We start from the raw sequence: 230,686 nt of genomic DNA on the forward strand, positions 1-230,686 counted from the left end.
CATACAACCTAACACCACACAGCGTCAAATCGCACCAAGCTCATGCACCACCACGACCAACCCTGGCCGCAACGACCCACATAAAACTACACACCCCACACCAAACACACAAATCCCCAGCACACAACGGGTAAATGCTAGTTACCTACGCGTTGTATTTCAGCTCCCAACCTTTGGAGGTTCTCTACAAACTGAGGGTAACCACGATCAATATGGTGCACGTCGCGAACCTCCGTCGTTCCCTCGGCACACAACGCAGCTAGGACAAGGCCAGCGCCAGCACGGATATCCGAAGACCACACAGTCGTTGAACTTAGTTGCTTTACTCCGCGCAGAACCACATGGTGGCCATCTACTGTGGCATCTGCACCCAGGCGCAGTAATTCGTCGACAAAACGGAAACGCGATTCGAAGATATTCTCGGTAATGACGCTCGTTCCATCAGCGACGGTAGATAAACCAATTGCCATGGGCTGAAGGTCGGTGGGGAACCCAGGAAAAGGGAGAGTCTGATAATCAACTGCGCTGGGTCGGCGGTTCATGGTCACTCTAAAGCCGTGTTCATAGGATTCGACCACAGCTCCCGCACCTTTCAACTTTTCCAAGGCAAGGTGAAGATTTTTGGGATCAATGCCTTCTACAGTGATATCGCCTTGAGTCATGGCTGCTGCGTACGCCCAGGTTCCTGCCACTATGCGGTCGCCAATAACGATATGGTCAGCAGGCTGCAGCCGCTCGACCCCAGTAATGGTGATGGTTGAGGTACCTTCTCCGGTAATATCCGCACCCATTTCACTTAACATGCGGCATAAGTCGACAATTTCGGGCTCGCGGGCAGCGTTATGCAATATCGTCGTGCCTTTGGCTAAGACGGCCGCAGTCAGGATATTTTCAGTCGCACCCACGGAGGGGAAATCCAGGCGGATATCAGCTCCGTGCAGACCACCAGCTTCGGCGACTACAGCACCGTGTTTGATAAAGGTTCGTGCGCCCATCTTTTCCAGCCCAGACTGATGCATATCCAGAGGTCGCGATCCAATGGCATCCCCTCCAGGTAGTGCCACTACGGCGCGACCACACCTGGCGGTGAGAGGACCCAGGACGCATACTGACGCGCGAAAATGTCGCACCGCGTCGAAGTCGGCCTCGGACGACAGTGTAGCGGGAGTAGTGATACTCACCGTGGAGCCGTCAATACTGAGGGTGCAGCCCAGCCCCTCGAGAACCTCGCCCATGAGGGGAACATCGAGGATTTCAGGGCAATTTCTAAGCACGGTGGTCCCCTCAGCGAGCAATGCTGCCGCCATAAGTTTGAGTACGCTGTTCTTCGCACCGCTGACGCTCACTGATCCACGGAGAGTTGCGCCACCTTTTACCAAAAATCGATCGCTCACAAGGCCTAAGCATACTTAATTTGCGGGTACTGTGGAGATATGGCTGTTCACTTGACAAAAATATATACCCGCACCGGCGATGACGGTACGACTGGTCTGTCAGACTTCTCGCGGGTACCAAAAAATGATCCGCGATTGGTGGCCTATGCCGAGTGCGACGAACTCAACGCACACCTAGGTCATGTGGTGGCGCTCGCCTCCCTCGACGAGAAGATTCTGGACATAGTCAGACGTATTCAGAATGAGCTTTTCGACGCTGGCGCTGATCTGGCTACACCTATAAAGGAGGATTTAGGCTACGAGCCTTTGCGAATAACGCCCGACTATATCAGCCGTTTAGAGGCTGATTGCGATCACTTCAACGAATTGCTTGTACCCTTAGATTCTTTTATTCTGCCGGGAGGAACTCAGCAGGCAGCACTTATGCATATCGCACGAACTGTATGCCGACGAGCTGAGCGCTCTGCATGGGAGGCGGTGGAGGCCTATCCTGACACCACATCCGTCATGCCCGCGAAATACCTCAATAGGCTCTCAGATTTGCTGTTCATCTTGTGCCGATTGGCCAATCCCGACGGCGACGTGAAGTGGGTCCCTGGCGGCAAGCGCGAGGGCGCATAACAAAAAATGCCACCCCAAATCCTTTTCGGGGTGGCTTCATTGTGTCTTGCTTTAAGGTAGAGCACCGATGCGCCGAGCCGCGTTGACGGCCTCATAGCGGGTGTGTGCACCGAGTTTGCGCATAACAGAACGCAGATAGCTCTTGACCGTTTCGGCACCAATACCCATTTCCTCAGCGGCCTCAACATTTGTATGCCCTAAGGCCACGCACGAGAGTACGTCTATTTCACGCGCAGACAGTTTCGTCGTTTGCTTCACTCGCACGGGAGCAACCATTTGATCGCATAATTCCTCTAATTCGGCCCGTAGAGTCTCATCGTCTAGACGGTTAGCGAGCATTCGTAATTTCGAATGGGTCGCACGGATTTGCTCCCACTCCGCACCATTCATCATGCGTCCCTTGGTAGCGCCTCCACGCAATCCCTCAGCGCGCCTTGAGGATGTATTAATAGCAAATTCTTGTTCGAGGCAGCGAGCTGTCATTGTCACCTCTTCGATGACCTTATCGCCCAATCGCACCGGTGAATGCACACCGACATAGAGCACGCCGCGTACCTCACGGTTAACAATGACTGGTACTGCCACCACAGAATGCAGGCCTTCGTCGTAGATAAGGGCATCAAGCTCGTGGGAAATGACCGTCGCACGCGTGTAGTCCGAAACTCCAACCGGACGCTTTGTGGTCAAGACCCGACCGCCCACTCCAACACCAGGCTCAATGACGAGATTCTGAAGCGCAGGCGTTCGCAGACCAACCCACTGAGTGATTTGAAGTCGATTGTCCGGCGTAAGCGCCGCAAACATTGTAACGGGAATGCCAGTTGCAGTCTTCAGCGAGGCAAGTGCCGAACGAACGGCATCTTCATCGTCTTTCAGTCGCTGGGTATCCACTGCTAACCTCCGGTCTTTCTTGAGAGATAAGGAATTTTTCCTTAGCTGATCTATTAACCGTTCTCGAACGCCCAAGCGGTCGGGGGTAAAAACGAACCGCTCACTGTACCGCCGGGATCGGCCATAGATATGGACATCCAACCACCCCCGCAGCGCGCGGGTTAAAGCCGCTTTTCTTCGAAGACTGGAAAGAAGTCCAGCGAAATTATACCAATGTGGTGGGGGTGAGGTAAAGGCACCCGCATGTCCGAAATTTTCCGATGCGTGGAGAAAATTCACAAAATGGGGGTAGAGATTGCCGCCTAACTGTGTCCATTCGCCCCTTAATGGGTGCCTTTTTCTAAGTTTTCTTTAAGCCTAAATATCATTAGTTTTTGTCATATATTCGGCTGTATTACTTGACACTCACGAGCAAAATGGCTGAGAACTGAGAATTTAATCCAGATTTACCCACCCCCGCCCAGAACTCTCTATGCCCTCTTTGCCGCGTCAATTCCCTTGATAACAGTCGGAAGGGAACGGGGGTAGATTTTGTTTAAGTTTCTCCTAAAAAACGGACATTTTTACTTTTATTTAACGATAGCAGTTCTGATTATTGAGATACTTTGCACATTCTCCCAATGAAAATAAATGCCTTAGCAGATTTCATAACTGTCTAAACTATGCGTATTTATCGAATGCAATGACTACCGCCACAACCTTCTCCTGGCATGAATCAGCAATATCAGCGTTGACAATCGCGTTCAATGAATTAATCTCTACACTGGTAGCTGTCTAATTTACTAGATGATCGAAAGTATACGGTAGACACAGCGGTCTATTGATTTGCTATAGTGGAGCCCTATGAAGACGTCGTTCTTTTAAAAATTTAGATAACAGTACAACCGAAATTTAAGGACTAGCACGCAATGGCTAAAATTCTGAACTCAATTCTCGACACCATCGGTGACACACCACTTGTACGACTAAACCGATTGGATAAAGATCTGCCAGGTAACGTCCTCGTCAAGCTCGAATTTTTCGGGCCTGCACATTCTGTTAAGGATCGAATCGGCAAGGCTATTATCGACGCTGCGGAAAAAGACGGTGCCCTGAAGCCAGGGGGCACAATCGTTGAGGCAACGTCGGGTAATACTGGTATAGCACTCGCCATGGTTGGCGCGGCTCGCGGCTATAATGTCGTGCTCACAATGCCAGAAACAATGTCTAACGAACGCCGCGTTCTTCTTCGCGCCTACGGCGCCGAGATCATCCTCACTCCTGGTGCTGCTGGCATGCAAGGGGCGGTAGATAAGGCCAACGAAATCGTTAAGGAACGTGAGGGGACGATACTAGCCCGCCAGTTCGCCAACGCCGCCAACCCTGAGGTTCACCGCCGCACTACTGGCGAGGAGATTTGGCGCGACACCGATGGCAACGTCGATATTTTTGTGGCCGGCGTCGGTACTGGCGGTACCGTTACAGGCGCGGGCGAAACTCTGCGCAAGCATAAGCCAGACATTCAAATATACGCGGTCGAACCTGCTGCTTCGCCCCTGCTGTCTACTGGTAAAGCCGGCCCCCACAAAATTCAGGGATTGGGCGCCAACTTCATCCCGGAGATTCTCAATCAGAAAATCTACGATGACGTCCTAACAGTCAGCAATGAGGACGCTATCGCCGCCTCCCGCGAGCTCAGTGCTAAGGAAGGAATACTCGGCGGAATCTCCGCAGGCGCAAACGTGAAAGCCGCCCTCGAACTAGCCGCGCGCGAGGAAAATCGCGACAAGACCATTGTGACTATTATATGCGACTTCGGTGAGCGTTATGTCTCCACCGTCCTCTACGACGATATCCGCGACTAATAACGATCCGTCGCCCCCGCCCCACGGTCTACACGTGGGGCTTTTTATATCATCTTATCGCGGGCACTGCTAGGCTCTTATTTACTATGCTAATTACGCTCATATCCCGGGTTCGAGAGGATCTTCGCAATGCGCGCGAACATGATCCTGCAACCCGAGGCGATATCGAAAACGCCCTAGTTTATTCGGGACTCCACGCCATCTGGTCGCATCGGATTGCGCACTGGCTGTGGGTGCGAGACATCAAGGGTCCTGCTCGCGTCTTGGCGCAGCTAACCCGGTTCGCAACCGGGGTCGAGATTCATCCAGGAGCGACTATCGGCCGTCGATTTTTCATCGATCACGGCATGGGTGTCGTAATCGGTGAAACCACAGAAATCGGAGAGGGCGTCATGCTCTATCACGGCGTAACTCTCGGAGGGCAGGTACTCACTCAGACCAAACGCCATCCCACAATCGAAGATAATGTCACGATCGGCGCTGGGGCGAAGGTTCTCGGACCTATCACGATCGGAGAAGGTTCGGCGATTGGCGCCAACGCGGTGGTAACTAAGGACGTGCCAGCTAAGCATATTGCCGTGGGAATCCCAGCGGTAGCACGGGCTCGTCGCGATGAGGAGTGCATAAAACTCGTCGACCCAGACACTTATGTTAAAGGCGGCAATTTTGTGATTTAAAGGTGGTCGTTCAGCTCGTAGCCGAACGACCATTGTCACTAATTCACGTGATCAGCGTAGGTTTCCCGATTCTTGGAAACAAAATGGGCAACCGCAGAGCAGCTCGGCCTAATGGTGAAACCTTGGGCGATCGAATCATCCAGTGCACCCTTGATCAGCACCTGAGACAGACCGCGCCCTTGGAAGTCAGGGAAAATCTCCGTATGGTGGAAATTTCTCCGCTCGGCGATCTGCCGGTAATCAGCCAGACCGATGAGCGTCGTGCCCTCCATGAGGTGATACGAAGAATTCTGAGAGTCGTGAACAACGGTGAGGTTTGTATTATTAGTCATACGCCTATCCTAACCAAAATGATCCCCGAGCGCTTTTGCACTCGGGGATCTCATGGTGGCACGGACCAGGATCGAACTGGTGACCTTCCACTTTTCAGGCGGACGCTCTACCGACTGAGCTACCGCGCCACTCCTCATATTTCTATGAGAGCGACCCTGACGGGACTCGAACCCGCGACCTCCGCCGTGACAGGGCGGCGCGCTAACCAACTGCGCCACAGGGCCAAATATATGACGTTGCCCAAACAGCGTGGAGACTGTCTGTGCAACGTCTAAGTACTTTACAGGGGTCTTTGATAAGCAACAAATCAGCACTACACAACCCTTTTTTTCAGCAATACAGCCTTAACCGTCCTGCGCTTCCTAGGCTAGCACCAAAGCAAGATCATGGTTTCGGAATTCCAGTGCTCCAGCTAATAAGGTTCTACGTTCCTTAATGCCAATAGCGGCTCGTCCATCGCTGGCATTGAACTTCAAGGGCTTATGAGACCTTCAATCTGAGGGCAACTGAGCACAAAAAAGAGAACACTCAATGAGTGTTCTCTTTTATATCCTGCGACCCTGACGGGACTCGAACCCGCGACCTCCGCCGTGACAGGGCGGCGCGCTAACCAACTGCGCCACAGGGCCGTAGAGCAATCCTAGGTTGATAAAATATGCTCTGGTACTCCCAACGGGATTCGAACCCGTGTCGCCGCCGTGAAAGGGCGGTGTCCTAGGCCCCTAGACGATGGGAGCATTGCTGTAGCAGAATTAGCCGAAAGCCGATCTTCCGTTGCCAGCTCTAACAGCTTAAACTATTGAATCTTGAAAGAGCAAACTCCCATGCCAGATAACGTTTTGTCGCTAACCCTCCCTAGTATTGAATTAGCTCAGGCCCTCCCCTACTGACTCGAGCGATGCAATGACCACACCCCAAACCAAGGTGCCATCCTGCCGGACGCCCGCTGCTTCTCTTAACATCCGGTTCGAGAGTCTTTGATCGTCACCCCCCCTTATCCCCTCCCCGACAACATCAATTATTCCTCGCACTTCGACGGGTCGAGTACCTCGTGAAGGGACTCGCCTTAAAGTCTCAAATTCTGCACAGGTACACATTACGTCCACATGCTTATCTCGGCAGACCCGCAAACGAGGTTTCAACTCCTTACGGCCAATCGCGTAGGACTAACCTTCCCGGACATTATGGAGGCCAAATGGTCCGAGAATCTCGCCGAATTGCCCCTTATCTTACCATCTCAATATCGCGTTTCTTACAGAAAGAGAACCACCCCCGCACAATGTGACTACCGCTACTTAAGGCTCCAAAATTTAGCGTATTGACCGTTTAATCGTTAAGGTGATTTATTATGAGAAATCAATACAAACTGTTGCCACTGCTCGTATGCACCAGCCTCGTGATGGCAAACATACCTGTCGCCGCAGCTGCAGGCCAGACATTTGAGGTAACCGCCCAAAGCACAGTAGCTGACATACAAGCTGCTATTGTCAACCCCGACTACGATCTTATTAAGTTCGTGGAAAATGTGAGCCTTAACGACGGCCTTACAGTATCCCGGCCGGTTGACTTCTTAGTCGAGGATGGGGTGACGGTCAATATCGACGACACCACACCTGGAGGCCCCGTTGGCGCTCTAGTATTCGCGGCCGCCTCAACGTTCACAAATAACGGCACCGTCAACATCGTATCGCCGAATGGCTACGGAATTCACTTTCTGCAGGCCGCTCCAGCTGATAATACCGTCGTACTCACTGGCGATGGGGGCCGTGACAAACCATCTGAGAGCGTTTTTAATATCGGACCTTCTGAATTCTACGGCGTAGACGGCCAATTTATTCGTGGTAACTTTACAGTTGCTGATACCACGCTAAATGTCACGGCTGGTGAAGAAAACAAAGAGGCTCCAATGATCTTCTCGAGTCGATCCTACAACGAGAATTCCACAGTTCTATTTGAAAATTCGAATGTTCAGCTAAACCATAATTCTGAGAAGTCAAAGGCTCGCGTCGCCTTCTACACCGAGCTCCCGGTGATCTTCGACAACACCGATTTCAAATCGACATCACTCTATAGGTACAACTTTTCGGCAGTTAATCGTAATCCAAACACGGCTAAGCCGCGCCCTGACGTTACATTCCGTAACGGAACGTCAGCAATCCTTGTCACGCCTCAAAACGCCCTGACATCATGGTCTGCGCTCTTAAAAGGTTATGTTTCCCTAAATACCTTCCACAACTCAATCAATATCGAAGACAGCTCATTAATGAGTGAGAATGATCCTCCCTTTCCCTTCAAAAAAACTGACTTCCAATTTGAAAATTCCACGTATAACGTTTCGGGGTCGAGCACTATCAAAGGCGAGACGCTCGGAATTGATACCTCTCGGGACGACCAAGCTACCGGAAGCCTGAATATACTCGGAGACGCGACATCTGGGCCCAACGTCATCAAGCAAAGCGACATTGTATTTGACGTCCCGAACGGTACAATGCCCGAAAATCTAGCTGTGATCATAGATAGTGGCACTGTCGATCTTCCTACTGGGGCTAAGGCTAAAAACTCCCTCGGACAAGACTTGGTCGAATTCGAATCAGCTGGAAGTTTAACAGACGCCCTAACGGTCAACTGCTCCAGTTCACCAAACGATGAGTACGCGTACAGAACACCACGAACGAATCTGGATGGCAAGAAGCACGTCTGGGCCCCACCAGTGGCCGTAGAATACTATGAGTCGGAAACTAGCACGAACCTTCTTGCGGAGAAAACACTCATCGCCGGCTCCACCATTGCCGAAACCCTCAATTACCCGGATGCCATCAGCAAACCAGTTCCCGTCCCTGATACCGCGCCCACAGGCTTCGAGAATGAATTTTACATCTTCGATCCAGTGACCCCAGAGCCAAATACATTCATCCAGTCAGGCCCAGATGCCACCGCAGTGTGCCAAGATACAAAAGTTGCTTTGCGGGTCAAGGCCCTCGGCATCATACCTATCATGGATGTAGACACCGAAGACCTAACTGTAAATGTCGGCCACGTATTCGATCCAGCTGAGGGCCTCCTAAACGTCCCCGATGGAGCGACTGTCGAAGTTATCAGCGAAGCTGATACCAGCAAGCCCGACCAGGTAACCCGCACTGTAAAGGTGACGTTCAAAGACGGATCCTCCGTAGTGAAAGAAATCAACGTCACCGTCATTGGCGACGACCCAGTAGATCCTCCCACGGATCCAACCGGAAGCTCAACCGGAGAAATCGTGGGCCTCGTGATCGGAATTATCAGTGCGATCATTCTGCTTATCAATATTCCAGCGATCATCAATTTCTTCCAAAGTCTTTTCCAAGTGCCAGCACCCGCCCCGGCTCCTGAAAAGCCCATGAAGCCTGGTACGCCCAAGGGTAAAGGCATCCTAAAACCTGGTCTCGCAAAGTAGACACTATCCACTACTGAGTTCCTGGCTCGAACGAAACATAACTAAGTGCTCCTCTCCTTCTACGGAGTGGAGCACTTAGTTTTAGTTTTGATCTAGTGTTATTGGCGATCATGGATACCGTGACGCACCACTCGGGCTCCGCATATACTGATGATCTATGGCCCGTCGAAGGGATTCGCGCAACGTAACTGGAACTGTCCAAAAAATGCCGCAAGCGTGAAAATAAAATATCCAGCTACCATATGGTAGCTGGATATTTTGTGGGCCCTCCGGGGCTCGAACCCGGGACCTGCGGATTAAAAGTCCGTAGCTCTACCAGCTGAGCTAAAGGCCCAAAGCACTAGGCAACCCTAGCGACTCGAATATTATAACGCATCACTTCAATTAAAAGAAACCGCTGCTTAAGCTATAAGAACGCCCCTTCCCCACACAATTGGGAAGGGGCGTTCTTATAGGAATTATTTACGCATAGTGCCGGTCTCAATGAAACGCTCGTGGAAGGATAGAGCAGTCTTGAGATCATGCGGGGTTTGCATGGTCTTGCGCTCCTTAGCAACGCGTAGAGCACGCTCGTAGTATTCCTCGAGCAGCGGACGATAATCTGGGTGCGCAATGGCAATAACCTTGCGCGCCCGCTCGGTTGGGGCTAGACCTCTCAGATCAGCGTAGCCATATTCGGTGATGAGAACCTTCACATCTTGCTCGGTGTGGTCCACGTGCGAAACAAATGGCACGATTGCCGAAATAGCCCCACCCTTGGCATCCGATGGGGTGATAAAGGAGGAAATAAAGGCATTGCGGGTGAAGTCTGCGGATCCGCCAACACCGTTCATGATGCGAGATCCGGCCACGTTGGTGGAGTTAACATTGCCGTAGATATCGGCTTCGATTAAACCATTGGTGGCGATGAGGCCAAGACGGCGCACAACTTCAGGGTGGTTGGAAATCTGCTGCGGGCGCAGGATGAGGTTCTTCGCGTAGTTCGACGCTTGCTCATTCATCTTGTGCGCATATTCTGGCGACAGCGAGAAGGAAGTAGCGGAGGCGATCGTCATCTTCCCAGCGTCGATAAGATCGACCATGCCGTCCTGGATCACCTCGGTGTAGGCCTGAATATTTTCAAACTTGGAATCGAGCAGGCCTGCCATCACGGCATTCGGCACATTACCCACACCCGACTGCATGATATAGCCGTCATAGCTGAGTCGACCAGCCGCTACCTCGCCCTCGAGGAAGTCCAAAAAGTGGCCGGCAATCTGACGCGATTGATCATCGATGGGCTTGAACGGAGCATTGCGATCTGCGTGGTTAGTCTCTACAACCGCGACCACCTTATCGAGGTCGATATCGATATAGGTGGTACCAACGCGCTGACCAGCCTCGGTAATAGGGATAGGCTGGCGGTTCGGCAATTTGTTGATGCGGTAGATATCGGCCATACCCTCGAGTTCGAGGGACTGCCAGGAGTTCACCTCAATGATAATGCGGGCAGCATTATCGAGGTATTCAACATTATTACCCACCGACGAGGATGGGACGATATGTCCTTCCTCGGTGATGCGTACGGCTTCGACGATGGCCACATCCATGGGCCCAAAGAAGCCCTGCTCAACATACATTCCAGACTCGGAGAGATGATAGTCTGCATAAAGGGTGGTGCCGTCGTTAATCTTGCTGCGCAAGATGGGATCGGATTGGTAAGGGGTGCGGAATCGCAGGGCATTGGCCTCGGCCAGAACACCGTCGCAATCGTCGGCGGTGGATGCGCCCGTGAAGAGATCAATCATGAATTCATCGCCGCGCTCGTGGGCTTCTTTCGCGCGACGGGCAATGGCACCAGGGAGAGCCTTAGGGTAGCCGGCACCAGTGAATCCGGAGATGCCCACGTGGTCGCCGTGGTTCACGAATTGTGCAGCCTCATCAGCTGTCATGACCTTGCTAGCCAACTTGGCATTAGCAATACGTTCGTTCATTACAATCCTCCTGTGTACCCCTATACCCATCATGAGCACGGGGGATAAAATAGGTGGCACCCCTTCACGCTAAATGCAACATTTTTCAATAAAGGTGACGCCAGTTACCCGTCCTACTTTACCCCTAAATGGAGAGCAATTCGCGAAACCCGCCCCCGACCCCCAACGGTGGTTAAGCCTGAGGCGTTTATGACAAGATAGCTGCTGTGACTCTCTCAATCGGATCCATTACGCTCAATTCTCCCGTTATCCTCGCACCCATGGCGGGGGTAACCAATATAGCCTTTCGCACCCTGTGCCGCGAACAGGAGCTAGCTCGCACTGGAACCGTAGCTGGGCTGTATATATGCGAGATGATCACCGCACGCGCACTCGTTGAGCGTAACGAAAAAACACTCCATATGACCACCTTCGGACCCGATGAGAGCCCCCGCTCCATGCAGCTGTACACCACCGATCCACACGACACCTACCGTGCGGCACGAATGATCGCCGATGAAAACCTCGCCGACCATATTGATATGAATTTCGGCTGTCCGGTCCCCAAAGTGACCAGGCGCGGTGGTGGATCTGCCCTCCCCTATAAGCGGCGACTCTTTGGTAATATCGTCGCGGCTGCGGTTAAAGGAGTCGAAGGAACCGATATTCCCGTGACGGTGAAATTCCGGATCGGCATCGATGATGAGCACCACACCCATATCGACGCAGGACGCATTGCCTACTCTGAGGGCGCTCAAGCCGTGGCTTTACATGCCCGCACAGCAGCGGAACGCTATTCGGGCCATGCTCACTGGGATGAGATCGCCAGACTAAAGGAATCGCTTCCCGAAATTCCTGTCTTAGGTAACGGTGATATCTTTAAGGCTCATGACGCGCAGGCCATGATGGAGCAAACGGGCTGTGACGGCGTGGTGGTGGGACGTGGCTGTCTCGGACGCCCCTGGCTCTTCGCCGAATTATCGGCCGCCTTAAATAATAAGCCCATCCCACTCAGCCCTACTCTCGGCGAGGTAACCGAGATCATTACCCGCCATGCAGAATTACTCATAGCCCACGGCGGAGAAGCAAAGGGGTGCCGTGACCTGCGCAAACATATGGGCTGGTATTTCCGAGGCTTTCCGGTGGGCGGCGAGGCTCGCGCAGAACTGTCGCGCATTAGTACGCTGGCGGAGTTGCATAGCGCTCTCAAACCCTTCGCGGATTCTCCTGCACGAGCCCTCGACTCGGAGGGGCCACGGGGGCGCCAGGGATCACCGGCGAAGGTGGTGCTCCCTGAAGGCTGGCTCGATGATCCCGAGGACGAATCAGTACCCGAGGGCGCAGATATTATGCACTCTGGCGGTTAAGTTAAGGCTTTAGTCCTCCCCTCGGTCTGGCGATAGACTACGTGACGTTCGATAATCTCAAAGCCCATTTCCCGGTAGCGCCGGACCGCGGGCTCATTATCACTTTCAACATAAAGGATCACTCGTTGGGCTCCCTGGGACACGAGGTGCTGCAGACCCGCTGCGACTAGTGGCCCACCGAGGCCACGCCCGCGCCCAGCGGTGGCGAGGCCTACCACATAAATTTCTCCCGGAGCACCCTCATCGAGGTTGCCGTGGCGCTTGAGCCAGTGGAAGCCGATGAGCTCGCTCCCCTTTTTGAGCAGCAATACGTCTTCGTACCGAAACCACGCCGCCGATCGCGCGGAATCGAGGCGGGTCTGATCCCATCCACCCTGTTCGGGGTGCCAGTCAAAGGCCTCATTATTAACGCGTAGGAATTCTAAGTCACCGTGGGGATCATTGGGCTGCATATGCTCAAAGCGAAGTCCGTGCTCAAGCTTAAAGGAAACCGCGCCAGCCAAATTTTCGCCATCGATTTCCATCACCAGCAGCTCTCTGGTTTTGTTCAAATTAAGTCGCGCTGCGATCTTCTGGGCGGGGGCTAGATCTCCATGAGCCCACATTTCGTGTATATCTCTAGCGATCTGTTGCCCCACACCTCGGTTGCGAAAGACAGGTGCGACGAAAAACTCGGCGACCCCCTCCTCATCGGTGATCACTAGCCCGGCGCGCTGATCGTCCACCCGAATTTCTTCCAAGTCACCGGGCGCTTTACCCTCAAGAATGCGCATATACCCCTCTGAGATGGGGGCAATATGATCGTGGGCATAGACTTCTTCAATGAGGTCTTTCAGCGCCGAGTGATCGGCTTCTGTATGGACACGGTGTACGAGGTTTTCGTTGTGGGTCATAGACCCTACCTTAATTGGTGTGGCGCGCTCTGTGTCATTCTGTCATGATGATGAGGTGCGTGCTCGTTATCTTTTCCTCATCAGCGTGGTAGCAGCTGTGCTTTTAGCATGGGCCGGTGACACAGCGTTGGCGGCACGGACTGAGCGGCGGCTAGCGGAACACCTTCCCGCCGGCACGGAGGTTTATGTTGGCGGCTTTCCCTTCGTGGGCAACTATGTCAGGGAAGATATCCCCGATATGTATATCGCTTTTAATGATATTAATTATCCGCCGTGGGGGTTGCTGCGCATTAGTCAGAATTTTCTTGGGGTTAACACCACCGTTGAGCGCCTAAATCAGGGTGAGCTTGCGGGAAGTATGGCCAAGCAAGTGCGTACTCGGATCAACGTGGATGCGGTGAGTATTGGAGCTGCGCTGGGTATTCCCGATGTGGAGCTCATGCATCCTTACGATATTTCGCCGAGAGGCGGAGACAGTGCCGAAGTGGTGTTACGTGGCACGCCTGAGCAGATCGGCCAGCGCTACGCGGTGCTGGCGCACATTCGTTTGGATAATGGAGTTTTTCAACTGATTCCGCATCACCTTATCGACGCCCCTCCTCGGGTGGATGCGGAGCTTCTCGCACCCTTTAGATGGTCTTTTGATACCCGGGAGTTACCTTTACCGCAGCAAGCGGATGCTGTCGCCTACTCTGGGGGCTCCCTCGTTTTTGAATGCACACAGCGAAGTGTACCCGTTGAGGTTGGGCCTTTATACCCGAATATCGAAAAAGCGCAGTACTAACCGCACCGCCGACTCGGGGCTAGCGGGAATTTTCTTCGGTGGAGAGTAGATATCGAGGGCGCTGGGGACGACTCCGAGGTGTACGTGATCGTATTCGCCCGCAAATTCGCCATCAACTTGAAAACTTTGCGGGGCATCGCAGTGAATATCTACGGAATCAACGTTGTCAGTGACAAAAATACGGCTGTTAATCCAGCGCTTTATTGCCCCTGGGAGCGCGATCCCGAGCATCCTCATCACAGCAAAGACACCGACTACTCCATCGAGGCTACGAGCTCCGAAAAGACCAATTCCTAGCGCGAAAGAGGTACGCGGATTGGTTACCACGGGGAGGGGGCCTAGATAAGTCCATGGGTGTGTATTGGACGCCATCACAAAGGGCAACCGTTCACTGTATATAGCCCCGTCCAAGGTGCTGGCTTTTAGTTTGATACTCGGAGGATAGCGGCGAGTGGTATTCCACACGTGGAAGGCGGCGCGTAGATAGCGCAGCGGGGTGGCGGCGAATCCGCTCCTGCGCACTCGCTCCATTTTCTCGATCACATCAGCGTCTAATCCGAAACCAGCGTTGACTACAAACCATTGATCGTTCCAGGTCCCTAGATTGAGTTTTTCACAGGCTACCGCGCGATCATGGGCGAGTAATTCGGCTAAGACCTCAGCAGCCTGGATCGATTCTGGTGGGAATCCCAGGGCGCGGACGAAGACGTTGGCAGAACCAGTGGGGATCATTGCGACAGCTGGTAGCTGCTCTGGAGGGCGTTGACTACCAACTGGGCCTAAGAGGCCGTTGACTAATTCGTTGACAGTCCCGTCGCCGCCGACGCCAATAACGACGTCGGCATCCTCCCGCGTGAGGCCGGAGCAAATATCTCGGGCATGTCCTGGGTGGTGAGTGAAACGCGCCTTAAGCTGGAGTCCTGGAACCGCGAGTAACTTAGGAATAATATGGCGAAATATTTCCGAGTTTTGAGTCGTGGAATTAGGGTTGACAATGATCAGCGCCTTCATGACCACCACAATAGTCTTCAGCACCCGATTTGGTAGGCTAATGCCTTATGAATAACCCAGATCAATCTGCATCTATGTCTCTGTCTGGATCCGAGGCGGTCGATCGCGCCGCCGAGCAGTGGAAAGATTGCGCCCACCGCAATATTCCAGGACTTGGGGATCTTCCCATCCCAGACGACACCGCCAACCTCCGCGAAGGCCCCAGCCTTAACGATGGATTGCTCGCACTGCTGCCACTGGTCGGGGTATGGCGTGGCACTGGGAAGGGTATCGACGAGACTGGAACTCATTTTGAATTCGGCCAGCAGCTCGTCTTCTCCCATGATGGCGAGAATTATCTCGGGGTTGAATCTAAGATCTGGAAAACCGATGACATGGGCGAATCTTTGGGGATTTTCGCTCGTGAATCTGGATTTTGGCGCATTAATCTTCAAGACGAAATTGAAGTAATTCTCACTCATAGTCTCGGCGCCGTGGAGATATTCTATGGTGAGCCCCTCAATGAGCGAGCCTGGCAGATCGAATCCGCTTCCACGATGGTAACCGCCACGGGGCCGGGAAAAATGGGGCTTGGAAAACGCCTCTATGGACTTATGCCCAATAACAATCTGGGTTGGGTAGATGAGCGCCATGTCAATGGTGAGCTCACCCCTCGTATGTCCGCGGAACTAGCCCGCGTCATCGGCTAACGCCGCGTGGCTTTCTCGATGAGTTTGCGCACCTCGGCCTCGTTGTCGGGGGCTGCAAGCTCATCACCGTTGAGCGAGCGAATGCGCGCTCCGCGGCGGACTGAACTGATGAGCCACACGCTATCAGCCTTATAGAGATCGTCGAGGGTGATCTCGCGCTCCCCGCAGCGCCACCCTTTTTCTGTCGCGTATTCAAAAAGCGCCTGTTGGGTAGTGCCAGGCAGAACATTGGGGTTAGAGCTTGGGGTGCGAATCTTATTTCCGCGCACTGTTATTAGATTGCTCGTGGCACCCTCCAGCACGATATCCCCATCTGTATACAGCACATCGTCGTAGCCATGAGCCCTAGCCCACCGTAGCGCCGCCATAGTTGCGGCATAACTGAGTGTTTTTGCTCCACCGGCTAGCCACGGGGCATTCTCAGGATTGGTGATCACAAAACCTCGCGGAGTGGTCAGCACTGCCACACCCTGCTCGCGCTGCATAATGACCTGCTCAGAAACTGGGTTGACGGTCAGCCATGCACTCGGGATCCCCGTGCTCGCGCGCCCCCGGCTGAGGGTCCAAGTAATAGTGCCTTCGACCTCCGTGCCCCATAATTCGGCGGCCTCTTCGGTTGCTCGACGCCAATCTTTTTCAATCGGATGGGGCAAGTCAAGGAGTTCTGCCGAGCGGGTGAAGCGGCTAAAATGCCGATCGAAATTGCGCGGTTTTCCTTTACGCAGCAGCACTGTTTCAAAGATGCCATCGCCGCGGGTGACGGCGGCATCATCGGCGTAAATAAAGGGGAGATTGATATTATGGTTGCGGATCGAACCTCCGAAGGGTTCGATCGCGAGCATCAATGGAGCGGGAATTGTTGCCATGAATGTCACTTTAATCGCTACCATGGGTTTATATGAGTCTTTCTTCCCCTCTACTTTCCCTCCCTGGCGCCCAAGAGTTGCCCGATGCCCATCCAAGCTGGGCGCACGTTGCCTGGCATTACGGAGATCCGCTGTCTGAGCAGCGCTATTTGGAATCTCAAGCCTTCGTCGATCGCTGGCAGCGCGGGGTCGTAGAAGTTGCGGGGCCTGATGCGAATGAATTTCTCAATAATTTATTATCCCAAGAATTTCTCAACCCCACCCCCGATACCTACCTTAGTGCGCTCGATCTTTCCGCCCAGGGCCGCATTATCAACCAGATGGATGTGCTCTATCACGGGGGTGTTTTCTACCTCGATTCCGCGCTCGCCGAACAGCTCTACGACTATTTACACTCCATGATCTTTTGGTCTCAGGTAGAGGTCACCATGAGTGACAAGAAAGTACTTTCCGTCTTCGGCGGTTATGCTGGCGCGCATCCGCACCGCCAAGGACCATTCGGGCGCACCGATGTGCTTATCGACTCCGCCCTTTACCGCGACGTGGTCGACGAGGAGCTGCGTGGCCGGGGCTACCAGCCTGTTGGACTCATGGCCTATGAGGCGTGGCGGGTGCGCCACGTCATGCCCGACGTCGCCCAGGACCTCGATGCAACATCCATTCCCCATGAGTCTCCTCACCTCATTGAATATGCCGTTCACCTCAACAAAGGCTGCTATCGAGGGCAGGAAACTGTCGCTCGGGTGGAGAATCTAGGCCGAAGCCCTCGAGTCATTGTCATGGTTCACCTCGATGGTTCGGCACCCGAGCTACCCGCCCCAGGTATGGATATTGCAGGCAGCAGGCGCACGGTGGGCCGAATCGGTACTGTTGTGCACGATTGCGACTATGGTCCCATTGCTTTAGCTGCGATCAAGCGTTCGGCTTTAGATGGTCCCCTCAAGGCTGGCGAGTGCGCATTGTCAGTTGATCCAGATAGCATTCCGCCAGAAAATAACGACCAGGCGGGCAGGCGCGCAATCGAGCGCTTACGCAACCCTTTTTAAGCAGGTCGTGGGCTTAGCGGGACAAAGCGCGATAAAAAGGCTATTCTATGTGAATAGGACACACGTTTTTTTAAAGCCAATGGAGCTCTCCCCACCCCGGGGATTCTTGCTCCGCTTATACCAAGGGGGTCATGCCATGGGTCGCGGTCGCGCGAAGGCAAAGCAGACCAAGGTTGCACGTCAGTTAAAATACAGCACTCCAGAAATGGATCTGGATTCTCTCCAGCGGGAGCTGGCGCGAAAGCGGGAAGAGCGCAGAAATAACGGGGACTACTCCGATTATCCTGATGATCCCGAGTGGACCGAGAGATAGACTAAAAACCCTCAGCGCTCCCTTTATGCTAGAAAGGGAGCGCTGAGGGTTTTTTAGTGCTCGCCACTTAAGATAACGTAGCGATCATCATCGGCAGGACGGATCTGTCCGAGCACCCATGCATCAATGTGACGGGCTGCGAGAATTGCGAGAGCGCGGTCAAGATCTTCTGGCGCCACCACGGCCACCATTCCTACGCCCATATTGAAGGTTTTCTCCATCTCAGCGACCGACACCTTACCCACTCGTTGGATGAGGCGGAAGATGGGGCCAGGAGTCCAGGTGGCGCGACTTAATTCAGCGACGAGGCCGTGCGGGATGACCCTCTCGAGGTTCGCTGCGAGGCCCCCTCCAGTGACATGGCAGAAGGTGCGGATCTCACATTCGTCAATAAGCGCGAGGCAGTCTTTGGCATAAATACGGGTGGGCTCTAATAGCTCCTCGCCTAAGGTGCGATCGAGTTCCTCAACGAAACCGTCAAGCGGTAGCCCGGCTTTATCGAGCAAGACGTGACGCGCGAGCGAGTAGCCATTGGAATGCAGCCCCGAGGCTGCCATTGCTATCACCTGATCGCCGGCGCGCACGCGATCTGGCCCCAACAGATCGCGGGCTTCAACGACCCCAACTGCGGTCGCCGAGACATCATATTCCCCAGGTTCCATCAACCCGGGATGCTCGGCGGTTTCACCACCTAGAAGAGCACAACCAGCCTGCACGCAGCCCTCCGCGATCCCCTCAACAATTTGGGCTACATGCTCCGGCACTACTTGGCCAACGGCGATATAGTCTTGTAAAAAGAGCGGCTCTGCTCCACAGACGACGAGGTCATCGACGCACATAGCCACAAGATCAATACCGATCGTATTGTGGATATCGAGAGCTTGAGCAATAGCTACCTTGGTTCCTACTCCATCTGAGCCGGCCGCTAAGATAGGCTCCTCATATTTTCCTAAGGCAAAAAGCCCCGCAAAACCGCCAAGGCCGCCGCGCACTTCGGGGCGCGTGGCCCGCTTGGCCAGCGGGGCGAAAAGCTCAACGGCTTGATCTCCTGCCTCGATGCTGACTCCCGCTGCTGCGTAGGACATATTATCGTCGCTCATTATTCTCCTCTATCTTCGGTGCCACCACACGAACCCCGTTTAATGGCAGATACTAATTCAGCATTAATATTTCCCTTGGGCAAACCCAAAGAATAGTTCCCATCGAAACAGGCTATACATAGATCCTGCGACGGCTGATGCGTCGCCGCCACCATCCCCTCCTGGGAAACAAAACCCAGAGAATCTGCCCCTATAGCCTGACAGACGCTAGTGACCATTTCGTCGACACCGGATACCACATTGGCGATTAATTCCCCGGGGCTCGCGAAGTCAATGCCATAGAAACAAGGCCATTTCACCGGCGGTGACGCGATACGCACATGCACCTCGCTCGCGCCTGCCTCGCGGAGCATGCGAATGAGGGCACGCTGGGTATTCCCGCGCACGATTGAATCATCCACCACGATTAGTCGCTTGCCTTCGAGAACCTCACGGAGAGGGTTCAATTTGAGTCGAATTCCTAGCTGGCGCAGAGTTTGGGAGGGCTGAATGAACGTTCGGCCCACATAGGCGTTTTTAACGAGGCCCTGACCAAAGGGGATGCCAGAGGCTTGGGCATAACCCACGGCAGCTGGTACCCCCGATTCTGGAACAGGAATCACTAGATCCCCATCAGCGGGCCATTCTTTAGCCAGTCTTCGCCCGATCTCAAGGCGTGCGGCATTCACGGAGCGGCCATTGATCACTGAGTCAGGGCGAGCTAGATACACGTACTCAAAGACACAGGACTTTCTCTCCCCCTGGGCAAAGCGCTCGGAGTGAATTCCACTGGCGTCAATGGCTAGCAGTTCTCCGGGCTCGATATCGCGAACAAACGACGCACCCACGATATCGAGCGCACACGTTTCAGAGGCCACGACCCAACCGGCATCCAACCGCCCTAAACACAGCGGCCTAACCCCCTGCGGATCGCGGGCGGCATAGAGCGTTGTGCCATCGGTGAAGGTTAAACAAAAAGCACCCTTGAGCCTAGGCAAAAGGGTGCGTGCAGATTCCAGAAGGCTGGTGCGCTGGGAAATACTATGCGCTAATAAACCCGTGATGACATCGGAGTCGGAGGGTTGCGTCGCCTTATCAACCAACCTCATCGCGTGGGCTTGATCGAGCAGGTCTAGGTAGTTGACGATATTGCCGTTGTGCGCCAGTGCGATATCGGTGCCATCGGGGGCAACCCGAAACATGGGCTGAGAATTTGCCCACGTCACCCCGCCTGCGGTGGAATAACGGGTATGCCCGATGGCCACATCACCGTGGAGGGACTCTAAGGTTTGTTCATCGAAAATCTGCGAGACGAGTCCGAGATCTTTGAATACTACTACTTGTTGGCCATCGCCGACCGCAATGCCCGCGGCTTCTTGGCCGCGATGTTGTAGGGCAAAAAGCCCGAAATACGTGAGTTTTGATACTTCTTCGCCTGGGGCCCAGACTCCGAATACCCCACACTCTTCGCGAGGTGCGGATTCTGATAAATCATCATAAGCGCTCATAGGCGTCTTTTTATCTGCCACTTAGACAATGGTAGCCGATGCAGACGCCTTGCACGGTCACCTAGCAGAAACTTTCACAATGGGTAGGTACCCACTGATTTCTTGTGCCCGTGTGCCTGAGGCGGAAATCCTCGGATTATCTGCGAATTCTTCTAAACCGCACGCCAATCTTAACCACGTCTTGGGGTCCATTTCTACAATATTTGGTGGTGTGCCACGGGTATGGGCAGGGCCTGGGATGCACTGGATAGCAGCAAAGGGCGGCACCCTCACTTCCACCGATGCCCCGGGGGCGATGGTCTCAAGCGTATACAGTGTGGCACGGCAGGCTGCTGCTAGCGCGGCTCGTGGCGGCTGTTGGTCAGTGGCTTCGATAATCCACGAGTAAATAGCCATGACGGCCTCACGAGGAGGTGGGAGTTTTCTTGCCATCTCTAGGCCACCAAGATCCACACGGCAATCAGGTGCAAGGTAGCGGCGATTACGGTTGCAAGATGAAAATGCTCGTGATAGCCGAAAAGTTTTGCCTTCCTACCGGGCCACTTAAGCGCATAGAAGAGCGCACCTAAGGTATATACCACTCCCCCTGCGGCGAGGAGCCATATGACCGTGGGGCCGGCAAAATCTAAAATCGCCGGAATGATTGGGACAGCCGCCCAGCCTAGTCCGAGATACACTACCACGTCGAATACCTTGTAGTGCGGAATAAAAGTCAGCAGCACACTGATGAGCGCCGCTGCCCAAATTCCATAAAGCATCCAGTGCCCGGGCAGCGTAATGACGACAACGGGGGTATAGGTCGCGGCGATAAATAAGGCGATCGTTGCATGATCGGCGGTCTGCCAGTAACTCACCGCCCGAGCGCTGCGCCACGGACCTCGATGGTATGCGGCCGAAATTCCGAATAAAGCGACGACCCCAACCGAATAAATTGTGACGGCTAGGCCAATCGGCCATGGGTGGTTGATCCATGTATAAGTGGTGAGAACGGTAACAGCAATACTGAAGGCATACGCGGCATAAAAATGATAGAGGCCACGCGCGGCGGGACGATCCCCGCGGTCTAATCGCCATGTAGTGATGGGCACCAGATTATCGGCCGACATGAGTCCTGCTTTCTTCTTTTAAACTACCTCCTTCGATTAAAGCCGCCACCACGGCATAAAAACAAGGCACCGGCAGAAAAAACCGGTGCCTTATCTTTAATTAGGCTACAACCGAGTTAGCCCCAACTGCGTGGCCGAAAAGCCGTGGCAGTGTGTCAGACCACGCCTCTTTAAGCTCAGCAACAGGGATGGAGAATTCCACATCATGCTGGCGAATATTAAGAGAACCGCACCCGCAAGTATGACCAATCTTCACGCAAGGAATGCCTAATTCACTCGCCCGCTGTTCCACGTCCTCACCCCGCGAGGTAGCGACCACTACGCGCGACGCCGATTCCGAGAATAGCGCCGTGAATAGATCCAACTCCACAGCACTTAAATCAATATTAAGACACTTTGGGGAGTGAATGGCTAGTTCGGCGAGGCTGGTGCCCAATCCGCCTTCCGAAAGATCATGCGCGGCAGTAACAAGGGAAGTATCGGCGAAGAACTCTACCAATTTTTCCTCATTTCGCAGATCAATATGAGGGGGAAGTCCATTAAGGCCCGCACCTGAAAGCTGCTGCCATATCGAGCCACCGAATTCATCGAATGTTTCCCCCAACAGATAGATCTCTTCCACCTGATCAGTAGGGCCTAAACGATTGGGGATAGAGTGCTCGACATTGTCAATCACTCCTAAAACACCCACGACGGGGGTAGGCAGGATGGCTTCCGAGCCGGTTTGGTTATAGAAGGACACGTTGCCACCGGAAACGGGAATTCCCAGCTCCTGAGCACCATCGGCTAGGCCATGCACTGCCTCTCGGAATTGCCACATAACTTCGGGATCCTCGGGTGAACCGAAATTTAGGCAGTTTGTGACTGCTACCGGTCGAGCACCAGTAACTGCGACGTTGCGATACGCTTCAGCGAGAGCAAGGCGAGCACCTGTATTCGGGTCAAGCTTGGTATAACGCCCAGAGGCGTCAGTAGAGATAGCCACACCGCGCTTTGTTGCTTCGTCAATACGCAACACTCCAGCATTGGCGTGCTGGGCCTGCACGGTATTGCCGCGCACATAGCGATCATACTGTTCAGTAATAAAAGCTCTCGAACACAAAGCCGGCGAGGCGATCATATCCAGCAAAACCTGGCGCATCTCGGCAGCCTCGCTCGGCTTTTTCACCCCGGTGAAGCGCTGGATATCGTCCTGGTCGGCGGGGCGGGAGAAGGGCCGCTCATAGACCGGGCCTTCGTGGGCGATCGTATGAGCTGGTGCGTCCACCACCACCTCGCCGCGATGACGGATGATGAGGTGTTCGCCATCTGTCACCTCACCGATCTCGGCACAGGTGACATCCCAGTGAGCACAGATCTCGCGGAAGCGCTCCACATCCTCGGGACGCACCACGGCACACATACGCTCCTGAGACTCCGAGCACAGAATCTCGGCGGCAAGCATATTGGCCGCCCGTAGCGGCACTGCATCGAGGTTGATCTCCATTCCACCATCTCCGGCGGCCGCTAGCTCTGAGGTCGCGCAGGACAACCCCGCACCGCCAAGATCCTGGATGCCCACAACCACACCTGCCCGGTATAGGTCGAGGCAGCATTCGATCAGCACCTTCTCTGCGAAGGGGTCCCCCACCTGAACGGCCGGCAATTTCCGCTCAGCCCCCTCCTCAAAGGTATCGGAGGCTAAAACTGAGACACCTCCAATGCCGTCGAGCCCGGTGCGCGAGCCGAAGAGCATGACTTTATTGCCTAAGCCCGAGGCGAAGGCAAGTTTTAATTCATCTACCTTGAGAGTACCCACGCACAGGGCATTGACTAAAGGATTGCCAGCATAGGATTCATCGAAGACGGTTTCTCCACCAATATTGGGTAAACCCAAACAGTTGCCATAATGGGAAATACCGTCCACCACACCTGGTAGCACCCGCGAGGTATCAGGGGCATCGGCGGGGCCGAAGCGAAGCTGATCCATCACTGCAATGGGGCGCGCTCCCATGGCCATAATATCGCGGACGATACCTCCAACCCCCGTCGCTGCACCCTGATGCGGCTCCACATAGGAGGGGTGATTATGGGATTCGACGCGGAAAGTCACGGCGTTACCATCACCGATATCAACCACACCGGCGTTCTCCCCGATGCCGGCGAGAATCTTCTCGCTCATTTGCTTCGTGGTGGTTTCCCCGAAGTAGCGCAGGTGCACCTTTGATGATTTATACGAGCAGTGCTCCGACCACATCACCGAATACATTGCTAATTCGGCATCGGTGGGGCGCCGCCCCAGAATCTCTTTGATTCGGGCGTACTCATCATCTTTGAGACCCAGCGAGGCGTAGGGCTGCTCGAGATCTGGGGTGGAAAGGGCATGGTCCACGGTGTCGTTAAAAGTAGTCATGAAATTCTCCTCAATATTCTTAAGCACCGATGGATCCAACAGCGGAGAGGAATAATTCCAATCCGTCGACCGAGGGGCCTGTTAACGTTTCGATGGCGTGCTCTGGGTGAGGCATCAACCCCACCACGCGCCCATTGGCACTCGTAATACCGGCAATGGCATTGATGGAGCCGTTGAAGTTATCGGTATAGCGGAAGACAACTCGGCCCTCTCCTTCGAGCATGTCTACAGTGTCCTGTGACGCTTGGAAGCGACCTTCGCCGTGCTTAGCAGGGACGAGGATGCGGGAGCCTTCGGAGAGTGTATTCGTCCACGCAGTATCTGCACGCACGACCTCGAGGTAGGTATCAACGCAATGGAAATGCAATCCTTGGTTTCTCGTCAGTGCGCCAGGGAGGAGGTGAGCCTCGGTGAGGATTTGGAATCCATTGCAAATTCCCAGCACAGGCATGCCCTTAGCAGCCTGTTCGATGACTGATTGCATCACAGGCGCCAATGCCGAGATCGCTCCACTACGCAGGTAGTCTCCATAAGAAAAGCCTCCAGGCACAACCACCGCATCGACTCCCTTGAGATCGTGGTCTGCGTGCCAGAGGCTTATGGCTTCTGCGCCGGCATATCTCACCGCGCGTGCTGCATCGACATCGTCGAGTGTGCCAGGAAAAGTAATAACTCCGATCTTCGCGCTCATTATTGGGCTGCTCCCGTGGCTGCTTCGAAAACGATATCGAATTCTTCGATCACAGTATTGGTCAGCAAGGTTTCGGCCATATGCTCAAGCTCTTCAGTACTAATATTCTCGTCTACCTCTATTTCGAAGCGCTTGCCTTGTCGCACATCTGTGATTCCCTTTATGTTCAGGCGTCCTAGCGCTCGAACAACGGCTTGGCCCTGGGGATCGAGAATCTCCGCTTTGGGCATAACATTTACTACTACACGGGCCACCTTGCACGCTCCTTGGCTATCGCCGTTCAGTACTATTTTCCAAGGTGTGCCAGAGCGCACACCACGGGTGAAACTTTACCCTGTGCGCTGGAAGTATGAGCCATTTTTCCCAAAGATCCTCACGCCCCCTATTCACCATGTCACAAGCGAACGAAGAAAACTCTTCCAGTTGCGATCTTGGGAGATGAGTTGGCTACCGCAGCGAGGGTAAAACGGATACCTGTTCACCCCACCGCGAATGAGCTATTAACAAACTTCTAGCCAACCACAACCCAACCACAATCAAACCCAGTTTCTGTCATTTTTATGACCAGCTTGAAAAATATGCGGATTCTGGAAGATCTGGGCATTATAGGCAGCGTGGGATAACGCACTTCCTATACCCAGATAAGACCTACAAACTGGGCCTCTACCCACAATTACGCTCACCTCGTGGTGGGCCACCTCGTTGCCAGCATCAGTATGGAGAATATCAGCCTCGTCATTAACTCCCCATATGGTGCCAAAGCCCTTTTTCGCGCCCTTGATCAGAACCTTCTAAAGGAACGGTCAGTACCGACGATTGAGCAAAAAAGTACCCGCACTCTTAATGAGTACGGGTACGTTCAACTATTTTTCGAGGCCGGTGGCCTGATTAATAAGCCAAGCGTATTCGAAGGCGGATTGCCGCCATGATTCATAGCGGCCGGAGACGCCTCCGTGGCCGGCCACCATCTCAGTTTTCAACAAGAAGGTGCCACCGGTCGCGGTCTCGCGCAGCCGGGCGATCCATTTCGCAGGCTCCACGTAAAACACTCGGGTGTCGTTAAGTGAGGTGGTAGCTAGAATATTGGGGTATTTTTGGGGCGCAATATTCTCATATGGCGCATAGGAAGCCATATATTCATAGACTTCTTGGCTCCCCAAGGGATTACCCCACTCTTCCCACTCTCCCACCGTTAACGGTAGCTCCGGCTTCAACATGGAGGTCAGGGGATCAACAAATGGCACATCGGCCTCTATGGCGCAAAAGCGATCGGGAGCCATATTTGCCACAGCGCCCATGAGAAGGCCGCCAGCGGAACCACCATTAGCTACCAGCATCTCTGGCTGAGTAATACCCTGTTCAATGAGGGCATCGGCTACCGCAATGAAGTCCGTAAAAGTATTCATCTTGTGCAGGATTTTGCCGGTGTTATACCACTCGCGACCCATTTCACCACCGCCACGGATATGGGCGACCGCGAAAATCATGCCTCGATCGAGCAGTGATAGGCGGAGCACGCTAAAGCCGGGCTCCATGCTCGCCTCATACGAGCCGTATCCGTAAAGCAAGGTGGGGTTTGGGCGGCTGATATCCATATCGGCACGGTGGACAATGGAAACGGGAATGGCAACTCCATCTGCAGCTTCGACCCACATCCGCTTGGAAATATAGTTGCTGCGATCATAGCCGCCCTCGATCTCCTGTTCTTTCAAGAGAGTGAAGTTTCTACTTGCTACGTGGTAGTCGAAAAGCCTAGAAGGGGTGGTAAAGGAGGTATAGCTCACCCGCACGACGGGAGCCTCCCATTGAGGATTACCTCCGATGCCGACGGAGTAGAGTTCTTCATCAAAGGTGAGCTCTCGAAGTTCACCAAAACTAGTGTCACTGATCTCCATAACCCCGGCGCGTCCTATACCACCTGAGCGGTAGCCCACAAAGAGGAAATCGCGGTAGCAATCCACCCCATCGATGCGAGCGCTATCATTATGAGCGATCAATTCCCTGGCTGTGCCGAAGTCTAGGGGTTGGCCGACTGGACTATACGCTAGGGAGAAATTGGGGCCGAAAGCATTGTGCGTGACCACCCACATATCGTCACCAGCTACGACGGCGTGGTCAACTTCGTATTCGATATCGGCTTCGCGGGGTCGAATGCATACAAATTCCCCCTCGGGTTCGTGGGTATCGAGGTACCAGGTCTCAGAGCTAGTACGCGAGCTCACTCCGATAATGAGATATTTTTCGCTGCGCACTGAGCCAATACCGACACTAAAACGTTCGTCATCCTCGTAAAATACGCGAACGTCTTCGTCTACAGGGCTTCCGATCTTGTGGCGCCAGATGGAATCTGCACGCCACGCCTCATCCACGCGGGTATAGAAGATATACTCCTCGCCAATCCAGGTAGCGCCATAGTGAATGTCACTCAGAGTATCCTCGAGCAGCGTCCCAGTTTTTAAATCTTTAATGCGCAGCGTAAAGCGCTCGTCTCCCTGGGTGTCGGTGGAGTATGCAAGGTAGCGGCCACTCTTGGTGATGCTGGTGGCACCGAGCGCAAAAAACTCCTGTCCGTCTGCGAGCTCATTCAGGTCCAGCAAGACTTCCTCGCCTGGCACCTCTCCGGTATCTGGAATCACGGGTGGCGTCCAGGTGTCGGCACCGGGGGTTACGCGGACTCGGCAGGAAATGCCGTAACTTTTTCCTTCTTCGGTGCGCGAATAATACCAATGTTCACCCATGCGCTGGGGCACCGACATATCGGTTTCTTTCACTCGCGCCTTGAGCTCGGAAAAGATAGCTTCGCTCAAGGGAGTCAGATGCTCGGTGTGCTGTGCAGTATAAGCGTTTTCAGCCTCGAGATAGCTAATGGTCTCAGGATCTTCTTTTGCCCGCAGCCATTCATAGTTATCAACAAAATCGATTCCATGAACAGTGCGGACTATGGGTTTTTTCTTAGCAACAGGGGCATTCATAGCCCACATAGTACTGCCCTGAGAGCTGGAGATGAATTTATCAGGCGCTCTCGCCCAACCACTCGCTAAACTTCCGGCCCGTAATCCGCTCAAAGGCCTCGACGTAGCGTTCCCGCGTTGCCTCTATAACCGAGCCGGGCAAGGATGGCGGAGCCTGGTTGGAGTCGGTGGACCACCCCGATTTAGGCCCGGTGAGCCAATTGCGCACAAATTGCTTATCAAAACTAGGCTGCGCTTGACCCTCTTGGTAGGTGCTGGCTGGCCAATAGCGAGAAGAATCAGGGGTGAGTACTTCGTCGGCCAGCACTACGTTGCCATCGGCATCGAGACCGAATTCAAATTTAGTATCGGCGAGAATAAGTCCCTTTTCCAAGGCTAATTCCGCGGCACGTTGATAGATCGATATTGAGGCGTCGCGCAGTTCTGTGGCGCGCTCAATGCCCAAACGAGCTACCACGCGATCGAAGGACACATTTTCGTCGTGGTCGCCCTTTTCCGCCTTCGTCGCTGGGGTGAAGATGGGTTCCGGCAGGTGGGAGGCCTCGACAAGCCCTGCAGGCAATTCAACGTCACATATCGAACCGGCATTCTTATATTCGCTTAAGCCCGAGCCGGTGAGATACCCGCGCACAATACATTCAAAGGGAAGCATCTCAAGTTTGCGACATATCATAGCCCGACCCAGAACATCTTCAGGGATTCTCTCATCATCGATAGCTCCCACCACGTGATTGGGGAAGTCAATATTGTCGAAGAAGTACATGCTCATCGCTGTGAGCACCCGGCCCTTATCAGGGATCTCCGAGTCCAAGACGTGGTCATAAGCGGAGATACGATCAGAGGCGACAAGCAATAAGGTCGCCTCATCGATCTCGTAGATTTCACGTACTTTACCTGCGGAAAGGTGCTTATACTGAGAAAGTTCAGGGCGCATGTAGATTGAGTTTAGACCCTTTCGAGCGCCGCTGCTAGTTAACCTGGAAAGATTCAGATTATCTTATACTCAAGCTATCCCTTGGTATCCTAAGCGATCCCGCCAATGGCCTCGTATCCATTAAAACCGGGGATGTGTCATTCTTAAAATCTCACCATAGGCCTAGTGCAACACCGCAATAGTAGCGCGAGGCCTGGCATCGTAAAGATCCCAAATGCTTGATTCAGCCAGCTACATAATTCTGTAACCGCACCGGTGAAACTAGATGGTCAATAGATATAAAAAGCATAGGAGGTACACCCTATTTTATTTCTAGGGGCACCTCCCTGCAGCTAGTGTGCGGCCTATAGGATTTCTGCTGGTTGGTATTGCCGCGAATCCGGGTATCGCGCAACGAGCTCATTCACCCGCGCTATCACCCGAGCTGTTTGCGATTGCGACGCTCCTATGAAGGCATGACGGTCAGCTAGAGCCTCCTCTAAGGCTTTGACATCGAGAGGGAAACGCGGATCCTTCGCTAAGCGTTGCACGAGGTCCTGTTCGCCTCCGTGTTCTCTCATATTGAGAGCTACAGCCACGGCGTGCTCCTTGATGAGCTCGTGTGCTTCCTCTCTACCAAAGCCAGTTTTCACCGCTGCCATGAGGATCCGAGTGGTGGCTAGGAAAGGAAGGTAGCGTTCAAGTTCTCGATCGAGCATCGCTGGAAAGGCTCCGAACTCTTCGAGGATTGTTAAGAAGGTTTCGAACATCCCGTCGAGAGCGAAGAATGCGTCAGGGAGTGCAACCCTTCGCACTACAGAGCAGAACACATCTCCCTCGTTCCACTGCTGGCCCGATAAGTCCGCGACCATGGTGAGATATCCGCGAAGGATCACCTGAAGTCCGCATACTCTCTCACATGAGCGGGCGTTCATCTTGTGGGGCATCGCAGAGGAGCCTACTTGTCCCTCCTTGAAACCCTCGGTTACGGTCTCGTTGCCAGCCATTAACCTAATGGTATGGGCAAAGGACGAAGGTCCAGCCCCTAGATGCACCAGCGTAGAGACGGCGTCGAAGTCGAGGGAGCGAGGGTAGACCTGACCGACCGAGTCGCACGTGCGCGAGAAGCCCAAATAATCGGCGATGGTGATCTCAAGAGAGGTAAGTTTGGCCTCGTCGCCTCCCACCAGGTCGAGCATATCTTGCGCCGTTCCCATGGGGCCTTTTATGCCCCGTAAAGGATAGGTATCTAGGAAATTCTCGGCTCGCTCAATGGCAATCAGCATTTCCTCCGCTGCGGTTGCAAACCGTTTTCCGAGAGTGGTGGCTTGAGCAGCGACGTTGTGGGAGCGTCCAGCCATAACAAGACCAGCATATTGTTCTGCCCGCTGGGCCAAACGGTGGGCAACAGCCACCGCCTTAGACAGCACAATTTCGAAGGAGCGATAGACCTGTAGCTGTTCGACATTCTCGGTGAGATCTCGGGAAGTCATCCCTTTATGAATATGCTCATATCCCGCTAGAGCATTAAATTCCTCGATCCGCGCTTTGACATCATGGCGTGTTTTCCGCTCACGGGCTGCGATCGACTCAAGATCAACGTTGTCAAGAACACCCTCGTAGGCGGCAATTGCCACTGCTGGGATATCTACGCCCAGGTCGCGTTGGGCTTGCATCACGGTGATCCACAGCTGTCGCTCCATGATGATTTTTGCCTCAGGGCTCCACAGATCAACCAGCTCTGCGGAAGCATATCGGTTGGATAGGACGTTTACAATATTTGTTTTTTCAGCCACCCCATCATGATATTAGATCGGCGATAGGGATGTACGACGAAACCTAAAAGTCACCAAATAAGCACAATTAGTATGTGGTAATGGCACAATACAGAAACCCAGAAGGCCTCCGCTTAATGAAGCGGAGGCCTTCTATCTATCGGAACAGGAGAATAAAATTTTAGCTACTGATTCTCTCCTAGTTTCGACGACGGCGTGCTACCAGTAGGGCACTTGCCCCTAAGAGAAGGAGCACGAGTGCAACACCGAGGAGCCAGAACACAGAGGCGCCAGTCTGAGCCAAGGCGGATATCCCTCCCTTGCTTTCACCATTTTTATCACCTGGGTGGGTTTTCTCAATGCCCTTCTTAGTATCCTTGTCGATACCCTTACCTGGCGTTCCCGGCTCCGCTGGGGGATTGGGTTTGCCAGGTATCCCTGGAATAAACGGCAAGAACGGAATCAGCGGTGTTGTTCCCGGCTCGCTTGGCACTCTGTCATTGGCGATATCGCCGAGATCAACATTCTTAGCTTCAGTGCCGATCGTTATCGGAACGGAATTCTTTGCTAGGACGAAGCCACTCGGCGCCTTTACCTCAACGAGCTCGTAGTCACCTGGCTTGACGGCGGTAAACGAAATCAACCCTTGTGAATCGGAGGTCGCTTCAGCGATCACCGAGGCCCCTTGGCGTAATTCGAATTCCGCCCCCTCAAGTGGCTTCTTGGTATCAGCGGCGATCTTCCTCGCTGTCACCATTGTTGGATCGTTCTGTACCGGATCTAGCTCGATAGGGTCACCCTTTTCAGAAATCGTCACCGTGATGGCCTGTGCAGATGCGCGCCATCCAGCAGGTGGGGCGATTTCCTTGATCGTGTACTCACCGTATGGAATGGCCTCGAAGATCACTTCTCCAGCGTCATTGGAGACGGCGGTTCGGATGAGCTCGCCCTTTGCATCATGGATTCCGAATTCGGCACCAGCTAGTGGTGCGCCATTCGTCGAGTCAACCTTCATGAACTTAATTGACCGAGTGATTTGTTCGTTCGCAATATTGCCCAGATCCACAACCTGGCCATGCTCAACTATAGAGAAGGTGTACTTCTCTTGAGACGTTAACCAGCCTTCAGGGGCCTTGGTCTCACGCAACTCATAGTCACCGTAAGGAAGCTCAGCGAATTCGATATTGCCATCGTTATCACTTGTGGACTTATCGATAACATCATCGATAACCACACCATCCTCGATCTTGCGTAGCTCGAACTCAGCTCCGCTCAAAACGCGGTTCTGATCAACTGCATCGACCTTTTTGGCTCTGAAGCCTCCGCGAATGAGGTCATTGACAATTTTCCCGTTGACGCCCAGTTTCACTATTTCGCCCTGTTCGGTGATGCTCACTGGCCAAGCATTCCTTTCCTCTTCTGGAAGAAGGTAGCCAATGGCGGGTGTGATTTCCTTGACTAGGTAGTCACCGTAGAGCAAATTATTGAAGGAAACTTCACCTCGTTCGTTGCTCCGTTGCGTATCCACAGGTTGATCTTCGCGAATACCGTCTTGGTCCTTCTTGTAAATACCGAAGGTCGCACCAGAAATTACCTTCTCAGTTTCGGCCTCTACCTTGGTGAAGGAAGCAGATCCGCGAATCTGGTTGTTGGTGAGTTCGCCGTAATCTATTGGATCTCCAACCTCAGTCACATTGACCACCAACGGTTCTTTCAGAGGTTCGTACCCTTCCAATGGCTCCTTTTCAACCAGAAGGTAAGTTCCGAATAGTACGTCCGGGAAGGTAATTTTTCCGTCAGCTTGCGAGGTGGCGGTATAGGACGGTTGCTTTTCATAATTCTCACGCGATGTGTTGCTTTCAGCGCCGTCCAGATTTTTGTACAGTTCGAAGACGACTCCCTCTAGCGGTACCCCTGAATCAGACACCTTAGTGGCGGTGATAGTACGGGTGATTGGGTTGTTTACAATATCGCCGACTTCGTATTCGAGTCTTTCCGAGTTGATTTCTACTGCCTCGTGAACAATATTCGGATCTGGAATCCTGTAGCCAAGAGGAGCGCGAGTTTCGAGGAGCTGATATTCTCCCCACTCCACGTTGTCGAATGTGGCGACTCCCTCGTCATTGGTCACCGCAGTCTGTGCGGGGTCAGCATAGGATCCATCCTCAAGCTTCTTGGCGAGCTTAAATCTAGCTCCCTTCAGCGGATTCGCAGGCGATGCGTTGTCGACCTTGCGCACGGTCACGGTACCAGGAAGCCGGTCATTGCTGACCTTTTTAATGATCGGATCAATCGTATTATCGAGTCCAACGATCACTTCAGTATTGTCGGGTTTCTTATATCCACGTGGAGCTTCAACTTCTTCCAACGCGTAGGTGCCAACGAGGACATCCTTGAAGATGAGCACACCATTAGCGTCGGTGCGGCCATTCACTTGAGGGTAGCTCTTGTGAACTAGATTAAACTCCACGCCTTCAAGTAGAGCTCCTGAGGTCGCGTCAGTTTTGATTATCTTCACGTCACGTCTCGCGGCCAAACCAGCATTGCGAACCGCCGTACGTGATTGAGGATTCAGACTAAATTCTGCCGTCGCTCCCTCGAGATTGACGTCACTGCAGGTCTTTTCTTTTGCAGTAAGGCAAACATCTTGAGCATCTTGAGTCCAATACTGTGCAGGGTCGCCCTTCTCGAAGACGATATACCGACCGTCACCTCGGTTAAAGATGTCGTGCGAGTACTCACCCTGTTCGTTCGTCGAGCCCTCGATGCGCTGACCGTTAGGATCAAGTGCGTCTTCTCCGTTCGCTTCTTTCAAAACCCAACGAAGGTTGGCAACGCCCGGTTCGCCGTCATCTTGGACTCCGTTAGCGTTCACATCGTTGAATACCTTGCCGGACACTATATATTTCAGTGCTTCCACATAGACTTGGTTTGCTTCAACATAGTTATTCCCAGCGCCCGAGAGTGCCACCGACATGACAGCGCGATCGCCGTAGTTGAGAGCCTTAGTTGCTTCACTGAAGGGGATCGTCACTGGAAGGTTGAAGTACACCCTCTCGTTACTCGCGATCACTTGGCCAGCCTTCAGGACGGCCTTGACGGCGGTAACCTTTGCCCATTCATCGGGTCCAATATCTTCGGCCATCTTCCAGACAGCAACGTCCTGGCCACCTGGATACCCACCGATGGGCTGCCGTGGGTTTTGAGGCTGTTCTGTCATTGTGTAGTAGATATCGAACATATCGATGGCTGGATTCTTAGTACCGTCGGGGGCGATCTTCTCTACCGTGGTTACAGGCCCAGTTAGAGGAGTACGGAAAGCGGAGTGATCTCCGGTAGTTTTGTTGCCGTTCTCATCCCTAGACTCCCAGGTCCGGTCGAGGTACTCCCCCTTTTCGTTAGCAACAATCGTGTAGTCTTCTTCACCGGGCAGAAGCGCCAGGATGGACACCGTTTGGGCAGGGATTAGGGTGTTATTAGTCAGACTCATCTGGTAGGTAAATGTACTGCCGATTTCGTGAGCAGTTTCTAACACCAAATTCTCTGAAGGACTAGCGACTTCAACTTTACTACTAATCTCCAGAGGTGCAGCGAGAGCGATAACACGTTGTGCTGTAGCAAAGCTTTCATCCGTATTGCCGTCCTTGTCGAGATCGAGGGTATCGACGTAGGGCGTTCCTCCGTCCCTAGGGGTTGCGGCTTTAATTTCATCGGCATTGTCCCATACAGAATAAGTCTGTACCGTGTTGGGTCCAAAATTGGCATTTTTGGTCGTATCCACCGTGAGATAGATATCGATATTAGCGTTCGAGCTTCCTAGTGCGGGCGCTTCGTAATCGATGTCACCGAATGCGTAGACCAGAGCCGTTAAGCCGGTATTCTTGTAATTGGGGATAACCTGTGGTTCTGCAGGAGATTTATCTACCTTGCCCGATCCCGCAGCGTGGATTCCTAGGGTATTCACGTAATCCACCCCAGGAGGTAGAAGCACAATCTGACGAAGATTCCTTACCGTATTTTTAGTTACACCCCAGTTTCCAACCGCTTGGACTCTCACGTTTAGAGCCGCGACGCGGTCGCAGTTAGCAGGGGTCAATTTATCAAGACCAGCACACTCGGATAGGGCGGTACGGGTATCTGTGGGATTAAAGGCCCCGTAGGCCTCTCTAAGTTCCCACCCGTCTTTGGAGAAGAATTCTCTATCAAGAGTGGTGCTAATCGAAGTCTTCAGACGTGGTCGATGACCCTTCACAAGGATAGGATTATTACCAGTTCCATCAAACTTAGTTTCATCAAATTTCACACCATCGACGCGTTCGTGCCGCACGTCAGCTGTTGCGCGATTGGAATACGACTTTGATAGTTCTGCGATTTGTTCAGCTGGAGTTTGAGCAAGCTCCTGCTTCCACCACGCCAGCTCCGCATCTGTTGGGTAAGCCCAAACGTTGAATGGAAGCCCGATATTATCTAGCTCCAAGGGCGGATCGAATACAAGCTTAAGCTCTTTATACTCTCGGTCGGTGTCATTGATGGCAACAAAATCCCCTGGCATGAGATCCGCTGCCAGCTCGATGCGAGAATCGTCATCGCGAACTCCATATAGTTTGACTTTTGAATCTCGAATTCGCTGATAGATTTCGCTCTTGCTAAAGGTCGAGCTATTGCTTAAGAATTTGCTGTTGAACTGGAACTTTTGGTAATAAAGACCCGGATCAAGGTCCCTGTCCGTCACCTCATAAAGGAAATCGTGAATACCACCGGTTCTATCGTCGTAGCCTGAACCGTTATTCGATTGATTGACGTTAATACGCCACTTCATACCGCCAAGAGATGCTAGGAGCTTCGGGTCTCGTGTCTTGCCCTTCTGAGAATCGTCCAGGCTGATTGGTCGGTAGTATCGCGGCGGGCGGCTGCCATACTTATAAGAAAGTGCCTCACCGTCCGTGACCCAATCGGTGTACTGCGGTAAACCGACCTGGTACTCGTCTGAGAGTGCGTACATACGCACTTTGTCGACCTTTACCACGCTCCCCCTCTGGAAGGGTACGACTTCTTCTTTGAAGGCCGTTCCGACCGAGGTTTCCTCTGCATAGACTTCCTCTTTAGTTCCCTTGTCGACCCAACTCTTTAGGAAAATGGGGAAGATCTTCTTCGAGCCGTCAGGGTTTACAATGTCGGCATCGTAGCGGAGAGTTAGTGGAATGCCGTCAGACCAGTAGGCTGAAATACTTTTGTTTCTCGCGTAAGGAAGGGAATAGGTGAGCGTACGAGCTACTGGATCCCAAACCCAGTAGTTCTCGGTTTTATCAACTTTCGCACCCTCGGGAACAGTAACTTGGTAGGTTACAGTCTTGCCGTCATAAAGGCCTTTACCACTTGGCGCACCAGAGGGGCGAACTTGATTAATTCTCACCTTATATCTAAAGGTTTTATCCTTTGGCGCACGATCGGTTTTGGTTTCGCTTTTGAATTTATAAATTCCAACCTGTGGATCATTGATAGGTTTTTTTTCGGTGAAACCTCCATCGAGCAAAATGCGACTTTTGTACTGAGAAATCGACTGTGCGGTGAACGTGATGTTTTCCGTACGGCTTGGTAATTCATCGGAACTAAACGTCGCCTGCGGAGTGACCTCTACGCCACTGGGGGTGAGTCTATTCTTAAAGGCAAAAGCGAGTGGGAACTGGAAAATCTGTCCACTCTTCAGCTTTTTGAACGTATATTCAACATAGAAAGCATCGTCATTTTCGCCGATTTCCGAGGAGTCTGCTGACTCGAGACGAGCAAAGTCTGGTTTCTCATTGTACACTACCGAACCGTCAGAACTGCGGGTCTTTGGTACGGTGATCGTTACTTTCGCATTATTTAACTCAACATCTGCACCTGAGACCGCGAGCGTAACTATGGGATCAATGCGCTCACCAGACCAGTAGTCGAGTCTATCGTCGGTACTATTAACGAGCCCTTCCTTGGTCCTGATATCAAAGCGCACCAGACTCTTATCATCTGGAGCGGCCACTGATATCGGAGCATCGTTATTTTCTATTATCGGCGCAGTCGCGTCGGATGCTTCCGCCGGAGCGGGTTGATCGTCAGGGACTGCGCTGGGGGTCGTAACTATGTCATCGGGAGCCACCGATGTTGTGGCTCTATCATCTTGGGCCCACGCAGGAATCGCCATCTGGGCAGAGGTTAGCCCGAGGATTACTGCGAGGACCATGAGCGCTCGTGTGATGAGCGATCTGGTCTCTGCAAACTTAAACATGTGATGATATTAACAGTTATCACAAATAAGGGTTGGGCCATTTAATTTTTTCTGGAAAAGGGTGCCCCCGAAGCCACAGATCACCGATTCTGGGGCGTTCAAGCCGCTGGCAGACGGTGACGTATGCCAGCAGATCTCGCGGAGAAGAAGCAAGTTGAGCTTTGATACACATATGTGCCAGGTTATAGAAACCTGCGATTTGCCTTAACTTAAGCCAAATTTTAGCTCACTGCTCCGAAGGCACTGGGCTTATCATTTCAACCATCAACTGACCAGGTGACCTCACGATTATGTCCAGCATGATTCGCTTATGCGAAGAGAATCACGCCTTCCCCCCCAGCGGCGCTAAGTAATGTCGAGATCTACGGAATCTTAATTTTTCCCTCTATCGCGGCCGTAGCTATATCGCGACGGTAGTGCGAACCATCAAGGGAGACAGTTCTCAAGATTTCATAGGCCTCCCGCTGCGCTTCAGCTAGAGTGTCTCCGGTTGCCACAACATTAATCACCCGTCCCCCCGCAGCTACCGTCTCTCCCGCTGCATTTAGAGCGGTACCAGCGTGCAAGATATGCGGATGATCGACACCGCTCACCACTCCACCAAGCTGTGGGGCAGTCGGATAACCTGGGGCCGCGAGCACGACCGTCAGAGCCGCGCCGTCATCCCACTCCAAGGCGGGGTGCTGGGCCAATTTCTCCGTGGCTACTGCATGCAGCAGCGTTCCGAGAGGGGTCTTTAATAAAGCCAGCACCGCCTGGGTCTCGGGATCGCCGAAACGACAGTTAAATTCCACTACGGCTGGACCCTCCGCACCCCAGGCGATCCCAGCGTAGAGCAGACCTGAATAGCTGCAACCACGGGCCACCATTTCCTTAGCTACCGGTATGCACACCTCATCGACAATGCGCTGCACCCCGTCATCGGGTAGCCACGGTAGGGGACAATACGCGCCCATGCCGCCGGTATTGGGGCCTGTATCCCCCTCCCCCACACGCTTATGATCTTGGGCAGGTAGGAGGGGAATAACAGTCTCGCCATCAACGAGACAAAAGAGGGTAACCTCCGGCCCATCCAGGAAGGATTCCAATAGTACTGGGTTTCCAGCACCTAAAACGGTGTGCACATGATCAAGGGCCGCCGTGCGATCATCGGTGACAACCACACCCTTGCCGCCAGCTAGTCCATCATCTTTAACAACGAAATGTGGGCCGAATCTATTCAACGCCGCATCTATGTCGGCATCCGTCGAGCCTGGGGAGAGCTGCTCCGCGCGTGCGGTTCGCACACCGGCTTTGGCCATTACATCCTTGGCAAAGGCTTTTGATCCCTCAATGTGAGCGGCTTGCTGATTAGGGCCAAAGACCGCAAATCCTTGAGCACGAAGCGCATCCGCAACACCAGCGACAAGGGGTATCTCGGGCCCAATCACAACCAAATCCGCAGCAACTTCCTGTGCCGCTTGAAGCATCTGTGACGGAGAATCAACCTGCGAGAATTCGGGGTGGATCTCAGCTACTGGAGCCATTCCCACATTCCCGGGAGCCACATGGATCGTCGTGACAGCTGGATCGTGGGATAAAGCTAGAACAAGGGCGTGCTCGCGGGCGCCCGACCCGATAACTAGAATGCGCATGGGCATTAGTTTAGCCCCAAAAAATAGCTCATCTACTAGTGTTGATGATATGACGAGCGTATTTAGCAAGATTATTAATGGTGAGTTGCCCGGCCGCTTTGTTTACCGCGATGAGGACGTGGTGGCTTTCCTCACCATCGAGCCTCTCTCTTATGGCCACACCCTGGTGGTTCCGGTCCAAGAAGTAGATAAGTGGACAGATCTTGAGCCTGAGGTGTGGGCCAAATTAACCGCTGTAGCCCAACGGGTGGGTCAGGCTATCGTGAGTACTTTTGATGCTCCACGGGCCGGATTTGTCATCGCTGGCTTCGATGTACCCCATACCCATATTCACGTATTTCCTGCCACGGATATGGGCGATTATGATTTCCGCACTGCCCTGAAGATGAATGAGACAGACCCTAAACTCATGGATGAGGCGGCGCTGAAGATAAGCCTAGCGCTCTCCGCCCAGAACTAGACCTCTTTGAAGGGGTGATATCGGGGCAAAATCACCCTAAATATTGTGCCCTCACCAGGTGCGGTCTTCACAGAGACTGCACCTTTATGTGCCTCTACTATGGACTTCACTATAGCCAGACCGAGACCGGAGCCTCCGGTTGAGCGGGTACGTGAGGTATCTGCACGGTAAAATCGCTCGAAAATATGATCGGCATCTTCCTTTTCGATGCCCACGCCATCATCGGCCACATCGATGAAGAAGGCAGACTCATTCTCTCCAATCACAACGCGCACCGTGGCCTCGTCGCCAGCATGTTTCAACGCATTGACCATAAGGTTCATAATCACTCGGCGTAACCGGGCCTTATCACCTAAGACGACGGGGAGGGTTTGTGCGGAATTTTCCACCTTGATATCGCGCTGCGGATAGGCTCCCCGCAAGGAATCGAGTACCGATAGTGCTATCTCTAAAAGATCCACCGGCTGTTCTTCAAAGTGCTTTTCCTCCGCGCGAGTCAAGCTAAGGAGATCTTCCACCAGCAGCGACATCCGTGAAGATTCCTCCTCGATTTTGTCTAAGACCATACAGGCATCCTGAGTAGCGCCCGAGCGATATAACTCCGCATAACCGCGCACGCTGGTCAACGGAGTGCGTAACTCATGGGAAGCATCGCCGACGAAGCGGCGCATCTGCACTTCCTTGGCCTTTAGTTCCACAATCAGCGTCTGTAGCTGCTCCATCATCACGTTAATGGAACGGCTGAGGGCTCCCACCTCGGTATTCTCTGGTAAGACCGGAGCTCGGCGATCGAGGTCCCCGGTGGTGATTGCCTTGGCCGTATCCTCGACCAAACGCAGCGGTTGCAGGGTGCGTTGAATGATGACGTGTGCGAAGATCCCCACCATGGCCAGCACAATAAACCCAATGGATATTTGCCCTGCGGCGAGTCGGCTGAGAAATTCTTTATCACTACTAATTTCCTTAGCCACGATAACAATGAAGTCCGCGCGCTGAGTGGCAATAACGCGCCATTCCCCCTTATCTTCGCGATTCCACGAACGCACAGTCCGGGGAACTCCGTCGAATCGTATATCGCGGGTATCGGGAATCTCATCCGCCTGCTGGCTCACGAAGGCCAAGGTTCCATCACGGTAATACCGAGCCACAAAATAATCGGAAGGGAGGGAGAATAAATTGCGCTGTGGGTGGTTATAAAGCGCATCACGCTGAGCCCAGGTCTCTAAACCCTGGCTCAATTCGTTATCCACTCGCGTTAAAGCCTCCGCCTCCATGGATCGCTGGATTGCAATACCCGAAGCCAACAGCCCAAAGCCGGTCATAAAGATAGTGACAAAGACGAGTATAAAACGCAAGGGGATGCCCACCCGTGGATCGCGTGCAGCCCGCGTAATCCGTGAGGTTCGAGAGGATTTTTCCATCACCGCATCATGCACAGCTACACCCCGTTACTGCCGCGGCCGACGCAGAACATATCCGACGCCGCGCACTGTATGAATAAGCGGCACATCGCCGGTATCGACTTTGCGGCGCAAATAGGAGATATAACTCTCCACCACATTGCCGTCGCCGCCAAAATCGTAGTGCCACACATTGTCCAGGATTTTAGCCTTCGACAGCACCACTTCCGCGTTAAGAAGCAGGTACCGGAGAAGATTGAACTCTGTGGGCGAGAGATCAATAACGTTCCCGGCGCGCTTGACCTCGTGTGTGAGATCATTCAGCTCCAGATCAGCGTATTTTAAAACACTGGAACTATCCTCGGCCTCCATGGCGGGCGTCCCGCGCCTTAAGATAACGCGGAGTCTCGTGATCACCTCTTCTAAGCTAAAAGGCTTGGTGACATAGTCGTCAGCGCCGATGGTTAAACCGTGAATACGGTGCTCAACTGCATCCTTAGCCGTGAGAAATAGAACGGGCCCATCAAAACCTTCGTCGCGCAGCCGCGGGAGTAGTTCGAAACCATCCATATGCGGCATCATCACATCTAGTATGAACGCATCGGGGTGGAAATCTCGAGCCACCACGAGGGCCTCCCTGCCGGACTGAGCAGTGGCCACATTAAAACCTTGGAAACGCAAGCTAACACTTAACAGTTCAACGATATTAGGTTCATCATCGACAACGAGAATTCTCGTCTCTTCTTCCTTCATCGTTCCACCCTTTCCTAGCTGCTCCGGTTATCAGGAAAGCCGCCTTCTATCAATATATGTGTCTTCAGCTTAGCGAGCTAGTTGAGCTAGAGGAACGGATGTACAATCAGGAGCCATGCCGCAGTCGATACATTCCGATTCTATTTCTACTACGCCAGCCAAGCGGTGGGGTTTTCTCGCCGTCATTTCTCTCGGGCTTTTTATGGTGGGAGCAGATAATTCAATTCTCTATACTGCGCTTCCCACACTGCGTCACGAATTAGGTCCGAGTGAGGTGCAGGCTTTGTGGATTATCAATGCCTACCCACTGGTGCTCGCGAGCCTTCTGTTGGGTACGGGCACATTGGGAGACAAAATTGGTCACCGCCGAATGTTTGAAATAGGTCTAATCTTTTTCGGACTCGCCTCTCTCGCAGCAGCCTTCGCCCCAACGCCGGCTTATCTTATTGCCGCTCGGGCCTTTCTTGGCGCTGGGGCAGCAACTATGATGCCCGCAACATTGGCTCTACTGCGCTTAACCTTTAGTGATATCAAAGAACGCAATACTGCCATCGGTGTGTGGGGCTCTGTGGCCACCTTGGGGGCTGCGTCGGGGCCGATTATGGGCGGCTTTCTCCTGGAGCACTTTTGGTGGGGCTCAGCCTTCTTAGTCAATATTCCGGTCGTCGTCATTGCCTTCCTCGCTACTTTTGCGCTGGCACCTAAAAATATCGCTGATCCCTCTCGGCACTGGGATGCGCCCTCCTCACTGTGGGCGGGGCTAACCATGGCGAGTGCGGTCGTGATTATTAAGGATCTCGCCCACAACGCCGATCTAACTGTTCTACTCCCCGCATCGATAGTGCTCATTGGCAGCGGCTACCTTTTCCACCAGCGCCAGGGCTCTTTAAGCGAGCCCGTTATTGCCTGGGGCATTTTTGCTAATCCGGTGCTTTCCGCTGGAGTACTGGGAGCTGGCATAGCAATGTTCATCATCTCTGGCACAGAACTCACCACCACGCAGCGCGCACAATTGGTCTTGGGGTTCAGCCCTCTCGAGGCAGGGCTTTTAACGGCAGCCGCGGCGGCCGCGGCCGTCCCCACGTCAGTTATCGGTGGAGCCTTTTTACACCGCATCGGTTTTCGACCTCTCATCGCCGGAGGTTTTGGCGTCATGAGTCTAGGTTTGCTCACGATGGTCTTGAGCCTCACGAAGCTCCTCGGTGATCGCGACTTCGCTATCTTAGTCCTGGGTCTGGTATTCGTTGGATTGGGCGGTGGCTTAGTGATGAGCGTGACGTCCACCGCTATTATTGGTTCAGCGCCCAAACGCCGTTTGGGAATGGCGAGTGCGGTGGAAGAGGTGTCCTATGAATTTGGAACCTTATTAGCGGTTGCCGTACTCGGGTCGCTGTTTCCGCTTTTCTTCTCTCTGGCATTCGGAGAGGGCGGCCGTGAAGCGTATGCCCATATCATCTCCGGCGACACTTCACCCCTAGCTTCCTTAATTGCGCTCGATCAGGCCTATCAAGGTGTCTTGAGTGTAGCTTTGATCGTTGCGATGGGAACGGGAATAATTACTTATATACTATTGCGCGGCAATCCTAAGGAAACCCTCTACGCCCACGAGTAGCAGGCAAAATACCCCCTAGGATTGTCCGGGGCGACCGCCTTGGATAGGGCAGTTATCGATTGCTGAGGGAAAAATCTGCTATCTAAAATGAGGTCGAGGGTTTAAAGTTGTTTCTATGACCCCGACAACGCCGGTCGCTGCCAAACCACTTCAGGCAGCCCCTGATTTTGCCGCCGCGACCCGAACCGATAAGAAAACTATCACCACGTGGGCGCTGTGGGACTTAGGATCCGCAGCCTTTAACGCCGTTCTCATCACCTTCGTATTCTCGGTTTATCTCACCGAGTCCGTGGGCAAAAATATCGACTCCCGCTTTTCCGCCACTTCATGGTTCGGCTGGGCAATCGCTGCCGGAGGCGTCCTCATTGCCTTGATAGCCCCCGTTATAGGCCAGCGTTCCGATGCCCGGGGCACGAGACGCCGCAGCGTCCGCTTCTGGAGCATTATCACTGTAGCTTTGATGTTTTCGCTGTTCTTCATCCGCAATGATGCCCCGATTTATTTCTGGCTAGGTATAGGCATCCTTGCCATCGCCTCGGTCACCTTTGAACTCGGTGAAGTCAGTTATTTCGCCATGTTGAACCAGATCTCCACGCCAGATAATGTCGGACGGGTTTCTGGCTTCGGCTGGGCAGCCGGCTACTTCGGCGGCATTATCCTCCTTGCTAGCTGCTATTTTGGTTTTATTGCCGGCGACGGCGGGCTGCTGGGAATATCCACCGAGGCCGGTTTTAATATCCGTCTTGTCGCAGCCCTTTCCGCCCTCTGGTTCCTCATCTTCGCAGTTCCTGTCATGCTGAGAGTCCCCGAGATCCCCCCGAATCCACAAATCGCCACAGGGGGAATCCGCACGAGTTATGCACAACTGTTCAATACTTTAAAAACTTTATGGCGCACTGACCGTTCTGCGGTGTACTTCCTCATTTCCTCTGCCCTTTTCCGTGACGGCGTTGCAGCCGTCTTTACTTTTGGCGCGATCCTCGCTGTGTCCGTGTACGAACTCTCCCCTGGCGATGTCCTCCTCTTCGGCATTGCTGCCAATGTGGTTGCTGGACTCGGCGCCATCGGCTGCGGCTTTCTCGACGATCGCTTTGGACCCAAACCTGTCATTTTAGGATCGCTCTTTCTCATGGTTGCCGATTCCGTCGTCCTGTATTTCGTCTCGGGGCCGAAGAATTTCTGGATCTTTGGGCTCATCCTGTGCCTCTTCGTTGGCCCCATCCAATCATCCTCTCGAACCTTCCTCTCTCGCATGGCTCCTCAAGGTCATGAAGGGGAAATGTTCGGCCTCTACGCCACCACCGGCCGAGCAGTCAGCTGGCTTGCCCCCATGGCATTCTCGGCTGCCGTTGTGCACTTTGGCTCTGATCGCGCCGGAATCTTTGGTATTGGAATTGTGCTGCTCATGGGCGCTTTAGTGCTGCTCTTTGTCAAAGAGCCACGGCAATCTATGCTGGAATAATGGCACTTTTGGCTGCAGTACGCTCACTCTTCCAAACCCCTTACCGGGTAGCAACTATCGACGTTGCCAGAGCGACCCCACTGGCGCCGCTGGCACCTGTTGATTTTAGCGACCAAGTGCAGGTCAGCGCGGTACTCGATGTAGCCGCGCGCATTGGTGATATTCTCATTGCGGCCGGGACTACGCATACCGACGCCACCTATCAAGTCAAGGCTATCCTAGAGACCTTCGGATTATGGGACGCCCACGTTGATTTTACCAATAGTCGCATTCGTATCTTCGCCCGTATAAGCGGCGACTATAACGAACCCATCAATATCATTCGCGTCATCAGCAGCCCTCCCAATGATTACCACCGTCTTCGGCGGGTCGATGCCCTCATTCGAGATATCCACGCTCGCCGAGTCGATGTGGACACTGCCGATCGAATCTTGACCGAGATTATAACTGCTCCACCCACGGTAGGTATTTGGGGCATCATGGCCTCGTGGGCTGTTCTCGGCGGGGCTGTAACCGTGCTCATTGGCGGCGATATTTGGGTAGCTTTAACGTCTATGATTGCGGCCTTTGCGGTGGTGTGGGTGGCCACTGAGTTATCAAAGAAGGGAATGCCGCTTTTTCTTTTCAATGCCATTGGTGGCTTGATTGTGTCTATACTGGCGGCCCTGGCCTACCACGCAGGTGCTGAGCTGGGATTGATATTGCGCCCATCTATGGTGATTGCTACCGGAATTATTGCCTTGGCTGCTGGTCTCACCCTCTTTCAGGCCATTCAAAATGGTATATCCAACTCCCCAGTCACTGGAAGTGCTCGATTTTTTGACACAATGATCGCCACCGGCGGCATCGTGGCAGGCGTAGCGATGGGTATTGCACTGTCCAATTACCTCGGTATTCCCTTGCCACCCATGCAAACCCAACCAAATCCCAATTTTGCCTCGATGACCTTGAGGATTGTCGCGGGCGCTTTTGCCGCGGCGGGATTCGCACGTGGCTGTTTCGCAGATTGGTCCTCGGTTTGGGTGGCCAGCATCGTTAGTCTTTTTTCCACCAGTATCTTTTATCTCACCGTGATGCCCTTAGGTTTAGGCGGTATTACGAGCTCGGCTATAGCTGCAACTTTTATTGGGCTCATTGGCGGTTTATTAGCGCGCGGCTACGGGGTCCCACCACTGATCGTCTCGGCCTCAGCCGCGACCCCTCTGCTACCTGGTTTGGCAATTTATCGGGGTCTGTATGCCTTGACCCACGAGCAAATTCTCACCGGTTTTTCTAATCTCACGATCGCTCTTGCTATTGCTGCAGCTCTAAGCGCAGGGGTTTACTTAGGTGAATGGATAGCCAGGCGCATCAAGCGCCCTCGAGGTTTGCGTCGCTATATGCGCTTTAAGCGCATGCGGGCACGCGAAACATCGTATTTCACCGAAGATTAAACCAGCATTTATACCCCCTCAGTTCCCCCCACTCTTCGAGCACCGCTTAGCGCCAGGGACAGAGCGAAATCTGTTGTCCCTCTACTTTTTATTGCCCTGAGAAAGGGGCGCGTACAGCGCCACTTAAAAGCACGCTCGTGAAAGCTATTAGGTGTGCTGTCAGAAAAATTAGTGGGCGGGGAGGTATATAAATCCCAAGGAAAGGCCGGCCCGTCTCCTCCGAAGGACTTCGCTCCGCACGTGTCCGCTCAGCCCCCATGCCTTAACTTTCAGTACTTTAGTTCTGGCCTTTTAAGCCTACGCCTCACGTGTAAAACTCCAGCTCCACCACTTAAAGCGAACCTCCTGGGATGCTACCTGTCCGCGAAAATTAACGGTAAAGGCCCCATCCGCAATCACGGGTGGGGCCTTAAGTGAGCTGGAGACGAGACTTGAACTCGCAACCACCGGTTTACAAGACCGGTGCGCTACCAATTGCGCCACTCCAGCACTGCTGTGAAATACTACCTAATCTTCCCCAAGAATTTCAATGCGCGGGTTTACCGATAGCGTTGCAGCGGGCTATCTTGGGGTAGAACTGATGTACTGTACTCAACGAATTCTAAGGCTCAAGTGTGTTTAATCCACTCGTGTGGTTGAAAACTGTCGCAATGCAAGGCGGCAGATATTCCACGATCGATACCGCGAAGGCAGCGCCGCCGCCTTCGCCGCTCGCCCCTATTGATCTCACCAACCCCGTAGAGGTGGCCGGGGTCATGGATCTGGCAGCGCGCATCGGTGATATTTTTCTCTCTGCGGGGACATCGAATCGCGATACCGTCGCCTATATTCAAGCAGTGACCACCTCCTACGGGCTGCACTACACCCACGTAGACATCACTCTTAATACGATCACTATCTTCTCCACTATTGGGGTAGAGAAAAAGGTGCCACTGAGTGTTTTCAGAGTGGTCAGCCGCATGAATGTAGATTTCTCGAAACTCAGCGAGATCGACCGCCTCATCCGATCGATCCGCGGTGGCGCTACTCCGCCACAGGTTGCCGAGAAGATCCTCAACGAACTTTTTCAGACTCCCTCGCGGCGCACCTTCCGGCGTAGCCTCTTAGGGTGGGGTGGCATGGGAGCGGCCGTTGCAGTAGGCGCAGGGGGTGGATTCGCGGCAGCAGTGATCAGTTTTATTATCGCCGTGCTCATTCAATGGAGCTCCGCTGTGCTGGCCCGGCATAATCTGCCTACCTTTTTCCAGATGCTACTCGGGGGGTTCATCACCACCGTTCCAGCTGCCTTGACCTATCAAATCACCTTAAATAACGCCTCGCCGATCTTTCCTTCGCATATTATCGCAGCGGGCATTGTGGTGATGCTCGCCTCGCTCTCACTCGTGCAATCCATGCAAGACGGAATGATGGGGGCTCCTGTGACCGCGAGTGCCCGTTTCTTTGAAACGATGCTCTCTACCGGTGCCATCGTGGCAGGCGTGGGTGCCGGACTCCAGGTGAGTGAATTTTTAGGGATTACTCTCCCTCCGCTGGAAAATCTGAGCCTCTTAAGTTTTACTTCAGCCACGGTCAAGCTGCTGGCCGGAGGGTTTGCTGCCTTCTCGTTCGCGGTTGCATGCCGAGCGGAGTTCTCGAGTACTGTGGCGGCGGCTTTTAACTCTATGCTTGGGCTTTTTGTTTATTATTTCCTGGTTCTACCCTTTGGCCTCAGCGAGATTATCGGAGCTGCCATCGCTGCCTCTGTTATTGGTTTGGCTGGAGGTTTAATTGCCAGGCGTTTTCTCATCCCCCCGCTCATTACCGCGGTCTCGGGTATCACTCCGTTACTTCCTGGCCTGGCTATTTATCGGGGAATGTACGCAGCCTTGAATGAACAGGTACTGCTGAGTTTCACCAATATTTCCGTAGCTCTCTCGGTAGCGGCAGCACTTGCCAGTGGCGTTGTATTTGGTGAATGGATGGCACGAAGGATACGCCGGAAACCACGATTGAATTTCTACGGATCTTTCAAAACCTATGGTAAGCCGGTGGCACGCAGTAAAAAACCGCCGCTAAAAAATAAAGACAAGAAGTGACCGTGTCACCCTTGACGCTTTCACAAGCTTAAAAGCTCTGCTAGAATGTGTCTTTTGCATGATTGTGAACAAAATATATTCTCACAAAGGAGAAGGCTTTGCCACCGAAGGTCACTGATACCAGAACCCCTGCGGAGTCCCTGCACGCGGTGGAAGCGGAAACTGCAGCAGCTGCTCGGAAAGTAGTGGCTTCTTATGCTCACGATTTCTTCGACGGCGTCACCTTAATGTGCATGCTGGGGATCGAAACTGAGGGCCTCAACTACCAAAAGGTTGCCGCCGACCACGAGGCAGCTCTCGCCCCGAAGAAGGTTACTAAGAAGGCTAAAGCAACTAAGAAGGCCTCAAAAAAGACCACCACTAAGAAGACAACGAAGAAAACCACCGCTAAAAAGACAGCGGCTAAAAAAACCACTGCTAAAAAGGCAACAAAGAAAGCGACGAAGAAGACTACCAAGGCTACTCAGGCCTAAGGCCCGCACGAAGGTATCGCGGTAGCATTATTACACCACCTTCTCCTCCAAACTTTTTGGGGGAGATTTTTTAAGAGGACTAAGATGCATGAATTCCCCTCACGCGCCCACAGGCACCCATGATTTCGTGGTGGTGGCTAACCGACTACCGGTAGATTTGACTATTGATAACCTTGGGGCCTCCACGTGGAGCCCGAGCCCAGGTGGACTGGTTAGTGCCTTGTCCCCCATCTTAAGCAAACACTCCGGGTGTTGGGTGGGATGGCCCGGAGCCATCGTAGAAAAACTAGAACCCTTTCATACCGATAACGGCATTCTCCTCCATCCTGTGGAGTTGACTCGCGTCGATTACGAGAATTTCTATGAGGGCTTTTCTAATGCCACGCTATGGCCGCTGTACCACGACCTTATTGTAAGCCCAGAATATCGCTACGATTGGTGGCAGTCGTATCACGCGGTGAATGTGAAATTTGCCGAAGAGGCTGCCAGTGTTGCAGCCCCCGGGGCTACGGTATGGGTCCAAGATTATCAGCTCCAGCTCGTACCTGGCCTCTTGCGGGAGCTGCGCCCTGATCTGACTATTGGGCTGTTTTTACATATTCCGTTCCCAGCCCCGGATCTTTTTCGCCAGCTGCCGTGGCGCACCGATATCCTGGCGGGCATGTTGGGCGCTGACCTCATCGGTTTCCACCTGATATCCAATGCCCAAAATTTCCTCGATATTGTCGATCGCTACCATCCAGAGCGAGTCAGTGGATCCGTAAAGGTCCGCCAGCCAAACGCTACAATTCACACCGATGATGATCGCGTAGTTAAAGTGGCCGCCTTTCCAATCTCTATTGATCCTGAGCCCTTTGTATCAGCCCACGTAGACAGAACTCGTGTACGTAGGGAGATGGGTAATCCCGAGACACTCATTTTGGGAGTTGACCGCCTAGACTATACGAAGGGGATTTTACAGCGACTGGAGGCCTTGGAAAGTTTACTCGAGGAGGGGTTGATTGATCACCGCACCAGCTTTGTTCAGATCGCCACTCCTTCCAGAGAGCGCATCGACCACTATCAGGCCACGCGCAGCAAAGTTGAAGAGGCCGTTGGTCGCATCAATGGGCGCTTTGGGGCGCTAGGTAAGCCTGTGGTGAGCTACCATCATGCATCGCTGTCGAAGGAGCGTCTGATCGAGCTCTATAGCGCCGCCGATATTATGCTGGTCACCCCATTCAAGGACGGCATGAATTTGGTGGCTAAAGAGTATGTTGCTTGCCACGGAGACGGGTCTGGGGCGTTGGTGCTCAGCGAATTTGCTGGCGCAGCCACCGAGCTCGTCGACGCATATTTGTGCAATCCCTTCGATAGTGAATCTATTAAGGCTGAGATTCATAATGCGATGATGGCACTAGCAACGCAACCGGAAATCCCCCAGAAACGGATGCTCACCATGTACCAGCAGGTTATAACGCATGATGTTGATCTGTGGGCTCGCTCCTATCTCGACGCTTTGAAGGAATCTTCCCGATGAAACAACGTCTCTTACTCGTGGGTATTCTTGCGCTATCCGCGTGCGCACCCACCCCCACCCTAGTAGGCACCACATGGCAAGTCACCGATGTGTTTAGTAGCGCAGATCTGCCCTCGACCCTTCCAGATGATAATGCAACGAAGGTGACTATCAGTTTTGGTAATTCCACCATTGTGGGCTTCAGCGGATGTTCGCAGTTTACAGCAACAGCTAACTATAAAAAGGATTCCGCTCCGGCGCTCATCGATGAGGCTACAACTGTGAGCTTCTCGGACTTTTCCATCTCCCCCCCAGATGAGCTCGTATGCACAGCTAAGACACGCTATATCCACGATGCACTACAGGATATTCTCACGACGGGCCCGCTCGAGATTACCCGCCCGCAGCCCGATAGCATGGTGCTGCGTGAACCGCTGACAGCATCGGTGGAACCGAGAGCTATTGGATTGGCACTCCCATGATCGCCGAAGCCCCTTCCCTTCTGGTCATCTCTGATTTCGACGGAACTTTGGCAGAATTCTCTCCTGACCCCACCCATGTTCCCGTGAACCAGCGCGCCATGGCAGCCTTGAAGAATTTAAGTGTTCTGCGTGATACCACGGTTGCCATTCTCTCCGGGCGCGATCGCCGCGGCCTGGCGAGCGTATCTGGGCTAGATCCACGCGGTGATATCATTCTGGCCGGCTCCCATGGGGCCGAGTCCGAGCTCCTCGCCACCACGATGAGCCCCGAACGAGCCACGGCACTCGATAAGGTCACGGAGCGATTTGAAGAACTTATTGCAGATCTACCTGGCGCCTTTGTTGAATACAAGCCCTTTCATCGCGTTCTCCACCTCATGGCCGCCGATCAGCACAAGTCTGCCGATATTGCGGCCTTAGCCCAAGCCGTCGATATTCCAGGGGTTACTATTGCGCCTGGCAAAAATATAGTCGAAGCTGGGGTCTTAGATATCAACAAAGGTTCATGGATCCGCATAGCCACCTCGGTGTACCAACCCGATGCTGTCATTTTCTTAGGCGATGATACGACCGACGAAGATGGCTTTGACGTCTTGCGCCCGTGCGATCTATCAGTCAAGGTAGGTGAAGGATTCACCCACGCCAGGAAACGCGTGGCCGATTGTGCAGCAGTAGCAGACCTCCTCGAGGACCTATACCTCCAGCGTCAGGAGTTTTTATCCTCATCTGGGGAAGCGACTGTTTGACCAGGATTATATCCCACCTCAAGAAGAGTTCGCTGACTGATCTCTTTTCCCTGCAGTTGCTGAAAAAGAATGCGCCCAGCCCACTCCCCCTTGAGCTTATTGGGTTGGATGACGGTGCTGAGATCCTTTATCAGTGCTGTGCTCGTGCCGTCAAAACCGGTCAGAGAGAGCTGTGCTGGAATGGACATACCGTGATCTCGGGCGTAGGCCATTACTCCCAAAGCCATAGTGTCAGTGGTGCATAAAATGGCGGTCAGATGGGGATGGCTTCCTAGCAACTCAGCAGCTGCCTGGTAGTTATTCTCCATATCGTTGAGATGGCGCTCGATGATGGGCACGTGCTGCGGATCAATTCCGGCTGCCGCGAAGACCTCAAGGGCACCGAGCACGCGATCACGTTGCACATGATGCTTGGCCTGGCGGAGCCGATCGGGAAGAACTGGCCCATTATTTGGCTGTGGTGAAAGGCGGATACACAATATTCCGATTGATCGGTGGCCAGCATGGATAAGCGCCTGGGCTGCGGGAGCAATAGCTTTTTTATCGTCTATTCCCACAAAGGGAAAGCGCAGATCACCCTTGGGTTGATCGCAGATGACCCCAGGTAATCCGCGGCGCTCCACAGCGCGAAGAAAGGGTTCATCCGCTGCCACCGAGTAGATGACAAAACCATCGACCACAGCCTGGTTGAGTAAATCCACGGAATCATTCTCTGCGTGGGGACCTACAGGTATGAGAGTTAAGGAGGTTTGGCTTCCCGTCGAAGCAGTGGCCATACCCGCGAGGAAATCAACCGAAGCCATATCCTCAAATGCGTAGGTCATATGCTCGGTGAGTAGCACCCCCACGCTCCCAACCTCTTTGGTGCGCAATCCGCGTGCCATGGGGTCCGGGCCTGGGTAGCCGCGCTTGGCTGCGGTGGCTAGGATTTTCCTCCGCAATTGTGGGGATAACTCTTCGGGGCGGTTATAGGCATTGGAGACTGTGGTGCGCGAGACTCCAAGTTCGGCTGCAAGGGAGGCGAGGGAACTTCTGCGGACACGCTTTTTCTCCATACTCTTTAGGCTACTGCCTAAAATAGGACAGTATGAGTATAGAGCGGGCCGTATTTCACACCTCAACCGGCCAAGAGCGCCAGTACCTTTTCAACCCAGCGGCGCAACCTAGTGGAGATATCTTCATCTTTCTTCACGGATCCACGCAATCAGCGCAGGTAATCCGCCACTTCAGTGGCAACCAGTGGGACCGGCTCAACGATTACGGCCTCCACGTTATTTACCCCGAGGGAATCGGACGGCACTGGAATGACGGAAGAAAATACTTCGCTGAGCGCACCCGACTCCTCGAAACTGACGATGCTGCCTTTATCAACGAACTAGCCCGATCCATAGCCCCCAACGGGCGAGTATTCTGCGGCGGATTTTCCAATGGCGGCCATATGGTCTTTCGGTTGCTCCACGAATACCCAGGGCTAATATCTGGCGCTCTCATAATCGGTGCCACGCAACCGGTGGCGGAAGAATTCTTGTGTAGCGCACACGGCTATATCCCTACGCCGACACTTTTGATGCACGGCACCGATGATCCCATCATTCCCTTCGCTGGTGGCGATATTCAGTTGGTATCCCGCAATAATCGCGGGCGCGTCCTGGGCTTAGAGGACACCGCCCACTATTATGCAGTCTTGAATCGAGAAAACCGCCCAGCCACACGGGTGACGGGCTTAAGCGGCTATCAGTATCTCGATTATGGCAGTGTAGTGGCCTATATTCTCGAGGGCGTCGGCCACCATATTCCTACGGCACAACCAGTTGAATCAACGGTGCTAGGCCCTGGAACTGATCGCTTTGAGGCCGTTGACGCAGCGATAGATTTCTTCGGTTTTCAGCGCGCTTAACGACGACGCTGACGAGCGAATTCGCTGAGTACGACACCTGCGGCCACGGAGGCATTGAGGCTTTCTACCCAGCTGGCCATGGGAATACTCATCAGTTCATCACAGTTTTCCCGCACGAGGCGCGAAATCCCTTTTCCTTCGGACCCCACCACGATGACCACATTATCGGTGCCATCATAGTTATCTAGCGTGGCATTGCCGCCGGTATCGAGCCCGACCACTTGGTAGCCACTACGTTGGAATTCTTTAATCGTACGGGTGATATTCGTGGCTTTAGCAACGGGCATTCTCGCAGCGGTACCGGCGGAGGTACGCCAAGCCACTGCGGTCACGGACGCGGACCGGCGCTCAGGGATGACCACTCCGTGGCCTCCAAAGGCTGCAACGGATCGGATCACCGCACCCAAGTTACGCGGATCGGTGATATTGTCGAGCACCACAATCATGCCTTTTTCCCCAGATTCGCGCACCTTAGTGATGAGATCGTTCACGTCAGCGTATTTATATGGGGGGATTTCTAAACCGATGCCTTGATGCATCCCATTCCCGGTCATCCGGTCCAACTCGTGGCGAGCTACTTCAATCAGCGGAATCGAACGCGCGTGGGCTATCTGGACCGCCTCACTGAGACGGTTATCATTCCGCGTCCCTTCACTGATATACAAGGCCGTGGCTGGTACCCGTGCGTGTAGGCATTCAACCACAGGATTGCGTCCTACGACGAGTTCATGCTGATCATCTTTTTGGTGCCGGCCACTATTGCGACGCTCGCGCTCTAGTTTGCGCTTATGGGCCTGATGGTAGACCCGGTCTTCGGCCTTAGGGGTAGGACCTTTTCCGGCTAAGCCACGGCGTCTGACTCCGCCCGATCCTTTTTGAGCGCCCTTCTTATTTGTTTTCCGCAAACCGGGACGATTAGGTTGATTACCTGCCATTATTTTGGTCCTTTTGTGTAGTTAAAAAGCGCGCTTAGAGCGACCACTCGGGTCCGTCGGGTGTATCAGTGACGGTGATACCCGCTTGGGCGAGGCGGTCGCGGACTTCGTCGGCAAGCGCAAAATTCTTATCCTGCCGCGCCTGAGTGCGGCGCTGCAATTCGGCCTCGATGAGAACCTCGAGAGCATGGTGGGCGGCAGCAGAGTGCTGGTTTTCGCCACGCCACTGCTCACTGAGTGGATCGATGCCCAATACGGAGGTCATAGCGCGAACGGTGGCGGCGATTGCGCGTGCGCGTTCGGGGTTTTTCTCTGCCAGCGCCTTATTGCCAGCCCGGACCTGGTTGTGAATATCGGCAAGTGCACGCGGAACCGCGAGATCCTCATTCATAGCGGCTTCAAATTCTTCGGTCCACTCTCCAATCTCCACATCGGGGAAGCGGTGGATGAATGTCTCGATTCGTCGGTAGCCGCTGGCCGCCTCGACAAGTGCCGCTTCTGAGTATTCCAATACGGAGCGGTAGTGTGCGGATCCTAAATAGTAGCGCAGTTCCACGGGTCGCACTGTGCTGAGGATCTCAGGAACGCTCAGGATATTGCCTAGGGATTTACTCATTTTCTCGCCCGCTAAGGTCACCCAATGATTATGCATCCAATACTGGGCAAAGCCATCGCCTGCGGCGTGAGATTGAGCAATCTCATTCTCGTGGTGCGGGAATTGTAAATCGAGGCCACCTGCGTGGATATCAAATTTTTCTCCGAGATACCAGGTGGCCATCGCGGAGCACTCTAGGTGCCACCCGGGACGCCCGTCGCCCCACGGGGTCGGCCAGCTCGGCTCACCAGGTTTGCTCGCTTTCCACAGAGCGAAGTCGAGTGGCGATTTCTTGCCTGGATGCTCGGATTCGCACATGTCCATATCTGCTACTTTATTGCCAGATAGGGAACCATAATCCGAGCCTGCGGCGCTAACCCATGCAGTGACATCGAAATAGACCGAACCTGCGACCGCATAAGCAAAGCCGCGGTCGATCAGGCGCTGCATATAATCAATCATCTGGGTGATATGTCCGGTTGCGCGCGGCTCTACAGATGGAGGAAGCACACCCAGTTGCTGGTACGCGGAGGTGAATTCGCGCTCGTAGGTGCTCACCCATTCCCACCACGGCCGATTATTCTCTGCCGCTTTGGTGAGAATTTTATCGTCGATATCAGTGACGTTGCGTACAAAAGCTACATCGAGCCCTTGGGCTATGAGCCAGCGGCGCAGAATATCGAAGGCAACCCCAGAGCGCACGTGGCCGATATGGGGTTGGCTTTGGGGAGTGGCACCACACAGGTAGATCGTGGCGTGCCCTGGTTGAAGGGGCTCGAAGTCTCTTAACGTTCGGGTACCTGTGTCAAAGATGCGTAAATTCACACCATCAGTCTAGATTATCCACCCCATAACCGCATGTATCAGATCGTTCGATAAAAATTCCCCTAGCGCTTATACGCTAGGGGAAGGGCCTTTATTAATGTTAGGCAAGGGAAACAGTTGCGATCTCGTCCTGGGCCGAGGCTCTGTTGGCATTTACTACCACAGATTTGACCTGCTTCTTATTGGTCATTACCACAGGCGTCACAAGGTCTTTCCCAGCGGCGCGCACTGCTGCGGCATCCACTCGAATAATAGGTTGACCAGCAGTAACTTTGTCGCCCTTTGCGGCTAATTGGCTAAAGCCTTCGCCCTTGAGCTCCACCGTATCGAGGCCAATATGGACCAGCACCTCGAGGCCTTCATCAGTTTTGAGTGCGAAGGCATGCAGGGTTTTGAACAAGGTTGCAATGGTACCGGTGACGGGGCTGAGAACTTCAAAGGTTTCGATATTCTCATCGGGGACCACGGCGAAGCCTTCGCCCAACATGCCGCCTGCAAAAACCGCATCCGGCACTTGGTCGATGGGTATGACTGCACCAGAAAATGGAGCGCTGAGCTTAACTTTCTTCTTGCCGAATCCAAACACTAGATTTCCTTTTCTCCTTCGAGAGCCACCTGATGGCCCTTGAGTTGGCGGGCTACCTCGTCGTAGACGAATTGCACCTTCGGCCCAATGATCACCTGAACATTTTTCTGCGATGGGCGGATAACTCCCGCGACCCCGGCGCGCTTAATAACTTGTTCGGACACCTGGGTATTATCTTTAACAACTACACGTAGACGGGTTGCACAGTAGTCGATATTCTCCACATTGGAGCCACCACCGAGGCCATCGATGATGATGCGGGAGGCCGTTGCAACTTCTTCGTCGGTGTCCATGGTAGCTTCCGAAACCTCGGTATCTTCATCTTCGCGGCCAGGAGTGCGCATATTGAGCCATCCGATGAGGGCGTAGAAGACGAAATAGTACACCGCGAAATAGACCACACCCATAACGAGTAGCATCCACCACTCGTTGGCCAGCGGGTTCTGCGAGGAGAGCGCCATATCCACAGCGCCTGCGGAGAAGCCGAAACCGGCGGTCCAGTTCATCGAGGCGGCGATAGCCACCGAGATGCCGGTGAGTAATGCGTGGACTAAGAAGAGCAACGGGGCCACGAACATAAAGGAGAATTCAAGAGGCTCGGTCACCCCGGTAAAGAAGGAAGCAAGAGCGCCTGCCATCATCAGGGAACCGACGACTTTACGACGCTCAGGGCGAGCGCGCAGCGTGATAGCAAGAGCAGCACCTGGCAAGCCGAACATCATGACTGGGAAGAAACCAGCCTGGTAACGACCAACGTATCCGACCGCTTCGCAGACGGTACCGGTCCAATTGCCCGGGCAGGAGGCAGCGTCGGTGGCGCTAGCGGCAGCGGCGATTGTTTCTCCACCCTTAAGGAAGTTGCCGATATCGTTGATACCAATGACGTCGAACCAGAAGATCGAGTTCAAAGCGTGATGCAAACCGGTGGGGATCAGAAGCCGGTTAGCAAAACCGTAGATGCCGGCGCCAAGTGCGCCGAGACTTTGAATGGACTCACCGAAGTCGAAGAGGATGTGATAGACGAAAGGCCAGACGATATAGAGAATGCCGGCGAGCACGATAGAGAAGATCGAAGTGAGGATCGGCACTAAGCGACGGCCGGAGAAAAAGGCCAGGTAATCGGGAAGTTTGGTGTTGTGGAAACGGTTATAGACCCACGAGGCGAGGATGCCGACGATAATGCCAAAGAGGACATTTTTATTTCCTACCGCACCCCACCCGTAGGAGAGCCATTCGAGTTTGCCTGCCCCGTCAAGAGAATCAACATCGATGCCCTTATAGCCAGCGACGGCGCTGGCATTGAGCAAACTTGTTACTGTCATAAACCCGATAAAGCCGGAGAGGGCGGCGGCGCCATTGGAATCCTTGGCGAGGCCGTAGGAAATAGCCACGGCGAAGATGAGGCCGAGGTTATCAAGCACGGCTGCCCCGGATTTGATGAGGATGGCGGCTGCAAGGCTGTTTTCTCCCCACCCATTCGGGTCAATCCAATAACCGATACCCATAAGCAGAGCGGCGACCGGCAGGACGGCGACAGCTCCCATCAAAGCTTTACCGAGTTTCTGCAGACCGGTAAAGACTGCGTCTTTCATGATCTGTCCTTTCTATAGTTGAGGTGCCGACATATGATGATCCTGCATCAGCCCGTGGAGGAAAACCGCGAGATAAGCAGCTTCTCCACCGGCTGTGGGAGGAAAATCAGGGCTACCGAGAATACGGCAGATAAGCTGCCGTGCGAGGGAATATTCTGTATGCAATTGTTGGGCAATCACGGGTTGAGCTGCATTGCTGCGTACTATTCCCCCGCGAAGTCGACGAATCAGGCGAGCGATGGTGGGCTCGAGCCCGGAATCGAAATGGTCAAGATCATAAGCCGATAGATTCAAACCTTCGCGAATAAATCGAAGATATGAGGCGAGTTCATTAGCGGCGGCTAGGGAATTACGCACACTGGTTCCGCTGAGGGCGGCATTGAGGTGCAGCGCAATAAAGCCAGCTTCGCTCTTGGGCAGGGGTGTCCCGTCCAGCTGAGAATTGATATATTGCAACATCACCTCAGCGGCGGAGTACTCCAAGGGGAAAACCGCTCGAATTTCCCCGGTAATACCATTGCTGAGTAATTCATCTCGTTGCGCTCGTTCTAGGGCGAAGACGAGGTGCTCAACTAACAGAACATAGACGCTGGGATGAAGGGGCCCTAAAATATCGGTGGCGAGATCCAAGGCTTGGGAAAAATGTTCGATGAACTCGGTATCTATGGCATTTAATGATTCGAAGAATTGCGCTTGCTCTGGGCTGAGGTGGACGAAGCGTTGGTGCTGCGCTGAGAATGTGATGATATCGCCTGATTTGGCTTGGAAACCCACACCCTTAGCCACGAGGACCTGAGGGATCGTGCCCACGGTGACGAGGACAGCGTTATTACTCAGTACGCGCTTGATTTGGGCGGACTCAGTGGGGTTTAGGGTATCACTCACGGTAGAAACGCCTTCAATAGAGACTTAGCTAAAGGTATGCCAAGTGCTGGGAAACGTTCGCTTACCTCGGTTATGCCTGATCCAGCTATGCTGCTATCTGGTCAGTGACACCCAAAGTTGTTTGTATTATGTATCGATAAATGAATAAAACTCAAGGGAGGGGTGTTAGATTTTGCGGACTTTTACCCCCAACTGTGACCTATACGCAGAAATGCCTTTATCTGAGCGTCCATTTAACTGCCTTTAGTTATTAAAGTACTTAAATCTTTAGGTAACCATGCTTGATAGCCACTGGATGAAGGCTAGCGCCCCATCGCTGGCTCTTATCGCCGACTGCTCTTAGCGCACATGTCCCACCAGCGAGCGCACTCGATTCGCCGCTTCCTTTCCGGCGCAGATATCAACCCACCTAGAATCGTTCGGCTTCTCGATCAGTCTGCTACCCATACCACCGCGGTTGCGATGGCTGCCCGACCCTCGCCGCGTCCGGTAAAGCCCATATGGTCGGTGGTGGTGGCCGATAACGACACTGGGGCGCCTACGATCGTCGACATTTTCGCTTCGGCTTCTTCGCGCCTGGGCCCCATCTTCGGGGTCTGTCCCACTAATTGCACAGCGGCGTTACCGATCACGAAACCCTTAGACTCAAGCAGCTCACGGCATTCTTTCAACAATCTAGCACCGGAGACATTGTCATATTCTTTGCGGCCTACTCCAACGAAGGATCCAAGATCGCCAAGATTCGCCGCTGAGAGGAGGGCGTCGACAAGAGCGTGCGCCACGACATCACCATCGGAATGTCCCTCGCAGCCGGATTCGTGGGGGAATAACAGACAGGCTATCCAGCATGGTTGAGCGGAATCGATCTGGTGGGCGTCGGTTGCGATTCCAACACGGGGGATTATGGGCTTAGTCATCGGGGACCTCAAATATTGTCGGTTCCGCCTCATCAGTGACGGCTTTGGCCAGCATATAGTCGATGGGAGTGGTGATTTTAAAGGCCATGGGGTCACCCGCCACACAACTAATAGGCACCCCAAACCACTCCATGAGGGAGGCATCATCGGTGGCCTGGAAGTGCGGTGGCCCAGAAAAGTAGGCTGCATTCGCCGCGCGAGCTGTTTGAAGGTCGAGACCTTGCGGGGTTTGCACTGCTCGTAAGCTCTCGCGGTCGAGGGTGCGCTCCACGGTATCGCCTTCAACCACCTTGATGGTATCTGTTACAGGCAGCACCGGGATTACTGCTTTATACCCTTGCAAAACGGCCCGCGCCACCCTGGCAATCATGCCGGGCGGTGTGAGAGCGCGCGCTGCGTCGTGGACGAGCACAACCGCTTCTGGGTACGCGATCGCTTGGATCCCCTCCCACACTGAATCAGCCCGTTCACCACCGCCAAAAACTAAGCGCACGGGTATTTCAGCGTGAAGCAGACCAGCTCGCTCCAGAATCGCATGAGCATGTGCTTCCATCGCTGGGCTAATGATAACGATGACTTCATCGACAACACCAGAGTAAATCATGGCGCGTACTGAGCGCTCGATGAGGGTTTTCCCCCGTAGTGCCACATAGGCTTTGGGAAGATCAGCGCCAAGACGTGAGCCCTTGCCCGCCGCTGCGATAAGAGCCACCACAGGACGGGCAGGAAGCTGAGTTACCTGATCTACACGACCACCCATCGTTATATTTTGGGGTCCTAGTCTTTATCGTCGAAGCTCAGATCGTCGAGTTCCACGGGTGTGTCATCGAGATCTTTGGACTCTTGATCGGCCTGGGGGGATACCATCTGGTGGCGGATGATCGTGGCATCCACGTCAGCGAGGATATCTTCTGCCTGTTTCTCATCTTTAATCTGCGCAAGCGCTAATTCACCTACCAGAACCTGGCGCGCCTTTGCCAACATCCGCTTCTCGCCAGCGGATAGGCCCTTCCCCTGATCGCGGCGCCATAAATCGCGCACAACTTCGGCTACCTTATTAACATCACCCGAGGCCAGGCGTTCCTGATTGGCTTTAAAGCGCCTGGACCAGTTACCTGCTTCCTCGACGTCGGTTTCACGCAGGAAACCAAAGACTTTTTGCAGTCCAGCATCGTCGACTACATCTCTGACCCCGACACGCTCGGTATTCTTGGATGGTACGCGCACGACTAAATCAGACTGATGAATCTGCAGGACGAGATATTCAACGGTTTCACCGTTCATCTCGCGCTCTTCGATCGCCTCAATGACGGCTGCACCGTGGTGCGGATAAACTACGGTATCGCCGACTTTGAAATCCATAACCAAGTCTCCTTTATGAGCAAATTTACTTCGGGCTACAATCTTTTCCACATCATCTCAGCTGTCAACCCAGCATTATTGCTAAGCGGTGGCGATTGAAAAAGCGCGCAGTGACCAAATCTTTTCATATACTAACACGTCACAACAACGGGAAATGGATACGAGGAGGTGGCCTTTGCTCGCGGGCTACTGGATATCTCTTCTCAGAGAAGATCAGAATATTATTTAGCTCACAGTTTTTCTGTCTATTCCGTCTTTCCATTGACCCCACATCACACCTTTTAACCACAAAAGTGAAGGCGTCGTCCTAGCTACCGGCTAAAGTGGTAGAGAATCACTATAATTTTCTACCAGCTCAAGAATTTTGTAGCTCCACAGCCATGAACATACCTTTAATTGGAGGACGCGTACCGTGAAGCCTTTTAAATCCACTCGCCGGCTTAGTGCCGCTCTTGTACTTGCCAGCGCTTCGGCCATGGTTCTATCCGCTTGCTCGGCAGGTCAGATCTCTCAGACCTCCAGTCAGGTAGCGGCGGTTGATGGTGCTTCAGCTGAATCCTCCAACGGCGCTATCGCGGTGCGCGACGTGACCGTTCAGGTTGCCCCCGATGGCACCGCTGGGGTGAAATTTACTGCTATTAACCAAGACGACACCAATGCTGATCACACCCTGAAATCCGTCAGCATCGATGGTGTGGAGGCAAGCCTTAAAGGCGATAGCTCTTTAAAGCACGGGTGTAGCTTGGTAGCTAATATCCCCTCTGAAATGAAGAAATTGGTCGAACCTAAGGGCGCTTGCGTCAACCATATCAGCACCACCATTGCTAACCCGGGCTTTTCCTACGGCGGCACCAAAGAGGTGACTTTCGTCTTCGACGATTCCACGATCGTGGTTGATGCCACCACTGCGGCCCCCGTACTCGAATCTGGCCAGCACGACCGCGAACACAGCCATACCGAGCACTAATATTCTTTCCTTTGCTGCGCTGATCGCTTCGATGAGCGCAGTGTTTTTTTGACCTTTGTAAGGTAGAGGCTATGGCGAAGAAAGTACGGAGCACTCATATCTGCGCGGAATGTGGCTATTCCTGCCCCAAGTGGCTAGGACGGTGCCCCGAATGCGGTACCTGGGGATCCATGGAAGAGAGAATGGTCCAACCCGTAGCCCACCAGGTCCCTTCCGCAGGCACAGCTCTCACGCCAACATCCCCCGCTACCTCGATCACTCGCATCAATCCTGAAGATGCGCCCTCGGTGAGTACCGGAATCGGAGAACTCGACCGAGTTCTAGGAGCCGGAATCGTCGCCGGATCTGTTATTCTGCTGGCTGGCGAACCTGGGGTTGGTAAATCCACGCTCCTTTTAGAAGTGGCCTCGAAGTGGGCTAAGGAAAAAAATCCCGATGGATCTCCTCGTATCGCCCTATACGCTACCGCCGAGGAATCTGCTGGCCAGGTGCGTATGCGCGCGGAGCGCACCCACGCTTTAGAGGAAAGCCTCTACCTCGCAGCCGAATCCAATGTGGATATTCTCTTTGGCCATATTGAAAAGTTGCAACCAAGTCTGCTCATAGTCGATTCTGTGCAGACTATGTCTCTTAGTGGTGTTGAGGGCGTATCTGGTGGGGTGGCGCAATCACGCGCAGTCACCGCAGCGTTAACAACTGTGGCTAAACGCTCTGGAATACCTATTATTTTGGTAGGTCACGTCACCAAGGACGGCACTGTGGCCGGCCCGCGCGTTCTCGAGCATCTCGTCGATGTGGTTTTGAATTTTGAAGGTGACCGGCACTCTAGTTTGCGTTTTCTGCGTAGTATTAAAAATCGCTTCGGGGCCACCGATGAGGTGGGATGTTTTGAGCAGCAATCCGACGGTATCAAGGAGGTCGCAGATCCCTCGGGGCTCTTCCTCTCCCATCGAGATTCCACCCCCGATGGCACTGCTGTCACGGTAGCCATGGATGGTGTGCGTCCAATTTTGGCAGAAGTGCAGTCACTAGTGGTACCTACTGAATCCAAAAACCCCCGGCGCGCCGTTACTGGGTTGGATGCCACCAGGGTTCCCATGGTGCTCGCTGTATTATCAGCGCGCGCGGGCAAACGGACCCACGACAAGGAAGTCTATGTGGCGACCGTTGGAGGGATGAAGGTGGGTGAACCCGCAACCGATCTGGCAATCGCTTTAGCGACTGCCTCAGCAATGGCGAGGAAATCGCTTCCGCCTCAAACTGTGGTTTTAGGAGAGGTGGGTTTAGCTGGCGAGATTCGACGGGTCCCCCATCTTGCACGTCGCTTAGCAGAGGCTAAACGGCTGGGTTATCAGCAGGCGATTATTCCGCGCACGGAGGAAAAAATAGAGGGCATCACCGTCTTTACGGTTGATACCCTCCTCGATGCGCTGAGACTTTTTCTATAGCCTCCTATCCCAGTTTGAAATCGAAAGGCTGGGAAGCATTGGAGCCCATGACGGTGTGCAAATAGTAGGCTCCGGCTGGTACTGGTTGTCTATTGGCACAGCTTTCAGGGGTTGAGGTAGTCCGAGACCAGCGCGCTTCAAATTTGCGCTCTTTGCCTGCCGGGAATATTTGAGTACCGAGCCCCACGGGGGCGTTGCAATCAATATCTGCCCACATGCGGCTATTATTCGCCAGCTGGTAAACCTCGAAGCGTAAAACATCAGAAGTAAGATCAATGGAACAGTCCGCTTCGGTGGGATTCTTCACCGTCATGAAGAAGCTCGGGAGCTCCTTATCGTTATAGAAAATCTTGTCAGCTGAGGCGGTGATCATCAGGTCAGCTAATTCGCAGGTCTTTTTCACTTCAGGTGCTTGCTCGTTTGCCGGGTTTTCCGGTGGAAGAGTGGGATCGACTTCTTTTGCTGGTTGGTCCGCGCTTTCATCCGAGGGCTCGAGGGTGATTGTGACACTCGGTACGCTCGTCTTTTCAGGCTCGTCCAAGGCGATGACCGCCTTTGTTGAGGTACTGGTGACAGTCGATGCGACGGGGGCAGAATTATCGCTACCCCGAGTTGTTAGTAGGAAGATGAGCGGCAGCGCGATGGCCGCAACGATAATGATGGCGGCCCAACGACGGCGTCGATAATAAATCTCGGGGAGCCTTTTCGGCCCAGCATGATCAGCATGGTCGGTACCCCGCCGTCGGGGAGCTCCTGGTGCAGGTGACTGCGGGCGGGAATAACTGGAATGATTATCTCGGCGATCCACACCCTAAGCCTAAAGCGAAACTACCTAACAAGCGCGCTTAACCGGCGGTGTGTTGCCAGTATTTTCTCTCAGTCCCGTCAAAAACCTGCGGTTTTCACGGTATCTACATGGCCATCGACGATACTGTAGTGGGCAGCTACCATTGCGGTCTCACCCTTTTCAACGGCAGCGTTAATCACCGACGATAATTGAGTTATTTTGCGCATAATCGCCGAAGCATGTTCCCGCTCGAAGTCTGCCGAGCTGTGAAAACCATGACTCTTTGCCTCCAAGATGGACGGGGCAATTTGCTCCACGATGGCTCGCTGATGGCCAGTGGGCACTTGTGCTCCCTCAAGAACCACCTGGGCAGCAGCTTCAACGGCACCACAGGAAGCGTGTCCAAGGACCACAACCAATTCCACTCCGAGATTGGCCACCGCAAATTCGAGGGAGGCTAGTACCGCGGTATCGACGACTTCGCCAGCGGTACGAACCACAAAGGTATCACCCAAGCCGACGTCAAAAAGCAATTCAACCGGAACTCTCGAGTCGCCACACGTGAGTACAGCGGCGCGAGGCTCTTGCTTCAAAGATAATTCAGCGCGTCGGCTCACTGATTGATTGGGGTGCTCCGGGGCGCCTTCGGCGAAGCGGCGATTGCCCTCAAGCAATCCCTTCCACACGGCTTGCGGGTCCCGCGATAAACCTGTCATAGTGAGTATTTTTACACGGCGGTAGCGCTGGTGGAAATAGGCACGATAGAATAGAGCGTTCTCATGCACACATCACCATCACCTCAGCTCCTCCCTCCAGAAGATTTAGCGCATATTCAGAATACTGTTATTCAGTGGTATTCCCATAACGCCCGGGAGATAATTTGGCGCACGCCAGCGACGAGCGCGTGGGGCATCTTGGTCAGTGAAGTGATGAGCCAGCAAACCCCGGTGGCTCGTGTGGAACCTCTCTGGCAGGCGTGGATGCATCGGTGGCCGGAGCCGCGCGATCTGGCCCATGCTCCCACCGCCGATATCTTAAAAGCATGGGACCGTCTCGGCTATCCGCGACGAGCATTACGGCTAAAAGAATGCGCTACCGTCATTGCCCATGAGTATGGCAATGAAGTGCCCAGTGATCTGGGCTCATTATTGTCGTTGCCAGGAATTGGCACCTATACAGCCGCTGCGGTTGCGGCTTTTGCCTTCGGCCAACGAGTACCGGTACTAGATACCAATGTGCGTAGGGTACTCTCGCGTCTCATTTACGCCCGCTATCTTAATCCTAAAAGCTCTACCAGCAAGCGTGAATTACGTGAGCTCGAGGATTTGCTTCCCGCTAGCGACGCTCCTCAATTCTCCGTTGGACTTATGGAGTTGGGGGCACTCGTTTGCAAGACCATTCCCGCCTGTGATCGATGCCCCTTAACTGGCCTATGTGCGTGGCAACGAGCTGGATGCCCCGAGCCGAGCACTCAAGAACGGGAGATAGCACGTCACAGAGTACAAAAATTCAGTGGAACCGACCGCGAGGTCCGCGGCAAAATTATGGCTGTGTTGCGCCACGCCGAGCACCCAGTCAGTGCGATGGATTTGGCCACGATATGGCCTGACAGTGAGCAGTACACGCGCGCCCTGGAGGGGCTTATACGAGACAAACTGGCCCAAGAAAGCAATGGGTTCTTCCATCTTCCCCACTAGAATCTATTATTTTTTCATCAGACTCGGTTAGATTGGTGGTATGAAAAGTAGACAACGCCTTATCGGGGCCATTTCAGCTATTGCTCTCAGCGTGGGAAGTTGTGTTCTTGCAGTACCCGCAGTAGCCCAATCCTCAGTCAATGATGTAATTGCGGGTGTTGATTGGGCCGGGACACACCGAACTGATGCGTGGGTTGAATCGCCTATCGACGATGCTTTTTACGCTACTCCTGAGGTTATGGATCCGCGCCCGGGTGCAGTCTTAAGAACTCAGCCGGCTCCCCATCTCCTCAATACTTTCGGCCCGCGATTTCCCGCATATGCACAGAAGATCCTCTATACGTCCACCACTCAGGATGGCCGCCCAGTTCCAGTCAGTGGCTATATTATGGAGCCTCGGAACCCATGGCGCGGACCGGGCCCTGTGCCCACAGTGATCTTTGCCCCCGGCACCCGTGGTCAAGCAGATATTTGCGCTCCCTCGCGCGGTGCATACCTTCTGGGATCCTATTCACGCCCTGATAAGGCGCTGGGAATCAACTACGAGATTATCGTGCAATATCATCTCCTGGAGCTCGGGATGAGGGTAGTGAACACGGACTATATAGGTTTGGGAACTGAGGGGGTGCACACCTATGTCAATAATATTGAAGAGGCTCACGCGGTTCTGGATGCTGCCCGCGCAGCACTATCTGTAGCCAACGTAGACCCGCGCTCCCCCATTGCCTTCTACGGTTATAGCCAAGGTGGTGGCGCTGCTGCAGCAGCCGCGGAATTTGCCTCGAGCTATGCCCCCGAACTCAATGTTAAGGGGACCTACGCCGGTGCGGTACCAGCTGATCTCCCCCAGGTCATCAAGGCGATCGACGGCTCGAGCATTTCCGGTGTCCTGGGAATGTCTATCAATAGCTATGCGGCACGCGATCCGGAATTTAGATCGATCGTAAAGGAATATCTCAATGAAGCTGGTGAGGAATTCTTAAGGCGCTCAGCACGTAGCTGCCTAGCAGATGCCGCCGTCGACGATGGACTCAAAACTACAAGGTTCTTTACCAAAGATGGGCGCACACTAAGCGAAAGTCTCGGCAGCGATCCGCGGATTATTAAGATTCTCGACCGCCAAAAACTGGGAAGAAAGAAGCCAAGCGCTCCCATTATGGTGGGCTCGGCAATTCACGACGATCTCGTTCCTAATGCGCAAGTGCGCCAACTAAGTCGCGACTACTGTCAGCTAGGCGCTGAGGTCTACTACTTCGAATCATCACTTCCGGTCATAACCCCGAGCATTCCTTCCGGGCTTAATCACGCGGCGCAGGCCTTTGGTGATCTGCCTGAGGCTGCACGCTACCTATACGATCGCTTCCTGGATCGCCCGGCTTTGAATAATTGCCCAGCAACATAGTCACCCGAAAATAAATGACCTCCCCGCAGACTGGGGAGGTCATTTACTTAGAAGGGGAATGTTTTCCACCAAGGGGTTTGGGTTCGAGGGCGTGGCTTCGGGCGCCGCCGGCGCGGTCGCTTCGGTTGCTTCGGCTGCTCAGGTCGTTCTGGGCGCCGCGGCCGGGAGGGGACTACCTGAAGCGAGCTTGAGAATGGTTGACCAACAACAAACTCCTGGGAAAAAACCTCATAATAATCGTTGTGATCGGTACTAAGCTGTGCGGTTGCTAGAAGTCGTAGCCCTGTTGCAGGCTCACCGGTCCACTGCAGTTCGAAGATCGATGTCACCTGTGGCGAGATGGCTTCTGGCAGGCGGAAATTCCACACGCCATCTTCAGATTTGAAGCCGTGGTCACCTTCGAGAGCTGGAATGGCCTGGGAAGCCATACCAATAAGTCCAGCTGAATCCAGCTGGCGTGCATTCATGCGGATATTCACTGCATCCAGCACCATATCTGTCGGATTGGATATCACGAGGTAACGCGGTAGACCAGCGGGATTTAGTTCAGCGAAATCAAGAGTAATAAGCTCCGTTTGCGCTTGCCCATGAGGGCGCGCTGCTGCAGGTAGCGCACTGGATGCGACCATAACGGCACCAGTTACGGCTATCGATGTCATAAAATCACGGCGAGAGAGCATCTCTACTGCCCCTTTCGAGAGATTCGGAAAATGCCACCAATGGTGCCCTGCCACCAGGTTCCATAGGAGTCGATGGTGCCCACCATCTGAAGGGTGTCAGTACCCAAAAGAGTGACTAGCCCTGGTAGGCGTTGAGAATATACGGTTTGGCCGGTCTCAATATCGATGGCAACGGCGTTGACGGTAATCCCATTAGCAAGACCGGCAGGTCCTCGAGGGCGTTCGCAGGTATAAATCAACCCATCTGCGGCTGAGTATCGCGGGACGGCGGAGGAATAGATATCTTCTCGCCTCCACACCTGCTTGAGACCGCGAGCGCCTAGATCCCAGCGCTCAAATCCAGGGGAGAAGAGATCGTGAGCTGGCATGGAGGGGCCGGCCCCCTCTGGATAGCGAGGATAGGGATAACCATAGGTGCAGGCGGCAATAATCGTATGACCGATGCCGATCATGGAATTCTCGCTGCCAGACTTAAATGGCATGAAAAGCCCCGCTCGCCCCAGCTCCTTGGCAGTTGCTGTCTCGTAGACTACGACGGACTCCTGGATATCCCCGTTATCGGTGAGCATGAGGTAGTCGCTGCCATTTGGCCCAAAGAACGTGGGCGAAGCCCCGGAGCCGTACGCCAATTTTCCGGGTTTACGGTGTGAGCCGTAATCGTAACCCACAGACCAAACGACCTCCGGCCGACCGCTGCGCCAATCAAGCAGATACATCCCGCGGTTGGTGATGACCGAGACACCCTCGGGGGCCGAGGAAATGGAGTTATCTACTCGCTCCCCGGTGGGATCGAAGTGGTTGAGGGTGATGCCGCGCACCTCGCGGAGATTTTCATCCATGACGGCCACCCGGCCGTTACGCGAGGCCAGCCAGACACGACCTGACCAATCGGGGGTCAATCCCACGATCTGGTCTCCAGGCTGCTGAGAGAGAAAACTTGATAGATCAGCACGCTGATCAACATAAAGAGCAGACCCAGATGCATCGTGTGCGACGCGAATTAGTGTTCCGGTACCGTCGGTGACCACCATGCGATTGCGGTGGTCGATATAGGCGTATACAGCCCCAAGCAAGGCGCCCTTAGGAATTTCCAGCGAGCTGAGAAGAGATCCATTGGGGTGGAGGAGGGAGATCTTTGGTTGCAGAAACGTGAGGTCGCTGCCAAAGCGCTGGGTGGTGAGGACCTGAATGAAATCATCGTGGCCTACCAAGACTGTGGGGCAGGCTCCACCCAAGTTGAGGGCTTGTATATCCCAAGGTCCTGCGCCCGGCCCGGGCAATGGGGTGCAGTCCGAGGCCTGGGCGTCGCCATGCATAGTGGCGGTTCCCAATGGCCCCAGAAATGGGTTGGGTTGCGCGTTGTAATGTAATTGCGTCTTCATTGTCTAAGGGAGATATCTTTCAGTAATCTTCGAAACTATTCGAAGCTGCCTAAGTTGAACCTCAGCAATTATAGGTGTCATATCAACGTCTACCGATTCGTGCCCGCCGCACCCCAGGCCGGCCTCAAATCGGCTCCAAAATATTCAAAAAATACTTAAGATCGCTTAGCATTTTCACATAAAAAGCTCTCCGCACCCCCTCGGGGGTATGGAGAGCTATCTCTTAGTTCTGCGGAGCAATAACCCGCCGCCTTGCTACGCCAGCCCCTCCCCCCATATTGGGCCACCACAGCCCGTTCGTCCGCTGACTCATGGGCGGTATGGTGATTAATTTCACAATTAACCCGCCAAAATCTCTTTATAGCCACAGCCAAAAACCGCCCCCACACCTTTACGCGGGGGGCGGTTTTTCAACACTAAAACAGTGGACTTATCTTAAGACTCGCGATCCTCATCCTCGGGGGAATCTTCTGCTGTCAAAAAATGTCGGCCTCGCTCTCCATCAGCGGTAGCGCTTTCAGATTCCTCCTCCGGGGTAGGAGCTTCACTAGCCTCAATAACTTCTTCTTGGGCTTGTTCCGCGGGGCTGAGCCCAGGCAAGTCAGGCAGTGGCTTTGGGCGGGGGCTAAAGGTGAAAGTTGCATCCGCAATATTCTTAGATTCACCATCCCAGCCATCAACATCCACGGTCACAATCTCACCGGCACCTATTTCACCAAAGAGGATCTTCTCACTCAAGGCATCTTCGATCTCCCGCTGAATGGTGCGGCGCAAAGGACGAGCACCTAGCACTGGATCGAAGCCGCGTTTGGCCAGAAGATTCTTAGCCTTTGTAGATAGCTCAATACCCATATCCTTGGCAGCAAGTGCCTTCTCCACGCGAGCGATGAGCAGATCCACCATCTCCACAATCTCGCTTTGGGTGAGCTGGTGGAAGACTACAATATCGTCGATGCGGTTGAGGAATTCGGGCCTGAAGTGCTTCTTAAGCTCGTCGTGGACCTTATTCTTCATCCGCTCGTACTGGCCCTCGACGCCGTTATCGTCAGAAGAGCTAAAGCCGATACCGACTGCCTTAGAAATATCTCTCGTGCCTAGGTTCGACGTGAAAATCAAAACAGTATTCTTGAAATCCACCACTCGCCCTTGACCATCGGTCAGCCGGCCATCTTCGAGCACCTGCAGCAGGGTATTGTAAATTTCCTTGTGCGCCTTTTCGATCTCGTCAAAAAGTACCACGGAGAATGGTTTGCGGCGAACCTTCTCGGTTAATTGGCCGCCTTCTTCATAGCCCACATATCCTGGAGGGGCACCGAAGAGACGGGAGGCTGTAAAGCGATCGTGGAATTCACCCATATCGATCTGGATCAGCGCGTCATCTTCCCCAAAGAGGAAATTCGCGAGTGCTTTTGATAGCTCCGTTTTACCCACACCTGATGGGCCGGCAAAGATGAAGGAACCGGATGGGCGACGCGGATCCTTAAGGCCGGCTCGTGTGCGCCTAATAGCACGCGCCACAGCCTTGACGGCATCGTTTTGGCCGATAATGCGCTTGTGCAGCTCGTCTTCCATATGAAGCAGGCGAGAGGATTCTTCCTCGGTGAGCTTGAATACGGGGATGCCTGTCCAATTAGCAAGCACCTCAGCAATCTGCTCTTCGCCTACCTCGGCAATATCCTCGAGATCACCGTTACGCCATTGCTTTTCCTTCTCATCGCGTTCTTCACCGAGTGTGCGCTCTTGATCGCGCAGACCCGCAGCTTTCTCGAAATCTTGGGCATCAATGGCGGCTTCTTTTTGTTTGCGCACTTCAGCAATGCGCTCATCAACTTCGCGCAGGGATTCCGGCGCAGTCATTCTCTTGATGCGCATCCGGGCACCCGCTTCGTCGATAAGATCGACAGCTTTATCGGGCAAGAAGCGATCATTGATATACCGTGAGCTCAAATTCGCTGCGGCGGCCAAAGCTGTATCCGTGATAGAGACTCGGTGGTGAGCCTCGTAGCGGTCGCGCAGACCCTTCAAGATCTCGATGGTATCTTCCACCGATGGCTCAGGAACATTGACAGGCTGGAAACGGCGCTCGAGCGCAGCATCTTTTTCAATATGCTTGCGGTACTCATCAAGTGTAGTTGCACCTATAGTTTGTAGTTCACCACGTGCCAGCTTCGGCTTGAGCAGGGATGCAGCATCGATGGCACCTTCAGCAGCACCAGCACCAACAAGAGTGTGAATCTCATCAATGAAGAGGATAATATCGCCGCGCTGGTTGATTTCCTTGAGCACCTTCTTCAGGCGCTCCTCGAAATCACCACGATAACGAGAACCTGCGACCAGCGAGCCTAAGTCGAGGGAGTAAACCTGCTTATCCTTGAGGGTCTCGGGAACCTTGCCATTGACAATATCTAAAGCTAATCCCTCGACAACAGCAGTTTTGCCGACGCCTGGTTCACCGATGAGCACTGGATTATTCTTCGTACGACGCGAGAGCACCTGCATAATGCGTTCAATCTCTTGCTCACGGCCCACAACGGGATCCAGCTTACCTTCACGCGCTGCCTGGGTAAGGTTTCGGCCGAACTGATCTAAAACTAGGGAATTGGAGCGGTCCTGGCCGCCGCGGCCCCCGCGCGGGCTGGAATTGCCTACGGTACTGCCGGCACCCACTGCCTCTGGCCCCTCGGGATTATCCTTATTCTCCCCCTCGTAGCCGGAAAGTAACTGAATAACCTGTTGACGCACCCGAGGTAGATCAGCGCCGAGTTTCACTAATACTTGAGCTGCTACCCCATCGCCTTCGCGAATGAGCCCAAGGAGTAGAAATTCGGTGCCGATATATTTGTGCCCCATCTGCAGTCCCTCACGAAGGGAGAGTTCGAGAACTTTCTTAGCTCGAGGCGTAAAGGGAATATGACCAACGGGAGCCTCGGAACCTTTGCCGATAATATCTTCCACCTCTTGGCGCACGGCCTTGAGTGAGATGCCCATAGACTCAAGGGCTTTGGCGGCAACACCTTCACCTTCGTGGATAAGACCTAAGAGAATGTGTTCGGTACCAATATAGTTGTGGTTAAGAGTGCGTGCCTCTTCTTGAGCCAGCACGATAACGCGCCTAGCTCGGTCGGTAAAACGCTCGAACATGGTATAAGTGATCTCCTTTTGTCTCTACAGCTAATAGCCCTTATGTTATCGCAGGAAAAAACACTCTCGGCGATCAACGTTCGATCCAACAGTCATCAAGGCGGTGTTTTTCCAGTCCACGGGTAGTTTTTAGAGCTGTACGCCTGTAGCGAACACCTAGACAATCGCCCTTTTCAGACCCATTTCCCCAGTGGCTTCTATTGGCGGCGGAGCAGTGCTAGCGTAAAAAAGTGATATCACTTTTTATCCCCTCAACGCCTAGGAGAGCTCTATGGACGCCCCGCTCCAAGTCCCAACCGCAAGCAATACCAATATATCCATCAATGAAGTACCAGCTCAGTCCTTCCGGGGTGCCACAGCAGTAGCAATTATGCTCACCTCCTTCATCCTCGTAATCCTCGCGGCCCTAACCGCCTTTGTTATCCCCGACGTCTGGGCGGACGGCCTCGTAGGGTTTTTCGTAGTAGTGCTAGGTTTCATTCTTCTTCATATTCGCATCATTTCTCCTGGACAAACGCTCATTGTGCAGTTTTTTGGTTCCTACAAGGGCACTCTTCGCGCTGATGGCTTACACCTGATTTACCCCTTGCATATGTCCAGGAAAATCAGCGTCAGGGTTCGTAATTTCGAGACTGCGACGACCAAGGTCAACGATCTCAACAGCAACCCGATTACGATCGGTGCTATTGTCGTCTGGCAGATCACCGATACCGCGAAAGCACACTTCGCCGTAGAGGAGGTGGAAGACTTTATCCAATCCCAGGCTGAATCAGCATTGCGCCACGTCGCCACCACACACCCCTATGATTCCCAAGATGTTGACCATATTCCATCACTAAGCGGCAGTACCGATCTCGTCAGTGAGGAATTAGCTCGAGAAGTTGCGGCACGTGCCGTCGTTGCCGGTATTGATATTATCGAGGCGCGAATTTCTTCACTCTCCTATTCCCCAGAGATCGCTCAAGCAATGCTGAGGCGGCAGCAAGCCTCTGCCATTGTCGATGCCCGCGAAACTATCGTGGAGGGTGCGGTCTCGATGGTTGACTCAGCGCTGGAACAAATCGAACGCCGCAATATTGTCGACCTAGATCCTGAGCGTCGCGCCGCGATGGTATCCAACCTCTTAGTGGTGCTGTGCTCGGATACCTCGACTCAACCTGTGGTTAACGCCGGTAGTCTATATAGCTAGTGGCACCGCGTAAAGCCCTCCCCCTCAGACTCGATCCCGCTATTCACCGCGCTGTTAAGCAATTAGCTGACGATAGTTTTATCAGCGTCAACGCTCAAATCGAGATTCTTTTGCGGGAGGCACTTAAGAACCGAGGGCGCCTGCCTCGCGATATTGGTGATATCCCGAGACCGGGTCGACCTAAAAAGACCGAAGGATAAATAAAGGGAGCCGCCTTTTCCACGTAATGGAATAGGCGGCTCCGAGTGGCGTTGAGCTAAAAGCCAAGAATTTCTTTGAGCTCTATCTTGAGAGCGTCGAGGCGCTCATCTGCATTCTTATGAGAATCCGATACTACTTCGAGGTAGCATTTCAGCTTCGGTTCGGTACCGCTCGGGCGCACCACAATGCGGTCCTTGGCGCTGGTGGCAATCCAGAAACCCGGGGTACCTGGTAGCCCACGGAAGCCATCCGAAAGGTTACTAAATTCTGTCACCTCGGCGCCACCTAGAGTTTTCGGCGCCGTGGTCTCCAAATTGTGCAGACCTTGTTGGATCAAGCTGGTATCTGCCACGCGGAACGTTAGAGGACTGGTCTTATACAGGCCGTATGCCTGTGCAATCTCGTCGAGAAGATCTTGGATATTCTTACCTTCCGCGACCAAGCGCTTATTAAGATCGGCTACCCGCAGGCAGGCAGTGATACCGTCTTTGTCACGCACCGCTTGCGGATCCGAGCAATACCCTAATGCTTCTTCGTATCCAAAGATGAGGTTGGGGGTGCGCCCAATCCACTTGAATCCCGTGAGAGTATTGGCAAATTTCAGTCCATGACCACGAGCGATCTCACCCAAAAGTTGAGAAGAAACGATACTGCAGGCCAGAGTGGCATCATCATCGCCGTGGTGGGCACGGGCAATATCCTCACCTAGAAGAGCACCGACCTCGTCGCCTGAGAGCTGACGCCAGGTGCCCTTGTGTTTGATAGCCACTGAGCACCGATCCGCGTCGGGATCGAGAGCCAAGATCAGCTCGGCTCCACGACGATCTGCTTCTTGGTAGGACAGATCAAGTGCGCCCGCTTCCTCTGGGTTAGGGAAAGCGACGGTTGGGAAATCAGGATCTGGTTCCTGCTGCTCGGGGCAAGGGAAAGCATGGCTAAACCCGGCGCGCTTGAGAGCTTCACCTAACGTTGCTCCACCCACGCCATGCATGGCGGTGAAGACCATGGGAATATCACACGTCGTCGCTGGTGCCTGAGGGAGCTCCAGGGCTCTAGCAAAATACGGTTCCAAGACTTCTTCGGCAGCAATATCGCGGATACGTTCGCGGTTGCGGGCTATCTCATCGGCGAAGGGAGCCGCATCGATCTGAGCGGAAATTTCTGCATCTGCTGGGGAGATGAGCTGTACGCCCTGTTCCGCTTCACCGTGGACCACGCGACCGCCGAGGTAGACCTTGTAGCCATTATCTTGAGGTGGATTATGCGAAGCAGTGACCATAATGCCTGCATCGCAATCGAAATAACGCACGCTGAAGGCGGTAATCGGGGTAGGGAGTTGCTGTGGGAGAGCCAGCACCTCAATACCAAGAGCACTCAAGATCTCGCAGGTTGCTTGATAAAAGTCAGCGGAACCGTGGCGAGCGTCGCAGCCCACAACCACTTTAGGGCTATCGATGAGGTCCACGAGATATTTACCAACACCGTAGGTAGCGCGAGATACAGTTGCGACATTCATGCGGGATTCACCCGCCGCTACCGCGCCACGAAGACCCGCGGTACCAAAACTCAAAGGTCCTTGAAAGCGCTCCGCTAAGGCTTCATGGTCACCAGCGTCGAGGAGGGCTTGTAATTCCTTCTGGGTTGCGGGGTCGGGATCATGAGCGATCCACTGCGTGACCTTCTCGTTGAGGGTGCTCATGATTATTCAAGACCCTCGACAATAGCCTTAGAGGCGGAGCAGCCTAGTCGGGTGGCACCAGCGTCAATCATGGCTAATGCAGTTTCGGTGTCGCGGATGCCGCCGGAGGCCTTCACGCCGAGGCGATCACCCACGGTTTTCGCCATCAAGGAAACCGCATGAGTGGAGGCTCCGCCTGATGGGTGGAAGCCCGTGGAGGTTTTGACATAATCAGCACCAGCCTTTTCGGCTGCCTCACAGCAGGCCACGATTTGCTCGTCGCTGAGCGCGGCCGATTCGATGATGACCTTAAGGAGGGCATCGGGAATAGCTTCGCGCACGGTACGAATATCGTGTTCGACTTTTTCAAAGTGGTTTTCTACGGCATCGGAAATATTGATGACCATATCTACCTCATCTGCACCGTGAGAGACGGCGAGTTTGGCCTCAAAAGCCTTGACCTCTGGGTGGTGATTACCGGACGGGAAGCCCACCACAGTGGCTACCTTGACGTGCTCAGGGGTCTCCAGCGGAAGCTGGGAAGGAGAGACGCACACTGAGAAGGTGCCGAGTTCACTAGCTTCGTGCACGAGTTCCTCAACCTGGGCGCGGGTGGCTTCGGGCTTGAGGATGGTGTGGTCGATATAGTGCGCGAGTTCTTGGCGGGAAAGAGTCATGATTCTCCTTGTCAATATTGGGTGTTCTAGTTACGAGGTTATGGCGCCGAATTGGTGGATAGTAAGGTGCTGGCCCCACTATCCACCAGTGCGCTCGACGCGGGCGCTATCGATTATTGGCCGATCGTTTAGAAAACCTTATCCAAGATGATGCGGCGTTCAGCTGGCTTAGTGGCACCGATTTCGATACCTGGCAGGATCGAGTCAAGAGCACGCTCGAAACGATCCGGGGTTTCGGTATGCAGGGTCAAAAGTTTTTGCCCCTTCTTGATTTCTTGACCGTAGTCGGCGTGAATCTCGATGCCAGCGGTCAGTTGTACGGGTTCGTCCTTTCGGGCTCGGCCAGCACCCAGGCGCCAGCTACCAACGCCGAGTGCCAAGGCATCAAGCTTGGTGAGGTAGCCGTCTTGTTCGGCGAAAACTTCATGGGTATGAGGAGCGCGGGCGAGCTGTGCATCAGGGTCGCCGCCCTGGGCGCGGATCATCTTGCGCCACGAATCCATGGCGCGGCCATCCTTGAGGGCCTCCTCGACGTCGGCATCAGGGATACCCGCCATATCGAGCATATGGCGTGCGAGCTCGCAGGTGATCTCGATGAGATCTTGAGGGCCACCGCCGGCTAGAACCTCGATGCTCTCTTCCACTTCGAGACCATTACCGATTTTCCTTCCCAGCGGAATATTCATATCGGTTAGGAGGGCGCGGGTATTGACTCCCGCATCCTTGCCTAACTGCACCATGGTTTCTGCCAGCTGGCGGGCTTTATCAAGATCTTTCATAAAGGCGCCGGAGCCTACCTTCACATCGAGAACGAGGGAGGCGGTTCCTTCGGCGATCTTTTTACTCATAATGGACGAGGCGATTAGCGGAATGCAGTCCACGGTGGCAGTGATATCGCGCAGTGCGTAGATCTTCTTATCCGCTGGGGCAAGTCCGGCACCAGCTGCGGCAACGACGGCTCCGGAATCTTCCAAGATAGCCATCATGCGGTCGTTCGGCACATCTGCCTGCCAACCGGGGATTGCTTCGAGCTTATCGAGGGTTCCACCGGTGTGGCCAAGTCCGCGTCCGGACAGCTGTGGGACAGCAACCCCGTAGGAGGATACGAGCGGCCCGAGAGGGAGGGTGACCTTATCGCCGACTCCGCCAGTGGAGTGCTTGTCAGTGGTGGGCTTGCTGAGAGAATCGAAATTCATGCGCTCACCGGAGTTGATCATTGCTTGGGTCCAGTCCACGATCTCTCGGCGGCCCATATCGCGAATAAAGATCGCCATATTCAATGCTGCCATTTGCTCATCGCCAACTGCGCCGCGGGTATAGGCGTCGATGACCCAGTTGATTTGATCGGTGCTGAGCTCTCCACCGTCCCGTTTGGTGCGGATGATATCGACGACATCGAATTGTTCAGCCATGCCTTGCTTCCTTTCCTTTGCTGCACTGAGCTATCCCACCCTGATTGTGAAGCGGAACACAAAATGCGTGGAGCGTTATTTTAATCTCTTGCTTTCAGTTATGACTCTGATTATTATCATGCCCAGAACAATTGTCAAGGGTTGATTTTTCATTTGTTCCACCGCTCACAGTGTCTCCCCCTTGCCTTAATTACAGAAAGAAGGCCCACATTATGACCATGAGCCCTCAAGAGCTCATTGCCGCAGCTAAAGAGGCTGCCCATCACGCCTACGCCCCGTATAGCAATTTCGAAGTGGGCGCCGCCATACTCACCACCGACGGCACAGTATTTACCGGATGCAATGTTGAAAATGCTAGCTACGGTCTCACCCTCTGCGCCGAGCGCAATGCCGCAACAACAATGATTGCTACCACCAAACCCGACAGCCCCCGACAGATCCACAGCGTCGCCATCGTGGGTCTGAAGGCCAGCCCTTGCTGGCCGTGTGGATCCTGCCGCCAAGTACTGCGTGAATTTGGCTGCCAAGAAGTCTTCGTCGAAGGCCCTACAGGCGAGGTGCACAGCTTGAGCTTCACAGAACTCCTCCCCCACTCTTTCGGCCCTGAACACCTCGATACTTAAATATCTCCCCATACCCTTCATAGGAGGTCCAACTGATGGAACGTCTGCAAGGACTCATCGGTGTGATCGCAATCTTTGCGGTCATCTTCAGCTTGTCTAATGCCAAGCGGCAGATCAACTGGCGTACCCTCGGCGTGGGTTTCGCCCTACAAATCGGCTTCGCACTCCTGGTGCTCAAATGGGAACCAGGCTTCCACGCTCTCAAGGCAGTATCTGGAGCGGTAGAAAAACTCATCGACTTCACCAACCACGGGACCTCCTTTGTCTTTGGCGGGCTCTTCGGTGAAGATAACGGATTCATCTTCGCCCTAAATGTTCTTCCCGTTATTATCTTCCTTGGTGCCCTCATCGGCGCCTTGTATTACCTGCGCATCTTGCAGTGGTTCGTCGAAATCGTCGGTACTGCTCTCAATAAGATCATGGGCACCTCCAAGGTAGAGTCCGTATGGGCCTCTACCGTCATCTTCTTGGGCCAATCGGAGGCTCCCCTGGTCATTCGCCCGTGGATACCGCAATTGACACGCAGTGAATTATTCGCTTGTATGAGCGGCGGCTTCGCGTCCGTCGCGGGCTCCACCCTCGTGGGCTACTCCCTCCTAGGCGCGCCACTGCCCTATCTACTCGCAGCTTCAGTCATGAATGCCCCAGCTTCCCTGATGGTAGCCAAAGCGCTGGTACCAGAAACCGAAGTGCCCAAAGCTAATGCAAATGTCCGCAATATGCGCGACGAGCACTCCAAAAACGTCATCGATGCCATTGGTGCGGGCGCGCTCTCTGGCGGTCGTATCGCGGTAACCGTTGCTTGCCTTCTCATTGCCTTTATTGCCACCATTGCTATGCTCTCCGCAGTCTTGGGAGGTATCGGTTCCATTTTTGGCCAGGACAATTGGTCGCTTGAAGGACTCTTCGGCGTCATATTCTCACCTTTAGCGTGGGCTATTGGCGTTCCGTGGGAAGAAGCTTCCCTCGTGGGTAATTTCATTGGCCAAAAGACTATTCTCAATGAATTCGTGGGCTATACCGCGTTCTCCGAGCACGTCGATACCCTCAGTGAGAAGTCCATCCTCATCTCATCATTCGCTCTCGCAGGCTTTGCTAATCTCTCATCCATCGCGATCCAGATTGGTGCCTTTGGCGCACTCGCCCCAGAGCGTCGCTCAGAAGTGGCATCCATGGGGCTCAAGGCGCTCCTTGCCGGTTTCTGCACAAATATGCTCAACGCTGCAGTCGTGGGCATTATTGTTTTCTAAGTTAACTTTTAAGTAAGCACTATAAGAATTACCCCCGAATCAGTGGCATTCAGGGGGTAATTTTTATGCGTCCTCCCACAGCGCAATAAGGGCGAGAGCGGTCGCCCCATCAATGACTAGATGCGAAGCCAGACCCATGACAAGCGCCGTATTGATAGCTCTGAGCTTCGACGCTCCTCCTGCTACCAAAATGCGAACCGGGCGTGAAGCGAGATCCTCAAGTGAGATCCCTACGGTGCGTTCATCCACACTTGGTACCGCTACCTGCCCATATTCGTCGAAAAAACGGGAACAAGCATCACCGACCGCGCGCGTTGAAATCAGCTGCTTTTCGGTATCACTCAAATAGCCTAAGGTCAGTGGAAGAGAATCCCCGCTGGTGGAGCCAACGGTAAATATAACCACATCGGTGTGGCGGCCCATATCCAGAATATGGGAGATATGCCGATCGCTCTCCACCGTGCGTTTAACCTCAACGTTGTCAAAAATCACTGGCAAGGGGAGCGTGCGCGCATAAGCATCGAAGGCACGGCAGAATCTGTTAATAGTCTCAATATCGTTGGTAGAACGCTTGGTATAGCTCAGTCCACCTTTGAGTTGCACAATCTCTACACCAGTATGGGGATTATGCCGTAGCGCTTTGGCAACGGCATACATGGTATTTCCCCAACTCACGCCCACCATATGACCGTCCTGCACCTGTTCTTCGAGAACCAAGGCGCCCACTCGTCCAAGCTCTTTTAAGATCTCCTCCGGGGTCTGCCGGGCCGCTTGCACAATGCGCGCTTCTTCCAGGCCGTAGGGACTAAAAATTTCTACCAGCTTTTCCGCTAGGAAACTTCCCTTGTCACGGGGATCTCTAATTTCTATAACCACGAAGCCACGCTGTCTGGCATAGGCCAAGAGCTTAGCGACGGTCGGCCGTGACACCCCGATTTCGGCCGCGACTTCGGCCTGACTCAGGCCCTTTTGATAGTACAGTTTGGCGGCCTGCAATGATTGTTCATCTCGCAGCAGCATATAGAACAGGGTAGCAAAGATGGGCGCTTTTTCTGAGCTGGGGAGGGAAGCGAGTAATCAAGAAAATAATAAGAAAATCTCATCTGCGCAGCTCGCATTTATACCATTCGAGCTGGGAAAACGTCTATCTTAGAACTTTTGCTTTTAGCTGCGAAAGCGATTAGCGTTCATTGCACCTCTGCACCCATAAACCTCTGCACCCACATACCTCTGCACACCTATACCTCTACACTCATCTACCCGGGTACCCGCGCAGACTTCCCGCATCGTATTAGGAGAATATTGACCATGGATCGTCTGCAAGGCCTCATAGGAATTATCGCCATCATGGTGATACTGCTCTGCCTTTCTAATGCCAAACGCAGTATAAACTGGCGCACCCTCGGAGTAGGTTTCGCCTTGCAGATTAGCTTCGCGCTGCTCGTGCTCAAATGGGAACCAGGATTTTTAGTGCTCAAGAAAGTATCTGAGGGTCTAGAAAAACTTATTGGCTTTAGCAATGCTGGGACCTCTTTTGTATTCGGAGGTCTGTTTGGAGAAAAGAATGGCTTTGTCTTTGCCCTCAACGTTCTCCCCGTTGTTATCTTCCTCGGTGCTATTATCGGCGCCCTTTATTATTTACGAGTCCTGCAGTGGTTTGTGGAGATAGTCGGCTCGGCGCTCAACAAAATTCTAGGCACGTCCAAGGTAGAATCTGTGTGGGCTTCCACTGTCATTTTCCTCGGTATGGCCGAGGCCCCTTTGGTGATACGCCCGTGGATTCCCCAATTAACCCGCAGTGAACTATTCGCCTGCATGAGCGGTGGCTTCGCCTCCGTCGCAGGCTCCACCCTCGTAGGTTACTCCCTTCTGGGCGCCCCACTTCCCTACCTCCTTGCCGCGTCGGTGATGAACGCCCCTGGGTCGTTGATCGTAGCAAAAGCCCTAATGCCGGAAACCGAAGAATCTCGCGCAAACGCCAATATTCGCACCATGCGTGATGAGCACTCCGAGAATCTCATTGACGCTATCGGTGCCGGGGCGCTTTCCGGTGGACGGATCGCTGTGACCATTGGATGTTTACTTATCGCTTTTATCGCCACCATTACTATGCTTTCGGCAGTATTGGGCGGAGTTGGCTCCGTATTTGGTCAGGAGAACTGGTCGCTGGAAGGCCTTTTTGGCCTCATCTTTGCTCCTTTGGCGTGGGCTATTGGGGTACCGTGGGACGAAGCCTCATTGGTAGGTAATTTCATCGGCCAGAAGACGATCCTCAATGAATTTGTGGGGTATACAGCTTTTTCCGAATACGTGGATACCTTGAGTGAAAAGTCCATACTTATCTCATCTTTTGCACTCGCGGGTTTTGCCAACCTCGGATCTATTGCCATTCAAATTGGTGCCTTTGGGGCGCTCGCCCCCGAGCGGCGCGCGGAGGTGGCGTCGCTAGGACTCAAAGCCCTCTTTGCTGGTTTTTGTACCAATATGCTCAACGCTGCCATCGTGGGCGTTATCGTTTTTTAGATTCGGTGAAAGCGCATTTCCCCCCTACCTGCCGCCGAGTAGGGAATGGGTTCGTCACATGGGTGATTACTGCGAAAAAAGTGGGTGAAAGAGGTCTTCTCTCTCACCCACCCGGCCGATATTGCACCTAATCTTAGTGCTCGGGCTTGACCATCGGGAATAGCACAGTTTCCCTAATACCTAAACCGGTCAAAGCCATGAGCAAGCGATCAATACCCATGCCACACCCGGCGGTTGGGGGCATACCCTGCTCCATGGCGGCAAGGAAATCTTCATCGAGAACCATAGCCTCCTCATCGCCGCCAGCGGCGAGACGTGCTTGATCCTCGAAGCGTTCCCGTTGAATCACGGGATCAATGAGCTCAGAATAGCCGGTGGCTAATTCGAAGCCGCGGACATAGAGATCCCATTTTTCAGTGACACCCTCTTGTTCGCGATGTTGCCTGGTCAAGGGTGAGGTTTCCACCGGGAAATTGCGCACGAAGATCGGCCCGTCGAGCTGATCTTCGCACAGAACTTCCCATATCTCCTCAACCAATTTGCCATGCCCCCAACCAGCATTCGAAGGGACGTCCAGGCCGATCACTGCTGCTACCTCTTTCAGTTCCTCCACGCTGGATTTGGTAGTGACTTCCTGGGTGCCTGGGAATTTACGGCGCAGCGCCTCATTAAGGGAAGGATACATTTCAATCTCCTTCCACTCGCCTCCGAAATCATAGGTGGATCCGTCGGCTAGCGTCACGGTCGTGGATCCGAATACATCCTGGGCGACATATTGGATGAGTTCCCGGATCATTGTGGCGCCATCGTCATAGGTACCCCACGCCTGATATGTTTCGAGCATGGCAAATTCTGGGGAGTGCGAAGAATCCACGCCCTCGTTGCGGAAATTGCGGTTAACCTCAAAGACGCGCTCAATTCCGCCCACCACACAGCGCTTGAGATAAAGCTCAGGCGCGATGCGCAGATAGAGATCAATATCGAGGGCATTGGAGTGGGTCTCGAATGGGCGCGCTGCCGCACCGCCGTGCAGGGTTTGCAGCATGGGAGTTTCTACTTCTACAAACTCTTGCGATTCGAGATAATTCCGCAGTGCTCGCATCACCTTGATGCGCGTCATCGCATTTTCACGCGCTTTTTCCCGCATAATCAAATCGGTATAGCGATGACGCACTCGAGAATCTTCACTCATATCCGCAAAAGCCACGGGCAGAGGACGCAAAGACTTTGATGCCATGGAGAAACGTTGCACCATAATGGATAGTTCACCGCGTTTGGACGAGACTATTCGACCGCGAATGGAGACAATATCACCGAGGTCAACCTCTGTTTTCCACGCTGCGAGCGCCTCTTCGCCTACTTCAGCCAGTGAGAGCATCGCTTGGATATGCGCGCCATTGCCCTCTTGGAGCGCAGCGAAACACAGCTTGCCGGTATTGCGAATAAACATGACGCGCCCGGCGATAGCTACCTCGTCGGACGTTTCTTCGCCAGCTTCCAGGTAGATGCGCCCTGGAATCTTCTCCGTATCGGGATCAATACTTTGGTACTTCTTTTTGATCTCTGTAATCGAGTGGGTGCGATCAACTTCTACAGGATAGGGATCGCGACCAGATTCGATGAGCCTAGCGCGCTTCTCACGGCGGATGCGTAGTTGCTCAGGGACGTCTTGTACGGGGGCTTTCTTTGCGTTCGTCACAGCACAAACAATAGCCCAGACCCCACGAAAAATCTAAGCCCCATTACCCTTAGCCACTGCCCAATAGGGAGCTCACAACGCCCCGTGTCAAAATTACCTAGTCGAGATTTTTAATGCCGATGCCCAAGGGAATCTCCGCTCCATCTATTAAGTGCGTGTGGGCAAAACGCGCGGCGATAAAAAGCCTGGCCGGTTTTTTCTCTACCGCAGGTGATAGGTCAAGCGCAGTGAGTTTTTTATATATCACATCCACTCCAGCCGCCTGAAGCACGTCCGAGACGACTGCCAGTACTTGAGCACTCCCCATCTCTGCTGCATGAAGTCCCGCAGTAACCGCAGCCGACAGGGCTAGAGCTTGGTCTCGCTCACGAGCCAGGAGCGCATCATTTCGACCGCTTATAGCAAGCCCCTGCGCATTGCGTACCGTGGGTATTCGGTGAATTTTTACGGGAGAATGGAACACTCGGATCGCTTCGGCGAGGTGAGCTAAGAGTTCATAGTTCTTTTCCCCCACGATGAGATCTGTCGGCGCCACGGCACCAAGCAGGGCCAGGATTTCCAGCAGATCGGTTGCAAGTAGCTGCGGAGACTGCATCTTATGGTCGGGGATGTTAAGGCCGAGCGTGGGCGGGCGTGACCATAGTTGCTCTTTGCTATACGGAATATAGAGATCAATATGCTCGGCTTCCACAACCGCACGGTCGATCGGGTGAAGGCTCACTACCACGACTACAGCACCAGGGATGCGGCGTGCTGCCCGCATGAGTGCGATATGCCCGGCGTGCAGTGGGCTCCGCAGGAAAACTGCCACCACAGGTTTACCTTGCGTTTTAAATACTTTGGAGAAGGCGGCTGCTTGGCTAAGCACAATCTCATGAGCGGTGCGGGGTTGAAATCTCTGTGGTGTCACGCCCGGTTATCCTTCCGTTGATAGTGCTTCCACTGCCTGCCGATACAACTGTTGGTTGTGGGGGAAATGTCGAGCCAGAAAGTGCAGAAGACTATTCTCTTCGCCCGGTCCTTCTTGCAGGGTTACGCAGCGTTTAACTAAAGGCCATTGCTGAAAAGCAAGGGCCTCAGGCGCTGGATCGAGGGCTGATATGAGTGCTCGGTGAGCAATGAGCGCTCGAGTTTTCTCCCATTCTGCAGGTTTGATGAAGGTGTAATTTTGGTTGATTTCAGTAAAGAGGAGCTCCGCAATGGTAATCCCCACCTGACTCGTCGATGACAGAGCGAAGCCTCGAGCAAGAGGGAGTACTCCTAGTGAAATACCGGGGAATTGCCGGTAATCACTGGTATAGCTGTGGCTGAAAACAATAGTCCGATCAGAAAAGATACCTGGATAGCGCTTGGAAATATGTGCTACCTCGTGATCAGGGCAGCCCACAAGATGTAGTTCTGCGAGCCGTGGATCGCTCGTTCTGGTGTGCTGGTGGTTCTCCAGAATGTCGCGCAAGGGCGATGTTCCCCACAGGTAGAAGCTAAGTCGAGGGCTCCTATTCACGTTCGCGTGCCTTTTTGAGTAATTCCTCGACACTGATACCACCGTCGATGGCTTCTCTGCGGCGCCGGCCACCTGAATGGTGTGGCGCGATTTCGGGAGAGCGTTCCGTATTCGGGGTGGACTCTGGTTTCCGGCGGCGTCCGCCTGTTCGACCGGACGTGCTCGCCGGGTGATCCACCTGGGCTCGCATATGCCGTGCGTAGTCAATCGGTGCCTCGGTGTCCTCCCGGATCAGCCACGGATAATCGGTGGGCCGAGATTCAGGCGCACTCGCTCCATGCTTATTGGTTGGCTGCGTTAAAGTCTCGTGGCTGAAAGTAATGGCAACTTCATCAGCTTCACTGGAACTCTCTTTGATCGGTGGTGTGGATCGAAATGACCTCGTGATCGGTTCCGCTGGGGCGCTCGCTGCTGATTCTTCGTGGTTCTCTTGATCGCGAACGGGCTCAGGGCTCTGGACTGTCTCAGGTTCTTTATGAGGTTGCTCATCGAAGGGCTGGACTGCCTCGAATTCCTCAGTATGATCCCACGGAGTTCGAGAAAATGAGGTGGGATCGAAGCTGGGGCGGTATGAGGGTTCATAGTGGGGATCCTCATGCTTAGATTCCAGTTTTTCAGCTGCTTCTTCTATTTCTTTAACTCGAACTGCCTCAGCTTGTAGCACATTGGTATTTGTGGAATAGATAGCGCCACTTAATTGCTCCAGTTGGCTCATAACGGCCTGCAGCTGAGAATTAATTTCACCCAAGGCGCTTTCCGCTTGGATATCCACTCGCTCGTTGATACGGCGTTCAAATTCCGCTTCGGAGCGTCGCTTCTCCGCTAGATAGCGTTTTTCATTGGCGAGCAGTTGCGCTCGATATAACCTCGTCTGACTGCCCATATCGCGTTGGTAGCGAAAGACGAGGAAGGCTCCGATGAGGGCGGCCCATAAAGCCAAGACCATGGCGACTTTGAGTGAGCTAATACTGGAGGTAACCAGCATGATGACGCTCGCAATCACCGCAAGTGATACCAAGATGACTAGCAAAACGGGGCTCAGATCCCGATTTTTATCCACTGGCCTGAGGGTATCTTTGTCTTCGGCTTTCATATATACGAACTTACCTCATATTTATCGATCTCGAATGTGCCCCTCAGGTTCTAGCGAGGCTGGAATACTCCTAGGCAGGCTCCCCTTCGGCTGGCGGCGGAGCCTGCAATCCGCGTTCCAACCACAACGCGGCGAGCATGACACCACAACTGGTCACGACGCACGCGATGACGCGTGGACCATCATAGCTAGCAGCAACAAGAAGGTCCCACCGGGGAAGAATATAGGCAGCAAATCCTGCGTAAACCCCAAAGAAGAGTGCTCCCGCCCACGCGCAAGATTGTGCGAGCACGAGGAAACTCGCCGCGCGAGTGGGGTCTAATTGGCTGCGGTCGAATCCAATTTGATTCTGCCCGATACGCCGGCGTGAGATGAGTCCAAGTCCGAGCAGTAGACACGCTAACGCGCCCAGGGTAATAGCAACCGAACTAGGGATGGGAGGGAAATAGGTATAAAAGCGCGAAACCACAATATAGCTCGCACTAGCACTAAAACCTGCGAGCGCGATGAGATTGATCAGCGCAGTAGGTTTCATATATTAACTCTTCCGTTTTCTAGGAATGTATAGGCGATGAGGAGAGGCTCGTGCTGTGACCATCGATAGCCTCCACTGCTTCGATATCGCGGGCATCGAGACGTGATAGGAGCACCGCCAATGGAATCCCCTTTAGCTTGGCTTGCGGATCGGCCTCTAACCAAGGGACGAGGACAAAAGCGCGATCGTGGGCCCAAGGGTGGGGCAAAATGAGTTCGGGATCATCTTGCACAAGCTCAACACCGTTACTGAAAACCTGCACTATATCCACATCGAGAGTGCGCGGCCCCCAGCGTTTGGTGCGGACTCGCGCGGCATTATTTTCAAGCTGTTGAGCCCTGCGGAGGAGTTCCCGGGGGCTCGACTCCACTTCTACAATAATGACGGCGTTGAGGAATTCTTCCTGATCGATCACTCCCCATGGTGGGGTGGAATAAATCTGTGAAGATGCTATTGTTTCCGCCGCAAAATCCTCGATCACTGAGTGGATAAGATGATAGCGGTCGTCCATATTGGATCCGATAGAGAGTACGGCGCGAATCATCAGCGGCGACTCCGGCGAATGACAACAGCAATATCATCGAAGATATAGGCTACCGGGGCGCTGGGCTTGTGCACCGTGATCTCCACCGCGAACAACTGGGGATATGTGGCCATAAAATCATCGGCAAGAAACCCACCCACCTTTTCAATCAGGTTAAATCTCTTCGAGGTGATGACCTCATGGGCGCGCTGTGCTAACTCAGCGTAATTGATGGTATCGGCCACATCATCGCTTTTCGACGCCGCTTTAAGGTCCAACCAACACACGATATCGATGCTGAATTCCTGCCCAATGTCACGCTCGTGGGCTAAGACTCCATGATAACCATGGGCCTTCATACCCTTAATCTCAATACGATCAGCCATATACTATTGTGCTCCTGTCCATTGGGCAGCCACTTTTATGGCCGCTACCGTAGGGGCGATTGCATGAACTCGGAAACCCCAGGCACCTTGCGCTGCGGCAAGTGCTGATACCGCTGCCGTTGCTTGATCCAGATCGGTACCCAAAGCGGCGAGGAAACGCTTGCGGGAGGCGCCGATGAGAACCGGATAGCCCAGAGCTTGAAGCTCTCCGATATGGTGCAGCAAACTCCAATTATTCTCCGGTGTTTTGGCAAAGCCTAGGCCTGGATCAATGCAAATATTGTCCGCTCGAATACCTGCGGCCTGTGCTGCACGTACGCGCTCTCTCAGGGCGGAACTAACCTCAAGGGCGATATCCGAGCTATCACTATGGGCGGTGCCAGCGGCATCTCCAAAGCGCTCCGTTTTCCAGTGCATCAAACAGATGGGAACCCCTGCCTCGGCCACGATCTCAAACATATGAGAATCGGCGAGGCCTGCAGAGACGTCGTTGATCATATGTGCACCTGAAGCGATAGCTGCCTGGGCTATATCTGCGCGCATAGTATCAACCGAGATGGTAAAGTCACGGCGCGCTAATTCTTCGACGACAGGAATGACACGGTGATATTCTTCATCGGCAGACACTCTCGTAGCACCTGGTCTGGTGGACTCGCCTCCGATATCGACGATATCAGCACCGTGAGCACGCATATTTTCCGCGTGGGCAAGCGCGGACTCTATATCGAGGTAGTGACCGCCGTCGGAGAAACTATCCCGGGTGATATTGAGAATGCCCATCACTGCTGTAGGGAATTGCTGGAAAATATTAGCCATGGATAAGACTCAGCACCTCAGCTCGTGAAGCCGCGTTCTTCTTAAATCCACCCCGCACAGCCGATGTGGTAGTAGATGCACCCGGTTTTCTAATTCCTCGCATGGACATACAGAGATGCTCACATTCTAAGACCACAATGACCGATTGGGCTCCGAGTTTGTCCACCAGGGCATCGGCTACCTGGCTGGTGAGACGTTCTTGAACTTGCGGGCGCTTGGCGTAAAGATCCACTAATCGGGCCAGCTTCGATAGGCCAGTCACTTTGCCTGACTCCCCTGGAATATACCCTATATGGGCCCGTCCAAAGAAGGGAACGAGGTGATGTTCACAGGTGGAGTAGATAGGGATATCTTTGACTAAGACAATTTCCCGATGGTCCTCGCTGAAGGATTTTTCTAAAACTACTGTGGGATCCTCATACAGCCCCTGAAAAATCTCCTCATAGGCGCGCGCCACTCGTGCAGGTGTTTCTTTAAGTCCTTCGCGATCAGGGTCTTCCCCGACCGCAATAAGTAATTCTCTCACCGCCTTCTCCGCGCGTATACGGTCGAATGAACTCATGGGAGTGGTTCACCTTCATCACGGGTGGTATCCGGCTCTTTATAATGTCGTCCCGAGGTGCTTGGTTGCGCAATTTCAGTGGCCCGAGAAACCGGGTATTCCTCGTCTGGAGTTTCATCGTGGGCCTCATTATCGTCCCATGAATTCTCGGGGCGTTCTCGTTCCGGCAACCTAAAACCAATCTCTACTTCGGTCTTCTTTGCCTCTTCTAGGCCGTAATGATCCAAACCAGGGTGGCGTCCAATCTCGTTGTCGTCCGCTGTCAGTTGACCGCTTACCGATTCACCATTTTGGGCAGGCTGGTTCTCTCGATCCGGTGCAGCGGCTGCAGCATAAGGATTATGGGCAATATCGCCTGGGATGACCCAATCAGCTGGTGGAGGCGTCCCCCCATAACGTCGTGGCAGATGATTCTCATCCTGAGCTAGGTTGTTATCGCTATGGGGTGCTTTATCCCAGGGACGCACGGGGACGGAATTTCTCTCCGGGTTAAAACCTTCGGCTTTTCTCTTTGCGGCGCGCTCGGCCCGAGCCTTTTTTGAGGCATCCACGATACGGAAGGGTTTCGGAGGTTCTTCCCCGCGCTCGAGAGCTATCTCGGTGGGTGTTTTAACGGGTTCACGGCCTAGCTGACGGGGGAAGCGATCGTCTTCACCGGGGAAGACCTCCCCCACATCGCGCGGAGTGATGCCGCTGAAAAGAGCCTCAAGATCGGGGCGCCTGAGTGTTTCCTTTTCGAGCAATTTCTCCGCGAGCTTGTCCAAGTAGTCTCGGTACTCACGCAGAATTCCATAGGCTTCAGCGTGAGCCTTATCCATAAGATATTTCATCTCTTCATCGATCAGCGCTGCTGTTGCCGGTGAATATTCAAGGGATCCTTGGCCAGGGCGGCCGGAGAAGGGGTCGCCTTGTTCGTCTCCGTATTTCACTAGTCCCAGTTTCGGACTCATACCGTATTCCACCAACATCGATTTAGCGATTTTGGTAGCCATCTCTATATCAGCGGATGCACCCGTCGTGGGTTCCCCAAAAACTAATTCTTCGGCTGCACGACCGCCCATAGCAAAGACCAGACGGGCATAAAGTTCATCACGGTTGTACATGCCCTTGTCATCTTCTTGGGCTGTCATTGCATGTCCCCCGGTCTTGCCGCGGGCCAAAATTGTCACCTTATAGACGCGCTCGATATTCTTGAGCGCCCACGCGGCGAGCGTATGTCCACCCTCGTGGTAGGCAGTCACCTTCTTTTCCTTCTCGGAAATAATCTTCGAGGAGCGGCGAGGCCCCCCTATGACGCGGTCGGTCGCTTCTTCCAGCGCATCTGCAGTGATCACATTGCCGCCCACACGAGCGGTCAAAAGGGCTGCTTCGTTTAAGACATTGGCGAGATCAGCGCCTGACATTCCAGCGGTTCGACGAGCCAAGGCTTTGACATCGGCGTCATCTGCAAAAGGTTTTCCTTTGGCGTGAACGGCAAGGATCTGTTCGCGACCCTTGAGATCCGGATTAGTCACCGGAATCTGCCTATCAAAGCGGCCGGGGCGTAAAAGAGCGGGATCTAAGATATCGGGTCGGTTGGTTGCCGCCATAATAATGACACCTTCGCGGTCCCCGAAACCATCCATTTCTACGAGCAGTTGGTTGAGTGTTTGTTCTCGTTCATCGTGGCCCCCTCCCATGCCAGAACCACGCTGGCGGCCTACGGCGTCAATCTCATCGACAAAGATAATACAGGGGGAATTTTCCCGTGCTTGTTTGAACAGGTCCCGTACCCTTGAGGCACCAACACCCACGAACATCTCAACAAAATCGGAGCCTGAGATGGAGTAGAAGGGTACGCCAGCTTCGCCAGCGACAGCGCGCGCTAAGAGGGTTTTACCAGTGCCCGGTGGGCCGTAGAGCAAGACTCCGCGCGGAATCTTTGCGCCCACTTGCTCGTAGATCGAGGGGTCTTGCAGAAAATCCTTGATTTCTTGCAGTTCATCCACGGCTTCTTCGGCGCCTGCCACATCATCGAAGGTATTGGTTGGCATATCCTTAGTGAGCTCTTTGGCCTTAGAGTTGCCGATCCCAAATAAGCCCCCGCCGCCTTGCATCCGGCCCATCATCCAGATGATGAGGCCGAAGACGATCACCATCGGTAGGATATAGCCCAACATTTGCAGGAGAATGCTGTCTTGAGTGACATTGGTGGTGAATTTCTCAGCACCACTTTGATCCACCGCCTTAAAGATCTCGGGGCTGGTACGCGCAGGGTACTGCGTCAGGATCTTGGTAACGTCTTTTTTGCCCTCATATTCAATGGGCTCAACTAACTCGAGGCGTAGGCGCTGTTCGCGATCATCGATAGTGACCTCTTTGACATTCTTCTCAGTAAGCTGTGCCAATGCCACTGAGGTCTCCACTTTTTGGAAACCTTGGGTACTGGAGCCAAATAGGGTCAGAAGATACAGCATGATCAATGCCACTGCGGCGAGAGATCCAAAGCGGAGGAATTTCTTGGTGTTCATAGATGCATCGGTTGATCACTCAGCCATGAGCCAGGTGCTGTGAGCTGATGGGAAGTGGTGAAAAACCGATCCCTTTCTTGTGGTGTGCGGTCCTTAGAAAAAATTCTTGCTCGCTATCGTCTGGGAGATAGCAGATGCCCGTCTATCAATAGGTATAACGTTAAAAAGTAGCCTAATAGTTCCAGACACTTCACAGGCACCCGCGAGTACTCACAAGCACTTGAGTTAGCTGGAAGTGAGATCGCTCCCCTGAGCGAAATTCCCTTTGGGAACGTTTAACAGGCGTGGGTACCCAGTATGCCCTTTTGACAGGGAAGTTTTAGGACTGATCGCCACCGTTATCGGGGAATAGTCGAGGCTGCAAGGTGCCCACATAGGGTAGATCTCGATAGCGCTCAGCAAAATCGAGGCCGTATCCGATAACAAACTCATTGGGTATATCGAAGCCAACGTCGAAAAGCGAAATATCGACCTTCACAGCTTCGGGCTTGCGCAGCAGGGTGACTACTTCGAGGGATTTAGGCTTGCGATTATTCAGATTGCGCAGCAGCCATTTAAGGGTCAGCCCGGAGTCAATGATGTCCTCGACGATCACTACATCGCGGCCTTCTATATTGCGGTCTAGATCTTTTAAGATGCGCACCACTCCGGAGGATGTGGTGGAATTTCCATAAGAGGACACCGCCATAAATTCACACTGAGCGGGAATTGAGAGCGCCCGAGCGAAGTCGGTAAGGAAAAAAACGGCACCTTTGAGCACGCAAATCAGGACGATATCTTGGTCACTATCTCGGTAGTGCTCTGAGACTTTATCGGCCATCTCTTGGATTCGAGTTTTCAGCTGTTCTTCGCTGATTAACACCGCTTCGACATCGGCACCATAGCGGTGAGCTGGGACGTTAAAGTCCTTGATCAGTTGCATAGACACTTTCCTACATTCTGCAAATAAAAGGCGATACTACCTTTACAAAGTGTGCCACGTTTAGCGTGAGTATTCCATTCTTTTATACGTGCTCGATAATCAGATCAGCGCCGCGCCGGCGAATCTGGATTGCACCGCACGCAACCGCCCCTTGACCATGCCAGCGCATGATGAGGGCGTTTATAGCCTCCACAGTTGTGGCATTGACGGTGCCTCCATATTCATAAACCAAGCCCCGAATGCTAGCGAGGCGCACTGGGGTAGCCAAATTTTGCAGCGTGGAAATATCTGTGGTCACAACCGCCTGCTGACGAATAAACTCGTGGTTCACAGCCACGTGGTGTGCAGCGTGAGCGAGATTGTCAATCACTCGATCGCCTGCAAGATCTTTAAATAGCGGCAGCAGCTGATAGCGCAACCGGGTACGTAATAATGTTGAGTCGTGGTTCATCGGGTCTTCCCAATACTCCAACCCCAGTTCGCGACAGGCCCCTTCGGTTTCTTCTCGACGCAGACTTAAGAAGGGCCGGCGTACCTCTCCGTCAGGGAGCATTCCGGAGGCATGTCCACGAATCAGTGCCATCAGCAGAGTTTCGGCTTGGTCGTTGGCGGTGTGGGCCACCCAAATTTCGGTGCCGTATTCTCTTAGAGCCTGATAACGCGCGGCTCGGGCTTGGGCTTCAATATTTCCGGGTGCAACAACGACACGGCGCACCTCCGCGGGGATGCCCAGGGCTTCAGCTTGGGTGGCGGCGCGGGCAGCTTGAGTATCGGAATTGAGCTGCAGACCGTGATCGATGCAGATGGCTCTTGCTGCTACTCCCTCCGCTGCCGCCGCAGCTACTAGTGCCAGACTATCTGCACCACCCGATAATCCGATGACGGGCTTGAGATCTTTAAAGGGTCGCACCGCTTTGCGGCAGAGCAGAAAATGGGGACTCTTATCAGGCCAAAAGGGCGTAGACACAATCTGGGCTATCCTTGCGCCCGCAGATCGCTCAACAGCTCATCCATGGCGAGGCGTCCTTCTAATACGTCGATATCATTGCCAATAATGGCGAAAGAGTACACGGTATTTGATGCACCCTGAACGATCCCCGCCAGGGAGGCAACGTGATCGAGCGTACCTGTTTTAGCACGTACCCATCCCCGCCCGGCTAAATTCTCATAGCGCGTCGCGAGGGTGCCGGTCCCACCGGCGACGGGGAGGGTAGATAGTAGGGGCCGTAATTGTTCCAAATCCGTGGCGGCACGGAAGACGATATCCTCAAGCAGCGCACTCGGAATGCGGTTATCCACCGATAGCCCCGAATTGTCTACGAGCCTTATACCGTCCAGATTGAAATAAGGCGCGAGGACCTCTTGGGTCTTTTCCACTGGCCTTACAGGATCGATTTCTCGGGCAATGGCTTCAGCCATGACATTATCCGAATCCTCCATCATTCTCTCGAGACGTTGCTCTAGGGGCGCGGACTCGTGGCGGAAAATCTCCGGCAGAGTGTCGACGTTTGTTAGCGTGGTTAGGCCAAAGGTGTCCACCCCTACCCGGGCGGCCACTTCTTGGGCTACGTCGAGCGCAGGAGTGTGACTCCTCGGTACGTAGCCACTTTCTGCCCCTAATCGCCCTTCATTGATCATGACCGATTGGATGGGGGCTACAAATCCGCCATCAATATCCCTTGGATCCCAGCCTGGCATGAATTCTGGTGCTCTAAAGGCGGAATTATCCACCAAGATGGCCCGCACCTCAGGCAACTGTGAGGTAATCGCTTGGGCCATCTCATCCAAGTCTGCAGCCCTTAAACTAACATCACCCGCTCCTTTGATGACCGCGGTATGTTGGTCTTGGGCTACTACGGAGGTGCTGATTGTTTTCTCCGGTCCGAGTGCGATAAGAGCTGCCGCCGCGGTGAGCATCTTCGCGGTGGACGCAGGTTTGAGAGCCAAAGCAGCGTTTTTATCCACAACTACATCACCTGTTGCTGTATTACGCACCTTGAAACTGGCTGTACCCAAGCGAGGATCGTTGAGGAATCTATCGACAAGGCGCAGCTTCGCTGGGTCGTATGTGGAGTCACTTAGGGCTGAGATGGGGATAACTTTAGGGTTTTCTAAAGGATTGGCGTGCGTGGGGGCGTCATAGTAAAGCTTATTGCGCTCGTTGACGATGACTGCCGTACCAGCGGTTGCTCCCACTACCACGGTTGCTGTTATTGTTGCGATCCACCATTGTGCTTTTTTCATTTGTTCTCAAATATAGTCCACTGGCTGTGACATCGGGTAGATTTGTTGTGCTCACTGAACCGTCGCCTGCCACCCTGATGCTCAGGCGTGGGGTAGAATATCGGTCGTTGTCATATTCGTTGAGACTAAGGTCTTTACATAAGGAGTGGAGAACTCTATGAGCGTGGAAGTAACCATCGAGATTCCTAAGGGATCGCGTAATAAATACGAAGTCGACCACGAGACCGGCAAGGTCTACCTCGACCGCTACCTATTTACCCCTATGGCCTACCCACTAGATTATGGCTTTATTGACCACACGCTGGGCGAGGACGGCGATCCTCTTGACGCCCTAGTAATCCTCCCTGAGCCGGTATTCCCTGGCGTTATCGTTACTGCCCGCCCCGTAGGCGTATTTAAGATGACCGACGAAGCTGGTGGCGACGACAAGTTGCTGTGCGTAATCGATGATCCCCGCTGGGCCCACATTCAAGATATTGACGATGTGAGCACCTCGCTGAAGGATGAGATCGAGCACTTCTTTGTGCACTATAAGGATCTGGAGCCTAATAAAGACGTCACTGGTTCTGGTTGGGGCAATAAAGCTGAGGCCGAGAAAATCCATCACGAAGCTATCGAGCGCTTCAAATAATCTCACCTCATAAGGCTTGCACTAAGGGGCCTTATCTCTTCGACTCCGAAGGGATAGGGCCCCTCGTGCTTGGTAAAGGAGGTAGCATCAAATTATGCGTGAAATTACCGTGAGGGAAGTCCCTCAGAACTGCCAGCTTATCGACGTCCGCGAGGCCGATGAATTTGCGGAAGTCCGCGCCCGAGGCGCGGTGAATATTCCTATGTCTGCGATTAAGGAGCGATGTGAGGAGATCGATAAAACAAGTGAGGTTTATGTGATCTGCAAGGCCGGCGGACGGTCCGCTCGGGTGGGTGCATTCTTAGAAGCACAAGGATTCGATGTTATCAATATCGCTGGTGGCACAGACGCATGGCTTGCCGCCGGACTGGATATCGCATCTTAATCTTCGCTACAGTTACCTACTAGGACCTGAGCCCCGCGTGGCTCAGGTTTTTTGTTGGAAAAACAGACATTCGGACATATATCGGGCATATCAACGCCCAAGTCTCAACGCTGTTATGAAAATCACACTGGCCTATCCTTTGACTATTATCACACTAATCAAGTAGTCAGTAACCCATATTTCTTCATACTATTAGATACCAACAGGTGTTTTAGCTGAAAAATTATGCAAGGGTGGAATTTATTCCGTTCTTGTGCCCTAGCCGCACACGCTCAATGGCACCCCTTCCGATTAGTTTTGTTTTGCCCTTGCTTTCCCTCCACAGAAGGTGCACTATAGGTCTTAACGGCAGCAGAAAGGCTGCGGCCGGGAAAACAAAAACTACTCTTAATACTCGAAGGAATGAGTTAAAAAATCATGAGCAACGGCAACGGATTCCTCTCAAACTTGATATCCGGCCTTCCATTTGTATCCTCGCACTCTGATGACGAGGGTTCGGCTCCAAGCATTCACAATACGATGGCCACCTCTGCTGCCACCATGCAGCATATGTTCTAATTTAAAAAGTTAAGCCCCAGATAAAACATAGTTTTATCTGGGGCTTTTTTCGTCCACTGACCGGTCAATAGTATCCACATATAGTATTAGGCTAAAAAATAGCAACACTCCCAGCATGCTCACAGTATGATAGGTGTCATGCCCACATTCGAAATCCCCACCGCGCTGCTCGAGTCACCCTCGTTCCAGCTGGAACGACTGCGTCGACGCACTCGCGATATCATCGAAGCCGGCCTCGTGGACAAAGAAGTAAGCCTACGCGAGTTTTGGGTCCTTTCGTGTTTGATGAACACCAATGCCACCAGTCAGACCGCGCTGTGTGAGTTACTAGCAGTAGATGCTTCCGATATGGTTCGTCTCATCGATGCCCTGGAAAAGAAGAAGTGGGTCAAAAGAGAACGAGACGCAAAGGATCGCCGCCGCCAAATTGTTAGGGCGACGAAAAAAGGTCGTAAAGCCCAAGAAGAATTGGCCACCATTGTTAGTCAGGCCGAACACACCGCTTTGTATGAGTCCACACATAAGCAGTTAAAGCACTTGCGGCGCCTGGCCCACGCCATCATTGATGCTGAGCTCAGCGACGCACAGAGCACTCTGGATGAGAACAGTCTTCATTAGTCGCCAATGCGATCTCGCCCCCGCATAACGATCAGGGGGTCTGGTTCACCAACCACGTCATAATCCTTGTTGGTATATTCAAATTTGCTCAAGATATAACGCATGGCGTTTAAGCGAGCCCGCTTCTTGTCATTCGAGCGAATAGTAATCCATGGGGACTCATCGGTGTCGGTATACCTAAACTGCTCTTCCTTCGCTTGGGTATAGTCGTCCCAGCGATCTAAGGAAGCGAGATCCATAGGCGAGAGCTTCCATTGACGCACGGGGTCAACTTGGCGAATAGCGAAGCGCGTGCGCTGCTCTTTTTGTGATACGGAGAACCAAAACTTCGTTAGTGATATGCCAGAGCCGAGAATCATATTTTCCAGCATTGGAACTTCGCGCAGAAATTCTGCGTGCTGCGACTCGGTACAAAACCCCATGACGCGTTCTACTCCCGAGCGGTTGTACCACGAACGGTCAAAAAAGACGATCTCGCCGGCACTAGGAAAGTGCTCAATATACCGTTGGAAATACCAGGAGGTCGATTCCCTCGGGGATGGCTTCTCTAGGGCCACCGTGCGTGCACCACGGGGATTGAGATGCTCGTTAAAGCGCTTAATGGTTCCACCCTTGCCGGCGGCATCCCGCCCCTCAAAAAGAATGATATGGCGCTGACCCGTATCCTTGGTCCAGTTCTGCCATTTGAGGAGCTCAATCTGTAATTGGCGCTTTTCATGTTCGTATTCTTCGCGGGTAAGACGCTCGGAATAGGGATAACCTTGACGCCACGTATCAACGGGTGTTCCATCCGGTGCTAGGAGGACCGGATCATCCTCATCGGTATCGTCAACGATATAACCCTCGGTGGCAGCGAGGTCGATGACGGGCAGGTCATTATCGTTATCAGCCATATACAAAGCATACCCCGCACGCTCAAATATTGCCCATGATTACTAGCCTGATAATCGATAATATACGCATAAAAGAAGTCCGCATTCTCACGAATGCGGACTTCTTTTATTTAAAGATATTAGCTGCTCTATAAGTCAGCCCATTCAGCTTACTTGAGGAAGCTGAGCAGATCGCTAACGCGACCGAGGTGCTTAGCGAGAGCCAAGAAGATGTCGATGAGGCCACCGATGAGGCCTTCGTTGGAAAGGCCGGTCCACTGCGTGATGGCCTCGGTGAAACCTTCGTATGCCTTTACTGATGCTTCGCTCTTGTTCATTTAATTCTCCTGAAATTTTGAGAGGTGAAAGATTTATTTATGAGGCAGGATGCCTAGCTACTATTCAGCAGCAGCCTTGGTAGGAACCTCGAAGTAGCCCTTGGTCTCACCAGCGAGGCTCTCGATGTTGTAGAAGAAAGAACCGAGGCTCTTGAGGAAGCCTGGGAAATCCTTGAAGAGGTTACCGAGGGCTTCGACGAACTTCTTGAAGTTGTTGAACTGATCGACGATCATAGAAACATCCATGAAAATCTCCTTGTGTTGAAACTGACCGTGAGTCAGTTTGTGAAGCGGATATGTCGTACACCCCTGATGAAGCGGTGTCTCTGAAACTATTGTGCCACAGGATGAGCAATCTACAAATCAAGTTGGTCATAAAGTTTATCCAGCCTGCAAAGATCTCGGTAGGTTCACCTACGTCTCACCGATTAGGCTAAAACTTTATCGACCCGAACATATTGGGTCTCAACTGGGTTTATAAGGTTTACTCACGCAATGATTATAAAGATTTACTCCCCCAACCGTAACGCAGAAGATGCTGGCCACGATAACGCTCCACACTGTGGCTCACCGCGAAAAATTAGTATGAATATTATTCTCCAATACCCCTTAGCGGGGGTGCAATATCCCAGCTAGACGTTCCACACTAGCTCCATCACGTCGCCGAGAATATGAGCAGATTGCTGGGACAATAGGGGGAAATTGCCGGCGTCTAGCACCTGCCTTACCCTTAACTGCAAGAGATGCGAAATCTAAGAGCACTACACGAGTGCATTCCTTGGGGTTTGACAGCACAAAAAGACGCCGTAGAGTCAACCCCTACGGCGTCAAAAGAGCTTTCTAGAACTTAGAAGCCCATGCCACCCATCTCATCGGCACCTGGCATTGCAGGCGCACCAGCAGGCTCAGGCTTATCCGCCACCACAGCCTCAGTGGTGAGGAAGAGTGCTGCGATAGAAGCAGCATTCTGCAGTGCGGAACGGGTTACCTTTACCGGATCGTTAATACCGGCTTCCATGAGGTCAACGTATTCACCGGTAGCAGCGTTCAGACCCTGACCGGAAGGTAGACCAGCAACCTTATCAGCCACCACACCTGGCTCTAAGCCGGCATTGTGGGCGATTTGCTTGAGCGGAGAAGAAAGCGCCTCACGCACAATCTTCACACCTGTAGCTTCATCGCCCTCGAGGCCCATATCAGCATCGAGAACATGCGCTGCCTGCAGCAAGGCTACGCCGCCACCGGCAACGATACCTTCTTCGACGGCTGCCTTCGCATTGCGAACGGCATCCTCAATGCGGTGCTTGCGCTCCTTCAGCTCAACCTCGGTAGCAGCGCCAACCTTAATAACAGCCACGCCACCAGCGAGCTTAGCCAAACGCTCCTGCAACTTCTCACGATCATATTCGGAGTCGGAGTTCTCAATCTCAGCGCGGATTTGGTTGACCCGGCCTTCGATCTGCTCCGCAGAACCAGCGCCCTCAATAATGGTGGTCTCGTCCTTGGTAACTACCACCTTGCGTGCGCGACCCAACAGCGGCAGATCAGCGGTTTCGAGGGACAGACCCACCTCTTCAGCGATAACCTGACCACCGGTGAGAATAGCCATATCTTGCAGGTTGGCCTTCCTGCGATCGCCGAAGCCGGGGGCCTTGACGGCTACCGACTTGAAGGTACCGCGAATCTTATTGACCACGAGGGTCTGGAGAGCCTCACCCTCGACGTCCTCTGCAATGATCAGCAGTGGCTTGCTGGCGCCCATAACCTTTTCCAGCAAGGGGAGAAGATCCTTAATATTGGAGATCTTGCCAGATACCAACAAGATATATGGGTCCTCCAATACTGCTTCCAAGCGCTCCATATCAGTAGCAAAATATCCGGAGATATAGCCCTTATCAAAGCGCATACCCTCGGTTACTTCTAGGTCCACACCGAAGGTATTGGACTCTTCAACAGTGATAACCGATTCTTTGTTGAGCTTGCCGCCGCCCACTGCGTACATTGCCTTAGCGATCTGGGCACCAATTGCAGGATCAGCAGCGGAGATACCAGCGGTAGCAGCGATCTGCTCTTCGGTCTCTACTTCCTTGGCGTTCTCCAACAGTTTCTTGGTCACCGCATCGACGGCCTTCTCGATGCCGCGCTTAATACCCATGGGGTTGGATCCAGCTGCAACATTGCGCAGACCTTCGCGCACCAGGGCCTGGGCCAGCACGGTGGCAGTGGTGGTGCCGTCGCCAGCGACGTCGTCAGTCTTCTTAGCTACTTCTTTAACGAGCTCAGCGCCGATTTTCTCATAGGGATCTTCGAGCTCGATCTCACGAGCAATGGAGACACCATCGTTGGTGATGGTAGGGGCACCCCAGCTCTTCTCGAGCACGACATTGCGGCCCTTGGGCCCCAAGGTAACCTTGACAGCATCAGCGAGGGTATTGAGACCCTTTTCAAGGCCGCGACGGGCTTCTTCATTGAAGGCAATAATCTTTGCCATAGTGCTTGTTCTCCTTAGAAACGCTTACGTTTTTCGAACCTTTATCTAGCACTCGTGGTAGCTAAGTGCTAATTACGTTCTAGCAGTCAAACTACCACGAGTGCAAGAAAATTCGCTCGCAGCGAAGTCCAAGTTAAGTCCAATCGACTCATATCTATACTCCTACACGGATAAGCGCCGGATGGAAGGTACGTACCTTTCATCCGGCGAGTGACTAGAATGACCCCCATGATAGAAAAATCCACCATTGCACGCGTTCGCACCTATATTGAAGGTCAACGCGAACTCATCTGGGCTGACCTCAAAGCCCTCACCTCTTTCAATTCCGTCCACGGCATCACCGATCTAGCTGCCGATCACGCCCACGCCGGCCAATGGGTGCGCGAACAATTGGAATCCCTCGGCTTGGAAGTCACCGCCTATAAAGAGGAAACGCACTCCCCCATATTTATTGGCACCAAGGAGGCGCACGATGGTGCGCCTACCGTGCTGCTCTACAGCCACTACGATATTGTCCCAGCCGGTAATCGGGAACACTGGGACTCGGATCCTTTCTCCCTCACCGACCGGGATGGCCGCTGGTATGCTCGCGGCGCCGCGGACTGCAAAGGCAATATAGCCATGCATTTGGCCGCGCTACGCGCCGTCCGGGAATTCGGTGGGACCAACGCGGGTCTGATCGTTTTGCTTGAAGGGTCAGAGGAGCAAGGTGGTGCTGAGCTTTCAGCTCTCTTAAGCGAACGCCCCGACCTCGTCACTTCCGACGTGATCCTCATTGCCGATTCAGGTAATGCCAGCGTTGGTGAACCGACATTGACTACCTCACTTCGCGGCGGTGGCCAGATCGATCTACGGGTGGATACTCTGAAAACTCCCGTCCACTCCGGCTCTTTCGGCGGTGCCGCCCCAGATGCCACCGCTGCATTGATCAGAATTATTGATTCCTTCCGCGATGAGTTTGGGCGCACCACGATTGATGGTGTGGACTGTACCGCCACATGGTCAGGCGCTAGCTATGATAAAGATACTTTCCGCTCCGATGCGGGCCTCCTTGAGGGCCTTGAGGTCATGGGCACCGAGGACGACAACCCAGCCGATATGGTGTGGGCGCGCCCTGCAATTTCAGTGACCGGATTCAGCTCCACGGAGGTAGCTGAGGCCGTTAATGCTGTACCTGCTACTGCCGCCGCGCGCCTGAATCTTCGTGTGCCCCCGGGACTCGACGCTCACGACGTGGCCGAAGCCGTAGCTGCTCATGCCCGCGCGCACGCTCCGTGGGGAGTCCACCTTGACGTGGAAATCAGTGATATCAACCAGCCGTTCTCCGCGTCGGTCGACGGGCCCGCAGTTAAGGAATTCAGCCAAGCTCTCTCTGGCGCCTACGGAGATCGGAAAGTCAGCTATATCGGCTCGGGTGGCTCCATTCCGCTATGTACGGAACTCATGGAGATTAACCCCCATGCCGAGCTCACACTCTTCGGTGTAGAAGAGCCGCTGTGCACCATCCACTCCCCCAATGAATCAGTCGATCCCAATGAAATTCGCGATATTGCGATCGCCGAAGCAAGTTTCCTCCTAAGCTACGGGAAGAATTAGGATAAAGGCCTTGAAGAGCCACTCTCTTCAAGGCCTCTTTCGTTTGCTCTTAGGAGTTCGAACTTAGCAGCGCGAGCAACTCAGCGTCATCGTTGACCTGGTGGAAAGCAATTTGGGTAGGAATCACAGCCTTGTCGCGGAATATAAACCTCGGCAGTTTTAAGAGCTGAGACGGGTAATGATAGATATATAACTCCCGGAAGCGCTCCGGGGAGCGCTCCTTCAAAAGCTGAGCTAAAAATCCGCTCAAGCCGCGGGCTACTATATGGATCTCTCCGCGCACTTCGTGTTTATCCAAGAAACGCTCGACCGCGCGGGCTTGTTCGCGTAGGGGGCCAGGGCTAATGGGAGCGATTTTGATAGGGTGCAGCTTTTGTACCAGATCAGTAAAAATATCTGGTCGCTCACGTGGATCGTGCAGGAGGAGAAACATTTAGACCGGTTTTGGTGATTGGTGCGGTTGGTGTAATTCGGCTACGACCATATCCATCGCCGCATCCCAGGAACCGGTGCGTTGGTAGAGCTTTCGTTGGCGTTGATAAGAAGCTCCCGTCGCTATGATCGTGCGGATCCCTAGCAGCTCTTGGTCACACTGTAACTCACGAGCCAGTGGTAACAGCTCCGTCACTAGGGCTTCTAATTCCTCGGTCACTGGGCGTACTGAGGCGTCTTCATCAACGATCAACTCGGCCTCTAAGCCGAAACGCGCAGCACGCCATTTATTGTCTGCCACCTGCCACGACTTCAGAGAAGGTAAGGTCTCGCCGCGCTCAATCATGCGGTCGAAGTGCACGACGAGGCAGTGCGCTAAAGCCACGGTTGCAGCCAACTCAGGGAAATTAGTAGGGGCATCGCACGCCCGAATCTCAATGGTCCCCCATTTACCCGAGGGACGGATATCAAGATGCATGGTACCGGTTAATTCAGTTACCCCAGCCCGCTCTTGGTCGTTCATAAACAGTTCCCATTCCGACCAGTTAGCAAACTGATAGGGCAGACCTGCAGTTGGTAGTTGCTGATATAACATGGTGCGATTGGACGCATAACCAGTATCGCAGCCTTCCCACCCTGGACTCGATGCAGTAAGCGCCAAAAGATGAGAGTACTTAGTCATGAGCGCGTTAATAATGGGCCACACGCGCTCCTTATCGGATATTCCCACATGTACGTGGAGACCCCAGATAAGCATCTGTTTGCCCCAGAATTGGGTGTATTCCACCATCTCGCCGTAACGGCCCTTGGTACTTACTTCCTGATCTAAATAGTGAGCGATGGGGTGTGAGCCAGCAGCCCACAATTCGAGCCCCCGCTCGGTAGCGGCTTCACGCACCGCACGCAGACCTACATCCAGATAGTTCACGGCCTCACCAACGGTTTGGCAAACGGGCGTGACAATCTCGACCGTATTTTGGAGGTATTCCAGCTCGAAACGAACGTCGGTACAGCGCTCACGAGCCTGCTCGGCGATTTCTTCAGCTATAGGCACCAGCTGGTAGGTCTGTGGATCCATGAGAGCAAGCTCCCATTCGACCCCGAGAGTGGGGTGCGCCGAGGCATTGAAACGTTGCTGCATATACCTAGCGTATTTCCTGAGTCAGGACCACAGTGAGCGAACCAGGATCCTTGTATTCTTGAGGTAGATCAGCGGGAGCAGGTGCCGCGTTAGCACCCAGCTTTTGAGCAAGCTCGCGGGCTCCGGCCTCATTGTCGGTGTAGTAAACCGTATTCTGCGGGGCTACGAGCTGGCTCTCGGGAAGATTTCCCACTTCACCAACTTTGAATCCAACGTCATTGACTCGTATTTCCACACGGCCCGCCAACCCTGGTATGAGAGAGTTATTCAACACATTTACTGGCGCGGCTGGAGCGGGCGCCGGTGCAGGAGCTGCGGGCGCTGGTGCTGCTGGAGGAGCAGCTGGGGTTCCGGGGTCCACGGCTCCAGCAGTCCCACCCCGTGGGGTGGCCGGGGCTGGGGTTGCTGGTGCAGCCTCTCCTATATTTTCAGCCCAAGGAACCGGGGCTGGGGTTGCCTCAGACTTCTCCTTGTAAGACGTGTCAGTCTTTTTTACTGGAGCAGGGGTGGTTGTTTCCTTTCGGGCTACGGGTTTCCCGGCAGTCTTATCGGTGTCCGCGACGGGGTATGGAGCTGCCCAGTTATCTAAAGAATCCGAGCGATTGAGCTGGAATACTCCCCACGATGCGAGGAGAAGTGCCACTGCAATCAAAATCATGGCCATTCCGCGCAGGGGAAGCGTCTGACTGGTCTCTTTGTCCATCACATTCATATCCTAACTCGTTGTACCTGAACGCTTGAATCTCTCTTCATCCCTAGTATCCCTTAACCTGCGCAGGCGCGCAGTCAGGAGTGGATATTCTTGCATCATGGCTGGCTGATCAATAATTTTATTCAAAAGTTGATAATACCTAATCGGGCTCATTCCCAATTGCTTTCTAATCGCTTCTTCTTTGGCCCCAAGACTCCGCGGTGCTTGTTGCTCGAAAGCAAGTAGATTACGTGCCTCATCCATGTAATACACTGTATTGCATGACTGTTCGACCTATCGTTATATATGGTACCCCCGTCCTGCACGCTCCCACGGAAACTGTTACCGAACCCGTCTCTGAACTGCAGGAATTAATCGCCGATATGTATGAAACCATGGCGGTTGCACGAGGAGTAGGCCTAGCAGCGAACCAGATCGGTGTGAATAAACGCATCTTCGTATTCGACTGCCCCGATGACCAAGGTGTCTACCACCGTGGGTGCTTTATCAATCCTGTGCTGGAAACCTCCGATATTCCTCTCGGCATGCCAGAAACTGATGGGTCGGATGATGAGGGATGCCTGTCGCTGCCGGGTCTGGGCTTTCCTACTGGCCGCGCCTCATGGGCAAAAGTCACTGGTCTTAACGAACAGGGCGAAGAGGTCAGTATGGAGGCCACTGGTTTCCTAGCGCGGTGTTTCCAACACGAAGTGGGCCACCTCGATGGCTTCGTCTACGCCGATGTACTCGTCGGGCGTTGGAAGCGTGCCGCTAAAAAAGCTATCAAGGCTGAGGGTTGGGGTGCTCCCGGCTCCACATGGATGCCTGGCGAAGATGTCGATCCCTTTGGACACGATGATCTCGACGAGGAATGTGACGAGAACTAATGTCTTTTATCTTTAGGTCCGACTCCCCTGCGGTAGGCGAACGCATCGTCTTGCGTCGTGCTGTGGCCGGGTCTTCGGAGTTAGAGGCTCAAAAAGCGCATACCGATATCATTGGCCATGTCGTCGAGATCAACCAGGGGCACTCAATCACGGTGCGCCCCCAAAAGGTTGGCGGTTATATTTCCTCCAAACCGGTCATCACAGTGCCGTGGGAGGAAGTGCATATTATCAAGAAGTTATCCCCACGTACCGTAAGAAATGCAGATATCCGCGCTCTGGAGTCAGCTTATGCACACAGCGTTGCTTGCGAATATCACACCTGGTCTACCAACAGACAATGGCTCATGCGCGCGGGGAGCCACCACGGCTTAGCCTTCGAATCGGCCATCCCCCTTGGCCCGTCAGCAGCTTTTGGCGAGGTCCCCGTGGCGGACATCCAGGCCTTCTCCCAACACCACGGGGTGCCGCCTCGCGTGTGGCTACCAGAACGGATAGGCAGGCCCGCCGAGCGCATGGTGAAAGATGTCGGACCAGAGATTATCGCCTTAGTACAATCGCTGCACCCGCTCAACGCGGATCGCGCAGCACCCGAGGAGTCTGCGCCTATTCGGCACACCGTGAGGATCGAAACGGCGGACAGTGAACTAGATCTTTGTGCCACTGGGGTGGTCGTCCATGGTTATTTGGGTATTTTCCTCCCCGAAGTAGCGCCACACGACCTAGCTAAAAGCCAGGTGGACGCGGCGATAGCAGCTATCATATCGTGGGGCTCGAGCGTGCAGGCGCATACGGCCTATTATTATATGCACCCAGGTTACGAAGCCCTGCTATCGGTCTTCGAATCCCTGGGTTTTTATGAGCATCACCGGTCGCGGGTGGGAGTTTTGGGCTAGCAGCGCATATCCCTCGTAGAAGGGTTAAACTCTTGGTTATGCGAGTTGCTAATTGGAATATAAATTCGGTGCGTACTCGGACCGAGCGGGCACGCCAGTTCCTAGACCGTCACGATATTGATATCTGCCTGCTGCAGGAAACGAAGTGCACGGACGAGCAATTCCCCTATGATGCTTTCCCCGACTATGAAATCGCCCACTGTGGTTTTGGCCAATGGAATGGGGTAGCCATTCTCTCACGGGTCGGTTTGGATGATATCCAATATCATTTCCCTCATCAGCCCGGCTTTGCCAAAGACCCCCTTGCAGCTCAAGAGGTTGAAGCACGCGCTATTGGCGCCACCTGCCAAGGAGTTGAGGTGTGGAGTCTCTATACACCTCACGGTCGAAGCATCGCCGATGCCCACTATGACTACAAACTGCGATGGCTTTTTGGGTTACGCAACTATGTCGACACTACCTCGGGACCGCTTATTTTGGGTGGCGATTTTAATGTGATCCCCCGCGATGAGAATGTTTGGTCCGTTGCTGCTTTTGCTGGTAAGACCCATATTACGGAACCCGAACGACAAGCCTTCTTTGCGCTAATCGACGCCGGTCTCGAGATAGCCTCGCCCCAAACGGGTTATTCGAATTTTGATTACAAAGACTTCCGATTTGAACGCAACGAGGGTTTGCTCATTGATTTCCAGCTCAGCCGAGATTTAACTATTGGCGATAGCTTTATTGACTTAGACGAACGGCGTGGCAAGGGGGCTTCTGATCATACCCCGGTGGTAGTTGATTATCGGTGAATCTAGACCTCGGATCGTGGCAGACCATCCTGCTCATTATTGATTATTCGATCAAAATTATCGCCATTGGTTTCGTACCCGAGGGTCGGCGCCCCTCATCCTCGACTGCATGGTTGCTTGCAATTCTTGTGCTGCCCTATATCGGGTTGCCGCTCTTTCTCTTAATGGGCTCACCCTATATCAATAGGCGACGCCACGCCGTACTCGAAGAGGCAAATAAGCGCTTCTCACAGCGAAAACACATCAGTACTGTTCCCACCTTGATCCCCGAATTGGCATCTATAGTTAGCCTGAATAAGCATCTCACCTCCATGCCCTTGGCGACAGGGATCAATTATGGGGTGCACTCTTCTTTCCACGACAGTTTGAAACGCATGACCAAAGCGGTCGATAATGCGCGCGAAAGTGTGCACGTAGAAATCTATATTGTCGCCTGGGACGAGGAAACTGATGCGTTTTTCCAGGCACTCAGGCGCGCAGTCGAGCGCGGGGTTACCGTCCGACTCCTCTTTGACCACGTGGGGTCGTGGAAATATCCAGGTTATTTCTCTTTAGGCAAACGCCTCGACGCTATAGGCGTGAGATGGCATGTCATGTTGCCGCTGCGCCCGTGGCGGTGGCGATTCCGGCGCCCCGATCTACGCAATCACCGCAAAATTCTCATCGTTGATGGTCACCGCGCCTTCTTAGGGTCGCAAAACCTTATTGCACCGCACTATTTATTGCGCAAGAATCGCCGTGACGGGCGCGAATGGGTAGATATCATGGTGGAAATGGGTGGGCCCATCGTTACTGATATCAACCATATCTTCGCGGTGGATTGGTATCTTGAAACTGAAGAATTATTAGAACTGCCCGAGAACCCCGCTCCAACCCCCGGCGCGGATCACGTCAATATTATGCAGTTAGTGCCCTCCGGCCCAGGTTATGAAACCGAACCTAATCTGCGGATGTTCAACTCGATTATCCACCAAGCAGTGGACCACATTGTTATGTGCTCCCCCTATTTCATTCCCGACGAATCCCTCCTCGAAGCGGTCACATCAGCATGCTACCGCGGGGTCACCGTCGATCTCTTGGTTAGTGAAAAAGGGGATCAATTTATGGTGGCGCACGCTCAATCCTCCTATTACCAGGCTTTATTGGAGGCGGGAGTCAATATTTACCAATATCCAGCGCCCTTTGTGCTGCACAGTAAATTTCTCCTAGCTGACCCATTATCCGAGAATTCCTTGGGGGTATTCGGCTCCTCAAATATGGATATGCGCAGTTTTGGCCTTAACTACGAGATCTCAGTAATGCTCACTCACGGCGATATGATCGAGGATCTCCACGAGATCGCCGTACAGTACCGAGATGCATCTATACCCCTGACCCTGGACGAATGGAATACTCGGTCTCTAGGCAGGCGCTATATTGATAATATTATGCGCTTGAGTTCAGCTCTTCAGTAGCAAATAAGAATAAGCATGATTAATGTGCACGTAGGTATTACGCGCTGATTGAGCGACGTCCCAAACTAGATAGGCACAACGCTCCCGTTGCACACACCGCCATAGACGCCACCATCATAGCGGGTGGATAGCTCCCAAGAGGCGCAATGGCGGAGACAAGCCCTGCCATAAGAAATTGCCCGCACCCTAAAAGCGCACTGGCTGAACCAGCTCGAGCACGCACCGCACCGAGGGCGATGGTCGTGGCATTACCCATCACCACCGAAAGTGGAGCGATAGCGAAAAACAGCGCTGCAAAAAGCACAAAATGATGAGCCCTAACCAATCCTGCAGTGCTGAGAACCCCCACAGCGAGGAGCACAACCACGAGGGCGCCTCGCAGAATTGAGCTCGGAGGATAGCGATCAAGCAATTTAGTGTTGATGAAGCCACCTGACATAAGGCCAAGGGAATTTATGGCAAAAACCAAGGCGAAGATCTTAGGGGAATATCCCATGATCTGCTGGATAATGATGGAGGCGCTGGAGATATAGCTAAAAAGAGTACCAAAGCCGAGAGCAAAGCTCCCGCAGAAGAAGAGGAAAGTTCGGTTACGCGCCACTTCGCTGAAGGCGCTGATATTAAAGGGTGTGCGGGCACTAGGGGGTCGGGTTTCGGGTATGAAGAAAATAACCACCATCATTTGTAGAAAGGCTATAGCCACGAGCACGAGGAAGATCCCGCGCCACGACATGAAATCGATAAGAAAGGCACCTACTACGGGAGCCAGGGCGGGTGCGATCCCACCAACGATCATCATCCAGCTAAAGGCCTTCGCGGCGGCAACCCCTTCCATCAGATCAGGAATGACAGAGCGGGCGAGGACTACGCACATTCCGGCACCGATACCCTGGAAAAATCTGGCGGAGATAAGCATTCCAATGGAAGGGGCGAATGCACAACCTATAGCGGCAACGAGGGCTATACCAGCGCCGGCGATCAGAAAGCGCTTGCGGCCGTAGGTGTCACTTAGGGCTCCTACACCCAGTTGACCACAAGCCATCCCAAGCATGAAGGAGGAGAGAGTCCATTGCACTTTTGAGGTGGCCAGCTCCGCGGCCACCTGGGGCAGCCCGGGCAAATAGAGGTCAATAGAAAAGGGGCCTGACGCTGTTAATAGTGCCAGGGCAAACAGCAAACCGAGAGAAATCGTAGACGTTTTTTGCATCAAAGCCTCAAATTTTCAAGTTGAAGGGATACCGCTGGAAGTGAGAATCTCTATATAACCCTGTGTAAATCTCAGCTGATACTAGGGAAGGGTACCCTACCAAAATTATAAAGCCAGCCCCTGGTGGAAAAGGGGCTGGCTGAGTTTGGGGCTACGAATCGTACTAGGCGTCTCGCAGCTTCACCATAACGGTGCCAAGGATGAGGATGGCGAGCGACCATACCGCAAAATAAAGACCCGAACCTTGGTAGCCCCACACGATATCCTGAATATCCGTGCGCTGTACAAAGGCCTGCATATTCGACATGGGACCGTATTTAACGACCCACGGACCGATTTTCGGCAGCAGCCCCACAATATTCTCCAAGGCAAGGATCCACATCGACATGAGCGCAACCGCGCCCGCAGTTTGGCGCACGATAAGGGCAACGCCCTGAGAGAAGGTCACCATGAGAACGATAACTAACGGCAATACCCACATGAGACGAAGGGCATTATCATCCGACCACACAATGAGCGTTTTGCTCGCCTCTTCACTCGCAGCCCACTTGGCGATATAGAAACAGCTGATAGTGGTGATAAAGGTCATCACAGCCGCAAAGAAGCTGTAGACGAGCCACTTAGCTACAACCACTTGGATGCGCTGCGGGGTGGCGGCAAAGGTGACCGAGGCATAATTGTGGCGGTACTCAGCGGTAAACACCATAATTGCTTGGATACTCACGATGAATAAACCAAAGGTATTAACAGCTAATACTGCGGCGCTGGCGTAGAGAATGGGAATATTAAATAGTTGTGGCTGTGGGACGGTATTCCACCCCATCAACGCAGCTGTTCCTGCACAGAGTGCAAAAAAGAGCGCAGTAGTCCAGTAGATGGCTTTGGTGCTTATTAGTTTGGTCCACTCTGAAAAAATCGTTTTGAGCATAATCTTTTCCTATGATCCTTCCGTTTGCTGAACGGTCACGGTGGACTGATACTGCACAGCGTCGCCCGTCATGCCCATAAATGCTTCTTCCAGGGATGCCCGCTGCTGGGTGAGTTCCTGGATGAGGTGCCCGTAGGAAAAAGCCACAGCACCGATATAGTCGGTAGTCTGATCTGGAACCAGGAAGATATCGCGACCTTCTTCGTCCTTGCTTTGCATATATTTGATTCCCTCCTCATCGAGATTGGAAGCAAATTCCTCGCTGCGTTCGGTGCGAATTTTCACTGAGGCTGCGGAGTGGCTCTTAATAAAGTCATAGGTAGATTGATCCGCGACCAATTTACCCTTGCCAATGACAATGAGGTGATCGGCGGTTTGTGCCATCTCGCTGAGTAAGTGCGAAGACACCAGAACGGAACGTCCCTGCGCAGCAAGCGAACGCAATAATTCGCGTACCCAGTGGATGCCCTCGGGGTCGAGACCGTTAACAGGCTCATCAAGAATTAGAATCTCGGGGTCACCCAGGAGTGCCCCGGCAAGGCCCAGGCGCTGCCCCATACCTAGGGAAAAACCGCCGGCTTTTTTCTTCGCCACGCCACCCAGGCCCACAATATCGAGGACCTCTTGAACGCGTGCAGTAGGAATACCATTCGCTTGGGCGATCCACTTGAGGTGATTATAGGCCGAACGATTGGGGTGCACAGCCTTAGCGTCGAGAAGCGCACCGACAGTCCCCAAGGGGTTCCTCATAGACCGGTAGGGCTTACCATTTATCAGCGCGGAGCCCGAGGTGGGATTATCAAGCCCGAGGATCATCCGCATTGTGGTGGATTTACCGGCACCGTTGGGTCCGAGAAAGCCGGTTATGATCCCCGGCTGGACGTCGAAGGATAAATCGTCGACAGCAAGGACATCACCATATTTTTTGGTTAATCCGCGAACTTCAATCATTCTTGCCATTCTTTCATACTCTCGCGCACCGCGTCCCAACTCCCCTCAAAAGGCGGGGGATAGGTGCGGTGTGCGACCTTTATCAAGGGAATAATTCTAGCGCCTGGGCGCCAATGTGGGGAATAAGACCTCGGCATTCAGGGAAATGACGATCCACTCAGTTGTACTGCCTCCTCGCACAAGCCAAGAGATTCTGTCCTTACCTGCCTGTGGAGGGAGGAGTCAGCAATCGTGTTAAGAAGGGTCGAAACTTAGCTACGAGGGTGGATGCGCGACGACGGATGTCGTGCCGCGAAAGAAATGCGAAGACGCCCAGGGAGTTGTTGATCCGGAAAATGGTGATAGAAAACCGCTGAGATCGCTGTGGGAATTTAAGACAATTAAATCGGGGAGTAGCGCTCTACGAGAAACAGATTCCGATTTGGAGTTAACGACTAGAGGGGGCTAGAGCCGGATATGATCAGCACAGTCACCGGTTCAAAGCTAGCTAAAGTTGTTGCGTGGTAACGTCACCAATTTTGTGACTTTTACACTATAAACTTCTCTCACCATCCCTGAAGTCGAATTTCTCAGACAACAAGCATATTCTCGACAAATCTATCCACATGGTCGCAAAGTATGAATACAGAGGCCATCAAGCGCATTCTGGGGTTATTGAATACCTGCTGCTGAAGGTGGCTCTACACTGGCCATCGTTAGGTACCGAAATTGCAAACGATAGGTTCATCGGAGTCCCCAGTATCCACTGTGGCGACCGAAAAGGATTTTCTGAAATCGCCGAGTCAACGACGATTTGTGTGACGTATCTATATCGCAGCGAATTATGAGGATATCATGGTAGCCGCAGATCAGTTCAAGGCCAGGGAAATGGGAGAGGTACTCGTCGCTGGGAAAAGTTCAGCAGGTGCTTGGAAGAGTTCCGTGCCATCTTTTGATTCTGCCTATGGCCGGAAAGGTAGTGGGTGCCACAATATCCGTCTAGTCTAGAAACAGCATGACATACAAAATCTCCCCGCAACCTCAGGACACTCCCCAAACAGTTACTGCAGCGATTAAAACTCTACCGACAGCGACCTTCAACATCGATCACCGTTGGGCATCCTGACGAGCAAAGAAGTCAAAGCTACAGCTTTAACTACATAGCTTGTCGAAGGAACTGAGATCAGTAACGAGATCAACGCCACCACTCAGCTTTCGATCACCTAAGCACAGCGATTTATTCTTCATCGATCCATCAGCCTCGGATACAGAGTTTCTGGCATCCTCGTTGGACTACCTTAGAAAACCCAGAGTCCTTGCACACCCCAACATATCCCAATGATGAATCCGCTGTGCACCTCGTAGGTAAAAGCCCGATTGACCAAAAAGTTAGTAGTGCGGCGACAGCCGTCGCCACGTTTCAGGGATCTCCATACAGAAGCAAACTAATATGCTCTCCCGAGAATACGATTGGGTTCAGCACCTACACCCCGAGTCCGATGTCTGCCCTAACTGCAAACCCTTTTGATCTCTCATTAACGAAAGCTGGTAGGCCCTAATTCACCGTTATGCAGCGAGGAGACTTCACCAATCCAATTCGGATTAACCACGTGGAAGCCTCTCTACTCATACTTGATAAATATATCCAGGGCTAACAACCTGGATATTTAGGTGCCCGATGTTTAGCATTGCATGACTTGCTCTTTGTGTCCTGTCCTTTTCGACTTAGTCATAGGGTAGCTAATTACCCTTGTCCACCTAAGGTTTTGTGGGCCCAACTGCGCTACCCTTCCGACGGAAAAGCGGTGATCTAACGTTACGCTGTCCACCAAGGATAATGAGCATTAGCTCCCACCCACTCGTTGAACGCATCCTGTGCCAGTGGAGTCTGACTAACACTGTTGGCGTTGGGAGTGAAAGTTGAGTAATCAACCGGAAGTGGCTCATTTATATCATTGAGAACCTGGCCGAAGAAATCGGAGCGGATTTGATCCAAGCAGATCTCTAGCTGTTTTTTATCGGCCTCAACAGGAAAGTTAGGTGTTCTCCTCTCCGGGTAGGGAATTCCATAAGTTGTTCTCACTTCTCGTTCGACTTTCTCGCGGGCAGCACGAAGGCTCTTCACAGCCGCATATTTTTCGGTTTGGGCCTCTACAGTGAGTTCTTTTGCCTCGCCTAGTTGCGCGTCTACCATATCGAGTTTAGCAACCACATTCTTTAATTCAGCGCGAGATTCCTCTCGCAGCTGCTGGAGTGCCCTATCCGCCGCATTTTTAACCACTACAGCCGTTATGAGGGAAGCGGCTACTAAGACCAAAAGTGCGACCCCAAGGATGACAACCAACGCTGTCAACGTCAGAGACCACGGACCGATCAGTACAACGAAAATACCGAGAATCACTGTTGCTATCGCGGCTGGGACGCCTAGCCTGTTACCAAAAAATGCACTCCTCAAGTCCATCTCTTTGTTCTCTGCTTGTGCGAGAATATCCTCGAGCTCAGCTTTTTCGCTTCTCAAGTCTTGGTATGCGCTGGTCACTTCGATCTCGTTCTGCTCTGCACGTGCGGCGAGACTTTCGCCAGCCTCCTCTGCCTTAATCAACGCGGGAAGATTATACGCTTCCTCAATCTTAGCGAGCTTTTGCTGCCAAATATGCTGCCACGACAGTTTAAGCTCATCATAATCGTCAATAAAGCCTTCCAGCTGCCCAATCTGCTGACGCTGGTCCAGACGAGAATCGAGACGCTGCTCAATCAATTGGCGAAGATCTTCGCGATAAGCCCGTCGTTGCGATTTCCATTCATCGACAAACTTAGCAATTTCTTTATCTAAGGTCCTGGCACTTAATGGAACCTTCGCCGCCTCCCGCTTGGCTACTGTGCACTCCTTTTTAGCCTCGCGAAGATCCTCCTTAAGATCCGTCCGCTGAGCCCTCATCCGTTCTATCGCATTTTTCAGATCGACCAGACTATATTCAATTGAATTGATAGCCTCCTCAATTTCCTGAGCTTTACTGGAGTGCCAGATTGTTAATCCAGTATTAACAAAGGTACTCATCTTTCCTGCAGTTTTTAGCTCAGCTTCGTAGCGACTGCCCCGCATAGCGCGTTTAGCTAAATTAAACTCAGTTCTCAGCCGCGATTTTTTGATCTTCAGATGTGCGATCTTCTCCCGTGCTAACTCGATATCTTCGTTGACCTTATCAATCTCACCCTGCAGCGAGTGGATATAACCCTTCACTTGTTTCAACTCTGCCTCGGCTTCGCGCTGAGGATCCAACTCTTCGTAAAGCTGATCATTTAACTCGTCAAGTTTCTTCTGATTTGCACCCTCCCAATCGCCGTATTGGTCAGTGTAAAGGATGTCTAACAAAGCGGTAAAGGTATTGGAATCAATATCAGGGAAAGGCATCTTGTCTCCATTCAAACAGCGGGTCTAGCGATAGCATCTTTCTAGATCGGCTTTGGGCAATATGTGTACGAGATTATCACTAGCCTGAAGGGCGGAGTAAAATAGGAATTTTTCTAAAAATATGCCTTTTCATAATTCTTTAATAACCGAACTTAGTTTCCGCTGCTCAATTTTTTCCCGTGAGTTGCGGCAACTAAGGGCCTGTGGACACGATATCCTACTCGAATCGACACCTGATTGAATGTCTCAACCTATATTCCCCTCGGATCCTGCTATCGATCGCCACTAAAGAGATAAATGGTGCATACTGGTCGAATCTAATAAACAGAATTACAAATACCCTAGGTGCCCATCTAGTAATTATCCGTGACAAAAACGGTGTACGCCCCTCACCTTTTCAAAGGAATACTGGGGATATTAGTTACCAGACTCGGCTTCTACCCGTCTCTGAAGACCTTCTGTTTTACGTCCGAGATCGGTGACCCTAATCAGCTCCAGCGGAAGATAAACCCCGTGCGCAGTCCTGACTTCCACCGACAATAAAGGCCCTCGCCTGCATTGGCGAACCGTTTATCACCCGAATAAACAGATTTTTCACCAATAACTTTGCTATGGGCTGGGTCTCAACCTCGGCAGTGGTATCCCGCTTTGTGAGCTACGTGCCGGCCTTCGCCCTGCTCTCACGGGCAGAGCCCAGAGCAGTTACGTGATACCAAAAATTTTACAGATTCCAGTTAATCCCAGGATCACGAAATAGGGATCTATGCCCGTAGTTAGCCCCCTGGTAGATGCCAGATAACTCGTTTTTCACAATTAAAGGGGCCCGCTCGACGGCGGTGATAAACGTAACTCCTACTTCACACCAGCACTTCGTAGCTCGGTATCAGCTTGACACCTATATACTTAATTCCCAGAGAGCTCGATGAGGGATGCGATAATGCCGTGACGCACACAGAACAGAATTCGCCGCAGATAGTGCCTGAGAATATTCAGGATGAGTGGTTGGAAGAGACATCTCACCACCGCAGTGTCTACCAAGAGTTTTGGCATGACTATATCAACTATCCCAAGGCGCTCATCCAACACGGATGGAGCTTTCTGAAAACGACCCCGGGACGCATGACCGCCCTCATGCTTGTGCTGAGCATTGTGGTGGTCGGTACAGGGATGTTCATGAGTCAATCCGCTGCGCAGCGTCGCAGCGACCTCGATCACTTAATTACCACCACCGAACCTGTGAGCTATCTAGCACAGTCTCTGTACTCCAATTTGGCGGCGGCGAATACGGCGGCGAGCTCCGGCTTCGTCTTGGCTGGGGTCGATTCCAACTCCAATCGCGATGACTATCAGTTGGCGTATCAGCAAGCAGCCCGAGATATAGCGGTTACCGCCAATGGAATTACCGACCCAACTGGCGAAGAGATGAGATTGATTACTCGTCTATCCGAGCATTTACCCATCTATACCGGGTTGGTGGAAACTGCGTGGGCTAATAATCGCCAAGGCAATCCAGTTGGCGTGGCGTATATGTCCGAGGCGTCTACGCTAATGCGCGAACATATGCTTCCCAATGCTGCTCGTCTTTATGCACTTACCAGTGAGAACGTCCACCAGCAACAGACAACGCTGACCCAACCCCTGTGGATTCCCCTCATAGGCTTATTGGTTGCTCTCATCGCACTCATTCTCACCCAATTGTGGCTGTCAAGTGTGAGTAACAGGCGTTTGAACCGGGGTATGGTAGCGGCCACCTTCTTGCTATTAATTGCTAATGCGTGGGTGATTTCCTCAGCCGCTCTTACTTTTCAGGCGGGAAATCAGTCCTATACTCAGGCTTCTCAGCCCCTATCGGAGGTCATCGAGGCTAGAATTGCGGCCCAACAAACGCGTGGTTCGGAGATGCTCGCTTTAGTTTGGCGTCAATCGTTGGTGAACTCGACGAAGAATTTTGACACCACGATCAGCGATATCAATGCCACTTTAGACCTTTTTCCGCAGAGTAAAAGCAGTGATGCTCATGAACTCCTTGATCGATGGTCTCGTTCTCACCAACAATTAGTCACCCTCCTCAATGCTGGGGATTATGATCAGGCACAAAAACTTACCGCCGCTGCTTCCTCGAGTCATCCTTATCAGGAATTGGATACAGCTCTAGCGACTCTCATCGATGATTCACGAAGCCAGATGCGCGACTATATCAATCGAGGCATCGCGGCCTCGGCCTCCGTTTCGGCAGTCACACTCGTCCTCTCCCTCCTAGCGGTTGTGAGTATCTGGATGGGAATACGCCCTCGTTTACAGGAATATCTCTGATGAAGAATCCTTTTGCCCTTAACCCACTACGCTGCGGTCTCGGTGCGTGCATGGCTGTGATGGGCGCGACGAGCGGCTGCCAGGCATCACCAGCCGACCCTCCGCTGATCGCCAGCCCTAGGACCGAGGCGATTATGCCGCTACCCCACAAAGCGGTCAAAGAAGATGCGGGAGCCCAGAAGGCCCACGAATTTCGCAGTGTAGAGAATCGCGGATCCCTCCGCCCTGATGCTTTAAGTCCCAAGGAGCGGGTGCCATTGATTGTCCGCCGCGGTCGGTTAATCGTCGGCGTCGACCAAGCTCACAATCTTTTGAGTTTTCGAGACCCTACGACTGGCACGCTGGAAGGCTTCGAAGTAGATATCGCCCGTGAGATAGCTCGAGATATTTTCGGTGACCCTAATCGCATTGAGTTCCGCTATATTAACGCCACAAACTGGGAAGATGCTTTGCATACGGAAGCAGTTGATATTGCGATGCGTACGATTTCTATCACTCAAGAGCGAGAAAACGAGGTAGAGTTCTCTATTCCCTATTTCGCCGGATACACCCGAATGCTGGTCGATAAATCCTCGGGCATCAGTTCTCTTGAAGATTTAGCAGGGGGCACTGCCTGTGTCACAGAGAATTCTACGGGAGCGGCCTTTGTACGGTTGGAAGCTCCTCAAACCCATCTACTCATCACTCAAACAAGTGCTGATTGCCTAGTGGCCCTGCAGCAAGATCAGGTAGCGGCGATTATCACTGACGATACTATTTTGTCAGGAATGGCTGCCCAAGACCCCTTTACAACCATTGTCGGAGACAACCTCAACAGGCAGGATTACGCGGTGGCGATTGGACAGTCAGATTATCGTCGCAACACGTCGGGATTGGTACGTCAGGTTAATGTCACCCTCGAGCGCATTCGAGCCGATGGCACGTGGCAGCGTTCATATAATAAGTGGTTGGGTGCCTATTTACCACAGATAGCGCTACCTGCACCACGGTATCGAGAGGAGGAATAATGGATACTCATAGTGAACGTATGCATCCCGAGGTTGCTACCTCGGCGGTCCCCTTCGATCCCTTTGCTGATGATACTGAGGGCACTAGCTTCTCCTTGACCACCGCTACTCCTGCTATAGATGATCCTTCGGTACGCTCACACCAGGAAGCGCTTTCAACCTTTCGCAAACGCCGTGCAGCTACCAGGGGGGCGCGCGCGGTTGCCAACGGCATGGTGTATTTGCCCTTTGTACCCATTAAGGAAACGGAATTTCTCACTTCTGATGCGTGGAAAGACCACCAGAGCCCCGTGCTGGGGCCCGGCGATGTGGTGGGCGACCAGTATGAGGTACTCGGCGTATTAGAGCGTGGCGGTATGGGGTGGATCTATCTGGCCAAGGACCGCAATATCACCGGGCGTGTGGTGGTGCTCAAGAGTATTGTCAGCCGCGATAATCCCCGAGATTATGCGGCGGCTGTAGCGGAGCGGGAATTCCTTGCAGATATTACCCACCCGGTGATTGTTAAGGCCTACAACTTTATCGACGACCCGCGTATCGACGGTGGCTTTATCGTCATGGAATTCGTGCCTGGACCCAGCCTCAAGGCCCTACGCAGCTCCCAATATAACGGGCTCTTCCCGCTCGATATAGCTATCGGCTATATTCTGGAGATTCTACCGGCGCTGTCCTATTTGCATGCCCGCGGGGTTGTCTATAACGATTTGAAGCCCGATAATATCGTCGTCACCGAGGATCAAGTCAAGTTGATCGACCTTGGGGCGGTTTCTGGTATCGGCGCCTTTGGCTATATTTTTGGCACCAAGGGTTTTCAAGCCCCCGAGGTAGCCACCCAAGGTCCGAGTGTGGCTAGCGATATTTATACCATCGGACGTACCCTCGCTGCGTTGACCGTTCACTTACCTGTTGATAACGGCCACTACACTCTAGGACTTCCTACTCCTGATGAGGAGCCTCTCTTTGCCCATTATTTGAGCTATTACCGGCTCCTGCAGCGCGCTCTAGCTCCCGATCCGGCAGCTCGCTTTAGTTCAGTCCACGAAATGGAAACTCAGCTGTATGGAGTATTGCGGGAATATTTAGCGATCCACAAATCGCTGCAATACCCGGCGCAGCACTCACTCTTCTCCCCGCAGCGTTCCACGTTTGGTACCAAGCACACGGTTTTTAAAACTGATCAGCTCCTCGATGGAACAGTGCGGAATGCGTCAATAACGCCGGCTGAAGTCGTGGCAGCTCTGCATATTCCACTCCTCGATCGCGATGATCCCGGCGCGACCATGATCGCTGGATCAAATTATGCAGAACCCTCGGAGGCGCTCGAAACCATGCGCGGAGCCTTGCAATTAGAGGAATTTGGCGGGTCAAAGGAAATCCCTCTCGGCATCGTGCGCAGCCTCCTTGATCTCGGTTTTACACAGCAAGCCAAAGAATGGCTGGGAGAATTAGAGGAAGAATTGGGAACCGAATGGCGTTTCCAGTGGTATTCGGGTATCACTCGGCTCTTACTTGAAGATTTTACTCATGCCCAAGACGCTTTTAACAGGGTTTTTAGTGTCCTGCCCGGTGAGGTTGCACCTAAGCTGGCGCGCGCTGTAGTTAGCGAATTAATCCTCCAGCAAAAAGGGCTGTCCGAGTCGCCTTTGCTAAGCCCAGATCTCGCGCTGGAAGCCGCAAGCCTTCAAGGGACAGCGGTGAGTGAATTTGCTGGTTTGTGGAATAAGCTTACGGCAAAACCTGAAGTATTGCGCTTTAAAGCGATCTATCTCTATGCGCTGGTATGGGCTACGAACCCCACCACGGTGAGCTCGGCCTTCGGATTGGCGCGCCAATTGCTCGCCGAAAAACAGATAGATATGGCTGTGAAGGCACTCGATGAGGTACCGCCTGCGTCAATGCATCATCGTATGGCCCTATTGACAAGTATTGTGTACCTCGTCTCCTTGAAACCGAACGAGCAGCGCATTAGAAGAGCTGCTCGACGTTTGGAGGGGATTCCTACGAATGAGCCGCGTTTTTTGCAGCTGAAGATTGTGATTCTCCATGCAGCACTGAACTGGTTACGCAGCAGCAATTTGGAGGAATCCGCTGTTACCACCGATTTATTTGAGTACCCCTTTAGTCAAAAGGGGTTGCGGGTGGGCTTGGCAAAATCTCTACGTGTGCAGGCTCGAGTGGCACCGAGCGCGAAATATCGCTATCAGCTGGTCGATATGGCTAACAAAGTTCGGCCACGTACGTGGTTTTAAAAAAGCCTTAGTGGCTATTCCACTAAGGCTTGTATTGGCTTTTATTTTTTTAATCGAGACCAGCGAGCTCACTTGAGTAGCGAGCAATCGCAAGCTCCTCGTTGGTGGGAACAACGAAAACTTTGACCGCTGAATCATCGGTGGAGATCACGGTCGGCTCCTCAGCGCGCACAGCGTTTCGATCAGGATCAATCTTTATGCCATAGACCTCAAGATCTTTCAGCGCATCAGCACGCACAATAGCGTCGTTCTCTCCTACGCCGGCGGTGAAAGTGATGGCATCGACGCGGCCCAGTTGAATCATATAGCTACCGATATAACGTCGCAGTTGGTGAATATAGATCTCATAGGCCAACCGAGCTTTTTCATCACCGCGAGCGATGAGCTGGTGCAGCTCACGGAAATCATTAACCCCCGAAATACCCTTCACACCGGATTTCTTGTTCAGCAGGACATCGATCTCGTCAATGCTCATACCAGCAGTACGGTGCAGGTGGAATACGATGCCTGGATCAATGTCACCTGAGCGGGTACCCATGACCAATCCTGCGAGCGGGGTCAGCCCCATCGAGGTATCGATGGGTTGGCCGCCCTTAATAGCTGCGCAGGAGGCGCCATTACCGAGGTGCAAAGTGATCTGATTAATCTCGGCAGCGGGTTTGTCTAGCAAACCTGTAACTTGCCTGGAGATGAATTCGTGGCTGGTGCCGTGGAAACCATAGCGGCGGACGCCATATTTCTCTGCGGTCTCAAGCTCGATGGCATAGAGCGCTGCACTGGCAGGCATAGCGGCGAAGAAGCCAGTATCAAATACTGCAATATGAGGAACAGTGTCAAGCAGTTTGCGCGCCACCACGATACCGTCGATATTGGCAGGGTTATGCAGTGGCGCCAAGGGGATCAAATCGTAAACCTTCTCGAGGATCTCATCGGTGATCACTACCGGGTGGCTAAACAGCGTGCCGCCGTGGACGAGCCGGTGCCCAACCGCCTTGAGTTCCACATCCTTAGGCCCACAACCGTGCTTGGTCATCAGCGCGAAGGCCATATCGAGGCCGGTAGAATGATCGGGAACGGGGGCTTCCACAATGTGTTTTTCTCCCTGGAATTTTAGGGTAATGCGCCCTAATTCCTCACCGATTTGCTCCACTAGTCCGCTGGCAAATGGGGCCGCGGATACATCTTGGGCAGGATCGACTAGCTGGAATTTGATCGAGGACGATCCCGAATTGAGAACGAGTACGAGGGCCATGATGTAAAACTCCTTATAAAGCGGCGGCTTGGATAGCGGTGATCGCTACAGTATTGACAATATCTGCCACGGTAGCACCACGAGAAAGATCATTCACAGGTTTATTTAATCCCTGCAGGATAGGGCCAACCGCGAGGGCATGGCCGGTGCGTTGGGCGGTTTTGTAGCCAATATTTCCGGCCTCTAGATCGGGGAAGATAAAGACATTGGCTTGACCTGCAACCTTGGAATTGGGCATTTTCTTCTCAGCCACTCCGCGGTCGACGGCTGCATCAAATTGAAGGGGGCCGTCGATAAGAATATCGGGGTGGTTCTGGTGCGCGATGCGAGTTGCCTCGGTGGCACGATCAACGTCAGGGCCGGAACCTGAAGTACCGGTGGAATACGAAAGGATGGCGACCCTCGGGTCGATACCGAATTGCGCAGCGGTTCGCGCTGAGACGGCGGCAATTTCGGCGAGCTGTGCAGCGGTGGGGTTGGGGTTGACGGCGCAGTCACCAAAAGCCCACAGTCGGTTGCGCATCACCATGAGGAAGATCGATGAAACCACGGAGGTGCCTGGTTGGGTTTTGATGATCTGGAAAGAAGGTTTGATGGTGTGGGCGGTGGTATGCGCGGCACCCGATACCATGCCATCGGCAAGACCCTTGTGGATCATCATGGTGGCGTAATAGGAAATATCCTGCATGGTTTCCCGGGCCTTTTCAATCGTCATGCCCTTGGCCTTACGCAACTCATAGAACTCTTGGGCGAATTCTTCTGCGTGGGGATCGTTCGAAGGATCCGACAGGTGCGCGGCGCTGATATTCAAACCCAGCTCTGTAGCCCGAGCAGTAATAGCCGCAGGATTACCGAGAATGGTCAACTCACAGATATCCTGGGCCAGTAACTGATCGGCAGCGAGCAAAATCCGGTCATCGTCACCTTCGGGCAGGATGATATGGGCCCTAGCTTGGCGGGCGCGATCGAGCAGCCAGAACTCGAAAACCTCAGCCGACATAACCGGCTCGACCTGAGCTTCGTGCAGGGCGGGGAGGGCGGATTCTAGAGAGCTACCAGGGCCTAGGATATCGACGATATGTGCCCCCAGCACTTTGGCTTCGGCGCGTGCTAGTTCTGCACTGACGCCCAATTCAGCAGCCTGGATGATAAGTGGCACTCCGAGCGCTGCTGCCGCTCGGGCGTCGAAATCAATACTTCCCGTGCCCTGATAGACCACGGGTGATTCAGGTCGGGTGGACAAAACCCCTGTGATGGTGGGGTCGGCCACGACGAGCGGCTGGATATCGAGGCCCAATATCTGGGCGAAGTGCTCAAGATCAGCTGTGTCGATCTGGCGTCCTAGGGCGCTAATGACAACGGAGCGGGTTGTATGTGTCACCTTCAGGTGTCCCTTCTATATGGGTTTAAATACGAGAACTCGTCACACCATTTACTGCTGTGAGCCATCCCTCACAGCTTAGCGCATATACCAGCGACAACACAGAAATATTCACCGCTTCAAAAGTCCCAATTGCCCTACATATTGGCACATAAAGTGGACAAAGAGCAGAAATCCTTTCCCTTTACGCTATGGGAATTATTTTCCTACTAACCTTATTCGGGGTTAGTTCCTTCGGCACCGCTGAAATCCTTCCATTGGAGATAGCTGACACCTTAAGCGAGAAATCGCGAGGAAGCGCGAGAATGGACGAGAACGGGCAAGAGTGGGAGAGTCTGGGCAAGGCTGAGCAAAGCTGGGCAACACGTGGCTAGGCTCGCCACGATGCATTTGGGCCGTGCGGGATCCTACTGGGCTCGGCGAGATGAAGTTGGCTCGGAGGAGTGTTAGTGGCATATCTAGCTTGAAGGAATGGTTCTCTTTGGCTATTTCGATCTGTGGCCAAGACTGCTAGTATTCTTGTGCGATCGCAAAGCTAGAAATAATACAAGGATATATCGACTCTATGACTAATTCTCGCCCCCTCCGTGTTGCCGTAATTGGCGCCGGCCCCGCAGGCATCTACGCCTCTGATCTATTAATGAAATCTGGCCTTGAGGTAGCCGTCGACCTTTTCGAGCGGATGCCCACTCCCTTCGGCTTGATCCGCTATGGTGTGGCTCCTGATCACCCTCGTATTAAAGGCATCGTGAAATCTTTGCACGCGGTTATGGAGAAGCCACAGCTGCGCTTTATCGGCAATATTGACATTGGAAAAACCGTCAGCGTTGCGGAATTAAAGGAATTCTATGATGCTCTGATCTTCTCCACTGGCGCCGTAGCAGACCGCGACCTTGATATTCCAGGGCAGGATCTCGAGGGTTCCCATGGGGCGGCGGAATTCGTGGGCTTCTACGATGGCAATCCCGAATTTGCCCGCGATTGGGATCTTAGTGCTCAGCAAGTAGGCGTGATTGGGGTAGGTAACGTCGGCCTAGATGTGGCTCGTATCTTGGCTAAAACGGGCGAAGAACTTCACGTCACCGAGATTCCCGATAATGTTTACGAAGCACTGAAATCTAATAAAGCCACCGAGGTACACGTATTCGGACGTCGGGGACCCGCACAGGCGAAATTTACTCCATTGGAGCTCAAGGAGCTCGACCACTCCCCGACTATTGAAGTAGTCGTAGATCCTGAGGATATTGACTACGATGCTGCGAGCGAGAAAGCGCGTCGTGAATCGAAATCGCAAGATCTGGTGTGCCAGACCCTCGAGCAATATGCCATGCGGGAGCCCAAGAACGCCCCTCATAAGCTCTTTATTCACTTCTTTGAGTCCCCAGTCGAGATCATCGGCGACGATGGGAAGGTTGTGGGCCTAAAAACGGAGCGTACTCAGTTAGACGGCTCTGGAAATGTGGTAGGGACGGGCACTTTCAAGGTGTGGCCTATGCAGGCTGTCTACCGGGCGGTGGGTTATCGTTCTGATGCTGTTGCTGATATTCCTTTCGATCACGATAAAGCGGTGATCCCCAATGATGGTGGCCATATTCTCGACGCCCACAACCAGCCGATTCCTGGACTTTATGCCACCGGCTGGATTAAGCGTGGGCCTGTGGGCCTCATTGGCAATACCAAATCAGACGCCAAAGAAACCACCCAGATGTTGTTGAGTGATTGGAAGGCGGGGCAGCTGGCACCGACCCAGAAACCCGAATTGCATCATATTATCGAATTCTTAGAGGCTAAGGGGCTTACCTACACCACGTGGGATGGCTGGCATCGGGTCGACGCCGCTGAGCGCGAATTGGGTGAAAAGGAAGGCCGCGAGCGTAAGAAAATCGTGGAATGGGATGATATGGTCTCCCATGCGCGTTTCGACGCTCAATCCTAATAGTTCATCCCCCGACCTCTTCAAATCAAGAAAGGTCGGGGGATTTTAGTTAGCCATCTCATGTTCTACACTCTATGGCTATGACATTCTTTTTTGCCGTTGATCCGCTGCAGCGTTTAAGCGCTCTGGAATTACACGAGATCTACCAACTCCGTGCGGATCAGCCAGCTTCCTTGGCCTTAGCCCCCATCATCGATGATCGCGACACGCTAGGCAGTACTGCCCATCTTAGGTGCTACGAACGCATTAATGACAAGACCGTACTCGCTGGCGCCGTTCGCATTAGCTCCGCCGACAACCACTTCCGCCTCGATCACGTCATAGTGGGCACGGCCTATCGTGGTGGCCACATACTTTCTGATCTTTTGGCGCATAGTTTGCGTTTTTGTTACGAGCAGGACCCCCAGCGCGAAATAGTGACCCAGACGCTCGCCGATGACGTAGACATATATGCCGAGCTAGGTTTTAAAGATTTAGATTCCAATTCTGCAGCTCTGGTGACACTCTCCTCAACCCCGCAGAGCGCTTTTGAGCATACTCGGCATTTATCCCACTGATTGATTAAGGTAAGAATATGGCATACCACGCAGACTCCCTCGATCTGGACACTAAGGAAATCTTAACTTGGGAAGGTTTTGGTACCGCTAGCCGCGAGCTAGCGCAGACCATTGCCGATTCCGATTTCGATCCCGAGATTATTATCGCAGTGGCACGTGGCGGCTTAGTACCCGCTGGTGCACTCAGCTATTCCCTGGGCGTGAAGCTTTCTGACGCTATCAATGTGGAATTTTATACCGACGTTAACACCACGTTGCCCGATCCTATTCTCTTAGAGCCCATGCTCGATACCTCCTCGATCAGCGGCAGGCGGCTTCTCGTGGTTGACGACGTGGCTGATTCAGGTCGTACTCTCAATTTGGTTATCAAACTTCTCAAGGAGCAGGGTGCTGAGGTTAAGACCGCATGTATTTATGCCAAGGACCGCACCGAGGTGATGCCAGATTATGTGTGGAAGCACACGAATGAGTGGATCGTCTTCCCGTGGTCTGATAAGCCCCCAGTTCAGAAGCGGGTATCTTAAATTTATTGAGTCGCTGAGCTGGTCATATATGCGCCATGAATAAAAATTGGTGATTCTTCACCAAAATATTGTGGACACGTCACCTTTTATGTATAGTGGTCATCAGTGGCCGCTTAGGTCATTGAAAAACTTTTAATTTCACTATATTTAAGGAGTTCACTTTCATGAGCGCATATACCTTCGACCCAGCACATACCACCATTGGTTTCGAGGTTCGCCACGCAATGGTTACTAAGGTGCCCGGCAAATTCACCGAATTCGAGGCTACCTTTGATCCTGAGGCCAAGACTGCACAAGCGACCATCAAAGCCGCTTCCTTTAATACCGGTAACGATGATCGCGATGCTCACGTTAAGGGCGAGGACTTCTTCAATGTAGAGCAGTTCCCTGAGATTACGTTCACAGCGACCTCCTTCGACCTCAACGCTGAAGGTGGCACCGTGACCGGTGACCTCACCATTAAGGGCACCACTAAGCCTGTCACTTTCGATGTCGAGCTCTCTGGCCCAGTTGAAGATCCATGGGGCGCCACCCGCCTCGGCGTCGAGGCCAAGGCCACCATCAACCGCAAGGACTTCGGTATCGATTTCCAGGCGCCGTTGAACTCTGGCGGCGTGCTTATCTCTGAGAAGGTTAAGATCAGCGTAGACGGTTCCGCTCTCCAGGACGCCTAAATAACTTTAAAGAGACCAGGTTGTAGCCTCTACAACCTGGTCTCTTTCTATCTAGGGGTGCTTGCCGCGAAGGTGTGACAGTTCCCCGATGAGCGAACTCAAGTAAGCAAACCGGCAGTGACTTTCGTATTTCACCTTCCACTTTTTAAGGTTCTTCTCTCTTAGACTCCTATTTCAGGTACGATCTGTATCTTCCCAGCAATAGCCACTATATCCCGGTGACCATGTGCCGCATCTATGAACAAAAACAAAAGCCCAAAAACCAAAGGCACAGAGGGGCCGTTACTTTATACCTTAGGGCCAATATTTCGTGCTGGTTGTAGGGGATGTCGCCGGGCAACGGGACCGGGTAACTACGCTGGGCAATAATGCTGATAGCGGAGCTTTATTCTTATCCGAGCACTGCAAGAGCATAGAGTTCTGGCCGCATAATCGCCCGTAGTGGGACTAAAGATATAACCCTTGTAGTGATCGAACACATATATTCGGGAATGAGTACCTAAGAGGAGGGCACTCGTATCAATCGTGCGGTGAGTACCATGACCACATGAAAAACCCAGTTCACAGATAACTCAGTGAACTGGGTTGGATTGTGGATCTTTACAGACCCTTAAAACCACTTGGTCGCGGAATATTGCGCAGATTCGACTTCGCTAGATCGAACATTTTGCCCACGCCGCCCTCCAAGACGGTGCGAGTAGCTGCGCGAGTAAAGCCTGCCACCTGCTCGAGGGAAATCTCGGGCGGGATCGAGAGAGCGTTGGGGTCGGTGACCACATCAACAAGAACGGGTCCGTTATACGCCAGTGCCTTACGAAGGACAGGCTCAATATCTTCTGGCTTTTCCACGCGGAAAGACTTGATGCCAATAGCCTGGGCGATATCAGCATAATTGATATGCTCATGGTCGGTGGCGAAGTCTGGCAAACCTTGGACGAGCATTTCGAGTTTTACCATGCCCAAGCTGGAGTTATTGTACACAATCGTCTTAATGGGCAGATCATAATTATGTACCGTGATCAACTCGCCAAGAAGCATTGATAAGCCGCCGTCGCCACACATGGCCACAACCTGGCGGTGCATATCTGCTTTTTGGGCCCCGATTGCTTGGGAGAGTGCGTTGGCCATGGTGCCGTGCCGTAGGGAGGCAATCAGCTGACGTTTACCCGTGGGGTTGATATAGCGGGCGTGCCATACATTGCACATACCAGTATCGGCCGTGAAGATCGCATCCACATCTGCGACGGAATCCAAGATATCAGTGAGATATTCAGGGTGAATTGGCGTGGTTTGCCGAGTGCCCTGAGTATAGGCCTCGATGACGTGGCGCAGATTCTTTTCTTGGCGCACCAGCATATCGTCTAAGAAGGAACGATCGGTCTTGACGGTGATAAGTGGGAGAAGAGCCTCGATGGTTGCTGCAACGTCACCGACCACCCCGATAGATACCTCCGTACGTCGGCCAATATGGGAGCCATCAATGTCGATCTGCGCGGTCTCGGTATCGCGCGGGAGGAAGTCGGAATACGGAAAGTCCGTACCAAGAAGAATGAGTAAATCCGCGCCGTCAAATGCATCATTGCAGGCGCCGTAGCCTAGAAGGCCTGACATGCCCACGTCGAAGGGGTTATCGTAATGCAGGTATTCCTTGCCACCGTAGGCGTGACCTAATGGTGCTTTGATTTTTTCGGCAAGTGCAAGGACCTGCTCCCGAGCGTTCTTACAGCCGGCGCCACCGAATAATGTAACCTTTTCCGCCTTGTTAATGGCCTCGGCTAGGCGTGTCAGGTCCGCCGGATTGGGCATCACTACTGGGGGATTGACGGTGAGATTAGAACGCAATTCTGGGACGTCAACAGCGTCCTCAGAGGCGATATCGCCAGGTAGAACGAGGACGGAGACTCCATTGCCAGCGAGCGTAGATTGCAGGGCGTGGTGCAAGATCTTCGCGGCTTGTTCAGCGGAATTGGCCATCTCGCAGTAGCCTGAGCATTCAGCAAAGATCTGCTCAGGGTGGGTCTCCTGGAAGAAATCGGACCCTATGAGCTGGCTGGGGATATGGCTAGCAATCGCAAGTACCTTAGCCCCGTTCCGGTGAGAATCATAAAGACCTTGGATAAGATGGGTATTACCAGGCCCGCAAGAAGCTGCGCATACAGCTAGTTTGCCTGTTGCTAATGATTCTGCTCCGGCAGCGAAAGCAGCGGCTTCCTCATTGCGTACGTGTACCCACTCTATGGAGCTCGTCTTGATGGCATCGACGACCGGGTTCAGGCTGTCGCCAACAATCCCGTATATCCGTTCGACGCCGTTTTCTTCTAGTGTTTGGACAAGTTGCTCAGCATAGTTCATAGACATGTCAACTATCCTACTCTAAGAATTCCTAAGGAAACACGGGGCACTGGGCGAGTGTGAAGGTACTCTTATCACTGAGGTTATCACTAAGGTTTTATTCACATCACCGGCGGCCTAGACGCCACCCTCCTCTGGTAGCTTTAGAGTGCAATTTGCATACCCTTTAGATAAGGACCTCCATGACACCCACAGTCCTCTTCGCCTGCCGCCACAACGCCGGCCGCTCCCAAATGGCCGCGGCTCTCGCCGGATATCACGCAGGCACAAAAATCCGCGTCCTGAGTGCTGGCACAACACCAGCCGATGATATTCACCCACTCGTAAGCGAGGTATTGAAGGCGCGCGGTTTGGGTGCGCACACCACCGCTCCCCGACTGCTCACCGCTGATACCATCGCTGAATCTGATTGGGTGATCACGATGGGCTGCGGTGAAAGCTGCCCAGTATATCCAGGCAAGACTTACGAAGATTGGCCAGTCGACGATCCAGCTCACCAATCCGAAGATAAAGTCAGAGAGATTATGGCCGACATAGAACGTCGCGTGATCAACCTCATCGAGCGGATTACTGCATAAATGACGACGATGACTTCTCCCCCGCGCCTATCATTTTTAGATCGCTTCTTGGCCATATGGATACTCATTGCTATGGCGCTGGGGTTGGCTATTGGACAGCTTATCCCTGGTGTGCAGACATACCTGACGGCTCTGGAAATATCCCATGTTTCGCTCCCCATAGCAGTGGGGCTGATCGTCATGATGTACCCACCCCTGGCGAAGGTGCGGTACGACAAAGCCCAAGCACTGATCAAAGACAAACGGCTGATGATTATTTCGCTGGTTCTCAACTGGATCATTGGGCCGGCGGTGATGTTTGCCTTTGCGTGGCTTTTCCTCAGCGATTTGCCCCAGTTGCGAACTGGTGTCATCATCGTGGGCTTAGCTCGGTGTATCGCCATGGTCCTGGTGTGGTCTGACTTGGCTTGTGCAGACCGCGAGGCGACGGCAATTTTAGTAGCGATTAATTCTGTTTTTCAGCTCCTTATGTTCTCAATTTTGGGATGGTTCTATCTCGAGGTGCTTCCTACCTGGCTCAACCTCGATACCAAGAGCGTAAACTTCTCGTTTACAGATATTGCGCGTTCGGTTCTGATCTTCCTAGGAATTCCTTTGATTCTGGGACTGCTCAGTCGGATTGTGGGCGAGAAGTTAAAAAGCCGAACTTGGTACGAAGAACGCTTCCTGCCACGTATTTCACCGCTAGCACTTATAGGCTTGCTTTATACCATTGTGGTGCTCTTCTCACTCCAGGGCGATGCAATCTTGGCCAACCCAAGTACCGTCGCACGTGTGGCCTTGCCCTTGCTGAGTTATTTTTTGTGCATGTTTTTCATTGGCCTGATCGTGTCATGGTCGGTGGGGATGAATTATCAGCAATCGGCCTCAGTGGCGTTTACTGCCACGGGCAATAATTTCGAACTGGCCATCGCGGTAGCGATCGGAACTTTTGGGGCCAGCTCCCCTGAAGCGCTAGCAGGAACGATTGGTCCACTTATTGAGATCCCAGTTCTCGTAGGTCTTGTCTATGTGGCGCGGTGGATCGCACCGAAACTCTTTGGGAACAAATAATAAGCATCACAGCACGTGTCGACGCATCAGACGCCCCCACCTCGGGGGCGTCTGATGCGTCAAAGGGATTCTGCTCCCTTGATTTCCTTTAGCGGCATGAGATGTGGTGATGGCCTATTCAGAGTCGGTCAGCATGCACGCGAGCTAATTCACTCATATGAGACAGACAAATTAGGGTATCCTAAGTATATGTCTGAAAAATTCAAAGCTGCGGTGGTTGAAGAATTCGGCCCCACTCTCACCCTTAGTCATATTGACCTCCCGGAGCCTGGCCCTTTCCAGGCACTCGTCCGAAATATTGCATCTGGCATTTGCCACACTGACCTCCACGCTGCTGAGGGCGATTGGCCCGTGAAACCCACCCCACCATTTATTCCGGGCCATGAGGGTGTCGGTGAGATTATTAAGCTCGGCCCCGGCGTCCACGACCTTAACGTTGGCGATATGGTGGGCAACGCATGGTTGTGGTCTGCCTGCGGCTCCTGCGAGCATTGCATCCAAGGCAACGAAACCCGATGCGAAAATGCCGAGTACGGAGGCTACACCATTAACGGCTCCTTCGGTGAATATATGCTGGTTGACACTCGTTATTGCCCACGCATACCCGACGGCGTCGACCCCTGCGAAGTGGCGCCGATATTATGCGCCGGCGTAACCGTATACAAGGGCCTAAAAGTAACCGAGACCAAGCCGGGACAATTCGTAGTCATTTCTGGCATCGGCGGACTCGGTCATATCGCCGTGCAGTATGCCGTCGCCATGGGTATGCGCGTCATCGCCGTCGATATCGCCGATGACAAACTTGAGCTCGCCCACAAGCTTGGCGCCGAATATACCGTCAATGCAAAAGACTGCGATCCCGTCCAAGCCATCCGCGACTATACCAGCGGGGGCGCGCATGGCGTACTCGTCACCGCGGTTCATCCCCAAGCATTCGGCCAAGCGATCGGCATGACGCGCCGTGGCGGGACGATTGTCTTCAACGGGCTACCTCCAGGGGAATTTCCCGCACCGATCTTTGACATCGTTCTCAAAGAACTCACCATCCGCGGTTCCCTTGTAGGAACTCGCCACGATATGGCCGAAGCTCTGGACTTCTACGCTCGTGGGCTTATTAAACCCACATGGAAAGAAGTTGGACTCGACGAGGTCAACGACGTCTTCGCAGACCTTATCGATGGCACGGTCGATGGTCGCCGCGTGATTAGATACTAAAATTTCCGATAGGTCATTCCTCCTCATCATTATGAGGAGGAATTTTTTGTCCTGTACACTCTGTGACGTTCACGTATATTTGGAAGGACATAAATGAACCGTACTAAACTGCTGGCCGCAGCCCTGGCAGCAACCCTTATCCCCGTAAGTCCGGTACATGCAGCAGAGAATACTGTTGTGGCTGGCTATACCGTTAGCGTTGATGCTTCAGCCCAAACCTGCACAATCACCCCAACCGACGTCGCTCGAGCTCAAACGAAAAACCTTGGCGATACCATGTGGGTAGGTGCTGAAAAAGCTATTCTTTCTACGGGGCAACCGTGGGCTGCGGCTCAGGCACAGAAGATCAATGAGCAGCGCCAGCTCGGCACCGCTAAAGGTAACGTTGCTATTACCACTCCCATGGCAGCTCTCGAAGCTCTCTCGGTGCTGAAAGCTGGAAAAGACACGAAGGGGGCGGTTGACACCCTTAAGAAGCTACCGATCATAGGCTCCCTCATCGGGCTCATCCCTCTAGAGGGAACCGTCTCTTCGATTTTCGACACCATCGGCTCTTTAATCGGTGTCGCCATCGATGTGGATAAACTCATGCTGCCCGGGGAACTGGCAGCGCGCTTTGTCAACCCCAGCATCGACGCCTCAACTCCATTTGTAGCCTCGGGTGGTCAAACCTTCGCGCTCAACAAGATTGCGGCTGAAAAAAATTACTACCAAAAAGAGATAGACAATCCGAGCTATGCACGGGCACCGCTTACTGGTGCCGCCTTAAAGCAGGCTCGCGCCCTCGACCCCGAGTTCAAGAAGGCGTGGGCTGCGTATAATACAGACGCGGTCAAGGCTCTTGATGCCTGCATAAAACCCGCAGCCGATACGGCGCCGACCAATCCTCAGGACGTTCGGCCCCAGGACGTTCCCAATAGCCCAGATCTCCTCAAACCTCTCGATCCTCAGCAATCAGGCAGCGATGCTTCCTCGAGGATCGACGCCGCCGATAAACTTAGTTCGCTAGCCGGCAATGAGAATGGGTCTTCTAAAGCTATCGGCATTACCTCTGCTGTCATTGGTATTCCAGTCCTCTTGGGTATCATCGCCGCACTGATCCCTGTGATCAAGCCTCTGCTCCCGCCAGAGATCAGCCGCTTGCTTCCTTAAATAAATAAACTCCCCGGTATAACCCGGGGAGTTTATTAAAATCTTAGCGACGCTGTCTGGAGAGGAAAGACCAGATCTCGTCAGCAGTGCTGGGGGTATACCACCATAAGTGCCCACCAGGGACCCGAATATGCTCGGTGGGGGCCGCGCAGCCTTGAGCTACGACCTTGGTGGCACCACCGGGCAGTGGGTGTTCGGTGCGTCCCGCCCAGCAGCGATTACGCTGCGCATAGCGTTCCATCATCTCTCTACCACCGTAGTAGTGCAGTCCATAGCGGAAACCGCCATTATAGTTATGCTGTTGATCGCTCATCCCGTGAACGTTGATAAAAGCGATGGGATTGCCCTTGCAGTTGCTATCCACCGCATCAAAATAAGCGCCGGATACTGGAGCGACTCCTGCGAAAAGATCGGACGCGTGGCAGCCAAGTACCGCGGCCATTCCAGACCCCGTCGACATACCTGTGGCATAGATGCGGCCACGATCGATATTATAGGAGGCCTGAACACGGTCGATGACGCGCCGAATGAAGTCGATATCTTGGCCTGGTGCGGACGTGGCGGTGGGGTTACCCTCCCACGATTGATTCCAAGAATCTGGGTACACAATGATTGCGTCGCGACCTATCGACGAGTACTTGAGCCGCGAGTAGTTACGAAAATTCTCAGAGGTATCCTGATATGCGGGGATGCCCACCATCACAGGGAACGGGCGCGCCGCGTCATAACCGGCTGGCACGTCGATGAGGAACCGGCGGTTGCCATATGGGGTATTCACCCACAAGGCTCCGAAACCTCCGTTAGCTACGGGTTGTGGCTGCGATGGACGCCAACCGGCCGGAGCCGGCGGTAGTGGCAGTGGAGCGGAACTCGAGGAACCTTGAGCGAGCTGACGCTGAATATCGTTGACAGTGCGCTCAACCTGGGTGCGCGCATTGTCAATCGCTCCCTGAACCTCGGGCGGCAACGGCAACTGAGCCTGAGCGGTGGCGGGGAGTACAGAGGTCATGAAGGTTGCCGCAAAAGCTGCAACTGCCATGCGCGAAAAAGTCTTGTTCACAATAATCTTTCCACTAATTTTTCTAAAGAATAGGGGGAGCTAGTAACCAGCGACGCCTTGGGCGCCACCCGGCAGCTCAACAGGAGCTTCAACAGGGGCCGCCGGTTGTTGAGGGGGCGCTGGAGGTTGATACTGCGGAACGGGCGCGGGAGCTGGGGCTGGGACAGGTGCAGGCGCCGGAGCAGGTACGGGGGCTGGTATCTGTTCCTGCGGTGCCGGAACTTGATCGGGCACCACTGGGGCTGGATCACCTGCGGTTGTCGCTTCCCCTGGAACCGGCTCTGCGGAAGTAGACTCGACCGTAGTCGTTGGGGTGGTTGTGATAGTTGACACAATCACCGTGGTCGTCGACGTCGTCGTGGGTGCTTCTTCATCATTGCCACAGGCAGTGAGCGCGAGCGAACAAACTCCAGCGCCAATAATGACACGGGCGACTTTTTGAGATAAGTAGGCCATATTGATTCCTCCCCTTAGGTGTTGGTCCATTTTAGTACGTTAAAATTATCAGCTGCGAAAACTCTCACCTAATAGTGAGCCCCCTCGGGGGGAATTTCTGCGGGACTTATTATTACCGATCATTAACATATCAAGGATCGTTGATAGTTTCAGAGCTAACCCTTATGGGGTCACGTATAGTACCTTCTGATGACGAAACCGCCGAGCGAATAAAGAGAGAAAACGTTGACCGCCTTTCCCATCACTGGCAAGCGCCCCACCCTTCCTTCTTTGACGGGCGCACGCTGGTGGGCCGCCGTGGCGGTCTTCCTCCTGCATGCTTTAGTATTCCTTGCCGTTTACCCTTTCCAAAAGGGTGAGCTTTTTGCCGCCCTCCACCGCCTTGTTCCCATGCAGTTGGGGTCCGCGGGTGTGACTTTCTTTTTCGTATTGTCTGGTTTTCTCATTTACTGGTCGAATAGCGATGTCAGAGGGGCTCGCGATATCGTTTACTATCTTCGACGGCGCTTCACCAAAATTTATCCGATGCACTGGGTTGCGTTGGTGCTCTTTGTTTTAGCCTCGGCATCCATTAGCCGCGACGGTATCACCTTTGCACTCGATTTCTCTCGACTCGAACTTTGGGTACCCAATGCCCTGCTTATTCATACATGGAATCCCCATTGGGCACTTCTAGGTGGTCTCAATGTCCCCTCCTGGTCCCTAGGTGCAGAGATGCTTTTCTATATCTCTTTTCCTTTTATTATTCCCTTTGTTAACAAGCTCACTGGCTCGCGTACATGGTTTGCTTTCTGGTCGCTCTTTGCATGCGCGAGCGCGGTGGCTCTCAGCGTGCACTTTATTTTCGAAGGCGGCTGGGCCACTGCAAATGCTTTCGTACCACGTTTGTGGGATATGGATATCTCGCCAGTTGCAGAACCCCATGCCGATCCAGTGTGGTTCCAGCAACAATCCATTCCGGTGCATATGGCTTATTTCTTCTCCTATTATTTCCCTCTCTCGCGTCTCGTAGAGTTTTATATGGGAGCCTTAATAGCCAAACTAGTTGCGGAAGGGCGTTTTGATAATCGCAAATTGCTGTGGCCGCTGGTGGCTTTAGTGCTAAGCTTTGGCGCTACATGGTTTGTCCCGGTGGCCTTAAAGATGGCGGTGATGATGCTCGTCCCCATGTGCTTTGTGGTGGGAACTCTAGCCACCCGGGATTTAGCCGGCATTTCTGGGCGCATCGCTCAACCTCGCGCAGTCCTTTTGGGAAATATCTCTTTCGCCTTCTATCTCGTGCAGTTCCCAGTGATGGTATTTCTCCAGCGTTATCTCATTGCTGGTCATAGCTGGGGTTTTCTGGGATGGTTAGGATCAGCAATCTTAAGCTTCCTCATCTCACTCATTGTGGCGTGGCTGATGTTTACCCTCATCGACGATCCCCTCATGAAAGCCACTGCCAGAGGCCCGAAGCGGTCTCGGAGGCGGGAGAATATTCTTATTCGCGATGCACGGATCCTGCTCAATATAAAACACTGATACGAAAATGATATGAGCGGTACTCATGACCGCCTGACGACGGGAGTCAACTCTAATGAATGTGCAATGCGTCAATAGCGCGTTCCGCCTGTGGTGAGGCGATTTGGAAAAACCATACCCCACGGGGGAACTTTGGGTAGCCAACGAGGATGGAATCTGCTCATCAACGAAGGACAGTGGAGCAGACTTCTTAAGGTGGTTATATAACCAGCGCTCTCGACTCTGACGGTGCTAGCGCGATGGGCCCGTCAAATAGCGGATATTGTAGTGGAGCTGGCGACGGGAATCGAACCCGCGCCGTCTGCTTGGGAAGCAGAAGTTCTGCCATTGAACTACGCCAGCAATGGTCTCATAATATCACCCATTGATCTCCAAACAAGAATTCCCAGCTAAGACCAGAGCTCTCCCCCACCTCAGCCCATTAAAAAGGGGTAGGAGCGGAGTCCGTTTCGTTGCAGAGAGGATTGTTGGCTCGCGTTTGCGCAGCACTTTTGCGCGGCGCATCCATGCAGTAGCTCTAAGCAGCTCTAAACAGCGGCTCTCCCAGTCGCCGACGCAAGACCCACGAGCCCTCCAGCACACTCTCTTCCCCATACGCCAGAGGATGCGGAGATTCGACAGTGTACCCAGCTCAGTTTTCCTAGTAAGACACTGAGGCCCGTGGCCCCATACCATCCGATAATTAATGGCGGTAGTAAATTGGGGCCTCCCCATAGAAGCAGTCTGGATGCCGTTGCCCTGCAACGGAGGTGCCTGAGGGTCGAATATTTATTGTCTATCGAATCACTTAGGCCACAACGGTTTTCTACCAGTAGCACTCCACCACAAATCAAACCGCGATACAGTGGAATAAAAATAACCCACATCTGCGGAGCAATTGAAGCTCGCAGATGTGGGTTCTTTAGAAGTAGTCTAATTCTCCATAACGTCATGCAACACAATAGTCTGATCGCGCCCAGGACCTACACCGATATAAGAAATACGGCAGCCAGATAGTTCCTCTAAGCGGCGAACATACTGCTGCGCCTTATCGGGCAGTTCTTCAAATGTCGTGCAGCTAGTAATATCCTCATCCCATGCAGGCATCGTCTCGTAGATCGGGGTGGCGTGGTGGAATTCTGATTGCGTCAATGGCATCTCATCGTAGCGCTTTCCGTCCACGTCGTAGGCCACACAGATCGGGATTTCCCCGATACCAGTGAGCACGTCGAGCTTGGTGAGGAAAAGATCGGTAAAGCCGTTGACGCGAGAGGCATAGCGGGCGATCACGGAATCGTACCAGCCACAGCGCCTCTTGCGGCCGGTATTCACACCTACTTCCCCACCGGTGGTCTGCAGGAATTCGCCCCACTTATCAAATAGCTCAGTGGGGAATGGGCCCGCGCCCACACGCGTGGTATAGGCCTTAATAATGCCAAGCGAGCTAGTAATGCGCGTAGGTCCAATGCCCGCGCCCACACAGGCGCCACCAGCGGTAGGATTCGATGAGGTGACAAAGGGATAGGTGCCGTGATCAACATCGAGCATGGTCGCTTGACCACCCTCCATAAGGATATGTTTGCCGGCATCGAGGGCTTTGTTTATTTCGAGTTCCGCATCAATCACCATTGGTCGCAGGCGGTCGGCATAGGAAAGGAAATACTGGACCGTTTCCTCCACATCAATGGCTTGGCGGTTGTACATTTTAACCAGTACCTGGTTTTTGAATGCCAAGGCAGATTCGATCTTTTGCCTCAGGATCGATTCGTCGAAGATATCTTGCACGCGAATACCCACACGCGAGACTTTATCGGCATAGGTTGGGCCGATACCACGCCCGGTGGTACCGATCGCGCGTTTTCCTAAGAAACGCTCCTGAACTCGATCGAGTTTTTGATGATAGGGAGCAACGAGATGTGCATTCGCAGAAATTCGCAGGCGGGATGCCTGAGCTCCACGGGCTTCGAGGCCGTCGATTTCGGCGAAAAGCGCTTCTAAGTTGATCACAACACCATTGCCCAAAATTGGGGTGGCGTTCTCCGAAAGTACGCCCGCGGGAAGCAATTTAAGCTCGTATTTTTCGCCGCCGACAACGACGGTATGCCCAGCATTATTTCCGCCGTTTGGTTTGACGACGTAGTCGACGAGCCCGCCGAGGATATCAGTCGCTTTACCTTTGCCTTCATCGCCCCACTGGGCGCCGACGATTACGATTGCTGCCATGATCAAAATCCTTATCGGGAATGGTGTATGCTGCGCTGCGAACGCGTAGACGATTCCTCATTGTACATGCCTGGCCACCTTCTACGGCTGAGTAAAGAGATCCGCTCAGTCGCAGTCTCCTAGTACACTAGGAGACGTCAATCCGTGCGACTGTTTCGCACTTTTTCTACCTCGAATATGAAGGGCCTTTTTATGACTACTCCTACTCCATTTACCATCGACCGCGTAGCTAAAATCTTCGACGAGAAGGGCTATAACTACAATACTGACGATGACGGCGATATCTACGCCGGCTTCGACGAGAATAAATTCATGCTGCTCGCCACTGGTCAAAAGCGCGAGGTATTTGCGGTGCGCTCCGCGTGGAAGGCCACCGGGCCCATCGAATCTCGCGCTACCTTGATGGAATTCTGCAATGAGTGGAATCGCACCAAGATGTGGCCTAAAACGTATGTCACCGTTAATGATGAGGGGATTGTCGGCGTGCAGGCTGAGGTTAATACCGACCTCGAACATGGTGTTACCGATGCCCAGCTCGAGCAGTTGCTCAACTGCGGTATCGCTACGGCCTTGCAGTTCTTCCAAGAACTAACAGAGCAATTCGCTGTGGCCCAGGCGGATGAACCCAAAGAGTAAATGAGGCAGACGCTCCTGATTAAAGCGGGGGAATGTTCCATGCAACCCCCCGCTATCGAATATCTGCGTACCTCTGATAAGCCCACTAGAGCCGAATTGCGAGCACTCGATAGTCTCGCGGCTCAGATACTTCCCAACGATCCCACGCCCAGCTTGGATGAGATAGTCAAGCGCCCCGATATTCCTCATATGGGTCAACCAACGGTGGCCCCCCAAAAGGATTATCTCCTACACCCTCTACGCATCATTGTGGCGGGAAGCGATGCGGCGCTGTCGCTCGTGGTCACCCGCTTGATGCGTAGCGATCGGCTGTGGGCAGAGGTCGCCTTTATTCCCACTCATGAAGAATCTGCTGTGGCAAGCTGTTGGGGGCTGCCGCGGGACACTCAGCAATGCCTCGATATCGCTCTGAATGCTCCCGTTGCGCCCATGCCACTCATCCGCGATGACACCGCCACAGCACTGATGGGTCGTGGAGAGGTGAGCGCGTGGGACGCAAAGGAAATGACTGCCGAGATCGTTGTCGATGATGAGGTATTGCTGCGCCATCAAGCGCGACGTTTAACCCCGCGACGGGGGATATTCGGAGCGCGACTAGCACCCATGCTTGATGCCCCCGGATTAGCAGCAGTGGTCCTTGATACCCCTGTTGTTTCGCGCTCTCGACTCCTAGGGCCATGGGGAACCGCGGACCCTGAGTCCGTGATGATCGGGCGGGCCCTGCAGGCCGGTGGAGAGCAGCTGCGAGTGACCATTGATGGTATCTCTCGGCCTCGCGCTACTGACCGTGTCACTTTCTATCGCCACCTGCGCGACCTGCAGGCCGTGCGACCAGCCTAGTTTTCGTCGAGAGGCAATTCGCTGCCCCAAATCTCTGGAGGTTGTGCTGGGGTGCTGGAGGTCGGCTTGAGGGTCGCTATCGCGCTGCGACGACTCAAACCGCAGATCTGCAGGAGATCGACAATGATCGAACGGGATTGGCCCAAGATAATTTGTGCACTCAGAACGTGTTCGTTGGCGGTATCGAGCCCCGCCATACTTCCCAAGACTCGCAACCGCTTCACTTGCTCAGGAATTACTTTGTATTCCTTGTCATCACCGTGGAAGAGTCGGTGTAACTCATCGGCCACGCTCGCGAGTTCCTCAATGATATAGAGCTGGTCGTCGGAGACTTCATCGTGATCTTCCGCTAGCACGAGGGCGCGCCTAGCGAGCACGCGGGTATTGCGCATAGCGTTGTCCACGGGGTTGAGCAGACGCATGAGTGATTCAATTTTCTTGCGTTGCCGCCACAAGAGGGGCGAGACCACAATATTTTCTTTACCTGCCCGTGCGGTCGCAATCATAGAGTTGATGGCTCCCTGGGTACCCCGGGCGCTGTTTAATGCCTCTTCAATTCCAGCTACGTCACCTGTGCGCAAAGCTGCTGCTACTTGGGCCAGCACCTGCGAGGTCATTTGAAGTAACTGAGATACTTCATTACGTCCAGGTTTGAGTGGCGATTGGGGTAAAAGGGCGATCACAACCAGCCCAACAAGGCCGCCCACGAAGGCGTCCACCATGCGGTCTGGTCCTCCACTCGTAGAGGGGGGCAAAATAGTAGCCACCAATACCGCGGCGAACGCGGCTTGGTTGGCCACGAGAACACCTCTATCGATAAAAGTGCCGAGGGCGATGGCGAGAGTGACGCCCACAGCAATCTGCCATACTCCGGAGCCAAATGTCTCAATCAGCAGGTCACCGAGGCCCACGCCCAAGGACACTCCTACTACTAACTCCACAGCGCGTCGAAGCCTCTCACCACCGGCGGTGGAGAGGACGATCACGGTGGCCATAGGGGCGAAGAAAGGATGGGGGTGGTTGAAAATATGAACGCCCGCCCAATAAGATGCGCCGGCCGCAATACCTGCCTGGAGGATATAGAACCACTGATTGCGGAGGCGAGTAAGCCCATCGCGAACTCTTTTTTCCACGGTGCCCGGGACTAATGGATACATGAACTAAAACCTCTTTAGAATCTAAGCGTATGCATTACCATACCCACCCCCTGAGACATGGCAAAAGCCCAGCGTAAACGCTGGGCTTTTGCTGCAGACCTTCAATTAGGCCTTATTGGCGTAAGTCACGGTACCACCCGTAGCCTCGGAGATAACCTGCAGGTAAGCAGGGTCATTCTTGAAGGTCACGGCGTCCACGCGCACATTTGGGTGCTCGTCAGTCATCTTGAGGGTTAGCTGGGCGATATCGCCGCCACAGGTATCCACACCATCAGAGAATACAACGATACGGGCTGGGCCGTCAGCTGGCAGCAGCTTGGCGGCTTCCTCGATGGCCTTGGTTACTGGGGTATAACCGCGAGCTGGCAAAGCCTCGATGGCCGCGGTGGCAACCTCAGCATCCTCGAGGGAAGAAAGGGGACGAAGAACCTCAACGTCTTCGCAACCCTGAACTTGGCTCTCTGGAGCGTTGTCGGTGTTGTGTCCGAAGACAACCACGCCGAGCTCGCTGCTGGTGGGGAAGTTATTCACCAATTCAACAGCAGCTTCCTTAGCCTGGGTATAGCGGGTCTCATCATTGCCCTCGTCGAGCATGGTAGCCGATGCATCCATGACAATAACGGTGGGTAGGGCCTCACCGGCGTCTACAGGAGTTGTTTCCTGCTCCATAGCCTCCATAGTCATCGTCTCCTCTGCGGTTACCACAGCAACGGTGCTGGGGGCAGTGGTGGTTTCAGGCTCGGTGGAGGAGCAACCAGCTACTAGCAGGGCGCTGGTGGCAAGAACAGTGGTGAGAATCTTGGGGGTGGAAATAGCAATCACAGCTTTCTTAAAATCTAAGCAAATCATTATCAACTGAGCTTCTAAGCCTTATCAAGGGCTTTAGCTGCTCGCCGGATCCACCATACCAGAGCTTTGACACCAATGTCGGATGAGGGATATGGGTGGGAATAGGAAAATCCCCTCGACCTTAGCCATATGGCCGAGGTCGAGGGGAATATTTGATATTTACTTACCCAAGGTGGTTCCTACAGAGTGGAGATCCTGACATGCCTCAACAATACGATCGGCCATGCCTTGCTCTGCCTTCTTCATATATGAGCGTGGGTCGTAGGCCTTCTTATTGCCCACTTCGCCGTCAACCTTGAGAACGCCGTCATAGTTTTGGAACATATGAGACACGACGGGGCGAGTGAAGGCGTATTGGGTGTCAGTATCAACGTTCATCTTGATAACGCCATAACGTAGCGACTCTTCAATCTTCTCCTTCTCGGAGCCTGAGCCACCATGGAAGACGAAGTCGAATGGAAGAGCGTCATCGCCAAGGCCCAGCTTCTCTCGGGCAACCTTCTGGCCTTCAAGTAGAACTTCTGGACGCAACTTGACGTTGCCTGGCTTGTAGACGCCGTGCACGTTACCGAAGGTAGCAGCCAGGAGGTAGCGACCCTGCTCACCGGTGCCGATGGCATCGATGGTCTTAGCGAAGTCTTCTGGGGAGGTGTAAAGGTTAGCGCCTGCCTTAGCCTCAACGCCATCTTCTTCACCGCCGACAACACCAATCTCTACCTCGAGAACGATATGCGCCTTATTAGCTTTTTCGAGCAGTTCTTGGGCGATGACCAGGTTCTCATCAATATGGATAGCAGAACCATCCCACATATGAGATTGGAACAGAGGCTGCTCACCGCGGTCTACACGCTCCTGAGAGATAGCGATGAGGGGGCGCACATACTCATCGAGCACTTCCTTCTGGCAGTGATCGGTGTGCAGCGCGATATTCACGCCGTAGTGCTTGGCAGCCTCGTAGGCGAATGCTGCCAATGCGCAAGCACCTGCAACCTTGTTCTTCACGGACAAGCCAGAGCCGAATTCAGCGCCACCGGTAGAGAACTGAATGATGCCGTCAGATTCTGCCTCAGCGAAGCCGCGAAGTGCAGCGTTAATGGTCTCGGACGAGGTGCAGTTGATCGCAGGATATGCAAATCCGCGCTCCTTTGCACGATCAAGCATCTCTTTGTAGACCTCAGGAGTTGCGATTGGCATGTGTCATCCTCCAACTAAATAGAAGTTTTTATGTCAGAACCACAGGGAGCAGTCCATGAGCACCATTATGCCAGCAAATCCCCCATATTGCACCGTTCATATACAGTGAAAAACCACACAGTCGGGCATAAGCTCACCAATATGGGCGTGAATCAGCGGCTCCGTCTCTCTGCATTAGCCAATTGAGCCATGTCATGACGAGCAATACGCGCTGCTGCTTCCATGAGCATCCATCCAGAGAGCTGGACGGAGAGATCGCGTTCATCAACGCGGACAATATGGACAAGGTCACTCAAGGCTCCACTAGAGCCCCCGTAATTATGCGGTAGCTTTGCATCGGCAAGCCAATCGGTGCCGAAGATGGGGAGGCCATCTACCTCCAGGCGGTGTTGCCACAGGGATTCAGCGGAAGCTAATACTATACGCTTCGCCCGCTTTTTTGCGGCAATATTGGCTTCACTATCGCCTGGCAATCGCACCGCAACGTCCGCGAGGTAGCGGGCAAGTATTCCCTTAAATAGGCCGCCGTCCCCGTCGCCAGTATTCCAGTCAATGACCCCGTAGGCATTAGTCATATGCCTATCAATAGCCTTGATCAGGGCCCTGATATGAACGATATAGTTGATCGCTTCTTCTTCGGTGCCGGGGTGTTTCATCAGTGACAGGGCAATGTCAAGGCACGCCCCCACAGCCACTCCCTGGCAGTACGGGTGAATAGCTTTAACGAGTTCGGGGCCGTTCATAGTCATACGCAGCCCGTCCATAACCAGGCCGTCTTCGTTGATTAATTTATCGAATATCCAGTCGACGATAAATCGCGCTTGGCCGAGGTTTTGTTGGCGCGCCAGCATAATTGCTGCGGGCCCATTGGTGGGGGTATTGAAGAAGGTTTCGCCGACGCGCCACGGAAGAACACTGGCTACGGGGTCGAGACCTTCTAAAATATTATGTTCTAAGGCCTTGATATATTTTGGGCGCTTTTTATTATTCAGGCTCGCCGCACGATCGAGAGCTAGGGCTAACCAGAGTTTGTCGTCGTAGTAGTTATTCCGCTTAAACGATCCGAAATTCCTTAGTTTGATGCCGCGGATGGTGGTTTGGATGCGACGTTTTCGGTCTTTGGTGGGGCGTCTTTTGGCGGCGTCGACAAGGCAATCGAGGTAGTGAGCTTGCCACCAGTAGTGCCAGCGATAGAAAGTTTTTTCTTTAACGTGGGGAGGCCATGCAGCGACTGCTAGGTTGGTGTGCATCAGCCCCCAGAGGCGCTGTGAATGGCGTTCATTGATGGCCGACTCGGCGAGATCCGCACGGTGTAACCATTTCTCCTCGACCACCTGAACGTCACTCCTTATTGTTAGCGTGCTTGACTGAGCGTGATTATTGTAAACGAGGTAGTGTGCCGGCTCGGCTACCATGCTTGCGAAAGATCGGCGTGCTGCCTGATCCATTGATGCATGGCAATCCCGGCGGCCACTCCCGCATTAATGCTACGAGTGGATCCAAATTGGGCGATTGAGCAGGTCATCAAAGAATTCCTGGCAGCTTCTGGAGAAATCCCTGGTCCTTCTTGACCAAAAAGGAGCAGACATTTTTGCGGCAAGGTGGCCGTTTCGATCGGCACGCTACCTGGGGTATTATCAATCGCCACCACACCCAAACCGCGGTCTTGTGCCCATGTGATGACGTCTTCGGTCCTCGGGTGGTGCATAAGATGTTGGTAGCGGTCGGTCACCATAGCCCCCCGACGGTTCCACCGTCGTCGACCAACGATATGAACCGTATCGACGGCGAAGGCATTAGCGGTGCGCACAACGGTGCCGATATTGGCGTCGTTTTCAAAATTTTCGATGGCAATATGCAAACTGTGCCGGCGCCTATCGATATCGGCCACGATTGCTTCTCGACGCCAATATCGGTAAGCGTCAACGACATTTCGATGATCCCCTCCCTCGAGCAGCTCTGGATCATAGTGGGAATCCTGCGGCAAGGGCTTGTCGGGGTATTCCTCGATCCAAGGGCCAAGACCATGGCGGCCTTGGCCCCACTCAGTCGGCCCGGGAGGGAAGGGCGAGTGTGGAATATGTGGGATACTCACGAGGAGAGTCCAAGGTCTTCCAGGCCCAGCAGGTAGCGGTATTCCAATCCCGCCTCGGCGATGACTGTGTCTGCACCTGTCTGCCGGTCAACCACGGTAGCCACGCCTACGACTTCAGCCCCGGCGGCTCGCACAGCGGCGACGGCATTGAGGGGGGAATTTCCCGTCGTGGTGGTGTCTTCTACAACCAGCACTTTCTTCCCCACAATATCTGGGCCTTCAATCTGGCGTTGCATTCCGTGTTTCTTGGCTTCTTTGCGGACCACGAACGCATCGATATCGCGGCCTTGAGCGTGCATGATGGATGTGGCCACCGGATCGGCGCCCAGCGTGAGGCCACCGACAGCCACATAATCCCAGTCGGCGGTGAGTTCGCGTAGCAATTCCCCAATAAGCCGCGACGCGCGGTGCTCTAGCGTTGCTCGGCGCAGGTCGACATAGTAGTCAGCCTCTTTGCCCGAGGAGAGAATAACTGAGCCATGAACCACTGCTAGTTTCTTCACTAGCTCTGCGAGTTCGGCTTTCTTTGCGGAATCGATCATTTTCCATCTCCAGTGTCAGCTGTGGTGGCAGCAAAATTTTTCTTCGGTTGATGGAATTGTAGCCTAAGAGTTTTCTAGCGGTCCCCATCAGAGAAGATCGTAGATTTCTCGGTGTGGGGGCGCAAAGCCCGCGTGCCCAAAAAGTCCGAGGGCTGAGGTGGTGAGCTGGGGTTATCGGCAATTGAATCCACATTATCCTCACCCGGGGTATGGATATCAAGAGTGCCCCATTGTCGCTCATAGACACGTGTGGGTAGATCTAGTTCGATATCCTCGCGCCCGAATTCTTCTGCAATTTGAGCAGGAAGAACGAGCCGTTGTGGCGTTTTTGGGGCATAGGTAGTGTGGTCAGCACGAGAGACCAAAGGACGAGTCGGAGGGTGAGATGCAAAATCAAGGGTATTCTCGTGGTGCGGTGGCAATGTGGCTGTAGCATCAGCAAGCAGCGCAAGAGGCACCACTATTTTTTCCCACAGATCAGGCTGAGATTCGAGATCACACCACGCACACACCCACTCAGACTCGATCCACAGACCAGCCACGGCATCGGGCATATTAATAAGCGCACTATATACCCGTTCGTCAAGCATTCGTTGCACAGGCCCAGGATGAGTGGTTGTCACGAAGAAGTTAGCGCACTGGCTGACAGCAATAAGTTCGTCACCGTGGGTGTGAAAGTCATCGCGGTGCATTTCCACGACGACGGGAGAGGAGGCGTTTAGGTGCATGGCCATAACCATGGATTCGCCGATGAGGCCGATATGCATCTCGTAGCCGGCCGCCATGCCACTAATACTGTGGCGGACGGTAGAACTTATGGTAGCGGGGCCTCTGGTCCACTCGTCGGCGAGGTAATCATCTGTGCTGCTGAAACTGAAACCATAGTGGTGGGCCCATGCACGTTTGAGCCGAGTGCGATAACCGGGTAGGGCTGGAAAAAGACGTTCATTGTCGGCCTCAAAGGGGGCGTGCCCGGCGCCAAACGGGGTGATGATGATGGCTGCGTGAGATTGCCATAATTCTTCTAGGTCGGCATTGTCTTCCACAACTTCGTCATCGACTTCTGCGTTTTGTGCAGCTTGGTAGGTGGTGGTGTTGATGGCAGGAATAGACTCGGGTTCGAGAAGCACAGTCGGCTTCTGGTCATGGCTTCGCTTTTGCTGGGCATCGAGCACAAGCAGCACAGCCGCAGCACAAGCGAAAAGACCTGCCAAAAGAAAAACCATAGTGTTTAGTCTATAGCGTTAAATGCCCACAAGGAGGTATTAGTCTCCTCGATCGGTGGGATTCTTCGGGTCCGCACACCACTGGCTCCAGCCACCGATGAAATGGCGAGGGGCTTTCAAGCCTGCAATGGCCATGGCCACGATGACCTGAGCTGAGTGGTTACCGGAACCGGAGTACACGATCACATCGTCGATGGTCTCTGCGGTAATACCGGCTTCGCGGAAGACCTCGCGGAGCGTATCGGCATCTTTAAAGGTGTAATCCTCGTTGAGTACGGCGCGGGTGGGAAGGTTGATAGCTCCAGGAATATGACCAGCTTTGAGATCGAGAGACTCTTTGCGTCCCGCATAGCGGTTAGGTTCACGGCAGTCTACCAAGATTCCCTTATGGGCCTTGACATCTTCGATGGTGGCAACGGGCATATTGCCTACCTCTGCCCCCTCGCCATCGTGTAAGCGGGGATTACCTGGGCCGCCAAGAACCTCATATCCAGCGGCTTCCCAGGCGCGTTGCCCGCCGTCGAGAATACGCACATTTTTTACGCCGGCATATTTCAGCATCCACCACGCGCGTGCAGCAAAAAGACCCCGTTCGCGGGAATAAACAACGACTTCGCGGTCAAGGGTGAGACCCCATTTAGCGAACCACTTATCCAAGGTTTGCTTATCAGGGAGAGGATTGCGCCCACTGGTGGAGGAGGGCATGGAGGCCAGGGAGTGGGCGGTATCGCAATAGCGGGCCGAGGAAATGTGCTCGGAGCGGAATTGGCTATATCCGCCACCTTCGGTGGGTGCCCAGTGGGAGGCGAGAATCATGGGGGCATTGCCGCCTTCAACGCGCGCATTGAGTTCTTGTGGAGTGATGAGAATATCCATATCCTCGATCTTAAAAGAGCGGGGAGTAATTTGCTTATTGAAAATACATGGAAATGCCCGTCTCCTGATCACAGCCCACATGAATAGACCTCACTGCAGGCGGCGGGCTTTGGATTCTACGACGAGCGATATAAGAAATTCTGGGCGACTCCGTAGGTTGCCAGTACGCTGGCATCGAGGTACGGGCGTGGATACGCACGATTAATCGCGATAAGAGCGTCAGATAGCATGAATATTGCACCGCTACTAGGGCTCTCGAGCGATGAATATGTAGCAAGGAGTGCGGCATAGGCAATAAGTCGGGGATCTTTTACCAGTGGGGCCGCAACGCCTAAGGCCGCGAGATGCCACAACGGCTTCTTGGGCTTCTTTCCCTCTTTGATCGCGCGCGCGATATGCGCGAGGTGTCCCAGCCCAAATAGAGCCGCCCCCTTATGGAGGGAAGCGTGATCGCGCATCAATTCCAGATCGCCTAGGAAATGCCCTATGCCACCGATTGCAAAAAGCGGATCCCGTAACCGGGTAGGCTCACTAAGCATCAAAGCGGGGACAATAATCGGCTTCGAAATTTTCTCTAGAGGGCGGTTAGAGGTGAGTTTTGCGAGGGCACAGGCGCCAGTGGCGGCCAGTGAGAGAGCAGCAAGCTTATTCATACCTTAAGAGCCTAATAGATAGATAAGGCTGGTAGGAGTTCCCTACCAGCCTTCGTAGGCTTAAGCCTCAATACTTAGGCCCTCTCCGACAGCCTTGATGTGCACGGTATCTCCATCATGGATCTCCCCGGCCAAAAGCTTCTTAGCTAAGGTATCGCCGATTTCCTTCTGGATCAGTCTGCGTAACGGGCGGGCACCATAGGCAGGGTCATAGCCGAGCCGGGCGAGAAATTCCCGCGCTTCCGCATCGACGGTGAGGCTCAAACGGCGCGCCTTCAGCCGCTGAGCGAGGTCCCCAATCTGGATGTCCACAATACTGGTGAGCTGTTCTTGGCTAAGCGCATCGAAAGTGACGACGTCATCGAGTCGATTGATAAACTCCGGTCTGAAAGCACGCTTGACAGCCTCCATAATCTCCGCCTTGTCTCCTCCGGCCCCAAGGTTCGAGGTGAGAATGAGCACCGTGTTGCGGAAATCTACCGTGCGTCCCTGACCATCGGTGAGACGCCCCTCATCGAGTACCTGAAGGAGGATATCGAAAACATCAGGGTGAGCCTTTTCGACTTCGTCGAATAGGACGACGGTATAGGGGCGGCGTCGTACTGCTTCAGTCAACTGGCCGCCCTGGTCATATCCCACATATCCCGGAGGGGCTCCCACGAGGCGCGCAACGGAGTGCTTTTCACCGAATTCGGACATATCTATGCGTACCATCGCACGCTCGTCGTCGAACATGAACTCAGCAAGAGCCTTGGCCAGTTCCGTTTTACCGACACCTGTCGGGCCGAGGAAGAGGAAGGAACCGGTGGGTCGATGAGGGTCGGCCACCCCGGCGCGAGCGCGGCGAACAGCATCGGAGACCGCTTGCACAGCTTGCTGCTGCCCTACCACGCGCTTGGCGAGTTCACTTTCCATATTCAACAGCTTTTCGGTCTCACCTTGAAGCATCTTGCCAGCAGGAATTCCAGTCCACGCAGAGACTACTTCGGCGATGGTATCGGGAGTAACTTCCTCCGATAACATGGTGGGCTCTTGGGCATGGGTCTCGTGCTCTTCTAGCTGCTTTTCCAGCTTCGGTATATGCCCGTAGCGCAATTCCGCAACGCGGTCGTACCTGCCGTCGCGTTCTGCGATTTCCGATTCTTGACGTAGTTCTTCTAGTTCTTCCTTCAGCTTTCTGACCGTGTCAATGGCTGCCTTCTCGTTATTCCAGCGTGCTGTGAGTTCGCCGAGGTGCTCGCGTTCATTGGCGAGTTCACTACGCAGAGCAGCAAGGCGTTCTTGAGAGGCGGCGTCAGTCTCCTTCGTCAGTGCCATCTCTTCAATTTCTAGTCGCCGCACAATGCGTTCAATGGCGTCGATCTCCTGCGGCGACGAGTCGATCTCCATACGCAACCGTGAGGCAGCCTCGTCAACCAAATCAATGGCCTTATCAGGGAGGAATCTGGAGGTGATATAGCGATCCGATAGAGTGGCCGCCGCAACCAGAGCGGAGTCTTGGATCCGGACACCGTGGTGCACCTCGTAGCGCTCTTTTAAGCCACGCAAAATACCGACAGCATCTTCGACCGAAGGTTCAGCGGCAAATACCTGCTGGAAGCGGCGCTCTAGAGCGGCATCTTTTTCGATATATTTACGGTACTCATCTAGGGTGGTGGCACCGACGAGACGCAGCTCCCCGCGGGCGAGAAGTGGTTTGATCATATTGCCTGCGTCCATAGCGGAATCACCGGTTGCCCCCGCTCCCACAATAGTGTGTAGCTCATCAATAAAGGTGATGATCTGCCCGTTGGCTCCCTTAATCTCGTCGAGGACTGCCTTGAGGCGTTCCTCGAATTCTCCGCGATATTTTGCGCCGGCGACCATGGACCCGAGGTCCAAGGAGACTAAAGTCTTACCTTTTAAGGATTCAGGAACATCTCCAGCAACGATTCGGCGAGCTAAACCTTCGACGATTGCTGTCTTACCAACGCCCGGCTCACCGATGAGGACAGGATTATTCTTGGTTCGCCGCGATAGCACCTGGACGACACGGCGTATTTCCGCGTCGCGCCCAATGACCGGATCGATCTTGCCTTCCCGAGCACGCTGGGTGAGATCAGTGGAGTATTTCTCCAAAGCCTGAAATTGCCCTTCCGGATCCTCACTGGTGACTGTGTGGGAGCCGCGCACCGACGGAAACGCTTCCTTGATAACTTCGTAGGTAGCTCCCCGCTTTGTCATCAAATGCGCGGCATCGGTATCTCCCCGCGCAATAGCTGCAAGCAGCACTTCAGTCGAGATATATTCATCACCTAATTCGCTCATTAACTCTCGAGCATTGGTCAGAATATTAAGACTATCGCGGCTCAGATTGGGATTTGCTAGGCCTTGGCCTTGAGCCGAAGGATAGGAAGCTACTAACTGCTCAGATTCCTTTCGCACCACCTCGGGGTCCACTCCGGTGGCTCGTAGCACAGGGCTCGCGATGCCATCTTCTTGACCTAGAATGGCCGATAATATATGTGCCGGCCTAATATCAGGGTTTCCTAATGAAGCCGCTTGGTGTTGGGCCTGCTGGAGGGCCTCTTGGGTTTTTGTGGTGTACTTGAAGTCACTCATGATGCTCCTTGAGTTATCGTTTTATATTTAATGAAGTTGAGCTTGTATAACTCAACCTTTGAGATCATAATACAGCAACTCTTCGCAAAAGTTAAGCCTATTCCACTCAAGTTTCAGTATCTCTTCCTGAAACTGTTGAAACGTCACCAAATGGTGTTGGATGGGGGTCATGAAATCTTTCGGCTTTCTAAGCTTCGGCCATCACAATCGTTCCTTTCCCCCGGGACGTGCCCTTAAAGAAGGACTTGAACTAGCAATCGCGGCCGAATCCTTAGGAGTCAACGGAGCCTATTTTCGCGTCCACCACTTTTCGCCGCAATATAGCGCCCCCATCCCTCTTCTCTCGGCCATTGCCGCACGAACCTCCACCATTGAAATAGGCACCGGGGTCATTGATATGCGCTACGAGAATCCTCTCTATCTCGCTGAGGAATTGGCCGCACTTAATCATCTCGCTGATGGGCGTTTAGCTATTGGAATTAGCCGTGGCTCACCCGAACAGGTATACAAGGGGTGGGAAGCCTTTGGCTATCACAGCTCGGAACCAAAAGCTCAGGATCTTGCGCGCGAAAAATTCTTAACATTTCTTTCCGCCGCCCGTGGTGAGCCTCAAGCCGTCGCCGCCCCGAGCGACCAACAATATCCTCGGATTTATGCTCCAGGTAAGCCATTAAGTATTACTCCCGACGTGGGAAATCTTAGTTCCTTGATTTGGTGGGGTGCCGGATCTCAGGCCTCGGCGATTCAATCCGCTCGTGACGGGGTCAACCTCATGAGTTCCACCTTGGTATTTGATTCCCGGACCACCACCCTCAGCGAGGCCCAATACCAGCACATTATGGCCTACAAAGAGGCGTGGACGGAAGCGGGCTGGAGCCGTGAACCGCGAGTATCGGTAACTCGGACTATTATTCCTATCGTCAATGAGCGCGACCGCAGGGATTTTGGCACCCCTGGCTCAGGCTCTTCTGAAAGGCACAGTATGCTCGACGGTCAGCAAGCCATCCTCGGTCAGCGGCTCATCGATACCCCAGAGAATATCCTTAAAACTCTATTGGCGGATCGAGCTGTCTGTGCAGCAGATACCCTCATGCTTGCCATTCCGAATCTCGCCGGATTGGATGCAAATATTCGACTATTGAACAATTTTGCCATCCACATCGCTCCCGAACTCGTCAAAAACCACGGCCTTTAAATGGTCTAAGAAGTCTATGCGGACAATAGCGTTTAGGCTCTATATTCAGTAGACTAAGGCTCGTGAATTCCATCGAGCCTACCCCACCTCAGCGGCTCGAACTGGGATGGGCTCAAGAGATCTACCGGTATTTATCCACCCACCCGCTGGCTCTTCGGGCGGCGGCTGATTACCTTGGGCGCCATCAGTATATGCGGGCAGCCCTAGGCTCAGATTTTCCCCTCGATCGCGCCATTACGGAGCTTTTTCGTCTCGCCGATATAAACGGAGCGCTCAGCTCTCGAGGGCGTACAGTTCTTATCCGCGCAATCCATACCGCGCTTCACCAGGGTGCTAGTGATCTACCAGGTCTTATTCAAACCATAGTGCCGGAATTTCTCCACCACTGTGAGCCTTTAGGGTTTTCTGCAGGTTTTCGTTCCCAACAATTCATCGGCGAAATCATTCACCTTGTAGAGACTGAGACTGCTCGATCCTCTGCCCGCCCGATTGGTGGCGAAGTGGTTGAGGTAGCTAAACGCTCGCGCTTTATCCACTGCATCCGCATTATTACTGATGAGCCGCTGAGCTATCAGCCTGGACAATTTATTCCAGTCACCTCAAACTACACCCAAGGCCGCTGGCGCGACCTTCTTCCTTCAATACCCGCTAATGACGCATGTCAGATCGAATTTCACGTGCGCACTAGCAATGCAAGCTCCACAGCCTTGGCGCACGCGCAACCCGGTGACCGCTGGCTCTTCGGACTAGCAGGCGGCGGATTTTATATCGACGAGACCGAAGACCTTCTCCTCATCGCCCACGGAACCGGACTAGCTGGCGCTCGCGCGATCATTCTCGACCTCTTCAAAAAGACCAACCCGCCGCGCACCTACCTCTTCGTATGTGCCAATTATCCTGGCGAGTTATATGAATTGCGCTCCTTGTGGCATATAGCATCGACCGCGCCCTGGCTTTTTATTGTTCCAGTCATTAGCCACGCGGAAGATGCGTGGTGGGTAGGAGCAACTGAGCATTCGATTGCGCCACGAGGATTGCACCTGCCCCATATTGGCTGCGCGGGCGAACATATCTCCAGTTTTGGTACATGGTCGGGCCATCACATCATCATCTTTGGTGACACTGAGGACGTACGCGGCACCCGTGACAATCTCATCGCTCACGGGACTCCAGCGGAAAATATTCAAACCCTCGACTATCGGCACCGCTACTTCTGGGACTAGAGGATAGGTAATCGGCGTCGAGCTTCGGCGACCATAGCGGGATCAATATCGACGAGCCCCAGATGGCTATCGGGGCCTAAGGTCACAAGAACCCTTCCTTCTGGGCTAATCGCCTGCGAGAACCCCACACCCAGCGGCTGAGAATCTTTAGCATCCTTTGGGGGAGCCTGATCAACCGCCACAATAAAGCTCGTGGAATCAAGAGCGCGGGCACCAATTAAGGTATCTCTCTGTGCCCGTTTCCCCTCCCCACCAGCCCATGACATGGGGATTAAGATAACCTCGGCACCGGATCGCGCAAGATCCTGATAGAGGGTGGGGAAACGCACGTCATAACAGATACTCAGGCCGAAGCGTATACCATCAAAATCCACGACTTTCATATCCCCTCCGGGCTTGACCGTTTCGGATTCCTGGAAACCATAGGCGTCATAGACGTGGATCTTGTGATAGATATCTACCTGTTGGTGCGGGTGGACAAATACCAATGTATTGAAGACCCGCTGAATATCCCCCACCGTATCAGCAGGAGTGAAAATACCAGCCACGATTGCCACATCATACTGGTGAGCCCACAGCTTTAAGCTCTCGACGAATGGGCCAGAGATTTCCTCCGCTTGGAGATCAAGCCTGCCTGAGGCAAAAGCTTGCATCGTAGCTTCTGGGAAGATAACCATTCGTGCACCTTGTGCATGCGCCCTACGCACATAGGTGTGAATCTGCTGTAAATTTTCCTGCTTGTCAGTAGCGGACGTCATCTGAGCCATCGCGATTTTCATGCCTACTACCCTATATCGAGAACGCGGAGAAAGTTATCCACAGATTCCCCCAATGCGACAAGTCTCGACATGCGACGAGAACCGACGTGCGGTGTGCTTTATATTATGGATATCTCATTCAACTCCCACGCACGGCAGCTCCTGCAACCCCTGCTGATCCCCTCTCTCATCAACCCTGTGATCTCACCCAGTCGAACTGCTGATAGCCTGCGCTCCACAACCGCGTACCTTAATTTGCAGATCGGAGACTCCATTCGTGCCCATAATGACCACGTGGATGCACTCAACGCTTTTCTTCGTCGGTGCGAAAACCTAGATACAGATCTCGCTCTGGAGTTGGACCATGACTGAACTAGACCTTCCACTGCGCTCGGTAGAATTGGAGCGCAGCGCCCACGAACTGCTCCAGCAAGCCACAAAGCTCTCAGATGAGGTTGCGGCTGCTGAGCAACGATTCCAGGCTTTTGCGGACCACACTGCTGGTCTCGCCTTAGAACAAGGGCTGGTAAGAGCTAAGAAAATTACCAACGCGTACCGCCAGCACGCTGACCTGATCACCCTCATCGCCCATATTCTGCTCGCCACCGCCGAGGCTCAAGCGGAATTAGAAGACTATGCGCGCCGGATAAGGAGCCTAGCGCGCGCTCTTGGCATTATCATTGGCCCACAGCGCCATCTCATTGCCGTTGCCGACTACGCGCTCGCCCATATTCCGCTCGTGCGCACGGCACTTAACTATATCGACGCTGCCTCGAACTATTTAGATACGCAATGCAGTATAGAAATTGAATCCCTACACCCCTCCTGTAGTCACCCATTAGATCCGCGCGGCCTTTACTTCGCTGAGTCTCAGGACCTAAGCATCGATGACATCCATGTCCAAGCACGTGCGAAATTAGAGAGCTACGATTTTCCAGGCATCGCAGAGTTCCTCGATTCGAACCCCCATGCGCGGCTCATTGAAATAGACCACGACGGCATTGTGGTGGCTTTTGGAGATATCGAAAAAGCGCAGCACATTGAAACTAAAATCGCCGGCACCGGCTCCTCCGACCCACATTCTTGGGTAGGGCGCCTCGAGACTGCGGCCCAACTGCAGCGAGACTCTAAGGGTTCTGCAGCGATCATCAGCTACCTCAATTATCAGGCCCCTCCCACTCTTAGCGCTGCCATCAGTAAACGATGGGCGCGCCGGGATGCACCTGCCATCAACGAGTTCCTAAAATCTCTACGTAGCCGCGCCCCACACGCCTTTTTATACGGAGAGGGTCACTCCTACGGGGCGCTGCCCCTTGCGATGAGTGCCCAGCCCGGTGACGATAATCCCCTTGACGCACTCGTAGTATTGGGAGCTCCGGGGCTAGGCACCGCTTCCCGAGAGGATATACATCTCGATGGACCAATTATTAACGTCGAAGGGGAAACCGATATTATCCGTTTAGTCAATAGCCCCACCGGTGGCATCCACGGTCCTGATCCTCAAGAAATTGCCGATAAAACCCTCACCTGCGCGGTCTCCCACAGTGGCTACGATACTGACGAGAAGTGCCGCGCGGATATCAACGCGGCACTTGGACTTAATTGATATTATCTGCGCTTGCCTCGGCGGGGTTCCCACATCACGACCGCCGTGGAACGCGGGACATGAACGATCTCCCCCCGGGGGCGGTTGATATGGCGCTGGAGTTCAGTTAATTCACTCTGGGTTTGACGCAACTGCGCCCGAAGCCGATCGTTATCCCGTTTAAGTTCGATAATGGCCTTGATACCTGCGAGATTGACGCCATCTTCTTGGCTTAAACGTTGCACCGTGCGGAGCAGTTCTACGTCCTCATAGGAGTACCGTCGCCCCCCACCGCTGGTGCGCTGGGGGGTGACTATTCCCAGGCGATCATATGTACGCAGCGTTTGGGCGTGCATTCCGCAGAGTTCCGCAGCTACGGAGATAACAAAAACTTGCTCAGTGTCTTCAAAGTTTGGGTTGTCATTCTTTCGACCCATGACAATCAACTCTTTCAGTCTGTTTGCTGTTCATTAGTGCGTATGTCCGGCCCAGTTGGCGCGAGGATCGAAACCTGATTTCTGCTCGGCCAACGCATATTGCTGCAGAGCTGCCAGCGCTTCTGAGTCGAGTGAGGTAGGTACAACGAGATCCAGTTTCACTCGAAGATCTCCTGTGTCGCCATTACGTCGCGAAATGCCCCGCCCCCGAACACGCAAGACACGACCATTCGGGGTACCTGCAGGAATTTTAAGTGTAACGGGAGAATCAAGGGTAGGAACCGAGATGGTATCGCCAAGAGATAACTCAGCAAAGCTAACCGGAACTTTTACCTCAAGATCTAAGCCTTTGCGCTTAAAGAGTGGGTCCTGCTTGACATGGACATGAACAAACAGGTCACCCGCTGGTAAGCCATGGGGGCCCGCTTCTCCTTGCCCCGCGAGTCGGACCTTTTGGCCGTCCTCAACTCCAGCTGGAATCCTCACCGTTATCGAGCGGGAGCGTCGCACTGTGCCAGTGGAGCGGCAGGCAGAACACGGGTCATTGATTTTTTTCCCATCGCCTCCACAATCCGTGCACGGTGCAGAGAAACCGAAGGCACCTCGATTTTCGGACTTGAAGCCGGAACCGTGGCATGTTGGGCAGGTGCTAACCTCGCCTGTTTGGGAGCCGGAACCGTGGCAAGCTGCGCACGGCGCATTACCGGTTAATTGAATGGGAAACGTCGTCCCCTTCGCGGCCTCACGGAATTCAATGGTGACTTCGGTTTCGACATCGGATCCCCGCGTTTGCCGAGTTGGGTTGCGATGACCAGCGCCGCCACCGAAAGCGCTACCGAAGATATCCCCAAAGCCGCCTGTCGCGCCAGCCGCTCCACCTCGTCCAAAGAGATCGGAGAGGTCGAAGTCGTGCGCCCGAAACCCCCCACCAGTGGGGAAACCACCCCCAAAACCGCCGCCATTTTTCAACATGGTGCGGAAATCGTCGTACTCTTTACGTTTTTCCTCGTCGCCTAAGACGTCATAAGCTTGAGCCACTTTTTTAAAGCGCTCCTCGCGAACGGTATCCCCGGGGTGAGAATCCGGGTGGTTATCGCGAGCTAATTTGCGGTACGCCCGCTTAATGTCCCCCTCGGAAGCCTGTGAGGAGACTCCGAGATCGGCGTAATAATCTCTCTCCGCCCATTCGTTTTTAACGGCCATGGCATATTCTCCTTTAATAACTAAGTTGAGTCTATGACACTAAAGTTTAGCGTATTGGGCGCAGAAAATCACAAGGTGATGCCAGTGAGCTTCCCCTAGTCGCTACTACCAAACAAAGGCGTCCACCAGTCGACTGCGCCAAAGAAGGCCGCCAAAGCCAAGAAGACGGTATCAAAGAAATGCTTGACAGAATCAGTAAAGATCCGCCACTGAGGTGTTGGTTGTGAACTCTCACCCGGCTTCTCCGTGGTCGTATCCTGAGCTTCATCGGCTGAGCTATCAGCGGTTACCTGCTGCTCCTTCTGGGATACTGGGCGCGTGTCGGATAGGTGCGCAGTGGTAGACAGGGGTGCAGAGTATAAAGTCGCAGAGGCGAGCTGCTGATTCGCTGGAGTCGGCGCTGGTTGCGCGCTCAGTGGTTGGGCAACAGCAACAGAAGTTAAGGTGAGGACCACCGCGGTGGTGATCGAGAGTAGTTTCTTCACTGGAATCTCTTTCTAGCATAAGGAAATATCGAATAAAATCCCCCTCATCTTAGAGCAGCAATCACCTGAAGGACACGAGTTTAAGGAAATCCACAAAAACTCCCCGCCGCTGCGCATGGGTCACATCACGCAGCGGCGGGGAGTTTTTTATCTAGCTATTCCTAGCGCCAACCGAAGAGTTGCCGTAGTGGGCTATGGGGATCGAGGGTGACTGATACCAAGGCTGCAAGAATGCCGCCAAGGAGTGCCACAATTGGGACCCAGATCTTCCAGCCAGTTGGCCCAGCGGAGGAACCATCCTCTGCCGGTGGAGTAGGCTGTTTTGGCTCCTCGATCTTGACCGTTGCAGTCACAGGCACCGTGGTAGAGCCGTACTGCGCGAGGACCACGATATCGTGGGTACCCACTGGCGCATCTGGAGTGACGGAGAGCTCGCCGCGATCATTAATGGAATACCACGCGGGGGTAGAATCTGGCTTAGACCAGCTCACGGCTTCATCTGCATGAGCTACCCACTTGGTCTTATCCTTGATATCGGCCTTGAACTTTGGTGCCACGAGAACCTCGAGGGGAACCTCGGACGTAGAGCCGTCCTCAAAAGTCACCCGAACAAGTGGCTTGAGGATCTGACCAGCCAGATTTTCGTCATCGGCTACCGTGATCTTCATATCGCCGTTGTCCAGCAACTCCACGCTCACCGTGGAATCATTCGGCACGGTCACTTCCTGGATACGCAGCGCACTATCGCCTACCTTCGGAACTACAACGGATGTACCCGGTCGAGGAGCTGCGTTGATAGTCCATTTCGGATCGCTTGCGTGTGCCAAGGATTCCTTGAGGCTCACGCGTGCGTTGATATCCTCCTGAGATTGATCCGAGTATGTCACAGTAACGGTTACGGCAATGGAGTCGTCTCCCAGTTCGGCACCAGGACGTAGCTGCAATTCGCCGGTCTCAGTATTGATAGTGACCCACGAAGGGGCATTCTTGAGAGCAAACTGAGCGCCTTCGGGACTATCCAGAACTGCCACAGTCGTAGATTGACCTGCAATAATCTCGATATTTTCATAACGCGGCTGGAATTTCTCTGCGTGAGCAATCGGCTGCACAGTGATCCTCATATCCACAACCTTTGTCGAGCCATCAACAAAACGCACGGTGACGTTGACCTGCTCGGTACCCTCACTCGTGCCGGTAACGCGGAGGCTGTGATCCGGTTGCACGGTGATATCGCTGTGTACAGCATCTGAGACAGTTACCTGCTCAATATTCTCAGTGCTACTTGGTGCAATATCGATGCTCTGGCCGTTGACAAGGGTGCTATCAGGATAATTCAGGTCACCAGCCGCGTCTGCGTGGTTGCCGGTTACTGTCACCGTGAGGGAAACCTCATCGACGCTGGCATCCTGATAGGTAACCCTGACCTTGATAGCCACTGGGGCAATGTCCACCTGCGCACCCGGCGCGGCCTGAACTGTGCCACTGTCAGTGATACTCACCCACTCGGGAGCATCCACGAGCTCATAGCTGGTGATTTCTTCGGCGCGGTCGGCTGGATCGATGTGGACCTCAGCACTCGCTGAACCAATACCACGGCTTACCGTCACGTCTTCCCACGTGGGAGTGATCTGCTGATTGAGATAAGAACCTACATTTACTATCACTGGGACAGTCTTAGTGGATCCATCTGCAAACCGAGCGGTCACGGTAGTCTCATAACGCTCAGCTGCGGTATCGGCAGGCGGGTTGACAACGAGTACTCCCTTGTCAGCAATACTGATCCACTCAGGGTGATCAGCCGGCAGGCTGAGATCAGTATCATTCTCGTAATTCTCTGGAGATACCCGAACCTCACCGCTACCAGCCTTGATGCTGTGCTCTGGATAGGTCAGATCGGAAGCATCGGCTTGATTCTGGTTCACCTTCACCGTCACCTCAGCCTCATCAGTGCTGTTGTCGGTATAGGTGATCACCACCGTTGCGTTGACCTCACCTACTGGGATATCAGCGCCTGGTTGCGCTTCGAGCTGGCCGTGATCATTGACGCTCAACCACTGAGGAGCCCCATCTTTGAGGGCAAATCCTCGGATTGTGGCGGCCTGGTCGGAGATCACCGGATCGAAGGTGACCTCTTGTTGTACCGCTTGGGTGCCACGAGCGACACTGAGCTCTGCATAGGACGGTTGGTATAGATCCGCAACTAAAGGTTGCGGGCTGACAGTAACCGTGAACTGTATCTGGGTGGTCGTATAGTCTGCGAACTGAACGTCCACGGTAACCGGGTATTGCTCAGGGCTTACCGAGGCTGCAGGATTGACAGTGACAATTCCAGTCTTCCCGTCAATGCTGACCCACTCAGGATGACCTGCAGCAAGCGTATAGGTGGTGCCAGGTATTGTCTTGCTGATTGCAGTCGTTCCTTCGGGACCGCCAGCTGTCACACTCACATCGTTATAACTGAGATCCTGGTTTTGATCGCTATCATTCGGCAAGACATTCACCGTTATATCGACTTCATCTGTGGTGTCATCGATGTAGGTGACAGTGACCTTTGCTGTGACTTCGCCCACCTCGATATTCGCACCTGGTGCAGCGGATAGCTGCCCCTCATCATTGATGGTCAACCAGTCAGGTGCACCGGCTTGAAGCTCGTAGCCGCGCACGCTTGCGTCTGGATCAATGAAGTAGGGCTCAAATCTAACCCCTTGGATCGCTGTGGCTGTACCGCGGACAACCTCGATCTTTTCCCATAGTGGGGTGTGGCGGTCGGCCAGGCCCTGAGCCTTATGATTCATCACCACGACCGTGCGGGCAGGGATTGTGAGGTCCCCTTCAGTGGGATTCCACTGTACGTCCTTTATGCGCGGGTTGGCCTTGAGGATATCGGAGACAACAATTTCCTCACCTTTAAGATTGCCAATACGCACAGTACCGGCGTTCGGGGCAGCGTTGATGGCGACGACGACGCCAGCAAGGTTCTCGTCGATATCTTCGCCCTGACGGTCATCGATATGCATGGTGATCATGCCATGTGGTCCCTTGGGGAAACTGATCTTTTGCTTGATCAGCTCTGTATCCCCTAGGTGCATCAGCTTGGTAGCCGACCGTAGCTGTAGCAATTCCTGAGCCAATTTATTGGACAGCTCAAGATCCGCAGGTGATGCTTTCAGCGCGGGGTTATTCAGCAGTGGGCGGTACTCATTCCACTTATCACCGTTCTTCTCCTCCGATGGCAGGCCGACGCCGAAATTGTGAGTCTGACCTGAGAGATCGAGTTTGTTGAAATGATCTCCGGCGTTATAGGAATCTCGATCAAGCGACTTCGAACGCATGAATTCCGTACCAGCGTGCCAGAATGCCGGAGACTGGCCTAATGTGACCGTTGCCAACTGCACGGTATTCATCAATACTCGATCCTCCATGGTGGTATCGAGCGGCAGCTGGAGCACGCTGAGATCATAAAGGGTTTGGTTATCGTGAGCATCAACATAGTTGACAGTATCGCCTGGGGTCAGACCATAACCGACCTGTTGGCCGTCTAGGACGAGATCCCGGCCGAATTTACGGCCATCTTTAGAGTCGAATTCAAAATCAGCGAGGTTACCGGCCATGCCGACCTTGATAATATCCTGCAAGTGCTCGAGGTGGCCTTCCCCCTTTTGCGGATGGCCATTCGGGGCGGTTACTAGACCAGTGCCGAAACCTTGTTCCGTCCCTTCGTGTCCGTGGACACCATTGCGCAATTTATCGTTGAAGGTACCGATATTGGTGCCGGAAAGGTTGCCTTGGATCGCTTGCGGGAAGCGTTGACCATCTTGTACTTCACCAAAATTCCAGCCCTCACCGTAGAGATAGATCCGGCTACCGTCGATTCCATCCTTTTCCTTGGTCAGGCCCTGAAGAGCCCGCTGCACAGCCTTGAGATTCTCGGCTGAGTGGTGGCCCATGAGGTCAAAGCGGAAACCGTCAATGCGATAATTCTTCGCCCAACTCAATACTGAGTCGATCATGAGCTTTTCCATGAATTTATGCTCGGTAGCGAGGTTATCGCAGCAGGTTGAGTTAGCTATAGATCCGTTCGGGTTGAGTCGGTGGTAATAGCCTGGAACAACTTTATCTAAGACGCTGTATTCCCCAGTGCCTGCACCATAGGTGTGGTTATATACCTGATCACTAACGACGCGCAGATTCATACCAGCAAGTGCTTGCACCATGCTGCGGTATTCCTTAATGCGGCTGGGTGCTTGCGGATCGGAGGCGTAGGAGCCCTCAGGGGTCATATAGTGATACGGATCATAGCCCCAGTTGAAGCCATCGGTTTTCGCGGTAGCGGCCACAGCAGCTTGAGGTTGCTCGCTATCGGGTGCAGGATTGGCCTCAATAGCTGGCTGGTCCTGATTAACCTCAGGGATCGAGGCAATATCGTTGGTAGGAAGTAGGTGCACGGTATTTAGGCCAGCGTCGGCAAGCTGCTTGAGGTGCTTGACCGAGGCGGAATTCTTCTCGGTAAATGCTAGATATTTACCACGATGTTCCGGCGACACTGTGTTATCAGCGATAGAGAAATCGCGAACATGGAGTTCGTAAATCATCTGGTCAGCGGGATTTGCCAAGCTGGGCACTTCTAGAGCGTCCCAGCCATCAGGCTTGAGTGCCGGATCATTCAGATCGACAATTACCGACTGCTGTGAATTCGGGGTCAAACCAATGGAATAGGGATCTGTAACCAACGTATCGGTAATCTCGTTATCCGTAGGATTCCATACCCGGACCTTATATTTATAGGCCCGGTTCTTCCATGAGGGATCACCCGTAATGCTCCAGATACCCGTCGCATCGTCGTAGTCTAAATCGCGCGATTCGGTTGCCCCTACCCCTGTGCTATCGGGGTAGAGTTCCACGGACACCTGATGAGCAGTGGGAGCCCACAGCTTCAAGGTGGGGGTATCACCATTGAAGATAACGCCGAGCTGTTCCTGTAGCGCAGGTGCGAAAACAGCATCGATGACGCCAGGAATTTGGACACCCGTGACATTGAGCGCCTCGGCTTGCTGCCCCTTTGCATAGACAGCGACTCCTAATCCACCGCCGAGCATAGTTTTGATCTTATCGGTTGTGACACTAGCGGGTACTCGGTAGCTTAAGTAGTCACGGATATAGGGATTTTGTTGCGCCAATTCTAATGAGAGGGCACCGAGCGATTCCAGATTGATGCTCTCGGCTTGAGCGCCGTCCTTTGTTGAGGCACCTGTTCCGCCCTTCACAACGGCTTGGCCGTCACTAACGCTAATAAGATCAACGCTGACCTCGAGAGCATTGCGGCCCTCGAGAAGAGCTGGTGGTAGCGCTATGGTGCGCTCATCCAACCAGATCGCGCTGCGATCTTTCTGCTCCAAGGAGCCACGATCGAGCAGTTCAGTGCTGAGAGTATTCGATTCGTCATTCCAGATGAACCGTGGATATTTATCGGCTTTACCCTCAAAGTTCAGTTTATAGTTACCGCTGCCGTCGCCGAAGCTGGTGTCCCACGTGCGGTTATAGGCCACTTTGAACTCGTAGTTACCGGCAGGGATTGCCTTCGATTCAAACTCGTAGGTATGCTCACCGGTTCGAGTCATCAGTGAGTTGAGGCAAGCTGGCCCCCAGTTGCCGTATTCGTTACCGCTGAGATCTCCCTGCGAACCACGAGGGCACTCTAAGGCGCCGCCGAAAGTGCCCGGCAAAGTGATGGCTGGGTGCTCGACAGTATTAAAGAACTCATGAGTGACGTTGTTATAGAAGAAGGTTACGTCCTCTTCGCTGGTGAGAGAGAATTTAACGTCTGATCCATTCGGGGTGCTCTCGTCGGTGGTGGCGGAATTCTTGCCGTAGTTCTCCTTCCAATCTCCACCCACAGCGATCTTGTATTTGTGATCACCTTGGGCGACAGGGACGGTCAGAGTAGACCAGTCAGAGCCCGCAACGCGAATAAGCTTCATCTTTTCACAAGACGGCATCCAGTCAGATCCGCAGAGAGCGGCAGTGAAGGAGCCAGCCACCGCTGGTCCGAAAGGTTCAATCTCGGTGCCAGGAACGGCAAGATCTTGCCCCACGACACCCCACCCGGAGGAGGCCGTCTTATTACCGTCCGCATCGACAGTCACCGTGCGGTATTCCACCACAGTACCTGGCTCGAGTGCGGAAACATTGTGGTATACCATAGCGCGAGCACCAGTGGCGGTACCAAGCTTGTTCCAGTCAGTATCACCCTGGATACGCCACGCGAAGGAGGTTTCAGACCAGCTATCTCCCGAAATATCGGTTCCGATAGGTGCTAGACCCTCAAGGGCGTGGCCTTTAACCGTAAGGCCACCAGTCACGGAACCAGATACCTGCTTTTGTGCCTTATAGACACTAGCGGATAGTCCAGGAACTTCGATCTCCACTGCCCCATCGGCGCCGGTATTGAGAGTATCGGGACCGTTGCCGTAGATCTTCGTCAGCGTGGCATCTTTGCTGAGAGCCTTTGGAGACACCGTCTGGGCGCTCGCACTATTGTTCAGCGCGACGAGGTACTCAACTTTTTCATCAGTATCAATGCGGCTAAAGGCATAGACACCTGGGCCACTGCTCTTCCAACGCTCAATTTGGGCGCCTTCGCGCAGAGCTTTGTGCTCCCGACGCAGTTCAGCTAGTGCCTTGATGTGCTGGTAGAGTCCCGCGTTTTCGTCAAAATGATCGCCATCGCCAAAGGTACTGCCATCTAAGAGCTTTTCACTCTTCACGTCTACAACTTGGGTAGCGAACATATCTTGGCGGGCTTCTTTGTCACCACCGTTACCGATGAATCCTTGCTCATCGCCATAGTAGACAACAGGTTGTCCGCGGGTTAGGAACATCGTCGAGTGCGCTAACTCAGAGCGCTTGAGCGGATTATCGGTTGAGCTGAGGAAGGAACCAATACGCCCCATATCGTGATTGCCGAGGAAAGTAGGCAGCACGCTGGCATCTGAGTGCTCAGTAATATAGTGGGCATCATCTCTAAAAAGCCCCGCCAAGGATTCGGTGGAGGCACCAGATGCAAAGTCCTTAACACGGTTCTGGAAACCGAAGTCTAGGACAGCATCCATATCGCTTTCGCGCATATAGCGAGCGAGCTTGTCGGCTTCCCGATCATAGGCTTCGCCGAACATGAAGAAATCGCTGCGTCCAGTCTGAGCAGCATGCTCTTTAATACGTTTGGTCCATTCCTTCCAGAATTCGAAATTCACGTGCTTGGCGGTATCGATACGGAAACCGTCAAGGCCAGCGTCAACCCAGGCGCTGTAAATCTCGGTCATACCGTCAACCACTTTTGGATGTTCAGTGAAGAGATCATCCAGGTTAGCGAAATCACCGTAGATATCGTCTTCACCCGAGGAATTGAAATCTACGTTACCTCGGTTGTGGTAATAGGTCGGATCATTGAGCCAGTCGGGAACCAGAGTGATGGAATCATCACGGCTGAGGGTAAAAGGGAAAGAATCCTGATTAAGTTCGGGGAACGCTTTGCCCGTGCCCACGTAATCACTAAGTGTAAAGGGCTGGCCCTGAGCATCTTTATAGGGGTGATCGGCGAGGTTCATATAGGTCTTGCCCGCGGACCCATTACCCCCGGCAAGCTGGATGATATCGGCAGTGTGGTTGACCACGATATCGAAGTAGACCTTCATACCCCTATTATGAGCGGCAGCGATCAGCTGCTTCATCTCGTCGTTGGTACCTAGATGAGGGTCGATCTGGGTGAAATCGGTGATCCAATAGCCATGATATCCAGCGGTAGCCTGATCACCTTCGCCCTGCACTGCCCGGTTCTTAAAGCTGGGGCTGAGCCACAAAGCTGTTGTTCCTAGCCCTGCTATATAGTCGATCTTGTCAATGAGGCCCTTCAGGTCGCCGCCGTGGTAGAAGCCTTTGGAGGTGGGGTCAAAGCCGTGGTTGAGGCGATTATCTTCGCCGTCAATGAGGCCACGATCATTCGAGGGGTCACCATTATTGAAGCGATCCGCGAGAACAAAGTAGAAATTCTTTCCAGCATTCTCATTGCGGTACGGCTTTCCGACGATCTCACGGTCGGTGTCTCGATAATTCTGAACAGTCTCGCTATTCTCCGCGAACCCTTGAGGGGCTCGAATTCCCACATGTTTAGTTGTGGGATCAAAACTAACTTCCAGAGTGGTAGGCGCTGCCAGCTTAAGCTCTACGTTCTTATCGGTGCCACCGGAAGGAATACCGTAGCTGTTGCTCCAATTACCATCTAGTACAATCTTGAATTCACTTTTACCTGCCGGAAAGTCGATCCGTTTGGTGTAGTGATCTCCTTTGCGCTCCATTTGAGTATTGGGGCATGTTTCGGCCCAGTTCTTGGCGCAACCAGCTTGTTCTTGAAAATCTCCAGCTACTACCGCTGATGCGAGGTCCGTCGCATGAGCTGCTGGAATGAGCGATTCTTCTCCTACTACTTTGGCACCTTGGGCTATTAAGCTCACAGCAGCCACGGTAGTGAGGATGATGCGTGTTTTACTCATCAACCATCTCTCTCTAGCCATGAATACGAATGTTATATAGAACCTAAAATGAACCCTAGTGTTATGGCTCGCACCCAGCCAAATAAAGTTAACTAGATCTCATCGGAAAGAGTTTTGTCAGCATTGGATAGTCAAATTTTATGATGCGACGAAGCGTTTCAATACCGAGCTAGACGCCTGGAGCCAATGAATATATCGTACCTAGCATGTACTTTTAAGGAAGAAAGCAATACGCACAGGAAGTCTTCTGTTATGGAAAATACGCACTGGTTAAGTGTTTTCGATTGACGAGGAGATTATCAGTGCAATAGGTCTTCTTGAGGCATTCTGAGGTTGATTAAAGGCTCTTAAAAGGCAAAGGGGATAATCAAAGACCACCATCTTCCGGCGGGATATGACGGTGTCGACGGCAGGTTCAAAAGTCTAGAGACACGTATCCGTTGCGGCGCCTTTTACCGTACTAGCGCTAGGGCTGGAAAAGCAGGGATCTTATTAACTGGCCTTTACTCCAGCTCCATGATTTCACATCGACTGTGTAGGTATCAATCTGGAAGTGGGACGGCCCATTGGGGTCGATATATTTTCCTCCACCATCTGAAACACCATACATATAGTTTAAGATCGAGCTTCCATATTTGGTGTGGAAAGCATGGGGATTATCCTCCTTTTCCAAAGATATATGAGCCAAAAAGTAGCGGTTTCTTGTGAAAGGACGCGGAAATTGCGTATCACAGAATCTGCGACACAGGACAAAGTGGTCAACGGTCTGAATCGTCGCACAATCGGCGGATGTGCGTAAGGGGTCATGCGGCCTTCGCCTATCTGCCAAATTTTCACCTCCATGATGACACGGCAGTCTTTGGATACAGACAGTGACCAGGAGCACCAGGGAGTGCTAGCGCTCTACTACCAGGAGTTGGACCGCTCTATCATTATGACGCTAGCCACAGATTAGGGGCTTCAATCGAGAATCAGCAATGAGAGGCCTCTGGAGTTTTTCCATCACTGTAAACCCTAAGCCTCCCTGTGTACAGTGGGTTTTGGTAATCTCTGCGTTGGAGCAGGCAAAGCTCCTTTCGAGGATCTTACGACCAGATCTCGCTTGTTTGTTTACTCAAGAGTCGAGAAAGGGTTCCGGGAGAGCTGATCTGTTAGTCCAGCTTGCTATTTAACCCTCGGAAGGTGAACTCTTGAGTCTCGGCCAACACAATCCCATTGGCCTCACCTATCAAGCACCTCAGAGCAATGAAGTCGTGGAACGCTATTGAGCAGGTTCTTCTGCTAGCGCCCACAACCACTCAGCTATCAGAACCAGCTGACAAATGAGGCGAAGGCCGCAGCGATCGCGGCAAGAGCCGCAACTATACCTCCTAGAATCGGTGCCCATAGCCCCTTTGCGCTTGGCTGCTCAGCCTCGGATACACGCATGGTCGCGACTAGGTATTGATACGAATTGTCACGGTAAGTCACAGTGACGTTCACCGGATAGGAACCAGGATTAACGTCTCTGCCAGGATTGACAATAAGCGTGCCGTCTTCTTTCATGGTTACCCAGTCAGGTGCAGAGACCATTTCGATTTTGTGCACAAACTTAGCAGGATCAAGAGGTAGTCCGCTATAGGTGATAGGTAGAGTGCGTTCTCCTCCGCCTGCTTGCATATCGAAGGACTGACTTTCCCGATAAGTCTCTGTCCAGTGCGGAGTAACAATAGTATTCAGCGGCGCATCACTTGTGTCTTCGATAGTAAAGGGTTGATCGAGTGTTGTGCCGTCACTAAAGCGAATCATCACAATAAAGCTCTGATCGCCTCGACCACGCAAAAGTTCCTTATCGACTATAAGCGCACCCGTTTCGGGATTTATATCCACCCCTTCAGGTGCCCCAACCAGTGAATAAGACACAATATCGGGAATCACGAGTGCTGGATCGAGAAAAGGTGGATTATTGACATCCTCGGCAAAACTGGGACCAGGATCACCAGGCGGATCCATTGGAGCGGTTATAGCGCTATTAGCTTCGGGCTCACTGGAAGCTGGAGCTGCTAAAACCACGGGAGTAGCGGCAAGACTAAGACTAGTGATGATAGATGGAAGGATGAGGCGCATGGGTGTTATTCTTTCTAGTTTTGTTCAGCGTGAATAAAAATTCTTACACGTTAGGCTACCATGTCTCCTCAACCCGTGGCTGCGTTTAATCTTTTCTAAGAATTTATTCAGGCACGGAACCCTAATAAGAAATTCCGCGCGCATCCAGTAGTGTTTTTAGTCGCGAGGGGTAATCGGTAATCAGCCCGTCGACGCCAAGATCCAACTGCGCTTGCAGATCTGCCTCATCGTTGACCGTCCACGGCACGACCGTCAACCCAGCGTCGTGCGCTTTTTCTATGAGTGCAGAGTCAACGAGAGAATACTGTGGGCTCAAGACGGATATCCCGTTCTTTAGAGCGGCTGCAATAATATCCTCCTCGAAGGGGCCCCACGGAGTACCTTCAAACCATGTGGTCTCATCCCAGAGAGCCACTAGAGGTATCTTCGGATCATAGGCACGAACGAGCGGGAAGGTACGCCAATCAAAGGACTGGATCATCACTTTCTCCACGAGTCCAAAGGCTTGTACCGTATCTAAGATAGCGCTCACAAATTCTTCAGGTTCAGCACTGAGATGTGGTTTGTCGGCCTCGATCTTGGTCTCGATATTGAAGTGGACATCATAACTAGCAGCGAGATCGAAAACCTCAGCGAGTGAAAGTATGCGGTTATCTCGCGCCACCTCGGCTTGAGGAAAATCTGGCAACAATTTTCCACACGGCACGCGTTTGAGCTCTTCGAAGCTAAGATCATAGACGTTCTCCCCGACCCTGGTATCGCATTTCTCTGCCAGTAGTACAGGGTCGTGCCAGCATGCAGGAACACGGTCCCGAGTGAGTACGATATCTAATTCAAGCGTGGAAACTCCGAGCTCAAGCGCGCGACTAAAAGCTAAGTACGATTCCTCGGTCCATTCGCCGCGGCCACCACGGTGGGCCTGGAAATCAAATGATGGTAGTGGATAAGTATTCACCCTTAACACTCTAGGTAACCATGCAAAAGAATCAAGCCCCATCCGGGCAAGAAAATGCGGCGCCCGCAGTATCTCTACTACTGGGCGCCGCATGAGGTTCGTGCCGAGTTCTCACTACTCGGCGACAGGTTCCCCTTCATTCGTACCAGCCTCGGGCTGGGGATCGGTGATAATAACCATCGCGGTACGCAGTAAGCGCTCATTCATCTTGTACCCCTTGCGCAGAATCGTTCCCAGGCGTTTGTCCTCGCCCTCGGAAAGATCTTGCACGGCCTCGTGACATTCGGCGTCGAAGGGATCCCCCTCGAATCCGAACGCTTCAACCTTAAGGGTCCTGGTGATGGACACAAACTTATCGCGAAAAGCCTTGAGCGGGCCTTCTTTCAGATCACCATGCTGCTCTGCAAGATCGAAGTCATCGAGAAGTGGCAAAAGTTCCGTGAGAACTTGCGCTTTCGCCTGTTCGATGATTCCAGCACGTTCCTGAGCGGTGCGGCGCCTAAAGTTGGCATACTCCGCATTGATCCGTTGTAGGTCCTCGGTGCGCTCGCGCAACTGCTCCTCGAGACTAGGCTCCTTCGGCTCGTGCGACTCCGCATCCTCAGAAGGTTTTGGATCTTCCTGCTCTCCGTCGGGATCCACCGACGTGATGTCCACATCGGCGAGGGCTTCAGCTAAGTCATCCTCCAAGGTGGGGTCGAGGTCATCCTCTGGCTGCTCACCGTGGGGGTGGTTCATTACTTATTCTCCTCTTCATCAACAACTTCAGCGTCAACGACGTTGTCATCGCCGGACTCTTCGGCCTGAGCCTTTGCGGCTTCTGCTTCGTATAGAGCCTTGCCCATCTCCTGCGCCTCAGTGTTGAGCTTCTCTACGGCTTCCTTAATGGCGTCAAGATCCTCTCCCTTGAGGGCCTCATCAACCTTGTCGGCTGCGTCGTTGACCTTGGTCTTAAGCTCTTCGTCAAGCTTATCGCCGTTTTCTTCCACGAATTTACGGGTCTGGTACGCAGTCGACTCGGCAGCGTTGCGGGTTTCCTGCTCTTCACGGCGCTTCTTATCTTCCTCGGCGTGCGCCTCGGCGTCCTTGACCATGCGATCGATCTCTTCTTGGGAGAGGCCGGAACCATCTTGGATCTTGATGGTATTTTCCTTGCCGGTGCCCTTATCCTTTGCGGTGACGTGCACAATGCCGTTGGCATCGATATCGAAGGTCACCTCAATTTGCGGCACACCGCGAGGAGCAGGGGCAATGCCACCAAGCTCGAAGGATCCAAGAAGCTTATTGTGAGCCGCGATTTCACGCTCGCCCTGGAAGACCTGGATTTGCACCGAAGGCTGGTTATCGTCAGCGGTGGTGAAAGTCTCCGAACGCTTGGTAGGAATAGTGGTGTTACGCTCGATCAGTTTGGTCATTACACCGCCCTTGGTTTCGATACCGAGCGAAAGTGGCGTGACATCGAGAAGCAAGACATCCTTGACTTCACCGCGGAGTACACCAGCCTGCAGAGCAGCACCGACGGCCACAACCTCGTCAGGGTTAACACCCTTATTGGGCTCACGGCCTCCGGTCATTTCCTTCACCAGTTCAGACACAGCGGGCATGCGGGTGGAGCCACCTACAAGCACAACGTGATCGATTTCGGATACCGACACTCCAGCATCAGCAACCACTTGGTTAAATGGCTTCTTGGTGCGATCGAGGAGATCTTGGGTAATACGCTGGAATTCGGTGCGCGATAAGGTCTCATCGAGGAAGAGCGGATTCTTATCTGCATCGACAGTAATATAAGGCAAGTTGATATTGGCGCTCTGCGAAGAAGAAAGCTCAATCTTGGCCTTCTCAGCGGCCTCACGCAGGCGCTGGAGAGCCATCTTATCCTTGGAGAGATCCACACCTTGGGCGCTCTTAAACTTTTCAACCAACCAGTCAACGACGCGCTGATCCCAGTCATCGCCACCAAGTTCGTTGTCACCAGCAGTGGCACGAACTTCTACGACACCGTCGCCGATTTCCAACAGGGATACGTCGAAGGTGCCACCACCAAGGTCGAAGACCAAGATGGTTTGTTCTTTTTCGCCCTTCTCTAGGCCGTAGGCCAAAGCTGCAGCGGTCGGCTCGTTGACAATACGCAGCACGTTCATGCCTGCGATTTGACCAGCCTCTTTGGTGGCCTGACGCTGCGCATCGGAGAAATATGCAGGAACTGTAATAACGGCATCGGTAATATCCTCACCCAAGTACGATTCTGCATCTCGCTTTAACTTCATCAGGGTGCGTGCGGAAATTTCCTGCGGGGTGTACTTCTTATCATCAATATCAACAGTCCAGTCCGTACCCACGTGGCGCTTCACGGAACGGATAGTGCGGTCAACGTTAGTGACGGCCTGGTTCTTTGCTGACTGACCAACAAGTACTTCACCGTTCTTGGCAAAAGCGACCACTGACGGAGTGGTGCGCGAACCTTCGGAGTTGGCAATGACATTAGCTTCGCCACCTTCAAGAACTGCCACTACGGAGTTCGTGGTTCCAAGGTCGATACCTACTGCGCGTCCCATAATTTTAAGCCTCCTGCAAATAAGTTTTTTGAAGATTTTGTCATTTAAAGTTGATTGGCAATCGCTCAACTTCTGGATACGAATCTAACATACTTCATGCAAGTTGCCAACTAAATTGAGCGGAATAGACTCAATTTACTCTATTACCGCAGTTCACGGACGGAATTACAGCTACCTCCGACTCTCGTTTTTGCGGCGAACACATTCTCTACAGGTCTTCTTCCTTTCCGCCACCCCCTGCCCAATAGACTTTTTAAAAAAAAGTGTGGCAAAGTATTTCCCATGTCCAAGAATTCCCATGGTAATGACCACCAAAAAGGCGACAAATCGCAGGCTAAAGAACATCTAGCCAACAAGGATCACGAGGCACTCGAGGAGGCCGTATTAGGCATCGTGGAATACGATGAAACGCACCCTTCTGAAAACACCACAGTGGCCCCGAGTGCTGTGGAGGATCGCGACACCCATATTGTCGAATCTGATGATCCAGCTGAGCCTATTATCGCCCATACCGACCGCGCCGAGATCTTAGGGAATGACGGACGGTGGGTTGCAGGCTGGGCCTTACGCTTTATCATCATGGTCATCGCGGGTTACCTAGCATGGCGTGGCCTAGGCGCCATATGGAAGGCTCTGCTTCCCGTTCTCCTAGCCATCTTGGTCAGTTCTGTGCTGTGGCCACCAGTGCGTTGGATGCGTAATAAAGGCATTCCCGCCGGTCTCGCCTCCGCTGGTGTTATTTTAGGCTTCTTCGTGCTGATGGGCGTGCTCGTGAGAGCTATGGCTCCGTCGGTCGCATCTCAGTCCCGGGAACTGTCCCAGCGAGCAGCCATCGGCGCTCGTCAAATCCAAGAATGGATTCAAAGCCGTCCCTTTGATCTCGATTTTTCTCGCTTCGATTCGGTTATTGATGATTTGACGGCCTTCCTCCAGACCCGTTCCGCCGATATAGCCAATGGTGTCTTCTCTGGCCTATCCACCGCGACCTCCATTTTGATCACCATCGTCTTGATGTTGGTCCTGACCTTCTTCTTCCTGAAGGACGGAGTGGGTCTACTTCCGATGCTCCGCAAGGCCGCCGGCCCTAATGCTGGGTGGCATATTACTGAGGCGCTGACCCGTGTATGGAATACCATCTCTGGATTTATCCGTACCCAAGCCATCGTCTCCCTCGTCGACGCTGTCTTTATTGGTGGGGGCCTTTTAATTCTTGGCGTCCCCCTCGCGCTAGTGCTCGCCGTGATCACCTTCTTCGCGGGCTTCATCCCTATTGTGGGCGCTTTCTCAGCTGGTGCCCTCGCGGTCATTATTGCCCTCGTCTCTAATGGTCTGACCAATGCCCTTTTGGTCTTGCTGCTCATCCTGGTTGTGCAGCAGCTCGAAGGCAATGTATTGCAGCCCCTGCTGCAATCCAAAGCTATGAATCTGCACGCTGCCGTTGTCCTACTCGCCGTTACTCTTGGCTCCTCCCTCTTCGGAGTAATCGGAGCCTTCCTTTCAGTACCAGTTGCAGCTACCATCGCGGTACTCGTTCGCTACCATCAAGAACTTGTAGCGCTTCGAGCAGGCGAAATTACTATCGACGATATCGAGCTTTCGACCAAGGTTGAAGCCACTTCTCCTAGTGGAACCCGCAAGGGTTTCCGTCTCTTTATCTCGGACCTCGCTTATCGAGGCCGACGCGATGTTTAACCCTCTCTGATGAAAAGGATCCCGCTGCATATGCAGCGGGATCCTTTTCATCAGGACAAGCAGCTATTAGCCCCAGATTGCATTGAGAACAAGAACTGCAATGGACGATACCGCCGCTGCGGATGGCAGGGTAATAATCCAGGCCAAAGCAATCGGTTTCATCAGCGACCAGTTGGCGGCGCGATTAACAATTCCCACGCCTAAGACTGCACCGATGAGAATATGAGTTGAGGAGACGGGAAGACCGAGCATTGAGGCAATCATCACCACGCTGGCTGCTGCCAGCTCCGCAGCAAAGCCCGAGGCTGGGTGCATCTTAGTCAGCCCAGAGCCCACGGTTTGAATAACGTAGCGGCCAATAAACCACAGGCCGGCGATGAGGGCAACACCACAGGTGATCATGGCAGCCGTCGGCACAGCAGCTTTGCTATTAATCTCCCCGGTCTTTAAGACATCGAGCACAGCAGAGAAGGGGCCAATAGCATTAGCGATATCATTGGAGCCGTGGGAAAAGGCAAAGGCCGACGCTGTAAATACCTGCATCCATGAGAAGAGGATAAAGGTAGCGCGTCCTAAGTTTTGGCGTTTAAGGGTACGAGAGAAAATGAAGACAGCCATCCACACAACGGCGGCAATCATGGCGAGCACCAAACCGTTACCCAAACTGGTGAGATGAATATTAGTGTGCTTGAGCCCTTTGAAGAGAATCATCGCGCCAATGAGCGCCGCTCCTAAAGCCGCGAGTAGCGGTACCCAATTCTCCAGAGCCTGGTGGGTATTGAGCTCATCGCGGCGTCGATTGAGACGGTGAAGATCGCGATAATAGTCTGATTCCAGCTCATCGGGGTCAAAATCTGGCTCCGCAATAAGCGCTGCATCGCGAGTCATGGCATTGGTATAGGCCAGCTGTTGGACCTCGTTCAGACGCTCGAAGGAGGATTTAAATTCGCGGTGCAAGCGTACGCGCTCTTCCTTGATAGCGCGCAGAGTGGTATCGGCGTCCTCGTTGAATTTCAAAATATGACGTTTAATCAAACCGAAGAGGATAAAGGCCGCTATGCCACCTAATACTGGAGAGAGCACCCAGGAAGCCGCAATGGAACCAATTTTATTCCACTGCACCATATCGGTGCCGCCAATACCTTCAGTAATGCCAAGACACAGAGACGCACCGACGATACCGCCGATTATGGAGTGAGTCGTAGACACTGGCCAGCCCATTCGGGTGGCCAATAGCAGCCAGACGGCAGCTCCAAGCAGGGAGGCCATCATAATGAAACCAAATTGATCGGCGCTCAAATTCACCGCTTCGAGATCCACGATCCCCGATTTCACGGTATCGGTTACTTCTCCACCTGCAAGAACTGCGCCCGATACCTCAAAGACCGCGGCAACAGCGAGTGCCTGTTTCATTGAGAGAGTGCCGGCACCTACAGAGGTGCCGAAAGAGTTAGCGACGTCGTTACCGCCGATATTAAAAGCCATGAATGTGCCGAAGACGATGGCTGTGATCAGCATGGCTTTATTTGCCTCAGGACCGACGTAGCCGAAGGACCAGAAACCGAAGAAGATGACGACGCCAGCCAGCAGGCCGCCGAATCCTAGATGCCACCACTTATCGGTAGCATCATTATTGGCTATGGGCGCCACTGCAATGGAGCTATTTGTCATAGGGAAAATCCAACTTTCTCAACGCCGTTTGTTTGGTGAGGGTTTCATCCGTGGATGATCGTACCGAGAAGCAGCTTTCTCGCCCTTGGTAAACAAAAGGTTAATAACCCCCTATTAAGGGGTATTAGGTCTCTACCTTGTCCCTAAAGTGATCAGCAGTGGATTGGACAGCTTGCGTGACCGCGGCCACTAGCTGACCACTAGCTATAGTACTGAACGCTAGGCGAATAAGACGTTGCGGGCGCAACCCTACTAGAGTTAGCAGCACATGGAATTGTGCCCATCTTTCAAAAATGTAATAGCTACCCTCCCCGAAGGTTTTCCTCATCTCTATGCCTGACACTTCTTTATTCATTATTGGCGTAATTGGCATTCTTGCCTCAGTGCCCGCCTGGGTTTATTTTGGGCTCGCGGTTAGACGTTTATTCAAACTCATCTCCTCAGGTCAGCCCACCCCTCATCGCTTTAATCAACCGCTCAAGCGCGTCGCACTGACATTAAAGGAAGTATTTTTTCACACCGAGATGATGCGCAAGCCAGTTGTCGCCCTCGCCCACTGGTTTGTCATGATGGGCTTTCTTATCGGCTCGGTGGTGTGGTTTGAAGCCTATATCCAGATTTTTGTACCTGCGGGCGGCTGGCCAATATTATCCTCACTCAAGCTCTACCATTTTGCCGAGGAATTCTTGGCCATTGGGACAGTTCTTGGCATTAGCGCTCTTTTTATACTGCGGCTGCGGAAAGGAACGCGAGATCGTCTGTCGCGCTTCTACGGGTCGTCGTCACGCGCAGCCTTTTTCGTTGAAGCTGTCGTCTTCGGCGAGGGACTGGGAATGCTCTTAGTCAAAGCCGGCAAGATCGCAACCTACGGTCAAGCCTCAGTATGGGCAGATTTTCTCAGCCGCTATATCGCACTTCTCTTGCCCGCTTCCCCTGTGATGGTGAGCCTCTTTGCGCTCTTTAAATTACTCACTGGCATGGTGTGGCTGATCGTTGTTGCGCACAACTTAAACTGGGGTGTGGCGTGGCACCGCTTCCTCGCCTTCTTCTCCATCTTTTTCCAGCGCCTTGACAGCACCCCAAAATCTCTGGGGGCGATGGTACCTATGTATTCAGGTGGCGAAAAACTCGATATCGCAACCCTTGACGATTCCGACTACGAGCTTGGGGTGGGCACCCTCGATCAGGCACCATGGAAACTCCTCCTTGATTCCACAGCTTGCACTGAATGTGGGCGGTGCCAGGAGCAGTGCCCAGCCTGGCACACAGACAAGCCGCTCTCACCGAAGCTTTTTATCACCGATATTCGCGATGCTGCCGTTGCCAACTCCAGTTACCTCACCGACCCTGCCACCTTCCAGGCCGACTCCTCACACGCCAACCTCGATGTGCTCCGGCTCGCTGGTGAAGGGGCGATCATCGAACCTGATGTGCTTTGGAGTTGCACCAACTGCGGAGCCTGCGTGGAGCAGTGCCCCGTTGATATCGAACATATCGACCATATTTCCAACCTACGCCGCTACCAGGTATTGTCTGCCTCCGAATTCCCCAGCGAATTAGCTGGACTCTTCAAGGCCCTCGAAACTAAGGGAAACCCTTGGGGGCGCAACCGCAAAGAGCGCGCCAGCTGGATCGACGAGGCCCGTCGCGACGGAATCACTGTCCCCATCTTTGGCGAAGACATCACCGACTTCTCCGATACCGAGTATCTCTTCTGGGTGGGGTGCGCTGGTGCCTTTGACGAAGCCGGACGCCGAACCACTCGAGCGGTTGTGGAATTATTGCACACTGCTGGGGTGAAATTTGCGGTGCTTTCCACCGGTGAAACCTGCACTGGAGATCCCGCCCGACGAGCTGGCAATGAATTCCTCTTCCAAGAGCTTGCCCACGACAATATCGGTACCCTCAATGGTGTTTTCAATGGAGTGGTGCAGGGCCAGCGCAAGATCATCACCACCTGTCCGCACTGCTTCAATACGCTGCGCAATGAATACCCCGATTTCGACGGGCACTTCGACGTCTTCCACCATACCCAGCTGTTGAACCGTCTGGTGCGCGATCAATTACTCACGCCAGTCCCTCGCTCCGCAGCGGACCGAGCTCCCATTACCTACCACGATCCTTGTTTCCTGGGTCGACATAACAAAATTTTTGATCCACCACGTGAACTCATCGAGGCCACGGGCGCCGAATTGACAGAGATGGATCGCAACCGCAATGAGGGCTTCTGCTGTGGCGCTGGCGGCGCTCGCATGTTCATGGAGGAAAAGCTCGGCAGCCGTATCAGCGATAACCGCGCCCAAGAAGCCATTGCCTCAGGTGCGGGGTCTATTGCTGTGGGCTGCCCCTTCTGCAACACCATGCTGACTGGCGGGGTAAAAGCTCAGAGCACCGAGAATGCACCTGAGGTTAAAGACGTTGCTCAGATGTTGCGCGACTCTATTCTTATTGACGGACACCTGCCTCCGCCTCACGAGAAGCGCTTCCTCGAGCAATCGATTCGTCTCAAGAAAAAGGCGGAGAGCGCTCCAGAGCCAGCCACTCCGAGGCGCCAACAGCAGAAACCAACAGATACTGCACCAAGGAGCACGCCGGTCGTGTCTGCTGCTGTGCCTCCCGTACCTGTTGTACCCACCGTGCCCACCGTGCCCACAGTGCCCACAGTACCCACGCCACCGCAGACGGCGAATCAACCCACTGCAGTTCCACCGGTGACCACACCAGCAGTGCCGGTACCTCCTGCGGCTGCACCACCGCTAACGGTACCCCCTACAGCAGTTCCACCGGCAGCCACCCCTCCAACAGCTACTCCCCCTACGGCCGTGCCCCCGGCACCGGTTCCACCTACAAGCGTCCCTCCAGCAGCTACCCCTCCCACCGCCGGCGCATCTTCACCAGTTCCGCCAGCAGCTACTCCCCCCATAGCTGTGCCACCAGCACCAGTACCACCGGCTGCGGTTCCACCAGCGCCTACTCCCCCCAGCGCTGGCGCTCCTTCACCGGTTCCACCAGCAGCTACTCCCCCCGTGGCCGTGCCCTCCGCGCCGGCTCCACCTACGAGCGTCCCACCAGCAGCTACCCCTCCCATAGCCGTGCCACCAGCACCCGTACCACCGGCTGCGGTACCGCCTACCGCTATACCCCCTCTTGTGGAGCCACCAGAGGCAACCGACACGGATGACGGCGAGGATTCCTAAGCTGAGTACATGGAAAGGAAAATCGGGGTCTTCCCCGATTTCTTTTCTCTCTACTTCTACTAAACTGGAGCTTATGAGTATGAATGGGCTTCCGGACTATCGTTTGGGTGACGCTGAGCGCAGCAAGGCTATTGACGAGTTGGGCATTCATGTAGCCCAAGGACGCCTAAACTTGGACGAGTACGAAGAGCGTGTCGATAGAATTACACACGCAACCAAACGTGCTGAGGTGATGGAGGTTTTCGCGGATCTTCCCCGACCTCAAGAACCCGTCCTTTCTCCTATGGAACCTATGTATAGTCGCAGCGAGATTATGGAGGCCCACCGCTCAGGGCGACGCATTCGCTTAGGGGTCCTCTTGCTGGGAACCCTCGTTTCCTTTATGTCCCTCGGGGCTACGGGTTTAGAATCTTTCCTATTTTTGCCCTTTATTTTGTTCATCCTTTTATACCTTTTTAAGGTCGGACCAAGCTCGTGGCACGCACCAAGTGCAGCGGCGTTGGATAGGCGTCGACAATTGCAGGCAAAAAGCGCTCAGCGCGAAGAGCTCATGTGGGCTCAGTACAACCTTGAACAACAGCGATTAGCGCAGCGCGCAATCAGGCAACAAAAACAGGAAGAACTGAAAACGAATGTTCTTGATGCCACCTCACGTCTCATCGCCGAAGCGCGGAGACGTCATTCCTAAGCGGGACAGCTCTCTAAGTAACACACAGGTTTATTCACACCTGGGTGCCATCGGTGGCACAATAAGAAGCTATGAAGGCAAAGGATTCGCAACCAGCTCCCGAAAAATCACGCACGAGGCGACCACGCCGCATCTTCGATCAGGCCGACAAGATGAAGAATGTGCTCTACGAAATTCGTGGGCCAGTCGCTAAAGAAGCCGAACGCTTAGAAGCCGATGGACACCGCATTCTGAAACTGAATACAGGTAATCCAGCAGTTTTCGGATTCGAAGCACCGGATGTGATCATTCGCGATATGATCGCTTCCTTGCCCACTGCTCAGGGGTATTCCACCTCGAAGGGCATCATCTCAGCCCGCCGCGCAATTGTCACTCGCTATGAGCTAATTCCCGACTTCCCATATTTTGATGTCGATGATGTCTATCTTGGCAATGGTGTCTCCGAGCTCATCACCATGACGGCTCAAGCGCTCCTTAGCAATGGTGACGAGGTGCTTATTCCTGCGCCAGATTACCCCCTGTGGACCGCGGCGACCTCCCTCGCAGGCGGTAAGCCGGTGCACTATCTCTGCGATGAGGAGGATAACTGGAATCCCTCGATTGCTGATATTCGGGAAAAGATCACCCCGCAAACCAAAGCCATTGTGATCATTAACCCCAATAATCCCACAGGCGCGGTGTATTCTCGCGAGGTTCTGCAACAGATCGTTGATATTGCCCGCGAATACGATCTCCTTATTTTAGCGGATGAGATCTATGACAGAATTCTCTACGATGATGCCGAGCATATTTCTATTGCCACTCTCTGCCCTGATCTTTTGTGCATTACGTTTAATGGCCTGTCGAAGGCATACCGCGTTGCCGGCTACCGGGCTGGATGGATGGTCATCACAGGTCCACGACATAATGCTTCTGGTTTTATTGAAGGCATTGACCTTCTCGCTGGCACCAGATTGTGCCCCAACGTGCCAGCGCAGCACGCCATTCAAGTAGCTTTGGGTGGTCGTCAGTCCATCTATCAGCTCACTGGTAGTGGCGGGCGGCTACTCGAACAGCGCAATATCACCTTTGACAAGCTCAACCAGATCCCTGGTGTGTCCTGCGTCAAACCCATGGGGGCGCTCTATGCCTTCCCGAAGCTTGATTTAGATTATTATGATATTCACGATGATGCGCAGCTTATGTTGGATTTGCTGCGCTCCGAAAAAATTCTGCTCGTCCACGGCACCGGCTTCAACTGGCCTCGACCCGATCACTTTAGGGTCGTGACACTCCCGTGGGCGAGCGAATTATCGGTTGCCATCGAGCGCTTGGGTAATTTCCTCGCCAGCTACAAGCAGTAAAATCCGCAGAATTTTTCCAGGAGGTTAGGCTGGTGGGTCGGCACGCCACGCACACTACTGCTCCTCGGGGTCGATCCCCGCTTGCCCCATGGCGAGCAGCAGTATTAATATCGCTACTCATCTGGGCAGCACTAGCGATAGCAGGAGTGGGATATTTATGGCCCGGGGGCAAAACCCCTCAGGTCTCCCCCAGCTTTTACCAGACCTTTTCGGTAGGCACTGCCCAAGTGGATGGCACCGTCTCCCACGAGCAACGAGGTTCCTGCTCCAGCCCCGAAGCGGGACGCATCTTTACTACATCTCCCCGAGTGGTACCCGGCAGCACGAGTGATTGCCAATGGTATCTCGTCGATATCACCAGTGGCGAAAATTCTGGTCAACGCACCCTGATCATCAACTCTGGGGAGGCCAGCGATCCCACCCTCAGCGTGGGCCAAAAAATCCGACTCACCGAGACCAAGGATACGAACGGGGATTTGGCCTACGCCTTTGGTGATATCAATCGCAGTTTCGAACTGATTCTGTGGGCTCTCGCCATCGCAGGCGCCATCGTGGCCCTAGCCCTAATGCGGGGCATTCGTGCTCTCATCGGTCTTGGACTGACCCTCATTTTTATTGCAAAATTTACCATTCCAGCACTGCTGCTAGGTGAAAACCCACTAGCGATTGCTGTATTAAGCGGCTCGGTTATTCTGCCTATCGTGGTGATCTTGGTTCATGGCTTGAACTGGAAATCCGCAGCGGCCTTGGGGGGCACCATGGTCGCACTAGCGGTGGCAGCGTGGCTCGCCACTGTGGCAATAGAACACAATCAGATCCGTGGGCTCGGTGAAGAGGGCAACCTTTATATCCTGTTGTATCTACCGGATGTCAACGTCGTGGGGCTGATGCTGTGCGGCTTTATTATTGGTTCCTTGGGCGTACTCAACGACGTTGCCGTGGCTCAAGCATCCACCATCAACGAGCTTGCTGAGCTCGATCCTGAGGCTAAACCCTGGCGCCTCTTTGTTTCGGCGATGCGGGTCGGCCGCGACCATATTTCCTCCATGGTGTACACACTTGTTCTCACATATACCGGCGCGACCTTACCCATGATGCTCTTGCTGAGCGTCTCGGATAGGCCCTTAGGTCAAATTCTTAGCTCTGATCTTGTCGCTACCGAATTACTACGTTCTGGAATAGGTGCTTTTGCGCTGACCCTTTCAGTTCCTCTCACCACGCTTTTAGCAGCGTATACGGTGCCTGATTCTACGCGCGGAAGCCATGCAGTTCGACAGGTTGGACACAGCCACTAAATACCGAAGCCCCCTTGATACGGGGGCTTTTTCATTGGGCTTTTAACGGAAGTTGAGATAGGCCTTGGACGGGGTAGGCCCTCGCTGGCCCTGGTATTTTGATCCCAGAGCCCCAGACCCATAGGGAATTTCTGCTGGTGTAGTGAGCTTGAACAACGCTAGCTGCCCAACCTTCATTCCAGGCCACAAGATAATCGGTAGATTAGCCACATTAGACAACTCCAAGGTGATATAGCCGGAAAAACCTGGATCAATGAAGCCCGCCGTAGAGTGGGTCAGCAAACCGAGGCGTCCGAGCGAGGATTTGCCTTCGAGACGGCCGGCAATATGGGAGGGAAGTGTGAACCTCTCTAATGTCGAGCCAAGGACAAATTCTCCTGGGTGCAGGACGAAGGGTTCACCCTCTTCGACTTCCACCAAGCTGGTGAGGTCATCTTGCTGTAATTTTGGGTCGATATGGGTGTACTTCGAGTTATTAAACACTCGGAAATACCGATCCATACGCACGTCGATACTCGAGGGCTGAATAAGTTCGGGATCGAAGGGCTCAATAATGAGCTCGTGAGCGTCGAGGGCAGCTCGAATATCTTTGTCGGAATAAAGCACGTCTCTTAGTCTAATAGCTTCATTCTCGATTGCAATGACAAGCCCGCTCCATCTCGCAGGTGTTCCCCTAGACAAGCCCCGCAAAACACTTTTCCCTAATATTTTCTCCTTTGTTAATTTTCTTATAAATAAACGTCAGCGTGCATATTTATGGCCGTTAGTGGAATTCACCCACGGGATAAGATCAATAATTGGGTTGCACCAACGATTTTTCTGGGTAGAGTAGTACAGATCATCACTAGTGGAGCAATCCTTGTGAAGTGACCATTTAAAAAGAAGAAAAGAAAAGGAGCCTCAGCGATATGTCTTTTATGAATCTCACATCAACGAAGCTCTCAAACCGCTGGGGAGAAATTTTTTCCAATTTCCTCGGCGGGGAAGAACAACCTCCTCGTCCCGTGAGCCCCGAGAGCGAGCCTCAGGAAGATCTCAGTGTCTATTTGAGTCGAAGCCACTCTGCTACGCAACCTACTGGCACGACACACAGTATTCTGTTTGTCTCCGCAGATAATGCAGCTCGGACTCAAATCGCTTCCGCCTATACCCGCTATCTCGGCGGGGAAAATGTTTTCGTCCGCTCTGTAGGAACGGACCCACAGTTTATGGTGGAGCCAATGGTTATCGAGGTGCTTCAAGAGCGCGGAATTCCCACAGTAGATTTGAAGCCCAAGACCTTCAACCCCCATACCGTCGATCACATAGAAACAATTGTATCCTTCGACGAAGAAGCGGTTACAGGCTCCCATCACTGGGTAGTGAACAAGGATGTGAGCAGCCCGAAGGCTTGTCACCAAATGTGCGATCAAATCGAAGCCAATGTGCGGAATCTCCTTGAGGAATGCGGCATCGAGCCACGCCCTCACGGTAAACTCATTCCCGAATTTATGGCAGCATAAAAAAATCCTCTTACTCCCGATTGAGAGTAAGAGGATTTTTTTATTCGCTTTAGGCGTGAACCTTAGGCATACCCTTCTTCATGATGCCCTTGCCGTGGTGCATATCAGGCGCTGGAGCAGGAGCTGGTGCTGGAGCAGGAGCTGGCATCAGCTTAGCCATGACAGCCTTCACAACGGAGCCAAGATAAGCCACGAGAGCAGCGGTACCGAAAACAGCACCGAGAACAGTACCCGTGATGGCACCGATCTGAGCTGGCTCGAGCTCTTTTTGAGCAGGATCTGCAGGAGCCGCTGGAGCCGCTGGAGCCGCAGGAGCTGCAGGAGCATCTGAACCGGACTGCGCGTAGGCAGGGGTAGCAACGACGAGAGAGGAGGCTACTGCCAAGGAAGCGAGAAGAGAAACAGTCTTCTTCATTATTTCCACCTTATAAGTGTGAGACAACAAACGGATAAATTAAGCTGATACAAGCATAATGCGAGCGGTGAGATAAAGGCGAACTAACGCTACTCACCTTCCACCTCAGGCTCCACCGAGAAATAATAGCATTTTCACATTTTAACCGCTTTATATTCAACAAATGTATCCGCCCCCAAATGAGGGCAGTTCTAGCGACATCGAACGATCGGCGATGGATCGTATATTGTGACTTGTTTTTCGCGACTAAGCTCGTTACCCGCCAAATCCCTAATGATTCGGGTATCACTCGTAGTAAAACCAGGAGCACCGCCAGAAGGTGAGCAATTACTTCCTGATACATTCATCACCTGGGGCTGGGTATAGGCCCACCGTCCGCCATTAACAGATTCCACCTCAACAGTTTTTACGCCCATAAAGCTCACCGTAATAGCTCCGTCTCCGAAGGCAGTGACAATGCGAACGGGATGGGAAGAGGTATTTTTAAACTGCAGATCAATGAGACCCTCATAGACCGTTGCTTCGCGACCTGCGGGGTAGCGCGAAATATAATAGCTATGCGGAGTGTGGGTGATGTCTTGCATTCCAGCAAAATAGGAAGCGTTGTACAACGTAGTAGCGAACTGAGAAATTCCGCCGCCAACCGCAGTATCTGCTCGGCCATTCAAAATAACGCCAGATTCTACATAGCCTTGAGCTCTTCCGCGGGGCCCGGTATAACCGTTTAGGCTAAATATTTCACCTGGGGCCACGATGGCACCGGAAACCATCTCTGCCACCCGCTTGATATTGACCCCCGATGGGCCCGAATAACCGGACGTTGTAAAGCTAGAGACCTGTTGGTCAAAGGTGGCAACCTGAGCCATCTCGGTCGTGAAGGTCGCGGGGTTATCACGATAGATAGCATCAAATTCTTTCGGGCTTGTTCCCGTAATGCGCTGGGGGAGTTCCTTGAGTGTCTCTTCCCAATCGATCATGACTCCATCAGCATGGGGGGTAACAACCTTAGAGCCATTGGAGAAATCTATGCGAGCATTTCTTTTAGGAACTTCCGTTTGTGCTAGGCCTTCAGATAGGATTTCGCGAGCTAACTCTGGGTTGACCTCTGGAATGAAGGTAGAATTTTTAGCTACGAAGGTGACGACTTCACCCATGCGAGCTGGCTCGATACGCCCGTCGATACCGTCGCGGCCGTGGACAATAATTGGTGCGGAGACTGACTCGGCGGCAATACCATCGACAACGCGCTGGACCTTATCCACACCGTATTCGGGATTGACAATGCTCGCATCCACGCTGACCCCCTGGGGACTCAACCATTCAGCTGGGATACTGGTGGCGAGCCATTCTCGCTGCACAACTTGACCATTTTCGGGGCGCGGATCGACGATAACCGTTCCCCCCTCGAGGCGAATAGCTCCGTTAATAGGCTCCCGGTTTAACTCTGCGACGAGGCGGTCGAGCTCAGGATTGAGCAGACTCTCATCTACGCTCGAGACTACGGGAACCTCATAGGTACGCCAGTGTCCCATGAAGCGACGAATCGGATTAAAAGGTTGATTCTCAACCGCTAAGAGGGTTTGATCCCAATCGATACCCAACCCGGCGCGCAAAGGCTCAATGGTCGCTGTGATTTCCCCCGCCTTAATGGTGACGGGTGCGGAAAACTTCTCCCCCAATTCCAGCTCTAATTTAGCTTGCGCCTCAGCCCTGTTGAGGCCACCGACATCTACGCCACCAATTGCGGTTCCAGGTGCGATAGTGCCGCGGTTGAGTGCAAAATCAGCCCCAATGACGGCAGCAACAATGGCCAGCAGCCCGATGAGGATGCCAGCGATAATGGTTGCTCTTCGAGACTTCTTCTTTGTCTTTGTGCCCACCGCTATTAATCTACCGGTGCTGTTGATCTAGACCAACAGGATCAGTACCCCCGTTAACGTTGTAAAGCAGCCACTCGCTCGGCGCGCGTACGCAGTTCAGCTATATTTTCCGTACCATAATCAGCGGTGACCTGATCGATAACCGCGGGCAATTCAGCGGTACTAATCCACAGTGCCTGGTCCGCCCCCGCACTGAGCGCCAGGCCCACCGCCTCGGGTATCGAGAGCTGATCACTGATTGCCCGCATCCCCGAGAGGTCATCGGTGAAAATAATCCCGCTAAATGGGCTGCCCCCTGGATAATGACCTCGACGCAGTAACTCGTATGCTTGAGGGCTCAGGCTTGCAGGCAGCTCCCCCAGACCTGGCACCACCATATGTCCGACCATCACTGCGGCATCAGGAATGTCGGCGATGGCGCCATAAGGCAGCAGATCCCTGGTCATCAGCTCATCGAGCGGCGGGGTGCGCACTGTCTCATGGTGGGAATCTCCAGTAGCTCGTCCATGACCTGGGAAATGCTTAAATACGGGGATCACCCCAGCATCGCGCATTCCCAGAGCAAAGGCCGTGGCATAGAGAGACGATCGGAGCGGATCATGGCTAAAGGCCCGATCGCCCACGACCGCCAGTCCGTCACCATCTACATCAATGACGGGGGCGAAGTTGACCGTAATACCGTGCTGATTAAGAATAGTGCCCATCTCGAAAGCGAGGCCGCGTACTTGATCGGGGCTCAACGTATCTGCCATATCCCGCGGGGACGGGAAGTCACCCAATATTTCCCGATGTCTGAGAACCCTACCGCCTTCGAAATCAATTCCAACAGCGAAGGGGCGCCCGATCAACCGTCGCAGAGTAGCTAGGTCACGGCCTGGGGTGATGAGTAATTCGGGGTTGCTATCAGATCGAATGAAAATCCCACCCACACCCTGACGCAAGGCGAAAAGGGCGTCATCGAAATCATTGACGCCAACCATCATAAGTTGCCCGACGAGGGCGCGCACTAATGCCGGGTCCTCCGGCGGAAGTTCTTGTTGAGGTAGTAGAAGAGTAGGCATGGGGGACGACGTGGTCACCGGCGCTTCAACTTCGTGGCGATTATCTGTATTGATCGTGCAGCTGTGTGCGAATACGGTGAGCGTGCCAAGGAGCGTTGCGAGCTTCTTTGACACCGTTGATCACGACCTTTGATTATTTCCCTGTTGAGTCCTGTTGCTAGTTTAGCCGTCTTCATCGAGTGATGTGGTGGGCAAGATGACGGAGTCAAGCGGTGGCTGGTATCTTGGTCATTATGGCTTTTTCTTCCGATTCTCTGCGATGGCGTACCCTAGGGCCGGCTATTGCCAGCGCTGCTGTGGGCATTGCTCTCGGTGTCGCAGCTATCGTCGGAAGTAATACTGCTATCGATGATAGCCCTGCTCAGCTCGATAACGGGTTATCGGCCTCAGATGCTATTCTCGGCGATCCGGAATACGGATCGCGCAACTAGCTGCGCATATCATGCAGGCGCGAAACTTAATGAAGGTGGCCAGCGCCAACGGTAGTACTCAGCGTGCGGCGCTCATTGGCTTCGTCACGTGTTTGCTCATTGTTTCACTGCAACCGCCAGGTCTTATCAGCGCCGACACTAAGATGGACCTCCTGATCAACCCAGGACAGTTTCTCAGCCAAGCATTCAATCTCTATACTGACCGCTTCACTTTCGGGCAATTACAAAATCAGGCCTACGGATATTTTTTTCCACACGGAGCATTTTTTCTTCTTGGTTCCGTTTTGAATATCCCTCTCGTCATCGTAGAGCGTAGCTGGTGGCTCATTGTTCTCTTTACGGGCTATTTAGGATCTGTCCTATTACTAAAAAAGCTGGACATCGGTACCTTTTATATCCAGATCGTAGCCAGCTTCACATTTGTTTTAGCACCCCGAACTCTGAGCAATCTGACCACCATTTCCTCTGAAGTGTGGCCCATTATGCTCACCCCCTGGATCCTTCTGCCCATAATGGGCACCCAGCGATCAATAGCGTTATCGGTTATTGCTGCAGGTTTCTTAGGGGGTATTAATGCCACAGCCTCTTGGGCAGCCGTTCTACCTGCGGCGCTGTACTTCATCTATGAACTGAGCTGCTGTTCTTACCGCAGTAGAACTCTCAAGCACTTTCTCTGGTGGGGAGTGGGGGTCCTGGGTATAAATAGCTGGTGGATTATTCCGCTGGGTTTTTTCTCTCGCTTCAGCGCCCCCTTCGTGGATTTCATCGAAAATACGGCTATCACTACGCGCTGGCTCAATCTTGCTGAGATTCTTAGAGGGACTACGAGCTGGGTGCCCTTCGTTGATAGTGAACGCAGTGCCGGTTTCCTCCTAGTCTCCTCCCCGACTGCGGTCGTCCTTACCCTAGCGGTGGCTACCATGGGTTTATGGGGACTAGCGTCCTATTCCCATCGTTCCTTCTGGCTGCTCGTGCTCGGCGTCGGCCTCATTATTTTTGGCGGAGCGGGGCATATTCCAACCCTCCTCGATTCTGGGCCTTTTGTGGCCCTTCGCAATATTTCGAAATTCGATGCTCTCTTAAGGCTTCCGCTTATGGTGGGCATCGCCCACTTAGGAACACGGTTCTCCTCCCACCCGAAGGAAATTCCGGCCCAGGTCTTAATATCCACGCTGGCCGTAGCTTCCTTTCTTCCCGCGCTGTCGGGGGGTTTGATGCCCAAGGGCGCTTTCGAGAAGATCCCCTCTTATTGGTATCAGGCCGCCGAGTATCTAGAAACCCATGCTGCCCATACCCGCACTTTGGTTCTTCCCGCCCGTGCTTTCGCTCGGCAGGAATGGGGGTGGACAAGGGATGAACCCATCCAATTTCTCACCGATATTCCCTTTGCGGTACGCGATGCTATTCCCCTTATCAACTCCGAGGCTATTCGTGGCTTAGACGGTATGACGGTAGTTCCGACACTGGATAATTTGCGCCGTCACGGAATCGGTGCGGTGCTCGTGCGCCACGATGTGAACAGCTCCCATGGAGCTGATTCGGTTCTCGATTTCTATGGACCCACCCAGCGCTTCGGCGAGGTAGAGATAGCCCTAATCGAACCAGATTTACAGCTCCTTACGGCTCGACTCGATCAGCTACCTATAGTTTCCGCCGGCGGTGAAGGCCTCGCCCTCATGGGTGCTGGAGCCTACCAACTAGCCACTGAATCTACCTTCAATCAATCCACTATTATCAGTGATACCCCAATAAAGGTAGCCCGCAACTACGGCTCCCTCGGACACAGTTCCGCGGCGCTACGCGCAGATGCACCGCGATCTGATCACGCTGATATCACCCACCGTGTCATCGACTATCCCTCATCAGCTCCCGCAAGTACTCTGGTCTTCTCAGGCGGGGTTGTAACCAGTTCTTCTGCGGCATCCGATGCCACTAATTTTCCCGCTCCTCGTCTTGATCAAGCGGCAACGGCTGCCATCGACTCGAGAACGGTGAGTGCTTGGTACCCACGAGCCGGAGCATCTGCAGGCGAATGGATTGAATTGCGCCCTGATGCGGAAGTACCTGATCCAGTTATCTCAGTGCGGCTCAGCGCCCGCACCCATCAGGCTGTTACAACCACGGTAACTGTGCACAATGGGGACGCACATATCACTAAGGAGCTTCAAACTGGTAAAGATTACCAGCTGCGTCTACCCGGAGGATCCTCCCACGGGGTGCGGCTTGAACTAGGCCGTTCTCTAGTGCCAGTAGGGGTAGCCGATTTTGGATATATCAACCATCCCATAACATCCAGTATTCGAGTGCCCGCAGCACCTCGAGGGGTTCAAGCATGGATTTTCCAGCGCTATTTCTATCCCACAGCCGTACTGGAACGCTCTTTTGAGGTACCGGAGGTTGTGGAGGTCGAGGTTGTGGCCCAACCATGTGAAAACTCGGTACTCATTGATCAGCAGCGCTACCGGTGTGGGGATCGGCTTACCCTTAGTCCAGGCGTCCACTTCATGGAAAGTTTTGCACATATGGTGCGGCTAGGAAAGGTGGGGGCCCAGCTACAGGGCGCCCCTTTGGTGCCACTAGAAGATTCTCACCCTACAGATGCCATAGCTGGGGCTACGATCAAACCGACTGAATATGATCGTGTTCTCCTCGTCTCGCGAGCCTATCAATCAGGCCTTGAAGCCACCCTTGGAAACCAGCAACTAAGTCCGATGGTCATTAACGCCGGAATGCAAGGCTTTGTTCTCCCTGCTAACAATGGTGGGGAATTTCGTCTCCGCTTCGCCGGGGAGTCGGGTTATCGCAGCGGCCTCCTCCTCGGCGCGCTGATGTCTCTCTTTACTGCGCTTATTGCTCTGCTGAGTGCACGTGCTCGCCCCCGTTTGTATCCCTTAGGCCCGGACTCTCTCCTAGCGCATGGTGTGATCACTGCTATCACCCTAATTGGGCTCATGCTGGCCGCTGGGTGGTGGGTTGCACCCCTGGCAGTAGTGGTTAGTTTTATCAGTCGCTACAGCTACTTTAGCCGTGGCGCCCTCATGATGGGCACCGGAGTTGTCCTGGCTCTTTGGTACGCTCGTGCTCCCTGGCCAGCACCGAACTATGCCGGCGATAACCTTGCAGTCACCGTACTAAGCGCTACCTTATTGCTGCTGTTGGTCTTCGGGCCGAAGCCGGAACCAGATACTGTTGTGCGCTCAGGATAAGTCGCGACAGTAGATAGAAACATCCCGCCGTAACCGCCACAGTGCCACCGGTTGAATAATTCAAATAGACCGCCACACCTAGACCAGTTAACCCAATAGCGATACCCGCCACAGTGCCGGCAATAATCAGACCGAAGAAAGTTCGGGTGAAATCTTTCAGTGCGGCAGCAGGGGCTACAAGAAGTGCTATGGAGAGAATCGAACCCACCGCCGGGATAGCAACCACCATTGAGGCACATAAAAGCGACAGAGTCAGCAGCTCCGCGATAAAAGGGACCAGCGAACGTCCGGCACGCGCATGGGAAATCTTAAAAGCGACGGGGTCGAAATAATAAAGCGATAGGTTCCGCCCGAAAGTGACGAGAACTATCGTGGCTACCACCGCTACTCCGATGGCAGAATACACATCCATATGGTTGACCGACACCAAAGAACCAGTTAAGAAACTCTCAACTTTCAGCGGCAATGGTTGGAACCATCTCAGCAGAAAAATGCCAAGGGAATAGCCGAGTGTCAGAACAATACCCGCAGCCGCCGTCGCGGAAATGCCCTCCAAACCTGCCAGATAGCGCATCAGTAAAGCCAGAGGGATACAGCATAGCGCCGCCCCTGCGAAGAGCCAGAGACTGAGATCGCCACCGATAAACTGGCCCACCACCACGCCAAGAACGGCTCCGGGGAACGTGCCATGAGATAGGGACTCAGAGAAGAATACGCGCTTTCCTAATACTGCAAGCGCACCAACGGCGCCCATCAGTCCGCCCACGACGATGACCTCGATGATAGGAAGGAAAAGGATATCAAGCATCAGCTAAACTCCCGCGACTGTGGAAGGTACGTTTCGTCCCTGGGCTAAGCCTGCTTCGAAGAGCGGCTACCACTAAAGCCAGCACAAAAACCACGATCAATGAAAGGGATACAGCGGCCTGGGGTGATACCTGACGAGAAAGGTTCAGATTCATCACAATGACACCGATAAAGGCAGCGATAATGCCGGAGGCCATCGCTACTACCACCATTGACCTCGGGGTGCGGCATAAGAGTCGAGCGGCAGAACCCGGGATGACGAGATATCCGATTACCAACAGCACTCCCACCGCCGAGGAAGCAGCCACCACGCAGGCGGCTATGGCTGCATTTAAGCAGGCATCAATCAGGGACGTTTTGTGCTTATTTGCCTCCGCGAAGGTGCGATCAAAAGCCACAAGTACCTGCTGGCGCCAGGTGATGAGAACTAAAGTAAGAGCGATAATGGCACAAACCAAAGCTTGGTTCATCCGAGTAGGGGTGATATCGAGCAGGCGACCGAACATAAGGCTATCGAGCTGACCGGAGTAATCGCCTATCGCCAAACTCATCACTACGCCGATCCCATAGAAGCTGGTCAACACCACTGCGGTACCTGCCTCCGGAGCTTGTCTTTTCGTGGTGAGAGTGAGCATAAAAGCCGCTAAAGCCGCTACCAGCGCAGCGCCTGGAATAATGCCTTCAATGCCGCCAATAGCAAGGCCTGCTACCATTCCGGGAAAAATGGAGTGCACCAGAGCCTCCACCGAGAATTCAACCGCCCGCAGGTTGACTAAAACACCGACGATACCACCAATAATTCCCAGTATGACGAGCACAATTAGAGCGCGATAAAGGTAGGGGACGGTGAAAATATCGATGAGTTGCTCTGTGGTAATCATAGAGCCCGACCACCAAGGACATCGTGAGTATCTCTGATATTGACTTGGCCGCCACCGACCTCAGCACAGCGTTCGCACACCTGATCTGCAAGATCATAGTCATGTGTGGAGATGATAATGGCAGTACCGCTGGTCTTTAAGCGCCTAATGGTTTCCACTAAGACACGTCTCGATTCCACATCGAGACCATTAAAGGGTTCGTCGAGAAGGACAAGACTTGGTTCGGTCACCAGTGCACGTGCGATGAGTACGCGTTGCCTCTGACCACCGGAGAGATCGCCGAAGCGGGTATTCGCTTTATCAGATAACCCAACGACATCGAGTGCATATTCGACTTTCTGTGCCGATACTCTTCTCCACCATGGGGTGGATGCATAGAGTCCCATCTGCACAACCTGCTTAGCGGTGACGGGGAAGGATAAATCGACATCTTGGTACTGGGGGACATAACCCACAGTGCCATCGTATTCGATCTCGCCTTGCACCCGGCAGAGACCGATAATGCCTTTAAGGAGGGTGGATTTGCCGGAACCATTAGGCCCGATCAGCCCCAAGGCATCACCATGGGCTAGACGGAAATTCACATTGGCTAAGACGGTTTCTGGCCCATAACCGCAGGACACTTTATCCATTGTGATTACGGGGGTGCGTGGAGTAGTCACAGTATTCCTTTGATGGGGGCGAGGGTGTCGATGAAATTTTTTCTGTTGAAAGTTCAAGACCCCACAGCCACCTTTTCTAGTTCTCTTAGAGGGGCTGTGGGGTACAGATATAATGCGCCTAGAAAGCGTTTAGTTCTTGGCGAACTCTTGCAACGATGCTGGCAATGGGGCTACGGTGCCATCCCATGCTTCAACCAGGGTGGTCACATTGTGGATAATGGAACCGATATAGGTTTCACCAGCGGAACCTACGGGGCCCAACGAGTCGCCGTAGAGGGCGTCTTCGTCGGTAATAGCCTTAACGCCGGCGACCCGCGCGATTGCCTCGATCGACTTCGAGTTATTGGAATTTTCGGCAAAGAGAGCGCGAGCGCCAGAGGCCTTCACTTCTTCAGCAGCCTGCTGGATATGATCAGCGGTAGCATCCTGCTGGTGGTTGAAGTCGCTGAGAGCGGCGCCGACAAATTTCACGCCATAGGACTCAGAAAAATAACCAAAGGCGTCATGGGAGGTAAACAGCGTGCGGTTCTCTTGAGGCACCGAGTTGATTGAATCCTGAACCCACTGATCGAGTTCATCCAGCTTAGCCTTGTAGGTATCCACTGCGTCTTTGAATACGTCAGCGGCGGCAGGGTCAGCTTTAGTGAGCACTGAACCGATATTGGTCACCTGAATGGCAGCCCGTTTCGGATCGGTCCAGATATGAGGATCGTGGGTGAACTCTGGGGTTTCGCCTGGTTCTATGAATGGCCACTCGCGAACCTCTACTTTTTCTACGCCGAGGTCAACATCGAAACCCTCACCTTTTTCATCGCTCACACCAGAGGTCACAGCCATGGTGCCTTTGAAGCCCGAGGAGCTAATAGCAGAATCGAGGAAGTGCTCAAGATCTACGCCGTTGACAAAGAAAAGGTCAGCATTGCCCAGTGCCTTCATCTGCTTCGGGGTCATCTCGTGCTCGTGAGCGGAGGCATTAGGAGCTAGTAAGCAGGTGAGGTCAAGAGTAACATCGCCGGAACCAGAGGTGGTCTCCTGACCTTGAGCATCTGTCTTCTCCAAGGTCATACCAGTGGCGGCGATATGGGTCAGGTAATCACAAATCTGAGTTGTGGTTGCTACCGCGTGGACCACCTGAGCGCTGTCCATCTTGGCGTTATCGGTAGTAGTCTCCATGCCTGCATCGGTGGAGCTGCAGCCGGCAAGAACGAGGGCGGCAGATCCTGCGAGTGCGCAGCAAGATAATACGGAACGAGAAATTCTCATCTCTAAAGCTCGACAATCTTCTAGCTTGTACTCCCCAGTAACATCGATAATACGAGTGTGTTCCAGGGGAGGTTGTGGTCAGTTGTGCTGGCAACCTCACTTAGGTTGCTATATTCTTCTCGGAAACGATCGTCCACCTGGACTTACGTGATTTTGGGTCCATCTATATACCTGCTGGAGATGCCAGGTGCAGAAGGCTAGAGGATAACCGTTTCCATGAATATAAAGTTAAGCACACCTAAGTTACAACTTCAAGCAGATCTAGCACAACTCACCACGCAGAAAAACCAGAGCTTAATCACGATATAGGTTGATCTTTCAGACGAGAAAACAATCCTAAAATCCACCGCTGCGCAGGTTTTTCCACCAGCTCATACCCCGCATAGGCAAGTGCGAGCGACCCGAAAAAGGTCCACCCCCAAATAGTAAGAAAATGTCCAGAAAAAAGAGGTGTCTGGGTCATTGTAATGACCACGGAAAGGACGGGGAGATGGACAAGAAAAAAAGAATAGCTAATCCGGCCAAGGTACGTGACGGGTGCGGTGGTATAAATCGACCTCCCCTCCGCCCATATATAGGGGCCTATAATAAAGATACTGAATACTCCCCCAAGGAGAATTCGAACCGTAAATTCTCCAGGACTGGGATGAGTAAGCCCTAGAGGCCCTACCCACTCCTGGCCCGCGATATAGGCAATAATGAGTGCGCCAACAACACACGGGACGCGCGCCCTAAACCATGCTCGAGCCAAAGGCGATCCTGCACATCGCGGTTCCAGTTCGGCGGCTATGATTCCGAGTGCAAACCATAAAAAGAAAGCGGGTGGGTAGATCTGCCGGTTGGCGATTCCAGGCGCCGGGCTAGCTATAACCCACGGCAGCCAAGCCCATCCCAAACTGATAGCTGCCAAGGCCACGATAACTAAGATGCGCCCCCAGGGAGGGAAACGTTTCAGCACACAATATAACGGCGGAACAAGTAGATAAAAGGCTATCTCGACGACCAAACTCCACAGATGAGTCAATCCGCCGATAAGACCCTGCGGAATGTAGAGCTGTGTAAAACTTAGATGTGCAATAATAAGTGATTTACTCATTGCAAAGCTGTCAGATAAAAGTGCCCACGCTAGCAATACCATAATCCAATATGCTGGTACGATACGGGCGAACCGGCGCATATAATAACCCTGGTAACGATGCTGTCGCCACAATACAAAAGCCGAAAGCGTGAAGAAAACGGCCACGAAGAAATCGAAACGGGCAATGATAGCTCCCCCTACACTGCGCGGATCAAGACCGGTTTGGAAAGCGATATGAGTAGTCATGACTCCTAGCGCCGCAACCCCCCGCACTCCTTCGAGGGCAGGTTTAAAACGCGGAATATGAGGGTTTTCAGACATAGCTTTAGTGTCTATGAGCGCCACGGGGAAGTAAAGTATGTACGAAAATCTCTGCAGGAATCGAAGGAGTAAGCGATGATCGCAGCCACTCGGAACCGGGTTATGATCACTGTCGGACTGGTGCTTTTTATCGCAGCTCATCTCACTCCGGATGTGTTAGCTCTCACTCTGCGCCCATTGCAGCCCGGATGGGATATGCAGATGATCTCCCAGAGCACCAAGGCGGAGATCATCAAACCCACGAAAACCTGCGTAGATATTCACCCCTGTCGTCTCGATTTCCAGGACGTGACTCTCCAGCGTCGGGTGCGTAGTGCAGCTGCTCAGAATCCGCAGCACCGCGGCGATCATACCATCAGCGTGCACTCCGAGCAGCGGCTAAGCACCAACGAGGGCGTAGAGCTTTTTCATATAAGTGATGATGTCGAATTAGATGCACAGACAGCCTTTCCCGTCCTTGGTCCCCGTTCTTCCGTTGAGTTGACGGCGCCCTATTTCAATCTCCACATCGATTCTTCCCAATTCGCCCGCGGCGGACTGCAATATTTCTTTCCCTATAAGCCAGCACGAGTGAGCTATAGATTTTTCGATATATTGGCAGGTAAAGAGGCCCCCTTGGATTATGTGGAGACGATATCCCGCGGCGATTCACCACGTGCGAGCGCAGGCGACGTACTGGTGTATCAACAAGAAATACCGGCAACGGCCCTAACCAGCAGCTCTCTTATCTTAGAAAATCTGTCTCCAGAGGGAAGAGCTCATGAAAAAGATTCATCAGGCAGCGCCACGCTGGCAGATCTCTCGAATCGTGACTTATATGTTGAAGCCTCAGCCTTTTACTCTCCCGGTTCTGCGGCAGCGGCGGCGGGTACGGTGCCGCTGCGTCCTTACTACGCCGCCTACCGACGCGTTTTTGTCGAATCGCATACCGGTGTCATCCTCAATGAGGTCAATAATATTTACGTTTTCTTCGCCCAGAATCTTCGTGAAGCGACTGACACTGCGCGCGCTGCACAATTGTCGGACCCTCAGGAGATCCCAGGCGATAAGTATCGAACAATTTTCAAGGCGCGATTTGAATGGGATGAGGCAACCCAACAGGCACTGGTGCAGCTCGCTCGCCCCACGGTTCGGACGCTTTTCTTTGGCCAACTTATTCCTTATATGATCAAGGTACTTGCCCTTGTTTTGATCGTATATTCCGTGAGCCACCGTCTGAGAATCGCTAGGTGCCGAACCGCTGAAAAGAGTTGATATGACTGCTCGCATACCCAAGCGGTGGGGTTTGGATCCAGCAATTATGTGGGCGGGATTTTTGATCATGGCGATCGTGGGAGTTTTCATTCACCCTGGATCCTTATTGTGGCGGGATATGGTGGTACTCGACCATCCGATCCTGCACCTCGATGCAGTTGGCTTCGGTTTCCAGCCGGCGAGAGCTGTCCCGCAAGATGGTTTTTTAGCTCTGATCGGGATCCTTCTGCCTGCTTCATGGGTTGTGCGTGTCCTGCTCGTTGGTGCCGCCAGCATAGGGGCATGGGCAGGTTATCACATGAGTATGCGTACGCTGCCGCGAATGGCTGCGATCACGATTATCGTATGGAATCCTTTTGTTATCGAGCGCTTCCTCCAAGGGCACTGGTCATTGGCCTTCGTGGCCTGGCTGTTGCCGGCAATCGTAGTACTGCGCCGACGACCCGCTAGCCAGTTATTTTTGGTGTGGCTATGTAGTTTGACGCCATCTGGTCTCATTTTTGCAGCCATCACGGCGTGGACTGTCTCTGCTAAGCGTCTGATCGTCGCATCGTTTTCGGTCATCTGTGCGTTGCCCTGGCTCGTCCCCAGCATACTGCACCCTCCCATAGCCTCTGATACCTCGCTCTTTTTGGGTCGCGCTGAGAAAGGTCTGGGCACATTAGGAAGTTTTTTGAGCTTGGGGGGGATCTGGAATTCCGAGGCGGTACCAGTTTCGCGGACCATGGGGTTCGGAATCGCTGGCCTTATTCTTTTCGTATTACTGGCCGCTTTTATGCCCAGGCGTCTAAAACTCTTGAGTGCAGGAGCGATCCTGGTCTTTGTTATGGTGTGGGTTTATCCGACTATTCTTGGGATAATTCCTGGTGCAGCGCTGGTGCGAGATTCACAGAAGCTCGCTATCCTTCTCATCCCAGGACTAGCATGGGCGGCGGCGCGAATGCGCCCGTCGATAGCACTTGTGGTGGTGCTGCTCGCCCTTGCAAATGTCCCGGATGCTTCGTTGAGTATGCAGGCCTTAAAAGCTACCCCCCTCTCGAAGGAGTGGGAGGAGTTGGGCCAAGAATTTTCACAAGAAGAATACCGCGGCGCAGTGCTCAATCTCGATTCCTCAGGCTTGCTCACTCTCGGGGATAGAGTAGTAGTCGATCCCGCACATAAGGTGCTGCCTCTGCTGAGTTCTGGGGCGCTCAAAGTCGAGGGACAAGTGGCGGATCCTCCGCGCGAAGAATTCTTGCACGCGGTGGATGCGTATCGCACTGGACGGGTGGATGAACTTAATCGCATGGGCATTAGCCATATCAAAAAGGGTGGCATTCTCAGCCCATTACCCATCACTCATATTGAGGTTTTCGAATCTCAGCGCCGCGACTTCACACTGGGCTTGAGCATTCTTCTTATCTGGCTCATGAGTGGCGTGGGGGCTCTGTCCATGGCCACCTGGCGGTTAATCAGATCAAGAAAAGCACGGCCCGTCTCATCCCAGGAATAACCTTGCACTTTGTGCCTGGCATAGTCTCCGAGGCGGGCAATCTGGGTAGGATCTCGCAATAAGTCGCCGACCATCGTTGCCATCTGTTCCGAAGTATCGACAAGCATTCCGCTTTTCCCGTGGTCAATGGAATCGCGTAACCCCCCAGAGCTCGAGTAGCCAATCGTAGGGACGCCATGCTGGGCGGCTTCAACGACCGCGATCCCCCAGCCCTCCTTTCGCGAAGGCATCAGGTGGAGATCGGCACGCTCTAAGAGGGCGTGTTTGCGTTCTTCGCTGACGTGGCCATGAAAAACCACCCGATCGTAGACGTTGAGGGACTGAGCATAGGCTCGTAAATTATCCTCCCACCACCCAGAACCCACGATATCTAAGATGGCCGTCGGCTGCTTGCACATCACTGCGATGGCATCTTCGATGTGCTTATGCGGCACGAGCCTGGAAAGAGTAATAAGGTGAGGACGCTGGTCCTGGGGTAACGCGGGTACCGATGGCGGAAGAGGATCGATCCCATTATGGATGATTGTGATATTCTCCGGCGCATAGCCCACCTCTTCCAATTCTTCCTTGCTGGGTACTGAGACTGTAACGACGGGGTGGTCGGCGTATACCCAAGGAGCTATGCGGGATTCAATCAACCACCCAATTTTCGCAATCAACTTTCCTGCTACGGGCCATTGCAACCGGTGGCAGTGGTGCACCAGGAGGATTACAGGGGCTCTAGAGAATAGCGTGGCAAAAAACGGAATGCCGTTTTGGGTATCAATAATCGCGTCTGCGTGGCGTAACTTTCCCCATAGAAGCTGACAGGCGGTGGATATATAGGTGGTAAATTTCCCACCACTGCGAAGATACTGAACGCCGTGACGCTGCGAGCTGGATGGGGAACCCGGGTAGCGGGCGCTATGGAAGATGACCTCGTGGCCTTGGGCGGCGAGATATTCGCCCACTCGCTCAAGGTATCGCTCACTACCACCACCTTGGGGGTGTGTGGTGTCGCGCCAACACAGCAGAATTATTTTCATAGCAATCGTGCTCAACACTAGCAATTTTTTCAAGATCCATGAGATCCTGAAAGGATGCGCTTGCCCACCTTTTTGCCTACGCTTGCCAGACTCGCTACCTTGAGCCGCTCCGTGGAGTTATTGAAAGCAGTCACAAAAGAGCGTAGTGATCGGGATTTTTTCTACCAGTTCTTGGCAAAAGATAGTGCTCAACAACTCGCCGCTTTAGCCAAGGATATTAACCACTGGGATCTTCACGGCCGGGGCATTCTTGATATCGGAGGCGGCCCTGGGTACTTCGAGGAAGAATTCTTTCGTGCGGGGGCTCATTATGTGGGTCTGGAGCCGGATCTGCGGGAATTATCAGCAGCGGGACTTTCCCATCATATGATGGTTCGCGGAGACGGAATGTCCTTGCCTTTTGCCACCGATAGCTTTGATATCACCTATTCCTCGAATGTGGTTGAGCATATTCCTGATCCACAGGCGATGATGGCTGAGATGGCGCGTGTGACCACACCTGGGGGGCTCATATTTATCAGCTATACTATTTGGCTAGGACCCTTTGGCGGTCATGAGACGGGTCTGTGGCAGCACTACGTGGGTGGTCGTTTTGCCCGCTGGCATTATGAGAGAAAGCATGGTCATAGGCCTAAGAATTTTTTTGGACAGTCTCTTTTCGCAGTCTCGTGTAGCCAGGGGTTAAAGTGGGCACACGCCTTAGCGGATCTTCATCAGGTAGAAATTTGTGCCTTCTTCCCTCGCTATCATCCTTGGTGGGCGTGGTGGATCTGGCGGGTGCCTCTTGTGCGGGAATTTTTAGTTAGTAATTTGGTTATTATACTGCGCAAAAAGCACCCCAGCTTGTAGCCGGAGTGCTTTGAGGAGAGTGGTTTGTCGCTGCTACGAGCGCTGCTGCGCAGTCTTGATTCGCTCACCAAGCTTAGCTAATTCCTGATGCACCTCATCGGGAACACTCTTACCGAGGAAGTCGATATATTTTGAATTCTCGGCGAAGTCCGCAGCCCACTTATCGGGGTCAGCAGTGAGGGCCTGGGCAACGTCCTCAGGGGAGTACCCTTCTAGGCCGGTGAGGTCGATATCTTCGGCGCGTGCGGTATAGCCCACGACGGTTTCCTCGGCTCCTACGCGGCCTTCAATGCGGTCGACGATCCACTTGAGGACGCGAGAATTGTCGCCAAATCCAGGCCACAGGAAGCGTCCATCATCACCCTTGCGGAACCAGTTGACGAGGAAGATCTTTGGCATCTTATCGCCACCTTTGACTCCCATATCAACCCAATGCTGGAGGTACTTTCCGGCGTTGTATCCAATAAATGGAAGCATGGCCATAGGGTCGTGGCGCAGGGTGCCTACCTGCCCCTCAGCGGCAGCCGTTTGACCTGAGGAGAGTAGGGCACCGATTAAGGTTCCGTGGTTCCACGAATAGGTTTGGGTGACGAGAGGGACGGTATCTGGGCGGCGGCCGCCAAAGAGGATGGCATCGATGCGTACGCCTCGGGGATCATCCACCTCTGGGGCAGCAATAGGGCACTGCGAAATCGGGACCGCATACCGTGAGTTAGGGTGGGCGGCCTTGGTATCGGAGTCCGGGGTCCAGTCATTGCCATGCCAATCGATCAGATGAGCTGGAAGTTCCTCGGTGAGGCCTTCCCACCAAACGTCACCGTCATCGGTCAAAGCGACATTGGTAAATAGGGAATTTCCCGGCTCCATGGTCTTCATAGCCATGGGGTTAGAATCGTAATTGGTACCAGGGGCCACACCAAAGAATCCGTTCTCAGGATTAAAGGCGTGGAGGTAGCCATCGTCTGCGATATAGAGCCAGGCAATATCGTCACCCACTACCTCAGCCTTCCAGCCGGGAATAGTGGGGGTGATCATAGCAAGGTTGGTTTTACCGCAGGCGGATGGGAACGCGGCGGCCACATTGTAGTGCTTGCCTTCGGGGTTGGTGAGCTTAAGGATGAGCATATGCTCAGCCATCCATCCTTCTTCCTCCGCCATAACTGAAGCGATACGCAAGGCGAAGCATTTCTTGGCGAGGATAGCGTTTCCACCATAACCCGATCCGTAGGACCAGATTTCCTTAGTTTCGGGGAAGTGGGTGATGTATTTATCGTCGTTGCACGGCCACGCGACGTCTTCTTCTCCCGCAGCTAGTGGATGGCCCACGGAATGCAGACAGCGCACGAAATCTTTATTGCCTAAGCGGTCGAGGGCGGCCTGTCCCATGCGGGTCATAATACGCATGGACATCACCACATACGGGGAATCGGTAAGCTGTACGCCAATTTTAGGTTCGTCCGCCGAGAGCGGACCCATAGCGAAGGGAACCACGTACATGGTGCGACCCTTCATCGAGCCCGTGAATTTCTCGGTAAGGAGCTCTTTCATAGCCGCTGGCTCGTACCAGTTATTAGTAGGTCCAGCGCCATCCTCGGTTGGGGAGCAGATGAAGGTCCGGGATTCGACGCGGGCGACGTCACTAGGGTTGGAGCGGGCGAGGAAGGAATTGGGGCGCTTATCCTCGTTGAGACGGATGAGGGTTCCCGCCTCAACCAGTTCTTCGCTCATGCGGTCCCACTCCTCTTGGGAACCGTCGGCGAAGACAACACGATCGGGCTGGAATATTTTCTCATGAGCCGCAATCCACTCGAGCAATTTCTCGTTTGTGGTGGGCGCCTCGCCGCTGAGCCCGCTAATGGTTACGTGTGACATTTTCTCTCCTAACGTTGTGGGTCGATGTCTCATCGGTAGCTTTTTCAGGCTTATCGCTATCGATTTTCACTATATCCCCATTATCGAAAATCACTAACCGAAATTCTAGAGACTAAGATCACAAAGGCTTGCACATTAGAGCTAAGTCTCTCCACCAAAACACCCACACACTGGGGAAACCAAACAGAGAGATACTCTTAACGCAATGACTCACACTTGCTGTGATAAAAATCTTAAACCCCAATTTACCTGATTAAGAGGGTGGTATTCTAACATTTTCGGCAAATAAAACCTTTGTTACCCCTGATGAAACTCCCCCCTCATAATCCCCCGCACTTCTCACCATTTGGAAGAAACTGCAGCAGGTTGACGTTATCTAAGGAGACTAATTGAGGAAACGGGGGTGATAATAATCATAAAAGTTATTCCTCTCGCAGCTCTTCCATGCCTAGAATTCGAGGAAGAATATGCAGCACTCCACCAGAAAATAAGACATCACCTTACCCAAAAGAAACAAGCTCCGGAGAGCCCTGATCGCACCCCCGCCCCTATATCCGCCGCCATTGCCTGCATCGCCTTTAAGCCTGAGATCTCGCATTCAACTAAGCGATTATTCCTATACTTCTAGAGAGCAGCCTGCGGGGGTGACACCTGAGGACCAACTCTTAGCCAAAGAAGGGATCGGTTATACTGACTGTCAATTTGAGTCACACCAGTAACAGGTGCGAGGGCTAAATTCCGCGCACCCAATATTGAGTTCAGCACTATACAAGGGCAAGATAGAGGCGATGAATACTCCTGATCACTCTGAAAATAGGGTGGGCGAGCTTCCCTCAGGCCGTCCACTTCAAACTGATTTCAATACCGAATTTAATAATAATCTTGATTATCCCCGCCTCGGCACCGTCAGCTTCCGTCGCGGCACCCTGACTGAGAATCAAGAAAAAATGTGGGAAGAAAAGTGGCCACACCTTGGTCGCATTCTCAGCGATGAGATTATCGATATTGACGCATGGTTTGGCCGCTCTCACCACCCCACCATCCTTGAGATTGGTTCGGGCACTGGCACATCAACTGCAGCCATGGCTCCTTTAGAGGCCGATACCAATATTATTGCCTGCGAGCTATATAAACCGGGACTCGCCAAACTCATGGGCGCTATTGTGCGTCACGATATTAATAATATCCGTATGATTCGCGGCGACGGCGTTGAGGTTTTAGCCCGTATGTTTAACCCCGAGAGTCTCGACGGTGTCCGAATCTTCTTCCCTGATCCCTGGCCCAAAGCGCGACACCACAAAAGACGCATCGTGCAATCCGGGGTCCTCAATCTCATCGCCTCACGCTTAAAGCCTGGCGGAGTGCTTCATATCGCCACCGATCACGCAGATTATACTGAGTGGATCAGCGAGCTTATCTCAGTGGAACCACACTTAATCTACCAGCCTTGGCCATGGGCTGAATGCCCCCAGCTCACCGACCGACAGGTGATTACCAAATTCGAAGGCAAAGGCCTCGACAAAGATCACACCATCACCGAATTCTTGTGGCGTAAAGGTTAATCATGGATAATTCCTTCGTTCTCGGCGGCGCCTCCCCTGCATCGGGCGACACCCTTCTTCTAGTCTGGGACGCACCCAATATGGATATGGGGCTTGGCGCCATCCTAGGTGGGCGTCCCAGCCCCAACCACCGCCCCCGCTTTGACGCCATCGGGCACTGGTTATTGGCCAAGGCAGGCGAACTCGCCCACCATACTGGCGTGAAAATCGAAGCCGAGGCCACCGTATTTACCAATGTCTCCACTGGTAGCTCCGATGCCGTTCGGCCCTGGGTGGAAGCACTGCGCAATATCGGCTTCGCTGTTTTTGCTAAACCCAAACTCACCGACGATACCGATGTGGACCCCGATATGCTCGAGCATATTGAAAAGCGCCACAAAGAGGGCGTTCTTAAAGGGGTCATCGTCGCGTCCGCCGACGGACAAAATTTTCTCCCGCAGCTTGAAGAACTCGCCAACGATGGAGTTGTCATAACCGTCATCGGCTTTCACGAACATGCCTCGTGGGCGGTAGCAAGCGAGCATATTAACTTCGTTGACCTTGAGGAAATCCCGGGCGTCTTTCGTGAACCTTTGCCTCGAATTTCTTTGGATTCGCTGCCTGATCACGGTGCGTGGCTGCCTCCATTTAGACCACTGAGCAGCCTTTTAACAGGGCGAGGCTAGGAGAAGAATATGTTTAGCACCTGGGGTGATTTCGCTTACCGACACCGCAAAATCGTACCGCTCATCATCATTTCGGCTATCCTGCTGCTGCATTTCTTCTTCGGTGTGCGCTTAGCGGAACGCATGAGTCAAGAGGGCTGGGATGACCCGAATTCTTCATCCACCAAAGCGGCCCAGATCGAATTAGAAACCTTTGGTCGAGATAACTCTGGGGATATTATCCTTCTTTTTACCGATCCCAAGGGTATTGAGAAATCATCGCAGTTCCCAGCTATCAAGAGCTATTTAGAGCAGCTACCACAACAGCACTCCGGGGAAATCGAATCGATCATCAGCTTCTTCGACAAGCGCAATCCTAACTTAAAATCCGATGACGGAACCACCGCTTTCGCTGCCATTTCCCTAAAGGGCGATGGCGAGCAAACGCTCAAGGATTTCCGTGCGATCGCTCAAGATCTCTCCCCTGAATTTGATGGCGTAGAAGTCCAGGTAGCAGGAGCCACTGCTGTAGCCGATGCTTTGGATGCGGGCATGGCGGGCGATATTAAACGCGCTGAGGTCTATGCGCTACCCGCGGTTGGGCTACTCCTCCTCGTTGTCTTTGGCTCTCTGGCGGCTGCCTTCATGCCTCTGATCGTGGGCGGACTGTCCATTCTAGGATCCTTGGGCGTCCTCTCTGTCCTCGCTGGACTCACTGAAGTCAATGTCTTTGCCCAGTCTGTCGTCACTTTGCTCGGTTTGGGGCTTGCTATCGACTACGGCCTCTTTATGGTCTCCCGCTTCCGCGAAGAACTCTATCAAGGCCGCGACGTTCGCGAAGCGGTGCGCATCACCACCGCCACCGCGGGGCAAACAGTAGTCTTCTCCGCCGCTATGGTTGCTGTGGCGCTGTCAGGGCTCCTTCTCTTCCCCCAAGCCTTCCTCAAATCTGTTGCCTACGGGGCAATGAGCGCCGTCGGACTTGCCGCTCTACTCTCGGTAACCGTGCTGCCTGCCCTTTTCGGCATCCTAGGCACACGTATCGACGCCCTGGCGATACGGCGCAAAAAAGCGAAATCTCGGCCCATTGAAGACACGTGGTGGTACCGCATTCCCGCACTCGCGATGAAACGCGCAGGGCTTGTAACCATCGCGCTCGTCGCTGGCCTCATGGCGCTCACCTTGCCGCTGACGGGAATAAGTTTCGGCGGCATCAATGAAACTTACCTCCCACCATCCCATGACGTGCGCAAGGCCCAATCGCTCTTTAACGAGGAATTTCCGGAATTTCGCACAGAACCTATCAAACTCGTCGTGGAGAATGCCACGAATGAGCAGCTCGTCCAGGTCTACCAGCAAGCCGCTGAGCTGCGTGGACTTACGTCACGGTTGAGCCCTTCCTCCCCAACCAAGGATGGCACCACTATCCTATCGGCTGGCATTATTGACCGCGAGGACAATGCCCGCGTAGTCGAAGAGCTGCGCGGCCTTACGGCACCTGAAGGCGTGAATCTCTATATCGGTGGAACTCCCGCTTTAGAAGTCGAGTCCATCGAGGCTCTTTTTGACACCTTGCCCTATATGGCCTTGTATATTGTGATTGCCACGTTCCTCCTCATGGCGCTCGTCTTCGGCTCACTCATTCTGCCGGCTAAGGCCGTCATCATGACCCTGCTCGGCATGGGTGCCACCTTAGGCATTCTCACATGGATGTTTGTCGATGGGTTGTTCGCCTCTCTGTTCCACTTTAGCCCTGGGCCGCTGATGAGCCCGGTGCTCGTTCTCATTATGGCAATTGTTTACGGGCTCAGTACCGACTACGAAGTATTCCTAGTCTCACGCATGGTTGAAGCGCGCAATAAAGGCATGAGCACCGATGAGGCGATCAAATACGGCACCGCCCATACCGGCGGCATCATCACCGCTGCAGCGCTCATTATGATCGTGGTCTGTGGAGCCTTCGGCTTCTCCGATATCATCATGATGAAATATATTGCTTTCGGCATGATCTTCGCCCTGCTTTTCGACGCCACTGTAATCCGTATGCTCCTAGTACCAGCAGTGATGCACCTGCTCAAAGAAGATAACTGGTGGGCACCGCGTTTTATCAAGCGCGCTTCTCAAGCTCTCGGGCATAATGAGTCCACTACTCACTCTCATCCAACCGCCTCTCAGCACACGGCCTCGATGGCCCTTGCGCCAGCAGGTCACGGTCGACGATCTGTCGAGGCTGGCGACGATCGGATACCTTTTAGTGAATTGATGAAGCGACTCAAAGAGGAAGACTAAAACCCTGTCAAAAAATCCGTGGGTCCGCTTTTTCGTCCCTCTCATCATCCTGGGGAGCGCGGCTTTTTTGTTGCGCTCCAAAATGCCATTCTTAGCTAGTGGCTACCAAGAGATGATTCATGCCAATTCTGGCGGACTCCTTATAGCTTTCCTCTTTATCATTCTGAGTCTTGTGGCCATGTCGGAAGTGATGCGCCACCTCCTTAATGCCGGTGGAAATAAGATACGCCCGCATGCAACAATGGCGCTCACCTTTATTTCCAATTCATGGTCGAGCACTTTTCCAGGTGGGGCAGCAATATCAACGGTCTACCAATTTCGAATTATGCGGGTGTGGGGAGTGTCCGTGGTCATCAGTTCATGGTTCATCATGCTCTCTGGGGCACTATCGACGGTATGGCTGATTGCTTTGGGGCTCGTATCCATTGTGTTTCTGGGTGCCAGCTTCTCCTTAGCTCCCCTCCTGGGCTCAGCGGCGGTATTTATTTCCCTAGCTGCTCTCGTGTGGTGGGCAACGAATAACCCCGAACCAACATCGCGGATCTTAAGCGCGGTTATGGCTGTTATTTCCCGAGTGCTCCGCATTGACTTAAGTGCGTACACGCGCACCATGAACGAGCATTTCTCACAGCTCGATAGCGTTCATTTGAGTGCACCTCGCTTTAGCTTTATCGCCCTGCTATCGCTAGGAAATTGGTTATTTGAAATAATCGCCGTGTGGATATGCATTTGGGCCGTCACTGGTGTACTGCCCAGCTTTGAACAGGTTCCCAATAACACCACAATCATGGGGGTAGTCCTCGCTTTTGTCACCGCAAAAATTGTGGGCACCGCGCAGTTATCCCCGGCTGGTCTGGGCCCTGTGGAAGCTGCCATGACTGCGAGCCTCGTAGCCGTCGGTATGACTGCGTCAAGTGCTTTCGGAGTGGTTTTTGTCTACCGAATTTTATCCTTTGCTGTCATAACCGCCATCGGGTGGATTATCTACTTCATCTCCGTAGCCCGAGGTGGTATCCGAGCACGAGAAAGATAAGATAAGCCCATGAAGAAATTTTTGGCCTATGACCTCCTTGCCGTCGGTGCTTTTGCCTTTTTAGCTCGCCTAGCGCACGGAGGTATCGCCCCTCTAGCTGTTCTGGGTACCTGGTGGCCCTTTGCTCTCGGCGCACTCACGGGCGGCGGTATCATCGCAGCAACGCGTGAAAATGGATTCACCCCGAAAAACGGCGTCATTGTCTGGCTGAGCACGGTTGTGGTGGGCCTAGGAATCTGGACGGCTCGGCACCACGCTCTTCCCCACTGGTCATTTATTACCGTGGCCTCCACTATGTCGGGACTTCTATTGCTGGGGTGGCGCCTCGTGGCTGCTCGGGTTTCTCGCCGCTCCTAGGATTCCTCGGGAGGGCTTTTACTAATCCAACTGGGAAAAATGTCCAGGCTGTTGGTTTAAATAATGATGTTTAACGGTTACGACATTCGGTGAAAAACTGGAATTTTTGCTGTTGGTGTACCTAAAGGTGCAACTAATGACCGAATAACTACAAAGAAGATTGCGGAGTTTTTTGCGCTGTCCCTTTTGGTAGTACCCGAACACCAGACCTATTGACGTCGGCCTCGAAGCATCACTGAGTTCTCAAGATGCTTGAAAATTGGCTAGAATTTAATAGCCTTGCTCTACACGCAGCAACGGGTGAAATAAGTAGAGATAGATTGACACTCCTACAGACCGTAACACCAATTTCAGCACTATCATCAGCCTAGAGCCCTCGTCGGCCCACTCACTTCAGGCAGGACAGGGTGCAAGTCGCGGGCACCACCTAGCCTCGGAATATTTAACTGACTCTCGTTCTTAAGACAGGGGGTTGTATATTCGAACACTTCCTGCCACTTGTCCCCCAGGCCAGGTATATGCTGTAGAGGTTGAGACCACTCACCATCCATTTGGTGGGCGAGTTGCCGAAATCGCCGAGGGTAACCCCGTCTTGGACGGATAACACAATTAATCACTACAGCACCCAGATGCACAAGGCGTCTTCCACAGCCGAATCCGTGTCGGCGGTCCTAAAGTCAGCTACTCGTGCACCGATAATCTTTTCTAAGGATGCGAAATATGATTGGACTCATGGAGATCCTCCTTATTGGCGCTACTCTCTTCGTCCCTGTTCTGATTGTTTTTCTCTTCTTTAAAGGGGCCCAAATCCTGCTGAAGATTCAAAAAGACGTTGAGAATATCTCACAGGAACTCCGAAATAGAAATATCTCATCATCCCCACCAAACACCATCGATTGATGTCTATCAGTTCGTCCTAATTCCACTAGTGCCAACGGCCTTATCTCCGCTTTCTGCGACGATAACCCTGGTTAGCGAGCGCCTAAAGAGGGATAATATCGATGTGCTTGCACATTGGCGATGGGCGCTTTTAAGAGGTGCAGGAACGAGTCTCAGAATTCTCCCCCTAAGGTGTCGCGCCGCGATTAGAATTTGGGGATCGCAGCCCCAGATACCCAGCTTTACCGCAGGCTGAGCCTCAACAATTTAAGCTGCAGTTGTGTGCCGAGCACACTGCCCTAGGACGTCAGATAACGCGACAATTATTAGTCCGCCTTTGTACTGAAGAGCATATTCCGCAAGGATGGAACAAAGCCAGGTTACTCGCGCCCAACAGTAACGCGGATATTTTCCACCTCCATTTGAGGTCCCCGACCATCTCTCTGATAAGTACCAACTACGATAACCCCGCTCGCCAAAATGGCTCGCGTAGGGCAAAGAGCATCCCATAGCTCATCGACCATAGTCAACGCCCCCCGCGAAATAGGATGACCAAGGCCGAACTTCCAGCACCTAACAAACTGGACCCAGATGATCGACCGTACACACGCAGTGCGGTTTGATTTCAGAAGTTTCAGTCATGAATACGTAGTCCAGACCCAAAACTAACAATGTAGCTAAATGATCTTCTACAGTCCCCGGATACGCATCTAACTGCTTTTCTTCGGAATACTGCAAAGGATTAACAAAGATTGTGTCCATCACCACGACGCCAGGAATTTACATCGCTCAGCGAGGAAGCTCAAATGTTCCTCAAGAATACCCTTATGGTGGGCACCAATAAGAAAGCACCTTCATGCCCTACGCGATGCGCACGCACCTCGGTGGTAGTGCGCTAAACAACGAACTTCAAACTTGTGACGATAGCGCCTAATGCAGCGACCGTTCTAACCTCCTTTCGCCGGAGATAAGCTTAAGCTCCCGACCATGGGGCGTTATCTAAACAGATCTCGACCGAGAATGCTTCTAACGAGCTAGGCACATACGGGCTATGAGGTGTTAGCGACAAATCTTAATCCTGTTACAATATCACTTGCTTGGCTGTCTCGAGATCAAAAATTTTTTATCCTAAGGGAGTAAGCAACCTCGCCAACTGGGTTTGCCAGCGCCTTAGGAGCAGCGGATTCAGGCAGAGTCTCCGGCTGCACTTTGCGTTACTCACTCACACATTACTGCGCCTGTGAGGCTTTGTTCAAGAAGAGGTTTCACAGGTGATGACCTCTGTGCGGCAAAGAGCGATCATATTTTGATCATGATCAACGAGAGCGGCGGGATGCTGATGGAAACTCCCGAGCGCACCAAACTCATCGACGAGTAGTCGACGATCCTCACTACGCTATTAACCTGCTCGAAGGCAGGTTCCGGTTCTGCAGGTGGAGTAGTATGCCCACTGGAGCTATCAACGCTCCACTCAAAGGCGAAGGTCAAGACTGGCCCTGTACAGGGTGGTTATAACCGTATTGGTGCGTACAACAGTACAGTTAGCTGCGACTATGGTAGGTTTAAAGATGCCATACGCTGGTGTGGGACGGGCAACATATTACAAGCTCCTGATGGCTAAGGGGTACGATGGTTTTGGAGTTCCACACCGTTATTGTATTTGATGCGCTAAAGTTGACAACCTGTAACGGCCACCAGCTGATAAACGAAGTCAGCTTTGTGGTTGGTGGCATCGACGTAGACTCCGTCAAGTGAAACCCGAGATTGCAGGCTGCTGCTAACGGAGGTAGCGCATCTTGAACATCCAAATGAGCGGATGTGTGCAAATCTGTATCGTGCATCAGACTCGAGGTCCAGCAGGTGGAAATCCTGCCAGACCGCACAACTTTCTCCAGCGTACTGCGGCTGGGCTGCACCAAGCTATATGATAACCGCCCGGGTCGCACTCGGTGCTCCTGAAGCCAATGATTTGGGGCAGAAGTATTTACAGGCAGTTTTGATGATACGTGATGGGTGACGGCGGTTCGCGCTATGTATATCACATCGACTGACAGCCAGCTGAGCGCTCTGTGCCACGAATTTGATCGAGTCGCTCAATCCCGAGCTTCGCAAAGCTACCCATGACCCAGCTCACCGTCCAACCAATAGGGGGGGGCGTTAGAAACGTCGTGGCTGATTATCGACACTAAAAAGTACAACCTGCGTCTCAGGCAGCGCGGATAACAAGATGACAATACATTTCCAATGACTGGGCCGTACCAGCGGAAACCTCCAGTTGGGAGCAAGCTATCCATCATTTGACCGTTACTCATTCTGACCGATTATCTAATCTCATGTGAACTAAGCCATCCGCACAGCGATCGGCCCCTCGGAGAGTTGGGACGAAAACTCGTACGCATCCAATCTTGCTGTCCAACCTGAGCAGAATAGGCTTGCAGAAAGTTCGCGCACCCGAAAGCCTATTGGGGATTTGTGAAGGTGATCTCCTCCTTTTTTCTCGGGAGCATGGGAAACGTTAACGGCTGCAGTTGTATAGGTACGGTAAACAGCGCCCGTATTTGGTAACTAGGATATAAACCCAATGGGTTTGCTCTACAGCGGGTTATGGACAAAACAACTACGTCCGCTCAAGATGAAATAGACTGATTCTTAGCTCATTCTGTTCATACTAGGTATAGTCCCTAAAACGACTGCTCAAATCTTTAAGTCTGTCGACAGTACGATAGATATTACGACAGTAGGATGCCGAGCTCTGCATGCTGAACCACCGTCAAATTCGAATTTATCCGAGATTACAATTATGTCTAATTCTCGAATCGAACTGAAACCATACCCTGGACTGAGCGCTCTGGCTAACAACTCAGCATCGTCAAAACCCCACGTGAGTTCTCGGCAATACTCCTAGCGGGGGTCCCAAACCAGACAACAGTCAGGCGGCGGCCGCTGTCGCTTTGTGCGCAAAAACTCACGCCTATTTTGCAGCGATGCCCGGCAACTACTGCGATCAGAAGTGGAAATAGGTTCGGCAGCCTTAAATACAGTCCTCGAGCTAACAATGAACAGACTGCGGAGCTTCCAACAAGCGACTAACCATTCCAGTAAACGAGTAGAGCCGACGAAATCAACACTACAAACTATGTCCCGAAGTCTTGAGGTTTGAATGAAAACAGGTCCTGTTCTGCATCTAAGGTGCGGTGAAAGAACAAGAACGAATGAGGCTTCCTGGGCTGCGTCTACCAAATTTAACTTCGGTCCGCAGACAATCTTACTGGATCAGGCGGCCTGAGACGGCATAAGGTGAAATGCTGCTAGACCTGTAAAAATTCATCTTTCATCAACTCACCCGATTCTGAAACTCGTATCTGCTTTCGATGCGGCCACACAAGGGCTGTAAGAAGACCGCCAAACCCGCACCCGGTATCGATGCAGATAGACGACTCCGAGTAGTCTTCGCCGAGGGAAAAAGAGTGCCCGTAGATAAAAAACTTATCTACTGGACCCTCGGAATTTTTGTGAGAAGCGATGAATTCATCTTCCTCTTGCTTTTCTTTTAGATTAAGGAAGAATTCAACATGGGTGCTCGGTATTCTTTTTCTAAAATCGTTACCTGGTGCAGAGGATACCTTTGCGGGGTGATAAGAACGAACTGTTGCCGCACCGCCGATGCTGAGAAACTGTCCTAACGCGTCCGTCTCGAGGAACTCAACCAAACTTTCTTCATGGTTACCTCTCAAGAAGACGAGTCGCTCGGGACCCATCCTATTCTGCAATTCGAGCAAGTAGTCAACAACACCCTTACTGTCGGGTCCACGATTGATGTAGTCGCCTAAAAAAACATACTCGTCTATTTTACGCTTTTCCAATACTTCAATCAGGGTTCTCAGCGCAGCGGAGTGTCCATGTACATCACCGATGAAAGCAACATTTTTATTCATCTAACCCTCACAATATTATTTTTCTTACTCCTGCATAATCTTTTCGGTCAATCGAGTTCGTTATAGCGAATAGCGCGACATCATATTCTTCAGCCAATGAACCGAAATTATTTATAATGAATGCGTTTAAAGACCCATCCTCATTTGCGGGGAATTCTGTAATGTACTCTTGCAACATCCTAACATATTCAAGAAGTATTTCTTTGGAAGCATTTTTTCCTGTTTCCGAAGAGAGGAGATTCTTCAATTCTGGTTTATCATAAAAATCGGCTAGCTCTCGTACCGAATAGCATTCATTGCCATCGATGATCGCTTGAGCGTACAGGGCGCTACGCAGAAAATATCGGGCCGTCCGATTGAGGGACTGAAGATGTTCGGGGAGATCGTTTTCTAGACAACTGAAAACGAACGAAAATCTTCTAATTCGGGAGAGCAGCAGGTCAGCATCGCACCGTTGCAATAAGTTAAGAACACTCCCAAGAGCACCATCCGGGTCACGGATAACTATCCCATCATGTTTAAGGTGGGAGCAAAATAGTGAGCTAACTTCAGAAAGCAACACCTCCGCGGTGTAAAAACTTATATTGACATTATTTTCAGATATTGCGCTACGATCTTTTTGAGAAAGTACTAGAACATCAAGATCCGAATCCAATAGATAGTCGCCACGAGCACGACTTCCGTAAATTAAGAACGGTTGTTTTGAGCTGCCGAGATATTTTCTCAAAACATTATGCATCTCGTTAGGGAGCTTCATCCGTTGAAGCTCTTTCCATCCTGAGGTTGAGGTTCCCTCTTTCATCGCTTGAGTGGCCCTACTCAGAACTAGGCAAGCGTTCTTCGCATTGCCGATCGAGATCTAGGAGGTGGGCAGGTAAACCCTGCCCCATATGAGCATTGTTATTTTCGCATTCTTCCAGACTGGCTCTTGCATTCTCCCACTCTCCGAGCTCAGAATGAATTTGGGCCAATTGCCCCCAAGCAATTGCCGAGCCGTAAGTATGTTCGCTTTCGATATTTTTTTCGCAGCAAAGCTCTGCTTGCTTTCTGGCTCGAATCAAAAGAACCCGTTTTTGGAATTCATCCTCCTCGATTTTCGCCCTCTCAAATAGGACTTTTGCGAGATGCGAATATATTCGTGGTAAGTATTTAAGGTGATTGAAACGTTCTGCTTCATCCTTGCTTTCGATTAGACTTTTCTCGGCAAGAGCTGACCGTTCTTTAGCCTGCTGGTAATCGGATTGTGACTTATAAAATCTGAAGTAAGAGGTTTGCAGTCGCGCGATATTAACTTTCGATAAGAGTTGACCTTCACTATCGCCCCTCTCATCCCTTATTTTATGCGCCTCTTCGAAAACTTCTCCCGCTGTCTTCAAGTAGCCCTCCCACATATCTGGATCGGCTGGAGCAGCATCCATTAGACATAAACCTAGTTTGTCGCAAACCTTAGCCATCTGTAGAGAGTTATCTATACCGATTTCCTTGTAGATTGCTTTAATGTGTCTAAACTCAGCAATGGCCGTACTGAATCTCCCTAGCCTCCGCTGCAGCGTTGCAACTGTTTCTTGCGCATCAATTCGCTGTTGAAAACTGTAGCCATTGGGTGAGCCGTCTTTTATCTCAGCATATATTTCTTCTGCTAATTTACTAGCCTTCTCTACTTTATTCAGTTCGATAAGATAATTGGCTAATTCTATTCCCGCCTCGAGTAGTCCGCCATCGAAGGACTTCTCATAACTTTCAATGGCCTCTTCGTATTTGCCTGTTTTTCTACAACTTTGTGCGTAATAGTAGCTTCTGTACAACCCTAAAATGTCAATCCCAGTACTCGTAGTTAAACCACTCCCTAGAATATCTTCTCGCGTGAAAGACTCTTGGTTATCTCCTAGTTTCTGCTTCCAACTTTCGAGCAATAGCTGCACTCTGCGCCTAAAATGATCTCTGCTGTCTACCGTTTCATAAAAGCATGTACGGGTATCTCGAAATTTGCGACGGAGCTGTTCAATTTCCGGCTCGACATTCTCACCGGGGGTCGATGGGTTTTTAGCATTGGAATCTTCGTGATGTTCTATGAAGCATACCCACACATCTTCACGTTCACCGTGTGGCTTGAGAGAGATAAAGGATTCGAATAATTCCTCCTCTGTTCCAGAGGTATAGAATCCGCTAACTGGATTCGAACCCCATCTATTTCCGAATAAAACGATAGAAAAGTTGGTTTTTCCGAGAAGACCATTCATGTGTCCTTGTGGCCTGCCTACAGCCCCACTGATCTGTTCCTGAAACGCAATTTCAAAACCCAAATCACAGCCGTTACGCCCCAAAGAAGCATCGTAGGTTTTGACCGTATCCTCTACAATTTTTCGATACTCATGGACGTCCCCTGGTGAAGCTATAAAAATCTTGTGTATCTTGCGTTCCTGTTTACTTGTCATCTTGACTCCCAAATATAGCGTGGGGCTCAATTGCCGAATCGCATATTCACAAATTCGCAATTACATTAAATCCCACATTTATTTAAATTTATTTTCCTAGCACTAACTTAACACAGTTTCATGGCGGAGCGGATACGGATTGATCAATTTTTTCGGTTGAAGCTGTCACCACATAGTCGTGTTTCGTACTCAGCTTCGCAAAAGAGCTTAACGGTGTGGCATCCCGAGACCGAATTTGGTTAGTCAACATTGTCTGGGATGCCACCTTGCGAATCAATCCTTAGCATCTCTACTATCGGTGAAGTTCTCTTCACACACTCCATCCTGCATCCAGTTAAGCTCCTACCATCTTGCAGAAGTGAACGAGATGGGCGCCGAAAATACGCTAGTTCAGTTGACACGTTCCTATCCATCTTGGATGGTAATAGCTCATTTCATCACATCCGAGCGTAAAATCCAGGAGGTTCACCCAAGGGCCCGGCCCCGCACTGAGTCTAAACACTCGAATCATTCGCCACCGCAAAATATCCAGTCTTGGCTGCGTAATAACAGTTATTTCTCAAATTACAGTCATCTTACAGCTGGCGCGCCCGACGCGTATTAAGCCAAAAGGGGTTTACCTCTGTCTCAGATAGGAGGGTGGTTGCCGGTGTCAGAGGTTCTGGCTAAGTAGACCTATAAGCTATCGTCAGGTTTCAACTGTGCGATTATTCACTTTAGGTCTCATGGTAAAAAGCTCCACACTCAACTACCCTCGGCAAATACTCGCCCATAAGCTTCGAACCGTCTGGATATACTAGGATAACCGAGCAAAAATTAAGCCCCAACGTCAGTGATGGACCGTATGAAACCTCTTGCGCTGTATCCGTCTGAGAGGCTCAGGAGATCCACGCAGCTTTTGGCTACGGTTTGATTAGGCCCGGCTTGGCTCCGAATTTCTCACGGTAACAGATATAAAATGAGCGCCATTCAGCCATTGAATCAAAGTAGCAAGTTATCCCTCTTGACGTTGCTTACAGTGCAACTAGCGACTAAGACTACACAAACATCCTTAGGGCTGCCGCCAAATGTAGCCCAAACAAACATGCGCTCTATAAAAAGCGCAAATCTGGAACTACCGCAGCCATGGCTGCTAAATAATCACCTGGCATAGGATTAGCGAACAGTTAAGGTCTCGACGTATCTGAGCTGCATTCCTAAATTCCAGCTACTACACGTTTACAATCTAAAAGAGTGAGGTGAAGGTTGTTGTTTGAGTAGTTTCAGCGTCACTAGCGACCTTGATTGCGCACTGCAACAAGAATCTCATCCTTCCTCCAGAGGCTACCTGTGCGAACTGACGAATCGTGGAGCACTTATCGCAAGGTAGATATCTATCCTGCGATTCCGGCAATCTTTTCGTTGACGATCCATCAAAGTTCGATGAAACTGTATTAAATTGCCTAGAAAATTTATAAAGTAGATTAGCCAAACCACTCCGAAGAGTCGAAGGGCGCTAAGCCTGTGAGCCATCTACTAGAGCAATAACGACGTCATTGGGTTATAGAACAGATGAAGCCCTAGTTTGGGTTCTCTGTCCCGAATCGCTTTCCTCTTGCCATCTAGGCAACTTCGACAAGGTGTCTACATTTTAACATCAAGTGAGGCTGTAAAAAGTATTCTAGAAAAGCCAGAGCCATGGGCAGTACCAACGGGTTGAGGCTACGTATGACAGTTCGCGGAGCTGAGAAAAATCCATCCTAAATCACAAAGATGACCAGCCCATCCTGTGAAAAATGTGTTTTTAAAATATTAAAGTTACCTCCCGCCAAACATTGAACTACCAGCGTTACCATACTAATTTTTGGCGCAACTTCAAGGAGCAGGAATCGCTCACGGAAACATGGTGACGTGGCGTCTCCCTAGGCCAGTTCTATAGAAATTTCAATCCTACTGGTTGGCTGACCCCTTGAGCCCAACCCCCACGCCAAACTAATACCATGGAATTCATGACTAATTACGAGGTGTCTCTCCTGAGATCTGTGACATTCGGAAAACCAAATCAAAGTCAAGCAGAATGTACTCTGAGGATCTTACACCCTGATATACCAAAGCAAACAGAGCTCAAGATATATGGAGCTAGCATTACATTTCAAAAGGTCATTCGGCGAGCTTTGAGTAAAATCGAGACTGTAGTCTAGGCCAAAGATATCCGTAGTCGGAGAACATACGGTGTATACTTGGGAGAAAGCTTTACCGGTTCTTGAAATTGTGCGCCAGCGTCTAGGATATTAACCTATACCTCAGATTCCACTAAAGGATGGATAGTAAGCTGCGCAAAGTCACCCGCTACCTGAGAGCGACTCCCAACCAGATACTGCCGCTATCTAGACTTAATGGCTGATGGTTCGGGGCATCAAAGACCATCGGCTGCCCAGCGAGTAAAGAAACGAAAGAAAGCAACTGCCTCAAGCTCCACGTCTCGTCGAAGGCGCCAAAACCACCATCCGTGACCAAGCTATGGATCAGTCCACTGCCACGGATCCGCAATGACTCTCCCTCCACACAAGTATATTTGAGCTCTCGGACGACAGCTTATCGAATATGCCCCAACTCTCATACTCCAAACAGGGATAAAAACAATCTGCTTTCCCCATCCAACACAGTCTCAGTGGAGAAGTAGAGCTAATTTGTCCTAACAAACCAATCTGAAAGTAGTCCGGTTTTGTTGTAGAGCTCAATCGGAAGTTGATTTCTCAGTCCAAGTAGTGGGAATCAGTTTAATTTTAGTTGCTAGGCGAGGCCGACCGATTCGATAACAACAACGGCAACGGGAACTGATGCAGTGAACCAATGAATTGAGTGTCAAACGTGCTAGAGGATGAACTTGAATAATGGGATAGTTCTGTCAGGTGCTGTGACAATAGCTCAAAAAACACTTTTGACCAGAGTGGCTGCGCGCCATCGTGGCGATATGGTGGTGGGCGCTGAGGTAGCTCCCAGGTTCGAGACCGTCCAGTAGACTCACCCCACCAGACCACGGAGTCATAATTAACTACAGTTTATAGGAACATCGAGTTGAAGTACGAAGAAGCGCCGTGCCAATGCAACATCCGCTGGGTGACCGGCATGAGGGACAAAGAGTAATCAGCGGTATTTATTTTATTTTGTCGTGCTACCTGGTTTGATGGTAGCGATGGCTCGAGTTCCTGATAGCGCACCACCCTGTAACTCTGTGTGGAGAAATAGAAGTCTGGTTTAGCCTTAGCTGGTTAGGACTCTCCAGAGTTTGGTCCCGATAGTTCATCGAAGCTAAGCCCTTTGAGTCGTTGTTGGAGACTTTGCCAGTTGTGCTAACTGACTAATTGGTTTCCCTCAAATTGGATCAAAGTCCTCGACGTCGTACTCACTAAGAATTGCGAGAATCATTTCCAGGCCCATTCCCCCATGCTACTAACCCAGTTTCAATTGCAGAATGCTGAACATCAAGGTTCTATCTCTCTCCAAAAGAGACCGGACTTTAACCTTTACTGCGCCCCATGATCATCCGCTGCCTCTCAGTGAACTCACTCATGCGAGCTCCGGGCTCAAAACGCCACGGGTTAACTTGTACTCAATCGTAGTGATGTGCTGAACTGACCACTATGAGCACCGCAAATTTGAGTTTTACAGACGCTGAATCCCGCAGCAATGATCTCCATATTGATAGCTACCGACTTCACCTCAACGTCGAAGGCGCCCAGAGCGAAGCCACCTTTCCAGTACAGGTCGATATTGCCATGCGCTCGCAGAGCGGTGCCATTTTCCTGGATTATGTAGGACACTCTGTGGAACGCGTTTTAGTCGACGGCGACTCCGTGCCTTTTCATTTCGACGGCGCGCGGATCACGCTCACGGTTCCAGCAGATCAGGATATTGTTTTAAGCATTGCAGCTAATTCGTCATATTCTCGTACCGGCCAAGGGTTGCACCGTTTTACTGATCCCGCAGATAATCGCACCTATTTGTACTCGCATTTGGAGCCTTCTGATGCTCGCCGGATCTTTCCGTGCTTTGATCAACCTGATCTCAAAGCCCATTTTCACACTTCGCTGACGGTACCGCAGGGGTGGGTGGCGCTTAGTAACCAGCCTGAGATCAGCAGGAACGGCCAGCGCCACGATTTCGATGAAACTCCTCTGTTGTCTACGTATCTCACTGCTTTTGCGGCGGGCGAGTATATCTCCCGCTATAGAACGTGGACTTCACCTACGGGCCAACAGGTGGAACTAGGTGTGTGGGCGCGTACCTCCATGGCTGAATTCGTCGATGATGAAATCCTCACCATTACCTCTCAAGGTCTTGATTTCTTTGATGCACACTTTGGCTACCCGTACCCGTGGGGGAAATACGATTCCATCTTCGTACCGGAATATAATTTGGGTGCGATGGAAAATCCGGGGTTGGTCACGTTCACCGAGGCCTATATTTTCCGCGATCCAGCGACTTATGCGGAGCATGCTGCGCGCACGAATACCATCCTGCACGAAATGAGCCATATGTGGTTCGGTGATCTGGTAACCCCACGCTGGTGGGATGATCTCTGGCTGAAGGAATCTTTCGCGGAATTTATGGGGGCTGATGCTTCAGTCTCAGCCACCGCATATACCAGCGCGTGGGCTAATTTTGCGGGGCAGCGGAAGAATTGGGCCTATGCCCAAGATCAACTTCCCACCACACACCCGATCAAGGCGACGATCCCCGACGTAGATGCCGCCCGCCAGAATTTTGATGGTATCACCTACGCTAAGGGCGCTGCGGTACTCAAGCAGCTTGTCCACTACGTGGGCCGCGACAATTTCTATGCAGCAGCGAGGGATTATTTCCACACGTATGCCTTCGGTACCGCCACCTTCGATGACCTTATCGTTATACTCGGCCGGCACTCCGACCGCGATCTGTCCGACTGGGCCCAACGGTGGCTCCATAGTGCTGGCCCCGATACCCTCTCCCCTGTTCTCGAGACTAATCAGGGCCTCATCACTTCCTTGGCTATTGAGCAGCAGGGAACCGACGTCACTCGCCCACACCGCCTGACGGTGTCGCTATTTAAGCTGCGCGAACAGGCGATTGAACGGACGAAATCATTCGACGTCATTGTCGATCAACGCTCTGGTGGCCTCACTCCCATAGACGTGGCTGTGGGCCTGGAGACTCCAGATCTCATTCTGATTAACGACGGCGATCATAGCTATGCGAAGGTCACCTTTGACCAGCGTTCTGTAAACACGATCGCACAAGCTCTCTCCACTATCTCCGATGAAATCACGCGCGCCGTAATCTGGACATCGCTGTGGAATATGACCCGTGATGCGCTCTTGGATCCGAGGATCTTTATCAAGATTGCTCTCGCTCACGCTGCCGCGGAGGAGAATCCTGCTCTGATGCGCCAGATCTTCGCCCATGCCCTCTTTGCGGCTCGCCATTATCTAGATGATGATGAGGATCTACGCATAGCCTTAGCTACAGGACTTAAAGCGCAGGCAGATCGCGCCCGCGACGGCAGTGATGCCCAGCGGGTGCTCCTACAGGCCTTCGTACAGGCTGCTCCACTGGCTGGACACGAGCGCGCCGCGGAGCTGAGCGCAATCTTGACTGGCCCACTGACGCTTGGCAATAAATTGGAGTGGGATATCATTACTGCTCTGACTGCCCTGGGGGAAGACACCGCGGAATTGAGGGCAGCGCAGCTAGAGCGCGATTATACGCTTACTGGGCGCGCTAATTTCTTGCGTGCGGAGAAATCGGTGCCTTCGTTAGAAACCAAGGATGAACTATTTGCAATGCTGGTGAATCCTCGAGAATTCTCTAACGACGAGGTTCGGGCGCTCGTGGATGCGTATAACCAGCCGCTTTCAGGGGTTGACCATACGGAGAGATTTTTTGCCGCTCTCACAACGATATGGGAGTCGAATCCCATCGAGATTGCCACTGTGATCATCCGAGGCCTTTACCCCGAGCAGCCTCATGCTCATGCGCAGGTAGATGCTTATATACGCCCTGGTATCCCTCGAGCCTTGGAACGCATTTTATTAGAGTGCCAGGACAATAATAAGAGGGCACAGCGTGCCAGGAATCGCCTCCGAGCATCGTGAGTAGGAGAAACTGTTGTCGACTTTCGGCAGTCTATCGCATTTGGGACGAGCAGAGTTGGTACACGCAACTAGAATGAGATAATATAGGTGGCCATTGCATAGGCAAAGGTTACCTGGAGGGTAAATGCTAATTTCTGAAGTCGCAACTCATCTTGATGTCTCGATCGACACGATTAGACGCTGGGAGAAAAAAGGACTAATCAAGGCTAGGCGCAACTCACAGAATAATCGAGAATTCAATATCGATGAAGTGCTGCGACTCCAGCGTAAGTTAAATGGTGATCACGCGGATAACCGCTACCGGATACTAAAGGCATCCGAAACAGAGTTTACTTCGATCGACCTGTTTGCTGGCGGTGGAGGCACAGCGCTTGGCCTATCCAACGCCGGATTCCAGCACCTTCTAGTCAATGAGATAGACAAGCATGCCGCCGCAACCCTACGCACCAACCGAAAAGATTGGAATGTCGTAGAGGATGATGTTCACAACCTTGTATTCACAAATTTTCGGGGGAAGGTAGACCTCATTGAAGGGGGCTTTCCTTGCCAGGCCTTCAGCTACGCGGGACAAAAGAAGGGTTTCGCCGACACCAGAGGAACACTATTTCACGAATTTGCCCGAGCCGTTACTGAAGCTAGACCTAGAGTAGCTATGGGGGAAAATGTTCGAGGTTTAATCAACCACGACCACGGTCAGACACTTAAGATCATGATTAAAGCTCTGCAAGATGCGGGTTACAAGGTTGCCTACAGGCTACTAAGAGCACAGTACCTAGATGTTCCACAGAAGCGAGAACGCCTCATTATGTTGGCGGTTCGGGACGATCTCGATATTCCTATCTTGTTCCCGAACGAGCAGGATTACACTGTATCGCTTCGGGAAGCAATTTACGATTGTCCCCCTAGCGATGGCTCGCAGTATGCCCCTTGGAAAGCTGAAATTATGCAGCTAGTCCCCGAGGGAGGGTACTGGAAAGACTTGCCCGAGCACGTTCAGCGATCCTATATGAAGGCCAGCTTCTTCCACGGTGGCGGTCGCACGGGTATGGCTAGGCGATTGGCTTGGGAGGAGCCTTCACTAACTCTCACGTGCAATCCTGCTCAAAAGCAAACGGAACGTTGCCATCCGTCAGAGACTCGGCCATTGAATGTACGAGAGTATGCTCGTATTCAAACGTTTCCAGATGACTGGCAATTCAGTGGCGGAGTCACTAACCAGTATCGACAGATCGGCAACGCAGTTCCATGCAACATGGCTTTTCACGTGGGTTTCGGTATTCGATCCATGCTCGAAGGAAGCGTTCCCGACAACTATGAAGTTTCTTCACCGGAACCCCGAATCACCCTCTAGTCTATTCCTAGCCGTTTGAATACCGATCCAAAATTTTTATTCGACGGGAGAAGACTCAGCTGCGAAGGTTCCTGCTATTTCCTCCTCAAAGAAGGAACGTTTCGGGAGGCCTGCGGTGCAAGCAGCGAGCACGAACTCTTCTAAATCCTCCAGATCACACCGTTCTTTGTCGAGCGCCTCCGGGAACGCCTCAATTAGGAGACTTGGTAGGTTGCACAAGAGGTTTTCTAAGGCCCTAGGGTCACCCGTCACCAAGTGGTAGGCGGTGACACCGTCTGCCACCCTAACCAGTTTGTTGGACGGTCTATTTGAAACTTTCCACGGTTCGTCATATCCGCCCTGCCCCTTGGGGACAACCTGGAAAAGGTAGGCCACGTAATCTTTGTTTCCGTGACTATTGACGGCGTTGTGCAATTTATCCCACACGCTTGCTTGATCTGAACCTTTAATTGTATTAAATCGCATCTTCAGTTCAGCTAGAACATAACGACTCTCATTAGCTAGATCCCCGGATGTAAAGTGCACTTTCTCTTCACTCTTGAGGTCGATTAAACCACCGGATACCCCCGTAGTCCGCCAACCTTTCGCATGACCTAAAACATCTTGGTGGAATGTGCCGATGGCATTCTGAAATGTCTTTGTCATCCCCTCAGCTCGGTTCACTTCCACAATCTGTTTTTCGTCTAGACCTAGAATCACCTTGTAGATAATTTGAAGTGTTGGTTCGCGCTTATTTTGAACGTTCTGACCTAAGGCCTTATTAACCGCCTTACCAAAATTCTTCCTTACCAGATCGAGTAAGACACCCTCATCGATCCACTCCAGTTTGTTGGCAGCCACTACTCAGCGATCCTTTCCCTATATAACATATGAAACCTCAAACCCAAATAGTTTGACTATCGTCCTCAAAATAGCACATTCGGGATTTTGTACACCCGGCTTTTCCAAAATGGGGTACTGCGCACAGTCGAAATACAAAGGCTCCTTTCCGCTCGAAATTTCTGGAACACTTAGAGCGACCCGAAGACTCGAATAGCTGGCATTGCCTCTGCATCCGTTACCCCCTCATAGGGGATCAATTATCACATCATTGCCTCCCAGAGTGTGTTTTTACCGCTAGGATCAACCCCACACCCCTAAGGAGGCACAGATGTACACTCTCGACTCAGCGCCGCTGGATCCCAGTAAGCGCGCATATGCCGACAACCGTATAGCAAGCAGTATTATCGAAGGCCACCAACCAGATGCGGAGCAGGTTGATCTGCTCCTGCGCCTACTCAATGGTGAGATCACTCTCGAGATGGCGCTGCAAGAGATCGCTTCGAGGTTTGAGCATGTCTAAGCTTGAACAGGATAAATGGGATGGCTATTTTTATCCAGGCACTGAGACCCTCGTTAATCTTCCAGGTATTACAGATCTGGATACTCTCACGGCGTGGACGAGAGCCTGCACCGCCGCGCGTGCTGTGCAACTCTATCACCAACCTCCTCATGAGCTAAGTCCGAGCAAACTGCTTATGGCTGTGCATTATGAGCTTTTTCGGGATAGCTTTTCTTGGGCAGGTACGCTGCGCGATGTCAATATTATGAAGAATAATAGCTGGAATCCCAATAATCCCACCCTATTTCTCAGTTATGAGAGTATCCCGCGCTATCTGGATTATATTGATACCTTCGCCTCCTCCTACAGCTGGGAGGGCCTGAGCTTTGATGATAAAGTTCACCAGCTTGCCACGATTCATGCTCACCTCGACTATGCCCATCCGTTCCGCGAAGGCAACGGGCGTGCTTTAAGGCTCGCCATGGAATTTCTGGCTCAGCGTTATGGGGTGGAGATTAGATGGGGCAAGATTTCTAAGGAACTGCATCTACTGGCTACGTCGGCGGTCTTTTTTACTGGCGATGTCAACCCTGAGCCGGCTATCGCGCTGTACCGAGAAATCACTACCGCGCTCTAGTACCACCGCGCTCGAGCGCCGCTCGCGCCGTGGCTTCGTCGACAATAAGATCGGTGATGACTCCTGCGCGTAAGGCACCTAAAAGCGCAGGGGCTTTCTTAGGCTCAGCAACAATACACAAGCGCCTCTTTACTCTTTTGAGGTCATCCGGTGTAGGCCCCGAGGCGCGCCGATTGACTGCAATATCGCGGTAGCTACCATCCTCGCGGATAAAAACGGTACAAATATCTCCCACGATTCCATCAGCGGTTAGGGAAGTGATATCCGACTCTTCGAGGTAATCCCCGGAATATACGAGCGAGGGCAGGGTGGCATTAAAAGCGCCGATACCAAAGACAGCGAGGTCGGCGTTTTTAATCAGATCGATCACCGATAATACGGCTCGCTCCCGCCACATCGCTTCCTTGGTGGCTTCATAATCAAAAAAGGCTGGCACGGGCAGTGGCACTACTTCGGCATTAAAGACGTCCCCGGCGCGTGAAAGTACGGTATCGGCGTTGAGGTAGCTTTGGCGTCTTAGTGAAGTGGCACCATTGAGTTGGACCACAGTGATATCATCGCGCGGAGTGGGTGCCATATTTCTTAAGACCTCATAGGTGGTATTTCCCCAGGCGATTCCGATGATATCACCGTGCTCGACCACGTGAGCGAGTTTATTGGCGGCCACCTGGGCTACCGCGGTCAATCTAGCAACTGGACTGAGTGAGCGACGCAGGGGCACGCACGTGGCCTTGATATCAAAGGTTTTCTCCAGGGCTTCGACCATGTCGGTTTTAATAGGAGAATCAATGCTGATCGTGACGATTCCTGATTCGCGGGCGTAGGTGATGAGCCTGGATACAGTCGAACGAGAGACGCCAAGGTTTTGGGCGATGGCGGCCATGGTGTGGTTGTTGAGATAGTACATTTCGGCGGCTTTGTGCGCGAGGTCAAGCCTTTCGTTCATGGCTCCCATTATGCCATGCACATATGTGCAACTTCAGTGCAACATCTCCCATTTTGGGTTTTTCTCAGCCATAATTAAGGTCACAACCCAAACTAAGGAGACCTCATGAGCACCACTCTCAATCGCGACGCCTCGCTGCGCGCCATGTCTAACAACGAACTCGATATCCTCGTCATCGGCGGCGGTATCACCGGCGCCGGCATTGCCCTCGACGCCGCTACCCGCGGGCTGAAAGTCGGCATTGTAGAGGCCCAAGATTTTGCCCAGGGCACGTCATCGCGCTCGTCGAAACTAGTCCACGGCGGACTACGCTATCTCTATAACTTCGACTTTCTCCTCGTCGCCGAGGCTCTACGCGAACGCGGACTCCTGCTCAGCAGCCTGGCGCCACACCTTGTCAAAGCGCAACCGTTTTTGTGGCCACTCAAAATGCCAGTCATTGAGCGTTCCTATTCCGCCATCGGCGTCGGCCTTTATGATGCCATGGCTCAAATCGCCCACAAAGGCTCCGTACCTATCCAAAAGCATTATTCCAAGTCTGGTGCGCTCTCACTCTTCCCCGATATCAAAGAAGATCAGATTACCGGAGCCATTCGCTTCTATGATGCGCGTGTCGATGACGCCCGCCTCGTGATCACCCTCATTCGTACCGCAGCTCGCTACGGGGCCTATACCGCTAACCGCACCCAGGTTGTCAATCTGGAAAAAGAAGGTTTTCGGGTCACGGGCGCTGTCGTACGCGACCTCGAGACTGGGAAAGAATACACCATTAAGGCCAAGAATATTATCAATGCCACTGGTGTGTGGACAGAGCAAACCCAAGCCCTTGCCGATACCAGCGGCGGTCTGAAAGTCCTCGCCTCTAAGGGGATCCATATCGTGATTCCAAAAGACCGTATCAAAGGAAAGACAGGTCTTTTCTTGCGCACGGAAAAATCAGTACTGTTTATTATTCCGTGGAAGCGCTACTGGGTTATTGGAACCACCGATACCAAATACCACGAAGATTTTGTCAACCCCGTGGCCAATAAAGAGGATATTGACTATATCCTCGATCACGCCAATGCGGTGCTCACATCCGATCTCACCCACGACGATATTATTGGAACGTGGGCAGGTCTGAGGCCCCTTTTGCAACCAGGTACCGCTGATGGGGATAAGACCAAGTCCACAAAGATCTCGAGGGAGCATACCGTCACCGAGGCTGCCCCTGGCCTCACCGTTATCGCTGGCGGCAAACTGACAACTTACCGCGTCATGGCAGAAGATGCCGTCGATTTTGCCCTCGGCGCCAATAAGGCTAAGCAGATGCCCTCCCGCACTCAGCTCACTCCCCTGATTGGCGCAGATGGCTATCATGCGCTGTGGAACCGCCGCGAAGAATTAGCGGCGGAATACCAGCTCAGCGTGGACCATATCGAGGATCTTCTCGATCGCTACGGCTCCGATATCTTTACCCTGCTCGAATCCATCAAAGAAGAAGAAACCTTAGGCCACGAGCTCGGCGCAGCACCGGAGTATTTACGCGCGGAGATCGCCTTCGCGTGCACACATGAAGGTGCGCTGCACCTAGAAGATATTATGGTTTTGCGCACCCGCCTCAACCATGAGAAAAAGGATCGCGGTCTTGCTGCAGTCCTTGAAATCGCTGATTTAGCTGCGGTCTACCTCGGCTGGGATGAGGAACGTAAACAACACGAAATTGACTCCTATCAGCAGCGCTGCGAGGCCGAAGCGCGCGCCGAAGATATTTCTGGTGAGCACGAAGCCCAAGAGATTCGCGCTCAAGTAGAATCCGTGGCACCGATGCTGAGCTAGGCCACTCCTCCTACATAGGCGCGATAGTGTGCTTCTTTGGCAAATCGAATTCGCGCTTGGTTTCTAATTGTCGCAGGGCTTTTCTGATGGCGAGGCGAGAATGGCGCGGCTCTATCAGAGCATCGATATAGCCGCGCTCTGCAGCCACATAAGGACTGGTCATATTCTCATTATAAAAGTCCATGAAAACTTGCTTCATATACTGTCGTTGAGACTGATCACTAATGGCATCAAGCTGTTTACCTTGGATCATCACAACTGCAGCAGCAGCCCCCATCACCGCAATTTGGGCAGTTGGCCAGGCGAGATTAATATCGCCGGTGAGATTCTTAGAACCCATAACCGCATAAGCTCCGCCGTAGGCTTTACGCACAATAAGCGTAACTTTAGGAACAGTTGCCTCCACGAGCGCAAAAGCGAGCTTTGCGCCACGGTGAATCAGACCCACCTCCTCCTGCTCTACGCCAGGTAGATAGCCTGGAGTATCCACCACAAAGACCAGCGGAATATTATAGGCATCGCAGATGCGGATAAATCGTGCACCCTTATCGGCAGCATCAGCATCAATACAGCCGGCAAATTCGAGCGGCTGATTGGCAATCACACCTACAGAACGTCCATCCACGCGGGCAAAAGCAGTAATGAGATTTGGGGCGAAATTAGGCTGAATTTCCTGGATATTATCGTCGTCGAAAAGCTGGGTCAGCAAATCGTGCATGTCATAGCCAGCATTGACATCGTCGGGAATAAAGGAGTCAAGCCGAATATCCTCGCTAATATCTGCATCCTGGGGGGCCTGGAATATCGGCGCCGGGTCATGGGTGGTCAGCGGCAAGCGCTCAAGAAGATCGTGCACATAACCAAAGGCATCTTCCTCATCGATGGCCACATAGGAGACATTACCGTTTAACTCCTGCTGCCTGGCACTTCCCAATTCAGCAGAGGTAATCACTTCTCCCGTGACCTCCTTGATCACTGCGGGGCCGGTGACATACATTTCGGCTTCCCCATCGACGGCGATCACAAAATCCGTGGTCACCGGTGCATAGACCGCTCCACCGGCGGATTTACCCATCATAATCGAGATCTGCGGGCTGCGCCCTGACAGCGGCAATTGCCGGCGCGCAATCTCGGAGTACATAGCCAAAGAGGTCACCGCATCTTGAATACGAGCGCCACCAGAATCCTGAATACCGATAACTGGGCAGCCAATTTTGATGGCCATATCCATAACCTCGCAGACTTTGCGGCCAAATGTTACGCCTACCGAGCCTCCGTATACGGTTTTATCGTGGGCGTACACTGCCACGGGGCGCCCATCAATGCGGCCATATCCAGTGACGACGCCATCAGAGTAGATGGCATCGTTATCATCTGGGGTGCGACCGAGCGCACCGATTTCTACGAATGAGCCCTCGTCGAGCAACCGATTAATGCGCTGCCTGGGCGTTGTTCGGTGCGCCTCATCACGCTTTAATCGTGCCCGCTCACTGCCAGGGTCTTGGGCTTGGGCTAGGCGCTCTTTCAGGTCTGCGAGTTTTCCCGCGGTGGTGTCCAGACTCATCCGTTCCTCGTTTACATTGTGGCTAGCTCTGGGAGATATGCGCAATCCGTTGCGATAGCGCTAATCCAACTTTAGCAATCTCGGGTTCATCAACAACCGCTAGGTGATCTCCCTGCAATTGCACGATTTCTAGATCGTTTACAATTGCTGACCAGCCGCCATCATAGGCAATATCTTTATACGCTGGCTCTAATTCAATAGCTCCCTCGTGCATCCGCTCTGCGCGGAAGAGAATCACCGGCACCTCAACATCAGCCCATCTGGTCATATCAAGCTTGTCCAGAATGCGATTATCAACAAAGGAAGCCCGCTGGTGCTCCAAGACTCCCGCAGATAGTCCATGCTCAGAGGCATCAGTAGTGCTCAAGAATTCCGCCATCATAGCAAGGAGGGCATCTTCACCAGCGCTCTCTAAAAGGTCAAAAGGCACGGGGAAGTCCAAGCCATAGGTCTTCTTGGCAAATGCTTGGTAGCGCTGCCAACGCTTCTTGGTCTCTTCTTTGTTGTCCGGAACTGGATGTGCTGGCTGCACTGTATCTAAAAGGGCGATCGTTGCGATCTCTATATCGCTTCCCTCCAGCTGGTGTGCAACCTCATAAGCTATTGCGCCACCGAAGCTCCAACCACCGAGGATAATGGGCAGACCATCGGAGTACCGCTTAATCTCATCAAGGTAGGCAGCGGCGCGCTCCTCCAAGGACCCTTCAAGTCGCTCTACTCCGTACACGGGAATATCCTCAGGCAGGCGGCGCATTAGAGGTTGATAAACCACTGATGAGCCACCCGCTGGGTGGAACATAAAGACAGCGGGCTTGAGCGAACCTTCAGGTCGCGCCCGCAATACTCGGATATTGCCCTCGACGTCCGTTTCAAAGCTATCGCGCACCATATTGGCAATGGTTTCAAGATTATCCGCCGCCAGTATATCGGCAGCGCTCATCTTTGCCCCAGATCGTTCTCTCAACCGCTCTGCGATCTGATTAGCTTGCTCAGAAGTAATTGTTGGCAACGCATTGGTCACACCCGTTGCAGCTTGACCGACAACACTCGCCCACGTGGCGAAGACGAGACGCTCGGACGCATCACGCGGGGCTACGCCTACGCCGCGGTCGCCACCTTGTGGTTCAGGGTTGACCTGTACGGGGGCAGATTCTCTTTCGCGTCCACTGACTAATTCTTCGACCAAGGCCACCGCATCAGCAACGGAGGCATCGCGGAGCGCCTGGACCTGCAGCTCGGGGATATTAAAATCATATTCAATGCGATTTTTAATCCGCATTCCCATCAGTGAATCGAGGCCCAAGTCTATCAGCGGTAATTCTTTGGGCAAATCTTCCACATCGTAGCCCATTGCTTCACTGACAATAACGCGCATGCGATCTTCAACGGTCTCGCCACTTGTAGGGTCCCAGCGGAGATCAGCATGGGCCATTTCAGGCAGACTCTCCCCCGAGGACATAGCCAAGGCGGGGCCATCAAGGTGTGCTGTTTCTCCCTGCTCCGCAGCAAAGGCTTCCGCTAAGACCGTCAGAGAGTCACCAGCGACTTCATATAGAGTGATCGCCAGTCCACCCAAGGTACGGGCGGCAACCACGGTGAGTTCACCGGAGGGCGGCAGTGTTTTCTTTTCACTCGCCGCAGTCATCACTGACTGGGGTGCCAGTTCTGAGATCACTGCGTCGATGACCATAGTCGGCGACGCTACTGCATCCGCTTGTACTCGATAAGCGTACTGGTTTCCAGGGAGGAAAACCATCTCGCCTAATAAACTTCCCCCAGCAGAGGAGGCAGGGCGAGCAGTGGTCCAATACCGTTGTTTCTTCCACGGCATGCCCGGAGCTGGTATCAGCGGGCCATCCCCGTACAGCGCACGGAAATCGATTGGCGCACCGGCTGCGTACAGTTTAGCCAGAAGATCGCTGAGCGTGAGCACTGGATCTTCCTTGCGCTTCAAGCAGAACAAAAGCTGTGCATCTGGCTTATTCACACTAAAGGCAGTATTCATCAGTGGGATAGCCGCAACTGGGTGCGGGGAAATCTCAACCAGCATGCGATGTCCGTGGGCAAAAGCCTGCTCGCACGCTGCTTGGAAATACACCGGTTGCCGAGTGCAGCGCACGAAATAATCAGCGTCGTGGACGATCTGACCTGCTTCAAAGACCTCTCCGC

185 protein-coding genes, 7 tRNA genes and 1 pseudogene (1 of these 193 cut by a window edge) are annotated in these 230,686 nt (G+C 53.0%); 77 read left to right on the forward strand and 116 right to left on the reverse strand.

What is annotated here, in order from left to right:
- Positions 1 to 137 precede the first annotated feature (137 nt).
- A complete protein-coding gene (gene murA, locus NXS13_RS05580; RefSeq protein ID WP_259289477.1) occupies positions 138 to 1,394 on the reverse strand; it encodes a UDP-N-acetylglucosamine 1-carboxyvinyltransferase in 1,257 nt (418 codons plus the stop codon).
- A 39-nt stretch (positions 1,395 to 1,433) separates the two neighbouring features.
- On the opposite strand from murA, the gene NXS13_RS05585 reads away from it, so the two are divergent.
- On the forward strand, positions 1,434 to 2,015 hold the full coding sequence (locus NXS13_RS05585; RefSeq protein WP_259289478.1) for a cob(I)yrinic acid a,c-diamide adenosyltransferase: 582 nt from the start codon (positions 1,434 to 1,436) through the stop codon (positions 2,013 to 2,015).
- Between the two features lie 51 nt (positions 2,016 to 2,066).
- On the opposite strand, the gene ramA is transcribed toward NXS13_RS05585, so the two are convergent.
- A complete protein-coding gene (gene ramA / locus NXS13_RS05590; RefSeq protein WP_259078983.1) occupies positions 2,067 to 2,906 on the reverse strand; it encodes an acetate metabolism transcriptional regulator RamA in 840 nt (279 codons plus the stop codon).
- Positions 2,907 to 3,814: 908 nt separating this feature from the next.
- Between ramA and cysK the strand changes: the two genes are divergently transcribed.
- Positions 3,815 to 4,750: a cysteine synthase A gene (gene cysK, locus NXS13_RS05595; RefSeq protein ID WP_259158378.1), complete on the forward strand. Its 936-nt coding sequence runs from the start codon at positions 3,815 to 3,817 to the stop codon at positions 4,748 to 4,750.
- Positions 4,751 to 4,836: 86 nt separating this feature from the next.
- The gene (gene epsC, locus NXS13_RS05600) at positions 4,837 to 5,427 is read left to right on the forward strand and encodes a serine O-acetyltransferase EpsC (protein WP_259078972.1); all 591 of its coding nucleotides are present in this window, start codon (positions 4,837 to 4,839) and stop codon (positions 5,425 to 5,427) included.
- A gap of 38 nt (positions 5,428 to 5,465) precedes the next feature.
- Here epsC and NXS13_RS05605 read toward each other — a convergent pair whose 3' ends face one another.
- The 5 genes from NXS13_RS05605 to NXS13_RS05625 all read right to left on the reverse strand — a co-directional run bounded on the left by NXS13_RS05605 (position 5,466) and on the right by NXS13_RS05625 (position 6,497).
- Positions 5,466 to 5,759, reverse strand: a complete 294-nt coding sequence (locus tag NXS13_RS05605; protein WP_259078971.1) for a GNAT family N-acetyltransferase — start codon at positions 5,757 to 5,759, stop codon at positions 5,466 to 5,468.
- Positions 5,760 to 5,812: 53 nt separating this feature from the next.
- A tRNA-Phe gene (locus NXS13_RS05610) sits at positions 5,813 to 5,888 on the reverse strand.
- A gap of 22 nt (positions 5,889 to 5,910) precedes the next feature.
- Positions 5,911 to 5,984 (reverse strand) — tRNA-Asp (locus NXS13_RS05615).
- A 331-nt stretch (positions 5,985 to 6,315) separates the two neighbouring features.
- Positions 6,316 to 6,389: transfer RNA gene (locus tag NXS13_RS05620), tRNA-Asp, on the reverse strand.
- A 32-nt stretch (positions 6,390 to 6,421) separates the two neighbouring features.
- Positions 6,422 to 6,497 (reverse strand) — tRNA-Glu (locus NXS13_RS05625).
- Between the two features lie 611 nt (positions 6,498 to 7,108).
- Here NXS13_RS05625 and NXS13_RS05630 point away from each other — a divergent pair.
- Complete coding sequence (locus NXS13_RS05630; RefSeq protein WP_259289479.1) at positions 7,109 to 9,193, forward strand: Rib/alpha-like domain-containing protein; 2,085 nt, start codon at positions 7,109 to 7,111, stop codon at positions 9,191 to 9,193.
- 261 nt (positions 9,194 to 9,454) lie between these two features.
- On the opposite strand, the gene NXS13_RS05635 is transcribed toward NXS13_RS05630, so the two are convergent.
- Both NXS13_RS05635 and NXS13_RS05640 read right to left on the reverse strand, forming a co-directional pair.
- A tRNA-Lys gene (locus NXS13_RS05635) sits at positions 9,455 to 9,527 on the reverse strand.
- Between the two features lie 124 nt (positions 9,528 to 9,651).
- A complete protein-coding gene (locus tag NXS13_RS05640) occupies positions 9,652 to 11,166 on the reverse strand; it encodes an acetyl-CoA hydrolase/transferase family protein (protein ID WP_259158382.1) in 1,515 nt (504 codons plus the stop codon).
- 206 nt (positions 11,167 to 11,372) lie between these two features.
- On the opposite strand from NXS13_RS05640, the gene dusB reads away from it, so the two are divergent.
- Complete coding sequence (gene dusB, locus NXS13_RS05645; protein ID WP_259289480.1) at positions 11,373 to 12,512, forward strand: tRNA dihydrouridine synthase DusB; 1,140 nt, start codon at positions 11,373 to 11,375, stop codon at positions 12,510 to 12,512.
- On the opposite strand, the gene mshD is transcribed toward dusB, so the two are convergent.
- Positions 12,509 to 13,405, reverse strand: a complete 897-nt coding sequence (gene mshD, locus NXS13_RS05650) for a mycothiol synthase (RefSeq protein WP_259158385.1) — start codon at positions 13,403 to 13,405, stop codon at positions 12,509 to 12,511. The genes dusB and mshD overlap by 4 nt on opposite strands.
- A gap of 19 nt (positions 13,406 to 13,424) precedes the next feature.
- Here mshD and NXS13_RS05655 point away from each other — a divergent pair, with 19 nt between their 5' ends.
- Positions 13,425 to 14,189 carry a DUF2993 domain-containing protein gene (locus NXS13_RS05655; RefSeq protein WP_259289481.1) on the forward strand — a complete coding sequence of 255 codons (765 nt, stop codon included), beginning with the start codon at positions 13,425 to 13,427 and terminating at the stop codon, positions 14,187 to 14,189.
- On the opposite strand, the gene NXS13_RS05660 is transcribed toward NXS13_RS05655, so the two are convergent.
- Positions 14,157 to 15,200 carry a diacylglycerol kinase family protein gene (locus NXS13_RS05660; protein WP_259158507.1) on the reverse strand — a complete coding sequence of 348 codons (1,044 nt, stop codon included), beginning with the start codon at positions 15,198 to 15,200 and terminating at the stop codon, positions 14,157 to 14,159. The two genes, NXS13_RS05655 and NXS13_RS05660, sit on opposite strands and share 33 nt — an antisense overlap.
- Before the next feature lie 47 nt (positions 15,201 to 15,247).
- Between NXS13_RS05660 and NXS13_RS05665 the strand changes: the two genes are divergently transcribed.
- Positions 15,248 to 15,889: an FABP family protein gene (locus NXS13_RS05665; RefSeq protein ID WP_259289482.1), complete on the forward strand. Its 642-nt coding sequence runs from the start codon at positions 15,248 to 15,250 to the stop codon at positions 15,887 to 15,889.
- Here the strand turns inward: NXS13_RS05665 and NXS13_RS05670 are convergent.
- Positions 15,886 to 16,755 (reverse strand): aminodeoxychorismate lyase, encoded by an 870-nt coding sequence (locus NXS13_RS05670; protein ID WP_259078961.1) that lies wholly within the window; start codon positions 16,753 to 16,755, stop codon positions 15,886 to 15,888. The two genes, NXS13_RS05665 and NXS13_RS05670, sit on opposite strands and share 4 nt — an antisense overlap.
- 32 nt (positions 16,756 to 16,787) lie before the next feature.
- Here NXS13_RS05670 and NXS13_RS05675 point away from each other — a divergent pair, with 32 nt between their 5' ends.
- Together NXS13_RS05675 and NXS13_RS05680 are read left to right on the forward strand one after the other, a co-directional pair.
- Positions 16,788 to 17,801, forward strand: a complete 1,014-nt coding sequence (locus NXS13_RS05675; RefSeq protein WP_259078960.1) for a folate-binding protein YgfZ — start codon at positions 16,788 to 16,790, stop codon at positions 17,799 to 17,801.
- Positions 17,802 to 17,937: 136 nt separating this feature from the next.
- The gene (locus tag NXS13_RS05680; RefSeq protein WP_259078958.1) at positions 17,938 to 18,114 is read left to right on the forward strand and encodes a DUF3073 domain-containing protein; all 177 of its coding nucleotides are present in this window, start codon (positions 17,938 to 17,940) and stop codon (positions 18,112 to 18,114) included.
- Between the two features lie 53 nt (positions 18,115 to 18,167).
- Here NXS13_RS05680 and purM read toward each other — a convergent pair whose 3' ends face one another.
- From purM to purD, 12 genes are all read right to left on the reverse strand, one after another.
- Entirely contained in the window at positions 18,168 to 19,214 is a 1,047-nt protein-coding gene (purM, locus tag NXS13_RS05685) for a phosphoribosylformylglycinamidine cyclo-ligase (RefSeq protein WP_259078956.1), read from the reverse strand.
- Positions 19,214 to 20,701 carry an amidophosphoribosyltransferase gene (purF, locus tag NXS13_RS05690; protein ID WP_259078954.1) on the reverse strand — a complete coding sequence of 496 codons (1,488 nt, stop codon included), beginning with the start codon at positions 20,699 to 20,701 and terminating at the stop codon, positions 19,214 to 19,216. Before purF ends, purM begins: the two co-directional genes overlap by 1 nt.
- A gap of 57 nt (positions 20,702 to 20,758) precedes the next feature.
- A complete protein-coding gene (locus tag NXS13_RS05695) occupies positions 20,759 to 21,133 on the reverse strand; it encodes a sterol carrier family protein (RefSeq protein ID WP_259078952.1) in 375 nt (124 codons plus the stop codon).
- Positions 21,134 to 21,135: 2 nt separating this feature from the next.
- Positions 21,136 to 21,807 carry a hemolysin III family protein gene (locus NXS13_RS05700; protein ID WP_259078946.1) on the reverse strand — a complete coding sequence of 224 codons (672 nt, stop codon included), beginning with the start codon at positions 21,805 to 21,807 and terminating at the stop codon, positions 21,136 to 21,138.
- Positions 21,808 to 21,907: 100 nt separating this feature from the next.
- Positions 21,908 to 24,199, reverse strand: a complete 2,292-nt coding sequence (purL, locus tag NXS13_RS05705) for a phosphoribosylformylglycinamidine synthase subunit PurL (RefSeq protein WP_259078943.1) — start codon at positions 24,197 to 24,199, stop codon at positions 21,908 to 21,910.
- A 19-nt stretch (positions 24,200 to 24,218) separates the two neighbouring features.
- Entirely contained in the window at positions 24,219 to 24,890 is a 672-nt protein-coding gene (gene purQ, locus NXS13_RS05710) for a phosphoribosylformylglycinamidine synthase subunit PurQ (RefSeq protein WP_259078939.1), read from the reverse strand.
- Entirely contained in the window at positions 24,890 to 25,144 is a 255-nt protein-coding gene (gene purS, locus NXS13_RS05715) for a phosphoribosylformylglycinamidine synthase subunit PurS (RefSeq protein WP_259078934.1), read from the reverse strand. The genes purQ and purS overlap by 1 nt, the downstream gene beginning before the upstream one ends.
- Before the next feature lie 609 nt (positions 25,145 to 25,753).
- The gene (locus tag NXS13_RS05720; RefSeq protein WP_259289483.1) at positions 25,754 to 27,862 is read right to left on the reverse strand and encodes a S9 family peptidase; all 2,109 of its coding nucleotides are present in this window, start codon (positions 27,860 to 27,862) and stop codon (positions 25,754 to 25,756) included.
- A 40-nt stretch (positions 27,863 to 27,902) separates the two neighbouring features.
- Positions 27,903 to 28,796, reverse strand: a complete 894-nt coding sequence (locus NXS13_RS05725) for a phosphoribosylaminoimidazolesuccinocarboxamide synthase (RefSeq protein WP_259078931.1) — start codon at positions 28,794 to 28,796, stop codon at positions 27,903 to 27,905.
- 344 nt (positions 28,797 to 29,140) lie between these two features.
- Positions 29,141 to 30,571, reverse strand: a complete 1,431-nt coding sequence (gene purB, locus NXS13_RS05730) for an adenylosuccinate lyase (protein WP_259078929.1) — start codon at positions 30,569 to 30,571, stop codon at positions 29,141 to 29,143.
- A 178-nt stretch (positions 30,572 to 30,749) separates the two neighbouring features.
- A complete protein-coding gene (locus NXS13_RS05735) occupies positions 30,750 to 36,815 on the reverse strand; it encodes a collagen binding domain-containing protein (RefSeq protein WP_259078919.1) in 6,066 nt (2,021 codons plus the stop codon).
- Positions 36,816 to 37,177: 362 nt separating this feature from the next.
- On the reverse strand, positions 37,178 to 38,449 hold the full coding sequence (purD, locus tag NXS13_RS05740) for a phosphoribosylamine--glycine ligase (RefSeq protein WP_259078913.1): 1,272 nt from the start codon (positions 38,447 to 38,449) through the stop codon (positions 37,178 to 37,180).
- Positions 38,450 to 38,498: 49 nt separating this feature from the next.
- On the opposite strand from purD, the gene NXS13_RS05745 reads away from it, so the two are divergent.
- Positions 38,499 to 38,909: an HIT family protein gene (locus tag NXS13_RS05745; RefSeq protein WP_259078910.1), complete on the forward strand. Its 411-nt coding sequence runs from the start codon at positions 38,499 to 38,501 to the stop codon at positions 38,907 to 38,909.
- On the opposite strand, the gene NXS13_RS05750 is transcribed toward NXS13_RS05745, so the two are convergent.
- Positions 38,906 to 40,345: a cell wall metabolism sensor histidine kinase WalK gene (locus NXS13_RS05750; RefSeq protein ID WP_259078908.1), complete on the reverse strand. Its 1,440-nt coding sequence runs from the start codon at positions 40,343 to 40,345 to the stop codon at positions 38,906 to 38,908. The two genes, NXS13_RS05745 and NXS13_RS05750, sit on opposite strands and share 4 nt — an antisense overlap.
- Positions 40,346 to 40,357: 12 nt before the next feature.
- On the reverse strand, positions 40,358 to 41,062 hold the full coding sequence (locus tag NXS13_RS05755; RefSeq protein ID WP_259289484.1) for a response regulator transcription factor: 705 nt from the start codon (positions 41,060 to 41,062) through the stop codon (positions 40,358 to 40,360).
- Between the two features lie 115 nt (positions 41,063 to 41,177).
- Between NXS13_RS05755 and NXS13_RS05760 the strand changes: the two genes are divergently transcribed.
- From NXS13_RS05760 to NXS13_RS05770, 3 genes are all read left to right on the forward strand, one after another.
- Positions 41,178 to 42,674 (forward strand): MFS transporter, encoded by a 1,497-nt coding sequence (locus tag NXS13_RS05760; protein ID WP_259289485.1) that lies wholly within the window; start codon positions 41,178 to 41,180, stop codon positions 42,672 to 42,674.
- A gap of 115 nt (positions 42,675 to 42,789) precedes the next feature.
- Positions 42,790 to 44,136 (forward strand): MFS transporter, encoded by a 1,347-nt coding sequence (locus tag NXS13_RS05765; RefSeq protein WP_259158402.1) that lies wholly within the window; start codon positions 42,790 to 42,792, stop codon positions 44,134 to 44,136.
- The gene (locus tag NXS13_RS05770; protein WP_259078903.1) at positions 44,136 to 45,569 is read left to right on the forward strand and encodes a threonine/serine exporter ThrE family protein; all 1,434 of its coding nucleotides are present in this window, start codon (positions 44,136 to 44,138) and stop codon (positions 45,567 to 45,569) included. Before NXS13_RS05765 ends, NXS13_RS05770 begins: the two co-directional genes overlap by 1 nt.
- A gap of 416 nt (positions 45,570 to 45,985) precedes the next feature.
- Here the strand turns inward: NXS13_RS05770 and NXS13_RS05775 are convergent.
- A tRNA-Thr gene (locus NXS13_RS05775) sits at positions 45,986 to 46,058 on the reverse strand.
- A 161-nt stretch (positions 46,059 to 46,219) separates the two neighbouring features.
- Here NXS13_RS05775 and NXS13_RS05780 point away from each other — a divergent pair.
- The 5 genes from NXS13_RS05780 (at position 46,220) to otsB (ending at position 50,843) form a co-directional block, all read left to right on the forward strand.
- On the forward strand, positions 46,220 to 47,644 hold the full coding sequence (locus NXS13_RS05780) for a threonine/serine exporter ThrE (RefSeq protein ID WP_259079004.1): 1,425 nt from the start codon (positions 46,220 to 46,222) through the stop codon (positions 47,642 to 47,644).
- Between the two features lie 98 nt (positions 47,645 to 47,742).
- A complete protein-coding gene (locus NXS13_RS05785) occupies positions 47,743 to 48,117 on the forward strand; it encodes a hypothetical protein (RefSeq protein ID WP_259078901.1) in 375 nt (124 codons plus the stop codon).
- A gap of 88 nt (positions 48,118 to 48,205) precedes the next feature.
- Positions 48,206 to 49,636, forward strand: coding sequence for a trehalose-6-phosphate synthase (locus NXS13_RS05790; protein WP_259078899.1), 1,431 nt, complete (start codon positions 48,206 to 48,208; stop codon positions 49,634 to 49,636).
- A complete protein-coding gene (locus tag NXS13_RS05795) occupies positions 49,633 to 50,097 on the forward strand; it encodes an META domain-containing protein (RefSeq protein WP_259078895.1) in 465 nt (154 codons plus the stop codon). The genes NXS13_RS05790 and NXS13_RS05795 overlap by 4 nt, the downstream gene beginning before the upstream one ends.
- Positions 50,094 to 50,843 carry a trehalose-phosphatase gene (gene otsB, locus NXS13_RS05800; protein WP_259078894.1) on the forward strand — a complete coding sequence of 250 codons (750 nt, stop codon included), beginning with the start codon at positions 50,094 to 50,096 and terminating at the stop codon, positions 50,841 to 50,843. Before NXS13_RS05795 ends, otsB begins: the two co-directional genes overlap by 4 nt.
- On the opposite strand, the gene NXS13_RS05805 is transcribed toward otsB, so the two are convergent.
- A complete protein-coding gene (locus NXS13_RS05805; RefSeq protein ID WP_259078892.1) occupies positions 50,804 to 51,898 on the reverse strand; it encodes a substrate-binding domain-containing protein in 1,095 nt (364 codons plus the stop codon). The genes otsB and NXS13_RS05805 overlap by 40 nt on opposite strands.
- A 32-nt stretch (positions 51,899 to 51,930) precedes the next feature.
- On the opposite strand from NXS13_RS05805, the gene NXS13_RS05810 reads away from it, so the two are divergent.
- Positions 51,931 to 52,740 (forward strand): PHB depolymerase family esterase, encoded by an 810-nt coding sequence (locus tag NXS13_RS05810; protein ID WP_259289486.1) that lies wholly within the window; start codon positions 51,931 to 51,933, stop codon positions 52,738 to 52,740.
- Here NXS13_RS05810 and rlmB read toward each other — a convergent pair.
- The 7 genes and pseudogenes from rlmB to NXS13_RS05850 form a co-directional block, all read right to left on the reverse strand.
- Positions 52,737 to 53,675 carry a 23S rRNA (guanosine(2251)-2'-O)-methyltransferase RlmB gene (gene rlmB, locus NXS13_RS05815; RefSeq protein ID WP_259078886.1) on the reverse strand — a complete coding sequence of 313 codons (939 nt, stop codon included), beginning with the start codon at positions 53,673 to 53,675 and terminating at the stop codon, positions 52,737 to 52,739. The genes NXS13_RS05810 and rlmB overlap by 4 nt on opposite strands.
- A 34-nt stretch (positions 53,676 to 53,709) precedes the next feature.
- Complete coding sequence (gene cysS, locus NXS13_RS05820) at positions 53,710 to 55,095, reverse strand: cysteine--tRNA ligase (protein ID WP_259078885.1); 1,386 nt, start codon at positions 55,093 to 55,095, stop codon at positions 53,710 to 53,712.
- 100 nt (positions 55,096 to 55,195) lie between these two features.
- Positions 55,196 to 57,273 (reverse strand): annotated as a pseudogene (nagE, locus tag NXS13_RS05830) (N-acetylglucosamine-specific PTS transporter subunit IIBC).
- A gap of 12 nt (positions 57,274 to 57,285) precedes the next feature.
- Complete coding sequence (locus NXS13_RS05835) at positions 57,286 to 58,158, reverse strand: PRD domain-containing protein (protein ID WP_259078879.1); 873 nt, start codon at positions 58,156 to 58,158, stop codon at positions 57,286 to 57,288.
- A gap of 431 nt (positions 58,159 to 58,589) precedes the next feature.
- A complete protein-coding gene (gene ispF / locus NXS13_RS05840) occupies positions 58,590 to 59,075 on the reverse strand; it encodes a 2-C-methyl-D-erythritol 2,4-cyclodiphosphate synthase (RefSeq protein WP_259078878.1) in 486 nt (161 codons plus the stop codon).
- The gene (gene ispD, locus NXS13_RS05845; protein ID WP_259158405.1) at positions 59,068 to 59,835 is read right to left on the reverse strand and encodes a 2-C-methyl-D-erythritol 4-phosphate cytidylyltransferase; all 768 of its coding nucleotides are present in this window, start codon (positions 59,833 to 59,835) and stop codon (positions 59,068 to 59,070) included. The genes ispF and ispD overlap by 8 nt, the downstream gene beginning before the upstream one ends.
- A gap of 17 nt (positions 59,836 to 59,852) precedes the next feature.
- The gene (locus NXS13_RS05850) at positions 59,853 to 60,437 is read right to left on the reverse strand and encodes a CarD family transcriptional regulator (protein WP_259289487.1); all 585 of its coding nucleotides are present in this window, start codon (positions 60,435 to 60,437) and stop codon (positions 59,853 to 59,855) included.
- 412 nt (positions 60,438 to 60,849) lie between these two features.
- Between NXS13_RS05850 and NXS13_RS05855 the strand changes: the two genes are divergently transcribed.
- Positions 60,850 to 61,404: a hypothetical protein gene (locus NXS13_RS05855; protein WP_396125070.1), complete on the forward strand. Its 555-nt coding sequence runs from the start codon at positions 60,850 to 60,852 to the stop codon at positions 61,402 to 61,404.
- A 71-nt stretch (positions 61,405 to 61,475) separates the two neighbouring features.
- Positions 61,476 to 62,852 carry a DNA repair protein RadA gene (gene radA / locus NXS13_RS05860; protein ID WP_259078875.1) on the forward strand — a complete coding sequence of 459 codons (1,377 nt, stop codon included), beginning with the start codon at positions 61,476 to 61,478 and terminating at the stop codon, positions 62,850 to 62,852.
- Positions 62,853 to 62,856: 4 nt separating this feature from the next.
- Here radA and NXS13_RS05865 read toward each other — a convergent pair whose 3' ends face one another.
- Together NXS13_RS05865 and NXS13_RS05870 are read right to left on the reverse strand one after the other, a co-directional pair.
- Positions 62,857 to 63,660, reverse strand: coding sequence for a hypothetical protein (locus tag NXS13_RS05865; RefSeq protein WP_259078874.1), 804 nt, complete (start codon positions 63,658 to 63,660; stop codon positions 62,857 to 62,859).
- Between the two features lie 77 nt (positions 63,661 to 63,737).
- Positions 63,738 to 64,355 (reverse strand): carbonic anhydrase, encoded by a 618-nt coding sequence (locus tag NXS13_RS05870; RefSeq protein ID WP_310470433.1) that lies wholly within the window; start codon positions 64,353 to 64,355, stop codon positions 63,738 to 63,740.
- 63 nt (positions 64,356 to 64,418) lie between these two features.
- On the opposite strand from NXS13_RS05870, the gene NXS13_RS05875 reads away from it, so the two are divergent.
- Together NXS13_RS05875 and NXS13_RS05880 are read left to right on the forward strand one after the other, a co-directional pair.
- Positions 64,419 to 65,336 carry an A/G-specific adenine glycosylase gene (locus NXS13_RS05875; protein ID WP_259078872.1) on the forward strand — a complete coding sequence of 306 codons (918 nt, stop codon included), beginning with the start codon at positions 64,419 to 64,421 and terminating at the stop codon, positions 65,334 to 65,336.
- Positions 65,337 to 65,376: 40 nt separating this feature from the next.
- The gene (locus NXS13_RS05880) at positions 65,377 to 66,738 is read left to right on the forward strand and encodes a lipase family protein (RefSeq protein ID WP_259158409.1); all 1,362 of its coding nucleotides are present in this window, start codon (positions 65,377 to 65,379) and stop codon (positions 66,736 to 66,738) included.
- Positions 66,739 to 66,785: 47 nt separating this feature from the next.
- On the opposite strand, the gene NXS13_RS05885 is transcribed toward NXS13_RS05880, so the two are convergent.
- The 3 genes from NXS13_RS05885 to NXS13_RS05895 form a co-directional block, all read right to left on the reverse strand.
- Positions 66,786 to 67,418 (reverse strand): twin-arginine translocation signal domain-containing protein, encoded by a 633-nt coding sequence (locus NXS13_RS05885; protein WP_259078869.1) that lies wholly within the window; start codon positions 67,416 to 67,418, stop codon positions 66,786 to 66,788.
- A gap of 2 nt (positions 67,419 to 67,420) precedes the next feature.
- On the reverse strand, positions 67,421 to 68,800 hold the full coding sequence (locus NXS13_RS05890; protein WP_259078867.1) for a 6-pyruvoyl tetrahydrobiopterin synthase: 1,380 nt from the start codon (positions 68,798 to 68,800) through the stop codon (positions 67,421 to 67,423).
- 435 nt (positions 68,801 to 69,235) lie between these two features.
- Positions 69,236 to 71,941, reverse strand: coding sequence for an ATP-dependent Clp protease ATP-binding subunit (locus tag NXS13_RS05895; RefSeq protein ID WP_259289488.1), 2,706 nt, complete (start codon positions 71,939 to 71,941; stop codon positions 69,236 to 69,238).
- A gap of 271 nt (positions 71,942 to 72,212) precedes the next feature.
- Between NXS13_RS05895 and NXS13_RS05900 the strand changes: the two genes are divergently transcribed.
- Both NXS13_RS05900 and NXS13_RS05905 read left to right on the forward strand, forming a co-directional pair.
- Positions 72,213 to 73,130 carry an SPFH domain-containing protein gene (locus NXS13_RS05900; protein ID WP_396124937.1) on the forward strand — a complete coding sequence of 306 codons (918 nt, stop codon included), beginning with the start codon at positions 72,213 to 72,215 and terminating at the stop codon, positions 73,128 to 73,130.
- Complete coding sequence (locus tag NXS13_RS05905) at positions 73,130 to 73,330, forward strand: hypothetical protein (protein ID WP_259078864.1); 201 nt, start codon at positions 73,130 to 73,132, stop codon at positions 73,328 to 73,330. Before NXS13_RS05900 ends, NXS13_RS05905 begins: the two co-directional genes overlap by 1 nt.
- A 56-nt stretch (positions 73,331 to 73,386) precedes the next feature.
- Here the strand turns inward: NXS13_RS05905 and NXS13_RS05910 are convergent, their stop codons facing one another.
- The 3 genes from NXS13_RS05910 to NXS13_RS05920 form a co-directional block, all read right to left on the reverse strand.
- Positions 73,387 to 75,030 (reverse strand): phospho-sugar mutase, encoded by a 1,644-nt coding sequence (locus NXS13_RS05910; protein WP_259158410.1) that lies wholly within the window; start codon positions 75,028 to 75,030, stop codon positions 73,387 to 73,389.
- A gap of 2 nt (positions 75,031 to 75,032) precedes the next feature.
- Positions 75,033 to 75,686, reverse strand: coding sequence for a deoxyribose-phosphate aldolase (deoC, locus tag NXS13_RS05915; RefSeq protein ID WP_259078861.1), 654 nt, complete (start codon positions 75,684 to 75,686; stop codon positions 75,033 to 75,035).
- A gap of 128 nt (positions 75,687 to 75,814) precedes the next feature.
- Positions 75,815 to 77,098, reverse strand: coding sequence for a thymidine phosphorylase (locus NXS13_RS05920; protein WP_259078859.1), 1,284 nt, complete (start codon positions 77,096 to 77,098; stop codon positions 75,815 to 75,817).
- 170 nt (positions 77,099 to 77,268) lie between these two features.
- Between NXS13_RS05920 and NXS13_RS05925 the strand changes: the two genes are divergently transcribed.
- Together NXS13_RS05925 and NXS13_RS05930 are read left to right on the forward strand one after the other, a co-directional pair.
- Positions 77,269 to 77,721 carry a cytidine deaminase gene (locus NXS13_RS05925; protein ID WP_396124758.1) on the forward strand — a complete coding sequence of 151 codons (453 nt, stop codon included), beginning with the start codon at positions 77,269 to 77,271 and terminating at the stop codon, positions 77,719 to 77,721.
- A 35-nt stretch (positions 77,722 to 77,756) separates the two neighbouring features.
- A complete protein-coding gene (locus NXS13_RS05930) occupies positions 77,757 to 78,971 on the forward strand; it encodes a NupC/NupG family nucleoside CNT transporter (RefSeq protein WP_259078841.1) in 1,215 nt (404 codons plus the stop codon).
- 63 nt (positions 78,972 to 79,034) lie between these two features.
- Here NXS13_RS05930 and NXS13_RS05935 read toward each other — a convergent pair whose 3' ends face one another.
- Positions 79,035 to 79,991, reverse strand: a complete 957-nt coding sequence (locus NXS13_RS05935) for a sugar-binding transcriptional regulator (protein WP_259078839.1) — start codon at positions 79,989 to 79,991, stop codon at positions 79,035 to 79,037.
- A gap of 288 nt (positions 79,992 to 80,279) precedes the next feature.
- Between NXS13_RS05935 and NXS13_RS05940 the strand changes: the two genes are divergently transcribed.
- Positions 80,280 to 81,494 carry a NupC/NupG family nucleoside CNT transporter gene (locus tag NXS13_RS05940; protein WP_259158411.1) on the forward strand — a complete coding sequence of 405 codons (1,215 nt, stop codon included), beginning with the start codon at positions 80,280 to 80,282 and terminating at the stop codon, positions 81,492 to 81,494.
- Between the two features lie 133 nt (positions 81,495 to 81,627).
- Here the strand turns inward: NXS13_RS05940 and lysS are convergent, their stop codons facing one another.
- The 13 genes from lysS to dacB all read right to left on the reverse strand — a co-directional run bounded on the left by lysS (position 81,628) and on the right by dacB (position 94,288).
- Entirely contained in the window at positions 81,628 to 83,193 is a 1,566-nt protein-coding gene (gene lysS / locus NXS13_RS05945) for a lysine--tRNA ligase (protein ID WP_259289489.1), read from the reverse strand.
- 97 nt (positions 83,194 to 83,290) lie between these two features.
- A complete protein-coding gene (locus NXS13_RS05950) occupies positions 83,291 to 84,103 on the reverse strand; it encodes a pantoate--beta-alanine ligase (RefSeq protein ID WP_259078826.1) in 813 nt (270 codons plus the stop codon).
- 6 nt (positions 84,104 to 84,109) lie between these two features.
- Positions 84,110 to 84,697, reverse strand: coding sequence for a hypothetical protein (locus tag NXS13_RS05955; RefSeq protein WP_259289490.1), 588 nt, complete (start codon positions 84,695 to 84,697; stop codon positions 84,110 to 84,112).
- Entirely contained in the window at positions 84,690 to 85,757 is a 1,068-nt protein-coding gene (locus NXS13_RS05960; RefSeq protein ID WP_259289491.1) for a DUF6779 domain-containing protein, read from the reverse strand. Before NXS13_RS05960 ends, NXS13_RS05955 begins: the two co-directional genes overlap by 8 nt.
- Positions 85,758 to 85,860: 103 nt before the next feature.
- Positions 85,861 to 86,325 (reverse strand): DUF3180 domain-containing protein, encoded by a 465-nt coding sequence (locus NXS13_RS05965; RefSeq protein WP_259078816.1) that lies wholly within the window; start codon positions 86,323 to 86,325, stop codon positions 85,861 to 85,863.
- Positions 86,326 to 86,344: 19 nt separating this feature from the next.
- Entirely contained in the window at positions 86,345 to 86,866 is a 522-nt protein-coding gene (gene folK / locus NXS13_RS05970) for a 2-amino-4-hydroxy-6-hydroxymethyldihydropteridine diphosphokinase (protein WP_259079001.1), read from the reverse strand.
- A 2-nt stretch (positions 86,867 to 86,868) separates the two neighbouring features.
- Positions 86,869 to 87,234 (reverse strand): dihydroneopterin aldolase, encoded by a 366-nt coding sequence (gene folB, locus NXS13_RS05975; protein ID WP_259078815.1) that lies wholly within the window; start codon positions 87,232 to 87,234, stop codon positions 86,869 to 86,871.
- Between the two features lie 3 nt (positions 87,235 to 87,237).
- On the reverse strand, positions 87,238 to 88,050 hold the full coding sequence (gene folP / locus NXS13_RS05980) for a dihydropteroate synthase (RefSeq protein WP_259078812.1): 813 nt from the start codon (positions 88,048 to 88,050) through the stop codon (positions 87,238 to 87,240).
- A complete protein-coding gene (gene folE / locus NXS13_RS05985; RefSeq protein ID WP_259078809.1) occupies positions 88,043 to 88,612 on the reverse strand; it encodes a GTP cyclohydrolase I FolE in 570 nt (189 codons plus the stop codon). The genes folP and folE overlap by 8 nt, the downstream gene beginning before the upstream one ends.
- Positions 88,609 to 91,122: an ATP-dependent zinc metalloprotease FtsH gene (gene ftsH / locus NXS13_RS05990; protein ID WP_259078807.1), complete on the reverse strand. Its 2,514-nt coding sequence runs from the start codon at positions 91,120 to 91,122 to the stop codon at positions 88,609 to 88,611. The genes folE and ftsH overlap by 4 nt, the downstream gene beginning before the upstream one ends.
- 319 nt (positions 91,123 to 91,441) lie before the next feature.
- Positions 91,442 to 92,044, reverse strand: a complete 603-nt coding sequence (gene hpt / locus NXS13_RS05995) for a hypoxanthine phosphoribosyltransferase (protein ID WP_259078801.1) — start codon at positions 92,042 to 92,044, stop codon at positions 91,442 to 91,444.
- Positions 92,045 to 92,126: 82 nt separating this feature from the next.
- On the reverse strand, positions 92,127 to 93,011 hold the full coding sequence (gene tilS / locus NXS13_RS06000; protein ID WP_259078796.1) for a tRNA lysidine(34) synthetase TilS: 885 nt from the start codon (positions 93,009 to 93,011) through the stop codon (positions 92,127 to 92,129).
- An 8-nt stretch (positions 93,012 to 93,019) separates the two neighbouring features.
- Positions 93,020 to 94,288 (reverse strand): D-alanyl-D-alanine carboxypeptidase/D-alanyl-D-alanine-endopeptidase, encoded by a 1,269-nt coding sequence (dacB, locus tag NXS13_RS06005; RefSeq protein ID WP_259289492.1) that lies wholly within the window; start codon positions 94,286 to 94,288, stop codon positions 93,020 to 93,022.
- A gap of 157 nt (positions 94,289 to 94,445) precedes the next feature.
- Here dacB and NXS13_RS06010 point away from each other — a divergent pair, with 157 nt between their 5' ends.
- From NXS13_RS06010 to NXS13_RS06025, 4 genes are all read left to right on the forward strand, one after another.
- Positions 94,446 to 94,919: an inorganic diphosphatase gene (locus NXS13_RS06010; RefSeq protein ID WP_259078791.1), complete on the forward strand. Its 474-nt coding sequence runs from the start codon at positions 94,446 to 94,448 to the stop codon at positions 94,917 to 94,919.
- A gap of 94 nt (positions 94,920 to 95,013) precedes the next feature.
- Positions 95,014 to 95,304, forward strand: a complete 291-nt coding sequence (locus NXS13_RS06015) for a rhodanese-like domain-containing protein (RefSeq protein WP_259158415.1) — start codon at positions 95,014 to 95,016, stop codon at positions 95,302 to 95,304.
- Positions 95,305 to 95,721: 417 nt separating this feature from the next.
- Entirely contained in the window at positions 95,722 to 95,862 is a 141-nt protein-coding gene (locus NXS13_RS06020; RefSeq protein ID WP_259289493.1) for a hypothetical protein, read from the forward strand.
- A 138-nt stretch (positions 95,863 to 96,000) separates the two neighbouring features.
- Complete coding sequence (locus NXS13_RS06025) at positions 96,001 to 96,480, forward strand: MarR family winged helix-turn-helix transcriptional regulator (RefSeq protein ID WP_259078788.1); 480 nt, start codon at positions 96,001 to 96,003, stop codon at positions 96,478 to 96,480.
- Here NXS13_RS06025 and ppk2 read toward each other — a convergent pair.
- From ppk2 to groL, 4 genes are all read right to left on the reverse strand, one after another.
- Positions 96,477 to 97,373, reverse strand: coding sequence for a polyphosphate kinase 2 (ppk2, locus tag NXS13_RS06030; protein WP_259078784.1), 897 nt, complete (start codon positions 97,371 to 97,373; stop codon positions 96,477 to 96,479). The two genes, NXS13_RS06025 and ppk2, sit on opposite strands and share 4 nt — an antisense overlap.
- A gap of 149 nt (positions 97,374 to 97,522) precedes the next feature.
- On the reverse strand, positions 97,523 to 97,690 hold the full coding sequence (locus tag NXS13_RS06035; RefSeq protein ID WP_259078780.1) for a hypothetical protein: 168 nt from the start codon (positions 97,688 to 97,690) through the stop codon (positions 97,523 to 97,525).
- A gap of 60 nt (positions 97,691 to 97,750) precedes the next feature.
- Entirely contained in the window at positions 97,751 to 97,936 is a 186-nt protein-coding gene (locus NXS13_RS06040; protein ID WP_259078778.1) for a PorH family porin, read from the reverse strand.
- A 601-nt stretch (positions 97,937 to 98,537) separates the two neighbouring features.
- Positions 98,538 to 100,181, reverse strand: a complete 1,644-nt coding sequence (gene groL, locus NXS13_RS06045) for a chaperonin GroEL (protein ID WP_259078775.1) — start codon at positions 100,179 to 100,181, stop codon at positions 98,538 to 98,540.
- Between the two features lie 219 nt (positions 100,182 to 100,400).
- Here groL and NXS13_RS06050 point away from each other — a divergent pair, with 219 nt between their 5' ends.
- On the forward strand, positions 100,401 to 101,777 hold the full coding sequence (locus tag NXS13_RS06050; RefSeq protein ID WP_259078773.1) for a dipeptidase: 1,377 nt from the start codon (positions 100,401 to 100,403) through the stop codon (positions 101,775 to 101,777).
- Positions 101,778 to 101,826: 49 nt separating this feature from the next.
- On the opposite strand, the gene NXS13_RS06055 is transcribed toward NXS13_RS06050, so the two are convergent.
- The 4 genes from NXS13_RS06055 to NXS13_RS06070 are packed head-to-tail and all read right to left on the reverse strand — an operon-like array spanning position 101,827 to position 104,305.
- The gene (locus NXS13_RS06055; RefSeq protein ID WP_259078772.1) at positions 101,827 to 102,210 is read right to left on the reverse strand and encodes a hypothetical protein; all 384 of its coding nucleotides are present in this window, start codon (positions 102,208 to 102,210) and stop codon (positions 101,827 to 101,829) included.
- A complete protein-coding gene (locus tag NXS13_RS06060; RefSeq protein WP_259078771.1) occupies positions 102,211 to 103,350 on the reverse strand; it encodes a glutamate--cysteine ligase in 1,140 nt (379 codons plus the stop codon).
- A 4-nt stretch (positions 103,351 to 103,354) separates the two neighbouring features.
- Positions 103,355 to 104,062 (reverse strand): LytR C-terminal domain-containing protein, encoded by a 708-nt coding sequence (locus NXS13_RS06065; protein ID WP_259289494.1) that lies wholly within the window; start codon positions 104,060 to 104,062, stop codon positions 103,355 to 103,357.
- Between the two features lie 3 nt (positions 104,063 to 104,065).
- Positions 104,066 to 104,305, reverse strand: coding sequence for a DUF3263 domain-containing protein (locus NXS13_RS06070; RefSeq protein WP_259078769.1), 240 nt, complete (start codon positions 104,303 to 104,305; stop codon positions 104,066 to 104,068).
- 17 nt (positions 104,306 to 104,322) lie between these two features.
- On the opposite strand from NXS13_RS06070, the gene NXS13_RS06075 reads away from it, so the two are divergent.
- From NXS13_RS06075 to NXS13_RS06090, 4 genes are read left to right on the forward strand one after another with little or no spacing between them, the layout of a single operon-like run.
- Entirely contained in the window at positions 104,323 to 104,928 is a 606-nt protein-coding gene (locus NXS13_RS06075; protein ID WP_259078768.1) for a peptide deformylase, read from the forward strand.
- Complete coding sequence (locus NXS13_RS06080; protein WP_259078767.1) at positions 104,928 to 105,821, forward strand: hypothetical protein; 894 nt, start codon at positions 104,928 to 104,930, stop codon at positions 105,819 to 105,821. The genes NXS13_RS06075 and NXS13_RS06080 overlap by 1 nt, the downstream gene beginning before the upstream one ends.
- Positions 105,822 to 105,859: 38 nt before the next feature.
- On the forward strand, positions 105,860 to 106,615 hold the full coding sequence (locus NXS13_RS06085) for an exodeoxyribonuclease III (RefSeq protein WP_259078766.1): 756 nt from the start codon (positions 105,860 to 105,862) through the stop codon (positions 106,613 to 106,615).
- Positions 106,612 to 108,069: a phospholipase D-like domain-containing protein gene (locus NXS13_RS06090; RefSeq protein ID WP_259078765.1), complete on the forward strand. Its 1,458-nt coding sequence runs from the start codon at positions 106,612 to 106,614 to the stop codon at positions 108,067 to 108,069. The genes NXS13_RS06085 and NXS13_RS06090 overlap by 4 nt, the downstream gene beginning before the upstream one ends.
- A 37-nt stretch (positions 108,070 to 108,106) precedes the next feature.
- Here the strand turns inward: NXS13_RS06090 and NXS13_RS06095 are convergent, their stop codons facing one another.
- The 4 genes from NXS13_RS06095 to NXS13_RS06110 form a co-directional block, all read right to left on the reverse strand.
- Positions 108,107 to 109,276 carry a multidrug effflux MFS transporter gene (locus NXS13_RS06095; protein WP_259078764.1) on the reverse strand — a complete coding sequence of 390 codons (1,170 nt, stop codon included), beginning with the start codon at positions 109,274 to 109,276 and terminating at the stop codon, positions 108,107 to 108,109.
- A gap of 163 nt (positions 109,277 to 109,439) precedes the next feature.
- Positions 109,440 to 110,207, reverse strand: a complete 768-nt coding sequence (locus NXS13_RS06100; RefSeq protein WP_396125072.1) for a multidrug ABC transporter permease — start codon at positions 110,205 to 110,207, stop codon at positions 109,440 to 109,442.
- Positions 110,208 to 110,213: 6 nt separating this feature from the next.
- Positions 110,214 to 111,155: an ABC transporter ATP-binding protein gene (locus tag NXS13_RS06105; RefSeq protein WP_259079000.1), complete on the reverse strand. Its 942-nt coding sequence runs from the start codon at positions 111,153 to 111,155 to the stop codon at positions 110,214 to 110,216.
- 1,795 nt (positions 111,156 to 112,950) lie between these two features.
- Positions 112,951 to 114,546: a hypothetical protein gene (locus NXS13_RS06110; RefSeq protein ID WP_259289496.1), complete on the reverse strand. Its 1,596-nt coding sequence runs from the start codon at positions 114,544 to 114,546 to the stop codon at positions 112,951 to 112,953.
- A 942-nt stretch (positions 114,547 to 115,488) separates the two neighbouring features.
- On the opposite strand from NXS13_RS06110, the gene NXS13_RS06115 reads away from it, so the two are divergent.
- From NXS13_RS06115 to NXS13_RS06125, 3 genes are read left to right on the forward strand one after another with little or no spacing between them, the layout of a single operon-like run.
- Positions 115,489 to 116,859: a phenol hydroxylase gene (locus tag NXS13_RS06115; RefSeq protein WP_259078761.1), complete on the forward strand. Its 1,371-nt coding sequence runs from the start codon at positions 115,489 to 115,491 to the stop codon at positions 116,857 to 116,859.
- Positions 116,859 to 117,866, forward strand: a complete 1,008-nt coding sequence (locus NXS13_RS06120) for a glutamate ABC transporter substrate-binding protein (protein WP_259158421.1) — start codon at positions 116,859 to 116,861, stop codon at positions 117,864 to 117,866. The genes NXS13_RS06115 and NXS13_RS06120 overlap by 1 nt, the downstream gene beginning before the upstream one ends.
- The gene (locus tag NXS13_RS06125) at positions 117,866 to 120,115 is read left to right on the forward strand and encodes a tetratricopeptide repeat protein (protein WP_396125071.1); all 2,250 of its coding nucleotides are present in this window, start codon (positions 117,866 to 117,868) and stop codon (positions 120,113 to 120,115) included. Before NXS13_RS06120 ends, NXS13_RS06125 begins: the two co-directional genes overlap by 1 nt.
- 49 nt (positions 120,116 to 120,164) lie before the next feature.
- On the opposite strand, the gene NXS13_RS06130 is transcribed toward NXS13_RS06125, so the two are convergent.
- Together NXS13_RS06130 and pta are read right to left on the reverse strand one after the other, a co-directional pair.
- Positions 120,165 to 121,367 carry an acetate kinase gene (locus NXS13_RS06130; protein WP_259158422.1) on the reverse strand — a complete coding sequence of 401 codons (1,203 nt, stop codon included), beginning with the start codon at positions 121,365 to 121,367 and terminating at the stop codon, positions 120,165 to 120,167.
- 13 nt (positions 121,368 to 121,380) lie between these two features.
- Positions 121,381 to 122,748 carry a phosphate acetyltransferase gene (gene pta, locus NXS13_RS06135; protein WP_259078758.1) on the reverse strand — a complete coding sequence of 456 codons (1,368 nt, stop codon included), beginning with the start codon at positions 122,746 to 122,748 and terminating at the stop codon, positions 121,381 to 121,383.
- A 565-nt stretch (positions 122,749 to 123,313) separates the two neighbouring features.
- Here pta and NXS13_RS06140 point away from each other — a divergent pair.
- The 4 genes from NXS13_RS06140 (at position 123,314) to NXS13_RS06155 (ending at position 126,439) form a co-directional block, all read left to right on the forward strand.
- Positions 123,314 to 124,684, forward strand: a complete 1,371-nt coding sequence (locus NXS13_RS06140; RefSeq protein ID WP_259078757.1) for an FAD-dependent oxidoreductase — start codon at positions 123,314 to 123,316, stop codon at positions 124,682 to 124,684.
- A gap of 80 nt (positions 124,685 to 124,764) precedes the next feature.
- Entirely contained in the window at positions 124,765 to 125,241 is a 477-nt protein-coding gene (locus tag NXS13_RS06145; RefSeq protein ID WP_259078756.1) for a GNAT family N-acetyltransferase, read from the forward strand.
- 17 nt (positions 125,242 to 125,258) lie between these two features.
- Positions 125,259 to 125,765, forward strand: coding sequence for a phosphoribosyltransferase (locus tag NXS13_RS06150; protein WP_259078755.1), 507 nt, complete (start codon positions 125,259 to 125,261; stop codon positions 125,763 to 125,765).
- 164 nt (positions 125,766 to 125,929) lie between these two features.
- Positions 125,930 to 126,439, forward strand: a complete 510-nt coding sequence (locus NXS13_RS06155; protein WP_259158424.1) for a YceI family protein — start codon at positions 125,930 to 125,932, stop codon at positions 126,437 to 126,439.
- A 600-nt stretch (positions 126,440 to 127,039) separates the two neighbouring features.
- Here NXS13_RS06155 and NXS13_RS06160 read toward each other — a convergent pair.
- Complete coding sequence (locus tag NXS13_RS06160) at positions 127,040 to 128,797, reverse strand: pyruvate dehydrogenase (RefSeq protein ID WP_259078753.1); 1,758 nt, start codon at positions 128,795 to 128,797, stop codon at positions 127,040 to 127,042.
- A gap of 176 nt (positions 128,798 to 128,973) precedes the next feature.
- On the opposite strand from NXS13_RS06160, the gene NXS13_RS06165 reads away from it, so the two are divergent.
- The 4 genes from NXS13_RS06165 (at position 128,974) to NXS13_RS06180 (ending at position 132,789) form a co-directional block, all read left to right on the forward strand.
- A complete protein-coding gene (locus NXS13_RS06165; protein WP_259078752.1) occupies positions 128,974 to 129,369 on the forward strand; it encodes a low molecular weight phosphatase family protein in 396 nt (131 codons plus the stop codon).
- 9 nt (positions 129,370 to 129,378) lie between these two features.
- Positions 129,379 to 130,422 (forward strand): ACR3 family arsenite efflux transporter, encoded by a 1,044-nt coding sequence (arsB, locus tag NXS13_RS06170; protein WP_259078751.1) that lies wholly within the window; start codon positions 129,379 to 129,381, stop codon positions 130,420 to 130,422.
- Between the two features lie 189 nt (positions 130,423 to 130,611).
- Positions 130,612 to 131,637 (forward strand): zinc-dependent alcohol dehydrogenase, encoded by a 1,026-nt coding sequence (locus NXS13_RS06175; RefSeq protein ID WP_259289497.1) that lies wholly within the window; start codon positions 130,612 to 130,614, stop codon positions 131,635 to 131,637.
- A 93-nt stretch (positions 131,638 to 131,730) separates the two neighbouring features.
- A complete protein-coding gene (locus tag NXS13_RS06180; protein WP_259078749.1) occupies positions 131,731 to 132,789 on the forward strand; it encodes a hypothetical protein in 1,059 nt (352 codons plus the stop codon).
- Between the two features lie 43 nt (positions 132,790 to 132,832).
- On the opposite strand, the gene NXS13_RS06185 is transcribed toward NXS13_RS06180, so the two are convergent.
- Entirely contained in the window at positions 132,833 to 133,828 is a 996-nt protein-coding gene (locus NXS13_RS06185; RefSeq protein ID WP_259078748.1) for a PHB depolymerase family esterase, read from the reverse strand.
- 60 nt (positions 133,829 to 133,888) lie between these two features.
- Positions 133,889 to 134,305: a hypothetical protein gene (locus tag NXS13_RS06190; RefSeq protein WP_259158429.1), complete on the reverse strand. Its 417-nt coding sequence runs from the start codon at positions 134,303 to 134,305 to the stop codon at positions 133,889 to 133,891.
- Between the two features lie 225 nt (positions 134,306 to 134,530).
- Between NXS13_RS06190 and NXS13_RS06195 the strand changes: the two genes are divergently transcribed.
- The gene (locus NXS13_RS06195; protein ID WP_259078746.1) at positions 134,531 to 135,826 is read left to right on the forward strand and encodes an acyltransferase; all 1,296 of its coding nucleotides are present in this window, start codon (positions 134,531 to 134,533) and stop codon (positions 135,824 to 135,826) included.
- Positions 135,827 to 136,094: 268 nt separating this feature from the next.
- Here the strand turns inward: NXS13_RS06195 and NXS13_RS06200 are convergent.
- Positions 136,095 to 136,168: transfer RNA gene (locus NXS13_RS06200), tRNA-Gly, on the reverse strand.
- Positions 136,169 to 136,738: 570 nt separating this feature from the next.
- Entirely contained in the window at positions 136,739 to 138,028 is a 1,290-nt protein-coding gene (locus tag NXS13_RS06205; RefSeq protein ID WP_259078744.1) for an adenylosuccinate synthase, read from the reverse strand.
- A gap of 192 nt (positions 138,029 to 138,220) precedes the next feature.
- Here NXS13_RS06205 and NXS13_RS06210 point away from each other — a divergent pair, with 192 nt between their 5' ends.
- The gene (locus NXS13_RS06210) at positions 138,221 to 138,664 is read left to right on the forward strand and encodes a YbjN domain-containing protein (RefSeq protein ID WP_259158432.1); all 444 of its coding nucleotides are present in this window, start codon (positions 138,221 to 138,223) and stop codon (positions 138,662 to 138,664) included.
- A 39-nt stretch (positions 138,665 to 138,703) separates the two neighbouring features.
- Positions 138,704 to 139,504 (forward strand): hypothetical protein, encoded by an 801-nt coding sequence (locus NXS13_RS06215; protein WP_259158433.1) that lies wholly within the window; start codon positions 138,704 to 138,706, stop codon positions 139,502 to 139,504.
- Here the strand turns inward: NXS13_RS06215 and NXS13_RS06220 are convergent.
- The 10 genes from NXS13_RS06220 to clpB form a co-directional block, all read right to left on the reverse strand.
- Positions 139,501 to 140,661, reverse strand: a complete 1,161-nt coding sequence (locus NXS13_RS06220; protein ID WP_259078733.1) for an aromatic acid exporter family protein — start codon at positions 140,659 to 140,661, stop codon at positions 139,501 to 139,503. The two genes, NXS13_RS06215 and NXS13_RS06220, sit on opposite strands and share 4 nt — an antisense overlap.
- A gap of 105 nt (positions 140,662 to 140,766) precedes the next feature.
- On the reverse strand, positions 140,767 to 141,483 hold the full coding sequence (locus NXS13_RS06225; protein ID WP_259289498.1) for a VWA domain-containing protein: 717 nt from the start codon (positions 141,481 to 141,483) through the stop codon (positions 140,767 to 140,769).
- 186 nt (positions 141,484 to 141,669) lie between these two features.
- The gene (gene fbaA, locus NXS13_RS06230) at positions 141,670 to 142,704 is read right to left on the reverse strand and encodes a class II fructose-bisphosphate aldolase (protein WP_259078730.1); all 1,035 of its coding nucleotides are present in this window, start codon (positions 142,702 to 142,704) and stop codon (positions 141,670 to 141,672) included.
- Positions 142,705 to 142,856: 152 nt separating this feature from the next.
- On the reverse strand, positions 142,857 to 144,038 hold the full coding sequence (locus tag NXS13_RS06235; RefSeq protein ID WP_259289499.1) for a glycoside hydrolase family 76 protein: 1,182 nt from the start codon (positions 144,036 to 144,038) through the stop codon (positions 142,857 to 142,859).
- A gap of 74 nt (positions 144,039 to 144,112) precedes the next feature.
- Positions 144,113 to 144,784, reverse strand: coding sequence for a TrmH family RNA methyltransferase (locus NXS13_RS06240; RefSeq protein WP_259158513.1), 672 nt, complete (start codon positions 144,782 to 144,784; stop codon positions 144,113 to 144,115).
- 11 nt (positions 144,785 to 144,795) lie between these two features.
- Positions 144,796 to 145,341, reverse strand: coding sequence for an orotate phosphoribosyltransferase (pyrE, locus tag NXS13_RS06245; protein ID WP_259158437.1), 546 nt, complete (start codon positions 145,339 to 145,341; stop codon positions 144,796 to 144,798).
- A gap of 74 nt (positions 145,342 to 145,415) precedes the next feature.
- Entirely contained in the window at positions 145,416 to 146,567 is a 1,152-nt protein-coding gene (locus tag NXS13_RS06250) for a hypothetical protein (RefSeq protein ID WP_259289500.1), read from the reverse strand.
- A 39-nt stretch (positions 146,568 to 146,606) separates the two neighbouring features.
- The gene (locus NXS13_RS06255; RefSeq protein ID WP_259078709.1) at positions 146,607 to 147,443 is read right to left on the reverse strand and encodes a sulfurtransferase; all 837 of its coding nucleotides are present in this window, start codon (positions 147,441 to 147,443) and stop codon (positions 146,607 to 146,609) included.
- A 116-nt stretch (positions 147,444 to 147,559) separates the two neighbouring features.
- Positions 147,560 to 148,096, reverse strand: a complete 537-nt coding sequence (locus NXS13_RS06260) for a lysoplasmalogenase (RefSeq protein WP_259289501.1) — start codon at positions 148,094 to 148,096, stop codon at positions 147,560 to 147,562.
- A gap of 60 nt (positions 148,097 to 148,156) precedes the next feature.
- Positions 148,157 to 150,697: an ATP-dependent chaperone ClpB gene (gene clpB, locus NXS13_RS06265; RefSeq protein WP_259289502.1), complete on the reverse strand. Its 2,541-nt coding sequence runs from the start codon at positions 150,695 to 150,697 to the stop codon at positions 148,157 to 148,159.
- A gap of 169 nt (positions 150,698 to 150,866) precedes the next feature.
- Here clpB and NXS13_RS06270 point away from each other — a divergent pair, with 169 nt between their 5' ends.
- Both NXS13_RS06270 and NXS13_RS06275 read left to right on the forward strand, forming a co-directional pair.
- Positions 150,867 to 151,892 carry an LLM class flavin-dependent oxidoreductase gene (locus tag NXS13_RS06270; protein ID WP_259158440.1) on the forward strand — a complete coding sequence of 342 codons (1,026 nt, stop codon included), beginning with the start codon at positions 150,867 to 150,869 and terminating at the stop codon, positions 151,890 to 151,892.
- A gap of 62 nt (positions 151,893 to 151,954) precedes the next feature.
- The gene (locus NXS13_RS06275) at positions 151,955 to 153,115 is read left to right on the forward strand and encodes an oxidoreductase (RefSeq protein WP_259078695.1); all 1,161 of its coding nucleotides are present in this window, start codon (positions 151,955 to 151,957) and stop codon (positions 153,113 to 153,115) included.
- Here NXS13_RS06275 and NXS13_RS06280 read toward each other — a convergent pair.
- Positions 153,112 to 153,894: a carbon-nitrogen hydrolase family protein gene (locus NXS13_RS06280; protein WP_259078693.1), complete on the reverse strand. Its 783-nt coding sequence runs from the start codon at positions 153,892 to 153,894 to the stop codon at positions 153,112 to 153,114. The two genes, NXS13_RS06275 and NXS13_RS06280, sit on opposite strands and share 4 nt — an antisense overlap.
- Positions 153,895 to 153,963: 69 nt before the next feature.
- On the opposite strand from NXS13_RS06280, the gene NXS13_RS06285 reads away from it, so the two are divergent.
- Positions 153,964 to 154,245, forward strand: coding sequence for a hypothetical protein (locus tag NXS13_RS06285; RefSeq protein WP_259078691.1), 282 nt, complete (start codon positions 153,964 to 153,966; stop codon positions 154,243 to 154,245).
- Positions 154,238 to 155,479 carry an alpha/beta hydrolase family protein gene (locus NXS13_RS06290; RefSeq protein WP_259078689.1) on the forward strand — a complete coding sequence of 414 codons (1,242 nt, stop codon included), beginning with the start codon at positions 154,238 to 154,240 and terminating at the stop codon, positions 155,477 to 155,479. Before NXS13_RS06285 ends, NXS13_RS06290 begins: the two co-directional genes overlap by 8 nt.
- A gap of 2 nt (positions 155,480 to 155,481) precedes the next feature.
- On the opposite strand, the gene NXS13_RS06295 is transcribed toward NXS13_RS06290, so the two are convergent.
- The 4 genes from NXS13_RS06295 to pulA all read right to left on the reverse strand — a co-directional run bounded on the left by NXS13_RS06295 (position 155,482) and on the right by pulA (position 166,129).
- The gene (locus NXS13_RS06295) at positions 155,482 to 155,895 is read right to left on the reverse strand and encodes a heat shock protein transcriptional repressor HspR (RefSeq protein ID WP_259078687.1); all 414 of its coding nucleotides are present in this window, start codon (positions 155,893 to 155,895) and stop codon (positions 155,482 to 155,484) included.
- A 33-nt stretch (positions 155,896 to 155,928) separates the two neighbouring features.
- Positions 155,929 to 157,098, reverse strand: a complete 1,170-nt coding sequence (gene dnaJ, locus NXS13_RS06300) for a molecular chaperone DnaJ (RefSeq protein WP_259078686.1) — start codon at positions 157,096 to 157,098, stop codon at positions 155,929 to 155,931.
- 95 nt (positions 157,099 to 157,193) lie between these two features.
- The gene (locus tag NXS13_RS06305) at positions 157,194 to 157,583 is read right to left on the reverse strand and encodes a hypothetical protein (RefSeq protein WP_259078679.1); all 390 of its coding nucleotides are present in this window, start codon (positions 157,581 to 157,583) and stop codon (positions 157,194 to 157,196) included.
- A 161-nt stretch (positions 157,584 to 157,744) separates the two neighbouring features.
- A complete protein-coding gene (pulA, locus tag NXS13_RS06310; RefSeq protein WP_259289503.1) occupies positions 157,745 to 166,129 on the reverse strand; it encodes a pullulanase-type alpha-1,6-glucosidase in 8,385 nt (2,794 codons plus the stop codon).
- Positions 166,130 to 166,934: 805 nt separating this feature from the next.
- On the opposite strand from pulA, the gene NXS13_RS06315 reads away from it, so the two are divergent.
- On the forward strand, positions 166,935 to 167,084 hold the full coding sequence (locus tag NXS13_RS06315) for a hypothetical protein (protein ID WP_259289504.1): 150 nt from the start codon (positions 166,935 to 166,937) through the stop codon (positions 167,082 to 167,084).
- A 350-nt stretch (positions 167,085 to 167,434) separates the two neighbouring features.
- On the opposite strand, the gene NXS13_RS06320 is transcribed toward NXS13_RS06315, so the two are convergent.
- The 4 genes from NXS13_RS06320 to dnaK form a co-directional block, all read right to left on the reverse strand.
- Positions 167,435 to 168,235 (reverse strand): Rib/alpha-like domain-containing protein, encoded by an 801-nt coding sequence (locus NXS13_RS06320; protein WP_259158450.1) that lies wholly within the window; start codon positions 168,233 to 168,235, stop codon positions 167,435 to 167,437.
- A 121-nt stretch (positions 168,236 to 168,356) separates the two neighbouring features.
- A complete protein-coding gene (locus NXS13_RS06325) occupies positions 168,357 to 169,190 on the reverse strand; it encodes a glycerophosphodiester phosphodiesterase family protein (protein ID WP_259078664.1) in 834 nt (277 codons plus the stop codon).
- A 114-nt stretch (positions 169,191 to 169,304) separates the two neighbouring features.
- Positions 169,305 to 169,928 (reverse strand): nucleotide exchange factor GrpE, encoded by a 624-nt coding sequence (gene grpE, locus NXS13_RS06330; protein ID WP_259158451.1) that lies wholly within the window; start codon positions 169,926 to 169,928, stop codon positions 169,305 to 169,307.
- On the reverse strand, positions 169,928 to 171,748 hold the full coding sequence (gene dnaK, locus NXS13_RS06335) for a molecular chaperone DnaK (RefSeq protein WP_259078654.1): 1,821 nt from the start codon (positions 171,746 to 171,748) through the stop codon (positions 169,928 to 169,930). Before dnaK ends, grpE begins: the two co-directional genes overlap by 1 nt.
- Positions 171,749 to 172,030: 282 nt before the next feature.
- On the opposite strand from dnaK, the gene NXS13_RS06340 reads away from it, so the two are divergent.
- Positions 172,031 to 173,440 carry an AI-2E family transporter gene (locus tag NXS13_RS06340; protein ID WP_259078648.1) on the forward strand — a complete coding sequence of 470 codons (1,410 nt, stop codon included), beginning with the start codon at positions 172,031 to 172,033 and terminating at the stop codon, positions 173,438 to 173,440.
- A 66-nt stretch (positions 173,441 to 173,506) separates the two neighbouring features.
- Here NXS13_RS06340 and NXS13_RS06345 read toward each other — a convergent pair whose 3' ends face one another.
- Positions 173,507 to 175,111 carry an inorganic phosphate transporter gene (locus tag NXS13_RS06345; RefSeq protein WP_259078641.1) on the reverse strand — a complete coding sequence of 535 codons (1,605 nt, stop codon included), beginning with the start codon at positions 175,109 to 175,111 and terminating at the stop codon, positions 173,507 to 173,509.
- A gap of 332 nt (positions 175,112 to 175,443) precedes the next feature.
- On the opposite strand from NXS13_RS06345, the gene NXS13_RS06350 reads away from it, so the two are divergent.
- From NXS13_RS06350 to NXS13_RS06365, 4 genes are all read left to right on the forward strand, one after another.
- A complete protein-coding gene (locus tag NXS13_RS06350) occupies positions 175,444 to 178,308 on the forward strand; it encodes a (Fe-S)-binding protein (protein ID WP_259289505.1) in 2,865 nt (954 codons plus the stop codon).
- Positions 178,309 to 178,381: 73 nt separating this feature from the next.
- Positions 178,382 to 178,996, forward strand: a complete 615-nt coding sequence (locus tag NXS13_RS06355; protein WP_259289506.1) for a DUF1707 domain-containing protein — start codon at positions 178,382 to 178,384, stop codon at positions 178,994 to 178,996.
- 71 nt (positions 178,997 to 179,067) lie between these two features.
- Positions 179,068 to 180,339 carry a pyridoxal phosphate-dependent aminotransferase gene (locus NXS13_RS06360; protein ID WP_310593318.1) on the forward strand — a complete coding sequence of 424 codons (1,272 nt, stop codon included), beginning with the start codon at positions 179,068 to 179,070 and terminating at the stop codon, positions 180,337 to 180,339.
- 32 nt (positions 180,340 to 180,371) lie between these two features.
- Positions 180,372 to 181,634 (forward strand): YibE/F family protein, encoded by a 1,263-nt coding sequence (locus NXS13_RS06365; RefSeq protein ID WP_259158453.1) that lies wholly within the window; start codon positions 180,372 to 180,374, stop codon positions 181,632 to 181,634.
- Positions 181,635 to 181,676: 42 nt separating this feature from the next.
- Here the strand turns inward: NXS13_RS06365 and dcd are convergent, their stop codons facing one another.
- Positions 181,677 to 182,240, reverse strand: coding sequence for a dCTP deaminase (gene dcd, locus NXS13_RS06370; RefSeq protein WP_259158454.1), 564 nt, complete (start codon positions 182,238 to 182,240; stop codon positions 181,677 to 181,679).
- Positions 182,241 to 182,542: 302 nt separating this feature from the next.
- Here dcd and NXS13_RS06375 point away from each other — a divergent pair, with 302 nt between their 5' ends.
- Positions 182,543 to 183,136, forward strand: a complete 594-nt coding sequence (locus NXS13_RS06375; RefSeq protein ID WP_259078631.1) for a low molecular weight phosphatase family protein — start codon at positions 182,543 to 182,545, stop codon at positions 183,134 to 183,136.
- Positions 183,137 to 183,185: 49 nt separating this feature from the next.
- Here the strand turns inward: NXS13_RS06375 and NXS13_RS06380 are convergent, their stop codons facing one another.
- The 3 genes from NXS13_RS06380 to NXS13_RS06390 form a co-directional block, all read right to left on the reverse strand.
- Positions 183,186 to 183,551, reverse strand: coding sequence for a hypothetical protein (locus tag NXS13_RS06380; RefSeq protein ID WP_259078622.1), 366 nt, complete (start codon positions 183,549 to 183,551; stop codon positions 183,186 to 183,188).
- Positions 183,552 to 183,742: 191 nt separating this feature from the next.
- On the reverse strand, positions 183,743 to 185,431 hold the full coding sequence (locus tag NXS13_RS06385; RefSeq protein WP_259078620.1) for a VanW family protein: 1,689 nt from the start codon (positions 185,429 to 185,431) through the stop codon (positions 183,743 to 183,745).
- 53 nt (positions 185,432 to 185,484) lie between these two features.
- Positions 185,485 to 186,606, reverse strand: coding sequence for a glycoside hydrolase family 3 N-terminal domain-containing protein (locus NXS13_RS06390; RefSeq protein ID WP_259078619.1), 1,122 nt, complete (start codon positions 186,604 to 186,606; stop codon positions 185,485 to 185,487).
- A 119-nt stretch (positions 186,607 to 186,725) separates the two neighbouring features.
- On the opposite strand from NXS13_RS06390, the gene NXS13_RS06395 reads away from it, so the two are divergent.
- On the forward strand, positions 186,726 to 186,923 hold the full coding sequence (locus NXS13_RS06395) for a DUF2613 domain-containing protein (RefSeq protein WP_259078618.1): 198 nt from the start codon (positions 186,726 to 186,728) through the stop codon (positions 186,921 to 186,923).
- Positions 186,924 to 186,958: 35 nt separating this feature from the next.
- The gene (locus tag NXS13_RS06400; RefSeq protein WP_259289507.1) at positions 186,959 to 190,129 is read left to right on the forward strand and encodes a DUF3367 domain-containing protein; all 3,171 of its coding nucleotides are present in this window, start codon (positions 186,959 to 186,961) and stop codon (positions 190,127 to 190,129) included.
- On the opposite strand, the gene NXS13_RS06405 is transcribed toward NXS13_RS06400, so the two are convergent.
- From NXS13_RS06405 to NXS13_RS06425, 5 genes are all read right to left on the reverse strand, one after another.
- On the reverse strand, positions 190,062 to 190,937 hold the full coding sequence (locus NXS13_RS06405) for a metal ABC transporter permease (RefSeq protein WP_259078615.1): 876 nt from the start codon (positions 190,935 to 190,937) through the stop codon (positions 190,062 to 190,064). The genes NXS13_RS06400 and NXS13_RS06405 overlap by 68 nt on opposite strands.
- Positions 190,930 to 191,817 (reverse strand): metal ABC transporter permease, encoded by an 888-nt coding sequence (locus NXS13_RS06410; RefSeq protein ID WP_259078614.1) that lies wholly within the window; start codon positions 191,815 to 191,817, stop codon positions 190,930 to 190,932. The genes NXS13_RS06405 and NXS13_RS06410 overlap by 8 nt, the downstream gene beginning before the upstream one ends.
- Positions 191,814 to 192,479 carry a metal ABC transporter ATP-binding protein gene (locus tag NXS13_RS06415; protein WP_259078612.1) on the reverse strand — a complete coding sequence of 222 codons (666 nt, stop codon included), beginning with the start codon at positions 192,477 to 192,479 and terminating at the stop codon, positions 191,814 to 191,816. The genes NXS13_RS06410 and NXS13_RS06415 overlap by 4 nt, the downstream gene beginning before the upstream one ends.
- A gap of 129 nt (positions 192,480 to 192,608) precedes the next feature.
- Complete coding sequence (locus tag NXS13_RS06420; protein ID WP_259078610.1) at positions 192,609 to 193,742, reverse strand: metal ABC transporter substrate-binding protein; 1,134 nt, start codon at positions 193,740 to 193,742, stop codon at positions 192,609 to 192,611.
- 298 nt (positions 193,743 to 194,040) lie between these two features.
- Positions 194,041 to 195,141, reverse strand: coding sequence for an acyltransferase (locus NXS13_RS06425; protein WP_259078608.1), 1,101 nt, complete (start codon positions 195,139 to 195,141; stop codon positions 194,041 to 194,043).
- A 75-nt stretch (positions 195,142 to 195,216) separates the two neighbouring features.
- Between NXS13_RS06425 and NXS13_RS06430 the strand changes: the two genes are divergently transcribed.
- Positions 195,217 to 196,395, forward strand: a complete 1,179-nt coding sequence (locus NXS13_RS06430; protein WP_259289508.1) for a DUF3068 domain-containing protein — start codon at positions 195,217 to 195,219, stop codon at positions 196,393 to 196,395.
- A 1,359-nt stretch (positions 196,396 to 197,754) separates the two neighbouring features.
- Here the strand turns inward: NXS13_RS06430 and NXS13_RS06435 are convergent.
- Complete coding sequence (locus NXS13_RS06435; RefSeq protein WP_259289509.1) at positions 197,755 to 198,912, reverse strand: glycosyltransferase family 4 protein; 1,158 nt, start codon at positions 198,910 to 198,912, stop codon at positions 197,755 to 197,757.
- Positions 198,913 to 198,972: 60 nt separating this feature from the next.
- Between NXS13_RS06435 and NXS13_RS06440 the strand changes: the two genes are divergently transcribed.
- Positions 198,973 to 199,761: a bifunctional 2-polyprenyl-6-hydroxyphenol methylase/3-demethylubiquinol 3-O-methyltransferase UbiG gene (locus tag NXS13_RS06440; protein ID WP_259078604.1), complete on the forward strand. Its 789-nt coding sequence runs from the start codon at positions 198,973 to 198,975 to the stop codon at positions 199,759 to 199,761.
- 33 nt (positions 199,762 to 199,794) lie between these two features.
- On the opposite strand, the gene NXS13_RS06445 is transcribed toward NXS13_RS06440, so the two are convergent.
- Complete coding sequence (locus NXS13_RS06445) at positions 199,795 to 201,633, reverse strand: phosphoenolpyruvate carboxykinase (GTP) (protein ID WP_259078602.1); 1,839 nt, start codon at positions 201,631 to 201,633, stop codon at positions 199,795 to 199,797.
- Between the two features lie 788 nt (positions 201,634 to 202,421).
- Between NXS13_RS06445 and trmB the strand changes: the two genes are divergently transcribed.
- The 6 genes from trmB (at position 202,422) to NXS13_RS06475 (ending at position 208,418) form a co-directional block, all read left to right on the forward strand.
- Complete coding sequence (gene trmB, locus NXS13_RS06450) at positions 202,422 to 203,195, forward strand: tRNA (guanosine(46)-N7)-methyltransferase TrmB (RefSeq protein WP_259078601.1); 774 nt, start codon at positions 202,422 to 202,424, stop codon at positions 203,193 to 203,195.
- Between the two features lie 2 nt (positions 203,196 to 203,197).
- Positions 203,198 to 203,860: an NYN domain-containing protein gene (locus NXS13_RS06455; protein WP_259078599.1), complete on the forward strand. Its 663-nt coding sequence runs from the start codon at positions 203,198 to 203,200 to the stop codon at positions 203,858 to 203,860.
- 9 nt (positions 203,861 to 203,869) lie between these two features.
- Positions 203,870 to 206,128 (forward strand): MMPL family transporter, encoded by a 2,259-nt coding sequence (locus tag NXS13_RS06460; RefSeq protein ID WP_259289510.1) that lies wholly within the window; start codon positions 203,870 to 203,872, stop codon positions 206,126 to 206,128.
- Between the two features lie 43 nt (positions 206,129 to 206,171).
- Complete coding sequence (locus tag NXS13_RS06465) at positions 206,172 to 207,161, forward strand: YbhN family protein (protein WP_259289529.1); 990 nt, start codon at positions 206,172 to 206,174, stop codon at positions 207,159 to 207,161.
- A gap of 9 nt (positions 207,162 to 207,170) precedes the next feature.
- Positions 207,171 to 207,518: a DUF3054 domain-containing protein gene (locus NXS13_RS06470; protein WP_259078596.1), complete on the forward strand. Its 348-nt coding sequence runs from the start codon at positions 207,171 to 207,173 to the stop codon at positions 207,516 to 207,518.
- A gap of 720 nt (positions 207,519 to 208,238) precedes the next feature.
- Complete coding sequence (locus NXS13_RS06475) at positions 208,239 to 208,418, forward strand: hypothetical protein (protein WP_259289511.1); 180 nt, start codon at positions 208,239 to 208,241, stop codon at positions 208,416 to 208,418.
- 552 nt (positions 208,419 to 208,970) lie between these two features.
- Here the strand turns inward: NXS13_RS06475 and NXS13_RS09350 are convergent.
- From NXS13_RS09350 to NXS13_RS06495, 5 genes are all read right to left on the reverse strand, one after another.
- Entirely contained in the window at positions 208,971 to 209,159 is a 189-nt protein-coding gene (locus tag NXS13_RS09350) for a pantoate--beta-alanine ligase (protein WP_396124948.1), read from the reverse strand.
- 537 nt (positions 209,160 to 209,696) lie between these two features.
- Positions 209,697 to 209,885: a hypothetical protein gene (locus NXS13_RS06480; protein ID WP_259158463.1), complete on the reverse strand. Its 189-nt coding sequence runs from the start codon at positions 209,883 to 209,885 to the stop codon at positions 209,697 to 209,699.
- A 1,820-nt stretch (positions 209,886 to 211,705) separates the two neighbouring features.
- The gene (locus NXS13_RS06485) at positions 211,706 to 212,332 is read right to left on the reverse strand and encodes a metallophosphoesterase family protein (RefSeq protein ID WP_259158465.1); all 627 of its coding nucleotides are present in this window, start codon (positions 212,330 to 212,332) and stop codon (positions 211,706 to 211,708) included.
- Between the two features lie 7 nt (positions 212,333 to 212,339).
- Positions 212,340 to 213,089 carry a nucleotidyltransferase domain-containing protein gene (locus NXS13_RS06490; protein ID WP_259289512.1) on the reverse strand — a complete coding sequence of 250 codons (750 nt, stop codon included), beginning with the start codon at positions 213,087 to 213,089 and terminating at the stop codon, positions 212,340 to 212,342.
- Between the two features lie 58 nt (positions 213,090 to 213,147).
- Entirely contained in the window at positions 213,148 to 214,767 is a 1,620-nt protein-coding gene (locus tag NXS13_RS06495; protein WP_259158468.1) for a lipopolysaccharide assembly protein LapB, read from the reverse strand.
- Between the two features lie 3,623 nt (positions 214,768 to 218,390).
- Between NXS13_RS06495 and pepN the strand changes: the two genes are divergently transcribed.
- Both pepN and dcm read left to right on the forward strand, forming a co-directional pair.
- The gene (gene pepN, locus NXS13_RS06500) at positions 218,391 to 220,880 is read left to right on the forward strand and encodes an aminopeptidase N (RefSeq protein ID WP_259289513.1); all 2,490 of its coding nucleotides are present in this window, start codon (positions 218,391 to 218,393) and stop codon (positions 220,878 to 220,880) included.
- Between the two features lie 124 nt (positions 220,881 to 221,004).
- Positions 221,005 to 222,231: a DNA (cytosine-5-)-methyltransferase gene (dcm, locus tag NXS13_RS06505; protein ID WP_259289514.1), complete on the forward strand. Its 1,227-nt coding sequence runs from the start codon at positions 221,005 to 221,007 to the stop codon at positions 222,229 to 222,231.
- A 36-nt stretch (positions 222,232 to 222,267) separates the two neighbouring features.
- Here the strand turns inward: dcm and NXS13_RS06510 are convergent, their stop codons facing one another.
- Positions 222,268 to 223,071, reverse strand: coding sequence for an Eco47II family restriction endonuclease (locus NXS13_RS06510; protein WP_259289515.1), 804 nt, complete (start codon positions 223,069 to 223,071; stop codon positions 222,268 to 222,270).
- Positions 223,072 to 223,381: 310 nt separating this feature from the next.
- Here NXS13_RS06510 and NXS13_RS06515 point away from each other — a divergent pair, with 310 nt between their 5' ends.
- Together NXS13_RS06515 and NXS13_RS06520 are read left to right on the forward strand one after the other, a co-directional pair.
- Complete coding sequence (locus NXS13_RS06515; RefSeq protein ID WP_259078590.1) at positions 223,382 to 223,573, forward strand: antitoxin VbhA family protein; 192 nt, start codon at positions 223,382 to 223,384, stop codon at positions 223,571 to 223,573.
- Positions 223,566 to 224,189, forward strand: a complete 624-nt coding sequence (locus tag NXS13_RS06520; RefSeq protein ID WP_259078588.1) for a Fic family protein — start codon at positions 223,566 to 223,568, stop codon at positions 224,187 to 224,189. The genes NXS13_RS06515 and NXS13_RS06520 overlap by 8 nt, the downstream gene beginning before the upstream one ends.
- Here the strand turns inward: NXS13_RS06520 and NXS13_RS06525 are convergent.
- Positions 224,176 to 225,135, reverse strand: a complete 960-nt coding sequence (locus tag NXS13_RS06525) for a sugar-binding transcriptional regulator (RefSeq protein ID WP_259289516.1) — start codon at positions 225,133 to 225,135, stop codon at positions 224,176 to 224,178. The two genes, NXS13_RS06520 and NXS13_RS06525, sit on opposite strands and share 14 nt — an antisense overlap.
- Before the next feature lie 105 nt (positions 225,136 to 225,240).
- On the opposite strand from NXS13_RS06525, the gene NXS13_RS06530 reads away from it, so the two are divergent.
- Positions 225,241 to 226,953 carry a glycerol-3-phosphate dehydrogenase/oxidase gene (locus NXS13_RS06530; RefSeq protein ID WP_259289517.1) on the forward strand — a complete coding sequence of 571 codons (1,713 nt, stop codon included), beginning with the start codon at positions 225,241 to 225,243 and terminating at the stop codon, positions 226,951 to 226,953.
- Positions 226,954 to 226,963: 10 nt separating this feature from the next.
- Here the strand turns inward: NXS13_RS06530 and NXS13_RS06535 are convergent, their stop codons facing one another.
- Together NXS13_RS06535 and pks13 are read right to left on the reverse strand one after the other, a co-directional pair.
- Positions 226,964 to 228,517 (reverse strand): acyl-CoA carboxylase subunit beta, encoded by a 1,554-nt coding sequence (locus tag NXS13_RS06535; RefSeq protein WP_259078582.1) that lies wholly within the window; start codon positions 228,515 to 228,517, stop codon positions 226,964 to 226,966.
- 22 nt (positions 228,518 to 228,539) lie between these two features.
- Positions 228,540 to 230,686, reverse strand: the 3' portion of a protein-coding gene (gene pks13, locus NXS13_RS06540) for a polyketide synthase Pks13 (RefSeq protein WP_259289530.1). The gene runs 2,584 nt beyond the window's last position; the window shows 2,147 of its 4,731 coding nt (coding positions 2,585–4,731); its start codon lies off the right edge, out of view — the gene reads right to left on this strand; its stop codon occupies positions 228,540 to 228,542.

This window comes from Corynebacterium sp. ES2730-CONJ (genome assembly GCF_024834055.1).
GTDB lineage: Bacteria > Actinomycetota > Actinomycetes > Mycobacteriales > Mycobacteriaceae > Corynebacterium.

Coding starts and splice junctions, on each gene's coding strand:
- NXS13_RS05585 (WP_259289478.1), top strand. CDS start 1,434: ATGGCTGTTCACTTGACAAAAATATATACCCGCACCGGCGATGACGGT.
- cysK (WP_259158378.1), top strand. CDS start 3,815: ATGGCTAAAATTCTGAACTCAATTCTCGACACCATCGGTGACACACCA.
- epsC (WP_259078972.1), top strand. CDS start 4,837: ATGCTAATTACGCTCATATCCCGGGTTCGAGAGGATCTTCGCAATGCG.
- NXS13_RS05605 (WP_259078971.1), bottom strand. CDS start 5,759: ATGACTAATAATACAAACCTCACCGTTGTTCACGACTCTCAGAATTCT.
- NXS13_RS05630 (WP_259289479.1), top strand. CDS start 7,109: ATGAGAAATCAATACAAACTGTTGCCACTGCTCGTATGCACCAGCCTC.
- NXS13_RS05640 (WP_259158382.1), bottom strand. CDS start 11,166: ATGAACGAACGTATTGCTAATGCCAAGTTGGCTAGCAAGGTCATGACA.
- mshD (WP_259158385.1), bottom strand. CDS start 13,405: ATGACCCACAACGAAAACCTCGTACACCGTGTCCATACAGAAGCCGAT.
- NXS13_RS05660 (WP_259158507.1), bottom strand. CDS start 15,200: ATGAAGGCGCTGATCATTGTCAACCCTAATTCCACGACTCAAAACTCG.
- NXS13_RS05665 (WP_259289482.1), top strand. CDS start 15,248: ATGAATAACCCAGATCAATCTGCATCTATGTCTCTGTCTGGATCCGAG.
- NXS13_RS05670 (WP_259078961.1), bottom strand. CDS start 16,755: ATGGCAACAATTCCCGCTCCATTGATGCTCGCGATCGAACCCTTCGGA.
- NXS13_RS05675 (WP_259078960.1), top strand. CDS start 16,788: ATGAGTCTTTCTTCCCCTCTACTTTCCCTCCCTGGCGCCCAAGAGTTG.
- NXS13_RS05680 (WP_259078958.1), top strand. CDS start 17,938: ATGGGTCGCGGTCGCGCGAAGGCAAAGCAGACCAAGGTTGCACGTCAG.
- purM (WP_259078956.1), bottom strand. CDS start 19,214: ATGAGCGACGATAATATGTCCTACGCAGCAGCGGGAGTCAGCATCGAG.
- purF (WP_259078954.1), bottom strand. CDS start 20,701: ATGAGCGCTTATGATGATTTATCAGAATCCGCACCTCGCGAAGAGTGT.
- NXS13_RS05695 (WP_259078952.1), bottom strand. CDS start 21,133: ATGGCAAGAAAACTCCCACCTCCTCGTGAGGCCGTCATGGCTATTTAC.
- NXS13_RS05700 (WP_259078946.1), bottom strand. CDS start 21,807: ATGTCGGCCGATAATCTGGTGCCCATCACTACATGGCGATTAGACCGC.
- purL (WP_259078943.1), bottom strand. CDS start 24,199: ATGACTACTTTTAACGACACCGTGGACCATGCCCTTTCCACCCCAGAT.
- purQ (WP_259078939.1), bottom strand. CDS start 24,890: ATGAGCGCGAAGATCGGAGTTATTACTTTTCCTGGCACACTCGACGAT.
- NXS13_RS05720 (WP_259289483.1), bottom strand. CDS start 27,862: ATGAATGCCCCTGTTGCTAAGAAAAAACCCATAGTCCGCACTGTTCAT.
- NXS13_RS05725 (WP_259078931.1), bottom strand. CDS start 28,796: ATGCGCCCTGAACTTTCTCAGTATAAGCACCTTTCCGCAGGTAAAGTA.
- NXS13_RS05735 (WP_259078919.1), bottom strand. CDS start 36,815: ATGTTTAAGTTTGCAGAGACCAGATCGCTCATCACACGAGCGCTCATG.
- purD (WP_259078913.1), bottom strand. CDS start 38,449: ATGCGCATTCTAGTTATCGGGTCGGGCGCCCGCGAGCACGCCCTTGTT.
- NXS13_RS05745 (WP_259078910.1), top strand. CDS start 38,499: ATGACGAGCGTATTTAGCAAGATTATTAATGGTGAGTTGCCCGGCCGC.
- NXS13_RS05755 (WP_259289484.1), bottom strand. CDS start 41,062: ATGAAGGAAGAAGAGACGAGAATTCTCGTTGTCGATGATGAACCTAAT.
- NXS13_RS05760 (WP_259289485.1), top strand. CDS start 41,178: ATGCCGCAGTCGATACATTCCGATTCTATTTCTACTACGCCAGCCAAG.
- NXS13_RS05765 (WP_259158402.1), top strand. CDS start 42,790: ATGACCCCGACAACGCCGGTCGCTGCCAAACCACTTCAGGCAGCCCCT.
- NXS13_RS05770 (WP_259078903.1), top strand. CDS start 44,136: ATGGCACTTTTGGCTGCAGTACGCTCACTCTTCCAAACCCCTTACCGG.
- NXS13_RS05780 (WP_259079004.1), top strand. CDS start 46,220: ATGCAAGGCGGCAGATATTCCACGATCGATACCGCGAAGGCAGCGCCG.
- NXS13_RS05790 (WP_259078899.1), top strand. CDS start 48,206: ATGAATTCCCCTCACGCGCCCACAGGCACCCATGATTTCGTGGTGGTG.
- NXS13_RS05795 (WP_259078895.1), top strand. CDS start 49,633: ATGAAACAACGTCTCTTACTCGTGGGTATTCTTGCGCTATCCGCGTGC.
- otsB (WP_259078894.1), top strand. CDS start 50,094: ATGATCGCCGAAGCCCCTTCCCTTCTGGTCATCTCTGATTTCGACGGA.
- NXS13_RS05805 (WP_259078892.1), bottom strand. CDS start 51,898: ATGGAGAAAAAGCGTGTCCGCAGAAGTTCCCTCGCCTCCCTTGCAGCC.
- NXS13_RS05810 (WP_259289486.1), top strand. CDS start 51,931: ATGAGTATAGAGCGGGCCGTATTTCACACCTCAACCGGCCAAGAGCGC.
- rlmB (WP_259078886.1), bottom strand. CDS start 53,675: ATGGCAGGTAATCAACCTAATCGTCCCGGTTTGCGGAAAACAAATAAG.
- ispF (WP_259078878.1), bottom strand. CDS start 59,075: ATGACTAAGCCCATAATCCCCCGTGTTGGAATCGCAACCGACGCCCAC.
- ispD (WP_259158405.1), bottom strand. CDS start 59,835: ATGGGTGGTCGTGTAGATCAGGTAACTCAGCTTCCTGCCCGTCCTGTG.
- NXS13_RS05850 (WP_259289487.1), bottom strand. CDS start 60,437: ATGGATTTCAAAGTCGGCGATACCGTAGTTTATCCGCACCACGGTGCA.
- radA (WP_259078875.1), top strand. CDS start 61,476: ATGGCGAAGAAAGTACGGAGCACTCATATCTGCGCGGAATGTGGCTAT.
- NXS13_RS05870 (WP_310470433.1), bottom strand. CDS start 64,355: ATGACAGGTTTATCGCGGGACCCGCAAGCCGTGTGGAAGGGATTGCTT.
- NXS13_RS05875 (WP_259078872.1), top strand. CDS start 64,419: ATGCACACATCACCATCACCTCAGCTCCTCCCTCCAGAAGATTTAGCG.
- NXS13_RS05880 (WP_259158409.1), top strand. CDS start 65,377: ATGAAAAGTAGACAACGCCTTATCGGGGCCATTTCAGCTATTGCTCTC.
- NXS13_RS05885 (WP_259078869.1), bottom strand. CDS start 67,418: ATGCTCTCTCGCCGTGATTTTATGACATCGATAGCCGTAACTGGTGCC.
- NXS13_RS05890 (WP_259078867.1), bottom strand. CDS start 68,800: ATGAAGACGCAATTACATTACAACGCGCAACCCAACCCATTTCTGGGG.
- NXS13_RS05895 (WP_259289488.1), bottom strand. CDS start 71,941: ATGTTCGAGCGTTTTACCGACCGAGCTAGGCGCGTTATCGTGCTGGCT.
- NXS13_RS05900 (WP_396124937.1), top strand. CDS start 72,213: ATGGACGCCCCGCTCCAAGTCCCAACCGCAAGCAATACCAATATATCC.
- NXS13_RS05910 (WP_259158410.1), bottom strand. CDS start 75,030: ATGAGCACCCTCAACGAGAAGGTCACGCAGTGGATCGCTCATGATCCC.
- deoC (WP_259078861.1), bottom strand. CDS start 75,686: ATGACTCTTTCCCGCCAAGAACTCGCGCACTATATCGACCACACCATC.
- NXS13_RS05920 (WP_259078859.1), bottom strand. CDS start 77,098: ATGGCTGAACAATTCGATGTCGTCGATATCATCCGCACCAAACGGGAC.
- NXS13_RS05930 (WP_259078841.1), top strand. CDS start 77,757: ATGGAACGTCTGCAAGGACTCATCGGTGTGATCGCAATCTTTGCGGTC.
- NXS13_RS05935 (WP_259078839.1), bottom strand. CDS start 79,991: ATGCTGCTGCGAGATGAACAATCATTGCAGGCCGCCAAACTGTACTAT.
- NXS13_RS05940 (WP_259158411.1), top strand. CDS start 80,280: ATGGATCGTCTGCAAGGCCTCATAGGAATTATCGCCATCATGGTGATA.
- NXS13_RS05965 (WP_259078816.1), bottom strand. CDS start 86,325: ATGAAACCTACTGCGCTGATCAATCTCATCGCGCTCGCAGGTTTTAGT.
- folB (WP_259078815.1), bottom strand. CDS start 87,234: ATGGCTGATCGTATTGAGATTAAGGGTATGAAGGCCCATGGTTATCAT.
- folP (WP_259078812.1), bottom strand. CDS start 88,050: ATGGCTAATATTTTCCAGCAATTCCCTACAGCAGTGATGGGCATTCTC.
- folE (WP_259078809.1), bottom strand. CDS start 88,612: ATGAGTTCATTCGACCGTATACGCGCGGAGAAGGCGGTGAGAGAATTA.
- ftsH (WP_259078807.1), bottom strand. CDS start 91,122: ATGAACACCAAGAAATTCCTCCGCTTTGGATCTCTCGCCGCAGTGGCA.
- hpt (WP_259078801.1), bottom strand. CDS start 92,044: ATGCAACTGATCAAGGACTTTAACGTCCCAGCTCACCGCTATGGTGCC.
- dacB (WP_259289492.1), bottom strand. CDS start 94,288: ATGAAAAAAGCACAATGGTGGATCGCAACAATAACAGCAACCGTGGTA.
- NXS13_RS06010 (WP_259078791.1), top strand. CDS start 94,446: ATGAGCGTGGAAGTAACCATCGAGATTCCTAAGGGATCGCGTAATAAA.
- NXS13_RS06015 (WP_259158415.1), top strand. CDS start 95,014: ATGCGTGAAATTACCGTGAGGGAAGTCCCTCAGAACTGCCAGCTTATC.
- NXS13_RS06020 (WP_259289493.1), top strand. CDS start 95,722: ATGAGCAACGGCAACGGATTCCTCTCAAACTTGATATCCGGCCTTCCA.
- NXS13_RS06025 (WP_259078788.1), top strand. CDS start 96,001: ATGCCCACATTCGAAATCCCCACCGCGCTGCTCGAGTCACCCTCGTTC.
- ppk2 (WP_259078784.1), bottom strand. CDS start 97,373: ATGGCTGATAACGATAATGACCTGCCCGTCATCGACCTCGCTGCCACC.
- NXS13_RS06035 (WP_259078780.1), bottom strand. CDS start 97,690: ATGAACAAGAGCGAAGCATCAGTAAAGGCATACGAAGGTTTCACCGAG.
- NXS13_RS06040 (WP_259078778.1), bottom strand. CDS start 97,936: ATGGATGTTTCTATGATCGTCGATCAGTTCAACAACTTCAAGAAGTTC.
- groL (WP_259078775.1), bottom strand. CDS start 100,181: ATGGCAAAGATTATTGCCTTCAATGAAGAAGCCCGTCGCGGCCTTGAA.
- NXS13_RS06050 (WP_259078773.1), top strand. CDS start 100,401: ATGACCCCCATGATAGAAAAATCCACCATTGCACGCGTTCGCACCTAT.
- NXS13_RS06055 (WP_259078772.1), bottom strand. CDS start 102,210: ATGTTTCTCCTCCTGCACGATCCACGTGAGCGACCAGATATTTTTACT.
- NXS13_RS06060 (WP_259078771.1), bottom strand. CDS start 103,350: ATGCAGCAACGTTTCAATGCCTCGGCGCACCCCACTCTCGGGGTCGAA.
- NXS13_RS06065 (WP_259289494.1), bottom strand. CDS start 104,062: ATGAATGTGATGGACAAAGAGACCAGTCAGACGCTTCCCCTGCGCGGA.
- NXS13_RS06070 (WP_259078769.1), bottom strand. CDS start 104,305: ATGGATGAGGCACGTAATCTACTTGCTTTCGAGCAACAAGCACCGCGG.
- NXS13_RS06075 (WP_259078768.1), top strand. CDS start 104,323: ATGACTGTTCGACCTATCGTTATATATGGTACCCCCGTCCTGCACGCT.
- NXS13_RS06080 (WP_259078767.1), top strand. CDS start 104,928: ATGTCTTTTATCTTTAGGTCCGACTCCCCTGCGGTAGGCGAACGCATC.
- NXS13_RS06085 (WP_259078766.1), top strand. CDS start 105,860: ATGCGAGTTGCTAATTGGAATATAAATTCGGTGCGTACTCGGACCGAG.
- NXS13_RS06095 (WP_259078764.1), bottom strand. CDS start 109,276: ATGCAAAAAACGTCTACGATTTCTCTCGGTTTGCTGTTTGCCCTGGCA.
- NXS13_RS06105 (WP_259079000.1), bottom strand. CDS start 111,155: ATGATTGAAGTTCGCGGATTAACCAAAAAATATGGTGATGTCCTTGCT.
- NXS13_RS06110 (WP_259289496.1), bottom strand. CDS start 114,546: ATGCCTTTCCCTGATATTGATTCCAATACCTTTACCGCTTTGTTAGAC.
- NXS13_RS06120 (WP_259158421.1), top strand. CDS start 116,859: ATGAAGAATCCTTTTGCCCTTAACCCACTACGCTGCGGTCTCGGTGCG.
- NXS13_RS06125 (WP_396125071.1), top strand. CDS start 117,866: ATGGATACTCATAGTGAACGTATGCATCCCGAGGTTGCTACCTCGGCG.
- NXS13_RS06130 (WP_259158422.1), bottom strand. CDS start 121,367: ATGGCCCTCGTACTCGTTCTCAATTCGGGATCGTCCTCGATCAAATTC.
- NXS13_RS06140 (WP_259078757.1), top strand. CDS start 123,314: ATGACTAATTCTCGCCCCCTCCGTGTTGCCGTAATTGGCGCCGGCCCC.
- NXS13_RS06145 (WP_259078756.1), top strand. CDS start 124,765: ATGACATTCTTTTTTGCCGTTGATCCGCTGCAGCGTTTAAGCGCTCTG.
- NXS13_RS06150 (WP_259078755.1), top strand. CDS start 125,259: ATGGCATACCACGCAGACTCCCTCGATCTGGACACTAAGGAAATCTTA.
- NXS13_RS06155 (WP_259158424.1), top strand. CDS start 125,930: ATGAGCGCATATACCTTCGACCCAGCACATACCACCATTGGTTTCGAG.
- NXS13_RS06160 (WP_259078753.1), bottom strand. CDS start 128,797: ATGTCTATGAACTATGCTGAGCAACTTGTCCAAACACTAGAAGAAAAC.
- NXS13_RS06165 (WP_259078752.1), top strand. CDS start 128,974: ATGACACCCACAGTCCTCTTCGCCTGCCGCCACAACGCCGGCCGCTCC.
- arsB (WP_259078751.1), top strand. CDS start 129,379: ATGACTTCTCCCCCGCGCCTATCATTTTTAGATCGCTTCTTGGCCATA.
- NXS13_RS06175 (WP_259289497.1), top strand. CDS start 130,612: ATGTCTGAAAAATTCAAAGCTGCGGTGGTTGAAGAATTCGGCCCCACT.
- NXS13_RS06180 (WP_259078749.1), top strand. CDS start 131,731: ATGAACCGTACTAAACTGCTGGCCGCAGCCCTGGCAGCAACCCTTATC.
- NXS13_RS06185 (WP_259078748.1), bottom strand. CDS start 133,828: ATGGCAGTTGCAGCTTTTGCGGCAACCTTCATGACCTCTGTACTCCCC.
- NXS13_RS06190 (WP_259158429.1), bottom strand. CDS start 134,305: ATGGCCTACTTATCTCAAAAAGTCGCCCGTGTCATTATTGGCGCTGGA.
- NXS13_RS06205 (WP_259078744.1), bottom strand. CDS start 138,028: ATGGCAGCAATCGTAATCGTCGGCGCCCAGTGGGGCGATGAAGGCAAA.
- NXS13_RS06210 (WP_259158432.1), top strand. CDS start 138,221: ATGACTACTCCTACTCCATTTACCATCGACCGCGTAGCTAAAATCTTC.
- NXS13_RS06215 (WP_259158433.1), top strand. CDS start 138,704: ATGCAACCCCCCGCTATCGAATATCTGCGTACCTCTGATAAGCCCACT.
- NXS13_RS06220 (WP_259078733.1), bottom strand. CDS start 140,661: ATGTATCCATTAGTCCCGGGCACCGTGGAAAAAAGAGTTCGCGATGGG.
- fbaA (WP_259078730.1), bottom strand. CDS start 142,704: ATGCCAATCGCAACTCCTGAGGTCTACAAAGAGATGCTTGATCGTGCA.
- pyrE (WP_259158437.1), bottom strand. CDS start 145,341: ATGATCGATTCCGCAAAGAAAGCCGAACTCGCAGAGCTAGTGAAGAAA.
- NXS13_RS06250 (WP_259289500.1), bottom strand. CDS start 146,567: ATGGTTTTTCTTTTGGCAGGTCTTTTCGCTTGTGCTGCGGCTGTGCTG.
- NXS13_RS06255 (WP_259078709.1), bottom strand. CDS start 147,443: ATGGATATTCTCATCACTCCACAAGAACTCAATGCGCGCGTTGAAGGC.
- NXS13_RS06260 (WP_259289501.1), bottom strand. CDS start 148,096: ATGAATAAGCTTGCTGCTCTCTCACTGGCCGCCACTGGCGCCTGTGCC.
- clpB (WP_259289502.1), bottom strand. CDS start 150,697: ATGAGTGACTTCAAGTACACCACAAAAACCCAAGAGGCCCTCCAGCAG.
- NXS13_RS06270 (WP_259158440.1), top strand. CDS start 150,867: ATGAAATCTTTCGGCTTTCTAAGCTTCGGCCATCACAATCGTTCCTTT.
- NXS13_RS06280 (WP_259078693.1), bottom strand. CDS start 153,894: ATGAAAATCGCGATGGCTCAGATGACGTCCGCTACTGACAAGCAGGAA.
- NXS13_RS06285 (WP_259078691.1), top strand. CDS start 153,964: ATGCGACGAGAACCGACGTGCGGTGTGCTTTATATTATGGATATCTCA.
- NXS13_RS06290 (WP_259078689.1), top strand. CDS start 154,238: ATGACTGAACTAGACCTTCCACTGCGCTCGGTAGAATTGGAGCGCAGC.
- NXS13_RS06295 (WP_259078687.1), bottom strand. CDS start 155,895: ATGGGTCGAAAGAATGACAACCCAAACTTTGAAGACACTGAGCAAGTT.
- dnaJ (WP_259078686.1), bottom strand. CDS start 157,098: ATGGCCGTTAAAAACGAATGGGCGGAGAGAGATTATTACGCCGATCTC.
- pulA (WP_259289503.1), bottom strand. CDS start 166,129: ATGAGTAAAACACGCATCATCCTCACTACCGTGGCTGCTGTGAGCTTA.
- NXS13_RS06315 (WP_259289504.1), top strand. CDS start 166,935: ATGCGGCCTTCGCCTATCTGCCAAATTTTCACCTCCATGATGACACGG.
- NXS13_RS06320 (WP_259158450.1), bottom strand. CDS start 168,235: ATGCGCCTCATCCTTCCATCTATCATCACTAGTCTTAGTCTTGCCGCT.
- grpE (WP_259158451.1), bottom strand. CDS start 169,928: ATGAACCACCCCCACGGTGAGCAGCCAGAGGATGACCTCGACCCCACC.
- dnaK (WP_259078654.1), bottom strand. CDS start 171,748: ATGGGACGCGCAGTAGGTATCGACCTTGGAACCACGAACTCCGTAGTG.
- NXS13_RS06340 (WP_259078648.1), top strand. CDS start 172,031: ATGTCCAAGAATTCCCATGGTAATGACCACCAAAAAGGCGACAAATCG.
- NXS13_RS06345 (WP_259078641.1), bottom strand. CDS start 175,111: ATGACAAATAGCTCCATTGCAGTGGCGCCCATAGCCAATAATGATGCT.
- NXS13_RS06350 (WP_259289505.1), top strand. CDS start 175,444: ATGCCTGACACTTCTTTATTCATTATTGGCGTAATTGGCATTCTTGCC.
- NXS13_RS06355 (WP_259289506.1), top strand. CDS start 178,382: ATGAGTATGAATGGGCTTCCGGACTATCGTTTGGGTGACGCTGAGCGC.
- NXS13_RS06360 (WP_310593318.1), top strand. CDS start 179,068: ATGAAGGCAAAGGATTCGCAACCAGCTCCCGAAAAATCACGCACGAGG.
- NXS13_RS06375 (WP_259078631.1), top strand. CDS start 182,543: ATGTCTTTTATGAATCTCACATCAACGAAGCTCTCAAACCGCTGGGGA.
- NXS13_RS06380 (WP_259078622.1), bottom strand. CDS start 183,551: ATGAAGAAGACTGTTTCTCTTCTCGCTTCCTTGGCAGTAGCCTCCTCT.
- NXS13_RS06395 (WP_259078618.1), top strand. CDS start 186,726: ATGGCTTTTTCTTCCGATTCTCTGCGATGGCGTACCCTAGGGCCGGCT.
- NXS13_RS06405 (WP_259078615.1), bottom strand. CDS start 190,937: ATGCTTGATATCCTTTTCCTTCCTATCATCGAGGTCATCGTCGTGGGC.
- NXS13_RS06410 (WP_259078614.1), bottom strand. CDS start 191,817: ATGATTACCACAGAGCAACTCATCGATATTTTCACCGTCCCCTACCTT.
- NXS13_RS06420 (WP_259078610.1), bottom strand. CDS start 193,742: ATGAGAATTTCTCGTTCCGTATTATCTTGCTGCGCACTCGCAGGATCT.
- NXS13_RS06425 (WP_259078608.1), bottom strand. CDS start 195,141: ATGTCTGAAAACCCTCATATTCCGCGTTTTAAACCTGCCCTCGAAGGA.
- NXS13_RS06430 (WP_259289508.1), top strand. CDS start 195,217: ATGATCGCAGCCACTCGGAACCGGGTTATGATCACTGTCGGACTGGTG.
- NXS13_RS06435 (WP_259289509.1), bottom strand. CDS start 198,912: ATGAAAATAATTCTGCTGTGTTGGCGCGACACCACACACCCCCAAGGT.
- NXS13_RS06445 (WP_259078602.1), bottom strand. CDS start 201,633: ATGTCACACGTAACCATTAGCGGGCTCAGCGGCGAGGCGCCCACCACA.
- trmB (WP_259078601.1), top strand. CDS start 202,422: ATGAATACTCCTGATCACTCTGAAAATAGGGTGGGCGAGCTTCCCTCA.
- NXS13_RS06455 (WP_259078599.1), top strand. CDS start 203,198: ATGGATAATTCCTTCGTTCTCGGCGGCGCCTCCCCTGCATCGGGCGAC.
- NXS13_RS06460 (WP_259289510.1), top strand. CDS start 203,870: ATGTTTAGCACCTGGGGTGATTTCGCTTACCGACACCGCAAAATCGTA.
- NXS13_RS06470 (WP_259078596.1), top strand. CDS start 207,171: ATGAAGAAATTTTTGGCCTATGACCTCCTTGCCGTCGGTGCTTTTGCC.
- NXS13_RS06475 (WP_259289511.1), top strand. CDS start 208,239: ATGATTGGACTCATGGAGATCCTCCTTATTGGCGCTACTCTCTTCGTC.
- NXS13_RS09350 (WP_396124948.1), bottom strand. CDS start 209,159: ATGGACACAATCTTTGTTAATCCTTTGCAGTATTCCGAAGAAAAGCAG.
- NXS13_RS06485 (WP_259158465.1), bottom strand. CDS start 212,332: ATGAATAAAAATGTTGCTTTCATCGGTGATGTACATGGACACTCCGCT.
- NXS13_RS06490 (WP_259289512.1), bottom strand. CDS start 213,089: ATGAAGCTCCCTAACGAGATGCATAATGTTTTGAGAAAATATCTCGGC.
- NXS13_RS06495 (WP_259158468.1), bottom strand. CDS start 214,767: ATGACAAGTAAACAGGAACGCAAGATACACAAGATTTTTATAGCTTCA.
- pepN (WP_259289513.1), top strand. CDS start 218,391: ATGAGCACCGCAAATTTGAGTTTTACAGACGCTGAATCCCGCAGCAAT.
- dcm (WP_259289514.1), top strand. CDS start 221,005: ATGCTAATTTCTGAAGTCGCAACTCATCTTGATGTCTCGATCGACACG.
- NXS13_RS06515 (WP_259078590.1), top strand. CDS start 223,382: ATGTACACTCTCGACTCAGCGCCGCTGGATCCCAGTAAGCGCGCATAT.
- NXS13_RS06520 (WP_259078588.1), top strand. CDS start 223,566: ATGTCTAAGCTTGAACAGGATAAATGGGATGGCTATTTTTATCCAGGC.
- NXS13_RS06525 (WP_259289516.1), bottom strand. CDS start 225,135: ATGAACGAAAGGCTTGACCTCGCGCACAAAGCCGCCGAAATGTACTAT.
- NXS13_RS06530 (WP_259289517.1), top strand. CDS start 225,241: ATGAGCACCACTCTCAATCGCGACGCCTCGCTGCGCGCCATGTCTAAC.
- NXS13_RS06535 (WP_259078582.1), bottom strand. CDS start 228,517: ATGAGTCTGGACACCACCGCGGGAAAACTCGCAGACCTGAAAGAGCGC.